Genomic DNA, 230,686 nt, shown 5'->3' with positions numbered 1-230,686 from the left:
CGTCGTCTGGAGATTATCCGCTGCATGGTGACCCAGCCGGAGATCCTGATGCTCGACGAACCGGCGGCAGGGCTGAACCCGAAAGAGACCAAAGAGCTGGACGAGCTGATTGTCGAGCTGCGTAACCATCACGACACCACCATCCTGCTGATTGAGCATGATATGAAGCTGGTGATGGGCATTTCCGATCGCATCTACGTGGTAAACCAGGGCACGCCGCTGGCGAACGGTACGCCGGAAGAGATCCGCAACAACCCGGACGTGATCCGCGCATACCTTGGTGAGGCATAAGATGGAAAAAACGATGTTAACGTTCGACAAGGTCAATGCGCATTACGGCAAGATCCAGGCCCTGCACGACGTCAGCCTGCACATCAATCAGGGTGAAATTGTCACCCTGATCGGGGCCAACGGCGCGGGCAAAACCACGCTGCTCGGCACCCTGTGCGGCGACCCGCGCGCCACCAGCGGGCGTATCGTCTTTGATGGTAAAGACATTACCGACTGGCAGACGGCGAAAATCATGCGTGAAGCGGTGGCGATTGTCCCGGAAGGGCGTCGCGTCTTCTCGCGCATGACGGTAGAAGAGAACCTGGCGATGGGCGGCTTCTTTGCCGAGCGCGAGCAGTTCCAGACCCGCATCAAGCGCGTCTATGATCTGTTCCCGCGCCTGTTTGAGCGTCGTATTCAGCGTGCGGGCACCATGTCCGGCGGGGAACAGCAGATGCTGGCGATCGGCCGCGCGCTGATGAGCCAGCCGCGTCTGCTGCTGCTCGACGAACCGTCGCTCGGGCTGGCGCCGATCATTATCCAGCAGATCTTCGACACCATCGAGCAGTTGCGCAGCGAAGGAATGACCATCTTCCTCGTGGAGCAGAACGCCAACCAGGCGCTGAAGCTCGCGGATCGCGGCTACGTGCTGGAGAACGGCCGCGTGGTGCTGGAAGACACCGGCGACGCGCTGCTGGCCAACGAAGCGGTGCGGAGTGCGTATTTAGGCGGTTGAGCCGTCTGTATTGCCCGGTGGCAAGGTAAAAGCAAAAAGGCAACGCAAGTTGCCTTTTTTAATGTTTGTACCCTCTCCCTGTGGGAGAGGGCCAGGGTGAGGGCAACAGGCCGCACGTACGTAGGCCGGGTAAGGCGAAGCCGCCACCCGGCTTTTTTTTGCCGCACACCCCTTCATATTTCCATCATCCCCCTGACGCGTTGTTGTCATATCACTGTAAACAAACGGTTATTTTTCTGTAATTCGAGCATGTCATGTTACCTCGCGAGCACAAAACGCGTGATATCGCGCATCCGGCACAATAAGAGAGATGACAATGACATCGTTACGACACACAGCTTTGGGTCTGGCAATGGGTCTGGTTTTTGCGGGCAACGCAATGGCCGTCACCACTATTCCGTTCTGGCATTCCATGGAAGGGGAGTTGGGTAAAGAAGTTGACTCCCTGGCGCAACGTTTCAACGACACCCACCCGGATTACAAAATTGTGCCGGTGTACAAAGGCAACTACGAGCAGAGCCTGAGCGCCGGTATCGCCGCGTTCCGTACCGGCAATGCGCCGGCGCTGCTGCAGGTTTATGAAGTGGGCACGGCCACCATGATGGCCTCCAAAGCCATCAAGCCGGTCTATGAAGTGTTCAAGGACGCGGGCATCAACTTCGACGAATCCCAGTTCGTGCCGACCGTCTCCGGTTACTACACCGATTCCAAATCCGGCCATCTGCTCTCTCAGCCGTTTAACAGCTCCACCCCGGTGCTGTACTACAACAAAGACGCTTTCAAGAAAGCTGGCTTAGATCCTGAGCAGCCGCCAAAAACCTGGCAGGATCTTGCCGCGTACACCGCCAAACTGAAAGCGGCGGGCATGAAGTGCGGCTACGCCAGCGGCTGGCAGGGCTGGATCCAGATCGAGAACTTCAGCGCCTGGCACGGTCAGCCGGTGGCTACCGAGAACAACGGTTTCAACGGCACCAATGCGGTACTGGAATTCAACAAGCCGGAGCAGGTGAAGCATATTGCTCTGCTGCAGGAGCTGAACAAGAAGGGCGATTTCAGCTACTTCGGGCGTAAAGACGAATCCACCGAGAAGTTCTACAGCGGCGACTGCGCCATCACCACCGCCTCGTCCGGCTCGCTGGCGGATATCCGTCACTACGCCAAATTTAACTACGGCGTGGGCATGATGCCGTACGATGCCGACTCGAAAGGCGCGCCGCAGAACGCCATCATCGGCGGGGCCAGCCTGTGGGTCATGCAGGGCAAGGACAAGGACACCTACAAGGGCGTAGCGGAGTTCCTCGACTTCCTGGCAAAACCGGAAAACGCCGCCGAGTGGCACCAGAAGACCGGCTACCTGCCGATCACCAAAGCCGCGTATGACCTGACCCGCGAACAGGGCTTCTACGACAAGAACCCAGGTGCGGACATCGCCACGCGTCAGATGCTGAACAAGCCACCGTTGCCGTACACCAAAGGCCTGCGTCTGGGCAACATGCCGCAGATCCGTACCATCGTGGATGAAGAGCTGGAGAGCGTGTGGACCGGTAAGAAATCCCCACAACAGGCGCTGGATGCCGCAGTAGAGCGTGGTAATCAGCTGCTGCGCCGCTTCGAGCAGTCGACCAAATCGTAATGTGAAATGCCGGGTGGCGGCTTCGCCTTACCCGGCCTACGCGAACCTGTAGGCCGGATAAGCGTAGCGCCATCCGGCGCTGTTCAGGAACTCAATTCCCATGTCATCTTCCCGTCCGGTGTTCCGTTCCCGTTGGCTGCCGTACCTGCTGGTCGCGCCGCAACTGGTCATCACCGTCATCTTCTTTATCTGGCCTGCGGGCGAAGCGCTGTGGTACTCGGTACAAAGCGTTGATCCGTTCGGGCTCTCCAGCCAGTTTGTCGGCCTGGATAACTTTGCCGCCCTGTGGCGCGACAGTTACTACATCGACGCCTTCTGGACGACGATTAAATTCAGCACGCTGGTCACCGTCAGCGGCCTGCTCGCCTCGCTGTTTTTCGCCGCGCTGGTGGATTACGTGGTGCGCGGCAGCCGTCTGTATCAGACCCTGATGCTGCTGCCCTACGCCGTGGCCCCGGCGGTTGCCGCCGTGCTGTGGATCTTCCTCTTTAACCCCGGCCGCGGGCTGATCACCCATTTCCTGGGTGAGTTTGGCTACGACTGGAACCACGCCCAGAACAGCGGCCAGGCAATGTTCCTGGTGGTCTTTGCCTCGGTGTGGAAGCAGATCAGCTACAACTTCCTGTTCTTCTTTGCTGCCCTGCAGTCCATACCGCGCTCGCTGGTGGAAGCCGCGGCAATTGACGGCGCAGGCCCAATCCGCCGCTTCTTTAAGCTGGCGCTGCCGCTGATCGCGCCGGTGAGTTTCTTCCTGCTGGTGGTCAACCTGGTCTACGCCTTCTTCGACACCTTCCCGGTGATCGACGCCGCCACCGCAGGCGGCCCGGTGCAGGCCACCACCACGCTGATCTACAAGATCTACCGCGAAGGTTTCGCCGGTCTGGATCTCTCGGCCTCTGCCGCCCAGTCGGTGGTGCTGATGTTCCTCGTCATCATCCTCACGGTGGTGCAGTTCCGCTATGTCGAAAGTAAGGTGCGCTACCAATGATTGAGAACCGTCGCGGGCTGACGATTTTCAGCCACACCATGCTGATCCTGGGGATCGTGGTGATCCTGTTCCCGCTGTACGTGGCCTTTGTCGCCGCAACCCTGGATCGCAACGCCATCTTTGAAACCCCGATGACGCTTGTCCCGGGCGGTCATCTTTTCGAGAACATGGCGACCATCTGGACCCAGGGCGTCGGCGTTAACAGCGCCCCGTTCTGGCTGATGATGCTCAACAGCTTCATCATGGCGTTCGGCATCACGGTGGGCAAAATCACGGTGTCGATGCTGTCGGCGTTTGCCATCGTCTGGTTCCGCTTTCCGCTGCGCAACCTGTTCTTCTGGATGATCTTCATCACCCTGATGCTGCCGGTGGAGGTGCGTATCTTCCCGACGGTGGAGGTGATCGCCAACCTCGGGATGCTCGACAGCTATGCGGGTTTAACCCTGCCGCTGATGGCCTCGGCCACCGCCACTTTCCTGTTCCGCCAGTTCTTTATGACCCTGCCGGACGAGCTGATTGAGGCCGCGCGTATCGACGGCGCCTCACCGATGCGCTTCTTCCGCGACATCGTGCTGCCGCTGTCGAAAACCAACCTCGCGGCGCTGTTTGTCATCACCTTTATCTACGGCTGGAACCAGTACCTGTGGCCGCTGCTGATTATTCAGGATGTCAATCTCGGCACCGCCGTGGCGGGCATCAAAGGGATGATCTCAACCGGCGAAGGCACCACCCTCTGGAACCAGGTGATGGCGGCGATGCTGCTAACTCTTATCCCACCCGTAGTCATTGTTTTAGCCATGCAGCGTGCGTTTGTCCGCGGCCTGGTCGATAGCGAGAAATAAAATGGCAGGTTTAAAACTTCAGGCAGTTACCAAAAGCTGGGATGGCAAAACCCAGGTCATTCAGCCGCTCACGCTCGACGTGGCGGACGGGGAATTTATCGTGATGGTCGGCCCGTCCGGCTGCGGCAAATCGACCCTGCTGCGGATGGTCGCCGGGCTGGAGCGCGTCACCTCGGGCGATATCTGGATTGACCGCCAGCGCGTTACCGAAATGGAGCCGAAAGATCGCGGCATTGCGATGGTGTTCCAGAACTACGCCCTCTACCCACACATGAGCGTGGAGGAGAACATGGCCTGGGGGCTGAAAATCCGCGGGATGGGTAAAAGCCATATCGACGAACGCGTCAAAGAGGCGGCGCGCATTCTGGAGCTGGACGGCCTGTTAAAACGCCGTCCGCGCGAACTCTCCGGTGGTCAGCGTCAGCGTGTGGCGATGGGCCGCGCCATTGTGCGCGATCCGGCGGTGTTCCTGTTCGATGAACCGCTCTCTAACCTCGACGCCAAGCTGCGCGTGCAGATGCGTCTTGAGTTACAGCAGCTGCACCGTCGACTGAAAACTACCTCTCTGTACGTCACCCACGATCAGGTGGAAGCCATGACCCTCGCCCAGCGGGTGATGGTGATGAACAAAGGCATTGCCGAGCAGATTGGCACCCCGGTGGAAGTCTATGAAAAGCCCGCCAGCCGATTTGTGGCGAGCTTTATCGGCAGCCCGGCGATGAACCTGCTGGAAGGGCGCATCAGCGCCGCGGGCACCCATTTCGAACTGGAGAGCGGCATGGCGCTGCCGATTAACTGGTTCTATCGCGGCTATGCCGGACGCAAAATGACGCTGGGTATCCGCCCGGAACATATTGCGCTAAGCTCCCAGTCGGAAGGCGGGGTGCCGCTGGTAATGGACACCCTCGAGATGCTGGGTGCCGATAACCTGGCGCATGGACGCTGGGGCGAGCAGAAGCTGGTGGTGCGCATGTCGCATCAGGAGCGCCCGAAAGCGGGCAGCACGCTGTGGCTGCATCTGCCGGAAAATCATCTGCACTTATTTGATGGCGAAACAGGACAACGCGTATGAGTTACTGGCCTTATCCCCGCATCGTCGCCCACCGGGGCGGCGGTAAACTGGCACCCGAGAACACCCTGGCGGCGATTGACGTCGGTGCGCGCTACGGCCACACCATGATCGAATTCGACGCTAAGCTGTCGAAAGATGGGGAGATCTTCCTGCTGCACGATGACAACCTCGAGCGCACCAGCAACGGCTGGGGCGTGGCGGGCGAGCTGCCGTGGCGCGATCTGCTGAAGGTCGATGCCGGAAGCTGGTTCAGCGGCGAGTTCAAAGGCGAGCCGCTGCCGCTGCTGGCCGAGGTGGCCGACCGCTGTCGGAAGCTAAGGATGATGGCCAATATCGAAATCAAACCGACCACCGGTACCGGGCCGCTCACCGGCAAGGTGATTGCGCTGGCCGCGCGTGAGCTGTGGGAAGGGATGATCGCTCCGCTGCTGTCGTCGTTTGAGATCGACGCGCTGGAAGCGGCGCAGGCGGCGGCACCCGAGCTGCCGCGCGGTTTACTGCTGGATGAGTGGCGTGAAGACTGGCGCGAGCTGACCAGCCGGCTGGGCTGCGTGTCGATTCACCTCAACCATCGCCTGCTGGATGAGGCGCGGGTGAAAGCAATTAAGGCCGCCGGTTTGCATATCCTGGTCTATACCGTTAACCAGCCCCAGCGGGCAGCAGAGCTGCTGCGCTGGGGCGTGGATAGCATCTGTACCGATGCGATTGCCCTGATCGGTCCGGACTTTCAGCCCTAAGGGTTATTCAGCATAGAGCCGTTCTGCTGCTGCGGCAGCATATGTTGCTGCTGTACGCCGCCCGACGACTCTACGCCGCTCAGCATCCCGCCGCTGGTGTTAGGCAGAACCTGCACCCCCGGCTGGCTCTGCTGAACCCGCAGAGTATTATTGTTCATCTGCGTTTGCAGATGCTGCTGCTGAACGCGGGTCTGCGTCTGCAGCTGCTGATTGAGCATCCCTGTCTGCTGCTGCTGCTGGATCATCATCTGATTTTGCATCCGCTGCTGGCTGGGGTTTTCATAGCCCGGCTGGTTGGGGTTGTTCAGGGTGTTGATGGGCTGCGCGAGCACGGCAAACGGCAGTAACGCCGCAACAAGAATCAGTCGTTTCATTGTTACTCCCTCCTTCTGAGGCCTCCTTTAAGTTTACCTCGGATCCTGCACTACGATGATTTTTTAAGAGTTATGAACCAGGCTTAAGCGGGAGCATGAGTCCCTGTACCTGGAGAATAACAATGATGAAACCAACGTTTTTACGCTGGGTAGCGATTGCTGCCCTGTCGGCAGGCGGTACGTTTTGCGTGGCAGCGAATCCGCCTGCCGCGCCCCCGGTCTCCTACGGCGTGGAAGAAGATGTGTTCCATCCCGTGCGGGCGCAGAAGGGGATGGTCTCTTCGGTGGATGCCCTCGCCACCCAGGTCGGGGTGGATATCCTCAAGCAGGGTGGTAATGCGGTGGATGCGGCGGTGGCGGTCGGCTATGCGCTGGCGGTAACGCACCCGCAGGCGGGTAACCTCGGCGGCGGCGGTTTTATGATGCTGCGTACTAAAGATGGCGTGACCACGGCGATCGACTTCCGTGAAATGGCACCCTCCCAGGCCACGCGCGACATGTTCCTCGACGACCAGGGCAACGCCGACAGTAAAAAAATCCCTCACCTCCCATCTGGCGACCGGCACGCCGGGTACGGTAGCGGGCTTCTCGCTGGCGCTGGATAAGTACGGCACCCTGCCGCTGAACAAAGTGGTGCAACCGGCCATCAAGCTGGCGCGCGACGGCTTTGAGGTCAACGACGCCCTGGCCGACGATCTAAAAACCTACGGCAGCGAAGTGCTCCCCAACCATGAGAACAGCAAAGCGATCTTCTGGAAGGAGGGCGAACCGCTGAAGAAGGGCGACAAGCTGGTGCAGACCAACCTCGCCAAAAGTCTGGAGATGATTGCCGAAAACGGCCCGGATGCCTTCTATAAAGGGACGATTGCCGATCAGATTGCCGAAGAGATGAGTAAGAACGGTGGGTTGATCACCAAAGCCGATCTCGCGGAGTACAAAGCGGTGGAACGCACGCCGATTAGCGGGGACTATCGCGGGTATCAGGTCTACTCCATGCCGCCACCGTCTTCCGGCGGGATCCACATCGTGCAGATCCTCAACATCCTCGAAAACTTCGATATGCATAAATTTGGTTTCGGCAGTGCCGATACGATGCAGGTGATGGCCGAGGCGGAAAAATATGCCTACGCCGACCGCTCGGAGTATCTGGGTGACCCGGACTTCGTCAAGGTGCCGTGGCAGGCGCTGACCAATAAAGCCTATGCCAAAACCCTGGCCGATCAGATCGATATCAACAAAGCCAAACCCTCTAGCGAGATCCGCCCGGGCAAGCTGGAACCCTATGAAAGCAACCAGACCACCCACTTCTCGGTGGTGGATAAAGATGGTAACGCGGTGGCGGTGACCTACACGCTGAATACCGTATTTGGCACCGGGATCGTGGCGGGCAACAGCGGCATTCTGCTCAACAATGAGATGGATGATTTCTCCGCCAAGCCGGGCGTGCCGAACGTTTACGGGCTGGTGGGCGGGGACGCCAACGCCGTGGGGCCGAAGAAGCGTCCGCTGTCGTCGATGTCACCGACCATCGTGGTGAAAGACGGCAAAACCTGGCTGGTGACCGGCAGCCCTGGCGGCAGCCGCATTATCACCACCGTGCTGCAAATGGTGGTCAACAGCATCGATTATGGGATGAACGTGGCAGAGGCCACCAACGCGCCGCGCTTCCATCACCAGTGGCTGCCGGATGAGCTGCGGGTGGAGAAGGGCTTTAGCCCGGATACGCTGAAGCTGCTGGAGCAGCGCGGGCAAAAGGTGGCGGTGAAAGAGGCGATGGGCAGCACCCAGAGCATTATGGTCGGGCCGGATGGCGCGCTGTATGGCGCATCGGATCCACGCACGCCGGGGGGATTTGACGGCGGGATATTGAGTTTGTCCCCTCACCCTAACCCTCTCCCCATAGGGGATATACTACACCCTCTCCCCTATGGGGAGAGGGCCGGGGTGAGGGGGGAGATTACTTCACCCGCGCCATAAAGTGCGCATCCACAAACTCGCCGTTACGCAGGGCGAACTTCTTCCCGGTGCCTTCCACCACAAAGCCGTATTTACGATACAGGGCAATGGCGGAGGCATTGTCGACAAACACCGTCAGCTCGATGCGTTCGATGCGCAACCAGTTGTCGCACAGGTTGATCATCTCACGCATTAACGCGCTGCCCGCACCCCGGCCCTGCACCTCGGCTGAAACACCGATCCCGAAGGTCGCCACATGGCTGCGGCGTGGATTTTCCATCACGTCCAGCACCAGATGGCCGATAACCTGTCCGTCCAGGCAGGCCACCAGCTGGCGTCTGCCGGGTTTCTGCGCGACACGTTCCTTCCACATGTCCATCGCAGGGTGAGGAAGTTGTAGAGTATCGTGATACACCCCTGGATGGGCGTTAATCAGGCGTAAAGCTTCGGCATCGGCGGCTTCAACGTGGCGTATCACTATCTCACTCATTCCTTCTTCCTCAGTTAGTTAGGTTCCCTTTCAACATCCATGAGATTGAAATGTGAGTCAACAAGCATTTTTTGCAAAAAATGAGTGGACAAGTGCGAATGAGAATGATTATTATTGTCCTGCATTCAGGAAGACCTCTACGGAAACCTGAAAGCACGACATTGCTCACATTGCTTCCAGTATTATTTTAGCCAGCTTATCGCTGGCTTTTTTTTGCCCTAAAGCTTTTGCAGCGGCACGAGATCGAGCGGGTCGGGGGTGCTCTCTTTCATCAGGCCCACCACGTTGGTCTTTTCCGCGACAGCCGGTAGCACCTCCGCCTGGCCGGAAAACAGGCCGCCTTTTTTAACCGCCAGAGTGCGGTAGGCAAGGGTTCCCGTGACCTGACCGTTCTCGCAGATCTCAATGACATCGCTGCTGCACTGGCCCATCACTTTGCCATCAACGATCAGCTCCCGGCAGGTGATATTCCCCTCCACCTGACCCCCACGCATGATCTTTATCAGGCTCTCTTTAGAGTCGATATTGCCGATAAGCGTCCCGTGAACGTAGACGTGACCGCCGGAAACGACGTTGCCTTCAAAGCGGACATCGCTGGCAATAACTGTGGTGCCGTGTTTCTCCGTGGCGGTAGGCTCTTTTTCAATGACGGGCACCGGAGGAAGGATGATTTCTGGCTTGCCAGTCTCGGGGGGTTTTACTCTTTTTAAACATGATCTTGACCTGATTAAGTAGAAGGGAGATGCCAAAGCTCAGCAAGGATACTGCAGCGAACAGCCACGCCAGGAAGCGGGCATCTAAGCACCAGGCGACCAGCGCGAGCAGCCAGAAGAGAAGGGCGCTATTTAACGCGAGATATTTTCTGTCCATAGAAAATGAGCGCGACTCCTTTCGCGAGCATGGGGTTTTGGCCGTCCCCTTATCCTGGTAATTCCGGTCAGGATCAAGGTTCCGACCGCCATTTTAGGATTCGTTATAGAAATATATTTCACCGCCAGGTTGCGCTATGGTTGAAAGCAGAGACCTAAGCCAGGAAAACCACTATGACACTACACTGCGCATTTATTGGATTTGGCAAAAGCACCACCCGCTATCACCTTCCGTACGTTCTCACCCGTAAAGCCAGCTGGCATGTGGCGCATATCTTCCGCCGCCACCCGAAACCGGAAGAGCAGTCCCCCCCAGTACTCCCATATTCATTTCACCAGCGATCTTGACGAGGTGCTGAACGACCCTGAGGTCAGGCTGGTGATCGTCTGTACCCACGCCGACAGCCATTTTGAGTACGCGAAACGCGCTCTGGAAGCCGGTAAAAACGTGCTGGTGGAAAAACCCTTCACCCCGACGATGGCCGAAGCAAAAGAGCTGTTCGAACTTGCCCGCAGCAAAGGGCTGACCGTAAGCCCGTATCAGAACCGTCGCTTTGACACCTGCTTCCTGACCGCGAAACAGGCGATTGAGAGCGGCAAGCTGGGCGAGATCGTCGAGTTCGAAAGCCACTTCGATTACTACCGTCCGGTGGCGGAGACGAAACCCGGCCTGCCGCAGGATGGCTCCTTCTATGGCCTCGGCGTGCACACCATGGATCAGGTTATCAGCCTGTTCGGCCGTCCGGACCATGTGGCCTACGACATCCGCAGCCTGCGCAATAAAGCCAACCCGGACGATACCTTCGAAGCCCAGCTGTTCTACGGCGACCTGAAAGCGATCGTCAAAACCAGCCACCTGGTGAAGATCGACTACCCGAAATTCATCGTCCATGGCACCAAAGGCTCGTTTATCAAGTACGGCATCGACCAGCAGGAGACCAGCCTGAAGGCCAACATCATGCCGGGTGAACCGGGGTTTGCGGCGGATGAGTCCGTGGGCGTGCTGGAGTACGTTAACGACGCGGGCGTGACGGTGAAAGAGGAGATCAAACCGGGCACCGGCGACTACGGTCAGGTCTACGATGCGCTCTATGATACGCTCACAAAAGGTACCCCTAATTACGTCAAGGAAATTGAATTGATGACCAACCTGGAAATCCTTGAACGGGCCTTTGAGCAGGCTTCACCTGCCACGGTAACCCTTGCCAAATAGGCCTGAACGACTCCTCTGTACTTATTCAGATATTTTGAACAGAGGAGTCAATTTTCACCCTCTATGATCCCAGGTCGATTGCGTCCACACTTACTCCATCGAAACGAACTGAGGGTAAAAACAATGATCTTCTTACGCAAAGCAAACGACCGCGGTCACGCAAATCATGGTTGGCTGGACTCATGGCACAGCTTCTCGTTTGCCGATTATTATGACCCGAACTTTATGGGTTTCTCGGCACTGCGCGTCATTAACGACGACGTGATTGATGCCGGGCAGGGCTTTGGTACCCATCCGCATAAAGACATGGAAATTCTGACCTACGTTCTGGAAGGCGCGGTTGAGCACCAGGACAGTATGGGTAACAAAGAGCAGGTGCCGGCGGGCGAGTTCCAGATTATGAGTGCGGGTACCGGGGTGCGTCACTCCGAATACAACCCAAGCAAAACTGAAAAACTGCACCTGTATCAAATCTGGATCATTCCGGAAGCGAAAGGCATCACCCCGCGCTACGAGCAACGCCGCTTTGACGCCGAGCAGGGGAAACAGCTGGTTCTGTCTCCGGATGCCCGTGACGGCTCGCTGAAAGTGCATCAGGACATGGAGCTGTATCGCTGGGCGCTGGCGAAAGACGAGCAGTCTGTGCACCAGATCGCCGCGAACCGCAAAGTGTGGATCCAGGTGGTGAAAGGCGAGGTGACCATCAACGGCACCAAAGCGACCACCAGCGATGGTCTGGCTATCTGGGACGAGCAGGCGATCTCCGTGCATGCCGACAGCGCCGCTGAGATTCTGCTGTTCGACCTGCCGCCGGTCTAAATCCTGAATAAAATGTCCAGCCTTCCCTTATCACAGGGGAAGGTTGGTCTTTGTCCGTGATAAACTGAGGGAATCTATCACTACCGGTTTCTCTCAGGACGATGAAAAAGAAAAGACCCGTACTTCAGGATGTAGCCGATCGCGTCGGTGTGACTAAAATGACGGTCAGCCGTTTCTTACGTAACCCGGAACAGGTGTCCGTGGCGTTACGTGGCAAGATTGCCGCTGCTCTCGATGAACTGGGTTATATCCCCAACCGCGCCCCCGATATTCTCTCCAATGCGACCAGCCGCGCGGTCGGCGTCCTGCTTCCCTCCTTAACCAACCAGGTCTTCGCGGAAGTGCTCCGCGGCATCGAAAGCGTCACCGACGCCTTTGGCTATCAGACCATGCTCGCTCACTACGGCTACAAACCGGAACTGGAAGAGGAGCGTCTGGAGTCGATGCTCTCCTGGAACATTGATGGCCTGATCCTTACTGAACGCACCCACACCCCACGCACGCTCAAAATGATTGAAGTGGCGGGCATTCCGGTGGTCGAGCTGATGGACAGTCAGTCGCCCTGCCTCGATATCGCCGTCGGGTTCGATAACTTCGAAGCCGCCCGTCAGATGACGGCAGCGATCATCGCCCGCGGTCATCGTCATGTCGCCTATCTTGGCGCACGTCTGGATGAACGTACTATCATCAAACAGAAGGGATACGAGCAGGCGATGCTCGACGCCAACTTAACGCCCTACAGCGTGATGGTCGAGCAGTCCTCCTCCTACACCTCCGGCATTGAGCTGATGCGCCAGGCCCGTCGCGAGTACCCGCAGCTTGATGGCATCTTCTGTACCAACGATGACCTCGCGGTAGGCGCCGCCTTTGAATGCCAGCGTCTGGGGCTTTCTATCCCGGGTGACATGGCGATTGCCGGTTTCCACGGTCACGACATCGGTCAGGTCATGGAGCCGCGTCTGGCGAGCGTCCTGACCCCGCGTGAGCGCATGGGCCGTATCGGTGCGGAACGCCTGCTGGCGCGCATTCGTGGCGAAACGGTGACGCCTAAAATGTTAGATTTAGGTTTCACGCTGTCACCAGGTGGATCTATTTAGCGTGACAAGTTTGAACTAGCTCACACTTATTCACTTCGCACACGTTTGGATATTGCTTCTCATCAGCCCCGGCAGGACAATGTTACCGATAACTGTTACCCGTAACAATTGACTGAGGGACATACTTTGAGCACCACAAATCCAGATCACCACGTTTATGTCCTGATGGGCGTTTCCGGTAGCGGTAAATCTGCCGTTGCCAGCGAAGTGGCGCATCAAATTCATGCCGCGTTTCTTGATGGTGACTTTCTCCATCCGCGCAGCAACATCACCAAAATGGCCTCTGGCGAGCCGCTGAACGACGACGATCGTAAGCCGTGGCTGCAGGCGCTGAACGATGCCGCTTTTGCCATGCAGCGCACCAACAAAGTGTCGCTGATCGTCTGCTCCGCGCTGAAAAAGACCTACCGCGACCAGCTGCGCGAAGGTAACGCTAATCTCTCCTTTATCTACCTGAAGGGCGATTTCGACGTGATCGAAACCCGTCTGAAAGCGCGTAAAGGGCACTTCTTTAAAACCCAGATGCTGGTTACGCAGTTTGAAACTCTGCAGGAACCGGGTGCGGACGAAAGCGATGTACTGGTCGTGGATATCGATCAGCCGCTGGACGGTGTTGTTGCCAGCACCATTGAGGTCATTAACAAAAGGCAGTAAGTTTTGAGTACGTTAACGCTTGTTTTAACAGCAGTCGGCTCCGTGCTGTTGCTGCTGTTTTTGGTGATGAAGGCCCGTATGCACGCCTTCGTCGCTTTGATGGTGGTATCCATTGGTGCAGGTCTCTTTTCCGGAATGCCGCTCGACAAAATCGCCGCGACCATGGAAAAGGGGATGGGGGGGCACGTTAGGCTTCCTGGCGATTGTGGTCGCGCTTGGCGCGATGTTTGGCAAAATCCTGCATGAAACCGGCGCGGTCGATCAGATCGCCGTCAAAATGCTGAAATCGTTCGGCCACAGCCGGGCGCACTACGCAATTGGTCTGGCCGGTCTGATCTGCGCGCTGCCGCTGTTCTTTGAGGTGGCCGTCGTGCTGCTGATTAGCGTGGCCTTCTCCATGGCGCGTCATACCGGCACCAACCTGGTGAAGCTGGTTATTCCTCTGTTTGCCGGTGTGGCAGCGGCGGCGGCATTTCTGCTGCCGGGGCCTGCGCCGATGCTGCTGGCCTCGCAGATGCACGCTGACTTCGGCTGGATGATCCTGATTGGTCTCTGCGCCGCGATCCCGGGAATGATTATCGCCGGTCCGCTGTGGGGCAACTTCATCAGCCGTTACGTTGAACTGCACATTCCGGACGACGTTACCGAGCCGCACCTGGGCGAGGGCAAAATGCCGTCGTTCGGCTTCAGCCTGTCGCTGATCCTGCTGCCGCTGGTGCTGGTAGGGCTGAAAACCATCGCCGCGCGCTTTGTGCCGGTAGGCTCGAGTGCTTATGAGTGGTTTGAGTTTATCGGCCATCCGTTCACCGCGATCCTGGTCGCCTGTCTGGTTGCCATCTATGGCCTGGCGATGCGTCAGGGCATGGCGAAAGACCGGGTGATGGAGATCTGCGGTGCGGCGCTGCAGCCGGCAGGGATTATTCTGCTGGTGATCGGTGCAGGCGGGGTGTTCAAGCAGGTGCTGGTAGATTCCGGCGTCGGCCCGGCACTGGGCAGCGCCCTGACCGGGATGGGCCTGCCGATTGCGGTGACCTGCTTCGTGCTGGCTGCGGCGGTGCGTATCATTCAGGGCTCTGCGACCGTGGCCTGCTTAACCGCCGTCGGACTGGTGATGCCGGTGATTGAACAGCTGAACTACTCCGGTGCGCAGATGGCAGCCCTGTCTATCTGTATCGCGGGTGGCTCGATTGTGGTGTCGCACGTTAACGATGCGGGCTTCTGGCTGTTCGGTAAATTCACCGGGGCGACAGAAGCGCAAACCCTGAAGACCTGGACGATGATGGAAACCATCCTCGGCACCACCGGGGCGATTGTCGGGATGATTGCGTTTACGCTGCTGAGCTAGTGTTTCTTGTCTCCCTCTCCCTGTGGGAGAGGGTTGGGGTGAGGGCATCAGGCCGCAGAGCGGGTATGTTTGTCGGGTGGCGGCTTCGCCTTACCCGACCTACAAAACTACAAAACTTCGAACCGTAGGCCGGGTAAGCGTAAGCGCCACCCGGCTTTTTTTGTGTGTGCAGGAAACGTAGACCTCTGCTCCCGGCAAAGAAAATCGCCGCTGGAGATTTAATTTCTGGTTATGCGAGCAGCCTTCCAGAGCCTCGCTTGATAGACCATCAGCAAAGCGGTATCTTTTTGCCACGCCTGCAAAATCAGGCGTCAGGATTAGCCTCCTGTACTACCTCTTTGGTGACACAAGTATTTTTGTGTCGCGCGCTTAGCTACACTCCAACGGTGGGCCGAGCGGGGGCGTCGCAAGACGCGCCGGTATCCAAAGAGGCCGGTAAGGCTAACCCTGCTCGGTTCCGCCACCAGCGAGATTAGCCTCTCCAGTGGTGGATAAAAACTACTCTTTGGAGGCTGTCTTATGACTACTACCCTTAGCTTTTCTCATTTTTTATTTACCACGCCATTCAATCACAACACCGATTTCACCGAGCTGGCAGACAACTGCGCGCAATTTGTTGACGCACTGGTTGAATGCGACGATCCGGCCCAGAAAATGGCGGTGTGCGGGCGGCTTTCTGCCTGCCTTGCTTTGCTTCAGTCAACGCTGCTTGAACCTGTTCCAGAGTATTTAAAGACGAGCCTGACGGTGGATGACTTACCGCTGGCGCTGCCCGTATTTGAACCGGAAGTGGATCAGTTAGGACGTTTTTGCCAGCTGTTAACACAGCTGATCCTGAATCAATCGCTGACAAAAAGTGATGAAAGAGTGGCGGGAGATTTACTCCAGGAACTGGTTGGGTTTTATAGCGATACGCTGAAAGCACCGCGCTGGCTGCGCACAGATGAAGGTGTCGTGCTGCTGTAAAAAGCCGGGTGGCGCTTGCGCTTACCCGGCCTACATTTCGTACCGGGAGCATTTGTAGGCCGGGTAAGGCGAAGCCGCCACCCGGCATGGCTGGGGGCTGGGAAGTCTGTGCGGCCTGATGCCCTCACCCCGGCCCTCTCCCACAGGGAGAGGGTGCAGACATTAAAAACGACAACTTTCGTTGTCGTTTTGCTTTTACCTTGCTAGCCCTTCATCCACGCCCTAATCCCGTCCAGGAACATCTGCGTCGCCATCATCACCAGAATCAATCCCATCAGCCGCTCCAGCGCATTGACCCCTTTCTCGCCCAGCAGGCGTAAAAACAGCGACGACTGCAGCAGGATGATAAAGGTCCCGCCCCAGGCAATCAGCAGGGCAATCACCAGATGGCTCATCTGATTCGGGTACTGATGCGACAGCAGCATCAGCGTCGCCAGAATCGTCGGCCCGGCGACCAGTGGGATCGCCAGCGGCACAATAAAGGGCTCTTCACCGGCAGGCAGGCCGCTGCTGCTGCCTTCGCTGCTCGGGAAAATCATTTTGATGGCAATCAGGAACAGAATAATCCCGCCGGAAATGGAGACCGTTTCAGCGCGTAAATTCAGGAACGCGAGGATTTTTTCGCCAGCGAAAAGGAAGATAAACATCACCAGCAGGGCGATGAGCAGCTCGCGGATCATGATGGCCCGACGGCGCTTTGGCTCGGTGTGCTTCAGCACCGACATGAAAATAGGCAGGTTTCCGAGTGGATCCATAATTAGGATCAATAAAACAGCTGCGGAAATGATTTCACTCATCGTAGATTATCCCTGATACTTGTATGGTTATCCCGATGATTAGCGCTTTTTCTGATAGCCGGGCAATCATCGATTAATTTCGCTTGCGACTTTGGCAGCATTTTGTAATGTGAAGCATATCCCAGTTCAATACTGGCTTGCATAAACAGCACACACCCTCTGCAGGAAAAAAATGCTATGAAAAACGTTGGTTTTATCGGCTGGCGCGGTATGGTCGGCTCTGTACTCATGCAACGCATGGTTGAAGAGCGCGATTTCGACGCTATCCGCCCGGTCTTCTTCTCCACTTCCCAGCTCGGCCAAGCTGCACCGTCCTTTGGGGGTACCACAGGCACGTTGCAGGATGCTTACGATCTGGAAGCGTTGAAGGCGCTGGACATTATCGTCACCTGCCAGGGCGGCGATTATACCAACGAAATTTATCCAAAGCTTCGTGAAAGCGGCTGGCAGGGCTACTGGATTGACGCGGCCTCTTCGCTGCGCATGAAAGACGACGCGATCATTATTCTGGATCCGGTTAACCAGGACGTTATCACCGACGGCCTGAACAAAGGCGTCAAAACCTTCGTCGGCGGTAACTGTACGGTCAGCCTGATGCTGATGTCGCTGGGCGGTCTGTTTGCCCAGGATCTGGTGGAGTGGGTCTCTGTGGCCACCTACCAGGCGGCCTCCGGCGGCGGCGCGCGCCATATGCGCGAGCTGCTGACCCAGATGGGCCAGCTGCACCACAGCGTGGCGGAAGAGCTGGCAAACCCGGCATCCGCGATTCTGGATATCGAGCGTAAAGTGACTCAGCTGACCCGCAGCGGCGAGCTGCCGGTAGATAACTTCGGCGTACCGCTGGCCGGTGGCCTGATCCCGTGGATCGACAAACAGCTGGACAACGGCCAGACCCGCGAAGAGTGGAAAGGCCAGGCCGAGACCAACAAAATCCTGCGCACCGCTTCCGCAATCCCGGTTGACGGCCTGTGCGTGCGCATCGGCGCGCTGCGCTGCCACAGCCAGGCATTCACCATTAAACTGAAAAAAGATGTGTCTATTCCGACAGTGGAAGAGCTGCTCGCCTCTCACAATCAGTGGGCGAAAGTCATCCCTAACGATCGCGACATCACCATGCGCGAGCTGACCCCGGCTGCGGTCACCGGCACATTATCTACCCCTGTAGGACGCCTGCGTAAACTAAATATGGGCCCGGAGTACCTTTCCGCCTTTACCGTCGGCGATCAGCTTCTGTGGGGTGCCGCAGAGCCGCTGCGCAGGATGCTACGCCAGCTGGCGTAATAAATACTTAATACTTAGGGGTGATTTATCACCCCTTTTTTTGCGTACTAAAGGACGAAAACGCAAATGATTCATTATTTTTCGGGAGTCATATAAAGCGTTGGCTATGCTTTATGCGGGATGTCACATATTCCGCCTGGAGGTTGGATGGAACAGAGAGGATGCACAAGGTGCTGTTCCGTCCAGGTCACATTAAGGTCGTACCCGGTGCGCGAAAGGGGCGGCAACTAAAAAAACAGGATGAATACCATGTCCGTTCGTATTGATAGAGACGTGATTAATGCGCTTATTGCGGGTCACTTTGCGGATCCTTTTTCTGTACTTGGCATGCACCGCACTGAAGCTGGACTGGAAGTCCGGGCACTGCTTCCTGACGCGACGGAAGTGTGGGTCATCGAACCCAAAACCGGGCGCAAGGTCGGTAAACTTGAATGTATCGATTCACGCGGCTTCTTCGCTGGCGTGATGGCCCGCCGTAAAAACTTCTTCCGTTATCAGCTCGCCGTCATCTGGCATGGTCAGCAGAACCTGATCGACGATCCCTATCGCTTCGGTCCGCTGCTGCAGGAGATGGATGCCTGGCTGCTGTCTGAAGGTACGCACCTGCGTCCCTACGAGACGCTCGGGGCCCACGCCGACACCATGGACGGCGTGACCGGCACCCGCTTTACCGTCTGGGCACCGAATGCCCGGCGCGTGTCGGTGGTGGGGCAGTTCAACTACTGGGATGGCCGTCGCCACCCGATGCGCCTGCGTCGCGAGACCGGCATCTGGGAGCTGTTTATCCCCGGTGCGCAAAACGGCCAGCTGTATAAATACGAGCTGATCGATGCCCACGGCAAGCTGCGTATCAAAGCCGACCCCTATGCCTTCGAAGCGCAAATGCGCCCGGAAACCGCATCGCTCATTTGCGGCCTGCCGGAGAAAGTCGCCCAGAGCGAAGAGCGCATCCGCGCCAACCAGTTCGATATGCCGATCTCCATTTACGAAGTCCATCTTGGCTCCTGGCGTCGTCATACCGATAACAACTTCTGGCTCAGCTACCGGGAGCTGGCCGACCAGCTGATCCCGTATGTGAAATGGATGGGCTTTACCCATCTGGAGCTGCTGCCGATTAACGAACACCCGTTTGACGGCAGCTGGGGCTATCAGCCGACCGGCATGTATGCCCCAACCCGCCGTTTCGGCACCCGCGACGACTTCCGCTACTTTATCAACGCCGCACACGCTGCCGGGCTGAACGTGATCCTCGACTGGGTGCCGGGCCACTTCCCGTCCGATGACTTTGGTCTGGCGGAATTCGACGGCACCAACCTGTATGAGCACAGCGATCCGCGCGAAGGCTATCATCAGGACTGGAACACCCTGATCTACAACTACGGCCGCCGGGAAGTGACCAACTATCTGGTGGGCAACGCCCTCTACTGGATCGAGCGTTTCGGCATTGATGCCCTGCGCGTGGATGCCGTCGCCTCGATGATCTACCGCGACTACAGCCGCAAAGAGGGTGAGTGGATCCCGAACGAATTCGGTGGCCGGGAAAACCTGGAAGCCATTGAGTTCCTGCGTAACACCAACCGTATTCTCGGCGAGCAGACGCCGGGCGCGGTGACGATGGCGGAAGAGTCCACGGACTTCCCGGGCGTCTCCCGTCCGCCATCCATGGGCGGTCTCGGCTTCTGGTTCAAATGGAACCTCGGCTGGATGCACGACACCCTGGATTACATGAAGCTGGATCCGGTGCATCGCCAGTATCACCACAACAAACTGACCTTCGGCATGCTCTATAACGGCACCGAAAACTTTGTCCTGCCGCTCTCCCACGACGAAGTGGTCCACGGCAAAAAATCCATTCTCGACCGCATGCCGGGCGACGCCTGGCAGAAGTTTGCCAACCTGCGCGCCTACTACGGCTGGATGTTCGCCTTCCCGGGCAAAAAACTGCTGTTTATGGGCAACGAGTTCGCCCAGGGCCGGGAGTGGAACCACGATTCCAGCCTCGACTGGAGCCTGCTGGAAGGGGGTGACAACTGGCACCACGGCGTTCAGCGCCTGGTGCGTGACCTCAACCATACCTACCGTCACCACAAGGCCCTGCACGAGCTGGACTTTGACGATTACGGCTTCGAGTGGCTGGTGGTGGATGACAACGAACGCTCGGTGCTGATCTTTGTCCGTCGTGACAAAGTGGGTAACGAAATTATTGTCGCCAGTAACTTCACCCCGGTAACGCGTCATCACTACCGTTTCGGCATCAATCAGCCGGGCAAATGGCGTGAAGTGCTGAACACCGACTCCATGCATTACCACGGCAGCAACGCGGGCAATGGCGGACTGGTGCAGAGCGATGAGCAGGAGAGTCATGGTCGACCACAGTCCCTGAGCCTTACCCTGCCGCCGCTGTCCACGATCTGGCTGGTGCGGGAGGGGGGAATGACGCAGCTCGCTGCAGGTAACCCGGCGCCGCTCGGCGCACGCTACGATGGCAAAGGGGTGAACTTCACCCTCTTTTCCGCCCATGCGGATCGGGTTGAACTCTGCGTGTTTGACGATAAGGGCATTGAACACCGTTACGATCTGGTGGGCCGCACTGGCGATATCTGGCATGGCTACCTCGAGCATGCCCGGCCCGGCACCCATTATGGTTTTCGGGTGCATGGTCCCTGGGAACCGTCCAGAGGACTGTTCTTTAACCCCGCCAAGCTGCTGCTCGACCCCTGTGCGTATCAGGTTGAAGGGACGCTGAAGGACGATGTTCTGCTGCACAGTGGCAAAGTGACCGCCGATCACCGGGACAGTGCCGCGGTGGCGCCCCGCAGCGTGGTGGTCAGCGACGATCGTTACGACTGGGAAGAGGACGCTGCTCCCAATACGCCCTGGGGCAAGACGGTTATCTATGAAGCCCACGTGAAAGGGCTGACGTATCTGCACCCCGGCATTCCGGAGGCGATCCGCGGCACCTACCGGGCGCTCGGTCACCCGGTGATGATTGCTTATTTTAAGCATCTCGGGATCACCGCCCTGGAATTATTACCGGTAGCCCATTTTGCCTCCGAGCCGCGCCTGCAGCGTCTGGGTCTTAGCAACTACTGGGGCTACAACCCGATGGCGATGTTTGCCCTCGACCCGCGCTATGCCTCGCATCCTGAGCGGGCCCGGGATGAGTTTCGTGATGCGGTGAAGGCGCTACACGAAGCGGGTATTGAGGTCATTCTGGATATCGTCCTCAACCACAGTGCCGAGCTGGATCTGGAAGGCCCGACGTTCTCCCTGCGCGGAATTGATAACCCTAGCTATTATTGGTTAAGAGAGGATGGCGATTACCACAACTGGACCGGCTGCGGTAACACCCTTAATCTCAGCCATCCGGCGGTGGTGCAGTACGCGTATGAATGCCTGAAGTACTGGGTGGAAACCTTCCATATCGACGGCTTTCGTTTTGACCTGGCGTCAGTGATTGGACGCACGCCGGAATACAGCCCGCAGGCACCGCTGTTCGAGGCGATTAAGAACTGCCCGCTGCTGTCGGGCGTGAAGCTGATTGCGGAGCCGTGGGATATCGGCCCTGGCGGCTACCAGGTGGGGAATTTCCCGCCGCCGTTTGCCGAGTGGAACGACCACTATCGTGATACCGCACGCCGCTTCTGGCTGGCGCGCGATCTGTCACTCGGTCAGTTTGCCGGGCGTTTTGCCGCTTCCAGCGATCTGTTCAAGCGCAACGGGCGACTGCCCTCCGCGTCGATAAACCTGGTTACCGCGCACGATGGGTTCACCCTGCGTGACTGCGTTTGTTTCAATCAGAAACACAATGAAGCCAATGGCGAAGAAAATCGTGACGGCACCTTCAATAACCATAGTTTTAACCATGGTATCGAAGGATTAAGTGGCAATCTGAATGTGATTGAGCGGCGCCGCGCCAGCGTGCACGCGCTGCTCTCCACGCTGCTTTTGTCGCAGGGAACGCCGATGTTGCTGGCAGGCGATGAACATGGCCACAGCCAGCACGGTAACAACAATGCGTATTGCCAGGATAACCCGTTAACCTGGCTGGACTGGCAACAGGCCAACAGTGGATTAGCCGACTTTACCGCTGCGCTGATCCATCTGCGTCAGCAGATCCCGGCGCTCACCCTGAACCAGTGGTGGGAAGAGGGCGACGGCAATGTTTGCTGGCTGAATAAAGAGGCGCAACCGTTGGAAGCGCGTGAGTGGCAAAGCGGCGTGCCGTGCCTGCAAATCCTGCTTTCGGATAGCTGGCTTATCACGCTTAACGCCACAGATGAGGTCGCAGAAATTGTTTTACCCGAAGGGGAGTGGCGGGCCATCCCCCCCATTTGCCGGAGAGGATAATCCGGTCGTTATGACTGCCTGGCATGGGCCTGCGCACGGTGTATGTGTATTCCAGAGATGATAATAAAAGGAGTTGATCATGGTTAGGTTAGATAAGAACGACCCTCTAATGTTGGCGCGTCAGCTGCCATTGAAGTCTGTTGCCCTGATTCTTGCTGGTGGCCGCGGTACCCGATTAAAAGATTTAACGATTAAGCGCGCCAAGCCCGCCGTCCACTTCGGTGGGAAATTCCGTATTATCGATTTTGCCCTGTCAAACTGCCTGAATTCAGGCATTCGCCGTATTGGCGTGATCACCCAGTACCAGTCACACACCCTGGTGCAGCATATTCAGCGCGGCTGGTCGTTCTTCAGTGAGGAGATGAACGAGTTTGTCGACCTGTTACCTGCCCAACAGCGCGTGCATGGCGAAAACTGGTATCGCGGTACCGCCGATGCGGTGACGCAAAACCTCGACATTATTCGTCGCTACGACGCCGAGTACGTGGTGATCCTCGCCGGGGACCACATCTACAAGCAGGACTACTCGCGCATGCTCATCGACCACGTCGAAAAAGGGGCACGCTGCACCGTGGCCTGTATGCCGGTGCCCGTTGCCGAGGCGACGGCCTTTGGCGTGATGGCGGTAGATGAAAACGACAAAGTGATCGATTTCGTTGAAAAACCGGCGAACCCGCCATCAATGCCGGGTGACGACACCAAAGCGCTGGCCAGTATGGGGATCTATGTCTTTGATGCAGATTACCTTTATCAGCTGCTGGAAGAAGACGACAAGGATGAGAAATCCAGCCACGACTTCGGCAAAGATATCATCCCGAAAATCACCAAATCTGGCATGGCCTATGCACATCCGTTCCCACTCTCCTGCGTGCAGTCCGATCCTAATTCAGAACCGTACTGGCGCGATGTCGGCACCCTGGAGGCGTACTGGAAGGCTAACCTCGATCTGGCCTCGGTGACCCCGGAACTGGATATGTACGACCACAACTGGCCGATCCGTACCCACATGGAGTCTCTGCCGCCGGCGAAATTTGTCCAGGACCGCTCGGGCAGCCACGGCATGACGCTGAACTCGCTGGTCTCCGGCGGGTGCATTATCTCGGGCTCGGTGGTGGTGCAGTCGGTGCTGTTCCCGCGCGTGCGGGTGAACTCCTTCTGCAACATTGATTCGTCAGTATTGTTACCCGACGTCTGGGTTGGCCGCTCGTGCCGCCTGCGTCGTTGCGTTATCGACCGTGCCTGCGTCATTCCGGAAGGCATGGTAATTGGAGAAAACGCGGAAGAGGACGCGCGCCGTTTCTACCGCTCAGAAGAAGGCATCGTGCTGGTTACGCGTGAAATGCTGCGTAAACTGCAGATCAAACAGGAGCGATGATGCAGGTTTTACACGTTTGTTCTGAGATGTTCCCGCTGCTGAAAACCGGCGGGTTGGCGGATGTGATTGGGGCGCTACCGGCGGCGCAAATTGCCGGTGGGGTCGATACTCGCGTGCTGTTACCCGCTTTTCCCGATATTCGTCGCGGCATCCCTGACGCCCAGATTGTCAGCCGCCGCGATACCTTTGCCGGGCGCATCACATTACTGTTTGGTCATTACAACGGCGTGGGCATCTACCTGATTGATGCCCCGCACCTGTATGACCGCCCAGGGAGCCCGTACCACGACACCAACTTATTTGCCTATACCGATAACGTGCTGCGTTTCGCGCTGCTCGGCTGGGTCGGGGCGGAGATGGCCTCCGGGCTGGATCCGTTCTGGCGCCCGGACGTCGTGCATGCCCACGACTGGCACGCCGGGCTGGCACCGGCGTATCTGGCGGCGCGTGGCCATCCGGCGAAGTCGGTCTTTACCGTGCATAACCTGGCCTATCAGGGGCTGTATTTAGCCAAACATATGGATGACATCGATCTGCCATGGTCGTTCTTTAACATCCATGGGCTGGAGTTTAACGGGCAGATTTCGTTCCTTAAGGCCGGGCTGTACTACGCCGACCACATCACCGCCGTGAGTCCGACCTACGCGCGGGAGATCACCGAGCCGCAGTTTGGCTACGGCATGGAGGGACTGCTCGCGCAGCGCCAGCGCGAAGGGCGTCTGTCGGGCATCCTCAACGGCGTGGATGAAAAGATCTGGAGTCCGGAGTCGGATCTGCTGCTGACCGCGCGCTACAACCGCGATTCGGTGGAAGACAAGGCCGAGAACAAACGTCAACTGCAAGTCGCCATGGGGCTGAAGGTTAACGACAAGGTGCCATTGTTTGCGGTGGTGAGCCGTCTGACCAGCCAGAAAGGGCTCGATCTGGTGCTCGAAGCGCTGCCGGGCCTGCTGGAGCAGGGCGGACAGCTGGCGCTGCTGGGCGCGGGCGATCCGGTATTGCAGGAGGGCTTCCTTGCGGCGGCCGCCGAGCATCCGGGTCAGGTTGGCGTCCAGATTGGCTATCACGAAGCGTTTTCGCACCGCATCATGGCGGGCGCCGACGTTATCCTGGTGCCGAGTCGTTTTGAGCCCTGCGGCTTAACCCAGCTGTATGGCCTGAAGTACGGCACGCTGCCGCTGGTGCGGCGTACCGGCGGGCTGGCGGATACCGTATCCGACACCTCGCTGGAGAACCTGGCAGACGGCATCGCCAGCGGATTTGTCTTTGAGGACAGCAATGCCTGGTCGCTGTTACGCGCGATTCGTCGTGCCTTCGTGTTGTGGTCTCGTCCTTCCTTGTGGCGTTTTGTTCAGCGCCAGGCGATGGCCATGGATTTTAGCTGGCAAGTTGCGGCGCAGTCCTACCGCGATCTTTATCAACGCTTGATGTAACAATGCTGGAATCAGAGATATGAATGCACCTTTTTCCTATGCGTCTCCCACGGTAAGCATAGAGGCATTAAAGCACTCAATTGCTTACAAGCTGATGTTCACCATCGGCAAAGATCCGGTGATTGCCAACAAACACGAATGGCTCAACGCCACCCTGTTTGCCGTGCGCGACCGGCTGGTTGAACGCTGGCTGCGCTCTAACCGCGCCCAGCTCTCACAGGAGACCCGTCAGGTTTACTATCTGTCGATGGAGTTTTTGATTGGCCGCACCCTCTCCAATGCGCTGTTGTCGCTGGGTATCTATGACGACGTCAAGACCGCACTGGAAGAGATGGGGCTGGATTTAGAAGAGCTGATTGACGAAGAGAACGACCCCGGCCTTGGCAACGGCGGTCTCGGTCGTCTGGCCGCCTGCTTCCTCGACTCGCTGGCGACCCTCGCCCTGCCGGGACGCGGCTACGGTATTCGCTACGATTACGGCATGTTCAAACAGAACATCGTCGACGGACGGCAGAAAGAGTCCCCTGACTACTGGCTGGAGTACGGCAACCCGTGGGAGTTCAAGCGTCACAACACCCGCTATAAGGTTCGCTTCGGTGGGCGTATCCAGCAGGAAGGTAAAAAAATCCGCTGGGTCGAAACCGAAGAGATCCTGGCCGTGGCCTACGACCAGATCATCCCCGGCTACGACACCGATGCCACCAACACGCTGCGTCTTTGGAATGCCCAGGCCAGTAGCGAGATTAACCTCGGTAAATTCAATCAGGGCGACTATTTCGCGGCGGTGGAAGACAAAAACCACTCCGAGAACGTCTCCCGCGTGCTGTATCCGGATGACTCCACCTATTCCGGGCGCGAGCTGCGTCTGCGCCAGGAGTACTTCCTGGTCTCCGCGACCATTCAGGACATCCTGAGCCGCCACTACCAGCTGCACAAAACCTACGCCAACCTGGCGGAAAAAACCGCCATCCACCTCAACGACACCCACCCGGTGCTGTCGATCCCGGAGCTGATGCGCGTACTGATCGACGAACATAAGTTCAGCTGGGAAGAGGCGTTCGAGGTGACCTGCCAGGTCTTCTCCTACACCAACCACACCCTGATGAGCGAAGCGCTGGAAACCTGGCCGGTGGACATGCTCGGCAAAATTCTGCCGCGCCATCTGCAGATCATCTTTGAGATCAACGATTTCTTCCTGAAAACCTTGCAGGAGCAGTATCCGCACGACACCGGACTGCTGAGCCGCACCTCCATCATTGAAGAGTCCAACGGCCGCCGGGTGCGCATGGCGTGGCTGGCGGTGGTGATCAGCCACAAGGTCAACGGCGTATCGGAGCTGCACTCCAACCTGATGGTGCAGTCGCTGTTTGCCGACTTCGCTAAAATCTTCCCGATGCGTTTCTGCAACGTCACTAACGGCGTGACGCCGCGCCGCTGGCTGGCGCTGGCTAATCAGCCGCTCTCCGACGTGCTCGACGAGAACATCGGCCGCAACTGGCGTACCGACTTAAGCCAGCTGAGCGAGCTGGAACAGCACGCCGATTTCCCGACGGTGAATAAAGCGGTGCGTGATGCCAAGCTGCTGAACAAAAAGCGGCTGGCGGTGTGGATGGCGCTGCATCTCAACGTGGTCGCCAATCCCAAAGCGCTGTTCGACGTGCAGATCAAACGTATCCACGAGTACAAGCGTCAGCTGATGAACGTGCTGCACGTGATCACCCGCTACAACCGCATCAAGGCCGATCCTGATGCCGACTGGGTGCCGCGTGTGAACATCTTCGCCGGTAAAGCGGCCTCGGCCTATTACATGGCGAAGCACATCATTCACCTGATCAACGACGTGGCGAAGGTGATCAACAACGATCCGCAGATTGGTGACAAGCTGAAGGTCGTCTTTATCCCGAACTACAGCGTGAGTCTGGCCCAGCTGATCATTCCGGCCGCCGATCTCTCGGAGCAGATCTCCACCGCGGGCACCGAAGCCTCCGGCACCAGCAACATGAAGTTTGCCCTCAACGGCGCACTTACCATCGGCACGCTGGATGGCGCCAATGTCGAGATGCTGGAGCACGTAGGCGAAGAGAATATCTTCATATTCGGCAACACCACGGAAGAGGTTGAGGCGCTGCGTGCGAAGGGCTACTCGCCGCGTGATTATTACGAGCAGGATGAAGAGCTGCGTCAGGTGCTGACCCAGATCGGTACCGGGGTCTTCAACCCGGACGAGCCTGGCCGCTATCGCGACCTGGTGGATTCGCTGATTAACTTCGGGGACCACTACCAGGTGCTGGCAGACTACCGCAGCTATGTGGACTGCCAGGACAGGGTCGACGAGCTGTACCGCAAGCCGGAAGAGTGGACCACCAAAGCGATGCACAACATCGCCAACATGGGCTACTTCTCATCCGATCGCACCATCAAAGAGTATGCCGATACCATCTGGCATATTGATCCGGTGAAGTTGTAAAAAATGCCGGGTGGCGGCTTCGCCTTACCCGGCCTACGATTCTGTGTCTTTTGTAGGCCCGGTAAGCGTTAGCGCCACCGGGCATTACTCTCACGACGCCAACGATAGCTCACGCTTTCCCGTACGCTCAGCCAGCCACAGCGCTACGCGGGACTGCTGCTCCGCATTCAGCCACATCCCCTCTTTAGTACGACGCCACAGCGCATCGTCCGCGCGGCGTACCCATTCGTGGTCGGCTAAATAACGTAACTCCGCCTCGTAGAGCTCGTGACCAAAATGTTCGCCCAGATCGCTGAGATCCTTCGCGTCACTCAGGATCAGCTCACTGTTGCTGCCGTAGGTGCGGGCAAAGTGGCGGGCCATGGATTCGCTGATAAACGGATAGCGACGGCGCAATTTCGCCGCGTAGTCATCGCGGTTGCCACCGATATCACCGCCCGGCAGCACCGCGCCTTTGGTCCATGCCGGACCGATACCCTGATAGAACGGGGCCAGTTTTTCCATCGCATGCTCTGCCAGCTTGCGGTAGGTGGTGAGCTTGCCGCCAAACACCGACAGCAGCGGCGCCTTGCCGTGGTCATCGTGAATATCGAGGGTGTAGTCGCGGGTGATGGCCTGCGGTGAATCGGACTCGTCATCGCACAGCGGACGCACACCGGAGTAGCTCCAGACCACATCATCGCGCGCCAGCGACTTCTTAAAGTGGGCGTTATAGACCTTCAGCAGATAGCTGACTTCGCTCTCGTCGATGGCGACGCTTTTCGGATCGCCTTTGTACTCCACGTCGGTAGTACCAATGATGGAGAACTCATCCATCCACGGGATCACAAACACGATGCGCTTGTCTTCGTTTTGCAGAATATAGGCCTGCTTCTGGGTATGCACCCGCGGCACCACGATATGGCTGCCCTTGATCAGGCGGATGCCGTACGGTGACGGCAGCTGCATGCCCTGGTCGAAGAACTGCTTCACCCACGGGCCAGTGGCATTCACCAGACCGCGCGCCTGCCAGCTGAAACGCTCGCCGGTATCAATGTCTTCTGCTTCAACAATCCACAGCCCGTTTTCGCGACGCGCGGAGACAGCGCGGGTGCGGGTTTTCACCTCGCCGCCTTTACGTTCAACCATTTGCGCATTCGCGAGCACCAGGCGGGCATCGTCCACCCAGCAGTCGGAATATTCGAATCCGCGCACGATTTCAGGCTTCAGCACCGAGTCTGCGCCAAAACGCACACCGGCAGAGGCGGGCAGGCTGGTGCGTTTGCCCAGGTGGTCGTACATAAACAGACCAATGCGGATCATCCAGGCCGGACGCAGATGCGGGCGGTGCGGCAGACGAAAACGCATTGGGGTAGCGATATGGGGGGGCCATTTTCAGCAGCACTTCACGCTCGGCCAGCGCCTCACTCACCAGGCGGAACTCGTAGTGCTCCAGATAACGCAGGCCACCGTGGATCAGCTTAGAGCTGGCGGAGGAGGTGGCACAGGCGAGATCCTGCGCTTCCAGCATCAGGACAGACAGCCCGCGCCCGGCAGCGTCCGCCGCAATGCCCGCCCCGTTAATTCCGCCACCGATAACAATCAGATCTTTGGTTTCCATTGTATCCTCACGCACTTTCGTAAAAGCTCAAAAATGTTCGATATCGCTCATACTAGCAAAGGAAATGGATTTTAGTAACATCAAAAAAACAAATTTGAGTGATATAGCTAACATAATGGCGTTTACCCGCCGCCAGGACGTACACTAGCCGGTAAAATGATGCGGTCTGATGCCCTCACCCCAACCCTCTCCCACGGGGAGAGGGGGGCACATTTCCCTCTCCCTTGCGGAGAGAGCAAGGGAGAGGGGCCCAGACCGCACTGGCCCTGAATAAACAACAGAGAGCATCATGGAACATTTTGAATGTATTAACGTAGAAGAAGCCCACCAGAAGATGCACCAGGGACTGGCGGTGCTGGTGGACATTCGCGATCCGCAAAGCTTTGCGATGGGCCATACGCCGGGCGCGTTTCACCTGACCAACGCCTCCCTGAGCGAATTTATGCGCGATAACGATTTCGAGACCCCGGTGATGGTGATGTGCTATCACGGCAACAGCAGCAAAGGCGCGGCGCAATATTTGCTCCAGCAGGGCTTTGAAGCGGTCTACAGCGTGGACGGTGGATTCGATGCCTGGCATCGCCATTTCCCGGCAGAAGTCGAGCACGCGGACATTTAGGGTATATACTGTCCCCTTTTGTGTGGAATAAGCGACTGCCGCCGATGCTGATGATTACCTCTTTTACCAACCCGCGCGTCGCCCAGGCGTTTGTCGACTACATGGCGACGCAGGGTGTTATCCTCACCATTCAACAACATACCCAGACCGACGTCTGGCTGGCGGATGAAAGCCAGGCCTCACGGGTCAACGCCGAGCTGGCGCGTTTTCTGGAAAATCCCGGCGATGCGCGCTATCTGGCGGCAAGCTGGCAGTCCGGCCATACCGGCAGCGGATTGCACTACCAGCGCTTTCCTTTCCTTGCGACCCTGCGCGAACGCGCGGGGCCCTTCACCCTGGTGTTAATGGCGGCCTGTATCCTGGTCTTCATTCTGATGAATGTGGTAGGCGATCAGCAGGTGATGCTGATGCTGGCCTGGCCGTATGATGCCTCCGTTGAGTTCGAGTTCTGGCGCTACTTCACCCACGCGCTGATGCACTTCTCGGTGCTGCATATTCTCTTTAACCTGCTGTGGTGGTGGTATCTCGGCGGGGCGGTGGAGAAGCGGCTCGGCAGCGGCAAGCTCATCGTGCTCACCCTTATCAGCGCGCTGCTCAGCGGCTTTATCCAGCATAAGTTTGGCGGCCCGTGGTTTGGCGGCCTCTCCGGCGTGGTCTATGCGCTGATGGGCTATGTCTGGCTGCGCGGCGAGCGCGATCCGCAGAGCGGTATCTATCTGCAGCGCGGTTTGATGACCTTTGCATTAATCTGGATTATTGCCGGATGGTTTGATCTGTTTGGCATGGCGATTGCCAACGGCGCACACGTGGCCGGGCTGGCGGTCGGGCTGGCGATGGCGTTTGCCGATACGCTAAATGCGCGAAAACGAACATAATTCTGGCAGGGAACTCTGATGAAACAAACACAACGTCATGACGCCATTATCGATCTGGTGAAAAAGCAGGGATACGTCAGCACCGAAGAGCTGGTGGAGCAGTTTGCCGTCAGCCCGCAGACCATCCGCCGGGATCTCAACGACCTGGCCGATCAGAACCGCATCCTGCGCCACCACGGCGGCGCGGCGCTGCCGTCCAGCTCGGTGAACACCCCCTGGCACGATCGCAAGGCGACGCAGACCTCCGAGAAGGAGCGTATCGCCCGCAAGGTGGCGAGCCAGATCCCGAACGGCGCGACGCTGTTTATCGACATCGGCACTACGCCGGAAGCGGTAGCGCATGCCCTGCTGAACCATGAGAACCTGCGGGTCGTTACCAACAACCTCAACGTTGCCACCACCCTGATGCAGAAAGAGGACTTCCGCATCATCCTCGCGGGTGGCGAGCTGCGCAGCCGTGACGGCGGCATTATTGGCGAAGCGACCCTCGACTTTATCTCCCAGTTCCGCCTCGATTTCGGCATTCTGGGCATCAGCGGCATCGATACCGACGGCTCCTTGCTGGAGTTTGACTACCATGAGGTGCGCACCAAGCGGGCGATCATTGAGAACTCGCGCCACGTCATGCTGGTGGTGGATCACTCGAAGTTTGGCCGAAACGCGATGGTCAATATGGGCAGCATCAGCATGGTGAACGCGGTCTATACCGACGTGATGCCGCCTGAAGGGGTGTTGAAGGTGATTAAGGATAATAAGTTGCAGTTAGAGCTGTGCTGAGTTTGTGCCGGGTGGCGGCTTCGCCTTACCCGGCCTACAAAACCGTAGGCCCGTGCAAGCGTAGCGCCGCCGGGCAATGAATTACACCCCGTACCCCATCATCTTCAACAGCTGCTGCGCATGCAGCACCGCGTCCTGGCGGTGGGCGACGCCCAGCTTCTGATACAGATTGCGGATATGCGTTTTGATGGTGGTGGCCGCAACGGCCAGCTCACCGGCGATCTGCTCGTTGCTGTAGCCTGAGTAGATCAGTCCCAGCACCTGCCACTCACGCTGGGTCAGCGGGCTGGTGCGGATCAGTTCCGGCACTTCCGGGTGGGTCAGCAGACGCTCCACGAAGGTCTCATCGAAATGGGCGAACTTGTGGCGGTGATGCTGGTTAATCTCCCGAAGAATGCGCTGGGCGCGATGCTGGTCCAGCTCCGGCAGGGTATTGAGCTGAATCAACTGGCGCAGCTGCTGCGCCATGGTCTCGCCTTCAATCACAAAGTGACTGATAAACCCGGTGCGGTTCGCCAGCTGTAATGCTTCCAGCAGCACGCGCTGGGCATCGTTCTTGCGACCGGCCTGCCAGTAAAGCTGGTTCTGCAGCAGCAGGTTGCGGTTCAGATCGCTCATCAGACGCAGGCTGCGGGCATTTTCGTTTAACTCTTCCAGCACCATCTCGGCCGGTTCAAATTCGCCTAACAGGATCTGCGCCCGGGCGATGTTGCGCCACTGGCTCTGCAGGAAGTGGTTATTGGCAAACTCCGGTTTCGGCGTCTGGCGCAGCCAGTTGGCCGCCGATTTCTTGTCGCCGGTCATCTGCCAGTAGATCACCCGCACCTTATCGGCGTTCGACACCCAGTCGCTGTGATACTGACCGTTGCCGAGCAGGTTCTCCAGACGGTTAAGGTGGTTGCGGGCGTTATCCAGATCGCCGCGCGCCAGCGAGCACTGCACCAGCAGGCCCAGACACTGCAGCTGCTGCTGCGGCTGATAGGTGGAGAGCACGTCGACCCCATGACGGGCGGTGCTTTCGGCTTCGTCCAGGCGGGCCCATGCCCACAGCAGCTGAGCGCGGATGCGCAGCAGGAACTCGTGCATCGGCAGCTGTTCCAGGTGCTGATCGCGGATCAGGGTGAAGGCTTTCTCCTGGGTCTCCCAGGCGGCCTGCAGGAAGCCCTGGGCAAACAAAATTTCGCTCTGCTGGATCAGGCTCCACAGGGCGTAGTGCCAGACGTCATGGCGGCGCGCCATCTGCTCGGTCTGCTGCATCAGCGACAGGGAGCGGGTAAGGTCGCCCTTACAGTGCAGCACTTCGCCGTGCACCGAGGTGGCGACGATGCGGCTGTAGAAGTTCGCCAGCGGCAGCTCCTCCAGCGCACCCAGGGCCAGGCGCTGAGCCTCTTCCGGGTTGCCGTCGTTGATAGCCACCTGCGCGCGCAGGGCGTTGAATTCCCCGTGCAGGGCAGCGTCCATCTCGCCTTTCATCTCCTGCTCGGCGCGGGCCAGCAGGGTGTTCACTTCGCTGTAGCGGTGCTGGCTCTGCATCAGCCAGGCCTGCAGCAGCACCAGACGCGGGTTCTCCAGCAGGCTCTCCCACGGCAGGGCGCGGAGCGACTCCTCCAGCAGGGCCAGCTCGCTGTGGTTAAACAGGCTCCAGGCGTGGTTGAGCAGAATATCGCGCAGCATATGGGCATCGCCCGCCGCCAGCGCGTGATGTATGGCCTCGCTCGGGAAGCCCTGCGCCATCCAGCTCTCGGCGGCGGCGCGGTGGATTTCCGGTAATTCGGTTGCCAGCTCCCACTGACAGCGCTGGCGCAGGAAGCTGCCAAACAGCGGGTGGTAGCTGAACCACTCCCCGGAGTCGTCCATGCGCTGCAGGAACAAGCCCTGACGTTCGATCTCCTCCAGACGCATCTGGCCGTTGTCTTCCCCGGTGACGCGGACGATCAGCGCATCGTTCATCGAGCGCAGCAGGGAGCTTTTCAGCAGGAACTGACGGGTAGATTGATCGACGCTGTCGAGCACCTCATCCACCAGGTAGTCGGAGAGATGGCTGGCATTGATGCCTGACAGACGACGGGCGGATTGCTGCGTCGAGCTGTTGTTATGCCGGGCCGACAGGGCAATCAGCTGCAGGGCGGTCGCCCAGCCTGCCACGTCGTCGCACAGGCGGCTGCTCTCAGCCACCTCGATAGGGGATTTCAGGCGGCAGTCAAAGAACTGCTTCGCTTCCTGATGGGTAAAGGAGAGCTGTTGGCTGCCCACTTCCAGCAGCTGATCGCGCACGCGCAGGTTGGCAATGCCCAGCTGCGGCAGGTTGCGCGACAGGATCACCAGGGTCAGGTTTTCCGGCTGGTGGCGCAGGAAAAAGCGCATCGACTCATGGATAACCGGGTTGGTGATCAGATGGTAGTCATCAATGACCAGGTAGAGCGGGCGATGCCATTCGGCCAGCTCGATAAACAGTTGGGAAAACAGGGAAGAGAGGCTGGCGTACTGACGCTTCTGCACCATCACTTCGCTGGTCACACAGTGTCCGTTGGTCGCCTGCTGAATGGCGGCGATCAGATAGCTGGCAAAACGCTCCTGCTGATTGTCGCCTTCATCGAGGGAGTACCAGCCGAGATCGGTCTTGCCGGAAGCCCACTGTGAAATGAGCGTTGTTTTGCCGTAGCCTGCAGGGCTCGTTACCAGCGCCAGTCGAAAATTGTTCGCGCCGGAAAGTTTCGCCAGCAAGCGTTCGCGGACCACAGTATGGTCAAGACGAACCGGGCGACTTAATTTGGACGGAATCAACATAGTTTTCACTTCACTGTGTGGAAATCGAGATTTTTGATTTTTTTTGCGCTTCGTAATTAATCCTTATAAGGTCGGTCAGAAACCCTTTTATTGCAAGTTATGTCCGGGTTTTATGTCCCTTAATTTGCACTCTGTCACAAAAATATATCGATGGGAGAGGGAACTTTTCCGATGGGCCTCGAAAGCGCATGGATACTGGCGTGGCGTGTTTCCAGGAGGTTAAGCATAAAAAGGAATATAGAAGCGTAAATGCGGTGGAAAGTTAATAAAGTTCCGGGAAGGTTACGGGGCTGAAATAACATTCTGAGATGCAGTAAATTCTGAGCAATATTACGTCGGGTAAGTAATTATTTCCGTGCGCCTATATTTCAGGCGAAACCGCATTTCATTTTTTTGACTCCCTTCCCGGAAAACACGGCGCGAATGCCCCACACTCCCGCTGCAGAAAGTGGCCGCGATCACACTTTAGCGCTCATCCCCGCTACTCCTCCCTGTCTAATCCCTGCCAGGAGGAGGAAGAGGCATGAGGAGCCAGGCACACTAGCACCAACGCCTCATTTTCTCTCTACAGGATGCAGATTCCCTATGTCACAGCCGACTTTCAACAAAGCTCAATTCCAGGCTGCCCTGACGCGTCAGTGGCAGCGTTTTGGTTTACACGCCGCCGAAGACATGACCTCCCGCCAGTGGTGGCAGGCCGTCAGCGGCGCGCTCGCCGAGCTGCTGAGCGCCCAACCCGCGGTGAAGCCCGTCAAAGGCCAGCGCCACGTTAACTATATCTCGATGGAGTTCCTGATTGGTCGTCTGACCGGCAACAACCTGCTGAACCTCGGCTGGTATCAGGAGGTCAGCGATGTGCTGAGCACGCACAACATCCACCTGACCGACCTGCTGGAAGAGGAGATCGATCCGGCGCTGGGCAACGGCGGTCTGGGTCGTCTGGCGGCCTGCTTCCTTGACTCGATGGCGACGGTGGGCCAGCCGGCGACCGGCTACGGTCTGAACTATCAGTACGGCCTGTTCCGTCAGTCCTTCGCGGGCGGCCAGCAGATGGAAGCGCCGGACGACTGGCATCGCGGCAGCTATCCGTGGTTCCGCCACAACGAAGCGCTGGATGTGCAGGTTGGCATTGGCGGTAAAGTGACGAAAGCGGGCCAGTGGGAACCGGGCTTTACCATCACCGGCCAGGCCTGGGATCTGCCGGTGCTGGGCTACCGTAACGGCGTGGCGCAGCCGCTGCGCCTGTGGCAGGCGACGCACGCTCACCCGTTCAACCTGACCAAATTCAACGACGGCGATTTCCTGCGCGCAGAGCAGCAGGGCATCGACGCCGACAAGCTGACCAAAGTTCTCTACCCGAACGACAACCATCTGGCGGGCAAAAAGCTGCGCCTGATGCAGCAGTACTTCCAGTGCGCCTGCTCCGTGGCCGACATCCTGCGTCGTCACCACCTGGCGGGCCGCAAGCTGTCTGAGCTGGCGGATTACGAAGTGATCCAGCTGAACGACACCCACCCGACCATCGCTATCCCGGAACTGCTGCGCGTGCTGATCGACGAGCATCAGCTGAGCTGGGACGACGCCTGGGCGATCACCAGCAAGACCTTCGCCTACACCAACCACACCCTGATGCCTGAAGCGCTGGAGTGCTGGGACGAGAAGCTGATTAAAACCCTGCTGCCGCGCCATATGCAGCTGATCAACGAGATCAATAACCGCTTTAAGAAACTGGTGGATAAAACCTGGCCGGGCGATAAAGCGGTATGGGCGAAGCTGGCGGTGGTGTTCGACAAACAGGTGCGCATGGCTAACCTGTGCGTGGTCAGCGGCTTTGCGGTGAACGGCGTGGCCGCGCTGCACTCCGACCTGGTGGTGAAAGATCTGTTCCCGGAATATCACCAGCTGTGGCCGAACAAGTTCCACAACGTCACCAACGGCATCACGCCGCGTCGCTGGATCAAACAGTGCAACCCAAAACTGGCCGCGCTGCTGGATTCCTCCCTGGATAAAGAGTGGGCCAACGACCTCGACCAGCTGATCAACCTGGAAAAGGTTGCCGACGATGCGGCGTTCCGCGAGACCTACCGCACCATCAAGCAGGACAACAAGGTGCGCCTGGCGGCGTTCGTCAAAACCCGTACCGGGATTGAGATCAACCCGAACGCGATTTTCGATATCCAGATCAAACGCCTGCACGAGTACAAACGTCAGCACCTGAACCTGCTGCACATTCTGGCGCTGTACAAAGAGATCCGCGAGAACCCGCAGGCCGACCGCGTGCCGCGCGTGTTCCTGTTTGGTGCGAAAGCGGCACCGGGCTACTACCTGGCGAAAAACATCATCTTCGCTATCAATAAAGTAGCCGACGCGGTGAACAACGATCCGAAAGTGGGCGATAAGCTGAAAGTGGTCTTCCTGCCGGATTACTGCGTCTCGGCGGCGGAGCTGCTGATCCCGGCGGCGGACGTCTCTGAGCAGATTTCTACTGCGGGTAAAGAGGCCTCCGGCACCGGCAACATGAAGCTGGCCCTGAACGGCGCGCTGACCGTCGGTACGCTGGACGGTGCTAACGTTGAGATTGCCGAGCAGGTGGGCGACGAGAACATCTTTATCTTCGGCCATACTGTGGAAGAAGTGAAAGCCATCAAAGCCAAAGGTTACGACCCGGTGAAATGGCGTAAAAAAAGACAAGCTGCTGGATGCGGTACTGAAGGAGCTGGAGAGCGGCAAATACAGCGACGGCGACAAGCACGCGTTTGACCAGATGCTGCACAGCATCGGCAAACAGGGCGGCGACCCGTACCTGCTGATGGCCGATTTTGCGGGCTACGTTGAGGCCCAGAAGCAGGTCGATGTCCTGTATCGCGACCAGGAAGCCTGGACCCGGGCGTGTATTCTGAATACCGCGCGCTGCGGCATGTTCAGCTCTGACCGTTCAATCCGCGACTACCAGGCCCGTATCTGGCAGGCAAAACGCTAAGGAAGCGCGATGGAAAGTAAACGTCTCGATAATGCCGCCCTGGCGGCGGGGATCAGCCCCAGCTATATCAATGCTCATGGTAAACCGCAGTCTATTGGTGCTGAGACCAAGAGGCGTTTGCTGGATGCCATGCACAAAGCCAAACCCGTCGCGAAAGCGGCGGTTACCGCCGTCCCGAACGTGATGGTCTATACCGCGGGCAAAAAGATGCCGCTGATGGTTGAAGGCAGCGGCGACTTTAGCTGGCTGCTGACCACCGAAGAGGGGCATCAGCATAAAGGCCACGCCACGGGCGGCAAAAATCTCAACCTGCCGGCAAAACTGCCGGAGGGTTACCACACCCTGACGCTGACCCAGGATGCCCATCGCTGGCACTGCCGGGTGATCGTCGCGCCAAAACGCTGCTATGAGCCGCAGGCGCTGAAAGAGGGCAAGAAGCTGTGGGGCGCCTGCGTGCAGTTGTATACGCTGCGCTCCGAGGCGAACTGGGGCATCGGCGACTTCGGCGATCTGCAAAAGATGCTGACCGACGTCGGCAAGCGCGGTGGGGCCTTTATCGGCCTCAACCCGATCCATGCCCTCTATCCGGCGAACCCGGAGAGCGCCAGCCCGTACAGCCCGTCATCCCGCCGCTGGCTGAACGTGATTTACATCGACGTTAACGCAGTGGAAGATTTCCGCAACAGCGAGGAGGCGCAGGCCTGGTGGAAGATGGAGACCACCCGGCAGGCGCTGCAACGCGCCCGCGACGCCGAGTGGGTCGATTATGCCACCGTCACCGCGCTGAAGATGGCCGCGCTGCGTATGGCATGGAAAGGCTTTGCTCAGCGTGATGATGAACAGATGGCGGCCTTCCGCGAGTTTGTCGCCCGTGAAGGGGAGAGCCTGTACTGGCAGGCGGCGTTCGATGCGCTGCATGCGTATCAGGTGAAAGAGGATGAAATGCGCTGGGGCTGGCCGGTATGGCCTGAGCAGTACCAGTCCGTTGATTCCCCGGCGGTGAAAGCGTTTTGTGAAGAGCATACCGACGAGGTCGATTTCTACCTCTGGCTGCAGTGGCTGGCGTACAGCCAGTTTGCCGCCTGCTGGCAGGAGAGCCAGGGCTACGACATGCCGATTGGCCTTTACCGTGACCTGGCGGTCGGCGTGGCCGAGGGCGGGGCGGAGACCTGGTGCGATCGCGAACTCTATTGCCTGAAAGCGTCCGTCGGTGCGCCACCGGATATTCTGGGCCCGCTGGGTCAGAACTGGGGCCTGCCGCCGATGGATCCGCACGTCATTGCGGCCCGCGCCTATGAGCCCTTTATCGAACTGCTGCGCGCCAACATGCAGAACTGCGGCGCGCTGCGTATCGACCACGTGATGTCGGTCCTGCGTCTGTGGTGGATCCCGTACGGTGAAACCGCCGACCACGGGGCCTACGTGCACTATCCGGTCGACGATCTGCTCTCTATCCTTGCGCTGGAGAGTAAGCGCCATAACTGCATGGTGATCGGGGAAGATCTCGGCACCGTCCCGGTGGAAATCGTCAGCAAGCTGCGTGACAGCGGCGTTTACTCCTACAAAGTGCTCTATTTTGAAAACGACCTTGAGAAGAACTTCCGCGCGCCGGAGGCGTATCCAGAACAATCAATGGCAGTCGCGACGACGCATGACCTTCCTACGCTTCGTGGCTGGTGGGACAGCGGCGATCTTACCCTGGGCAAAACGCTGGGCCTCTACCCTGACGAAGTGATGCTGCGCGGCCTGTATCAGGATCGTGAGCTGTCGAAGCAGGGGCTGCTCGATGCACTGCACGAACACGGCTGCCTGCCGAAGCGCACCGGGCACAAGGCGTCATTGATGTCGATGACTCCGACGCTCAATCGCGGGTTGCAGCGCTACATTGCCGACAGCAACAGCGCTCTGCTGGGTCTGCAGCCGGAAGACTGGATTGATATGGCGGAGCCGGTAAACATTCCGGGCACCAGCTATCAGTACAAGAACTGGCGTCGCAAGCTGTCTACCTCTCTTGAAGCGATGTTTGCTGATGACGGGGTGAATAAGCTGATTAAGGACCTGGATAAGCGCAGAAGGGCTGTGGGTAAGAAACTTAAAAGCTGATGTGATAGTTTAAGATGGCTTCAATAAGGATATTTTTATTGAAGCCATATCCCTGCCGTCTATGCTCAGAGAGTGAGTTCCCGCTTTGTTGAATAAATCGAATTTTTGCTGAGTGACAGCCTCAGATCATGTATCTCTCTTATAACACAGGCAGCGCCGTGGCAAAGCAGACGTTCAGTATCGCCCACTGGCGCACTTATAATAAAGCCTTCATCAACTGGGGCTGTATTACTATCGTTATTTCATCAGTTAAGACGATTATAGCGGCAAGCATCATCCATTTTGTGTTCATTGCCTTTATAAAGTAATGATAGCCATGCTCTCCTTTCCATAAGACCTGATGCCGTATAATCGAAAATTTGTTTCCCCCCGCAAAATAAGCACACCCCATCCATCAATGCTTTTATCTTTTTCTGCAGGGCCGAAATCGTCAAACACAATATCTTCAAATGTTGAAAATTCCTTTTCACAATACGGAGTCAGGGGATATGTTTTTTTACTGGAGTGGTATTGTTTCTGTGTTATGTTAGGATCGCGTGCCCATACTTTCTTGGCATAATTACAGTATTTATGTAAAATATCTGGTGGCTGATTATACATGATTTTTTGTATTGATATATCGACGAGAGCCACCATTTCTGAAAGGTATGTGTCCGGTTCTTGTAGTTTTGAGGTCATATGTTGTATATAAACCTCTCTATATGCCAGACAAGTCTCAGGCACTAAAGGCATTGATGAAGCTATATTTTCCGCTTTATCCTTGCTTTGTTCCGATGCATCCTTTAGCAAAGAGCGTTCAATGTTTTTATATAGACGAAATAATGCATCATCACATTCGTATTCATCATAATCTTTACTGGAGATATATTCTTTGAATATTTCATACCGCTGTGATACAGAAAGTGAGTTTTCTTCCGTGCCATTATTTTTCTCTCTGGGTAAGGGGATATTATATTTAGAGTGTACATGACTAAGTGTTTTGCAGGATAAATGCATTTCTTGTGTTGCAGAGAGAGCTAATGAGCTATAGCTCATCCCCAATATAACAACGGAAAAAATCGTTAATAATCGTACCATAATTAAACTTCATCATCCTTTGAAAATAAAAAATTATCGTTTACGAATTGAACTAGTAATACGTTCAGCCATTTTTTCCAGTTCATCCTTGTCCATTGGCGGATTTTCTTTGGCTTGTCGACTGTCCTGCATCACGTAGAGTAATAAATCTGGAGTAAGGTTTCTGGCGCTGCGATCTCCCTTGACATAAGCTACATAGCCGTAGTTCAGGCTACCGTCTTTATAGATAGATTTGACAAATGTGCCGACACCTTTACGTCCATCCATTTCTATTGTTCGCCACTTTGGTGATATCAGCTTTTTTGAAACGGCTGACCACTGGTATTGCCAGTTCCACAGCCAGGTCACATAATCCTTTTCATTCATATCGTCCTCTTTCCCTGCTTTGGGTTTCATCCCCAAATCCTGAAAAAATATGGTCACATCCGGGTGATTTTTAAGCCGGTATGTCACTGCCATATTACGGGGCTCATGGCCTGAATCACCTGCAATGAAACCGTAAGGGATACAGAATCCCTGTTCTGTGGGAACTTCATAGAGCTCGCGGGACTGAAAATGTTTAAGTAATGAAGGTATTTCCGGTTTATTTGATATCAATTGTTCATCAAGTGATTGTGTTTCATTCGGTTTATTAAAAATATATAGGCGCTTGTTTTTGTTTATATATACAGAGTAACCACCCGAATCGGATGCCGAAAAAGCATCAGTATAGTTATCTAAACTATATGCCAGGGACTTAATGGCAATTTCTTTTGATAGCACGGGGAGTTTAAGTGATAATTCATAATCTCTTGAATTCCAGTAATCCTGTATATGCGTATCAATTCTTTCTTTGAATTGCTTTTTATAACTAAGTAAGTCAATCGCAGATTTATTTTCAGAGGAAATAATAATTTCATAATTACCGTAGTAAAATTGAGAAAACTGTGCCTGAATTTCGTCATTGTCATTCTGATATCGGTTATCACCGAAAGAGATCTTCGGTGATAAATAACGGCTTACAAATGTATCTTTTCTCCATGCAGGGTCTTTACGCGGCTCCAGGATTAAACCGATTGGATACAGCGCTACCTCCACATTTTCTGGCAACATTAACTGGTAATAGCCCATGCATTCACTCTTCCATTCTCGTGCAGTAGCATAACAAGAATATAAAATAAAACCTGGCAATAATAGAGTTAATGATTTCACGCTTGGCCTCCTTGGCTTTTATTTTTATCGTTATTTCCGGATAACAGCTGCATGTCCTTATAAAGGGTAGAATTACTGGCAATTAGCCGCATATTGTATGGAAGAAGGTTGTTCTCGCCTTCAGACCATTTTGTTGGTAAAGAAGTAAAATAGCCTTTTACTACATTTAAAGAACCACGATCAACAAAATTATAATCCTTCCAAAAAGCCTCGGAGAAAGGCATTTTAAATTCACAATTGTTTATCATGGTATTGGATTTTATCACAGGCCATATTGAAGAAATGATTTCCTCAGTTGCTGTGCTCGTAATGCCTGAAACAGAATGTGGCTTTCCAGAAGGCTGAATCCCTTGATTGATATAGTCTTTTGGAATATAATTAAATACTTTTCCATAAGCATCAGCATTTGCTCTGGCTAACGCCTGAATCTTCTCCCAACTGGTAGGCGAAGCTGGCTTATCCAGCGCCTCCGCGCATTCCCCTGCAGCACTACCGAGCCATTTACGCCACGCCTTTTGCCGCAATTCACGGGCAAAGTGACGGTAAGGCACAGCGTTTCCACTGCCATCCAGATCGGTATATCCATGTTCTGTATCCGATATCAGCACCGCCAGCTCAGAGTCCCTGTCGCCCTGCAGGCTACGGTCATTAATATTTGCGCTGCCCACCAGGACATAGCGGTCGTCTACAATGGTCAGTTTACTGTGCACATAAATCTGCTCAGTTACCGCCTTTCCGTTGAGTTCCGCATGGTCGCGCAGGTTTAATAATGTCACATATTTATCGCACGCATTCAGTGGAATACTGGTATATTTCATATCACATTGTTTTTCCAGCTCCTCAATTTTCGTGCTCCATTCCTTGCGCGGTATCGCCTGTGTTTCAAGCTGCTGCCTTACCCACAGGCTGCGCCGGATGCGGTTTAACAGGCTGTGTGAACCAAATACCAGCGACTGCCGAGTCAGATGAATCTGCGCCACGATAGACGGGTCATCAAGCCGCCCTTCAGGATATACCGGTAGTACGATATAGACATGAAAGGGTGTTTCCATATGGCTAAAAATTGCACGCTTAATTCTGTCGCCCAGCCATTTCGCCACCAGGTTTTGTGGTATCTCGTCGTCCGGTAATATCCGTGATGCCCAAGCTTTTAAGGAAGGATTGATACTTTTCGCTACCGGGCTCAAAGGTACATTTTCACCAATGGAGGACTCCCCAAATGCTGATACAAAAAACTGATTTTCAAAATAAATATAATTTTCTGCCTTGCTGATTAGCAGATGAAGGCTGTGCAGGATATCATTTTGTTTAAGCCGTGCTTTGGGTGCAACATCCGGCGTTTTTTGATATTCGGCGAGCCTCATTTTTAGCGCTGCGCTGCGTAAAACCTGTACCTGGCAGCTGCCTTTTTTTGCGGATCGAGTAGCATGCATTTCCAGTTCAGGAATTTGTGTTTGTAACGGATTATGAGGATAACGATGGGAATAACTGTTCCAGCGAAGTACAAAATTTTTAATTAGATCGTCTACCGCAGGACCTTCAATTTGAACTTGGTAATCTTGCCAGGGCATACGTGGTTGAATCTGTGGATTCAAATAAAGACTTTCCTTTGAACTGCCCTGAGATTGCCAAACCCCATGTTTTAAAACCGAATCTATAATGCGCTGTACGCTATCAGCCTGACGCTGTTCCGCCTTTTTAAGCGTATCCTGGTGTTGTTTTCGTGAGTATTCGCTATCCGGGACGACATATTCATCCATCGGGTCATAGCCTTTACTATGAACCATTGGCGGAATACAGGGATTGTACATATTCATGCCCTGCCGCCCTTCTGCATTTGCCTGCAGGCCATAATTATCATCATAGCGTCCGTACGCGAGATCAATGCCGCCGACGAAAGCTATATTTTCATCAACAATCACACATTTCTGGTGGTGGGAAAAGAAAACACCGGATTGCTGACCTGCACACTGAACATAAAAAGCTTGTCGTCCGAGATGGGTATTCATGGCAGCAAATACGCGTTCCGTGGCTGCCGCATAGGTTTCTATTATCAGTGCCGGATTATCCCAAGGCATAATATAAATCTTCACAACTGAAGATTCCTGCGCAGCCTCCATTAATGCATCAACCAGGCGAATTCCCTCTGCCAGTTGTGCATCCCAGTTCACCTGCCAGCCAGTGATATAAATGCTGCTTTTTGCCTGCTTAAAGGCTGCCAAAAGTGCTGCAAAATATTCTTTTCCACCAAGAAATGCCTTCACAGCATTACCTTCTGTGTATTCTGAGAAATTTTCTGACTGACGTTCCGGGCCACTGGTGTAGTGCACCCAGTGATTATGAGTAGCCGTTGCCACGAAACTTTCTTCGTGCTGGTCATCAAAGTAGATGCTGCATTGGTTCATGCCATCATCAAGCTTAAGCGATCCCATCTTATTTACCCTCCCTGAGTGATTCGAGCAGTGTTCCATTCACCTGCTGCTCGGTCTTAATACACACGTTGAGTTTTTCACCCGGAATTATCTTCCCGGAAATAGTATTAAAGGCACGATGGAATCCCATCGTATCCTGTGCACAATAATCTTTAACGTCTTCGTGGGTAGTATCAGAAATTACATTGAAATACAGGCGGTGGGCTCGATGCCCGGCAACCAACCATAACTGGTTCGCATATTGTGTCGCCAGTTCTGTCAGCTGAAGCTGCTGTGCATCAGACTGCAACACTTTACCTTCTGCATCAGACTCACCGTTCATTAAGACTTCATCTGTTGTCACGGCCTGCATATAAGAATCAGCTAAAACAATTTGCCACTTATAGCCAGGCTGAACTATTCCGTTGACTCCCGGTGCTTCTGCAATACGAAGTATCGGCTTCAGCTTTGTTTTCTTCTGTTCTGGAGAATCCTCCGTTGCCTGGCTTGCTACCCGGGAGATAAAGAGATCTGCCAAGGGCATTAAAGGTAAATGTAAAGGCAATGAGGCTGGCCCGGCTTTCATAGTCCGCTTCGTCCGGCGCAGGTAGGTCCCCAGGGTCCCGTACTCAATTTTCCCCGCCTCCAGACGCAGGTAGCTCCCGCCCCCGATGAGCGTGATGCGCTTCTTCCCGGCAAAAGAGATGTCACTTACCGAGGTCAGGGTCAGCTTCTGCTCCGCGAACAGCTGCAGGCTCCCGTTCTGGGCCTGCATCTCCACCGGACCTTCACTGGCCTTCAGACTCAGCTGGCCGGTCCGGGCGAACAGCCCCAGCTTCTCCCCGGCCAGGGCGGTCATGTTGCCCATGACGCCAATGCTGGTGTCCCCGCCTGCATTCATGGCGACGTTTTTCGTGGCCGCCATCTGCAGGTGCTCGCCGCTGGTGAACGCCATCCCCTCCGGGGCGGAGAACAGGAGGGCCTCATTCAGCGGCTTCAGCCGTTGTTCAAACATCTGTATCTGGTCTTCCACATGTGCCTTCAGTGCCTGCGCCTGTTCTGCCGCCATCTCCAGCTGTTGCAACTGCTGATTAAGCTGGTCAATTTCCTTCAGGGCCGCCTCCATATCCAGCACCTCGCCCGCAGCCTTTGGCTGGGCGTCAGCGCTGACAAACAGGCCTTTCCCGGCACGAATGGCGCCATATTCGTCGGTGCGCAGTTCCGTGCCCGTGCCGCGCGGCCTGCCCTGCGCATCCACCAGATGCCCGGAGTTGAGCTGGCTTTTACCATATTCCGTGGCGAGCCTGATATGCTCCTCGCCGCGCTGGTCTTCCATCCGCATCTTGTTGTTCGCAGGCGTGCGCAGCACGTTGCGGGTGTGGTTGTCCCGGGTGACGGGGTCAGGGTGTTCAGAGTCGTGCAGGGCGTGGGAGATATACGGCAGGTCGATGTCGCCGTTGCTGTACGCAATCGCCACTTCGGTCCCGTCAGTAAGCGGGGTGTGCCAGCCATATGTCCCGCCGGCATACGGCTTAGCCATCCGCAGCCACAGATAGCCGAAGCCCTGCTCACTGTCACTGCGGTCAAAGTCCAGCCTGACCCGGTAGCGGCCCTGGTCGTCCAGATGCGCATAAATGTCATCTTTTTCCCGGCTCTCAATCCGCGCCGGCAGGGTGCCGTGCACTTCCGGGCGCTGTGTTTCAGCCGGGCGGAAGCAGTAACGTTCGGTGTAGGGCATTCCCCCGACGGAAACGTGCAGGCGGGTATCCCGGGCGGCGTGGTAGTTTATCTCCGTGATGAGCACGCCCTGCTGCAGGTCCCGGATGACATTCCCCTGCGGCTCCAGCACCTGGCCCGGCAGCAGGCCGGCGGCGTTACTCTCCAGATGAACACGGGCCGAGGCATTCAGCTCCCGCTCATGCCGGATACGGGCGTAGAAGGCCCCGGATTCGGTTTCCGGCTCCGGGTCAGTGTCATCGCCGGCCTCCCGGTACGGCTCTGCGTAATGGTACTGCTCCCCGGTGGTTACCGCCTCACTGCGCACGAAGACGGACGCATCCATCGGTGTCGTGGCGGTGCGCCAGTTATAGTCCCGCGTGCTGACCCTGCCTGCGACAACCTGATACCGGGTGTGCACGTCCCACACCGATTCCGCCGCCCCGTCATACAGGCCGGAAGGCTCGCTGTACGGCAGGCGGACATCAAAGCGGTAATTCAGCTGGCTGTCGGCCAGGATATAAACATCCAGACCGCGCCCGTCATCCGGCTCTGTGTGCCAGTAAATCCCGACCTCCGACAGAATGCGCTGAATAAATTCGAGGTCCGTCTCCCGCCACTGGGTAATCAGCTCCCGCGCCGGATACACACGCTCCAGGCGGAAGTCAAAATCCGCGCCCTCCAGGCCGTGCTGACGCAGGACCTGGTCCACCACCTCCGGCACCGACCGGTTCTGAAAGATGCGGCACTGGCGGGTGCGCGCCAGCAGGGCCAGGCGGGAGCTGAGCACCACCTGGTAATGAGACTGGTCGGCGGTGGTGGAAATCCACTCCAGGCGGGTGAGGATGCCGTGCACCGCCTTGCCGCTGCGCATCCTCAGGGTGGCATATTTCAGCAGCACCTGTTCCGGGCGAATATTGCCCTGCGGGGTGGTGAAGTCGATGGTCCACTGGAAGGGCTCGCTGAGGGCTTCCCGGCCGCTGAAGCGCAGCACGTCAGGTGTGACGGGGGGAGTCGGTAATTTCGAGGGTATAGCGCGTCTGTCCGTCGAAAAGGGCCAGCCAGTTATCCATAACAAAGCCTCATTTAACGTAAGGTTAATGAGGGATGGTTGCACGGCGGGGGTAGGCTGTAAATGGCTGAAACAGGAGTTAAATTCTGAAAATGGATAGATAGAACGAAGTTCTTAAGAAGGATTAAGCGAAAGGCTAGCCGGGTGAGCAATAGCACCCCCCGGCTTATTATTACATCAAACCACCGTACCCAACAGCAGACACCCAATCAGCCCACATACGGAGATGATGGTTTCCAGCATAGACCAGGACCTGATGGTCTCGCCGATGGTCAGGTTGAAGTACTCTTTGAACAGCCAGAAGCCCGGGTCGTTTACGTGAGAGAAGATCACGCTACCGGAACCTACCGCGATGACCATCAGCTCAGGGCTGACGCCGGTGGTGGCAATCAGCGGGGCAACGATACCGCCCGCGGTGATAGCTGCAACGGTTGCAGAGCCCAGCGCGATACGCAGAACCGCCGCGATAGACCACGCCATCAGGATGGGGGAGATGTTGGTGTCATGCATCATGGAGGCGATGTATTTGTCCACGCCGCTATCAACCAGAACCTGTTTGAACGCACCGCCACCGCCGATGATCAGCAGCATCATGGCGATGATTTTGATCGAAGAACTCAGGGTATCGTTAATCTGATCCATGGAGCGGCCACGGTTCAGACCGAAGGTGAACAGCGCAATCAGGACCGCAATCAGCGTCGCCATAACCGGGTCACCGAGGAACTCCGCCACGCCGAGAACCGGATGGCCTTTCGGCAGGATCATTTCACAGACGGCACGCAGGGCCATCAGCACCACCGGCACCAGAGAGGTCCAGACGCTGACGGCAAAGCTTGGCATTTCTGCTTCAGTAAAGGTTTTCGCGCTGTACAGACCTTCCGGGATCGGCTTGTCGATGCCTTTCAGGGTGCGGGCAAATACCGGGCCAGCCAGGATAACCGTTGGGATCGCCAGGATCGTACCGAACAGCAGGGTTTTACCCATATCAGCATGGAAAATGGTGGCGATAGCGGTCGGGCCCGGGTGCGGCGGCAGGAAGCCGTGGGTCACGGACAGCGCAGCGGCCATCGGCACACCGACATACAGCAGCGGGATGCTGGCAGAGGCGGCGATGGTGAACACCAGCGGTAACATCAACACGAAGCCCACTTCGTAGAACAGCGCAAAGCCTACGGTGAAGCCGGTTAACACCACGGCCCACTGAATGTTCTTTTTGCCGAATTTTGCAATCAGCGTGGTCGCGATGCGCTGTGCGCCACCGCAGTCAGCCAGCATTTTGCCGAGCATGGCACCGAAGCCCATGATCAGCGCGAGGCTACCGAGCGTACCGCCGACGCCGGCTTTAATGGAGCTGATAACTTTTACCAGCGGCATCCCTTGCATCAGGCCGACAGCAAGGGCCACCAGTACAAGGGCAATGAAGCCGTTCATTTTGAAACGGATCATCAGGAGCAGTAGCAGGACTACACCGATAGCGACGATGACTAATGGCATGATTATCTGGCCTTTAAAATTGTTATGGGTAACGTCATTGTTTCAACGACATATTAATGTTGCCCCAACTGGGAACAGCGTACTTCCTGGCACAAAGACAGGCTGCCTTCTAAATCATTAAGCTTAGTCGGTCGGCGTAAAGGTGTTTAAGTGCCCACGAGAATGATACGGGTAACATGGGCGGATTGAGAATCACCCTGGCGGTCAAAATGTGAATTCTGAGACGCAGGTCATGTTATGAGGCAGGGGAGAACGGGGGAGAGGCCCGGTAAGCATAGCGCCACCGGGCAACAGATAACGGCAACTTAATAGTAGGAGTGTTCGCCGCGCTGGTGTTCGGTGAGATCGCGCACGCCTTTCAGCTCCGGGAACTCGTTCAGCAGCTGCTTCTCGATCCCTTCTTTCAGGGTCACGTCGACCATGGAACAGCCGTTACAGCCGCCGCCAAACTGCAGAATGGCCAGACCGTCTTCGGTGATCTCCATCAGGGTGACGCGACCACCGTGGCCTGCCAGCTGCGGGTTAATCTGGGACTGCAGCAGGTACTCAACGCGCTCCATCAGCGGGGCGTCATCGGTCACTTTACGCATTTTGGCGTTGGGTGCTTTCAGGGTTAACTGGGAACCCAGCTGGTCGGTCACAAAATCAATTTCCGCATCTTCCAGATACGGGGAGCTCAGCTCATCGACATAGGCAGTGAGTTGCTCAAATTTCAGGGCAGTGTCAGTTGCTTCCACAGCATCCGGTGGGCAATAAGAGACGCCGCATTCTGCATTCGGGGTGCCCGGGTTGATCACGAACACGCGGATCTGGGTCCCTTCTTCCTGATTTGCCAGCAGTTTGGCAAAGTGCGCTTGTGCAGCATCGGAAATACGGATCATAGCATTGGCCTAATAGTTGACTAAAATACCTGGGTATAATACGCCCAACCTGAGGGCGCTACAAGGTTCGACACAGACACCATACCTGAACCGACGCCGCGCCGCTTCGCAAAAGCAGGCGGGAGAGTTCCGCGACGGTAGCACCTGTTGTCACGACATCATCCACCACAGCGATATGGCGTCCGGCGACCGGGAATTCAAGCGCAAACGCGTGCTGCAGGTTACGTTTCCGCAATCTGGCGCTGAGCTGATGCTGGGCCGGGGTGGCGCGGATCCGGCGTATGGCCTCGGGAACATAGCGGCAGTTCAGCCAGCGGGCCAGCGGGCGACAGAGCAAGTCGCTCTGGTTAAACCCGCGCCGCCAGTGACGCCGGGACCACAGCGGCACGCAAACCAGCATATCCACACCCGGTAACCCCCGGCTGCGCCTGGCGCGCAGCAGCGCCAGCAGCAACAGTCTGGCCAGCGGTTTTGCCAGCTGGCTGCGGCGGGAAAACTTCAGCTGATGCACCAGCAGGCTCACCGGCGGCCTGTAGTCGCAGACCGCCACCAGCGCCTGCCACGGCGGCGGGTTGCGCAGGCAGCGCCCGCAGGGCAGGTGAGGGTGGATGGCCGGTAAGCCGCACTGCGGGCAAACGCCTGTACCACCCGCCAGCCCCTTTTCGCACACCGAACAGACGCCCCAGTGGCTGAGCGCAAGCGGCATCCGGCATAGCCAGCACAAGCCGGGCACTGTTAGCATAGACAACCTCCTTGTGAAAAAAGAGAACAGTAAACGATGAACAACCTTTGGTGGCAGACCGTCGGGACAGGAAATTGTCATCTTGTGCTGCTGCACGGATGGGGGCTGAATGCCGAAGTCTGGCGTTGCATCAGCGAGGAACTCTCCTCGCAATTCACATTGCACCTGGTGGATCTGCCGGGCTTTGGCCGCAGCCGTGATGTCGGTGCGATGCCGCTGGCCGACATGGCGGAGCAGGTGCTGGCTCAGGCCCCGGATAAGGCGATCTGGCTGGGCTGGAGTCTTGGCGGGCTGGTGGCGAGCCAGATTGCCCTGACGCACCCTGAGCGGGTGCAGGCCCTCGTGACCGTCGCCTCCTCCCCCTGTTTTAGCGCCCAGGCGGAGTGGCCGGGGATCAAACCCGAGGTACTGGCCGGTTTCCAGCAGCAGCTGAGCAACGACTTCCAGCGCACGGTGGAGCGTTTCCTCGCCCTGCAGACCATGGGCACGGAAACCGCGCGTCAGGACGCCCGGACGCTGAAAGCCACGGTGCTGTCATTGCCGATGCCGGACGTGGAGGTGCTGAATGGCGGGCTGGAGATCCTCAAAACCACCGATCTGCGCACGCCGCTGGCGTCGCTGACGCTGCCGCATCTGCGCCTGTATGGCGCGCTGGACGGGCTGGTGCCGCGCAAGGTGGTGCCGCTGCTCGACGCGCTGTGGCCGCAAAGCGAATCGCAGACGATCGCCAAAGCCGCCCATGCGCCTTTCATTTCGCATCCGGAGGCGTTTTGCGCCGCCTTAACCGCGCTTCGTCAACGAATACTCTGATTGTTTTATGTTCATCATGGAAAAAGTCGGCTGTCGCTACGATACTGATTACGTCGTGGTGGCGGTAACGCCAGCGATAAACACAATTACCAATCGATGGAGAGTATGGATATGAAACTTGTCACAGGAATTGTCGCTTCACTGGTTATTGGATCGCTGTCTTTTGGTGCTTTTGCGGCGAAAGAGCTGCAACGCGATGAAGCTAAAAAGATGAATCTGACGAAAGTCGGGGATGTTTCTACCTCTGACAAAACCGCGCCGATGGACGCCAAAAAAGAGCTGTCTGATAAAGCAGATGAAATGGGCGGCACCTACTATGTGATCACCAGCGGCACGAAGAACGAAAAAGATATTCGTGCAACGGCAGAAGTGTTCAAGTAACGCCTCGCTGATTGCCGGGTGGCGCTTCGGGTTACCGAAGCGCCCACCACTCCCTGAGGCAGGCTTTTCCTTCAGGGCAGCTCTTACAGCTGCCGGTTAAGCAGCCGTCGGCATCCTCCTGGATGCGCTGCGCTTTTCCCATCGCCTCCAGACGTTGCAGCATGGCCTCGATCATCGCCTGCGGCGTGCGCAGGATCTGGCTGAGCTGGGTAGCCTCCATTCTTCCCTGTAGCGCCAGTAAATCTCGAACCTCAATTAACGATGCCATGCCGCCTCCTAATGACAGTCGCTGGCCGGGCTATCGCAACAGGCCGCTGCGGTTCTGCCTTTTGCCAGCAGGTTGACGTCCACGCGGCTGCGCGCCCGGCGCAACAGGCCCATCACCATCACGTTAAACAGCACCACCGCCAGGATACAGACCAGGCTGTAATGCGGATGCTGGCTGAAGTTCACCGTCTGGTAGTACACCGTTGCCAGCGAGTAAGCGATATTCAGCCCCCACAGAACGGAAAAGCCCATCCAGCCGCGGCTCGATTCGCGGGCGATGGCCCCCATCACCGAGATGCATGGAATGTAGAGCAGGACGAAGATCAGGTAGCTGTAAGCCGCCGAGGCGCTGCCAAACTTCTCGCTCATCACGCCCATCGCACCGGTTGCCATCTCCCCGTCGCCTTTGCTGGCTTCAATCGGGTTCGCCAGCACGCTCAGGCTGAAGGTCGCTTTCAGGCTCTGCCAGGTTTCATCCACCGCGCTGAACAGTTCGTCCCCGAGGTGGAACTCCGCCGGGTTGAATTCCTCGTCCTGAATATTTTCTGCGGTGTAGAGGGTGTTCAGCGTCCCGACCACCACCTCTTTCGCCATCGCGCCGGTAAACAGCCCGACGGTGGCCTGCCAGTTATCTTCATGCACGCCAATCGGTTTGAACAGCGGGGTGATGACCCGGCTGACGGAGGCCAGCGCCGAGTCGTTAATGTTGTCCGCCGCCTGGCCGCTGAGCGTAAAGCTGTTCAGCGCGCTGAGGAAGATACTGACCACCACAATCACTTTACCTGCCCGCAGGACAAAGCCTTTCAGCCGTTGCCAGGTCTGGATCAGCAGGCTTTTCAGGTGCGGAACGTGGTAGACCGGCAGCTCCATCACGAACGGCGTGGCTTCACCACGCATGATGGTGTGTTTGAGCATCAGGCCGGTGAGGATCGCCATCACGATGCCCAGCACGTACAGCGAGAAGACCGCCAGGGCCCCCTCCTGGCCGAAGAAGGCCGCGGCAAACACCGCGAAGATCGCCAGTCGGGCGCCGCAGGACATAAACGGCGCCATCATGATGGTCATCAGCCGTTCGCGGGGCGCATCCAGGGTGCGAGCGCCCATCACCGACGGCACGTTGCAGCCGAAGCCGACAATCAGCGGCACAAAGGATTTGCCCGGCAGACCGAGGGCCTGCATCAGGCGATCCATCACGAAGGCCGCGCGGGCCATGTAACCGGAGTCCTCAAGGAACGAGAGGAACAGATACATCATGCCGATCTGCGGCACCAGCGGCAGCACGGTGTTGATCCCGCCGCCCAGACCCTGGGCGAGGAAAATGGTCAACCACTCCGGCAGGTGCAGGGTGTAGCCCAGCCACTGAATGCCGTGAATGAAGATGGCCACCGAGCCGACATCAAACAGCGGCTGTAGCGCACCGCCGATATTGATGGCCAGCAGGAACATCACGTACATCACCAGCAGGAACACCGGCAGGCCGAGAAAACGGTTAAGGATCACGGTGTCCATCGCCCGGGTAAAGCGGCTCGGCTCGGCGGTGAGGGCGTTGCTGACCACGTCGCAGATGGCATTGATGCTTTGATAGCGCGCATCGGCAATGTGCAGGGCAGGATCGTCCAGCTCATCGTTCAACCGCGCGAGGGAGACATCCAGATACTGCGCGGCATCACCGGCATAGGCGCGGCTGTAGATATCGCCTTCCAGCATTTGCAGGCCCAGCCAGTGACGCTGCTTGAACGGCATGCTGTGCGCCATCTCCTGGGCGAGGATTCCCGCTTCCCGCAGCAGCGGCTGAGCATAGTGCACCAGCTCCACGTCGGCATTACGGCTGTGGCGGTCAATGGCCAGCTTAAGGGCGTCGATACCGCGGGCACGGGTAGAAACCAGCGGCACCACCGGGCAGCCCAGGCGGGCGGAGAGGGCGTCGACGTCGATACGGATCTGCTGTTTCTCCGCAATATCGAGCATGTTCAGCGCCACCACGCAGGGGATACCCAGCTCCAGCAGCTGTAGCGTCAGGTAGAGATTGCGCTCGAGGTTCGAGGCATCCACCACGTTGATCAGCAGATCGGCGTCACCGCTCAGAATGTAGTGGCAGGCGATCTGCTCATCCAGCGAGGTCTGGGAGGAGATGGTGGTTAATGAGTAAGTGCCGGGCAGATCGACGAGGGTGACCTGATTATCGGTAGTGGCAAACTGGCCCTCTTTCCGTTCGACCGTGACACCCGCCCAGTTTCCTACCCGCTGGCGTGCGCCGGTAAGCTGGTTAAATAACGTGGTCTTGCCGGAATTCGGATTGCCAATTAAGCCAATGGTTAATTTTTTCATTCTGTTCGACTCGCTACGGGAGCTGGCGTGTTATTGAGACAGGGCTTCAACTTCTATTAAGGCGAGATCTTTCTTACGCAGAACCAGATTCACACGTCGGGTTTCGATATGCACCGGATCGCCCAGCGGGGCAACGCGCACCACCTGGAAAGAGGAGCCGGGTAGCATCCCTAAAGAGAGCAGTTTCTGCCGGTAGGCCGGGCTTATTTCGCGGGTGAAGCCGGTAATTTTCCACGCGCTGTCTGGAGTGAATTGCATAGTGCCTACTTAACGGAAGGTTAAATAATCAACAGACACAATGGTAATGAGAATGGTTTCTATCATCAATATTAAATATGTGACGGAATGTGGCCAGAGCTATTAATTTGCAGGCTGCTTGACCTTGCTCAATATTTACGGGCAATGATGGTAAGAGATAAAAAGATTTATTGTTAATGGAGTGATAATTATTGGTTTAAATACGGATATGCAATCGGTTTCATATTTATAAAATAAGCGAGTATGTTTTTATTTTAATTCTGGCGGTCTGCCGGGCGGCACTGCGTTTGCCCGGCCTACAAACCCCAGGCCCGGTAAGCGAAGCGCCACCGGGCATTACGTATGTTAGCGCTTTTTACCCATTGCCGCCGCCAGCGCATCCATCATCGCGCTGTTGCCGGAGGGCTGGGCTTCACGCCCGCGCGGTTTCGCCGCCGGACGCTGCTGCTGACGCGCATCGCTGTTACCGCCGCCACGACGGGCATTGGTTTCGCCAGGCTGCTCGTCCAGACGCATGGTCAGGGCGATACGCTTGCGCTGCAGATCCACCTCCAGCACTTTCACCTTCACGATGTCGCCAGCTTTCACCACGGTGTGCGGATCTTCCACGAACTTGTCGGCAAGGGAGGAGATATGGACCAGGCCATCCTGATGCACGCCGATATCGACAAAGGCACCAAAGTTGGTGACGTTGGTAACCGCACCTTCCAGCACCATGCCCGGCAGCAGGTCATTCATGGTCTCGACGCCTTCGGCAAACTGCGCGGTTTTGAACTCCGGACGCGGGTCGCGGCCCGGCTTTTCCAGCTCTTTGATGATGTCGGATACCGTCGGTACGCCGAACTTCTCATCGGTGAAGTCGACCGCTTTGAGGTTACGCAGCTCGCTGCTGTTGCCCATCAGCGCCTTCAGCGCCTGCTGGGTGGCGGCCAGAATGCGTTCCACCACCGGATAGGCTTCCGGGTGAACGGTAGAGGCGTCCAGCGGGTTGTCGCCGTGGTTGATACGCAGGAAGCCCGCGCACTGCTCAAACGCTTTCGGCCCCAGGCGACTCACCTTCAGCAGCTGCTGGCGATTCTGGAACTGGCCGTTCTCGTCACGCCAGGCGACGATGTTTTGCGCCATCATTCGGGTTAAGCCCGCCACGCGGGTCAGCAGGGCGACGGAAGCGGTGTTCAGGTCCACACCGACGGCGTTCACGCAGTCTTCCACCACCGCATCCAGCTTGCGCGCCAGCTGCGTCTGGCTGACGTCATGCTGGTACTGGCCCACGCCGATGGATTTCGGATCGATCTTCACCAGCTCGGCCAGCGGATCCTGCAGGCGGCGGGCGATAGAGACCGCACCGCGCAGAGAAACATCCAGATCCGGGAACTCCTGCGCCGCCAGCTCGGATGCCGAATACACTGACGCGCCCGCTTCGCTGACAATCACCTTCTGCGCCGTCACTTTCGGGAACTGCTTTTGCAGATCGAGGAAGAAACGCTCGGTTTCACGCGAGGCGGTACCGTTGCCGATCGCCACCAGCTCCACGTTGTGCTTCTCGCACAGCGCCGCCACGGCCGCCGCCGCTTTGGCTGCCTGGCCGGTGTGCGGGTAGATGGTGTCGGTGGCAACCAGCTTGCCGGTGCCATCCACCACCGCCACTTTAACGCCGGTACGCAGGCCCGGATCGAGGCCCATGGTGGCGCGCAGGCCCGCCGGGGCGGCCATCAGCAGATCGTGAAGATTGCGGGCAAAGACGTTAATCGCCTCATCTTCGGCGCGTTCGCGCACGGTGCCCATCAGTTCGGTTTCGAGGTGCATCAGCACCTTAATACGCCAGGTCCAGCTCACCACCCCTTTGCGCCAGCTGTCCGCCGGGGCGTTGTTCAGGCGCAGGCCGAGATGGTCGGTGATGATCTGCTCGCCGTGGCTCTCTTTTGGCGGCTCGTCAAACTGCGGGTCGGCATTGAGGGAGAGCTGGAGCACCCCTTCATTGCGGCCGCGGAACATCGCCAGCGCGCGGTGAGACGGCGTGGTAGAAATAGGTTCGTGGTGATCGAAGTAGTCGCGGAATTTCGCCCCTTCTTCCTCTTTGCCGCTGACCACGGTGGAGACGATATGGGCGTTCTTCCACAGATAATCACGGACTTTTGCCAGCAGGGCGGCATCTTCGGCAAAGCGCTCCATCAGAATGTAGCGTGCGCCATCGAGGGCGGCTTTGGTGTCGGCCACGCCTTTATCGGCATCGACAAACTTCGCGGCTTCGGTTTCCGGGTCGTGGGACGGTGTGGTCCACAGCAGATCCGCCAGCGGCTCCAGGCCGGCTTCAATGGCGATCTGCCCGCGGGTGCGGCGTTTTTGTTTGTACGGAAGGTAGAGGTCTTCGAGTTCGGTTTTATTCAGGGTGCCGTTGATGGCTTTGGCCAGATCGTCGGTCAGCTTGCCCTGTTCGCCGATGGATTTCAGGATCGCCTGACGCCTGTCTTCCAGTTCACGCAGATAGCCAAGGCGGGTTTCCAGGTTACGCAGCTGCGTATCATCCAGACCGCCAGTCACTTCCTTACGATAACGTGCGATAAACGGCACGGTGTTCCCTTCATCAAGCAGGCGAACGGCAGCTTCTACCTGTTCAGCCCTTGCCTGAAGTTCACCCGCAATAATGCGGCAGAGCGAATCTTTCATCATGGCTATTTCATCTTGTGGGTCGAAAAATCAGGGGATAGTTATACGGACTGACACGGCAAATTGCCAGCCGCCGCGCCAGGCTCTCGGATTGTTCTTGCGGGTTATTTCACATAGTCGATGGCGTTCACATAACAGGTCGCTTCCCCGGCCGGGGTCTGCACGACGGCCAGATCGCCGACCTCTTTTTTCAGCAGCGCCCGGGCCATTGGCGAGTCGATGGAGATGTAATCCTTACGACCAAAAATTTCATCGTAGCCGACGATCCGAAAGCGCTTGAGATCGCCGTCGTCGTTTTCGATCTCCACCCACGCACCGAAGAAGACTTTGCCCTCCTGCTGCGGGGAGTAATCGACAATTTTCAGGTGCTCAAGGCATTTGGTCAGATATCGCACCCGGCGGTCGATTTCGCGCAGCCGTTTCTTGTTGTACTGGTAGTCGGCGTTTTCACTGCGATCGCCCAGGCTCGCGGCCCAGGTCACTTTTTTCGTCACCTCCGGGCGCTCTTCCCGCCACAGCGTGTCCATCTCTTTCTTCAGATTTTCATACCCTTCGCGGGTGATCAGGGGCGTTTTCATTCTCTGGCCTTACGACTTAGGTTGCATACCTTGCGCACATTACGTATCACTTAGCTTATCAGACAAGATTAATAATGAGTTATGTGACGAATTGTGCAGATAAGCTGCTGTAAAATATGCTTTGTAACAATTTCGACTAGAATTTATACCAGAATTAGCTGGTCGTGGACGCGCACTTTTTTAGAATACGCTGTTCAAGATTATCCGAACCTTTGGGAGTACTGACAATGCAAGAGAATTATAAGATTCTGGTGGTGGATGACGACATGCGCCTGCGCGCGCTGCTCGAGCGTTATCTGACCGAGCAGGGCTTCCAGGTTCGTAGCGTCGCCAACGCCGAACAGATGGATCGCCTGTTAACCCGCGAATCCTTCCACCTGATGGTGCTGGATCTGATGCTGCCAGGCGAAGATGGACTTTCCATCTGCCGTCGCCTGCGTAGCCAGAGCAACCCGATGCCGATCATTATGGTGACGGCGAAAGGGGAAGAGGTTGACCGTATCGTGGGCCTCGAAATTGGTGCTGACGACTACATTCCAAAACCCTTTAACCCGCGTGAGCTGCTGGCCCGTATCCGTGCCGTACTGCGTCGTCAGGCGAACGAACTGCCGGGCGCACCGTCCCAGGAAGAGGCGGTGATCGCTTTCGGTAAGTTCAAGCTGAACCTCGGCACCCGCGAGATGTTCCGTGAAGATGAGCCTATGCCGCTGACCAGCGGTGAGTTCGCGGTACTGAAAGCCTTAGTCAGCCACCCGCGTGAGCCGCTCTCCCGCGATAAGCTGATGAACCTGGCGCGTGGCCGTGAATATTCCGCGATGGAGCGTTCCATCGACGTTCAGATCTCCCGCCTGCGCCGCATGGTGGAAGAGGATCCGGCGCATCCGCGCTATATCCAGACCGTCTGGGGTCTGGGCTACGTGTTTGTCCCGGACGGCTCTAAAGCATGAGGCGAATGCGTTTCTCGCCGCGTAGCTCGTTTGCCCGCACCCTGTTACTGATCGTCACCCTGCTGTTTGTCAGCCTGGTGACGACCTACCTGGTTGTGCTGAACTTTGCGATCCTGCCGAGTCTCCAGCAGTTTAATAAGGTCCTGGCCTACGAAGTACGTATGCTGATGACCGACAAACTGCAGCTGGAAGACGGCACGCAGCTGGTGGTGCCACCGGCGTTTCGCCGTGAAATCTACCGTGAGCTGGGGATATCGCTCTATTCCAACGAAGCGGCGGAAGACGCAGGCCTGCGCTGGGCGCAACACTACGAATTCCTCAGCCAGCAGATGGCGCAGCAGCTGGGTGGCCCGACGGAAGTGCGCGTTGAGGTCAACAAAAGCTCGCCGGTGGTCTGGCTGAAAACCTGGCTGTCACCCAATATCTGGGTGCGCGTGCCGCTGACCGAAATCCATCAGGGCGACTTCTCGCCGCTGTTCCGTTACACCCTGGCGATCATGCTGCTGGCGATAGGCGGTGCCTGGCTGTTTATCCGTATTCAGAACCGACCGCTGGTCGACCTGGAGCATGCGGCGCTTCAGGTCGGTAAAGGCATTATTCCCCCTCCGCTGCGCGAGTATGGCGCGTCGGAAGTGCGGTCGGTAACCCGCGCATTCAACCATATGGCGGCTGGCGTTAAGCAGCTGGCCGATGACCGAACCCTGCTGATGGCCGGGGTCAGCCATGACCTGCGAACTCCGCTGACGCGTATTCGCCTCGCCACAGAAATGATGGGTGAGGAGGACGGCTACCTGGCGGAGTCCATTAACAAGGACATCGAAGAGTGCAATGCCATTATCGAGCAGTTTATCGACTACCTGCGCACCGGGCAGGAGATGCCGATGGAGATCGCGGAGCTGAACGCGGTGCTGGGCGAAGTGGTGGCGGCCGAGAGCGGTTACGAGCGTGAGATCGAAACCGACCTGCAGCCGGGCGATATCACCGTGCGCATGCATCCGCTCTCTATCAAGCGTGCAGTGGCGAATATGGTGGTTAACGCCGCCCGCTACGGCAACGGATGGATCAAGGTCAGCAGCGGCTCTGAACTGAACCGTGCCTGGTTCCAGGTGGAAGATGACGGTCCGGGCATTAAGCCGGAGCAGCGCAAGCATCTGTTCCAGCCGTTTGTGCGTGGCGACAGCGCGCGCAGCACCAGCGGCACCGGTTTAGGTCTGGCGATTGTGCAGCGTATCGTGGATAACCATAACGGTCTGCTGGAGATTGGCACCAGCGAGCGGGGCGGGTTATGCATCCGCGCGTGGCTGCCGGTTCCGTTTACGCGTGGACAGGTGAAAGAGAGCTAAAAAATGGGGTGCGGCCTGATGCCCTCACCCCGACCCTCTCCCACAGGGAGAGGGAGAAAACCTCAAAAAAGGCAACTTGCGTTGCCTTTTTGCTTTTACCTTGGTCCCGCACTCACCAATGCCGCACCTGCCGGCGTATCGGTGTACTTCTCGAAGTTTTCCACGAACAGTTTCGCCAGGGTGGTGGCTTTTTCCTGCCACTGCTCCGGTGACGCATAGGTATTGCGCGGATCGAGAATACGGCTGTCCACGCCCGGCAGTTCGGTCGGGATTGCCAGGTCGAACATCGGCAGGGTGAAGGTTTCCGCTTCATCCAGCGAACCGTTCAGAATGGCGTCGATAATGGCGCGGGTATCTTTGATTGAGATACGTTTGCCGGTGCCGTTCCAGCCGGTGTTCACCAGATACGCCTGCGCGCCCGCGGCCTGCATGCGTTTCACCAGCACCTCGGCGTACTGCGTCGGGTGCAGCGACAGGAAGGCCGCACCGAAGCAGGCGGAGAAGGTTGGGGTTGGCTCAGTCACGCCGCGCTCGGTACCGGCCAGCTTGGCGGTAAAACCGGAGAGGAAGTGATACTGGGTCTGGCTGGCGGTCAGGCGTGAAACCGGCGGCAGCACGCCGAACGCGTCGGCGGTGAGGAAGATCACCTTGGTCGCATGGCCTGCTTTCGACACCGGCTTCACGATGTTATCGATGTGGTAGATAGGGTAGCTGACGCGGGTGTTCTCGGTTTTTGACGCATCGTCAAAATCGACCGAGCCGTCGGCACGCACCGTCACGTTCTCCAGCAGCGCATCGCGGCGGATCGCCTGGAAGATATCCGGCTCCGCTTCTGCCGACAGACGAATCGTCTTGGCGTAGCAGCCGCCTTCGAAGTTAAATACGCCGTCATCATCCCAGCCGTGCTCATCGTCGCCAATCAGGCGGCGTTTCGGATCGGTGGAGAGGGTGGTTTTACCGGTGCCGGACAGGCCGAAGAACACCGCCACATCACCTTTCTCGCCGACGTTCGCCGAGCAGTGCATGGAGGCAATGCCCTGTAACGGCAGCAGGTAGTTCATCACCGAGAACATCCCTTTCTTCATTTCGCCGCCGTACCAGGTCCCGCCGATCAGCTGGATACGCTCGGTCAGGTTAAAGGCGACAAAGTTCTCCGAGTTCAGACCCTGCTCTTTCCAGTTCGGGTTGGTGCACTTCGCACCATTCATCACCACAAAGTCAGGTTCGAAGCTCTGCAGCTCTTCATCGGTGGGGCGAATGAACATGTTCTTCACGAAATGCGCCTGCCAGGCGACTTCGGTAATAAAGCGGACGGAAAGACGGGTGTCGGCGTTGGCGCCGCAGTAAGCATCGATGATGAACAGACGCTTGCCGGAGAGTTGTTGAGTAACGAGGGATTTCAGCTGCTGCCAGGTTTCCGGGGAGATCGCTTTGTTGTCGTTCTTCCCTTTGCCATTATCCGCCCACCACAGGGTGTCGCGGGTGGTGTCGTCACGGACAATGTACTTATCTTTTGGCGAACGGCCGGTAAAGATACCGGTATCGACAGCGATAGCGCCGGTGGTCGTCAATATACCGCGTTCGTATCCTTCCAGTGCTGGATTGAGCTCTTCCTGATACAGCGTATCGTAATCGGGGTTGTAGACGATATCGTGAGCGTCGTTGATACCATAAGCCTTGAGATCCTGCGGGGTTAAACCATTAACACGCATATCACTGCTCCTTAGCCAATATATACTGCCTGAAATTGTAGGGTTTTTCCTCGAATGTTAACCGCGACCGGGCTCATAGATTTGCGTATCTGGACAAAAACCCTTTATGACGGAAAACGCTGTGACTCCTGTCACTTCGCGGAGCAGATTATGGCAGGATTCACTTTTTGGTTGGTGAAAATGTTCTTAAAAGGTTAATTGCCGGTAAATTTAACTGTGAGAATGTGAGTGTAAGCGCATACATGAAAGTAAATTACGAAAGACTTACATCGCTGATAACGATTCAGCAGGATTGGAAGGAATAGTGAATAAAAAGAAAGGGTAGCCGAGCGGAGGAGAAGGTCAACTGCCCCCGCGAGAGGGCAGTTAACGGAACAACTTAGTGCAGCTGAGGATCGGCCGGGGAGGCGTTATTACGGATCTCAGCAATGTCCATCGAGTTGAAGACGTAGTGCGAACCGCAGTAGTCGCAGTGCATGTCGATCTCGCCCTCTTCGGCCATGATGCTGTCGATCTCTTCATCCGGCAGGGTTTTCAGCGCGCCCGCACAGCGTTCACGGGAACAGGTGCATTTGAACTCGACATCCTGCGGATCGTACAGCGTCACCTCTTCTTCGTGATACAGGCGCCACAGCACCTCGTTCGCCGGCAGGGTGAGCAGCTCTTCGGCCTTGATGGTTTCGGTCAGGGTCGCCAGATGTTCAAAATCATTGGTCTGAGCATCCTGCGCAGGCAGCACCTGGAGCAGCATACCGCCGGCTGCAGGCTGGCCATCCACTTCACCGGTACGGATGAACAGACGGGTGGGCAGCTGTTCGGAACGCATGAAGTAATCTTCCAGGCAGGCGGCAAGCGTATCACCTTCCAGACCGACCACGCCCTGATAGCGTTCACCCTCTTCCGGAGAGATGGTGATCACCAGGTAGCCGTTACCGACCAGGGTTTTCAGGTCTGCGCCTTCCGGGATCTCGCCCTGTACGCGCGCTACGCCGCGCATCTGCTGCTGGTTGTTGCCGTTGATCACCGCCAGGCTCATCGGGCCATCACCCTGCAGCTGCACGGTGATATCACCGGCAAATTTCAGGGTGGCGGTCAGCAGGCTGGTGGCAACCAGCAGCTCGCCCAGCACGGTTTTCACCGGCAGCGGGTAGTTGTGGTTTTCCAGGATCTGTTTCCAGGTTTCGGATACCGTTACCAGCTCGCCGCGAACGGCAAATTGTTCAAACAGATAGCGGTGTAATTGGTCGTGTTGGGCCATAGTCATCTCTCGTTCAGCAAGAATCACTCATTCTCGCCATTTTTAAATTTAATCAGATCGCGACGTTCTTTCTTGTCCGGTCGCCTGTCGGGATGCGGCATGGTCAGCGCATTCAGCTTTCGCGCCTGCGCCATCTTCTCGCGCTTTTCAACGCTTTCTGCCGTCTCTTCATACAGGGTGCTGGCTTCCGTTGCCGGGCGACGCTGTTCGGTGATGTTTTTCACAATCACCGTCCGTTCGTCGTTGCCCTGACGCAGAGTCAGGGTGGCGTTCAGCTCCACGAGCTTGCTCGGTTTGCTGCGCTGCCCGTTGTAATGCACTTTGCCGCCTTCAATCATTTCGCGGGCGAGGGCGCGCGTTTTGTAAAAGCGGGCAGCCCACAGCCATTTGTCCAGTCTTACCCCTTCGGAGGGCTTCTCTTTCATGGCTTCTCCTTCACGGTGAGTGAGGGGATCATCCGGCGATAGTCGTTCAGCCCCGGATGCCGCAGATAGCTTTTTTCAGCCAGGCCAGAATCAGGATTGGTTACGCCAAGGCAATAACGAATGCCAAAGGTTGCCGCCGCATCCAGAATCGGTTCGCTGTCATCAATGAACAACGTTCTTTCTGGCTGCAGGCCGGTCTCTTCTGCCACCGCGTGCCACAATCGCTGATCCTCTTTCGGATAACCAAATGTGTGGGTGGAAAGTAATAAATCAAGGTGTGAGGCCAGACCGGTATGTTCCAGCTTCACCGCCAGATTATGCGGATGCGCGTTGGTCAGCAGTATGCGCCGCTTGCCGCTCGCTTTCAGTGCATCGAGAAAAGGAACGGTATCTTCACGCAGCACGGCGTGCGGGCCCTGAGCGGTGGTCATCGCGCAAATATCCAGACCGAGGCGTTCGCTCCAGTAGTCCAGGCAGTACCAGTTTAGCGTATGTTGTACGGCGGTATATTGCTGGCGGATGAATTCCTGCGCTTCTGCCGGGGAGATCCCCTGCTGCTCGCCGTAGGTTTCCGGCACCAGTTTTTGCCAGAAGTGGTTATCAAACGCGAGATCGAGCAGCGTGCCGTCCATATCCAGCAGGACGGTATCGACCTCCTGCCAGGCGATATCAAAATGCATGGGGGAATACTCCAGCCAGAAGAAACGTGCGCGACAGGGTAGCATATCCTGCCGCGCGGGAGCGTTATCCGATCAGGCTCTCAGGCGCAGGGATAAGCTTGGGGTTGAGGCAATTTTCGTAGTATTGCTGAATATCCGCCAGGCGGGTGCGCGAGCGCTGGTAGCGGCGCAGCGCCATAAAGGCGTTCCAGAGCATGCAGACGAGCATCGTCAGCATCAGCAGCGAGGTGGCGATGTAGCGCCATAGCCCGGCGCTGTCCGGCATGCTGTGCAGCTCGACATGGCGGGTGCCGTTGGCATCGGTAAAGAGGCCCGTCACAATCCCTTCGGCGCTGAACGGCGTACGCATCAGCATCTGTGCCAGGCGCTGAAACTCGCCCCACTGCTCCTGGGCCGGATAGTCATACAGCGCCACTGACGGGTAGGGCTGATCGACCAGCTCGTTGCCTTCGTCGCTGACGATCACAAAGCCGCCGGGGGCCGGGCTGTTAAGCGCCTGAGCGGCACGCGAGGTTTCGCGCATGACGAACGGTGCGGTCGAGGTGGCGACCAGGTTTTCCAGCGACTCCGCACTGACCGGACGCAGCAGCACGTTGACGCCATCGAGACGGCCGCCATCGGCACGTTTCACCAGCGCATCCCAGTCTTTACTGTTGCCGAGGTTAACCAGCGCATTTTTCAGCCTGATACACTCATCCTGATCTGCACACAGCTCCTGGGTTTTCATCACGATATCGCCAAAGTCATCCAGCAGGATCATGCCCGATTTCTGAATGGCGGAGCGTAATGCCGGGCTGACGCGTGAGTTATCTTCCGGCTTAGGATGCAGCTGGCTCGACAGCGCCTGGGTCAGGGCCGTGGCTTTATTGACGATGTCGGATTCCGGCAGCGGCAGGGGAGGCGCGTCGTTCCAGATCACCTGCGAGCAATCGAACGGCGTAAAGGGTGAACTCTGACGGGCGTTCCAGGTGCCAGGGGCATGGATATTACACATCCCGGTGCCCTTCAGGCGCAGGGTATCGCCAATGCGCACGCCCGCGCTTTCGAGCTCCCCAACGCTGGTGGCTTCGATGGTCTGGGCGCCTTTAATCCACGACAGGGTAAATTTGATTGGCATATCCAGCGGCACGAGGAAAACCAGCATCGCCAGCACCAGACCGGCACCACCGGCAATGACCGTGCTGCGCAGCCAGTGCTGCAGCGGGAAGTTTTTAACTTCATCATGCAGGGATAAATAGCGGCCCTGGCGCACGACGTGCCGGTCCAGATAGATATCGATATCGGTTTTTTGCCCTAAATCCTGGGCCAGCCACGGCTGCCAGTGGCGCGGATAGATCAGGTCGATAATGCCCAGCGAGATATTGTTGACGTGGTCCTGATCGTTTTCGCCGAACAGGCCCCAGCGTTTTGGCGTGCCGCGCAGGCAGTGGATCTCCCGCAGCGCATTTTTGGCAGGCGGGGCGAATAATCCCCAGAGTCCCGCCGCCAGCAGCAGCACGCCGCCTCCGGCAAGCCAGGGGGCAAAAACATCGGGGCTCATCAGGCAGAAGAAAAAGAGCAGGAACGCGGCGACAACCAGCAGCGCTTCGCGAATACCGTCCGGGCGGCTCAGGGCATACTCTTCGTGGGTCTCCTGACGAATATTCAGCAGCTCAATCTGCTCGGTCTCTTCGCCACGAATCGACGCCTGGGTGGAACTGACGTGCTCCAGCGAAAAGTGGGGCGCTTCCTGGACATACTCCGCGATGGAGTGACCGTTGAGGGCGATCACCAGCGGAATGGAGTCGGTGTGGATCAGCTCAACGCTATTTTCATCATTGATGTACTGTTCCCAGGACGGCGGCAGATGGACCTCAGCCGAATCGAGGTAGTAACGCCATTTATTGGGATCGTCAGTGGTAATACCGTAGCGGGTAATGGAGCGCGTCACGCAGAGCACGGTGTTGCTCTGGGCATTGAGGCTTAACGAGACCGGTGCGGCGCTGGCGCCTGTCGCCGGCGTCTGCTGAATACGGTTAAAGGACTCAAGATATTGCTCAATCGCGCTGCGTTCTTCAGCGGTGAGCTTGCGGGTACTCGCCCCGGCAAAGGCATTGAGATAAGGCAGGCGATATCGACGCTGCGCCCGACGCCTGTACAACCACCCTGCAATGAATGCGCAGGCCAGCATAGCAGCGATGACAATCAAAATGGTGCTCATGCTTTCCCCATCTTACTTTTTCTTACAGGTGTAGTCAGTAGCACCTTTTTAACAGTGAACGCGTGTCTGTGGTTGGCTATCGGCATGTAAGGTGTTGAACTTGAGCAATATGAAGCGCATCCCAGTGATCGCTGATGATAGCAAAGCTAACCCTGACGGGATATCAGCAAATTCCTGGAATAATTTCAAGCTCTTGACATTTTATCTGAAATAAGGAATGAATCTGCACAGGTTACACAAATGTAAATAAAGCGCGATTGACATTGCCGAAACCGTGCGGCGTATCGCACAATGACGCCAGTTCACTCAGCAAAGACCCGTCAAAATGAGCAAACCCTTACAAAAGCCCACCATCCTGAATGTTGAGACCGTCGCGAAATCGCGTCTGTTTAATGTTGAAAGTGTGGACCTGGAGTTCAGTAACGGCGTGCGCCGCGTCTACGAGCGTATGCGTCCCTCCACGCGCGAAGCCGTCATGATTGTGCCCATTGTTGACGAGCACCTGATCCTGATCCGCGAGTATGCGGTGGGGACCGAATCTTACGAACTCGGCTTCTCGAAAGGGCTGATCGATCCCGGTGAGTCGGTCTTTGAGGCTGCAAACCGCGAGCTGAAAGAAGAGGTGGGGTTTGGTGCGAAGGAGTTAACCTTCCTGAAAAAGCTCAGTATGGCTCCCTCCTACTTTTCCAGCAAAATGAATATCGTGCTGGCGGAAGATCTCTATCCGGAATCGCTGGAAGGAGATGAACCCGAGCCGCTGCCGCAGGTGCGCTGGCCGCTGGCGCATCTGATGGATCTGCTGGAAGAGCCTGACTTTAACGAAGCCCGGAACGTGAGCGCGCTGTTTCTGGTGCGGGAGTGGCTGAAAGGGCAGGGCAGGTTGTAGCAGAAAAATCCCCCCTCTCCCAACGGGAAAGGGGGGCCGACGTTTTAGAACAACTCTTGTGTTTCGCCGTTATCAATCAGCGTAGTACCCACCTCATGCACCGCCTGATGCGTTGGCTGCGTGCCTTCGATGAAATACTCTTCCCGACTGCTGCCGCCATTGGACAACTGACCGCTGTAGCGATCGATATTGACCGTCACCACGCCTGGTGGCGGGGTTAATGGCTGCTCCGGCACGCCGTCCAGCAGCATTTTCATAAAGGCATCCCACGCGGGCTGAGCACTTTTGGCCCCGCCTTCGTAACCGGAAATCTGATCTTTGATCGCCCCGGACGCCGTGGTACGGCCTAAATCACGGCGGTGATCGTCAAAGCCGATCCACACCGAGGTCACCGCACCCGGACCATAGCCTGAGAACCACGCATCTTTCGAGCTGTTGGTGGTCCCGGTTTTACCGCCGATATCCTTACGCTGCAGATCGCGACCGGCACGCCAGCCCGTACCCTGCCAGCCCGGCTCGCCAAAGATATTGCTGTTCAGCGCGCTTTTGATCAGGAACGCCAGCGGAGTGTTGATCACGTGCGGGGCGTACTCCTGAGCCCCGGTCTGTGCCACCAGCGCCTGGTTAGCCTGCTCGAGTTGCGGCTGCGGCACCGCCGCGTTTTGCTGCGCCTGGGAAACGGCGACATCTTCCATGTCCTGGTTGTTCAGGGATTCCGATTTTGGCGTATCGCCATAAATCACCGGAATATCACACTCGGCGCAGGCAATTTTCGGTTTCGCTTCGAACAGGACGCCGCCCTGATCGTTCTCGATTTTGCTGATGAAGAAAGGATCGACCAGGAAGCCGCCGTTTGCCATCACCGCATAACCGCGCGCAACCTGCAGTGGGGTAAAGGAGGCTGAACCCAGCGCCAGCGACTCGGTATGCACGATGTTCTGTGCCGGGAAGCCGAAGCGTTGCAGATACTCCGCCGCATAATCGACACCCATGGCGCGCATGGCGCGAACCATCACCACGTTCTTCGACTGACCCAGACCCTGACGCAGACGGATCGGCCCGGCGTATTCTGGCGGTGAGTTTTTCGGCCGCCAGTCGGAACCCGCCCCGGCATCCCAGCGGGAGATCGGCACGTCATTGAGGACGCTGGCGAGGGTCAGGCCCTTGTCCATTGCCGCGGTATAGAGGAACGGCTTGATATTGGAACCGACCTGACGCAGCGCCTGGGTGGCACGGTTAAATTTGCTCTGGTTGAAATCGAAGCCGCCGACCAGCGCCAGCACCGCCCCGTTATGCGGATCGATGGAGACCAGCGCGGAGTTAACGTCCGGGATCTGCCCCAGCCACCAGGCGTCATTAACCTGACGAACCCAGATCTGCTGGCCCACCTGTACCGCATCGGTGACTTTACGCGGGGTTGCGCCCTGCTGCGTATCCGAACGATACGGACGCGCCCAGCGGATGCCCTCCATGCGCAGCGACACCGAGGTACCGTCCGCGAGCATCGCCGTGGCTTCCTGCGGATTGGCCTGGGTCACTACCGCCGCGACAAACGGCCCGTAGCCCGGGAGTGGCTTCAGGGTGTCGGTGATCTTTTTGCTGTCCCAGGCGGATTCACCCACCTTCCACAGCACGTTTGACGGGCCACGGTAGCCGTGGCGCATGTCGTAATCAATCACGTTGTTACGCACCGCCTGCTGCGCGCCCTGCTGGACGTTGCGGGTGATGGTGGTGTAGACGCGGTAACCATCTTCGTAGGCCTGTTCGCCGTAGCGGGAGACCATCTCCTGACGCACCATCTCGCTGAGGTACGGCGCGGAGAAGGCGATTTCCGGCGCATGGTAGCTGGCGTCAATCACGTCGTTACGCGCCTGATCGTACTGGGTCTGGCTGATATAGCCTTCGCTCAGCATACGCGACAGCACCACGTTGCGGCGTGCGGTAGCGCGATCCAGCGAGTAGAGCGGGTTGAAGGTGGAAGGGGCTTTCGGCAGACCGGCGATGGTCGCCATTTCACTGAGGGTCAGCTGGTCAATGGATTTGCCAAAATAGACCTGCGCTGCCGCGCCCACGCCATAGGCACGGTAGCCGAGATAGATCTTGTTGAGGTAAAGCTCGAGGATCTCATCTTTATTCAGCATCTGCTCGATGCGGATCGCCAGGAACACTTCCTTGACCTTACGCATCAGCGTTTTTTCAGGGCTCAGGAAGAAGTTACGCGCCAGCTGCTGGGTAATGGTACTCGCACCCTGAGAGGCATGACCAGAGAACAGCGCCACGCTTGCGGCACGGAAAATCCCCACCGGATCGACGCCATGGTGCTCATAAAAGCGGCTGTCCTCGGTGGCAATAAAGGCTTTCACCATCACGGGTGGGATCTGATTCAGGGTCAGCGGGATACGGCGCTTCTCACCGTACTGGGCGATAAGCTCGCCGTCCGTGCTGTAGACCTGCATCGGGATCTGGAGCCGTACATCACGAAGCGTAGCGACATCAGGCAGTTGCGGCTCAATATATTTGTACAAACCAAAAATCGAGCCTGCTCCAAGCAGAATGCAACAGACTGCAAGGATCAATAAATACTTTACGAACTTCACTGGAGATTTCCCATTTAGTTTGAACTGGGCAGTTTCTAAACAATCGCGCGGTAGTATAAAGGCAAGCCTGAAGCATTGATATAGCCGTCATCCCGCGGGACGATAAGGAGATCGTGAAACATGGCGTTTAAAACATGGCATACAGGCGTTCATATTCAACAGGATAAAGTATTGGCCGTCGCGCTGGTGCGCGAAAAGTCAGGGTGGGGGCTACGCCGCTGGTGGCAGCTCCCCCTGGCGGCGGGGATCATCCGCGACGGGCAAATTCTTCAGCCCGAACAACTGGCTGCGGCGCTGCGCGAGTGGCGTCAGATGCTGCCTCATCAACATCAAATCTTTCTCGCCTTTCCGGCTGTTCGCACCCTACAGCGCACGCTACCGCGCCCGTCGATGGCCCTGCGCGACAGCGAACAGACCGCCTGGATCGCCTCGGCGATAAGCCGCGAGCTGGAGATGCCCCCCGATGCCCTGCGGTTTGATTATGTGGAAGAGACCTTCAGCCAGTCTTATCACGTGACGGCGGCTCAGAATAAGGAGATCGCCACCCTGCTGGAGTTGGCCCGGGTACTGCGTCTGCGGCTGGCCTCGGTCACGCCCGACGCCGGAGCGCTGACGCACCTGCTGCCCTTTGTGCAGGCCCCGGCCCAGTGCGTCGCCTGGCGTGACCGGGATCAGTGGCTCTGGGCGATGCGTCACCAGTGGGGCAGGCGCGCGCTAACGGAGGCACCCGACGTCGATCGGCTGGCCGCCATGCTGGCACTCAGGGTCGACGAAATCGCCTGCTGTGGGGCGGGCAACTTCGACCCCTGGTGTGTGTTATCCCGCACCCAGCCGCCGCTGCCGGAAAATGGGGCAGATTTCAGCGTCGCGCTGGCGCTGGCGACCGGAGAGCGATCACGATGAGGACGGCCAATCTTATGCCGTGGCGCCAGCGGCAACGGCGTCGCTGCCTGTGGTTCTGGGGGCTGATGTTTACCGGCTCGTTGCTGGTTACCCTGACGATCGGTGCCACCAGCCGGGCCAGCGCTTCTCTGGTGACACGCGGCAGCGCGCTGCGGCATGCCAGCGATCTGGCGCTGCGTCAGGGGCTGGAGCAGCGGCAAAAGCAGTGGACGGCGTTACGGGCCCGGCATCGACAACAGCAGCGCTGGGCGCTGCACAAAGCGAAGACGGAAGCCTGGCAACCGGCACTGATTGCCTTATCCCGCCACCTGCCGGAGCAGGCCTGGCTGGCGCAGCTGCGCTTTCAGCAGTCGACCCTCTCCCTGACCGGCTACGCCTCCACGCTACCCGCGCTGGGGGCGCTGGAGGCAGCGCTGCGGCAGGTGTCGGGGTTTACTCCCGGTGCGCCGGGGGGAGATGCGACAGGATGCCCAGGGGCGCTGGCAGTTCAGCTGGACGCTAACCCGCAAGGAGAGTGCTGATGCGGATCCATCCTGACAGCTGGTATGCCATGACCCCGCGCGGGCGCTGCCTGTGCTGGGGCCTCAGTTCAGCATTACTCCTGATCTGCGCCACCCTATGGCAGGGGCGAATGCAGGCGCAGCCGGTAGCGACGCAGCAGGCCAATGCCCGGCTGTGGAGTGCGGTGCGCAAGCTCTCACCCCCTGACGAGGCACAAACTGCCGTGGCGACACGGTCTTTTTCGCCGCTGGAGTTTGATACCGATGCGCTGCGGATGGTTCGCTGGCAGCCCGGGGGCAGAGGCGGCGAACTGGTGATGGAGGCGACCTGGGCGCAGATCCCCTCGCTGTTTGTCACCCTTGCCCGGCGCGACGTTGCGGTGGATCGCTTTAGCATTCAGCCAGAGCAGAACCGCTTACAGATAGTCATGCAGCTGGAGCGCCATGATGCGGGTTAAGTGCGGGGTGCTGCTGTTACTGCCGCTGCTGCTCGGCCTGCGCGATCCCTTTCAGCCCCCGACCTCACGCTGCCCGGACGCCGCATTACGTCAGTGGCGTTATGTCGGTGCGGTGCTGGGTAAAGTGCCGGTGGCGATCGTCAGGGATGAAACCTCGCGCTGGCTGCGCCTTAAGCGCGGTGACACCCTGGCGCAAGGCGGACAGGTGAGGGCGCTGGATGAAAAGGAACTGGTCATCGACATGCCCGGGGCGTGTGAGCCCCCGCAGTGGCGATGGCAACGACAAGGAAAGAGACAGGATGAAAACAGGGATCGTGGGATTACTGCTGATAGGCAGTCAGGCGCTGGCCGCGGAGCCAGCCCCGGTGAGTCTGGTGGTGGATGAGGTGCCGGTTGCCCAGCTTCTGCAGGCGCTGGCGGAGCAAGAGAACCGCAACATCATTATCTCCCCGGACGTCAGCGGCAGCGTCTCTCTTCGTCTGCAGGAAGTCCCCTGGCTGCAGGCGCTCCAGACGGTGGTTACCAGTGCCGGGCTGGTGATGCGCCAGCAGGCGGGCATTTTTTATATTCACACCGCCGCGTGGCAACAGCAACAGCAGGCTAATAAAGAGGCCGAGCGAACAAAACGGCAGCTCAGCGCGCCGCTGGAGGCGCGCAGTTTTCCTCTCTCTTATGCCGATGCGGGAGATTTACAGGCCGCTGCCGAAAAGCTCCTCAGCCCAAAAGGCAGCCTGGCGGTAGATAAACGCACCAATCGCCTGCTGGTGCGCGATACCCGGGCTGCACTGGAGGCACTCCAGCACTGGGTGACGCAGATGGATCTTCCCGTGGCTCAGGTGGAGCTGGCGGCGCATATCGTCAGCATGAGTGAAAAAAGCCTGCGCGAGCTGGGGGTGAAGTGGAATCTTGCCCAGGGGCAGAATGCCGGTAAGCCAGGCCAGTTGACGATGCTCAGCAGCGATCTGGCCGTCAACGGCGCCACCACCCAGGTGGGGTTTAACATCGGGCGGATCAATGGCCGGCTACTGGATCTCGAACTCTCCGCTCTGGAGCAGAAGCAGCAGGTGGATATTATCGCCAGCCCGCGCCTGCTGGCGTCGCACATGCAGCCTGCCAGCATTAAGCAGGGCAGCGAGATCCCCTATCAGGTCTCCAGCGGGGTGAGCGGCGCGACCTCGGTGGAGTTTAAAGAGGCGGTGCTGGGCATGGAGGTGACGCCGGTGGTACTGGCCAACGGGCGCGTGCGCCTGAAGCTGCGCATCAGCGAGAACGCCCCGGGCCAGGTTTTGCAGCAGGCCGACGGCGAAACGCTGGCGATCGATAAGCAGGAAATCGAAACTCAGGTCGAGGTGAAAAGCGGTGAAACGCTGGCCTTAGGCGGAATTTTTTCTCAGAGGCATAAAACCGGCAGCGAAAGTGTGCCAGGCTTGAGCCGTATTCCTTTACTGGGGCAGTTTTTTCGCCATCAGGGAAAAGACAACGAACGCCGGGAGTTAGTGGTTTTTATCACCCCTCGTCTGGTTGCGACGCCATAATGTCCCGCGACGCCCCGCGTGATTTTGCATTCTGTTTGTTGCAGATGTTTGACGTGGGGCATGAATTAGCATACAAGGAGTACCGATTTGAGAATCAGCTTACTCAATCTCACTCCTTAATAACTTAAGCGGCAAGCCGGGTGATTTAATCTGTTGCCAAACAAGCCGGAGTATTGAGATAATTTTTAGTCTGACTCTCGCTCTATCGCATATGAGGTTTCAGTTCATGTCCTGCTACGCCCGATACCGGTGAAGCGGGTTTACCATTAACGAATAGTCTTAGTAGTACCGAAAAAATGGCAGAGAAACGCAATATCTTTCTGGTTGGGCCTATGGGTGCCGGCAAAAGCACTATTGGGCGCCAGTTAGCTCAACAACTCAATATGGAATTTTACGATTCTGATCAAGAGATTGAGAAACGAACCGGAGCTGATGTGGGCTGGGTCTTCGATGTAGAAGGCGAAGAGGGTTTCCGTGACCGTGAAGAAAAAGTCATTAATGAACTTACGGAAAAACAGGGCATTGTGCTGGCTACTGGCGGCGGCTCTGTAAAATCTCGCGAAACTCGCAACCGTCTCTCCGCCCGCGGTGTCGTGGTCTATCTTGAAACGACCATCGAAAAACAACTGGCGCGTACGCAGCGTGATAAAAAACGCCCGTTGCTGCAGGTTGAGACGCCTCCACGCGAAGTTCTGGAAGCCCTGGCTGGTGAACGCAATCCGCTGTACGAAGAGATTGCCGACGTCACCATTCGCACAGACGACCAGAGCGCTAAAGTGGTCGCAAACCAGATTATTCATATGCTGGAAAGCAACTGATTCTGGCTTTATATACACTCGCCTGCGGGTAAAAGCATTTAAGGTGGATGTCGCGCTATGGAGAGGATTACAGTCACTCTCGGTGAACGGAGTTACCCTATCACTATCGCGGCTGGTTTGTTTAACGACCCAGCTTCCTTCTTACCACTGAAAGCGGGTGATCAGGCAATGCTGGTCACCAACGAGACTCTGGCTCCGCTTTATCTCGACACCGTGCGTCAGCGCCTTGAACAGGCTGGCGTGAAGGTCGACAGTGTGATTCTGCCTGATGGCGAGCAGTATAAAAGCCTGACGGTACTGGATACCGTCTTTACCGCATTACTGCAAAAACCGCATGGTCGCGATACTACACTGCTGGCATTAGGCGGCGGTGTTGTTGGCGATCTTACGGGGTTTGCTGCGGCAAGCTATCAGCGTGGTGTCCGTTTTATTCAGATTCCTACCACGCTGTTGTCGCAGGTCGACTCTTCTGTTGGCGGCAAAACGGCCGTTAACCATCCGCTTGGCAAAAACATGATTGGCGCGTTCTATCAGCCCGCTTCGGTGGTGGTGGATCTCGACTGTCTGAAAACGCTGCCTCAGCGCGAGCTGGCATCAGGCCTGGCGGAAGTGATCAAGTACGGCATTATTCTCGACGGCGCGTTCTTTAGCTGGCTGGAAGAGAATATGGATGCCTTACTGCGCCTGGATGGTCAGGCGATGGCGTACTGTATTCGCCGCTGCTGTGAGCTGAAAGCAGAAGTCGTGGCTGCAGACGAGCGCGAAACAGGCTTACGTGCTTTACTGAATCTGGGGCACACCTACGGTCATGCTATCGAAGCCGAAATGGGCTACGGTAACTGGCTGCATGGCGAGGCCGTTGCGGCGGGGATGGTAATGGCCGCACGCACCTCGGAGCGTCTGGGTCAGTTCAGCAAGGCGGATACGCAACGCATTATTACGCTGCTTGAGCGTGCCGGGTTACCGGTGACGGGGCCGCGCGAAATGTCAGCGCAGGCCTACTTGCCGCATATGATGCGTGATAAAAAAAGTATTAGCAGGCGAGATGCGTCTGGTGCTCCCGCTTGCGATAGGTAAGAGTGAAGTGCGTGGCGGTGTGCCGCACGATGTGGTTCTTGGCGCTATTGCTGATTGCCAGCAGGCGTAACTATTAGAAAGGTCCGGCTGCGGTAAAACGTAGCCATTTTGCTTCAGGTGATGTGCAAAGTCGTAGGCATAAGCCTTTTAGTGGGGTGTTAAATGGATGAATTCAAACCAGAAGACGAGCTGAAACCCGATCCCAGCGATCGTCGTACTGGTCGTACTCGCCAATCTTCAGAACGTGATAACGAGCCGCAAATTAACTTTGATGAGGTCGATCTCGAAAACGATGACCCTCGTCCTTCGCGTGGCCGCGCTGCCCGCGACGAGCGTGAAGAAGAGGACTATGAGTCTGAAGATGATTCAGTGGACGAAGCGCCCGTAGAGCGTCGCCCGCGCAAGCGTAAAGCTGCTCCGGCGAAGCCCGCTTCCCGCCAGTATATTATGATGGGCCTGGGCGTGCTGGTCCTGCTGCTGCTGATTATCGGCGTTGGCTCTGCACTCAAAGCCCCGTCGAGCAATCCAGCCGATCAGAACGCCTCTACTGAGAAGAGCGTCGATCTGTCCGGCAATGCGGCCGATCAGGCCAACGGTACCCAGCCTGCGCCGGGCACTACCTCTGCCGAGCAGACTGCCGGGAATACCCAGCAGGAGATCTCTCTGCCGCCAGTCGCGTCCACACCAACGCAGGGCCAGACACCGGCTACCCCGGAAGGTCAGCAGCGTGTTGAAGTGCAGGGCGATCTGAACAATGCGCTGACGCAGCCGCAGAACCAGCAGCAGGTTAACAACGTGGTGGTCAACTCCACGCTGCCGACCGAGCCTGCGACCGTGGCGCCAATTCGTGGTGCGACAGGGCAACAGCAGACGGCGGCGACAGAAACTGCGCCACGTCAGACCAAGCCTGCCCAGCATCAGGAACGTAAGCAGACGGTCATTGAGCCGAAGCGTGAAGTGAAGCCGCAGCCAGTAGCCAAAGCGGAAGAGCCGAAAGCAACCGCCCAGCCTAAGCGCAGCGAAACCGTGATCAACGCCCCGGCGAAAGCGCCTGCTGCGACAGCGACGGCACCAAAAGCGACCGCCACGCCAGCCCCGACGGCGACCGCCCAGGCACCGGCGGCAACCGCACCTGCGGCCACTGCCAGCACCGGTAAAACCTCAGGCAACGTGAGCTCACTGAAATCTGCCTCATCCAGCAACTACACGCTGCAGTTGAGCAGTTCTTCCAGCTATGACAACCTCAACAGCTGGGCGAAAAAGTCGAACCTGAAGAACTTCGTTGTCTATGAGACCACCCGTAACGGTCAGCCATGGTATGTGCTGGTAAGCGGCGTGTATGCTTCGAAAGATGAAGCAAAACGCGCGGTAGCAACGCTGCCCGCTGATGTTCAGGCGAAAAACCCGTGGGCGAAGCCGATCCGTCAGGTTCAGTCCGATTTGAAGTAATCTGTGAAGCGCAGGATGCTGTCGGAGCTTTCTCCACAGCCGGAGAAGGTGTAATCAGTTAGTCAGCATGAAAAAAAATCGCGCTTTTCTGAAATGGGCAGGGGGGGAAATACCCCCCTGCTCGATGATATTCAAAAACACCTGCCTGCCGGCGAGTGTCTTGTCGAACCCTTTGTGGGCGCGGGCTCGGTATTCCTCAATACCGACTACTCCCGTTATATCCTTGCGGATATCAACAGCGACCTTATCGACCTCTATAACATCGTGAAGCTGCGTACCGACGAGTACGTTGATGAGGCGCGGAAGCTGTTTACCCCAGAGAACAACAACCCGGACGTTTACTACGCCCTTCGCACTGAGTTTAATCAGAGCCAGGACAAGTTCCGTCGTGCGCTGCTGTTCCTCTACCTCAACCGCCACGGCTACAACGGTCTGTGCCGGTATAATCTGCGTGGTCAATTCAACGTGCCCTTTGGTCGCTACAAGCGTCCTTATTTCCCTCAGGCTGAGTTGTACCACTTTGCTGAAAAGGCGCAGAATGCGGAGTTCCATTGTCTCTCGTATGAAGAGTGTATGGAGAAAGCGGACACCGACTCGGTGGTCTACTGCGATCCGCCTTATGCCCCTCTGTCGGCAACGGCGAACTTCACCGCTTATCACACCAACAGTTTCAGCCCTGCCGAGCAGGCGCGTCTGGCGGAAATGGCGGAAAAGCTGGTCAGCAAAAGAATTCCGGTGTTAATTTCGAATCACGACACGCCTGATACGCGCGAATGGTACAAGGCCGCAGATCATTATCAGGTCAAAGTCCGGCGCAGCATCAGCAGCAACGGCGGTACACGTAAAAAGGTGGACGAACTGCTGGCTCTCTATCTACCCTGAGCCGTTTCGCCCGCCGTTAAACAAAGTTCAAGGAGATGCGGATGAAACAGTATTTGATTGCACCCTCAATTCTTTCGGCTGATTTTGCCCGGCTGGGCGAAGACACCGCGAAAGCCTTGGCTGCCGGTGCGGATGTCGTTCATTTTGACGTTATGGATAACCACTACGTGCCTAACCTGACCATCGGCCCGATGGTCCTCAAGGCACTGCGCAACTACGGCGTGACCGCCCCTATTGACGTGCATCTGATGGTGAAGCCGGTCGACCGTATTGTGCCGGACTTTGCCGCCGCGGGTGCCAGCATCATCACCTTCCATCCTGAAGCCTCCGAACACGTTGACCGCACCCTGCAGCTGATCAAAGAGCACGGCTGTAAGGCGGGCCTGGTATTTAACCCGGCCACCCCGCTGAGCTATCTCGATCACGTGATGGATAAGCTGGACGTGATCCTGCTGATGTCCGTTAACCCGGGCTTCGGCGGCCAGTCTTTCATTCCCCATACCCTGGATAAGCTGCGTGAAGTGCGTCGTCGCATTGACGAGTCTGGCTTTGATATCCGTCTCGAAGTGGACGGCGGCGTGAAGGTGAGCAACATCGGCGAAATCGCCGCGGCGGGCGCAGACATGTTCGTGGCCGGTTCGGCGATTTTCGATCAGCCGGACTACAAAAAAGTCATTGATGAAATGCGCAGTGAACTGGCGAAGGTAAGTCATGAATAATTTGCAGGCAATTCGGGGCGTTGCGTTTGACCTCGACGGCACGCTGGTGGACAGTGCGCCGGGCTTAACCGCGGCGGTTGACCAGGCGCTGTATGCGCTGGAGCTGCCGGTGGCGGGCGAAGATCGCGTAATAACGTGGATTGGTAACGGGGCAGACGTGCTGATGGAGCGCGCGCTGACCTGGGCGCGTCAGGAGCGCGCCATTCAGCGTGCGGCGCAGGGTAAACCCGGCGTCGATCATGCGGATATTCCGCAGGAAGAGCAGATTCGCCTCCTGCGTAAGCTGTTCAACCGTTTCTATGAAGAGACGGTAGAAGAGGGCAGCTTCCTGTTCCCGGATGTGGCCGGCACGCTGAGCGCGCTGCATGCGGAAGGCATGCCGCTGGCGCTGGTGACCAACAAGCCGACGGCTTTTGTTGCACCGCTGCTGGAAGCGCTGGATATCGCTAAATACTTCTCGGTGATTGTCGGTGGCGATGACGTGCAGAATAAGAAGCCGCATCCCGAACCGCTGCTGCTGGTGGCAGGAAAATTATCCTTATCGCCGGACGCGCTGCTCTTTGTAGGGGATTCGCGCAATGATATTCTGGCGGCCAGGGCTGCAGGTTGCCCGTCCGTGGGCCTGACCTATGGCTATAACTACGGTGAATCCATTACGCTGAGTGAGCCGGATTTCGTCTTCGACCACTTCAAAGATTTACTGCCCGTTCTCGGGCTTTCGCACAGTGAAAATCAGGAATTGAAAAATGACTAAGCCCATCGTATTTAGTGGCGCACAGCCCTCAGGTGAACTGACCATTGGCAACTATATGGGTGCGCTGCGTCAGTGGGTGGGCATGCAGGATGACTATCACTGCATCTACTGCATCGTTGACCAGCACGCCATTACCGTGCGCCAGGATCCGCAGCAGTTGCGTAAAGCGACGCTCGACACCCTTGCGCTGTACCTGGCCTGCGGTATCGATCCTGAGAAAAGCACCATCTTCGTTCAGTCCCACGTGCCGGAACACGCGCAGCTGGGCTGGGCCCTGAACTGCTACACCTATTTCGGCGAGCTGAGCCGCATGACCCAGTTCAAGGATAAATCGTCCCGTTACGCTGAAAACATCAACGCCGGTCTGTTTGACTATCCGGTACTGATGGCGGCGGACATTCTGCTGTATCAGACCAACCAGGTGCCGGTGGGTGAAGACCAGAAGCAGCATCTGGAGCTGAGTCGCGATATCGCCCAGCGCTTTAACGCCATTTACGGCGATGTCTTCAAGGTGCCTGAGCCGTTCATTCCGAAGTCCGGTGCCCGCGTGATGTCCCTGCTGGAGCCGACCAAAAAGATGTCCAAGTCGGACGATAACCGCAACAACGTGATCGGCCTGCTGGAAGATCCGAAAGCGGTGGTCAAGAAGCTCAAGCGTGCGGTCACCGACTCTGACGAGCCGCCTGTGGTGCGTTACGACGTGCAGAACAAAGCGGGCGTTTCTAACCTGCTGGATATTCTCTCTGGCGTGACCGGGCAGAGCATTCCGGAGCTGGAGCAGCACTTCGAAGGCAAAATGTACGGCCATCTGAAAGGTGAAGTGGCAGATGCGGTCTCCGGTATGCTGACCGAACTGCAGGCGCGCTACAACCAGTTCCGCAACGACGAAGCCTTCCTGCAGAAGGTGATGAAAGACGGTGCTGAGAAAGCCAGCGCACGCGCTTCGGTAACCCTGAAAGCGGTGTATGAAGCGATTGGGTTTGTAGCTAAGCCTTGAGTGTGTTTGCCGGGTGGCGGCTGTGCCTTACCCGGCCTACGCAAACTTGTAGGCCGGGTAAGCGTAAGCGCCACCCGGCGAAATAAAAAAACCGGGGGATCCCCGGTTTTTTTATGCCTGAAAAAGGCTTACTGGTTTGCCGCCGGGCCGCAGCCACCGATGATCTTGGAGATGGAGATCGCCGGGTGCAGCAGGTAGTCGTAGCTGCAGTTATTTTTGGTGTTTTGCACGTGGCCGGTGCACGCCGTCAGGGTAGTTAAGATGCCTGCAACCAGGGCAATCTTTGCCAGTTTGAACATAACGCTTCCTTGTCTGTAACGTGAGGGAATATATAGAAAATTTGCTTTCGCGGAAGGTATGTTATCGACAGCGGTAACAGAGGAGTAGTCCATAACAGGACTACTCATTTTGCGGGGAATATGTTCAGTCTGACCTAGTGGTTTGAGAACCAGTTGAGCTTGTCACGTAGCGCCACCACGCGGCCTACGACGATCAGCGCCGGGCTTTCAACCTGCTGCGCCAGATCGCCCAGCTGGGTTAACTCGCCACTGACCACGCGCTGTTTAATCGAGGTACCGTTCTCCACCAGCGCAACCGGCATTTCTGCATCCATGCCGTGTTCAAGCAGCTTAGCCTGAATAGTCGCCGCCTGGTTCAGCCCCATATAGAACACCAGGGTCTGCTTCTCGGCGGCCAGGTTGTGCCAGTCCAGCTCACAGCCGGTTTTCAGGTGGCCGGTAACCAGGCGCACGCTTTGGGCGTAGTCACGGTGGGTCAACGGGATACCGGAATAGGCCGAGCAGCCGGAGGCGGCGGTAATGCCCGGCACTACTGAGAACGGAATGCCCGCCTCACAGAGGGTCTCCAGCTCCTCGCCGCCACGCCCAAAGATAAAGGGATCGCCGCCTTTCAGACGCACCACGCGTTTACCCTTTTGCGCTTCACGCAGCAGGATCTGGTTAATCTCTTCCTGCGGCACGCAGTGGTAGCCCGCACGTTTGCCAACAAACACCCGATCCGCATCGCGGCGCACCAGGTTCATGATGTCGTCGGAGACCAGACGGTCATAGACTACGATATCCGCCTGCTGGATCTGCTGTAACCCTTTCAGGGTCAACAGCCCGGCATCGCCCGGACCGGCACCCACCAGCACCACTTCGCCCCGGTGATCGAGCGGGGCATTGATCAGCTGCTCGGTAGTTTCCTCCACCGCTTTCCGATCCTGATTCGCCAGCGACTGCGCCAGCCGGTCGTTCACAAAGAATTTTTCCCAGAAGCGACGGCGTTCGCCCACGGTGGCGAACTGCTTTTTCACGCGTGAGCGCAGCTGCCCCGCATAGTGAGCCACCTGGCCCAGATGCTGCGGCAGGATCGCTTCCAGCTTTTCGCGCAGCAGACGCGCCAGCACTGGCGACGTCCCGCCGGAGGAGACGGCGACCATCAGCGGGGAGCGGTCGATAATCGACGGCATGATAAAGCTCGCCTCTTTCGGCGCATCCACCACGTTGCAGAAGATCCGCCGCGCTTCACAGGCGTCGCTGACGCGCTGGTTAACCGCGTCGTCGTCGGTGGCGGCAATGGTCAGCCAGCAGGTATCGAGCAGAGATTCCTGGAACTCACCCTCGACGAGGGTGAGCATCCCCTCCTGCGCCCACACGGTAAATTGCGGGGCGAAGGCGAGGGCATTAACGGTGAGTCGGGCACCTGCCTCTAACAGCAGGCGGGCTTTGCGTTCAGCCACATCGCCACCCCCTACCAGCAGGCAGTCGCGATTGCGTAATTGACAGAATATTGGCAGGTGATCCACGACATTACCTCTTCTTACTGGTTGGCTTTCGCCTGAACGGTTGCGATGGTAGCCGGAGTCGGACGCTCCGCTTTAGGGGTAGCATACCAGTAACCCCAACCCATAAATACAACCCCAGAAAGGGTATTGCCAAGTGTTACCCACAACAGGTTATGGCCGATACCGGACAGCGTATAGGCTTCGCTGTGGTGACCGAACCAGGAGAGGGCAAACAGCGTCATGTTGGCAACGGAGTGCTCGTAGCCGGAAGCGATAAAGGCCAGCAGACACCACCAGATGGCGATAAATTTCGCGGCACCTTCGGTACGGATTGCCATCCAGATCGCAAGGCAGACCAGCCAGTTACAGAGCGCGCCCTTGAAGAACAGCACCATCGCCGGTGCGGAGGTTTTTGCCAGCGCGACGGTGTGTACCAGGCTGGTATCCACCGGCAACAGGCTACCGCCGCCCCAGCTGTAGAGCAGGGCAACAAACACCGAGCCCACCAGGTTACCGAGCCAGGTTTGTGGCAGGATTGCCCACATCTGGCCCTGAGTGATGGTGCCCGCTTTGACGCCCAGCGTCAGGAACATGGTGTGGCCGGTAAACAGTTCAGAGCCAGCGATGATGACCAGCGTCAGGGCGATACCAAAGGTGGCACCCATCACCAGCGGACGCACGGACGGGTCGACCAGATTACCGAGGGTGAAAATTAAAATGATCCCGAGGCCGACATAGGCTCCCGCCATGGCGGAGCTGATCCAGAAGCCGAGCGGACTGTTTTTACTGAGGCGTGCAATACGCGCAGCGTTAGCCGCACACTTATTAATAGTGTCTGTAAACATTTGATTATCCTGAGTAATGAAAAAGAAAAGCTAAAAAGTAAATCGTAGGCCGGATAAGAAGCTTGCTTCGCCATCCGGCAATTGCCCGGCGGCGCTGCGCTTGCCGGGCCTACAAAATCAAAATCAAAAACAAATAACGGGGGCGTTGCATCCCCGTATTAATCAGCCTCTCAGCTGTACCTTGCCGTCTTTGACGCGGACGTCATAGTGCTTCACGGAGCGGCTCTCATCTTCCATGCAGTGGCCGTCGCTCAGGCGGAAACGCTGCTTTTTCAGCGGGCTGGCAACCCACAGCTCGCCCTGATGCTCAGCGATGATCCCGCGGGAGAGCACGCTGGCCTCGAAGAACGGGTCGATATTGCTGATAGCAAACACCTGTTCGTCGTGACGCGGACGGAAAATGGCAACCTGCTCATGACCTAACAGCGCGCACACGCCGGTGGCAGGCAGGATCTCGTCGATTTTGCAGATGTTGACCCACTGGCTCATACGTTTTCCTCCACCAGCATCACCGGAATGCGTTCATAAGGTGTCGCCGGGCGATGCTGTTCGCGCTCTGGCACCACCTGCACGCTCGGGTCGCGCTGGGTGCTGTTGATAAAGTGTTTGAAGCGAACCTGCGCCGCCGGGGTGTTGACGGTTTCAGTCCATTCACAAATCACGGCGTCACGCAGGCGAGACATCTCTTCTTCCAGCGTTGCGTTCAGGCCGAGTTTGTCGTCGATGATGACGGACTTCAGGTAGTCGATGCCGCCTTCCAGGTTATCCAGCCACGGCGCGGTACGGGTCAGTTTGTCCGCGGTACGGATGTAGAACATCATGAAGCGGTCGAGGTATTTGATCAGCGTTTCACGGTCGATATCCGCCGCCAGCAGATCCGCATGACGCGGCTTCATCCCGCCGTTACCGCAGACGTACAGGTTCCAGCCTTTCTCAGTGGCGATGATACCCACGTCTTTACCCTGCGCTTCGGCACATTCACGGGTACAGCCGGAGACGCCGAACTTCATTTTGTGCGGGGTACGGATGCCTTTGTAGCGGTTTTCCAGCTCGACGCCGAAGCCGACGCTGTCGCCCACGCCGTAACGGCACCAGGTGCTGCCCACGCAGGTTTTCGCCATACGCAGCGCTTTGGCATAGGCATGACCGGTTTCGAAGCCTGCCTCAATCAGCTGACGCCAGATTTCCGGCAGATCGTCTTTCTGCGCGCCGAACAGGCCGATACGCTGGGAGCCGGTGATTTTGGTGTAGAGGTTAAATTCACGGGCAATGCGGCCCACCGCCACCAGACCTTCCGGGGTGATTTCGCCACCGGCAGAGCGTGGGATTACGGAGTAAGTCCCGTCTTTCTGGATGTTAGCCAGGAAGTTGTCGTTGGTGTCCTGCAGCGGGGTGTGCTGCGGCTTGAGCACATACTCATTCCAGCAGGAGGCCAGCAGAGAACCGACGGTCGGTTTACAGACTTCACACCCGTAACCCTGGCCATGTTTCTGCAGCAGCTCGTCGAAGGATTTGATGCCTTCCACGCGGATCAGGTGGTACAGCTCCTGGCGAGAGTAAGCGAAGTGCTCGCACAGGTTGTTGTTCACTTCGATACCCTGTTTCGCCAGCTCGGCGTTGAGTACCTGGGTGACCAGCGGGATACAACCGCCGCAGCCGGTACCGGCTTTGGTTTCGGCTTTCAGCGCCGCCACGGTGTGGCAGCCTTTGTTGATGGCGGAGATCAGCATGCCTTTGGTGACATCGAAGCAGGAGCAAATCTGCGCGCTGTCCGGCAGTTTATCGACACCAATTGAAGGCTTACCGCTGCCAGCGTGGGCAGGCAGGATTAGCGCGTCCGGGTTTTCCGGCAGCTCGATGGCATTCAACACCAGCTGCAGCAGGTTGCCGAAGTCACTGGTATCACCCACCAGCACCGCACCGAGCAGGGTCTTGTTATCCGGGCTGACGATAAGACGCTTATAAACTTCTTTGCTTTCATCGAGGTAGACGTAGCTGCGGGAGTTTGGCGTGCGGCCGTGCGCATCGCCGATACCGCCCACGTCAACGCCCAGCAGTTTCAGCTTGGCGCTCATGTCTGCGCCTTCGAAGGCATTTTCATTGCCGAGGATATGGTCAACGGCGACCTGCGCCATTTTGTAGCCCGGGGCAACCAGACCGTAGACGTGATTTTCCCAGCTGGCGCACTCGCCGATGGCGTAGATATCCGGGTCGGAGGTCTGGCAGGTGGCGTTGATCATGATGCCGCCGCGCTGGGCAACCGCCAGGCCGCACTGCGTAGCCAGCTTGTCGCGCGGGCGAATACCGGTGGAGAAGACGATGAAGTCCACTTCCAGCTCGCTGCCGTCGGCAAAGCGCATGGTTTTACGCGCCTCGGTGCCTTCCTGCACGATCTCTTTGGTGTTTTTGCTGGTGTGAACTTTCACACCCATGCTCTCAATTTTGCGTTTGAGCTGATCGCCACCCATGTGGTCGAGCTGCTCTGCCATCAGCATCGGGGCAAATTCGATGACGTGGGTTTCAACGCCTAAGTTTTTCAGCGCGCCAGCAGCTTCGAGGCCGAGCAGACCGCCGCCGACCACCGCGCCGCGACGGCTTCGACGGGCGCAGGACTCGATGGCGTTGAGATCTTCAATGGTGCGATAGACGAAGCAGTCCTGAGTTTCTGACCCTTTGATCGGTGGGATCCACGGGTAAGAGCCAGTCGCCATGATCAGTTTGTCGTAAAAAACCGTGCGTCCCGCACTGGAATGAATCACTTTTTCCTGACGGTTAATGGTGATAGCGCGTTCGCCCACCAGCACCTTCACGCCATGTTTCTCGTAAAAACCTTCGCGCACCAGAGAGAGCTCTTCGGCGGTGTGGTGAGAGAAATAGGAGGAGAGGTGCACGCGGTCGTACGCCTTACGGGGTTCTTCACAGAACACGGTAATGTCGAACCGGGCGGCATCGGCTTTATCAAGAAGATCCTCAATAAAGCGGTGACCGACCATGCCGTTACCGATAATCGCGAGTCTGACTTTGCTCATTTTTGCCTCGATTTCTTTTCTATTACCACCTACCTTAACGATTCAGCAAAGCCGCTTATTGATGCAAATCAAATACGCCTTCACCTACTCCTTAGTGAGTAGATGGCTGATTTGTCAGGATTTTTATAAGTAGCGGAATTAGCAGGCTTTTCGTGATAGCCGATTTTGTGTACAAATTAGGGGGGCTAATCTTTAAAATCCGCTACTCCTAAATTTCAGCCCCCTTTTTCGGGAGAATACGATGTCTACAGCACCGCTTTGGCTTATCCAGAACGTCCGGTTACCGGGTCGCGACGGACTCTGGCAACTGGCTATTGAGAACGGTTGTTTTGGCGAAATCACCCCGACGGGCGAGGGGCACAGCGAGAGCTATGAAGTGCTAAACGCGCGCGGGGGGGCTGGCCCTGCCGCCGTTTATCGAGCCGCATATCCACCTTGATACCACTCAAACCGCAGGTGAGCCGAACTGGAACCAGTCCGGGACGCTGTTTGAAGGCATCGAACGCTGGGCGGAGCGCAAGGCGCTGCTCAGCCATGAGGATGTCAAAGCCCGGGCGTGGAAGACCCTCAAGTGGCAGATCGCCAACGGCATCCAGTTTGTGCGTACCCATGTCGATGTCTCCGACCCGACGCTCACCGCCCTGAAGGCGATGCTGGAGGTGAAGCAGGAGGTGGCGCCGTGGGTCGAGCTGCAGATCGTGGCCTTCCCGCAGGAGGGGATCCTCTCTTACCCCAACGGCGCCGCTCTGCTGGAGGAGGCGTTACGGCTGGGGGCCGACGTGGTGGGTGCCATCCCACACTTTGAGTTCACCCGCGAGTACGGCGTGCAGTCGCTGCACATCGCCTTTGAACTGGCGAAGAAGTATGACCGGCCGCTGGATATTCACTGCGATGAAATCGACGACGAGCAGTCGCGGTTTGTCGAAACGGTGGCGATGCTGGCGTATGAGGCCGGCATCGGCCCGCGCGTCACCGCCAGCCATACCACCGCCATGCACTCGTACAACGGGGCCTATACCTCGCGGCTGTTCCGTCTGCTAAAGCTCTCCGGGATTAACTTTGTCGCTAATCCGCTGGTGAATATTCATCTGCAGGGGCGCTTTGACGACTACCCGAAACGGCGCGGCATCACCCGCGTGAAGGAGCTGCTTGAGGCGGGAATTAACGTCTGCTTCGGCCACGACGACGTGTTTGACCCCTGGTATCCGCTGGGCACCGGCAATATGCTGCAGGTCCTGCATATGGGTCTGCACGTCTGCCAGATGATGGGCTATCAGCAGATCGACAGCGGTCTTAACCTGATCACCCATAACAGCGCGCGTACCTTTGGCCTGAGCGATTACGGTATTGAATCGGGGAACCCGGCTAACCTGGTGATCCTGCCTGCGGAGACGGGCTTCGATGCGGTCCGTTGTCAGGTGCCGGTACGCTGGTCGATTCGTCAGGGGAGGGTGATTGCCACCACGCAGCTGGCGCAGACGTGGATCCAGATGGATAACGGGGGAGAAGAGGTGTGCTTTACCCGAAACAGCCCCTCTGCAGGAAGCAAAGGGGCGTGAGGGATCAATGAGACGCTGCTGCCACGTTGTGCTGGCGGTGGCGGGTCACAAAGCCCAGCACCAGGCACATCACAAACACGACGGCATAGAGACCGTTCGCGGTGTGTAATGCCGCCAGCGGGCCGCTGTGCGCCACAATCGGGCCGGTGACCACGAAGGTCAGCATGGTGCCGATGGTGCCGCAGGTGAGCACGAAGTTAACCAGTTTTGGCGAGGCCACTTTGGTCTGCAGGGAGCCCAGAGTAATGATCGAGGTGTAAATGGCGCTGGAGAAGAAGCCGAGCGTCAGGATAAACCACGGCATATGTTCCGGCGAACCGTTAATGAACAGGTACATCAGCACGGTTGCGGCGCCTGCCAGCACGGTGAGGATCCGCTGCAGATCGAAGAAGCGCAGGATAAAGCTGAACGCCCACATGCCGAACATGTACGACATCCAGAAGTCACTAACCAGCTGACCGGCATCGTTCAGGCTCATTCCCAGCCCTTTGGCATACTCCGGCACCCAGGAGATAAAGCCCAGCTGGCCGAGGATGTAGCACAGGGCGGCAACGGAGAGGAACAGCACGCCAATACCCCACTTCTCTTTTACCACCGGCTCGCTGGTGGTCTGGCCTTTTTTGCCGAGAACCGGGAAGTCACAGCCGAAGGTCAGGACAAAAATCGCCACGTAGACCAGGCCGATGCAGGCGTAAACCCAGTACCACTCAATGCTGCGGGCCAGCAGCGCCGCGGCCACCATCGGGAAGATCATCCCGGCCATGCTGAAGAAGGAGTCGGTGAACAGCAGACGCGCACCGCGCTGGCGGCCTTCATACATATGGGTAATGAGAAATGTCCCGATGGACATGGTGATCCCGCTGACCAGCCCGAGCACGAACATGGCGGCGGAGAACAGGGCGATGCTATGACTTAGCATCAGGCCGGCCACAGCGGCGACCATCAGCACAAAGCCGAAACGCAGCTGCGTTTTCAGCGGGACAATTTCCATCAGCCAGGCGTTCAGGAAGATGGAGATCAGGATCCCGGCGTTAAGGAAGGTGAAGGTGTTACTCATGCTGGAAACGGGCAGGTTGAAATAGTCTGCGATATTTCCCATCACCATCCCGGTGACGATCACCAACGCACCGGTAAGGGCGTAGGAGAAGAAGCTGATCCATGTGAGCTTGATACGATTGCTGTTAGTCATGACTGGCCTGTGAATAGAAATGTAAAGCGCGTTGACGGCGCTGCGAGCGGCCAGATTTTAAGCGTGAATGTGATCTAATTAAATCTTTTATGATTAATTAAACGAAAATTGCAGTTTTCAGTGTGATTTAGATCACGTTAATGCCTGTGGTGCCAGTTTGCCCGACGGTTACATCTGTTTCAAATGCGTAAAATTAGGTAAATGGCTGGCCTGGATTCATACTGCTCTTTAGAATCAAGCCATTCGCTTTCTTTACTGCGCTTTGTTAAGGAATTCTCATGCTCAAATCAACCCTGGCGGCTGTTGCGGCTGTACTCGCACTCTCAGCCCTCTCTCCTGCTGCGCTGGCAGCCAAAGGAGACCCGCACGTTCTGTTGACCACCTCTGCCGGTAATATTGAGCTGGAACTGAACAGTCAGAAAGCCCCTGTTTCGGTGAAAAACTTCCTCGATTATGTGAACAGCGGTTTTTATAACGGCACCACCTTCCACCGCGTGATCCCGGGCTTTATGCTGCAGGGCGGCGGCTTCAACGAGCAGATGCAGCAGAAACAGCCAAACCCGCCAATCAAGAACGAAGCGGATAACGGCCTGCGTAACAGCCGTGGCACCATCTCCATGGCGCGTACTGCCGATAAAGACAGCGCCACCAGCCAGTTCTTCCTCAACGTGGCGGATAACGCCTTCCTCGACCACGGCCAGCGTGACTTTGGCTATGCGGTCTTTGGTAAAGTTGTGAAAGGCATGGATGTGGCCGATAAAATTTCTCAGGTGCAGACGCACGACGTCGGCCCTTACCAGAATGTGCCGACAAAACCGGTAGTTATCCTCTCTGCGAAAGTCCTGCCTTAATCCCTGATGGCGCGGGCAGGCATTGCCCGCGTTACCTTTACCTCCCTGCGAAACCGCAGTTTGCTGCTTATACTTGTGGCAACACGAGCACAAGCAGGGAGGTAACAGGTGAAAAAACTCACTGAAAAACAAAAGTCCCGCCTCTGGGAACAACAGCGAAATATCAATTTCCAGGCCAGCCGCCGCCTTGAAGGGGTCGACAGTCCGTTAGTCACGCTCAGCGCAGAAGAAGCGCAGCTTCGTCTTGAAGAATTAGGGAGGCAGCATGAGCGATAAATACGGCAACGATCGCGACCCATACCTCTACCCGGAGCTGAACGTGATGCGTAACCGGCTGGGCATTCGTCAGGCCGAACGTCTTGCGCAGGCGGCGTATGAGTTCACCGCGCTGCGTGCCGCCACCCTGAGCCTCGGGCCGCTGTTGCGCGGTCTGCCGCACCTGTGCGCCATACACCAGCATCTCTACCAGGATCTTTTTGACTGGGCGGGAGACATTCGTGAAATGGATATTTACCAGGGCGATACCCGGTTCTGCCACTTTGCCTATATCGAAAAAGAGGGCAATGCCCTGATGCAGGATCTGGAGGAGGAGGGTTATCTCGTCGGGCTGGAGAAAGCCGATTTCATTAACCGCCTCAGCCACTACTATTGCGAAATCAACGTCCTGCATCCGTTCCGCATCGGCAACGGCATCGTTCAGCGCATCTTCTTTGAACAGTTGGCAATCCATGCCGGATATCAACTCGACTGGCGCGGTATCGACCCTGAGGCGTGGGCGCAGGCCAACCAGAGCGGTGCAATGGGCGATCTGAGCGCGCTGAACACAATCTTCAGCAAAGTGGTAAGCGAAGCCCGGGAAACTGAGTAGAATAGGGCGGCCATTTTTTCGGGAGCCGCCATGATTCTGCTGATTGATAACTACGATTCCTTCACCTGGAACCTGTACCAGTATTTTTGCGAGCTGGGGGCGGAGGTGGCGGTCCGGCGCAACGACGTGCTTTCTCTGGATGATGTCGCGGCGCTGAACCCGCAGAAAATCGTTATCTCTCCCGGCCCCTGCACGCCGGATGAGTCCGGGATCTCGCTGGCGGTGATCCAGCACTATGCCGGTAAATTGCCGATCCTCGGCGTCTGTCTTGGGCATCAGGCCATTGCCCAGGTCTTTGGCGCGACCATTGTCCGTGCCGCCAAAGTGATGCACGGCAAAACCTCTCCCGTGACGCATACCGGTACGGGGGTCTTCGCTGGCCTCAATAATCCCCTGACCGTGACCCGCTATCACTCCCTGGTCATTGACCCGCCCACCTTACCCGACTGCTTCGAGGTGACAGCCTGGAGCGAGACCCGGGAGATTATGGGTATCCGCCACCGGGAATGGGATCTGGAAGGGGTGCAGTTCCATCCGGAAAGTATTCTCAGCGAACAGGGCCACCAGCTGCTGGCTAATTTCCTTAATCGTTGATTTTTAGTTGCCATAAAGTGATTTTTTAAGCATATTTCGTGATTATATTTTCACTTCTGCTTCTTGCTTAAAAAAAGGGTGGGGTTACATGGCAACTGAACAATCTGCAATTACGCGCGCAACATTCGATGAAGTTATCCTGCCAATTTATGCACCGGCCGAGTTTATCCCGGTGAAGGGGAAAGGCAGCCGCGTCTGGGATCAGCAGGGTAAAGAGTACATTGATTTTGCGGGCGGCATTGCGGTGACGGCGTTAGGCCACTGTCACCCGGCGCTGGTCGAGGCGCTCAAAACCCAGGGTGAAACCCTGTGGCACACCAGCAACGTTTTTACCAACGAACCGGCGCTGCGTCTGGGGCGTAAAATTATCGACGCCACCTTTGCTGAGCGCGTGCTGTTTATGAACTCCGGCACCGAAGCCAACGAAACGGCCTTTAAGCTGGCGCGCTACTACGCCTCTACCCGCCACAGCCCGTTTAAAACCAAAATCATCGCCTTCCATAATGCCTTCCACGGCCGTTCGCTGTTTACCGTGACCGTGGGCGGTCAGCCAAAATATTCCGACGGCTTTGGCCCGAAACCGGCCGACATCATTCACGTCCCGTTTAACGATCTGCATGCGGTGAAAGCGGTGATGGACGATCACACCTGTGCGGTGGTGGTTGAGCCGATTCAGGGTGAAGGCGGCGTGACGGCGGCGACCCCGGAGTTCCTGCAGGGGCTGCGTGAGTTGTGCGACCAGCATCAGGCCCTGCTGGTGTTTGATGAAGTGCAGAGCGGCATGGGCCGTACCGGGGATCTGTTTGCCTATATGCACTACGGCGTGACGCCGGATATCCTGACCAGCGCTAAAGCGCTCGGCGGCGGTTTCCCGGTCAGCGCGGTGCTCACCACTCAGGATATCGCCTCGGCGTTCCACGTGGGCTCTCACGGCTCCACCTACGGCGGTAACCCGCTGGCGTGCGCGGTGGCTGGCGCGGCGTTTGATATCATCAACACCCCGGATGTGCTGAGCGGCGTCAAAGCGAAGCGCGAGCAGTTTGTGAAACATCTCCAGCAGATCGATGCCCAGTACGATGTCTTTAGCGATATTCGCGGCATGGGGCTGCTGATTGGTGCCGAGCTCAAACCGCAGTACAAAGGTCGGGCGCGCGATTTCCTCTATGCCGCCGCCAGTGAAGGGACGATGGTCCTCAACGCCGGGCCGGACGTGATGCGCTTTGCGCCGTCGCTGCTGGTGGAGAGCGAGGATATCGACGAAGGGATGAACCGTTTTGCCGCCGCGGTGAAGCGCGTGATTCAGAAGTAGTTGTGTTGCCCGGCGGCGCTACGCTTGCACGGGCCTACGGTCTTGTAGGCCGGGTAAGCGCAGCGCCACCCGGCGTTTAATACGGGGTCCGCTTTAAGCGCCGGATCAACCAGATCCCATGATGCGGACGCTGGCGCCATGCCACCGACGAGATGGTGTGCATGGTGTTCAGATGTCCCAGAACGCGCTGCAGATGTTGCTCCAGCGTGCTCATGGGGCCTTGCGTCAGGGTCTCTGGCGCTTCCAGAATATTGCTGTCCCCGCTCTCGCCCGGCGCGTCATATTCCAGACGCTGCTGACAGCGTTGCAGCGCAATTTCACACGACTGCAAATAACGCTGCGCCAGGTCTGGCGTCAGCATCGTATGTTCCCGGGCCAGGGTCGTCATCGCGTTGATATGCTCGACGATAAACTGGCTGTGCGTTACCCACAGCTTCATATCGGCCAGATAGGCCGAATTAAAGCCTGGCTCCTGCATCGCCTGGTTGAGGGAGTTGAACAGGGCGTTGTGCGCCTGGTTGACCTTCATGCGCTGCCAGGCCAGCGGCGTTGGCTGTGGATCGTCGCTGAGGATCAGGCGGATGGCCTCCTGATCGGCCTCCAGCGCGTCGTGGGCGTTCTGGCGCAGCAGCCCACTCTGCCACTGCGGCCACAGCCAGACCATCCCGCCGAAGGCAATCAGGCAGCCAATCAGGGTGTCGGCCAGCCGGGCGATAATAAATTGCTCGCCGTTCAGGGTCAGCAGCTGCAGGGTATACACCGCCGTGACCGTAAAGCCCACCGTCGCCCAGCCGTAGCTCTTGCGTATGATCAGGTAGCTCACCAGGGTCACCATCAGCATCCCGGCCAGGGTGTAGCCTTCCGGAACGTGGAAGTGCAGGGTAACGCCGGTAATAATCAGCCCCGCCAGCGTGCCGGCGGCCCGGTGGAGAATACGTACCCGCGTCGCGCTGTAGCCGTTTTGCGTCACCAGCAGCACGGTCATTAAGATCCAGTAGGGTTTCGGCAGGTGCAGCGCCACGCCCATCAGGCTGGCGATACTGAGCATCACGCTGATACGCGCCGCGTTGCGCAGGGCGGCAGACTTCAGCGACAGATAGCTTCTCAGGGCAGGGATCAGCGGCAGGCGTTTCTGCTTGTCGGCCATCAGGTCGCGCGGGTAGAGCGGACGCTGCGTACGCAGCACGCGGGCAATACGGCTGAAGTGCCAGGCGCAGAATTGACCCACCGGGTTATCCGGGTGCTGACGGGCAATTTTCTCCAGCGCGCCGAGCTGCTTGTCCATGGTGAAACGGGTGGGGTAGCGATGATAGAGAATGTCGTCAGCCAGCACCCGCAGGCGGGCCGCAACGGTCTGCGCGTTCCAGCGGATCACCGCTTCGGCGTGGCTGCGCTCCACCAGCTTTTGCACCTCCTTCGGGTGATGCAGGCTGACGGAGATGTGCTCCTGTAGATCCAGGCCCACCTGGAAGGTACGCAGCAGGCGTTTGTATTCATGATTTCTGTTGGCCGCCAGCATATGCAGCTGCTGATAACAGAGGCTGATCAGATCCACCACCTTCTGCTGACGGGCCAGCAGCGGCGGCAGCGATTTTTCAGGGTCGGTGTGCTGCGTCAGCAGGGTGTATTTTGCTTCGCAATAATCTGCCAGCTGTTGATAGAGCACGCTCAGCGACTCGCGCAGCGGCTGTTCGCGCCACATCCAGAACCAGAACCAGTTAAACAGCCCGTACCAGAGCGTGCCCAGCGTATAGAGGAGCAGCGGCTCCCAGACCGGCATGTTTCCCGCCAGGCTCAGGGTAAAGATGGCCGCAATCAGCGAGGCGGGCAGCAGTCGCGCATGCAGGGCGCTGATCTCAGCCGTGACCCCCAGCGTCATCGCCAGCACGGTGAGAATGAGGGGCAGCGGAATATCCCGCGCCAGCAACAGCTGCACGGCCAGGCTACAGCCCGCGAACAGGCAGCCGCCAATAGTCAGACGCTTAAAGAAGCGTTTATGCGGGGTGTCCAGACCGGCAATGTTGCAGCAGGCAGGAACGAGGGAGAAGAGCAGACCCTGTTGCAGATGGCCGAAGATCAACCCCACAGCCACGGGGAGACACAACACCAGGGTTTGCCGCAGTGCGTAGTTAACTTCCGGGTGATAAATGAGCCTGCGCCACATGGGGATAGAGACAAAAACGGCGTGTCATCGTGCGATGCCACGCCGTTTTAGCGGAATTAACGTGTTCCGTAAACCACGATGGTTTTACCGTGGGCAGAAATCAGGTTTTGATCTTCCAGCATTTTCAGGATACGACCCACGGTCTCACGAGAACATCCGACGATCTGACCAATTTCCTGACGGGTAATTTTAATTTGCATACCGTCCGGGTGGGTCATTGCGTCTGGCTGTTTCGCCAGGTTCAGTAAGGTCTGGGCAATGCGGCCCGTTACGTCGAGGAAGGCGAGGTTACCCACTTTCTCGGACGTGACCTGCAGACGGCGAGCCATCTGCGAAGAGAGGCGCATCAGGATATCCGGGTTCACCTGGATCAGCTGGCGGAATTTCTTATAAGAGATTTCAGCCACTTCACAGGCAGTTTTTGCACGAACCCAGGCGCTACGCTCCTGACCTTCTTCAAACAGGCCCAGTTCGCCGATGAAATCTCCCTGATTCAGGTAAGAGAGGATCATCTCTTTGCCTTCTTCATCTTTGATCAGCACTGCCACTGAGCCTTTGACGATGTAATACAACGTTTCCGCTTTTTCACCCTGGTGAATCAGCGTGCTCTTCGATGGGTACTTATGAATATGGCAATGAGACAAGAACCATTCGAGAGTCGGGTCTGTTTGCGGTTTGCCAAGCACCATGCGCTGTTATCCTCTGTTATAAGCTGTCTCCAGAGTCTGGCTGTGTACCTGTACTCTGGGGTTGCAATCGAATTCTTTCCCCTGCCTGGGGTCTGGCTGTCACAATAATTAGCAGCCTGTAACGTGTGATGTCCTCTGCATACATGTGCAACGTCAATGTATTACTGTAGCATCTCGACTGTTTTAGCATAGCTTTCGCCGCCTGTCTCCTGGTGTCTCGCTTCAGCTTGATGCAGGTCGACTTCCGTTGTCAGAATTGTTACTGACGCGTAATCTGTCAGGAAAAATGCAATCCTGGAGTTAATACAAATGCAAGCACGTGTGAAGTGGGTTGAAGGGTTAACGTTCCTCGGTGAGTCGGCTTCCGGGCACCAGATTTTGATGGATGGCAACTCCGGCGATAAAGCGCCAAGTCCGATGGAAGTGGTCCTGATGGCGGCAGGCGGATGCAGTGCGATCGACGTGGTATCGATCCTGCAAAAAGGTCGTCACGATGTGACCGACTGCGAAGTCAAACTGACCTCAGCGCGTCGTGAAGAGGCGCCGCGCCTGTTCACCCATATCAATCTTCACTTCGTGGTCACCGGCAAAGAACTGAAAGACGCGGCGGTCTCCCGTGCGGTGGATCTCTCAGCCGAGAAGTACTGCTCCGTGGCGCTGATGCTGGAGAAAGCCGTAAAGATTACCCACTCGTATGAAGTGATCGAGGCGTAAGCCTTGCGAAAACGCCGGGCGGCACTTCGTTTGCCCGGCCTACAGAGCCCGTAGGCCCAGTAAGCGTAGCGCCACCGGGCAACAAGGCCTCAATCGATTTTCTTCCCTTCCATCAACCGCTGCACCAGCGGCGTCATGATTAACTCCATCGCCAGCCCCATCTTCCCGCCCGGGACTACCAGTGTATTGATGTGAGAAATAAATGAACCCTGCAGCATCGCCAGCAGCCAGGGGTAATCGATATTGTCCAGATTGCGGAAATGGATCACCACAAAGCTCTCGTCCAGCGACGGGATGCCTTTGGCGGCAAAGGGATTAGAGGTATCCACGGTCGGGACGCGCTGGAAGTTAATGTGGGTGCGGGAAAACTGCGGCGTCAGGAAGTTAATGTAATCCTCCATCGAGCGCACCACGGAGTCCATCACCGCCTCGCGGGAATGGCCGCGTTCGCTGGTATCCCGCGTCAGCTTCTGGATCCACTCCAGGTTCACAATAGGGACTACCCCCACCAGCAGATCGACATGGCGCGCCACGTCGTGTTGCGGCGTGACTACCCCGCCATGCAGGCCTTCATAAAACAGCACGTCGGTGGGTTCCGGCAGGGGCTGCCAGGGGGTGAAGGTGCCCGGCACCTGGTTCCAGGGGACCGCTTCGTCATAGGTGTGCAGGTATTTGCGCGCCTGGCCAGTGCCGCTTCGCCCGTATTCAGCGAAGGTTTGCTCCAGCAGGCCAAAGTCGTTGGCATCCGGGCCAAAGTAGCTGATGTGTTTGCCCATATCCCGGGCTTTGCGGATGGCCATATCCATCTCAGGGCGGGTGTAGCGGTGAAAGCTGTCGCCTTCCACTTCCGCGGCACGCAGATGCAGCTGCGAGAAGATCTTACGAAAGGCGAGGCTGGTGGTGGTGGTACCGGCACCACTCGACCCTGTAACGGCAATAACCGGATGTCTGGCGGACATAGCAACTCCCTGAGTGGAAAGCGATCGCGGTTAACCGCGAAATTGATTGCGAGGCATGATGTTGACGGTTTCGTGCAGCTCGGACCACACGACCAGCACCTCACCGCTTTGCAGCTGGCGCCTGACGTCGGCGACCTTCTGCTCAAGCGAAAGCTCCTGTTCACCATAATCGGTGCCTTCGCGTAACACAAAGCTTTCAATCAGATTATCCAGCGTTTCGGGAGCCAGATCTTGCCAGGGAATAATCATCTTATGGGTTCCAGGTATGTGGTCAGCCAGTCCGGGATACGCGTTTCCAGCCACATCGTTGGGCGCCGCAGCGTGCCGCCAACAAAGCCCACGTGTCCACCGTGTTCGGTCAGCTGATACTGCACGTTGGCGGGCAAAAACGCCTGCGCCGGTATCGAGTGATGATCCATAAAGGGATCGTCTTTAGCGTGAATAATCAGCACCGGTTTGGTGATCTTGCTGAGCACCGGCATGGCGCTGCACTGACGATAGTAGTCAATAGCATCGGCAAAACCGTGAATTTTGGCGGTGATCAGATCGTCAAATTCGCGGATGCGGCGCACTTTCTTCAGCTGCTGCAGACTGACCGGTAGCGTATCCGGGTAAGCTTTCAGTTTGCGTGCCGCATTAGCTTTGAGCAAGTTCAGCAGATAGCGCTGATAAACGCGCGAAAAGCCCTTCTCCATATGATAGCTGCAGTGCTCCAACATGAACGGAGCAGAGACGATGGCGGCGGCGTCCAGAGGAATATTGTCGCCCTCTTTTGCCAGCAGGCAGGCAAGCATGTTCCCGCCCAGCGAATAGCCCACCGCTGCCGTAGGGGCCGGGCCGTGGGTCTCTGCCAGCCAGCGCAGGAACCAGGTGCCATCTTCCGTTTCGCCGGAGTGATAGATGCGTTTCTGGCGATTGGGTTCGCCGCTGCAGCCTCTGAAGTGCATTACGACGCCCAGCCAGCCGCGGGCTTTCGCCGCCTGAATCAGGCCGTGAGCATAGGGGCTGTGCAGGCTGCCCTCCAGACCATGAAAGACCACCAGCCGGGGTTTGTGCCGGGCCTGCAGCGGATCTTCGCTCCAGGCTAAATCAACGAAATCATCGTCCGGCAGGTCAAGGCGCTGCCAGACGGGGGTAAATAGCACTTTACGACGGATAAGGCGCGGCAGCATGGTCTGCAGATGGCGATTAGCCACGCCCCGCATGGGGACAAATTCTGCGCTCTCGTCGGGTGCAATGTTGAAGTCTGATGGAATGATTTGGGCCATAAAGGTGATGCTAATTATTGTCTGTTATTTACGATACCTTCCGAATTGTACCCCGTTTAGCCTGGTTTTCCGAAACATGAACTGATCCCGATCACAAATATTTACCTTGATTATTACTCTCAGGCTAATGATTCCCCTGTGCGCTTAATTGATGGCTTTATCGCCAGGGTGCAGACTTTACTCAACGTTAAGCAAATCTAAAGATGTGCTGAATCAGGAGGTTAATAATGTTATCAGGGCAAACGCCAGCCCGGAACTGGAATACGCGTCGCACTGAAAAAGCGCGCCGCCTGGCTTCCGTCCCGGTGCAGGGCAAGGTACTGCCAACAGGCGATCTTGTCGCCATGCTGGAAAAACTGATCGCCCCAGGCGACAAAGTCGTACTGGAAGGGAATAACCAGAAACAGGCAGACTTTCTTTCACGATCCCTCGCCGAAGTGAACCCGCAGATTGTTCACGATCTGCATATGATTATGCCGAGCGTGGGTCGCAGCGAGCACCTGGATATATTTGAGAAGGGCATCGCCCGCAAACTCGACTTCTCTTTCTCGGGTACCCAAAGCCTGCGTATTTCGCAGCTGCTGGAAGACGGGCAGCTGGAGATTGGTGCCATCCACACCTACATCGAACTCTACTCCCGCCTGTATGTCGACCTGTCGCCGAACGTGGCGCTGATTGCCGGTTTTAAAGCGGACCGTAAAGGTAACCTCTATACCGGTGCCAGCACCGAGGATACCCCGGCGCTGGTCGAAGCCGCCGCCTTCCACGACGGCATCGTCATCGCCCAGGTGAACGAGCTGGTGGACGATGAGTGCGATCTGCCGCGCGTGGATATCCCCGGCTCCTGGATTGATTTCGTGGTGGTGGCCGACAAGCCGTTCTTCATCGAACCGCTGTTCACCCGCGACCCACGTCTGATCAAACAGGAACATATCCTGATGGCGATGATGGCCATCAAAGGCATCTATGCGGAACACCAGGTTCAGTCCCTGAACCACGGTATTGGCTTTAACACCGCCGCCATTGAGCTCCTGCTACCGACCTACGGCGAGCAGCTCGGCCTGAAAGGCAAAATCTGTAAACACTGGACGCTGAACCCGCATCCAACGCTGATCCCGGCGATCGAAAGCGGCTGGGTGGAGAGCGTACACTGCTTCGGCGGTGAGCTGGGGATGGAAGAGTACATCCGTGCCCGTCCGGACGTGTTCTTTACCGGTGCCGACGGCTCTATGCGCTCTAACCGCGCCTTCTGCCAGCTGGCAGGTCAGTACGCGGTGGATATGTTTATTGGCTCTACGCTGCAGGTGGATGGCTATGCCAACTCCTCAACCGTGACCCGCGGCCGTCTTTCCGGCTTCGGTGGGGCGCCCAATATGGGACACGACCCGCACGGTCGTCGTCATGCCACCCCGGCCTGGCTGAACATGATCACTGAACCTGACCCCATGCAGCGCGGTAAAAAGCTGGTGGTGCAGATGGTTGAAACCTTCCAGGCGGGCGTGAAACCGACCTTCGTGGAAAAACTCGACGCCGTCGAGGTGGCGAAAGCCTCCGGTATGCCGCTGGCGCCGGTCATGATCTACGGCGATGACGTCACCCACGTGCTGACGGAAGAGGGGATTGCTTACCTCTATCGCGCCAAAGATCTTGAGGAACGTCGGGCCATGGTCGCTGCCGTCGCGGGGATCACCGATATCGGTCTGGGTGTGGATGCTAAACGCGTCGCCGAGCTGCGCCAGAGTGGCAAAGTGCTCTACCCGGAAGATATGGGCATTCGCCGCACCGACGCTACCCGCTCTCTGCTGGCGGCTGGCAGCGTGTCTGACCTGGTTGAATGGTCGGGCGGTCTGTACAACCCACCTGCGAAATTCCGGAGCTGGTAATGAAACTTCTGCCCCGGATCCAGGTTGAAGGCGGTGCCGAATGGCTGGCGCGAACCGCCACGCAGTGTCTGATTGACGAAGCGCGACTGAGCCCAAAACCCGGTCTGGTGGACAGTCGGGGGGAACGGCGCGCATCACGATCTGTCGCTCGCGCTGATGGAACGTTCGGCGCACAGCCTGACCCCTACGTTTCAGGCGCTGGCGCTGCAAAGCTGGCAGCGTCCGGCCGATATCGCACTACGGCAGACCGTGGGTCGGCTGGGGCGCGAAGGCGAACAGCAGATGATGGCCGCCACCGGCGGGGTGAATACCCACCGCGGCGCTATCTGGGCGCTGGGTTTACTGGTCAGCGCCGTGGCGATGCTCGGCGGCAATGCGAAAGCCCGGACGGTAGCCGATACCGCCGCGCAGCTGGCGAAACTGCCGGATGACGCCGCGCCGAAAGTATTCAGTAAAGGGCTGCGCGCCACCCACCGTTATCGGGTGCCGGGCGCGCGTGAAGAGGCGCAGCAGGCGTTTCCGCACGTTATGCAGCGGGCGCTGCCGCAGCTTCGCCTGAGCCGTCTTAACGGCAGTGGCGAAGCCCATGCCCGGCTCGATGCGCTGATGGCGATCATGACCTCGTTAACCGATACCTGCGTGCTCTCGCGCGCCGGAATGGAGGGGTTAGATGCCATGCAGGACGGAGCCCGGGCGGTATTAGCCGCCGGCGGCACCGCACAGCCTGAGGGGCAACGCGCGCTCGCGTTATTAGACAAACAGATGCTCTTGCTCAATGCCTCTCCGGGCGGCGCGGCCGACCTGCTGGCCGCCACGCTGTTCCTTGACCGCATAGAGACGCCTTATTTAGCGAATTAAGAGGATGTTATGGAAAAAATTACCTTAACTCTGCCCGCCAGCCGTGCCCTGAACGGCAAAGCGCTGGCAGGCGTTGTGGGCTCCGGGGATATGGAGGTGTTATTTACCGCCGACCAGAGCCAGACATTAACTATCGAGATCACCACCTCCGTCGATAACAGCCGTGGCCGCTGGGATGCGCTGTTTAACAGACTGCAAACCGTCAGCAGCCTGCCGGCTGGTAAGCTCACCATTCACGACTTTGGCGCCACGCCGGGCGTGGCACGCATTCGTATCGAACAGGTCTTTGAGGGGGGTGAGCCATGCGTGATGACAGCAGCTTTATCGAATTAAAAGCGCGCCAGCGTGCGCAGGCTCTCCTCGACGAGGGCAGCTACCGCGAACTGCTGGATCCGTTTGAAGGGATCATGTCTCCGTGGCTTGGGCCGCAGGGCATTGTGCCGCAGGCCGATGACGGCATGGTGGTGGCGAAAGGCACCATCAACGGCAAACCTGCCGTGGTGGTGGCGATTGAAGGCGCGTTCCAGGGCGGCAGCATGGGCGAAGTGTCCGGGGCCAAAATGGCGGCGGCGCTGGAGCTGGCGGCGGAAGATAACCGTAACGGCATTCCAACCCAGGCGGTACTGAGTCTTGAAACCGGCGGCGTACGTTTGCAGGAGGCGAATCTTGGCCTCGCGGCGATTGCCGATATCCACGCGGCGATTGTCGATCTGCGCCGCTATACCCCGGTCATCGGCATTGTCGCCGGTACCGTGGGCTGCTTCGGCGGGATGTCCATCGCGGCCGCGCTGTGCAGTTACCTGATTGTGACCCGCGAAGCGCGTCTGGGGCTGAACGGCCCGCAGGTTATCGAGCAGGAGGCGGGCATTGAAGAGTACGACTCCCGCGATCGTCCGTTTATCTGGAGCATGACCGGGGGCGAAATTCGTTACGAAAGCGGTCTGGTGGATGCGCTGGTGGGCGATGGCGTGAATGCGGTGAAAGCGGCGATGAACGACGCGATTGCGAAAGGCGTGCCGGCAAAACATCGCACTGACAATTACGACTGGTATCTCGAACGTCTGACCCAGTTTGATACCCGCAAACAGGCGGATACCGAACAGATTCACGCGCTCTTTGCCCGGGAGGTGAAATGATGAGTACTTCAATTAGCCGTGGTGAACTCTGGCTGGAAACCCTGGCGCCAAATGCCAAACGTCTGGAAGGGCTCTGCCCGTCGGTTCAGGCGGCGGACGGCGAACTGAATGGCGAAGCAGTGCGCTTTGTCGCGGTGGTGCCGGATGCCAACAACCACTACCCGCGTGCGGCACGAGGTGAAGTGGGTCTGCTGGAGGGCTGGACCCTGGCCAAAGTGGTGAGTGAAACCGTCGCCGCCGATGCGGACAAAGCGGTTAAGCGCCCGATAGTGGCGGTGATCGACGTCCCGAGCCAGGCCTATGGCCGTCGCGAAGAGGGCTTTGGTATTCACCAGGCGCTGGCCGGTGCCGCGGCGGCCTATGCTAACGCGCGTCTGGCGGGCCATCCGGTGATTGGCCTTATCGTCGGGAAAGCCATGTCCGGGGCGTTTCTGGCCCACGGCTATCAGGCCAACCGGCTCATCGCCTTTAATGACCAGGGCGTATTAATTCACGCGATGGGCAAAGAGTCTGCCGCGCGCATCACGCTTCGCACCGTGGATGCACTGGAAAAACTGGCGGCAACCATCCCGCCAATGGCGTATGACATCAGTAACTACGCCACGCTGGGGCTGCTGGAAAACCTGCTGGATATCAGCAATCCGGACGCACCTTCTTCTCTCGATCTGGCGCTGGTTAAAACCACCTTACAACAGGCCATTGATGACGCTCGCCGGGATCCGACGCTGAAAAGCCGTCTGGGTGCCGACAATCGCCACAGCTCGGCTCTCGTACGCGAACGTATGCGAGCCAGCTGGTAACACCAAAAAGAAAAGACCTGCCAGATGCACGCCCCGTGGGCGCACCCGTTGCGCCCACGCGGGAAGCTGCATCCTGAAAATAATAACCATCGCGTCAGTGCTTAAACTTCTTTTTTTACAGGTGATTTATGACTTATGTGATTGTTCATGCCCTTGCACCCATTTTTGTCATCATGCTGCTCGGCTTCTGGGCCGGTAAAGCCAAAATGGTGGATAACAAAAATGTGTCTCTGCTTAATATCTTCGTGATGGATTTTGCGCTGCCCGCCGCGCTGTTTAGCGCCACGGTGCAAACGCCCTGGGCAGGTATCATTGCCCAGTCACCGCTGATCCTGGTCCTGACTCTGGCGATGTGGATCACCTATGCGGCCATCTACTTCCTCGCCACTAAAGTCTTCAAAAAATCCCCGCAGGATGCCGCCGTGCTGACGCTGACCGTGGCGCTGCCGAACTATGCCGCGCTGGGTCTGCCGATTCTGGGCAGCGTGCTGGGTGAAGGCTCTGCGACCTCACTCTCCGTGGCGGTTTCCATTGCCTGTGGTTCCGTGCTGATGACGCCGTTCTGTCTGCTGATTCTGGAGCGCGAAAAAGCGCGTGCGGAAGGCACAAACAGTGGCTCAACCCTGGCGATGCTGCCGGTGCTGATGTGGCGCTCAATTAAGAAACCGATCGTGATGGGCCCGCTGCTGGGTGTGGTTTTATCCGCGATTGGCATCAAAATGCCGGACCTGGTGCTGGCTTCCATCAAGCCTCTGGGCCTGTCGGCCACTGCGGCGGCGCTGTTCCTGACCGGTGTGATCCTGTCGGCCCGTAAGCTGCAGATCAACACTATGGTGATTAGCGCGACCATCACCAAACTGCTGATTCAGCCGGCGATTGCCTGGGGTATTGTGCTGGTGTTTGGTCTGCACGGCTCGGTGGCGATCACCGCGATCCTGATGATTGCCCTGTCCGCCGGTTTCTTCGGCGTGGTGTTTGGTAACCGCTTTGGGGTGCAGTCTCCGGATGCGGAAGCGGTGCTGCTGTTAAGCTCCGTCCTGTGTATCCTGTCGCTGCCGCTGTTTATCTCGCTGACTTCAGGAATGTAATCATGACCACAACATTACGCCCGCACGACTTAATCTGGCTGACCACACGGGATGCGCTCGAAGAGATCCACGAGCCCTGGGTGGCTACGGCCTGGCACACCGGGTTACCGGTGGTGGTGCGGCGTGATGTTGATGGTAACGGGCGTATTCCGGTCGGGGTACGCGGCCTTAAGCGCGAACAGCGCGCGGCGGGCTGGGTTAACCCGGACCAGATTGTCCGTATCGTCTCCCCCGAACAGCTGAGCGCAGAAGCAAGTCTGCTGCGCTCGCCTTTTATCACTCAGCCACCGGTTCAGGTGGCGGTACAGCTTTCCCGCACACCCTGGCCCTGGACCTGGGGCATTACCGGCAGCACCGGCTATGCGCTGGCGACCGGCATTGCGGTGATCCACGCCGACAGCGATCTCGATCTGCTGATCCGCGCCCCGCAGCCGCTTTCGCGCGAGATGTTACTCAGCTGGCAGACCCAGCTTGAAGGCGCGCTCTGCCGGGCCGATACCCAGGTCGAGACGCCGCTGGGCGGCTTTGCGCTCAACGAATGGCTACGTGATGGAAAAACGTTGCTGAAAACCAACCGGGGGCCGCGCCTGACGGCAAACCCCTGGGTATGGGAGGAACAATGAAGATCCTGTTTACCTTTCCGGGGCAGGGGACACAGCATCCCGGTATGCTGCAAAACCTGCCGGGAACCGAGCTGGCTCAGGCGCGTGAAGTGCTGGGTGCCAGTGAGGTGGACGCGCTCGACTCCCCGGCGGCGCTACAGCACACCCGCGCGGTGCAGCTCGCGCTGCTGATTGCGGGTGTTGCCTGGGCGCGTGAGCTGGAGCGTCGCGGCGTGGCGCCGGATATCGTCAGTGGCCTCTCTATCGGCGCGTATCCTGCGGCGGTCATTTCCGGGGCGCTCGACTTCTCTGATGCCCTGACGCTGGTGGCCCTGCGTGGCGATCTGATGGAGCAGGCTTATCCGCACGGCTACGGCCTGACGGCGATTATGGGGTTAACGCTCTCGCAGGTAGAAACCCTGATGGCAGGTACCGGCACCTATATCGCCAACCTGAATGCCGAGACGCAGATTGTGATCGCCGGGGCCGATGACGGCATGGCGGAAGTGGCGGCGCGCGCGCTGGCGAAAGGGGCCAGTAAAGCCCGCCGCCTGACGGTCAGCGTTCCGTCACACTGCGAACTGCTGGCGGAACCGGCGCAAAAACTGGTCGAAGCCTTCAGCCGGGTTACGCTCTCTCGCCCCCGCTGCGCTTATCTGAGCGGCAGCACCGGGCGGGTGCTCTGGCAGCCCGAGAAAATTGCTGACGATCTGGCCATGAACATGGCCCGGACGGTGCGCTGGCAGGAGGCGGTGATTGCCGCGAACGAGCGTGAAGCGCGACTGGCGATTGAGATGCCCCCCCGGCGGCGTGCTTACCTGCCTGACGCGTCAGGCGGCCTGGGAAGGGGAGTCAGTCTCTCTGGAGCGCAGCGGCATCGACGTCGCGGTGCATCTCGCCCGGCGTGTTAAGGCGTAGCGTTCTGCTCAAGGCGGCGGGCGTACATGCGGCCTTCCGCCGCCAGCGCCCGCAGGCTCGGATCCTGCTCGCGGTTGCGGGCAAAGACGATGGCAATCAGCTGCTGCATTTGATACGGCTGGGCCAGCTTTAACAGCTGCACCGAGTTTTCATAGACCTTCTTCATCCTGCCCGGCATCAGCGTAAAGCCGACACCCGCCTGCACCAGGCTCAGCATCGAGAAAATATCGTTGACCCGGGTGACGATCTCCGGCTCGAAACCAGCGATATGAAACGCCTCCTGGAAGCCCGCGTAGGTGGCAAAGCCCTCCGCCAGGGCGACAAACTTCTGGTCTTTGTAGTCGCGTAAATCCGCTAACGCATTGGTATTGAGCTGCGCCGAGGCCGGGGCGGCAAGACAGATATCATCGTGGAACAGGGGCAGCACTTCGAGGTTGTTGCGGTCAATCTCGCTTTCGGAGATGGAGATAAGAATGGCATCGAGCGAGCCTTCATCCAGCATATGCAGCAGGGTCTCGTTGGATCCCATGGTGAGATCCATCTCCAGTCCGGGCGGCGCAGTTTCATGCCCATAATTAACTGCGGCACCGTCTCAAGCGTCAGAGAGTAGAGCGTCCCCACCCGCAGACGGCCCTGGCCGACACCGGCCGTTTTACGTGCCTCTTCCAGCCCGCGCTCCATCACCTGCATCACCTCCTGGCAGTACTCAAGCAGCGTCCAGGCGGCGGGGAGGGCGATCAGATTTCGGCCTTTGTGGGTGAACAGCGGGCAGCGGACGTTCTCTTCCAGGGTATGCAGGGCGCGATGGACGCTGACCCCGCTGAGGTTCAGCACCTCAGCGGCCCGGGCGATATTGCCCGTCTCCATAAATGTCATGAAGATGCTCAGTTTGCGGAAGGTAATCTCGCTGGTCAGGTCCGGTATCATTGCCCCTCTCCCGGGTTAGTCGCTCTGGAGCATCTCTTCGAGCTGTTCCTGCGCCTCCAGCCAGGCCATTTCGCACTCCTCAAGGCTGGATTTGGTTTTGGCCTGCACCTGCAGGCACTCGGTGAGCTCGGCTTTACGCGTCTGGTCATACAGGCCGCTGTCGCCCAGCTTCTCTTCCACGGTAGCCAGCTGCGCGTTGAGCTTCTCCATCTCTTTTTCCAGACGGGTGATCTCTTTACGCAGCGGCTGGGTTTGGGTACGCAGCTCTGCCTCGCGACGCTTCTGATCCTTACGCGCCTGGGCGCTGTTGGCGTTATCTTTGGCCCCTTCCGCAGGCTGGCTCTCCTGCTTCTGCACGTCGCTCAGCCACTGCTGATAATCTTCCAGATCGCCGTCGAAAGGCTCTACTTTGCTGTCGTGTACCAGGTAGAGGTCGTCGGTGGTGGAGCGCAGCAGGTGACGGTCGTGCGAGACCACCACCAGCGCGCCTTCGAATTCGATTAAGGCTTCGGTCAGGGCCTGGCGCATGTCCAGATCCAGGTGGTTGGTCGGTTCATCGAGCAGCAGCAGGTTCGGGCGCTGCCAGACGATCAGCGCCAGCACCAGACGCGCTTTTTCGCCGCCGGAGAAGCGCTCGGTCTTCTCGGTCACCTTATCGCCCTGGAAGCCGAAGCCGCCCAGGTAATCCCGCAGTTTCTGCTCCATCTCCTGCGGGGCCAGACGCGCCAGGTGCTGCAGCGGGGATTCATCCGCGCGTAAAAATTCCAGCTGATGCTGGGCGAAATAGCCGAGCTTAATGCCCTTCGCCAGACCGATATCGCCGCGAACCGGGGCCAGCTCGCCCGCCAGCAGCTTAATCAGGGTCGATTTACCGGCGCCGTTGCGCCCGAGCAGCCCGATACGCGAACCCGGGACCAGGTTGAGCTTAATGGAGTCGAGAATGATGCGATCGCCATAGCCGGCGCTGACCTTTTCCATCTTCAGCAGCGGATTGGGCAGGCTTTCCGGTGCCCGGAAGCTGAAGTGGAACGGGTTGTCGACGTGTGCCGGAGCAATCATCTCCATCCGTTCCAGCATCTTGATGCGGCTCTGGGCCTGTTTGGCTTTGGAGGCCTTGGCCTTGAAGCGATCGACAAAGCTTTGCAGATGCGCCACCCGCTGCTGCTGGCTTTCGTACATCGCCTGCTGCTGGGAGAGACGCACCGCGCGCTGGCGCTCAAACGAGCTGTAGTTGCCGGTGTATTCGAACATTGATTCCTGTTCGATATGGATAATTTTGTCCACCACCGGGTCGAGGAAGTCACGGTCGTGGGAAATCAGAATCAGAGTGCCCTGATAGCTCTTGAGCCACTTCTCCAGCCAAATAACCGCATCGAGATCGAGGTGGTTAGTCGGTTCATCGAGCAGCAGCAGATCGGAGCGGCAGATCAGCGCCTGGGCCAGGTTGAGACGCATACGCCAGCCACCGGAGAAGTCGCTGACCGGACGTTCCAGCTGTTCATTGCTGAACCCCAGACCGTGCAGAAGGGTGGAGGCGCGGGAGCGGATGGTCCAGGCGTCGATGGCATCGAGTTTGCCGTGGACAGTGGCAATCGCGTGGCCATCGTTGCGTTCGTTGGCGGCTTGCAGTTCGGCTTCCAGTTTGCGGTACTCCCGGTCGCCGTCAATAACATAGTCCATCGCCGGTACGCTCAGGGCAGGCGTTTCCTGGTTTACCCAGGCCAACTGCCAGTTGCCCGGGTAAGTAAAATTACCGCCGTCGGCAGCGATCTCGTTTTTCAGCAATGACAGTAACGTGGATTTACCGCAGCCGTTTTTGCCCACCAGGCCCACTTTCTGACCCGGGTTAATGGTGGCTGTAGCGTTGTCCAGCAGGACGCGAACGCCGCGACGAATTTGTAATGAGGAGAAAACAATCATAGAGCGCCGTATGTTCCGACTATGTTAAGTTGTAATTATAATCAGGTTAAATGTGCCGCCACGCGCCGCGTGGGTGTGCCATGGTAGCCCAAAATAACAGTGATGACGACCCGGGAGAGGAATGATGTCCCAGACAGCAAAAGTGCTGCTGCTGTATGCCCATCCGGAGTCGCAGGACTCGGTCGCCAACCGGGTTTTGCTCCAGCCGGCATTACGGCTCAGTAATGTGACGGTGCACGATCTCTACGCGCACTACCCCGATTTTTTTATCGACATCCCTCATGAGCAGGAGCTGCTGCGCCAGCACGACGTCATCGTGTTCCAGCATCCGCTTTACACCTACAGCTGCCCGGCGCTGCTGAAAGAGTGGCTCGATCGCGTGCTGAGCCGCGGTTTTGCCAGTGGGGTGGGAGGAAACCAGCTGGCGGGAAAGTACTGGCGGAGCGTGATTACCACCGGCGAGCCAGAGAGTGCCTATCGCCACGATGGGCTTAACCGCTACTCCATGAACGACATTCTGCGCCCGTTCGAGCTGACGGCGGCCATGTGCCGCATGCACTGGCTGAGCCCGATCGTTATCTACTGGGCGCGTCGGCAGCATCAGAGTGAGCTGGCCAGCCATGCCAGGGCCTACGGCGACTGGCTGGCGGCCCCCAATCTGACGGGAGGCCGCTGATGGAAGGTTCCGATCTGTTGCTGGCGGGGGTGCTGTTTCTGCTCGCTGCCGTGGTGGCGGTGCCGCTGGCTGCGCGACTGGGTATTGGCGCGGTGCTCGGCTATCTGCTGGCGGGTATCGCTATCGGCCCCTGGGGGCTGGGATTTATCAGCGATGTGGACGAAATCCTGCACTTCTCGGAGCTGGGTGTCGTCTTTCTGATGTTTATTATCGGCCTCGAGCTGAACCCGTCGAAGCTCTGGCAGCTACGGCGGTCCATCTTCGGCGTGGGCGCCGCACAGGTGATCGGTAGCGCGGTGATCCTCGGTGGGCTGCTGATGCTGGACCATTTCTCGTGGCAGGCGGCGGTGGTGGGCGGGATTGGGCTGGCGATGTCCTCGACCGCGATGGCCCTGCAGCTGATGCGCGATAAGGGCATGAACCGCAACGAAGCGGGGCAGCTGGGTTTCTCCGTCCTGCTGTTTCAGGATCTGGCGGTGATCCCGGCGCTGGCCCTGGTACCGCTGCTGGCGGGTTCGGGCGACGAGCATTTCGACTGGATGAAAATCGGCATGAAGGTGCTGGCCTTTGCCGGCATGCTGGTGGGCGGGCGCTATCTGCTGCGCCCGGTGTTCCGCTTCATTGCGGCGTCCGGGGTGCGGGAAGTGTTTACCGCCGCCACGCTGCTGCTGGTGTTGGGCTCGGCGCTGTTTATGGATGCGCTGGGGCTGTCGATGGCGCTGGGGACCTTTATTGCCGGCGTGCTGCTGGCGGAGAGTGAGTACCGGCACGAGCTGGAAATTGCTATCGATCCGTTTAAAGGGCTGCTGTTAGGGCTGTTCTTTATCTCGGTCGGTATGGCGTTGAATCTGGGCGTGCTTTATACCCATATCCTGGCCGTGGTGCTGGGCGTGGCGGTGCTGATCGCCGTTAAAATGCTGGTGCTGTACGGGCTGGCACGGATATACGGTCTGCGTCACCCGGAGCGCGCGCAGCTTGCCGGGGTGCTGAGCCAGGGGGGAGAGTTCGCTTTTGTGCTCTTCTCCACAGCATCGTCCCAGAGATTGTTTCAGCATGATCAGATGGCGCTGCTGCTGGTGACCGTCACGCTGTCGATGATGACCACGCCCCTGCTGATGAAGCTGATTGATAAACGCCTGTCGCGGCGTATTAATGCGGCTGACGACGAGCATGAAGCGCCCTGGGTGGACGATGATAAACCGCAGGTGATTGTGGTGGGCTTCGGGCGTTTTGGTCAGGTGATTGGCCGCCTGCTGATGGCGAACAAAAAGCGTGTGACGGTGCTGGAGCGTGATATCAGCGCGGTTAACCTGATGCGGAAGTACGGTTACAAGGTCTATTACGGTGATGCCACCCAGGTCGAGCTGCTGCGCTCTGCTGGTGCAGAAGCGGCGGAGTCGATTGTCATCACCTGTAACGAGCCGGAAGATACCATGAAGCTGGTGCAGATCTGCCAGCAGCATTTTCCGCATCTGCATATCCTGGCGCGAGCGCGCGGGCGTGTAGAGGCCCATGAGCTGCTCCAGGCCGGAGTGAAGCAATTTACCCGCGAGACCTTCTCCAGTGCGCTGGAGCTGGGGCGTAAGACGTTAGTGACGCTGGGTATGCATCCGCATCAGGCCCAGCGCGCGCAGTTACACTTTCGCCGTCTGGATATGATGATGCTGCGTGAGTTAATGCCGGTGCATACCGATACGGTGCAAATTTCCCGGGTGCGGGAAGCGCGCCGCGAGCTGGAAGAGATCTTCCAGCGCGAGATGCAGCAGGAGCGTCGGCAGCTGGACGGCTGGGATGAATTTGAATAACGAGGTAGAGAATGGCGGTACGTAAACGCTTTATCGCCGGTGCGAAATGCCCGGCCTGTCAGGCGCAGGACTCGCTGGCCATGTGGCGCGAGAACAATATCGATATTGTTGAGTGTGTTAAGTGCGGACACCAGATGCGTGAAGCGGACAAAGAGGCTCGCGAGCATGTTCGCAAAGAAGAGCAAGTGATCGGGATTTTTCATCCGGACTAGCGATATGCCCTGAGTTTTTTTAAGCTAAAGGGTACACGGGTGCAGATTTCCGTTACAATCTGCGCCAGCAATTTTCCCACGCTCAGGAGATATCATGAAAGTAGCAAAAGACCTGGTGGTCAGCCTGGCCTATCAGGTACGTACAGAAGACGGTGTGTTGGTTGATGAGTCTCCGGTGAGTGCGCCGCTGGACTACCTGCACGGTCACGGTTCCCTGATTTCCGGTCTGGAAAACGCGCTGGACGGTCACGAAGTTGGCGACAAATTTGACGTTGCTGTAGGCGCAAACGACGCTTACGGTCAGTACGATGACAACCTGGTGCAGCGCGTTCCTAAAGACGTGTTCATGGGCGTTGACGAACTGCAGGTTGGCATGCGTTTCCTGGCTGAAACTGACCAGGGTCCGGTTCCAGTAGAAATCACTGAAGTTGAAGATGACCACGTTGTGGTTGATGGCAACCACATGCTGGCTGGCCAGAACCTCAAGTTCAACGTTGAAGTGGTTGCTATCCGCGAAGCCACTGAAGAAGAGCTGGCTCACGGCCACGTTCACGGTGCGCACGGTCATGACCACGATCACGACCACGGTCACGACGGTTGCTGCGGCGGTCACGGCCACGATCACGACCATGGTCACGACCACGGTAAAGGCGGTTGCGGTAATGGCGGCTGCGGTTGCCACTAAGCTTCAGGCTCAAAAAAAAGCGGGAATATCCCGCTTTTTTTACGTCTCAATAATGGGGCGGTGGCGTCTCTTCCGACTGCGACGCAATGTGCGATGCTTGCGACGCTTTCACTTTTTCAGTTAAAAGACGCAGCAAATCCCTCAGTTTTGCCATTTCCAGCTCGTGGGCCGTCACGGTCTGGTTCAGCTCATCGATGGTGATCTCCTGAAAAGCCAGGCGGCTTTCAAGCTCAGCCAGTCGTGCTTCCATATCTGTATTCTGCATGATTCACCTCGTTGGTCTCGTTTACCCCGTTCGGGGCTGGCGGCGGCGGATTTTACCCGAGATTATCCGCGCGCGCAGTAAACATCCCATTGCTGCGAAACTAATTTAAACAAAAATAGTCTGAAATGTGGTGCTAATCAGGGGTGTCTACCTGTAGATTTGTTCCTCAACGTTTTATAGTACGCTTCTCATTTACGCTTAATACGGGGTGAGAGTCCCCGGCCCTGGAGAAATGGATGAAATCACTGTTTAAAGTAACGCTGCTGGCGACCACGATGGCTGTCGCTCTGCATGCGCCGCTGACTTTCGCTGCCGATGCAGCAAAGCCTGCTGCGACTGCTGACAGCACTGCGGCGTTCAAAAATGACGACCAGAAGTCAGCCTACGCGCTGGGCGCATCTCTGGGCCGTTACATGGAAAACTCTCTGAAAGAGCAAGAAAAACTGGGCATCAAGCTGGATCAGACTCAGCTGATCGCCGGTGTTCAGGATGCGTTTGCTGATAAGAGCAAACTGTCAGACCAGGAAATCGAGCAGACTCTGCAGGCTTTCGAAGCGCGCGTGAAAGGCGCAGCGCAGGAGAAGATGGAGAAAGACGCGGCTGAAAACGAAACGAAAGGTAAAACCTACCGTGAAGCTTTCGCTAAAGAGAAAGGCGCGAAAACCTCTCCTACTGGCCTGGTCTATAAAGTAGAGAAAGAAGGTACCGGCGACGCACCGAAAGACAGCGATACCGTAGTGGTTAACTACAAAGGTACCCTGACCGACGGTAAAGAGTTCGATAACTCTTACACCCGTGGTGAGCCGCTCTCCTTCCGTCTGGACGGTGTTATCCCTGGCTGGACTGAAGGCCTGAAGAACATCAAGAAAGGCGGTAAAATCAAGCTGGTCATCCCACCGGATCTGGCCTACGGCAAAACTGGCGTCCCGGGTATCCCGGCTAACTCCACGCTGGTATTCGATGTAGAGCTGCTGGACATTAAGCCAGCGCCGAAAGCGGATGCTAAGCCTGACGCGAAGCCAGAAGCGCCAGCAGAAGCCACCAAGAAGTAAATCGGTAACAACCGCCGCCCCTGAAGCGGCGGTTTTTTTATTATGGTGCAGATATAATTAACACTGGAAGCGCTACCTACGCTGTATTAATTTAGTTGCCCGTGTAAATAATGAGCCTGCCCTGAAAACCTACCGACAGGCTCCTGAAAAGGAGTGTTTTTTTCATGACCAGGTCGCTTTTAACCAACGAAACCAGCGAACTTGATCTGCTGGATCAACGTCCTTTCGATCAGACCGATTTCGATATTCTGAAATCCTACGAAGCGGTAGTGGACGGGTTAGCGATGCTCATTGGGTCCCACTGCGAAATCGTATTGCACTCCCTGCAAGATCTGAAATGTTCTGCCATCCGCATTGCCAATGGTGAGCATACTGGCCGTAAAATTGGCTCGCCAATCACCGACCTTGCACTGCGTATGCTGCACGACATGACCGGCGCGGACAGCAGCGTCTCAAAATGTTATTTCACCCGCGCCAAGAGCGGTGTCCTGATGAAGTCCGTGACGATTGCCATCCGCAACCGCGATCATCGGGTGATTGGTTTGCTGTGCATCAACATGAACCTCGATGTGCCGTTCTCCCAGATCATGAACACCTTTATTCCGCCAGAAACGCCGGATGTCGGATCCTCCGTTAACTTTGCCTCCTCGGTTGAAGATCTCGTCACCCAGACGCTGGAATTCACCATCGAAGAAGTCAATGCCGATCGCAATGTGTCCAACAATGCCAAGAATCGCCAGATCGTGCTTAACCTCTATGAAAAAGGCATTTTTGATATCAAGGATGCGATTAACCAGGTGGCCGATCGTCTCAATATCTCCAAACACACGGTGTATCTCTATATCCGTCAGTTCAAGAGCGGCGATTTCCTGGGGCATGAGAAGTAATGCGTTTTGCATTAATGGTGACAGGCCCGGCTTACGGTACGCAGCAGGCCAGCAGTGCGTTGCAGTTTGCACGCGCACTGCTGTCTGCCGGACACGAGCTGGTCAGCGTCTTTTTTTATCGGGAAGGCGTGTATAACGCCAACCAGCTGACCTCTCCCGCCTCTGATGAGTTTGACCTGGTGCGCGCGTGGCAATCGCTGAATGAGCAGCACGGGGTTGAGCTGCACATCTGTGTGGCGGCGGCGCTACGTCGCGGCATAAGCGATGCGAACGAAGCGCAGCGTCTGGGCCTGCCAGCCGCCAATCTAAATGACGGCTTTTTACTCAGCGGCCTCGGGGCGCTGGCGCAAGCCGCATTAACCTGCGACCGAATGGTGCAATTCTGATGAACCGCGTGGCTTTTGTCTTTACCTCTGCTCCGCATGGCAGTGCCGCCGGAAGGGAAGGGCTGGATGCGTTACTGGCGACCTCTGCGCTGACGGAAGAGATCGGTGTGTTCTTTATCGGCGACGGTGTGTTTCAACTGCTTGCCGGTCAGCAGCCGCAGGCTATACTGGCGCGCGACTATATCGCGACCTTTAAAGTCCTGCCGCTGTATGACATCGAGACGTTTTACGTCTGTGCCGCCTCCCTGCAGGCGCGCGGTCTGAGTGAAAACACGCCCTTTGTTCTCGATGCCACCGTGGTTGCGCCGGAGGTATTGCGTGAACATCTTGCCCACTTCGACACAATCCTGACCTTCTGAGGCCGTCATGCTCCATACCCTGAGCCACTCGCCCTGGCAATGCGACATAGAAAGCCTGTTGAGCATGTTGCGTGAAGGCGATGCCCTGCTGCTTATCCAGGATGGCGTTCTGGCGGCGGTAGAAGGCAGTCGCTATGTTGATATTCTCAGTAATGCCCCCATCTCTGTCTCTGCGCTTAAAGATGACATCGATGCCCGCGGTCTTACTGGTCAAATTTCAGCCAAAATTGACGTGGTTAGCTATACTGATTTCGTCAATCTGGCCGTCCAGCACGCCGGTCAAATGAACTGGTGATGCGAGATCGCTGTATATTTCTTGACACCTTTTCGACGTAGCCCTAAAATTTCGCGTCCTCATATTGTATGAGGGCGTTTTATTACGTGTTTACGAAGCAAAAGCTAAAACCAGGAGCTATTTAATGGCAACAGTTAACCAGCTGGTACGCAAACCACGCGCTCGCAAAGTTGCAAAAAGCAACGTGCCTGCGCTGGAAGCCTGCCCGCAGAAACGTGGCGTATGTACTCGTGTATATACCACCACTCCTAAGAAACCAAACTCCGCACTGCGTAAAGTATGCCGTGTGCGTTTGACTAACGGTTTTGAAGTGACTTCCTACATCGGTGGTGAAGGTCACAACCTGCAGGAACACTCCGTGATCCTGATCCGTGGTGGTCGTGTAAAAGACCTTCCGGGTGTTCGTTACCACACCGTTCGTGGTGCGCTTGACTGCTCCGGCGTTAAAGACCGTAAGCAATCTCGCTCCAAGTATGGCGTGAAACGTCCTAAGGCTTAATGGTTCTCCGTTAAGTAAGGCCAAACTGATTTATCTTAATGTCATACTAAACTCTTAGAGTTTTGGACAATCCTGAATTAACAACGGAGTATTCCCATGCCACGTCGTCGCGTCATTGGTCAGCGTAAAATTCTTCCAGATCCGAAATTCGGATCAGAACTGCTGGCAAAATTTGTAAATATCCTGATGGTAGATGGTAAAAAATCTACTGCAGAAGCAATCGTATACAGCGCGCTTGAGACCCTGGCTCAGCGTTCTGGTAAAAATGAACTGGAAGCTTTCGAAGTCGCTCTCGACAACGTTCGCCCAACTGTAGAAGTTAAGTCCCGCCGCGTTGGTGGTTCTACTTATCAGGTTCCAGTTGAAGTTCGTCCGGTTCGTCGTAATGCTCTGGCAATGCGTTGGATCGTTGAAGCTGCTCGTAAACGCGGTGATAAATCCATGGCTCTGCGTCTGGCGAACGAACTTTCTGATGCTGCAGACAACAAAGGTACTGCAGTTAAGAAACGTGAAGACGTTCACCGTATGGCAGAAGCCAACAAGGCGTTCGCACACTACCGTTGGTAATCCCTTCGGAGTATTAGTCACCAGGCGGGCGCTTCAGCGAAGCAGCCCGCTTTGGGTTACTTAACTGAACGCCTAAAAAGATAAACGAGGAATCAAATGGCTCGTACAACACCCATCGCACGCTACCGTAACATCGGTATCAGTGCGCACATCGACGCCGGTAAAACCACTACCACCGAACGTATTCTGTTCTACACCGGTGTAAACCACAAAATCGGTGAAGTTCATGACGGCGCCGCTACCATGGACTGGATGGAGCAGGAGCAGGAGCGTGGTATTACCATCACCTCCGCAGCGACTACTGCATTCTGGTCTGGTATGGCTAAGCAGTATGAACCGCATCGCGTAAACATCATCGACACCCCGGGGCACGTTGACTTCACCATCGAAGTAGAACGTTCCATGCGTGTTCTTGATGGTGCGGTAATGGTTTACTGCGCAGTTGGTGGTGTTCAGCCGCAGTCTGAAACCGTATGGCGTCAGGCAAACAAATACAAAGTTCCACGCATCGCGTTCGTTAACAAAATGGACCGTATGGGTGCTAACTTCCTGAAAGTTGTTGGTCAGATCAAATCCCGTCTGGGCGCGAACCCTGTTCCGCTGCAGCTGGCAATTGGTGCTGAAGAAGGCTTCACCGGCGTTATCGACCTGGTGAAAATGAAAGCCATCAACTGGAACGATGCAGATCAGGGCGTTACCTTCGAATACGAAGATATCCCGGCTGACATGCAGGATCTGGCTGACGAATGGCACCAGAACCTGATCGAATCCGCAGCAGAAGCTTCAGAAGACCTGATGGAGAAATACCTGGGTGGTGAAGAACTGACTGAAGAAGAGATCAAAAAAGCTCTGCGTCAGCGCGTTCTGAACAACGAAATCATCCTGGTAACCTGTGGTTCTGCGTTCAAGAACAAAGGTGTCCAGGCGATGCTGGATGCGGTAGTTGACTACCTGCCATCCCCGGTAGACGTTCCTGCGATCAACGGTATCCTGGACGACGGTAAAGACACGCCGGCTGAGCGTCACGCAAGTGATGAAGAGCCGTTTGCTGCTCTGGCGTTCAAAATCGCTACCGACCCGTTCGTGGGTAACCTGACGTTCTTCCGCGTGTACTCTGGTGTGGTTAACTCCGGTGACACCATCCTGAACTCAGTGAAAGCTGCACGTGAGCGTTTCGGTCGTATCGTACAGATGCACGCGAACAAACGTGAAGAGATCAAAGAAGTTCGTGCGGGCGACATCGCTGCTGCTATCGGTCTGAAAGACGTGACTACTGGTGACACCCTGTGTAACCCAGATCACCCAATCATTCTGGAGCGCATGGAGTTCCCTGAGCCGGTAATCTCTATCGCCGTTGAACCAAAAACCAAAGCTGACCAGGAAAAAATGGGTCTGGCTCTGGGCCGTCTGGCTAAAGAAGACCCATCATTCCGCGTATGGACTGATGAAGAATCTAACCAGACCATCATCGCTGGTATGGGTGAACTGCACCTCGACATCATCGTTGACCGTATGCGTCGTGAATTCAACGTTGAAGCTAACGTAGGTAAACCTCAGGTTGCTTACCGTGAAGCGATTCGTCAGAAAGTTTCCGATGTTGAAGGTAAACACGCTAAGCAGTCTGGTGGTCGTGGTCAGTATGGTCACGTTGTGATCGACATGTACCCACTGGAGCCGGGCTCTAACCCTAAAGGTTACGAGTTCATCAACGACATTAAAGGTGGTGTGATTCCTGGCGAATACATCCCTGCCGTTGATAAAGGCATCCAGGAGCAGCTGAAGTCTGGTCCACTGGCTGGTTACCCGGTAGTAGACATGGGTGTTCGTCTGCACTTCGGTTCTTACCATGACGTTGACTCCTCTGAACTGGCGTTTAAACTGGCAGCTTCTATCGCCTTTAAAGAAGGCTTTAAGAAAGCGAAACCAGTTCTGCTTGAGCCGATCATGAAGGTTGAAGTAGAAACTCCTGAAGAGAACACCGGTGACGTTATCGGTGACTTGAGCCGTCGTCGCGGTATGCTGCGTGGTCAGGAATCTGAAGTAACTGGCGTTAAGATCCACGCTGAAGTTCCGCTGTCTGAAATGTTCGGATATGCAACTCAGCTGCGTTCTCTGACCAAAGGTCGTGCATCATACACCATGGAATTCCTGAAGTATGATGATGCGCCGAACAACGTTGCTCAGGCCGTAATTGAAGCCCGTGGTAAATAATCCACAGGATTAAAACCTAAGTCCCGTGCTCTCTCCAAAGGGGAGAGCACTATAGTAAGGAATATAGCCGTGTCTAAAGAAAAATTTGAACGTACAAAACCGCACGTCAACGTTGGTACTATCGGCCACGTTGACCACGGTAAAACTACCCTGACCGCTGCAATCACTACCGTTCTGGCTAAAACCTACGGTGGTTCTGCTCGTGCATTCGACCAGATCGATAACGCGCCAGAAGAAAAAGCTCGTGGTATCACCATCAACACTTCCCACGTTGAATATGACACCCCGACTCGCCACTACGCACACGTAGACTGCCCGGGCCACGCCGACTATGTTAAAAACATGATCACCGGTGCTGCGCAGATGGACGGCGCGATCCTGGTTGTTGCTGCGACTGACGGCCCTATGCCTCAGACCCGTGAGCACATCCTGCTGGGTCGTCAGGTAGGCGTTCCTTTCATCATCGTGTTCCTGAACAAATGCGACATGGTTGATGACGAAGAGCTGCTGGAACTGGTTGAGATGGAAGTGCGTGAGCTGCTGTCTCAGTACGACTTCCCGGGCGACGACACCCCAATCGTTCGCGGTTCCGCGCTGAAAGCGCTGGAAGGCGAAGCAGAGTGGGAAGAGAAAATCATCGAACTGGCTGGCTACCTGGATTCTTACATCCCAGAGCCAGAGCGTGCGATTGACAAGCCGTTCCTGCTGCCTATCGAAGACGTATTCTCCATCTCCGGCCGTGGTACCGTTGTTACCGGTCGTGTAGAGCGCGGTATCGTTAAAGTTGGCGAAGAAGTTGAAATCGTTGGTATCAAAGAGACTGCCAAGTCTACCTGTACCGGCGTTGAAATGTTCCGCAAACTGCTGGACGAAGGCCGTGCCGGTGAGAACGTTGGTGTTCTGCTGCGTGGTATCAAACGTGAAGAAATCGAACGTGGTCAGGTTCTGGCTAAGCCAGGCTCAATCAAGCCGCACACCAAGTTCGAATCTGAAGTGTACATCCTGTCCAAAGACGAAGGCGGCCGTCATACTCCGTTCTTCAAAGGCTACCGTCCACAGTTCTACTTCCGTACTACTGACGTGACCGGTACCATCGAACTGCCAGAAGGCGTTGAGATGGTAATGCCAGGCGACAACATCAAGATGGTTGTTACCCTGATCCACCCAATCGCAATGGACGATGGTCTGCGCTTCGCAATCCGCGAAGGCGGCCGTACCGTTGGCGCGGGTGTTGTTGCTAAAGTTCTGGGCTAATTAATTATCCCTGAATTAAAAAGGACGCTTCGGCGTCCTTTTTTTGTTGTCCTGCAGTTCTCCCTGTCACAAATTTTCGCATTTTTTGTAGGCTCCCGCCCCGTATCTTCGTGCTTGTGCTATTGTAATCATAATTATTCTCACTTACACTTTGCGCATATTTTGAACGGGAGTGGTTATGTACGTTTGTTTATGTAATGGTGTGAGTGACAAAAAAATTCGTCAGGCCGTTCGCCAGTTTCAACCACAATCTTTTCAGCAGCTGCGTAAGTTTGTTCCGGTGGGAAATCAATGCGGTAAGTGCGTTCGCGCTGCCCGTGAGATCATGCAGGACGAATTGATGCAGATCCCGGAATACAAAGAGATTGCCTGAGGCTCATTCTTTTTTTTGACATCCCTGTAGCCCCATCTACGCTTCAATAAGTGGAAGCGGAGGGACTATAATGAAAGGTGATATTAAAATCATAAGTTATCTCAATAAATTATTGGGAAATGAGCTTGTCGCAATCAATCAATACTTTCTCCACGCGAGAATGTTCAAGAACTGGGGTCTGACTCGCCTCAACGACGTCGAATACCATGAATCCATTGATGAGATGAAACACGCCGATAAGTATATCGAGCGTATTTTGTTTCTTGAGGGGATCCCCAACTTGCAGGATCTCGGCAAGCTGGGTATCGGTGAAGACGTCGAAGAGATGCTGCGATCCGATCTGGCGCTGGAACTCGATGGCGCAAAAGATCTTCGTGAAGCCATCGCTTATGCGGACAGCGTTCACGACTACGTCAGCCGCGATATGATGATTCAGATCCTGGCCGATGAAGAAGGGCATATCGACTGGCTCGAAACTGAGCTGGATCTTATCGGTAAAATCGGCCTGCAGAATTACCTTCAGTCGCAAATCAAAGTGGAAAGCTGATCAGACTTTGCCCGCCCATCATTAAACCTGCTGCCGCCATAAAAGGTCCAAAAGGCAGCGGGTTTTTTAATATCTGTTCTCCGGGTTTACAAAGGGAGCGTATCAACAGATACAGCGTCGCCAGCAGAGCTGCCGCTAGTGCCAGCGCAGGAAGTACACACCAACCATGCCATGCGCCCAGCGCGCCCAGATACTTCACGTCACCGTATCCCAGCCCTTCACGTTTGCGTATCAGTTTATAAGCCCAATAAATCATCGCGAAGCCGGCGTAACCCGCGATCGCACCCAAGACCGCGCTTGCCAGAAAATCGGGATGAAGGCAGAGGTGATAAAGCAAACCTGCCCAGAGCAGTGGACAGAGATATTTGTCCGGCAGCAGATGCGAACGGATATCCGCACGAACTAATAAGCAGGTTAAACCCAGGTAGATAAACAGGAAGGGGAGGGTGGTGAGCATCGTTCATGGCCTCTATGGAATGTGTACGGCCATTCTCCACTCAATTCGTAAGGTTAAACAAACAGCGAAATTCAACCCTGCGTAAAGCCTTCCTGACTATCGGTATGTTACGGCAACTTTGCAAAACAATTGCGAGCCGCTACGCAAAACTGTACGGTGCCGTCTATTTCCTAAACGGGGCTTGCGTCCTGCCCAGATTTACGTATAATGCGCGGGCTTGTCGTAATTGACAGCTGGTTCAATCTGAACCCAGGCAACACTGTTTTTCGTTGCCTAACAATGCTCCCAATTGGGGGGCTACGTAAGAACGGTTACACTCTCCCATCAATCGTAATGGGTTTGAGTAGTAATCATTTTCGTTTATAAAATAATTGGAGCTCTGGTCTCATGCAGAACCAAAGAATCCGTATCCGTCTTAAAGCGTTTGATCATCGTCTGATCGATCAATCAACCGCGGAAATCGTCGAGACTGCTAAGCGCACTGGTGCGCAAGTCCGTGGTCCGATCCCGCTGCCGACCCGCAAAGAGCGCTTTACCGTTCTGATCTCCCCGCACGTTAACAAAGACGCGCGTGATCAGTACGAAATCCGCACTCACAAGCGTCTGGTTGACATCGTTGAGCCAACCGAGAAAACCGTTGATGCTCTGATGCGTCTGGATCTGGCTGCCGGTGTAGACGTGCAGATCAGCCTGGGTTAATCAGGTCATCGAGCGATTGAGAGGTTGATACAATGATTGGTTTAGTCGGTAAAAAAGTGGGCATGACCCGCATCTTCACTGAAGATGGCGTATCTATCCCAGTAACCGTAATCGAAGTTGAAGCAAACCGCGTTACTCAGGTTAAAGATCTGGCTAACGATGGCTACCGTGCCGTTCAGGTTACCACTGGTGCTAAAAAAGCTAACCGTGTAACCAAACCGGAAGCGGGTCACTTCGCTAAAGCTGGCGTTGAAGCTGGCCGTGGTCTGTGGGAATTCCGTCTTGCTGAAGGCGAAGAGTTCACCGTAGGTCAGGACATTAGCGTTGAGCTGTTTGCAGAAGTTAAAAAAGTTGACGTAACCGGTACCTCTAAAGGTAAAGGTTTTGCTGGTACCGTTAAGCGCTGGAACTTCCGTACTCAGGATGCCACGCACGGTAACTCCTTGTCCCACCGCGTTCCGGGTTCTATCGGTCAGAACCAGACTCCGGGCAAAGTGTTCAAAGGCAAGAAAATGGCAGGTCAGCTGGGTAACGAACGTGTGACCGTTCAGAGCCTGGACGTAGTACGTGTTGACGCTGAGCGCAACCTGCTGCTGGTTAAAGGTGCAGTTCCGGGTGCAACCGGTAGCGACCTGATCGTTAAACCAGCTGTGAAGGCGTAAGGGGATAGCAATGGAATTAGTATTGAAAGACGCGCAGAGCGCGCTGACTGTTTCCGAAACTACCTTCGGTCGTGATTTCAACGAAGCGCTGGTTCACCAGGTTGTTGTTGCTTATGCAGCTGGTGCTCGTCAGGGTACTCGTGCTCAGAAGACTCGTGCTGAAGTAACTGGTTCCGGCAAAAAGCCGTGGCGCCAGAAAGGTACCGGCCGTGCGCGTTCAGGTTCTATCAAGAGCCCGATCTGGCGTTCCGGTGGCGTGACCTTCGCTGCTCGCCCGCAGGACCACAGTCAAAAAGTTAACAAAAAGATGTACCGCGGCGCGCTGAAAAGCATCCTGTCCGAACTGGTACGTCAGGATCGTCTGATCGTTGTCGAATCTTTCTCTGTAGAAGCGCCTAAAACTAAGCTGCTGGCACAGAAACTGAAAGACATGGCTCTGGAAGATGTGCTGATCATCACCGGTGAGCTGGACGAGAACCTGTTCCTGGCCGCACGTAACCTGCACAAGGTTGACGTACGCGATGCGACTGGTATCGACCCGGTTAGCCTGATCGCCTTCGACAAAGTCGTAATGACTGCTGATGCTGTTAAGCAAGTTGAGGAGATGCTGGCATGATTCGTGAAGAACGTCTGCTGAAGGTGCTTCGTGCACCGCACGTTTCTGAAAAAGCGTCTGCTGCGATGGAAAAAACTAACACCATCGTTCTCAAAGTTGCTAAAGACGCGACCAAAGCAGAAATCAAAGCTGCTGTGCAGAAACTGTTTGAAGTCGAAGTCGAAGTCGTTAACACCCTGGTAGTTAAAGGGAAAGTTAAACGTCACGGACAGCGTATCGGTCGTCGTAGCGACTGGAAAAAAGCTTACGTCACCCTGAAAGAAGGCCAGAACCTGGACTTCGTTGGCGGCGCTGAGTAAGTCGGAGGAGTAATACAATGGCAGTTGTTAAATGTAAACCGACATCTCCGGGTCGTCGCCACGTTGTTAAAGTGGTCAACCCTGAGCTGCACAAGGGCAAGCCTTTTGCTCCGTTGCTGGAAAAGAACAGCAAATCCGGTGGTCGTAACAACAATGGCCGTATCACCACTCGTCACATCGGTGGTGGCCACAAGCAGGCTTATCGTATTGTTGACTTTAAACGCAACAAAGACGGTATCCCAGCAGTTGTTGAGCGTCTTGAGTACGATCCGAACCGTTCCGCGAACATCGCGCTGGTTCTGTACAAAGATGGCGAACGCCGTTACATCCTGGCCCCTAAAGGCCTGAAAGCTGGCGACCAGATTCAGTCTGGTGTTGATGCTGCAATCAAAGCAGGTAACACCCTGCCGATGCGCAATATCCCGGTTGGTTCTACCGTTCATAACGTAGAAATGAAACCAGGTAAAGGCGGTCAGCTGGCACGTTCCGCTGGTACTTACGTTCAGATCGTTGCGCGCGATGGTGCTTATGTCACCCTGCGTCTGCGTTCTGGTGAAATGCGTAAAGTCGAAGCAGACTGCCGCGCTACTCTGGGCGAAGTTGGCAATGCTGAGCATATGCTGCGCGTTCTGGGTAAAGCAGGTGCTGCACGCTGGCGTGGTGTTCGTCCTACCGTTCGCGGTACTGCGATGAACCCAGTCGACCACCCACATGGTGGTGGTGAAGGTCGTAACTTTGGTAAGCACCCGGTAACTCCGTGGGGCGTTCAGACCAAAGGTAAGAAGACCCGCAGCAACAAGCGTACTGATAAATTTATCGTACGTCGCCGTAGCAAATAATATTAGAGGATAAGCCATGCCACGTTCTCTCAAGAAAGGTCCTTTTATTGACCTGCACTTGCTGAAGAAGGTAGAGAAAGCGGTGGAAAGCGGAGACAAGAAGCCCCTGCGCACTTGGTCCCGTCGTTCAACGATCTTTCCTAACATGATCGGTTTGACCATCGCTGTCCATAATGGTCGTCAGCACGTTCCAGTCTTTGTTTCCGACGAAATGGTCGGTCACAAACTGGGTGAATTCGCACCGACTCGTACTTATCGCGGCCACGCTGCTGATAAAAAAGCGAAGAAGAAATAAGGTAGGAGGAAGAGATGGAAACTTTAGCTCAACATCGCCATGCTCGTTCTTCTGCTCAGAAGGTTCGCCTTGTTGCTGACCTGATTCGCGGTAAGAAAGTGTCGCAGGCCCTGGACATCCTGACCTATACCAACAAGAAAGCTGCGGTATTGGTTAAGAAGGTACTGGAATCTGCCATTGCTAACGCTGAACACAACGATGGCGCTGACATTGACGATCTGAAAGTCGCGAAAATCTTCGTAGACGAAGGCCCAAGCATGAAGCGCATTATGCCGCGTGCGAAAGGTCGTGCAGATCGCATCCTGAAGCGCACCAGCCACATTACTGTGGTTGTGTCCGATCGCTGAGACTCTGGAGACTAGCAATGGGTCAGAAAGTACATCCTAATGGTATTCGCCTGGGTATTGTAAAACCATGGAACTCAACCTGGTTTGCGAACACCAAAGAATTCGCTGACAACCTGGACAGCGATTTTAAAGTACGTCAGTACCTGACTAAGGAACTGGCTAAAGCGTCTGTATCTCGTATCGTTATCGAGCGTCCAGCTAAGAGCATCCGTGTGACCATTCACACTGCTCGTCCTGGCATCGTAATCGGTAAGAAAGGCGAAGACGTAGAAAAACTGCGCAAGGTCGTAGCGGATATCGCTGGCGTTCCTGCACAGATCAATATCGCTGAAGTTCGTAAGCCTGAACTGGACGCTAAATTGGTTGCTGACAGCATCACTTCACAGCTGGAACGTCGTGTTATGTTCCGTCGTGCTATGAAGCGTGCTGTACAGAACGCAATGCGTCTGGGCGCTAAAGGTATCAAAGTTGAAGTTAGCGGCCGTCTGGGCGGCGCGGAAATCGCACGTACCGAATGGTACCGCGAAGGTCGCGTACCGCTGCACACTCTGCGTGCTGACATCGACTACAACACCTCTGAAGCGCACACCACTTACGGTGTAATCGGCGTTAAGGTATGGATCTTCAAAGGTGAGATCCTGGGTGGTATGGCTGCTGTTGAACAACCGGAAAAACCGGCTGCGCAACCTAAAAAGCAGCAGCGTAAAGGCCGTAAATAAGGAGCGTCGCTGATGTTACAACCAAAGCGTACAAAATTCCGTAAAGTGCACAAAGGCCGCAACCGTGGTCTGGCGCAAGGTACGGATGTTAGCTTCGGCACTTTCGGTCTGAAAGCTGTTGGCCGTGGTCGTCTGACTGCACGTCAGATCGAAGCAGCACGTCGTGCTATGACCCGTGCAGTTAAGCGTCAAGGTAAAATTTGGATCCGTGTATTCCCGGACAAACCAATTACCGAGAAGCCGCTGGAAGTTCGTATGGGTAAAGGTAAAGGTAACGTGGAGTACTGGGTTGCCTTGATCCAACCGGGCAAAGTCCTGTATGAAATGGACGGTGTTCCGGAAGAGCTGGCCCGTGAAGCCTTCGGCCTGGCAGCAGCGAAACTGCCTATCAAAACCACCTTTGTAACTAAGACGGTGATGTAATGAAAGCAAATGAGCTGCGTGAAAAAAGCGTAGAAGAGCTGAACGCTGAGCTGCTGAACCTGCTGCGTGAGCAGTTCAACCTGCGTATGCAGGCTGCAAGTGGCCAGCTGCAACAGACCCACCTGCTGAAGCAAGTGCGTCGTGATGTTGCACGCGTTAAGACTTTACTGACTCAGAAGGCGGGTGCGTAATGACCGATAAAATCCGTACTCTGCAAGGTCGTGTTGTTAGCGACAAAATGGAGAAATCCATCGTTGTAGCTATCGAACGTATTGTGAAACACCCGATCTACGGTAAATTCATCAAGCGTACGACCAAACTGCACGTACATGACGAGAACAACGAATGTGGTATCGGCGACAAGGTTGAAATCCGTGAATGCCGTCCACTGTCCAAGACTAAGTCCTGGACGCTGGTTCGCGTTGTAGAGAAAGCGGTTCTGTAATAGAGTAGCCTTCTCGATACGAATAAACGGCTCAGCAATGGGCCGTTTATTTTTTCTACCCATATTGCAGAAGCGGTGTTATAATGCCGCGCCCTCGATATGGGGCTTTTTAACGGCTCTGATTTTAGAGTCTCAGGTAGTAGTTGACATTAGCGGAGCACTGAAATGATCCAAGAACAGACTATGCTGAACGTCGCCGACAACTCCGGTGCACGTCGCGTAATGTGTATCAAGGTTCTGGGTGGCTCGCACCGTCGCTACGCAGGCGTAGGCGACATCATCAAGATCACCATCAAGGAAGCAATTCCACGTGGTAAGGTCAAAAAAGGTGATGTGCTGAAAGCGGTAGTGGTGCGCACCAGGAAGGGTGTTCGTCGCCCTGACGGTTCTGTCATTCGCTTCGATGGTAATGCATGCGTTATTTTAAACAATAACAGCGAGCAGCCTATCGGCACGCGTATCTTTGGGCCGGTAACTCGTGAACTTCGTACTGAAAAGTTCATGAAAATTATCTCTCTGGCACCAGAAGTACTCTAAGGAGCGAATCATGGCAGCGAAAATCCGTCGTGATGACGAAGTTATCGTGTTAACCGGTAAAGATAAAGGTAAACGCGGTAAAGTAAAAAATGTTCTGTCTTCCGGCAAACTCGTCGTTGAAGGTATCAACCTGGTCAAGAAACATCAGAAGCCGGTTCCGGCCCTGAACCAGCCAGGTGGCATCGTTGAAAAAGAAGCTGCTATTCAGGTTTCTAACGTTGCAATCTTCAATGCGGCAACCGGCAAGGCTGACCGTGTAGGCTTTAGATTCGAAGACGGCAAAAAAAGTCCGTTTCTTCAAGTCTAACAGCGAAACTATCAAGTAATTTGGAGTAGTACGATGGCGAAACTGCATGATTACTACAAAGACGAAGTAGTTAACAAACTCATGACTGAGTTTAACTACAATTCTGTCATGCAAGTCCCTCGGGTCGAGAAGATCACCCTGAACATGGGTGTTGGTGAAGCGATCGCTGACAAGAAACTGCTGGATAACGCAGCAGCTGATCTGACAGCAATCTCCGGTCAAAAACCGCTGATCACCAAAGCACGCAAATCTGTTGCAGGCTTCAAAATCCGTCAGGGCTATCCGATCGGCTGTAAAGTAACTCTGCGTGGCGAACGCATGTGGGAGTTCCTTGAGCGCCTGATCTCTATTGCTGTTCCACGTATCCGTGACTTCCGTGGCCTGTCCGCTAAGTCTTTCGACGGTCGTGGTAACTACAGCATGGGTGTCCGTGAGCAGATCATCTTCCCAGAGATCGACTACGATAAAGTCGACCGCGTGCGTGGTTTGGATATTACCATTACCACTACTGCGAACTCTGACGAAGAAGGCCGCGCTCTGCTGGCTGCGTTTGACTTCCCGTTCCGCAAGTAAGGTAGGGTTACTGAATGGCTAAGCAATCAATGAAAGCACGCGAAGTAAAGCGCGTAGCTTTAGCTGATAAATTCTTCGCTAAACGCGCTGAACTGAAAGCGATCATTTCTGATGTGAACGCTTCCGACGAAGATCGTTGGAATGCTGTTCTCAAGCTGCAGTCTCTGCCGCGTGATTCCAGCCCGTCTCGTCAGCGTAACCGCTGTCGTCAAACAGGTCGTCCACATGGTTTCGTGGGCAAGTTCGGGTTGAGCCGTATCAAACTGCGTGAAGCCGCCATGCGCGGTGAAGTACCAGGCTTGAAAAAGGCTAGCTGGTAATTACCAATTGAATCACGGGAGTAAAGACAGATGAGCATGCAAGATCCGATCGCGGATATGCTGACCCGTATCCGTAACGGTCAGGCCGCGAACAAAGTTGCGGTCACCATGCCTTCCGCCAAGCTGAAAGTGGCAATTGCCAACGTGCTGAAGGAAGAAGGTTTTATCGAAGATTTTAAAGTTGAAGGCGACACCAAGCCGGAACTGGAACTTACTCTCAAGTATTTCCAGGGTAAAGCTGTTGTAGAAAGCATTCAGCGTGTCAGCCGCCCAGGCCTGCGCATCTATAAGAAAAAAGATGAGCTGCCAAAAGTTATGGCCGGCATGGGTATCGCAGTTGTTTCTACCTCTAAAGGTGTTATGACTGATCGTGCAGCGCGCCAAGCTGGTCTTGGTGGCGAAATTATCTGCTACGTAGCCTAATCGGAGGAAAAAATGTCTCGTGTTGCTAAAGCACCGGTCGTTATTCCTGCCGGCGTTGATGTAAAAATCGACGGTCAGGTTATTACGATCAAAGGTAAAAATGGCGAGCTGACTCGTACCCTCAACGATGCTGTTGAAGTTAATCATGTAGACAACGCTCTGACCTTCGGCCCACGTACTGGTTACGTTGATGGCTGGGCTCAGGCTGGTACCGCGCGTGCCCTGCTGAACTCAATGGTTGTTGGTGTTACCGAAGGCTTCACTAAAAAGCTTCAACTGGTTGGTGTAGGTTACCGTGCAGCGATCAAAGGGAATGCAGTAGGCCTGTCTCTGGGCTTCTCACACCCTGTTGAGCATCCGCTGCCTGCCGGTATCACTGCAGAATGCCCGACTCAGACTGAAATCGTGCTGAAAGGCGCTGATAAACAGCTGATCGGTCAGGTTGCAGCAGATCTGCGCGCCTACCGTCGTCCTGAGCCTTACAAAGGCAAGGGTGTTCGTTACGCCGACGAAGTCGTGCGTACCAAAGAGGCTAAGAAGAAGTAAGGTAACACTATGGATAAGAAATCTGCTCGTATCCGTCGTGCGACCCGCGCACGCCGCAAGCTCAAAGAGCTGGGTGCAACTCGCCTGGTGGTACATCGTACCCCGCGTCATATTTACGCACAGGTAATTGCACCAAACGGTTCTGAAGTTCTGGTAGCTGCTTCTACTGTAGAAAAAGCTATTACTGAACAATTGAAGTACACCGGTAACAAAGACGCCGCTGCAGCTGTAGGTAAAGCTGTTGCTGAACGCGCTCTGGAAAAAGGCATCACAGTTGTGTCCTTTGACCGTTCCGGGTTCCAATATCATGGTCGTGTCCAGGCACTGGCAGATGCTGCCCGTGAAGCTGGCCTTCAGTTCTAAGGTAGAGGTGTAAGATGGCTCACATCGAAAAACAGGCTGGCGAACTGCAGGAAAAGCTGATCGCGGTTAACCGCGTATCTAAAACCGTTAAAGGTGGTCGTATTTTCTCCTTCACAGCTCTGACTGTTGTTGGTGATGGTAATGGTCGCGTTGGTTTTGGTTACGGTAAAGCGCGTGAAGTTCCAGCAGCGATCCAGAAAGCGATGGAAAAAGCCCGTCGCAATATGATTAACGTCGCGCTGAACCACGGCACCCTGCAGCACCCTGTTAAGGGTACTCACACGGGTTCTCGTGTCTTCATGCAGCCAGCTTCCGAAGGTACCGGTATCATCGCCGGTGGTGCAATGCGCGCCGTTCTGGAAGTTGCTGGAGTTCATAACGTTCTGGCCAAAGCATATGGTTCCACCAACCCGATCAACGTGGTTCGTGCAACTATTGATGGCCTGGAAAATATGAAATCTCCAGAAATGGTCGCTGCCAAGCGTGGTAAATCCGTTGAAGAAATTCTGGGGTAATTGACCATGGCAAAGACTATTAAAATTACACAAACCCGCAGTGCAATCGGACGTCTGCCGAAACACAAGGCAACGCTGCTTGGCCTGGGTCTGCGTCGTATTGGTCATACCGTTGAGCGCGAGGATACTCCTGCTGTTCGTGGTATGGTCAACGCGGTTTACTTCATGGTTAAAGTTGAGGAGTAAGAGATGCGTTTAAATACTCTGTCTCCGGCCGAAGGCTCTAAAAAGGCGGGTAAACGCCTGGGTCGTGGTATCGGTTCTGGCCTCGGCAAAACCGGTGGTCGTGGTCACAAAGGTCAGAACTCTCGTTCTGGCGGTGGCGTACGTCGCGGTTTCGAGGGTGGCCAAATGCCACTGTACCGTCGTCTGCCGAAGTTCGGCTTCACCTCTCGCAAATCAGCGATCACAGCCGAAGTTCGTCTGTCTGACCTGGCGAAAGTTGAAGGCGGCGTTGTAGACCTGAACACGCTGAAAGCAGCAAACATTATCGGTATCCAGATCGAGTTCGCGAAAGTGATCCTGGCTGGTGAAGTTTCTACTCCGGTAACTGTTCGTGGCCTGCGTGTTACTAAAGGTGCTCGTGCTGCTATCGAAGCTGCTGGCGGTAAAATCGAGGAATAAGTAGCAGATGGCTAAACAACCGGGATTAGATTTTCAAAGTGCCAAAGGTGGCTTAGGCGAGCTGAAACGCAGACTGTTGTTTGTAATCGGTGCGCTTATTGTGTTCCGTATTGGCTCTTTCATTCCGATCCCTGGTATTGATGCCGCTGTACTTGCCAAACTGCTTGAGCAACAGCGAGGCACCATCATTGAAATGTTTAACATGTTCTCTGGTGGTGCTCTCAGCCGTGCTTCAATCTTTGCTCTGGGTATCATGCCGTACATTTCGGCATCGATCATTATCCAGCTGCTGACGGTCGTTCATCCGACCCTGGCAGAACTGAAGAAAGAAGGGGAGTCTGGTCGTCGTAAGATCAGCCAGTACACCCGTTACGGCACTCTGGTGCTGGCAATATTCCAGTCGATCGGTATTGCTACCGGTCTACCGAATATGCCTGGTATGCAGGGCCTGGTTATTAACCCAGGCTTTGCATTCTATTTCACCGCTGTTGTAAGTCTGGTCTCAGGAACCATGTTCCTGATGTGGCTCGGCGAACAAATTACTGAACGTGGTATCGGCAACGGTATTTCGATCATTATTTTCGCCGGTATTGTTGCGGGACTCCCGCCAGCCATTGCCCATACGATCGAGCAAGCGCGTCAAGGCGACCTGCACTTCCTCCTGTTGCTGTTGGTTGCAGTATTAGTATTTGCAGTGACGTTCTTTGTTATCTTCGTTGAACGTGGTCAACGCCGCATTGTGGTAAACTACGCGAAACGTCAGCAAGGTCGTCGTGTCTATGCTGCACAGAGCACACATTTACCGCTGAAAGTGAACATGGCAGGGGTAATCCCGGCGATCTTCGCTTCCAGTATTATTCTGTTCCCGGCGACCATCGCGTCATGGTTCGGGGGCGGGACTGGTTGGAACTGGCTGACAACAATTTCGCTGTATTTGCAGCCTGGGCAACCACTTTATGTGTTACTCTATGCGTCTGCGATCATCTTCTTCTGTTTCTTCTACACGGCGTTGGTCTTCAACCCGCGTGAAACAGCAGATAACCTGAAGAAGTCCGGTGCATTTGTACCAGGAATTCGTCCGGGAGAGCAAACGGCGAAGTATATCGATAAAGTAATGACTCGCCTGACTTTGGTTGGTGCGCTTTATATTACTTTTATCTGCCTGATCCCGGAGTTCATGCGTGATGCAATGAAAGTACCGTTCTACTTCGGTGGGACTTCACTGCTTATCGTTGTTGTCGTCATTATGGACTTTATGGCTCAAGTGCAAACTCTGATGATGTCTAGTCAGTACGAGTCTGCATTGAAGAAGGCGAACCTGAAAGGCTACGGCCGCTAACAGGGCGCCCGAGAAGTTACGGAGAGTAAAAATGAAAGTTCGTGCTTCCGTCAAGAAATTATGCCGTAACTGCAAAATCGTTAAGCGTGATGGTGTCATCCGTGTGATTTGCAGTGCCGAGCCGAAGCATAAACAGCGCCAAGGCTGATTATTTCGCATATTTTTCTTGCAAAGTTGGGTTGAGCTGGCTAGATTAGCCAGCCAATCTTTTGTATGTCTGTACGTTTCCATTTGAGTATCCTGAAAACGGGCTTTTCAGCATGGTGCGTACATATTAAATAGTAGGAGTGCATAGTGGCCCGTATAGCAGGCATTAACATTCCTGATCAGAAACATGCTGTGATCGCATTAACTTCGATCTACGGCGTCGGCAAGACCCGTTCCAAAGCCATTCTGGCTGCAGCGGGTATCGCTGAAGATGTTAAGATCAGTGAGCTGTCTGAAGAACAAATCGACACGCTGCGTGACGAAGTTGCCAAATTTGTCGTTGAAGGTGATCTGCGCCGTGAAGTTAGCATGAGCATCAAGCGCCTTATGGATCTTGGTTGCTATCGCGGTTTGCGTCATCGTCGTGGTCTCCCGGTTCGCGGCCAGCGTACCAAGACCAACGCACGTACCCGTAAGGGTCCGCGCAAACCGATCAAGAAATAATCGGGGTGATTGAATAATGGCAAAGGCACCAGTTCGTGCACGTAAGCGTGTAAGAAAACAAGTCTCTGACGGCGTGGCTCATATCCATGCTTCTTTCAACAACACCATCGTTACTATTACTGATCGTCAGGGTAACGCACTGGGTTGGGCAACAGCCGGTGGTTCCGGTTTCCGTGGTTCACGCAAATCAACTCCGTTCGCAGCTCAGGTTGCAGCAGAGCGTTGCGCTGAAGCCGTAAAAGAATACGGCATCAAGAATCTGGAAGTTATGGTAAAAGGTCCGGGTCCGGGTCGCGAATCTACTGTTCGTGCTCTGAACGCCGCTGGTTTCCGCATCACTAATATTACTGATGTGACTCCGATCCCTCATAACGGTTGTCGTCCGCCGAAAAAACGTCGCGTATAACGCGTTCGTTTCTAGGATTGTTGGAGATAGAAAATGGCAAGATATTTGGGTCCTAAGCTCAAGCTGAGCCGTCGTGAGGGCACCGACTTATTCCTTAAGTCTGGCGTTCGCGCGATCGATACCAAGTGTAAAATTGAACAAGCTCCTGGCCAGCACGGTGCGCGTAAACCGCGTCTGTCTGACTATGGTGTGCAGTTGCGTGAAAAGCAGAAAGTTCGCCGTATGTACGGTGTGCTGGAGCGTCAGTTCCGTAACTACTATAAAGAAGCAGCACGTCTGAAAGGCAACACCGGTGAAAACCTGTTGGCTCTGCTGGAAGGTCGTCTGGACAACGTTGTATACCGTATGGGCTTTGGCGCCACTCGTGCTGAAGCACGTCAGATGGTTAGCCATAAAGCAATCATGGTAAACGGTCGTGTTGTTAACATCGCTTCTTATCAGGTTAAAGCGAATGACGTTGTTAGCATTCGTGAGAAAGCGAAAAAGCAATCTCGCGTGAAAGCCGCTCTGGAGCTGGCTGAGCAGCGTGAAAAGCCAACCTGGCTGGAAGTTGATGCTGGCAAGATGGAAGGTACGTTCAAGCGTCAGCCGGAACGTTCTGATCTGTCTGCGGACATTAACGAACACCTGATCGTCGAGCTTTACTCCAAGTAAAGCTTAGTACCAAAGAGAGGACACAATGCAGGGTTCTGTGACAGAGTTTCTAAAACCGCGCCTGGTAGATATCGAGCAAGTGAGTTCGACGCACGCCAAGGTGACCCTTGAGCCTTTAGAGCGTGGCTTTGGCCATACTCTGGGTAACGCACTGCGCCGTATTCTGCTCTCATCGATGCCGGGTTGCGCGGTGACCGAGGTTGAGATTGATGGTGTACTTCATGAGTACAGCACCAAAGAAGGCGTTCAGGAAGATATCCTTGAAATCCTGCTCAACCTGAAAGGGCTGGCGGTGAGAGTTCAGGGTAAAGATGAAGTTATTCTTACTCTGAATAAATCTGGCATTGGCCCTGTGACTGCAGCCGATATCACCCACGACGGTGATGTCGAAATCGTCAAGCCGCAGCACGTGATCTGCCACCTGACCGATGAGAACGCAGCTATTAGCATGCGTATCAAAGTTCAGCGCGGTCGTGGTTATGTGCCGGCTTCTGCCCGAATTCATTCGGAAGAAGATGAGCGCCCAATCGGCCGTCTGCTGGTCGACGCATGCTACAGCCCTGTAGAGCGTATTGCCTACAATGTTGAAGCAGCGCGTGTAGAACAGCGTACCGACCTGGACAAGCTGGTCATCGAAATGGAAACCAATGGCACAATCGATCCTGAAGAGGCGATTCGTCGTGCGGCAACCATCCTGGCAGAACAACTGGAAGCTTTCGTTGACTTACGTGATGTACGTCAGCCGGAAGTGAAAGAAGAGAAACCAGAATTCGATCCGATCCTGCTGCGCCCTGTTGACGATCTGGAATTGACTGTCCGCTCTGCTAACTGCCTCAAGGCAGAAGCTATCCACTATATCGGTGATCTGGTACAGCGTACCGAGGTTGAGTTGCTGAAAACGCCGAACCTGGGTAAAAAATCTCTTACCGAGATTAAAGACGTGCTGGCTTCACGTGGTCTGTCTCTGGGCATGCGCCTGGAAAACTGGCCACCGGCAAGCATTGCTGACGAGTAACCGGATCACAGGTTAAGGTTTTACTGAGAAGGATAAGGTCATGCGCCATCGTAAGAGTGGTCGTCAACTGAACCGCAACAGCAGCCATCGCCAGGCTATGTTCCGCAACATGGCAGGTTCACTGGTTCGTCATGAAATCATCAAGACGACCCTGCCTAAAGCGAAAGAGCTGCGTCGCGTAGTTGAGCCGCTGATTACTCTTGCCAAGACTGACAGCGTTGCTAATCGTCGTCTGGCATTCGCCCGTACTCGTGATAACGAGATCGTGGCAAAACTGTTTAACGAACTGGGCCCGCGTTTCGCGAGCCGTGCCGGTGGTTACACTCGCATTCTGAAGTGTGGTTTCCGTGCAGGCGACAACGCGCCGATGGCTTACATCGAGCTGGTTGATCGTTCAGAGAAAGCAGAAGCTGCTGCAGAGTAATCTGTAGTAACGTAAAAAAACCCGCTCCGGCGGGTTTTTTTATATCTGCAGAATCCCCACTTTCCTACAATAGTCATATTCTTTTCATTTCCTGCGGAGTTTTGCTATGTGGTTACTTGACCAGTGGGCAGAACGACACATTCTTGATGCCCAACGCCAGGGTGAGTTTGATGATCTGCCCGGAAGTGGCCGCCCGCTGATACTGGACGATGATTCACATGTTCCTGCTGAGCTGCGAGCAGGCTATCGGATGTTGAAAAATGCAGGTTGCCTGCCGCCAGAACTTGAGCAGCGTAAAGAGGCAGTTGAGCTTGCCCATTTACTCTCTACGGTCAGGCAAGGTTCTGCCGAGCACACGGATTACAACCGTCGTCTTGCACTTCTTGAGCTTAAGCTTCGACAGGCGGGCGTAAGCACAGAATTCCTGCATGGAGACTACGTTGACCGACTGGCGCAAAAAATAAATGAGGACTAGCAATGTATCGTATTGGTGAGCTTGCCAAGTTGGCTGATGTTACGCCTGATACCATTCGTTATTACGAAAAGCAGCAGATGATGGAGCATGAGGTTCGCACTGAAGGTGGCTTTCGGCTGTATACCGATAAAGATCTTCAGCGTCTGAAATTTATTCGCCATGCCCGACAGCTGGGGTTTACACTTGAATCGATCCGCGAACTGCTGTCGATCCGCATCGATCCTGAGCACCATACCTGCCAGGAATCAAAAAGCATTGTGCAGGCGAGGCTGAGTGAAGTCGAAGCGCGTATTGAAGAGTTACAAACGATGCGTCTGTCTCTGCAGCGGCTGAACGATGCCTGCTGTGGCACTGCGCACAGCAGCGTTTACTGCTCCATTCTTGAAACCCTCGAACAAGGGGCAAATGGAGGATCGCGCGGCTGTTGATTTTATTGCCAACGGCTTCTGCACTTGCGTCGATTTATTATATACCGGAGAAATTATGAGTCATTATCAGCACAAGAAAGGTCAAATCAACGATAACGCTATCGAAGCATTATTACATGATCCTTTATTCAGGCAGCGGATTGAGAAGAATAAGAAAGGGAAAGGAAGTTATCTGCGTAAAACTAAACATGCAAAGCGGGGTAACTGGGAGGCCAGTGGCAAGCAAGCAAATCGCTTTCTTACCACTGGCCTTCTTGCTTTCAGAGCCTTACAAAGTGCGGCTGTTCTGCGCTTTCAGTAAGTCACGAATTTCTGTCAGCAACACTTCTTCTTTCGATGGGGCTGCCGGCGCAGCCGGTTCTTCTTTTTTCTTACGGTTCAATCTGTTGATGAGCTTAATAGCCATGAAGATGGCGAAAGCAACAATCACAAAATCAAATACGTTCTGAATAAACACGCCATAGTGCATGACTACCGCAGGAACATCACCTTGTGCTTCCCGCAGGGTTATAGCGAACTGTTTGAAATCAATCCCGCCAATTAACAATCCGAGCGGGGGCATGATGATATCGGCAACCAGTGATGAAACGATCTTACCAAACGCTGCACCAATAATTACACCCACAGCTAAATCCACTACATTTCCGCGCATCGCAAATTCGCGAAACTCTTTAATAAAACTCATTTTGTTCTCCTTGTGCCAGCTGACAGATACAAGTTTAACAAATCATTAGCCGATTGCCATTGAAGAGAGACATGCGTCACAGAAATATAACCCTTACATATTATTGGGTTAAAAAGGAAAGGTGCTGATAGCAGCACCTTTCAGGTATTACAGGAAGAAAGGACTTGGCTGGAACAGGCGTTCGACGTCAGTAATAAACTTTTTATCTGTCAGGAACATGATGACGTGATCGCCCTGCTCGATGCGCAGATTATCGTTGGCAATCATCACATCATTACCCCTTACTACCGCGCCAATGATGGTTCCCGGCGGGAGCTTAATCTCGTCAATGGTTCGTCCCACTACGCGAGACGTGCTCTCATCACCATGAGCCACGGCTTCGATAGCCTCTGCAACTCCACGACGCAGGGAAGACACCCCCACGATATCCGCTTTACGCACATGGCTTAGCAGCGCAGAAATAGTGGCCTGTTGCGGGGAAATCGCAATATCGATAACGCTTCCCTGCACCAGATCGACATAGGCTTTGCGCTGGATAAGCACCATCACCTTCTTCGCACCCATCCGTTTAGCCAGCATCGCTGACATGATGTTGGCTTCGTCGTCGTTGGTCACCGCAATGAAAAGATCGACTTGATCGATATGCTCTTCGGCAAGCAGCTCCTGATCCGATGCATCGCCATAGAAAACGATCGTATTCTGCAGTTTTTCTGCCAGCTCAGAAGCACGCTGTTGATCCCGTTCGATCAATTTAACGCTGTAATCTTTTTCCAGCTGGCGAGCCAGACCGGCACCGATATTACCGCCCCCGACCAGCATGATACGTTTATAGGGTTTCTCCAGTCGCTGAAGTTCACTCATTACCGCACGAATATGCTGCGATGCGGCGATAAAGAAGACTTCATCCCCGGCTTCGACAATGGTGGAGCCTTGCGGCCGGATAGGGCGATCATGACGGAAAATCGCGGCGACGCGGGTATCGATATGCGGCATATGTTCACGCATGGTGGAGAGCGCATTACCAATTAGCGGACCACCATAATAGGCTTTTACCACCGCAAGGCTGACTTTGCCTTCCGCGAAATTCACCACCTGCAGCGCACCCGGGTATTCGATCAGCCGGTAGATGCTGTCGATAACCAGCTGTTCTGGTGCGATTAAATGGTCGATAGGCACCGCATCGGAATTAAACAACTTATCGGCATCGCGCACATAATCGGGGGAACGGATACGCGCGATGCGATTCGGGGTGTTGAATAATGAATAGGCGACCTGACAGGCAACCATATTGGTTTCATCTGAACTGGTGACAGCAACCAGCATATCGGCATCATCAGCACCGGCTTCACGCAACACCCGCGGATGAGAGCCATGCCCCTGAACCACGCGCAGATCGAATTTATCCTGCAGACCACGCAGACGATCGCCATTGGTATCAACGATAGTGATGTCGTTATTCTCACCGACCAGGTTTTCTGCCAGCGTACCGCCTACCTGTCCCGCGCCCAGAATGATAATCTTCATATCTTGTGACCCGTTATCAACATCACTCTTTGATTAGCTTAGCGTAAAAGAAGCCGTCGCCTTCTTCTGCCCCAGGCAGGTTTTGTTTGCCGGGCTGCTCTGGTGTACCGGTCAGATGCAGACGGGCATCAGGCGTACGCTTCAGGAACGCCGCGATCTGCTGACTGTTCTCTTCTGGCAGTACGGAACAGGTTGCATAAACCAGCGTGCCGCCTGTTTTCAGATGTGGCCAGATGGCATCAAGGATCTCTGACTGCAGCTGCGCCAGCTCATTAATATCCCGGTCGCGGCGTAGCCATTTAATATCCGGATGACGGCGGATCACGCCGGTAGCAGAGCATGGGGCGTCCAGTAAAATACGATCGAACCGTTCATCTCCACACCACTTAGCAGGTGTGCGCCCGTCGCCCTGCTTAACCTCGGCCTTCATGCCCAGACGTTTAAGGTTATCGTAGACACGAGAAAGACGCTGCTCGTCAACGTCGACGGCCATCACGCTTGCCTGCGGCGCGACTTCCAGAATATGCGTGGTCTTACCGCCAGGCGCGGCGCACAGATCGAGAATACGCTCGCCATTTTGCGGTTCAAGCCAGGTCATGCAACCCTGGGCAGAGGCATCCTGAACGGTAACCCAGCCTTGTTCAAATCCAGGAAGAGCATGTACCGGGGCCGGTGCGGCCAGACGCACCGCATCGCTATAATCCGGATGCGGGAATCCGCTCATCCCGGCTTCTTCCAGCAGCGCCAGCCAGGCGTCGCGGGAGTGGTGGTTGCGGTTGACGCGTAACCACATTGGCGGCCGCTGGTTATTGGCTTCAACCAGCGCTTCCCACTGCTGAGGGTAGGCCTTTTGAAGTCGTTTTAATAACCAGTCAGGATGCAGGAAACGTTTTTCTGTGCGCGCAAATTCGGCAAGTAACTCTTCCTGTTGGCGCTGAAACTGGCGTAATACGCCGTTAATCAGCCCCTTAAGCTGCGGACGCTTTACCGCAACCGCGCCTTCCACGGTCTCAGCCAGTGCGGCATGAGGCGGAATACGGGTATGCAGTAACTGATAGAAGCCGACCATGATCAGATAGTGAAGCACACGCTGTTTGCCCGCCATCGGGCGCGCCATCAGTTTGCCGATCAGCCACTCCAGCTGGGGGAGCGTGCGCAGGACGCCAAAGCACAGCTCCTGAAGCAGTGCCTTGTCTTTATCGGAAACTTTCAGCTGTAACGGTGGCAGGACATTGCTCAGTGATTGGCCCTGTTCGACCACTTGCTCAATCGCCTGTGCTGCCAGGCTGCGTAAATTTTGTTTTTTCATAACCGCAAAAATAAAAATGCCCGGAAACACCGGGCCTTAAATGGAGATGATCTCAGGCGAGACTATTGCCAGGCGTAAACCATTCACGGCGTGAGTTCAGAAGGTCCTGCGCGCTCATGGCTTTTTTACCTGCAGGTTGTAAGGATTCCAGATTGAGGATCCCTTCAACAGTGGCGACCTGAATACCCTGCTTACTGGCTTCGATAATTGTTCCGGGCGCGGCGTTTGCCTGTCCGACAATAACCGAGGCCTGCCAGACTTTCACCGGCTGCCCGTCTATCTCCAGCCAACTCATTGGCCAGGGATTAAATGCCCGGATGCAACGTTCAAGCTGGACTGCGGGAAGTGACCAGTCGAGGCGGGCCTCTTCTTTGCTGAGCTTTTCGGCATAGGTCACCAGAGCTTCATCCTGAACTTCAGGCTGAGCACGATTATCTGCCAGCTGTTGCAGCGTATCGATAAGACCTTTAGGCCCAAGCTCCGCCAGTTTGTCATACAGCGTGGCGCTGGTGTCTTCGGCAGTAATGGGGCAAGCGAGCTTATAAAGCATGTCGCCGGTATCCAGACCCACGTCCATCTGCATGATCGTCACGCCAGTGTCGGTATCTCCGGCCCACAATGAACGTTGTATTGGCGCCGCCCCGCGCCAGCGCGGAAGCAGTGAACCGTGGACATTAATGCAACCCAGGCGTGGCATATCAAGCACCGCTTTAGGCAGGATGAGGCCATATGCCACAACCACCATGACATCCGCATTTAAATCAGCGACCAGCTGCTGGTTTTCCTGCGGCCGTAACGAAGCAGGCTGAAACACCGGTAAGCCGTGCTCTTCTGCCAGCACTTTAACCGGGCTCGGCATCAATTTTTTACCACGGCCTGCCGGACGATCGGGCTGGGTAAAAACGCCAACAACCTGATGGCCAGACGACAACAGCGCGTCCAGATGACGCGCTGCGAAGTCAGGTGTTCCTGCGAAGATGATACGTAGTGATGTAGACACGTTATTCCTTGTATCCGGGGTCACGTTATGCGCGAGCGCGCATGCGATCCAGTTTCTCTACTTTCTGACGAATACGCTGCTGTTTCAGTGGTGAGAGGTAATCGATAAACAGTTTACCGACCAGATGATCCATCTCGTGCTGAATACAGATTGCCAGCAGGTCGTCTGCTTCCAGTTCGAACGGCTTACCGTCGCGATCGAGCGCGCGGATTTTCACTTTCTCTGCACGAGGAACCAGTGCACGCTGCTCAGGAATAGAGAGACAGCCTTCTTCGATTCCGGTTTCGCCGCTTTTTTCCAGTAACTCCGGGTTAATTAATACCAGGCGTCCTTCACGGTTTTCGGAAACGTCGATTACGATAATGCGCTGATGAATATCAACCTGCGTCGCCGCAAGACCGATGCCTTCTTCGGCGTACATCGTATCGAACATATCATCAACGATACGTTGAATTTCTGCATTCACTTCTTTAACCGGCTCGGCGACTTTGCGAAGGCGCTCGTCCGGGATATGTAACACTTGCAAAACTGCCATATTTTTCCAGAGTCGTGTTCAGGAGTTGATAAGAATATACCCTCTATTCTAGACAAAACCCCCTCTGATTGACAGCATCAGTGACCAATCGCAAAGATTGCTATAGCGGCTTGTGGCAGGGGAAAGGATGACATCCACAGAGATATGGTTACGCCTGATAAGCATTGGAGAATTGTACGGCGACAAGATGGTGGCAATAGCGCAGCACTTGCAGCGCGAACCCCAGATTGATGCCGCTGTGCTGGCAGGAATGGGGCTGACCCAAAAGCAAAAGGCGCGGTTCTTTTCATTTTCGCCGCGTGAAATTGAGCGCAGCATGGCGTGGCTGGCTGAGCCGGGTCATCACTTGATAAGTGCAGACAGTGCCCTGTACCCAGCTCAGCTACGCGCCATTGCGGATTACCCGGGCGCTTTGTTTGTCAGAGGGGATGTGCAGATGCTGTCGAGTCTACAGTTGGCCGTCGTTGGCAGCCGTTCCCACTCCTGGTACGGGGAGCGGTGGGGAACGCTCCTTTGCGAGCAGTTAGCCCAGGCGGGCCTGACGATTACCAGCGGCCTGGCGTGTGGGATTGATGGGATTGCGCATCGCGCCGCGCTCGCCGTTAAGGGAAAAAGCGTAGCGGTTTTGGGAAATGGCTTATCCGAGATCTATCCCCGCCGTCATACCTCGCTGGCCACGCGTCTTGTTGAGAGCGGCGGCGCCGTCGTTTCGGAGTTTCCTCTCGCTACGCCTCCCTGGCCCGGTAATTTCCCCCGGCGCAATCGCATCATTAGCGGCCTCAGTCAGGGAGTGTTCGTTATAGAGGCCCTGATAAGAAGCGGTTCACTCGTTACCGCGAAATGCGCACTTGAACAGGGACGCGAAGTCTTTGCGCTGCCAGGCGCGATAGGAAACCCTGGATGTGAGGGGCCGCACTGGTTAATTAAGCAAGGCGCCACGCCAGTGACCGCGGCAGAAGATATTCTGGAAAGTTTACGATATGGCCTTAACTGGCTGCCTGCGGACCCCGAAAATTGGGTTTATTCATCAGATCAGGAGCAGGTAGCATTGCCATTTCCTGAGCTCCTGGCTAACGTAGGAGATGAGGTAACACCTGTTGACGTTGTCGCTGAACGTGCCGGCCAACCTGTGCCAGTAACGGTAGCACAGCTACTCGAACTGGAGTTAGCAGGATGGATCGCAGCTGTACCCGGCGGCTATGTCCGATTAAGGAGGGCAAGCCATGTTCGACGTACTCATGTATTTGTTTGAGACTTACATCCATAACGAAGCTGAAGCACGCGTGGATCAGGACAAACTTACACGCGATCTCACCGATGCAGGTTTCGAACGGGAAGATATTTACAACGCGTTAATATGGCTCGAAAAACTGGCTGATTATCAGGAAGGCCTCGCCGAACCGATGCAGTTAGCTTCCGATCCGCTGTCTGTACGCATCTATACGGCTGAAGAGTGTGAAAGGCTGGATGCCAGTTGCCGGGGATTTGTTTTATTCCTGGAGCAGATTCAGGTGCTGAACCTCGAAACGAGAGAAATGGTGATAGAGCGCGTTATGGCGCTGGATACGGCAGAATTTGAGCTGGAAGATCTGAAGTGGGTCATCCTGATGGTTCTGTTTAACATTCCAGGCTGTGAAAATGCCTATCAGCAAATGGAAGAATTACTCTTTGAAGTGAATGAAGGTATGCTGCATTAATTCATGATGCAGCACCAAGAGTTGTTATGGCCAAATCAGCACTATTTACGGTGCATAAAAATGATCCCTGCCCGCAGTGCGGGGCAGAGCTTGTTATCCGGTCCGGTAAACACGGGCCGTTTCTCGGTTGTTCACACTATCCAGACTGTGATTATGTCCGTCCCCTGAAAAGCCAGGCGGACGGCCATATTGTTAAAGTTCTGGAGGGACAGGCATGCCCGCAATGTGGCGGCGATCTGGCGCTGCGTCAGGGCCGTTTTGGCATGTTTATCGGCTGCAGCCGCTATCCTGAATGTGATCACACCGAACAGATTGATAAACCCGATGAAACAGCCCTGGCCTGTCCGCAGTGCGACAGCGGCCATCTTGTTCAACGGCGTTCACGTTATGGTAAGACATTCCACTCCTGCGATCGTTATCCTGAATGTCAGTTCGTTACCAATTTCAAACCGGTGGCGGGGAGCTGTCCTGAGTGCCACTACCCGCTACTTATCGAGAAGAAAACGGCGCAAGGCATGAAGCGTTTTTGCGCCAGTAAACAATGTGGAAAGCCGATCTCGGCGGATCAAAAAAAGTGAATAATAACCTGCAATCAGGCTCCATCGCGCATGCGGTGGACGTACTGAATAAAGAAGACGTCATCGCTTATCCAACAGAAGCTGTTTTTGGGGTGGGATGCGATCCCGACAGCGAGGTCGCCGTAACGCGCCTGTTAACACTCAAGCAGAGACCGGTTGAAAAAGGGCTGATTCTCATCGCTGCCAGTTTCGAACAGCTTAAACCTTATATTGATGATTCCATGTTGACGTCAGCGCAACGTGAAACCATTTTTGCGGCCTGGCCGGGTCCTGTGACCTTTGTGTTCCCGGCGCTGCCGACAACACCGCGGTGGCTGACGGGACGATTTGATTCACTCGCCGTTCGTGTGACAGACCATCCATTGGTCATCGAACTCTGTAATCGTTTTGGCAAACCGCTGGTCTCTACCAGTGCCAATCTCACGGGTTTGCCTCCTTGCCGCACCTCAGAAGAGGTATTAACGCAGTTCGGTGACGATTTCCCGGTGGTTATCGGTGAGACCGGTGGCCGCCTGAATCCGTCAGAAATTCGTGATGCTTTGACCGGCGAACGTTTTCGCCAGGGGTAATCAGATGGAAGCGTACGCCGTTTTTGGTAATCCAATCGCCCACAGCAAGTCGCCGTTTATTCATCAGCAGTTTGCGCAGCAGCTGAACATCGAGCACCCTTATGGACGCGTGCTTGCGCCTGTCGATGCCTTTGTGACGACGCTGGACAGCTTTTTTGCTGGTGGCGGTAAAGGGGCGAACGTCACAGTGCCTTTTAAAGAAGAGGCATTCGAGCGCGCCGATGAGTTAACGGAGCGTGCGTCCCTCGCGGGAGCGGTGAACACCCTTAAACGGCTTGAAGATGGCCGGATTCTGGGAGACAACACGGACGGTATCGGCTTACTGAGCGATCTGGAACGGCTGTCATTTATCAAACCTGGTGCGCGTATCCTGCTGATCGGTGCGGGTGGTGCGTCGCGTGGGGTGATTCTGCCGCTGCTCTCTCTGGATTGCGCAGTGACCATAACGAATCGTACTTATTCCCGCGCGGTAGAACTGGCCACCCTTTTTGCCCATACCGGGAGCATTCATGCGGCTGCTATGGACGACCTGAGCGGACATGAGTTTGACCTGATCATTAATGCGACCTCAAGCGGTATAGCCGGCGACGTTCCCGCTATTCCCTCTTCATTAATTAATGCGCAGGTTCACTGCTATGACATGTTTTACCAGAAAGGCAAAACGCCTTTTCTGAACTGGTGTGAACAGCAAGGCGCAAAATATCTTGCTGATGGGTTGGGAATGCTGGTGGGGCAGGCCGCACACGCCGTAATGCTATGGCACGGTGTATTGCCGGCAGTTGAACCGGTTATTGAAAAGCTAAAACTGGAATTGTCTGCATGAATCAGGCAATCCAGTTCCCGGATCGGGAAACGTGGGACGACGAAAAGCTGGCCGTCTGTTTTCCCGCTCTGGTGAATGGCATGCAAATGATGTGTGCGATTAAAGGGGCAACGCTGGTGCGGCGTTTTGGCGAGGGCCTGCCGCTCAATATCTTTCGTGAACATCGCTGGGATCTTGAAGAAGAAGCCAGCGATGCGATCCGCGATGGTGACGAGGACGATCAGGGGTGGTTCTGGCTCTCCTGATCCAGATAATCATTCTTCCATTTAACGTAGTTATTGGCTGAATACTTCAGACCTTCCTTTTCCGCTTCCGTCAGGGGGGCGGATCTGTTTGACCGGACTTCCTAAATAGAGAAAGCCACTTTCCAGCCGCTTGTTTTGCGGAACCAGACTCCCGGCACCAATCATCACCTCATCTTCTATTACTGCACCATCCAACAAAATCGATCCCATACCCACCAGAACGCGATTGCCGATCGTGCAGCCGTGCAACATGACTTTGTGGCCGACAGTGACTTCTTCGCCAACGATCAGTGGATTGCCTTCGGGGTTATAAGAGGATTTATGGGTGACATGCAGCACGCTGCCATCCTGAATATTGGTGCGTGCGCCGATGGAGACATAGTTAACATCCCCGCGAATGGCGACCAGGGGCCAGATACTGACGTCATCACCCATTCGGACATCGCCAATGACCACGCTACTGCTGTCGATCATGACGCGATCGCCTTGTTTGGGGGGAAAGATCTTTATAGGGACGGAGTACTGCAGACATATCAACCTCGACTGATGTGCTTTTTACAGAAGACTTTGATCCTATTGTTCAGCTTGATCAAGGGGGAATTTCGTCATTATTTAAGCAGATTGGGTGGGATTTCGGCGAAAAGAACGAAAAAAGAACAGTCAGCAGAAAAGATCGAAAAAATGCTTGTGCTAAAAACTGGGATCCCTATAATGCGCCTCCATCGACACGGCAGATGTGAATCACTTCACACAAACAGCCGGGCCGGTTGAAGAGAAAAGCGTGAAATAATCGCTTGACTCTGAAAGAGGAAAGCGTAATATACGCCACCTCGCAACGGTGAGCGAAAGCCGCGTTGCACTGCTCTTTAACAATTTATCAGACAATCTGTGTGGGCACTCAAAGTGACATGGATTCTTAATGTCTTCGGACAATAAATGAATACCAAAGTCTCTGAGTGAACATACGTAATTCATTACGAAGTTTAATTCACGAGCATCAAACTTAAATTGAAGAGTTTGATCATGGCTCAGATTGAACGCTGGCGGCAGGCCTAACACATGCAAGTCGGGCGGTAGCACAGAAGAGCTTGCTCTTCGGGTGACGAGCGGCGGACGGGTGAGTAATGTCTGGGAAACTGCCTGATGGAGGGGGGATAACTACTGGAAACGGTAGCTAATACCGCATAACGTCGCAAGACCAAAGAGGGGGACCTTAGGGCCTCTTGCCATCAGATGTGCCCAGATGGGATTAGCTAGTAGGTGGGGTAACGGCTCACCTAGGCGACGATCCCTAGCTGGTCTGAGAGGATGACCAGCCACACTGGAACTGAGACACGGTCCAGACTCCTACGGGAGGCAGCAGTGGGGAATATTGCACAATGGGCGCAAGCCTGATGCAGCCATGCCGCGTGTATGAAGAAGGCCTTCGGGTTGTAAAGTACTTTCAGCGGGGAGGAAGGCGATAAGGTTAATAACCTTGTCGATTGACGTTACCCGCAGAAGAAGCACCGGCTAACTCCGTGCCAGCAGCCGCGGTAATACGGAGGGTGCAAGCGTTAATCGGAATTACTGGGCGTAAAGCGCACGCAGGCGGTCTGTCAAGTCGGATGTGAAATCCCCGGGCTCAACCTGGGAACTGCATTCGAAACTGGCAGGCTAGAGTCTTGTAGAGGGGGGGTAGAATTCCAGGTGTAGCGGTGAAATGCGTAGAGATCTGGAGGAATACCGGTGGCGAAGGCGGCCCCCTGGACAAAGACTGACGCTCAGGTGCGAAAGCGTGGGGAGCAAACAGGATTAGATACCCTGGTAGTCCACGCCGTAAACGATGTCGACTTGGAGGTTGTTCCCTTGAGGAGTGGCTTCCGGAGCTAACGCGTTAAGTCGACCGCCTGGGGAGTACGGCCGCAAGGTTAAAACTCAAATGAATTGACGGGGGGCCCGCACAAGCGGTGGAGCATGTGGTTTAATTCGATGCAACGCGAAGAACCTTACCTACTCTTGACATCCAGAGAACTTAGCAGAGATGCTTTGGTGCCTTCGGGAACTCTGAGACAGGTGCTGCATGGCTGTCGTCAGCTCGTGTTGTGAAATGTTGGGTTAAGTCCCGCAACGAGCGCAACCCTTATCCTTTGTTGCCAGCGGTCCGGCCGGGAACTCAAAGGAGACTGCCAGTGATAAACTGGAGGAAGGTGGGGATGACGTCAAGTCATCATGGCCCTTACGAGTAGGGCTACACACGTGCTACAATGGCGCATACAAAGAGAAGCGACCTCGCGAGAGCAAGCGGACCTCATAAAGTGCGTCGTAGTCCGGATTGGAGTCTGCAACTCGACTCCATGAAGTCGGAATCGCTAGTAATCGTAGATCAGAATGCTACGGTGAATACGTTCCCGGGCCTTGTACACACCGCCCGTCACACCATGGGAGTGGGTTGCAAAAGAAGTAGGTAGCTTAACCTTCGGGAGGGCGCTTACCACTTTGTGATTCATGACTGGGGTGAAGTCGTAACAAGGTAACCGTAGGGGAACCTGCGGTTGGATCACCTCCTTACCTTAAAGAACCTGCCTTTGTAGTGCTCACACAGATTGTCTGATGAAAAGTAACGAGCAAGACGGCTGCGAAGTCGTGACACATCGTGTCCCCTTCGTCTAGCGGTTAGGACTCCGCCCTTTCACGGCGGCAACAGGGGTTCGAATCCCCTAGGGGACGCCACTTGCTGGGTGTGAGTGAAAGGCACAACCAATCAGTATCTCAAAACTCATCTTCGGGTGATGTTTGAGATATTTGCTCTTTAAAAATCTGGATCAAGCTGAAAATTGAAACGACACGCCGTGTCTGTTCTCCGTAATAAGAGCAGATAAGCGGTGTGTTGGAGTCTCTCAAATTTTCGCAATCAGAAGTGAAACATCTTCGGGTTGTGAGGTTAAGCGACCAAGCGTACACGGTGGATGCCTAGGCAGTCAGAGGCGATGAAGGACGTGCTAATCTGCGATAAGCGTCGGTAAGGTGATATGAACCGTTATAACCGACGATTTCCGAATGGGGAAACCCAGTGCAATCCGTTGCACTATCGTTAAGTGAATACATAGCTTAACGAAGCGAACCAGGGGAACTGAAACATCTAAGTACCCTGAGGAAAAGAAATCAACCGAGATTCCCCCAGTAGCGGCGAGCGAACGGGGAACAGCCCAGAGTCTGAATCAGCATGTGTGTCAGTGGAAGCGTCTGGAAAGTCGCAGGGTACAGGGTGATACTCCCGTACACGAAGATACACCTGCTGTGAACTCGAAGAGTAGGGCGGGACACGTGGTATCCTGTCTGAATATGGGGGGGACCATCCTCCAAGGCTAAATACTCCTGACTGACCGATAGTGAACCAGTACCGTGAGGGAAAGGCGAAAAGAACCCCGGCGAGGGGAGTGAAAAAGAACCTGAAACCGTGTACGTACAAGCAGTGGGAGCACCTTCGTGGTGTGACTGCGTACCTTTTGTATAATGGGTCAGCGACTTATATTCTGTAGCAAGGTTAACCGTATAGGGGGAGCCGAAGGGAAACCGAGTCTTAACTGGGCGTTAAGTTGCAGGGTATAGACCCGAAACCCGGTGATCTAGCCATGGGCAGGTTGAAGGTTGGGTAACACTAACTGGAGGACCGAACCGACTAATGTTGAAAAATTAGCGGATGACTTGTGGCTGGGGGTGAAAGGCCAATCAAACCGGGAGATAGCTGGTTCTCCCCGAAAGCTATTTAGGTAGCGCCTCGTGAATTCATCTCCGGGGGTAGAGCACTGTTTCGGCTAGGGGGCCATCCCGGCTTACCAACCCGATGCAAACTGCGAATACCGGAGAATGTTATCACGGGAGACACACGGCGGGTGCTAACGTCCGTCGTGAAGAGGGAAACAACCCAGACCGCCAGCTAAGGTCCCAAAGTCATGGTTAAGTGGGAAACGATGTGGGAAGGCACAGACAGCCAGGATGTTGGCTTAGAAGCAGCCATCATTTAAAGAAAGCGTAATAGCTCACTGGTCGAGTCGGCCTGCGCGGAAGATGTAACGGGGCTAAACCATGCACCGAAGCTGCGGCAGCGACACTATGTGTTGTTGGGTAGGGGAGCGTTCTGTAAGCCGTCGAAGGTGGACTGTGAGGTCTGCTGGAGGTATCAGAAGTGCGAATGCTGACATAAGTAACGATAAAGCGGGTGAAAAGCCCGCTCGCCGGAAGACCAAGGGTTCCTGTCCAACGTTAATCGGGGCAGGGTGAGTCGACCCCTAAGGCGAGGCCGAAAGGCGTAGTCGATGGGAAACAGGTTAATATTCCTGTACTCGGTGTTACTGCGAAGGGGGGGACGGAGAAGGCTATGTTGGCCGGGCGACGGTTGTCCCGGTTTAAGCATGTAGGCGGAGGTTCCAGGTAAATCCGGTACCTTTTCAACGCTGAGGTGTGATGACGAGGCACTACGGTGCTGAAGCAACAAATGCCCTGCTTCCAGGAAAAGCCTCTAAGCATCAGGTAACATCAAATCGTACCCCAAACCGACACAGGTGGTCAGGTAGAGAATACCAAGGCGCTTGAGAGAACTCGGGTGAAGGAACTAGGCAAAATGGTGCCGTAACTTCGGGAGAAGGCACGCTGATATGTAGGTGAAGCCCCTGCGGGTGGAGCTGAAATCAGTCGAAGATACCAGCTGGCTGCAACTGTTTATTAAAAACACAGCACTGTGCAAACACGAAAGTGGACGTATACGGTGTGACGCCTGCCCGGTGCCGGAAGGTTAATTGATGGGGTTAGCGGCAACGCGAAGCTCTTGATCGAAGCCCCGGTAAACGGCGGCCGTAACTATAACGGTCCTAAGGTAGCGAAATTCCTTGTCGGGTAAGTTCCGACCTGCACGAATGGCGTAATGATGGCCAGGCTGTCTCCACCCGAGACTCAGTGAAATTGAAATCGCTGTGAAGATGCAGTGTACCCGCGGCAAGACGGAAAGACCCCGTGAACCTTTACTATAGCTTGACACTGAACACTGGTCCTTGATGTGTAGGATAGGTGGGAGGCTTTGAAGCGTGGACGCCAGTCTGCGTGGAGCCAACCTTGAAATACCACCCTTTAATGGCTGGTGTTCTAACGTGGACCCGTTACCCGGGTTGCGGACAGTGTCTGGTGGGTAGTTTGACTGGGGCGGTCTCCTCCTAAAGAGTAACGGAGGAGCACGAAGGTTAGCTAATCCTGGTCGGACATCAGGAGGTTAGTGCAATGGCATAAGCTAGCTTGACTGCGAGAGTGACGGCTCGAGCAGGTGCGAAAGCAGGTCATAGTGATCCGGTGGTTCTGTATGGAAGGGCCATCGCTCAACGGATAAAAGGTACTCCGGGGATAACAGGCTGATACCGCCCAAGAGTTCATATCGACGGCGGTGTTTGGCACCTCGATGTCGGCTCATCACATCCTGGGGCTGAAGTAGGTCCCAAGGGTACGGCTGTTCGCCGTTTAAAGTGGTACGCGAGCTGGGTTTAGAACGTCGTGAGACAGTTCGGTCCCTATCTGCCGTGGGCGCTGGAGAATTGAGGGGGGGCTGCTCCTAGTACGAGAGGACCGGAGTGGACGCATCACTGGTGTTCGGGTTGTCATGCCAATGGCACTGCCCGGTAGCTAAATGCGGAAGAGATAAGTGCTGAAAGCATCTAAGCACGAAACTTGCCCCGAGATGAGTTCTCCCTGAGCCTTTAAGGCTCCTGAAGGAACGTTGAAGACGACGACGTTGATAGGTCGGGTGTGTAAGCGCAGCGATGCGTTGAGCTAACCGATACTAATGAACCGTGAGGCTTAACCTTACAACGCCGAAGCTGTTTCGGCGGATTTGAGACGATTTTCAGCTGAACCAGATTAATCACTGCGCCCGAGGGCGGGGTGAACAACAGAATTTGCCTGGCGGCTGTAGCGCGGTGGTCCCACCTGACCCCATGCCGAACTCAGAAGTGAAACGCCGTAGCGCCGATGGTAGTGTGGGGTCTCCCCATGCGAGAGTAGGGAACTGCCAGGCATCAAATTAAGTGTGCTGATATGGCTCAGTTGGTAGAGCGCACCCTTGGTAAGGGTGAGGTCCCCAGTTCGACTCTGGGTATCAGCACCAGTTTTTAGGTTAAAGTTCGGCGCGTAGAAAAGAATTTGTCTGGCGGCTGTAGCGCGGTGGTCCCACCTGACCCCATGCCGAACTCAGAAGTGAAACGCCGTAGCGCCGATGGTAGTGTGGGGTCTCCCCATGCGAGAGTAGGGAACTGCCAGACATCAAACAAGTGAAAAGGCCATCCGAAAGGATGGCCTTTTTGCGTTTGCGTGGCATAAAAATGCCTGACCCGGGCGCAAAGCGCACCGGGCAGAGCAAACTCAGTGAATAACCTGAGATAAAAATGCGCGCGTGCGTTCTGATTTCGGCTGGGAGAAGAACTCTTCCGGCGGTGCCTGCTCGACGATTTCCCCGCGATCCATAAAGATCACCCGGTCCGCTACGGTTCTGGCGAAACCCATCTCATGCGTCACGCACAGCATCGTCATTCCCGATTCTGCCAGCCCTATCATGGTATCCAGAACCTCTTTCACCATCTCCGGATCCAGTGCTGAGGTGGGTTCATCGAACAGCATAATTTTAGGTTTCATGCACAGAGAGCGGGCAATCGCCACGCGCTGCTGCTGCCCACCCGAGATTTGTCCCGGAAATTTATGGGCATGCTCTGCAATGCGCACGCGTTCCAGATAGTGCATGGCCAGCGCCTCCGCTTCCTTTTTTGGCATCTTACGCACCCAGATGGGTGCCAGGGTGCAGTTCTGCAGCACGGTCAGGTGCGGGAATAAATTGAAATGCTGGAAGACCATCCCGACCTCCTGGCGAACACGCTCCACGTTACGGATGTCATCGTTCAGCTCGATACCATCCACAACGATCCGTCCCTGCTGATGCTCTTCCAGATGGTTAATGCAGCGGATAGTGGTTGATTTACCTGAGCCTGAAGGCCCACAAAGGACAATGCGTTCCCCCTGCTTCACCTTCAGGTTGATGTCTTTCAGAACGTGAAATTGCCCATACCACTTATTCACATTATCCAGGGTAATCATCGCGTCAGCGGGGGTCATAGTTATCTGGCTCATAGGTTCCTCAGTGCGGTGTACGCCCGGTGTTAAAGCGCTTTTCCAGATGCTGGCTGTAGCGCGACATGCTAAAACAGAAAATCCAGTAGATAAGTGCTGCAAAAACATAGCCTTCTGTAGACATACCCAGCCACGCCGGGTCGACGGTAGCCTGCTGCACGCTACTGAAAAGATCGAATAATCCAATGATGATCACCAGACTGGTGTCTTTGAACAGCGCGATAATGGTGTTCACCAGGCCCGGGATCACCAGCTTCAACGCCTGCGGCAGGATCACTAATCCCTGCGTTTTCCAGTATCCCAGCGCCAGGGATTCGGCGGCTTCGTACTGGCCCTTTGGTAGCGCCTGTAACCCACCGCGCACGACCTCCGCCACATAGGCAGACTGAAACAGAATCACGCCCACCAGGGCGCGGATCAGTTTGTCGATGGTCGTGCCCTCCGCCATAAACAGCGGCAGCATTACGGAAGACATAAACAGCACGGTGATCAACGGAACGCCGCGCCAGAACTCAATAAAAATCACCGAGAGGACGCGCACAACCGGCATGGTTGAGCGGCGACCCAAAGCCAGCAGAATGCCTAACGGTAAGGCACCAGCGATCCCCACGGAGGCGATAATCAGCGTCAGCGTCAGACCACCCCACTGGCGCGTTTCGACGCGCTCCAGTCCTGGCACGCCGCCATAGAGTAACAACCAGACGATAAGGGGATAGATCACCGCCCAGGCGGCGATATACCGTCCCCGCTGCGGCAATCCTTTCCAGAACATAGGGATAATGGAAAGCAGCCCGACCAGCAGCGCAAGGTTGATGCGCCAGCGCTGATCGTGCGGGTAGAGCCCATACATGAACTGGCCGAAGCGCTGATGAATAAAGACCCAGCAGGCTCCCTCTTTCGTACAATCGGCGCGGGTGGTACCGACCCAGTTGGCCTGTAAAAACGCCCAGTTGAGCAGCGGCGGGATCAGCTCCCACATCAGCCAGAAGCAGAACAGGGTGAGAAGGCTGTTGCTCCAGCTGGAGAACAGATTTTTACGTGCCCAGCTAATAATGCGTCCGTTGCCAGTCATGGCCGGACGCGCAGGGTGAGACAAGACGGCTTTTGTCATCATGGTTCCTTAGCGTTCAACCAGCGCGATGCGGCGGTTATAGATATTCATCAACAGGGAAATGGTCAGGCTGATAATCAGGTAGACCGACATCGTGATGGCGATAGTCTCGATGGCCTGGCCGGTCTGGTTGAGGACGGTGCCGGCAAACAGGGAAACCATATCGGGATAGCCAATCGCGGCCGCAAGGGATGAGTTCTTCACGATATTGAGATACTGGCTGGTCAGCGGGGGAATGATGACCCGCAGGGCCTGGGGAATGATGACCTGACGCAGCGTGACCGGGTTCGGCAGGCCGAGCGAGCGGGCGGCTTCATGCTGCCCGTGCGGAACGGCCTGGATCCCGGCGCGAATAATCTCTGCGATAAAAGCCGAGGTATAGATCGAGAGTGCCAGCGTCAGCGCTGCCAGCTCCGGGATCAACACCATTCCGCCGCGGAAGTTAAACCCCTGTAAATGCGGCACATCCCAGTGCATCGCCGGGCCGACGGTGGCATGTGCCAGCCATGGCAGGATTACCAGCAACGCCAGCGTGACAGGCCATGTACGCCGCAGTTGCCCGGTTTTAATCTGATGCTTGCGGTTATAGCGGAACAGACCGACTGAGATCGCCGCCACGCACGCCAGAGCCGCCAGCAGCGCCAGCATCCCTTCGGCGATCTGCGGCGCCGGGATATACAAACCGCGATTGCTTAAGAAAGCCAGATCGAACGCATCCACCGCCTGGCGAGGGCCGGGCAGGTTGCGCAGTACGGCGAAATACCAGAAGAAGATCTGCAGCAGAGGCGGAATATTACGGAAGGTCTCGATATAAAAGGTGGAGAGCTTACGCAGCAGCCAGTTATCAGACAGACGCGCAAGTCCGAGGAAAAAGCCCAGCAGCGAAGCAAAGACAATGCATAACCCGGAGACCAGCAGAGTATTCATCAGGCCGACTAGGAAGACGCGACCGTAAGTATCTCCTTCATCGTAATCAATGAGATGCTGAACGATGCCAAATCCCGCACTGCGATCAAGGAAGGCAAAGCCCGAAGTAATGCCGCGTGTGCTCAGGTTGATAATGGTGTTATGGATAAGGTAGATCGCGACGGCCAGAACAGCGAGAACAGCGAGGATCTGAAACAGCCAGGCGCGAACCGCAGGATTGGAAAAGGAGAGGGCTCCTTTCAGGGCTAAGCGGCGATGGGACATAAAAAACCTCGGGTAACCATGAATCTGGACTGGGCACCGCACCGGCAGTGCCCGTTACAGCATGCTGCTTAGCGAACTGGCGGAGCGTACTGGATGCCGCCATTGTTCCAGAGGTTATTCTGACCACGGCTGATCTTCAGCGCGCTTTCAGAGCCGACGTTACGCTCGAAGATCTCAGCGTAGTTACCCACCTTTTTAATGATGTTGTACGCCCATTTGTTATCCAGCTTCAGATCCTTGCCGTAATCACCCTCTTTACCCAGCAAGTGGGCCATATCCGGCGTGGTTGGATTGGCAGCTTTCTCATCGACGTTCTTCGAGTTAACGCCCATCTCTTCTGCGTTGAGCATGGCGAACAGCGTCCAGCGCACAATAGAGTTCCATTCATCGTCCCCGCGGCGTACCACCGGCCCCAGCGGCTCTTTGGAGATCACTTCCGGCAGAACAAGCCACTCCGCCGGATTACTCAGCTTGATCCGCAGCGCATACAGCTGGGACTGATCCGATGCCAGGGTATCGCAGCGGCCCGATTCCAGCGCTTTGGCGGATTCGTCAGAGCGGTCGAAGGTGACCGGCGTATATTTCATGTTGTTGGCTTTGAAATAATCCGCGACGTTCAGCTCGGTGTCAGTCCCCGCCTGAATACAGACCGTTGCGCCATCCAGCTCTTTTGCACTCTTCAGGCCCGCTTTATTGTGGGTCAGGAAACCAATGCCATCGTAATAGGTCACGCCGGTAAAGGACATGCCCATGCCGGTATCACGTGACGAGGTCCAGGTGGTATTACGCGAAAGCATATCCACTTCGCCGGATTGCAGGGCGGTAAAACGCTCTTTCGCCGTCAGCGGGGTATATTTCACTTTGGTGTCATCGCCTAATACTGCGGCAGCAACGCCACGGCACACGTCGACATCGATACCGGAGAATTTACCGTTGGCATCTGCGTAGGAGAAACCCGGCAGACCGTCGCTGATCCCACATTGCACGAAACCTTTCTGCTTAACGGCATCCAGAGTCGCCCCCGCCTGAGCCTGGCCGGTAATTGCAACAAGCACACCTGCAGCGGCGAGGCTGGCCATCATCATCTTTTTCATAATGCATCCTGTGTGGCGAAAAATTATCTTTATAGTGAAGCGCTTATAAAACGCTTTAACCTGTCTGTGGCTGTGGCCGACGTTAATAAAGCAAACGCGATGCCAGTTTTTGCATTTGACGTAATAAACGATTACGCAACGCGTAAAGCAGAGTGTAGACAGTGATAATTAAATCGAGCGCCCTGAAATGGTGCGAAATTACAACCTGCGCCACAAATCAGAGCAAAAGTCTGATTAACAAAAGAGGAAATTAAGGGGTGGGTAATGGCGTGAATATTGAAAGCCAGCAAGGTGTGAATAACATCACGTCGCCAGAATGAAAGGAAAATAAGACAGCAAAAAGATGTGAGCAAATTCAGGTTTAATTATTAACCTAAATCGGGAAAGCAAAAGCGCGAACGAATTCGCGCTTTCTGGATTACTTAGACACGGCAATGATGCCCAGCGTCAGGCCTGCAACGGCTGCTGCGCCACCTGCTATCGCCCCTGCAGTTTCCCAGTTATCCTGCGTGGTCCCTTTCATACAGGTATTGGTATGAACCAGTCGGCCCTGATCGTCGTATGTCGGTACGCACGGAGAGTCGTGCGCGCAGCCCGCAAGCAGCGCGGTAAGGAGTGCAACCGAAATGAGTCTTTTCATGGTGTTACCTCAAAATGAAATCTAACTTTGCGATATAGTCAGTACGGTCTTCTGCAAAGCTGATGGTTATATTACCACCGCTTAAAAACAGCCATGAAGAGTGAATAATCTCAAATTATTTGGATTGTAAAAAAGATGGAGAAATCCTTCTTTCTGCACCCCAATAATGGAGAAATTAGGTAGGCGCAGTGATTAAATTCGCAAGCTAAAAATCGCAAGCAAACAATTCATTGGCGCGCTAATTAATAAGAAAATGAAATGGATGAGAATAATTTTTTGTTTATTATCATGATTAAAGGCGCCGAAGCGCCTTTATTTATTACTGTTCGTGATGACGCGTAAAGCGTCTGCGCACCACCACAAAGAAGACCGGCACAAAGAAGATGGCCAGTAGCGTCGCCGACAGCATGCCGCCCATCACCCCGGTGCCCACAGCATTTTGTGCACCACTGCCGGCTCCATGGCTGATGACCAGCGGCATCACGCCGAGAATAAAGGCCAGCGAGGTCATCAGGATCGGACGCAGACGCATGCGGGATGCCTCCAGCGTGGCTTCAACAATACTTTTCCCCTCTTTCTCCATCAGGTCCTTGGCAAACTCGACAATCAGAATGGCATTCTTTGCCGACAGGCCGATGGTGGTGAGCAGCCCCACCTGGAAATAGACATCGTTGTTCAGCCCACGCAGGGAGGCGGCCAGCAGGGCACCGACCACCCCTAGCGGCACCACCAGCATCACCGAGAACGGAATTGACCAGCTCTCATAGAGGGCCGCAAGACAGAGGAACACCACCACCAGCGAGATAGCATACAGGGCGGGCGCCTGGTTGCCTGACAGTCGCTCCTGGTATGACATGCCCGTCCAGTCGAAACCGATACCCGTAGGGAGCTTCGCCGCCAGTTGCTCCATTAACACCATCGCTTCGCCGGTACTTTTTCCTGGCGCGGCCTCGCCAAGGATCTCCATGGAAGGGGTGCCGTTATAGCGTTCGAGGCGTGGTGAACCATAGATCCAGTGCGACTCGCTGAACGCTGAAAGCGGCACCATTTCACCGTTGGCGCTGCGCACGTACAGGCGATTGATATCCTCGGGCAGCATCCTGAAGCGCGCATCCGCCTGGACATAGACTTTCTTCACCCGGCCACGGTCAATGTAGTCGTTGACATAGGTGCCCCCCCAGGGCGGTGGAGATGGTCTGGTTGATGTCCGACACGCTGACGCCCAGCGCCTGGGCTTTTTCCTGATCGATATCCAGCTTGAACTGCGGCGTATCTTCCAGACCATTAGGCCGCACGCGAACCAGCAGATCCGGATGGGCTTTGATCATCCCCAGCAGTTGGTTCCGTGCCTGCGTCAGCTGGTTGTGGCCCAGGTTGGCCTGGTCTATCAGCTCAAAATCGAACCCTGTTGCGGTGCCCAGCTCGATAATGGCGGGCAGGTTAAACGGGAACACCAGCCCATCTTTGATCTGGCTGAAGGCCCGGGTGGCCCGGCTGACGATAGCCCCGACGCTGTTGGCGGCACCGGGGCGCTCCTCCCAGGGCTTCAGGCTGATAAACGCCACCCCGGCATTTTGCCCCTGACCGCTGAAGCTGAAGCCGTTAACGGTAAAGACCGACGCCACGTTGGCTTTTTCCGTGGTGAGGTAATAGTGCTCAACCTGATCAAGCACCTTTTGAGTGCGGGTTTGGGTGGCCCCCGCCGGGAGCTGCACCATGGTCATAAAGACGCCCTGGTCCTCTTCCGGCAGGAACGAGGTTGGCAGGCGCAGGAACAGCACCGCCATGCCGCCGACAATCAGGACATAGACCACCAGGTAGCGACCGGTCTTACGCAGAATATGGCTGACGCTGTTGCTGTAGTGCGCCACGCTTCTGTCGAACAGGGCATTGAACCAGCCGAAGAACCCGCCTTTGTGCTCATGATGCTCGTCCGGCGCTTTAAGCAGGGTGGCGCACAGGGCAGGAGTCAGGATTAGCGCCACCAGCACGGAAAGCGCCATCGCCGAGACAATCGTCAGAGAGAACTGGCGATAAATCGCCCCGGTGGAACCGCCAAAAAAGGCCATCGGGATAAACACCGCCGACAGCACCATGGCGATGCCGACCAGCGCCCCCCTGGATCTGCGACATCGATTTCTGTGTCGCCTCTTTTGGCGGCAGCTTCTCCTCAACCATCACGCGCTCAACGTTCTCCACCACCACGATGGCATCATCCACCAGCAAGCCTATCGCCAGCACCATACCAAACATGGTCAGGGTGTTAATGGAGAAGCCAAACGCCGCCAGTACCGCGAAAGTACCCAGCACCACCACCGGCACGGCGATAGTCGGGATCAACGTGGCGCGCAGGTTTTGCAGGAACAGGTACATCACCAGGAAGACGAGGATAATGGCTTCAAACAGCGTCTTCACCACTTCATGAATGGAGATCTTCACAAACGGCGTGGTGTCATAGGGGTAAACCACCTTCAGCCCCTGCGGGAAGAAGTTCTGCAGCTGCGCCAGTTTGCTTTTGATCGCCGCGGCGGTATCCAGCGCGTTAGCGCCGGTGGCGAGCTTGATCCCCAGCCCGGTCGCGGCCTGGCCGTTGATTTTGGTCACCATGTTGTAGTTTTCGCCGCCGGGTGCTATCCGGGCCACATCCTTCAGATGCACCATCGACCCGTCCTGATTGACCTTCAGGGTGATGTTGCCAAACTCTTCGGCGGTTTTCAGGCGCGTCTGGGCGATGATCGAGGCGTTGAGCTGCTGGCCCGGCACCGACGGCGTGCCTCCAAGCTGGCCGGCGGCAATCTGGTTATTCTGGGTTTTGAGCTGATTGATCACGTCCAGCGGCGTCAGCTGATAGGCGTTCAGCTTATTCGCATCCAGCCAGATACGCATCGCATACTGGGCGCCAAACAGCTGCACATCGCCCACTCCGGAGGTGCGGCTGATGGCATCCTTGACGTTAGAGGCGACATAGTCAGAGATATCTTCCTGGCTCAGGCTCTTATTGTCCGAGACGAAGCCCGCTACCAGCAGGAAACTGCTGCTCGACTTCTCCACGCCGATCCCCTGCTGCTGCACTTCCTGCGGTAGCAGGGGCATCGCCAGCTGCAGTTTGTTCTGCACCTGCACCTGGGCGATATCCGGGTCGGTACCCGACTGGAAGGTCAGGGTGATGGTCACGCTGCCCGCCGAATCGCTGGTGGAGGACATGTACATCAGGTTATCGATGCCGTTCATATTCTGCTCGATCACCTGGGTCACCGTATCCTGCACCGTCTGCGCATCGGCGCCGGGGTAGGTCGCGGAGATCGCCACGGCAGGCGGGGCAATGGTGGGATACTGGGCGATCGGCAGCTTCAGGATCGCCAGCCCGCCCGCAATCATCAGGATGATGGCAAGTACCCACGCAAAAACCGGGCGCTGAATAAAGAAGTTAGCCATGCTCTGTTCCTTATCCCGCTTTCTGCGCGGCGGTGTCTGGCGTGGCGACAACCGCGACGCCAGGGCGCACTTTTTGCAGCCCGCTGACGATCACCCGATCGCCTTCCTGCAGGCCGTCGGTGATGAGCCATTGATCGCCAATTGCCTGAGGTGCGACGACGTTTCGTGCTTCAGCCTGATCCTTCGCATTCACCACCATTACGCTGGCCTCACCGCGTGGAGTGCGTGTAACCCCCCTGCTGCGGCACCAGGATGGCATGGGGCTGGGTGCCCTCATCAATGCGCGCCCGGACAAACATGCCGGGCAGCAGGACATGCTGCGGGTTGGGGAAGATCGCCCGCAGGGTAATGGAGCCGGTGCTCTCGTCCACGGTGACATCGGAGAACTGCAGCGAGCCTTTCAGCGGGTACGGCTGACCATTCTCCATCAGCAGCTGTACGCTGCTGGCGCCATCGCCCGTCTGCAGGCTGGATTGCTTAAGACGCATAAAGTCGTTGCTGGACTGGGTGACATCGACATAAATCGGATCCAGCTGCTGCACCGTGGCCAGCGCCGAGGCCTGGCCGTTCGCGACCAGCGCCCCCTCGGTGACGCTGGATTTGCCGATGCGTCCGCTAATAGGGGACGTCACTTTGGTGTAAGCCAGATTAATGCGCGCGGTCTCGACGTCCGCCTGAGCCGCAATCACCGAAGCATCGGCCTGACGGGCAGTGGCAACGGCCTGATCGTACTCCTGCTTACTGACGTACTGGGTGCCCATCAGCGGTAAATAGCGTTTTACGGTCAGGTGGGCGATGTTGGCTGCAGCCTGGGCTTTGGCCAGCTCGCCCGAGGCGCTGTCAAATGCCGCCTGATAGGTGGCCGGATCGATCTGATACAGCGATTCCCCTGCTTTTACATCGCTGCCCTCGGCAAAGTTGCGCTTCAGGACAATGCCGCTCACCTGGGGGCGAACCTCGGCAACGCGATACGCATCGGTACGGCCCGGCAGTTCGGTGGTGACAACCAGCGGCGCGCTTTTCACCACATGTACCACCACCTGCGGTGACGGCGGCTGCTGGGCTTGTTCACTGTGGTCATCACACCCCACGAGTAATGCGGCACCGATGATAAAACCGGATAAGGGTAAAAACCTGAAATGAGGCGTCATGGCTATTCCTTCAAAATCATCAACCCGCATTAACCGCCAGTGGTTAAGCGTTAAGGAGAGGTAAACAGAAAACGGCGGGCGCCATAATAAAGAATGGCCGGATGGGTTTTTGATTTATAAGTGCGGAGAAACAATTCAAGAGAAAAAAAACGAGGCTGAATGTGATTAAACAACGGGATAGCATTTCAGGTCATATATTTCAGGCCATTATGCTTTAGGTGTACATATGTGTTTAGTGAATAAAATGATGTTTAAATATCATCGAGGTTTATAAATTAAGCGGGTTGACGTTTTTTGTTCAAAATTATTTTTTGCAGTGATGGATAATTCACGCTCTGACGTTTATCACCGATGTTTGATAAATGTAATTAATCCGTTAAAAGAGTGACTCCCTATGGCGCGTAAAACGAAGGCCGAGGCGCAGAAGACACGCCAGTTGTTGATTGAGGCAGCGATAGAGCAGTTCGCCGCACGGGGTGTGGCAAACACCACGCTGACCGATATTGCTGAGGCCGCCAGCCTGACCCGGGGGGGCCGTTTACTGGCATTTCAGCAGTAAAGCGGAGATATTTAATGCCATCTGGCAGGAGCAATGCCCGCTGCGCGAGATTATTCGCAGTCAATTATCCCAGATGACAGAAAACGATCCGTTATTCATTTTACGTGAACTGTTTGTTACCGCTTTGCAATATATTGCCCGGGATCGCCGCCAGCGCACGCTTTTGCAGATCCTCTATCACAAATGTGAATTTGAACAGGGCATGATTTCAGAATATGAAATTCGGGAGCGGATCGGCTTCAATTATGAAAACGTTCGTCAAATTCTGCAAAGCTGCATTGCGGCAGGCCGTATTTCCGCGCAGATCAATATCGACACCACGCTAATTGTTTTTCATGGCTTTTTTTGTGGCCTGATTAAAAACTGGTTAATGAGCCCGGAAAGGCTGGACCTGTATCAACAGGCCCCGGAGCTGGTGGATAACATCCTTTCGACGTTACCGGCGGCCCCGGCGGCACGCCGGTTTTACGACGCCGCCTCATAGCGGCATCGGCCCGGTCAGATTTGCTGCGCCAGCATGGCTTGCGGATCGTGGCTCAGGGCCTTGATGGTCTGCGCCGAAACGGGTTTACCCAGCAGATAGCCTTGTAAGGTATTACACCCCAGCTCGGTCAAAAACGTCTGCTGCTCCTGGGTTTCCACCCCTTCGGCAACCACTTTCAGGTTGAGGGTCTTTGCCAGCGCAACGATAGCCGAAACGATGGTGGCATCGTCGCCCGCGCCGTTAAGATCTTTGACAAACGCCCGATCGATTTTCAGCTCGCAGGCCGGCAGCTTTTTCAGGTACAGCAGGCTGGAATAGCCCGTCCCAAAATCATCGATGGAGGCTTTCACCCCCGCCTGCGTCAGTTCAGTCAGCACCCGCACGCTCTCATCCGGGTTATTCATGGCCGTCGTTTCTGTCACTTCCAGGATCAGGGTATGAGGCGGAATTCGATGGCGCGCCAGGCTACTCAACACCGTCTCCACCAGCTGGGGTTGCTCAAACTGCAGCGTGGAGAGATTCACCGCCATCGACCACTCGGTATGCCCTTCGAGATGCCAGACGCGAAGCTGGCGGCAGGCCTCATCAATCACCCAGTTGCCGATAGGAATAATCAGCCCGCTCTTCTCTGCCAGCGGCAGGAACTGGTCAGGGGATAACAACCCTTGCGACGGGTGTTGCCAGCGCAGCAGGGCTTCGAAGCCGACGATGGGGCCCACCGGGGCCTGGAACTTCGGCTGATAAACCAGATGCAGCTCCTGACGATCCAGCGCCAGCCACAGATCGTTCATCAGCTGCAGCTGTTTCTGCGCCAGGGTGTTCATCGAAGGCTGGAAAAAGTGGTAGCCGTTACGCCCCATATGCTTGGTGTGGTACATCGCCGCATCGGCGTTAAACATCAGCTCGCGCTGGTTTTTGCCATCGTGCGGATAGATAGCAACCCCAACGCTGAGGGTCACCACCAGGTCGTACAGCTCAAGGCTGAAGGGCTGGTCAATCGCATGTACCAGGGCACTGGCCAGCGACGCGGCATCGTTCGGGGTATCGATCTCGGCCAGCAGCACAAACTCGTCGCCGCCAATACGGGCGAGGGTGTACTGGCCTTTCAGCGGCTGTTCCAGACGCTCGGTAACGGCAATCAGCAGCTTATCACCGGTGTCATGCCCGTAGGCATCGTTGACGGCTTTGAAGCCGTCCAGATCCATAAACAGCAGCGCGAAGAGTTTCCCTTCGCGATCGGCTTTGTTGATCGCCTGATCGAGACGGTCCTCGAGGAGCACGCGGTTTGGCAGGCGCGTCAGCGTGTCGTGCAGCGCCAGCTGCGCCAGCTCGCGGTTGGCTTCCGCCAGCGACGAGGCCAGCAGGGCGGTGCGGGCCTGCAGCCTGGCGTCAAACATCGACACCAGTAGCGTAATGCCCAGAATGGAGAGAGCAACGACGCTCACCAGCACCGCCAGCCAGCTGCCGTTTACGCCCTGGTGATGCATATGGACCTGCATCGGGAACTGGGCGGCTTTCATCCCCGTGTAGTGCATGCCGGCAATGGCAACGCCCATCAGTACGGCGGCGCCCGCACGCATCAGCGCGACCTGGGCGGCATCGCGACGCAGGCGAAACGTGAGCCACAGGGCGGCCAGCGAGGCGAGCAGGGCAATCACCACCGACAGCGCAACCCAGCGCATATCCCAGACGATAGCGGGCTCAACCTGCAATGCCGCCATCCCGGTGTAGTGCATCGCGACAATGCCGGTACCCAGAATAACGGCGCCGGTGGAGAGGCGACGCCTGCGCAAATGATCCCGGCTCACCAGCCAGAGGGCGAACAGCGAGGCACCGATGGCGATGAACATCGAGAGAGCCGTCTGCAGCAGGTTGTAGTCCAGCCGCATGGAGATATCCATCGCCAGCATGCCGATAAAATGCATGGCCCAGATGCCGATGCCCATGGCGATACCGCCGCCCGTCAGCCAGACACGTGCCGCGATGCCCGTACTGCCGACAACCCGGCCAGCCATGTTCAGGGCGGTGTAGGAGGCAAGAATGGCGACAACAAAAGAGATAACCACAAGAAGTTGGTCGTATTGGCTAACCAGCATGATCTCATCAACTCAGACGCAGGGAGGTATTACGTGATACCGGGTGAGACGGGCTGAGACATTATCATCCAACAGGGATGCCTCAAAGGCTTTTAAGCCCGCACAATTTTCGAGGGAAAGCAGGGGGTTAATCCAGTTCGGAGCAGTTAATTAGCTTAAGGGGATTCACCGAATTCATGTTGCGGCATTTGTCCGTTTCCGTAGACATCAACTCAATCCACTGCATTATCAGCGCATCGAAAAGGAAAACGCTAATCGCGAAGACGACTAACCACCCATACTTACGGATCATTCGGAGTTTCCGGGAACAAAGGAAAAGAGTGCAGGAAATATACACGAAAAATAGCGGCTGAGAAGTGGGCAGACCGATGTTTACGTTTCGGCTGTCAGCAGCGTGATGAGGGGAGCAAAACGGGGGGAAGAGGGGGCATAAAAAAAAGGCGCTTCCCCATGCCGGTTCGCGCCTTTTTAAACAAGCATTTAGCTAATCGAAATTAGTTCATGCCGTACTTTTTCAATTTCTTACGCAGCGTACCACGGTTGATGCCCATCATCAGGGCAGCACGGGTCTGGTTACCGCGGGTGTATTGCATCACCATGTCCAACAGGGGCTGTTCAACTTCAGCCAGTACCAGCTCATACAGGTCGTTAACGTCCTGACCATTCAGTTGAGCAAAATAGTTCTTCAGTGCCTGTTTAACCGAGTCACGCAGGGGCTTTTGAGTTACTTGATCCTGAGAGTTAACGGTGGAAACGGTCAGTACGTCAGAATTTACGCGTTGTTCGAACATAGTTCTGTCAGCTCTTTATTTCATTACGCAAGATTTTCGAAGTATGCCTCCAACGCCTCCAGCTGATCGCTGGCATCCTCTATGGCGTTGAATGTGCGCCGAAACTGGTCATTTGGAGCGTGCTCCTGGAGATACCAGGATACGTGTTTACGCGCAATTCGGTACCCTTTTGTCTGACCATAAAAGTCATGCAATTCCCGAACGTGCGAACAAAGCAAGCGCTTAACCTCTGCCAGCGGCAGCGGGGCAAGCAGCTCCCCAGTGTCCAGATAATGCTGGATTTCCCGAAAGATCCAGGGTCTTCCCTGAGCCGCACGTCCTATCATCAGAGCATCAGCTCCCGTATAGTCGAGCACAGCTCTGGCTTTAAGCGGGTCAGTAATGTCGCCATTCGCGATAATCGGAATGGAAACTTTCTGCTTAACTGCCCGAATGCTGTCGTATTCAGCTTCGCCGTTGAACAAACAGGCGCGGGTGCGTCCATGTATGGTCAGGGCCTGAATGCCACAATCTTCGGCCAGTTGGGCAATCTCTACACAGTTACGGTGATCCGGCGACCAACCCGTGCGAATCTTCAACGTAACAGGAACGTCCACTGCGCTGACAACCGCCGTCAGGATAGACTTCACCTGGTCGGGGTATTGCAGAAGGGCTGAACCCGCAAGCTTGCGATTCACCTTTTTGGCCGGGCACCCCATATTGATATCAATAATCTGGGCACCACTTTCCACGTTAATACGCGCGGCGTCTGCCATCTCTTCAGGCACGCTCCCGGCGATTTGCACGGTGCGGATACCTGGTTCGTCAATGTGCACCATCCGAAGACGGGATTTATCGCTTTCCCAAACCTGCGGGTTAGACGACATCATCTCAGAAACGGTTAAGCCTGCTCCCATCTCATAGCACAGCGTCCTGAAGGGCCGGTCTGTAATACCTGCCATAGGTGCTGCGATCAGGCGATTTCTGAGCTGGTGGTTTCCGATGCGCATGAGTTAAGAAATGACCATACTGTGACTGCAAGGCGGCGTATCTTACGCATTTTTTGCACGAGATGAAAGGCCAAACTTTGAACAATCACCTGTTGCAGATCATGGAATCAGGCACAAAGCATAACCCACAAAATTATATCCCATACAAATCATTCACTTAAATGAGTGTGGCGATTTTATGGTCGCTTACAATTTCCCAAAACTTCTCGTTTTTTCTTAAAGAATGAAACCTTAAGCCGAATAATCTGCTGTTTTAAGCAGCAGATTTCCGCAGTTCTTTGCGATCTGCGTCGCATTTTAGAACATGATCGTGATGACTGAATTGCCTGTTCCTTAACCAAAATGGCGGTTTAAAAAACAGGCAGCCCAATAACCTTTTACTTTTTACGGCCGGTAATGCGGCACCACTCTTCTTTCTCAACCACCGGGTCGAGTGAGAAGAGGTCGGCGTAGGCTTCGCATACGCTTTCAGCCTGGCTGGCAAGAATACCGGAAAGGCCCAGCAGACCGCCCTCAACGGGCAGGACGCTGATTAACGGCGCCAGCTCACGTAACGGGCCAGCGAGGATGTTAGCGACTACCACGTCGGCTTTCATCACTTCTGGCTGGTCATTCGGCAGGTAGAGCTCAAGACGGTCGGAGACGCCGTTGCGCTGCGCGTTATCGCGGCTGGCCTGAATCGCCTGCGGATCGATGTCGATCCCGATCGCTTTTGCCGCGCCCAGCTTCAGGGCGGCGATGGCGAGGATCCCGGATCCACAGCCAAAGTCGATCACTGTTTTACCGTCCAGATCCAGACCATCCAGCCACTGCAGGCACAGGGAGGTGGTCGGGTGGGTACCGGTACCGAACGCCAGGCCCGGATCGAGCATCACGTTAACGGCATTTTCGTCCGGCACCTCGCGCCAGCTCGGGCAGATCCACAGACGCTTACCGAACTGCATCGGGTGGAAGTTATCCATCCACTCACGCTCCCAGTCCTTGTCTTCCAGCTGCTCAATCTTGTGCGCGAAACCGGCACCCAGCAGCGGGTGATTTTCCAGAATCGCGACCACTTCGGCCATATCGGTTTCGGCATCAAACAGGCCGATGACGTCGGTGTCGCCCCACAGGCGGGTTTCACCCGGTAGCGGTTCAAACACCGGCGTGTCATGCGTGTCCTGGAAAGTGACAGAGACCGCACCAGCCTCTGTCAGCGCATCACTCAGCTCTTCGGCGTTGGCGCCGGTCGTATTCAGTTTTAGTTGGATCCACGGCATGGCAAAACTCTTTATTTATCAGTAGAAATCACGGCTGCCTGCGGCAGGGATTGACCGAAACGGTTCCCCACTACAAACGCCAGCAAACTTAGCAGTAGCGAGGGCACAATCGGATGGAAGCCCAGGTACTGAATTTTAAAGGAGGCGAGCACGGCATAGAGCACGCCACCGACGATCATGGCGCTCAGAGCACCGGCCGCGTTGGCACGCTCCCAGTAGAGGCCCAGCACCAGCGGCCAGAGGAACACCGCTTCCAGACCCCCAAACGCCAGCAGGTTCAGCCAGATGATCATCTCAGGCGGCTTCCACGCGGCCAACAGCAGCAACGCCCCCAGCACCAGGGTGATGACGGCAGACATCCGCTTCAGACGTCGCTCATTTTCCATCTGATCCGGACGCATGTTCAGGTAGAGATCTTTAATGATCGTAGCGGAACTTTGCAGCAGCTGGGCGTTAATTGTCGACATGATCGCCGCCATGGGTGCCGCAAGGAAGATCCCGGCCGCGAATGGCGGCAGCACTTTTACCATCAGGGTCGGGATCACCAGGTCCGGCACGGTGAGATCCGGGATCACCGCCCGGCCCAGCGCCCCGGCCAGGTGCATACCCAGCATCAGGATCGCCACCACGATGGTGCCGATGATAATCCCCCGGTGCACCGCCTTGCTGTCTTTATAAGAGATGCAGCGCACGGCCGTATGTGGCAGGCCAATCACCCCGAAGCAGACCAGCACCCAGAAGGAGGTCATAAAGGTGGGGGAGAGGATGTCATCCGCGCCCTGCGGCGACACCAGCTTCGGATCGATGGTCTGTAGCGTTTCCACCGCATGGGTTAAGCCACCCGCCGCATGCACCACGCCCACCAGCAGCACAATGGTGCCAATCAGCATCACCATGCCCTGCATGGTGTCGTTGAGCACGCTGGCGCGGAAGCCGCCAAACGCGGTGTAGAGCGCGATACTGATACCAAAAATCAGCAGGCCCGTTTCGTAAGGGATCCCGGCGGCGGTCTCAAGCAGGCGCGCGCCGCCGATAAACTGCACGGTCATGGCGCCGATAAAGGCCACCAGCAGGCTCAGGCTGGCCAGCCAGACCAGCAGGCGGCTCTGATAGCGGGCAAACAGCATGTCGTTGAGGGTCACCGCGTTATAGCGGCGCGCCAGAATCGCAAATTTTTTGCCGAGAATGCCCAGCGAGAGCCAGACGGCGGGCAGCTGGATCATCGCCAGCAGCACCCAGCCCAGCCCGTATTTATAGGCCGCACCCGGGCCGCCAATAAAGGAGCTGGCGCTGATATAGGTCGCCGTCAGGGTCATCGCCAGCACAATACCGCCCATCGAGCGGCTGCCGAGAAAATACTCATTCAGGAAGGTGCCTGTCTTTCTTTTGCGCATGGCGTAAACGGACAGACCAAAAACAACAAACAGATACGCGACGAGCGGCAGGATCACTTCAAGCTGCATTATCGTCATCCTCCAGCGGAATATCGCGATAGATGAATTTCACCATCGCCCAACAGAGCAGAATAAACACCAGCGGGATCAGCAGGCAGGCCATCTCAAACCAGTGCGGCAGACCGGTAATGCCGATTGCTGAGTCAGGTATGTAAGCAGTTACTAACCACGCGGCGAGATAGAGAAGGGTTAACCACAGCGCCCAGCGCGCTTCTTTGTGGGCCTGAACAAAACGTTTGTCCATTTTTTGTCCCTTGTGGATGAAGAAAGCGGGGATTGTACATGATGAGGCTTTCCAGGCCCCAAAAATAAAAAAGGCCGGATATTCCGGCCTTTTAGCAAAGATGCTGTATTACTTCTCGTTCAGACCGAGTTTCTTCTCCAGATAGTGGATGTTGGTACCACCATGCTGGAAGTTCTCGTCGCTCATAATTCGCATCTGCAGATCAACGTTGGTTTTGATTCCGTCGATGATCAGCTCCTGCAGGGCGTTCTTCATGCGGGCAATCGCCACGTCACGGGATTCGCCGTAGCAGATCAGCTTGCCGATCATGGAGTCATAGTACGGCGGTACGGTGTAACCGGCGTAGATATGGGACTCCCAGCGCACACCAAAGCCACCCGGCGCGTGGAAGCGCGTGATTTTACCCGGGCTCGGCAGGAAGGTGTTCGGGTCTTCGGCGTTGATACGGCATTCTACCGCATGGCCTTTAACCACAACTTCTTCCTGCTTGATGGAGAGCGGTTCACCCGCCGCGATACGCAGCTGCTCTTTGATCAGGTCAACGCCGGTGATCATTTCGGTAACCGGGTGTTCAACCTGAATACGGGTGTTCATCTCAATGAAGTAGAACTCGCCGTTTTCGAACAGGAACTCGAAGGTACCTGCCCCGCGATAGCCGATATCGACACAGGCTTTGGAGCAACGCTCGCCGATGTAGCGACGCAGTTCCGGGGTGATACCCGGTGCTGGTGCCTCTTCGACCACTTTCTGGTGACGACGCTGCATGGAGCAGTCACGTTCTGCCAGATAGATCGCGTTACCCTGACCGTCTGCCAGCACCTGAATTTCGATGTGGCGTGGGTTTTCCAGGTATTTTTCCATGTACACCATGTCATTGCTGAAAGCTGCTTTCGCTTCCGCTTTGGTCATGGAGATGGACTGAGCCAGTTCGGCATCGCTGCGCACAACGCGCATACCGCGACCGCCGCCGCCGCCGGACGCTTTGATGATAACCGGATAGCCAATGCGTTTCGCATGAGCACGGTTAGCATCCATGTCGTCGGTCAGAGGACCGTCGGAGCCTGGTACAGTTGGAACACCGGCTTTTTTCATCGCGGTGATTGCAGACACTTTGTCGCCCATCAGGCGGATGGTGTCAGCTTTCGGACCGATGAAGATAAAGCCAGAACGTTCTACCTGTTCAGCGAAGTTGGCGTTCTCAGAGAGGAAGCCATAACCCGGGTGAATCGCGACCGCGCCAGTGATTTCAGCGGCACTGATGATAGCCGGGATGTTCAGATAGCTTTTCACGGACGGAGCCGGGCCGATACAGACCGTCTCATCCGCCAGTAATACGTGTTTCAGATCGCGGTCCGCGCTTGAGTGCACCGCGACGGTCTTAATGCCCAGCTCTTTACAGGCACGAAGAATACGCAGTGCGATCTCGCCGCGGTTGGCGATAACAATTTTATCCAGCATGTTCGCCTCGTTACTCGATGACGACCAGCGGCTCGTCAAATTCAACCGGCTGACCACTTTCGACCAGAATCGCTTTCACAGTACCTGACTTGTCAGCTTCGATCTGGTTCATCATTTTCATGGCTTCAACGATGCACAGGGTATCGCCCGCGTTAACTTTCTGGCCCACTTCGATGAACGCTTTAGCGTCCGGGCTCGGGGTGCGGTAGAAAGTACCAACCATTGGGGAACGTACGATGTGACCACTGATTTCCGCTGCTGCTGGCGCTTCCATTGCTGGAGTGGTCGCCGGAGCGACAGCGTTAGACAGAGCTGGCTGCTGCATCATTGGTGCAGCATAAGCTTGTTGCATAACCGGGAAGCCTGCGTTTGGCGCAGCACGGCTGATGCGTACAGACTCTTCGCCTTCAGAAATTTCCAGTTCGGAGATGCCTGATTCTTCAACCAGCTCGATCAGTTTTTTAATCTTACGAATATCCATGAGTGGGTTCCGTACTCTTTGTTTAGTGTGATTGTGACAGGCGTTTTACCGCTGTCTGTAAAGCGAATGAATAACCGTCAGCCCCCAGTCCACAGATGACGCCAGCGGCGATATCCGACAGGTAGGAGTGGTGGCGGAACGGCTCCCGCGCATGCACGTTGCTGAGGTGGATCTCAATAAATGGGATGCTCACTGCCAGCAGCGCGTCGCGAATAGCAACACTGGTGTGCGTAAACGCGGCCGGATTAATCAGGATATAGTCCGTGGAGTCTTTAGCCTGATGAATGCGGTCGATGAGTGCGTACTCCGCGTTTGACTGAAAATGGTCAAGTTCCACATTGAGTGACGCCGCTTCGCTACCCAAACGGTTAACAATCTCGGTTAACGTCAGCGTGCCGTACTTCTCGGGTTCACGGGTGCCGAGCATATTCAGGTTCGGTCCGTTCAAAACTAAGATGTGCAACTTGTCAGCCATTGTGCCGCTATCTCCTGCGATTCTCCGGTAAAAAACAAAATATACCTTCGATACGCGATTGTCACCCTTTCAGGGTCCGAAAAACCCTTCGGGGAAACCAAAGTCGCACATTATAACGATTTCGTAGCATTTGGCAGCTAAATACTGGTCTTATCAGGGAAGATTATCAACAGCATTCGGATAAACACCCAGGAAGGCTAAGCGATCTGCGGGAATACGCACATTTTCGCCCGTTATCGCCACCACTGGCGAAACTTCTTATAACGCCATGCCAGAAGCACACCAGCCAGTACGGCGTAGATGATCGGCTGCGGCGAGAGAATTTTCACCGACCAAAGGTAGTGGATGGGAGCGAGGATCGCGACAAGATATACAAAATTATGCAGAAGTTGCCAGCGCCTTCCCAGTTTTCGCTGGGCGTACTGGGTGGAGGTGAGGGTCAACGCCAGTAAAATTACCCAGCTGATAATCCCGAGGGTTAAATAAGGACGGGTAACCAGTTCGCGCCCCAGCAGGGCCAGATTGTTAATCCCCAGCTCAAGAAACGCATAGCTGGTGAGATGCAGCGTCGCCCAGGCGAAACACCATAGCCCAAGCAGGCGGCGGGTGCGGATCAACAAAGGCTGTTTGGCGTAGCGCGCCAGGGGAGAGATCAGCAGGGTCGCCAGTAAAAATTTCAGCGCAGTGCGGCCGGTGAAGTGCTGAATATCTTTTGCCGGATCGGCGCTCAGGCCGCCGTGGTTGATGGCCCAGAATAGCCATATAAAAGGAAGCAGCCCTGCAAGATGCAGGGCGACCTTCAGCCAGGTAATCTGTTTTGCCGTCAGACGCACTTAGAAAAACTCCTTTAAGTCGAGGCCGCGGTAGAGGGACGCCACCTGGTCGGCATAGCCGTTAAACAGCAGCGTCGGCTGACGTTTGACGTCCAGCGCGCCGCCTGAGCCAATAAACCGCTCGGTGGCCTGCGACCAGCGCGGGTGATCCACGTGCGGGTTCACGTTGGCGTAGAAGCCGTACTCGTTCGGGGCCGCAAGGTTCCAGGTGGTGGGCGGACGCTCGCGGGTCAGCTTGATGCTGACGATCGATTTGATGCCCTTAAAGCCATATTTCCACGGCACGGTGAGGCGGACAGGGGCGCCGTTTTGTGGCGGCAGGGCTTTGCCGTAGACGCCAACGGTGAGCAGCGTCAGCGGGTGCATGGCCTCATCAATGCGCAATCCCTCCACGTAAGGGTAATCGAGTCCACCACCGATAAACCGGTCTTTCTGGCCGGGCATGTTGTCCGGATCATAAAGGGTCTGGAAGGCGACATACTTCGCGTTGCTGGTGGGCTCCACCATCGCCAGCAGCTTATGCAACGGAAAACCAATCCACGGCACTACCATTGACCAGGCCTCGACACAGCGCATGCGGTAAATACGCTCCTCCAGCGGGAAGCGGGTGGTCAAATCGTTATAATCGAGGGTCAGGGGCTTCGCCACTTCGCCGTCGATTTTCAGCGTCCAGGGATCGGTCTTCAGGCTGCCGGCGTTAGCGGCCGGATCGGCTTTATCCAGGCCGAACTCGTAGAAGTTGTTGTAGCCTGTCACTTTATCTTCGGGAGTTTTGGCGAGGTTGCTCTGCCACTGGGCAGGCTGGGTAAAGGTCAGGGGCTTCCCGGAGGGGGGCTTTCGGACGATCGTTGCCCTTAAACCAGTCCAGCAGGTCGGCCTGGGCGAGAGGCGAGAGCGTCAGCGCACCGGCACCGATCCCCAGCATTTTCAGGATCTGGCGGCGCTTAAGCATAAAAACGGATTCCGCGGTGATATCGGCTTCCGTCAGGGGTTTCACTTTCATGGCATCCTCCGTCATGCGTTTTTCTAAGCATGACGGAGGAGCAGGGTTAAAGCGAATATGTCACGAAAATTTGAAGATTAACCCAGCTTCACCAGCGTACGGCCCTGGATCTGGTTATTAACGATCTTCGCAGCATACTCCGGCGCCTGCTCAAGGCTAATCTGGGTGGCGCTTTGATCATAGAAAGAGGCAGGCAGATCGCGAACCAGCCGTTCCCAGGCCTGGGCGCGGCGCTCTGGCGGGGCCATCACCGAATCGACACCCTGCAGACGGACGTTACGCAGAATAAACGGCATCACGGTGGTCGGCAGGGCAAAACCGCCCGCCAGGCCGCAGGCCGCCACGCAGCCGCCGTAGTTCATCTGCGCCAGTACTTTTGCCAGCACTTTATCCCCGACGGTATCGACGGCACCGGCCCAGATCTGTTTCTCCAGCGGACGGGTCTCAGCGAACTCGTCGCGGCCCAGAATGCGGCTGGCACCCAGGGAACGCAGATAGTCATGGGTGCTTTCACGACCGGAGACCGCCGCCACCTGATAGCCCAGCTTATGCAGCAGGGCGACCGCGGTGCTGCCGACGCCGCCGCTGGCACCCGTTACCACCACCTCACCGGACTGCGGGGTGATCCCGGCCTCTTCCAGCGCCATTACGCACAGCATGGCGGTAAACCCGGCGGTGCCAATGATCATCGCTTTACGGCCATCGAGCCCGTTCGGCATCGGCACCAGCCAGTCGCCATTGACGCGAGCCTGCGCGGCCAGCCCGCCCCAGTGATTTTCGCCCACGCCCCAGCCGGTCAGCAGCACCTGCTGGCCGACATGGAAACGCGGATCTTCGCTGGCGTGTACGCGGCCCGCAAAGTCGATACCTGGAACCATTGGGAAATTACGAACGATCTTGCCGGTACCCGTAATGGCGAGGGCATCTTTGTAATTCAGGCTGGACCAGTCGATATCAACGGTCACGGCCCCTTCTGGCAGGCGGCTCTCCTCAATAGATTGCACTGATGCAAGAGTTTTGCCTTCCTGCTGTTCTAAGATCAAAGCCTGCATACGAATTCCTTACTCAGCATGATGATTGGAAAATAATTTTGGGAGACTATACTCGCTCATTGACATGCAATGCCGATTTAACGCAATAAATTGCCAGATACACCGGATTTGGTAGTATGCCGATGCCGTATTGCAAGTTAGTGCTCACTTGCTATCCTCACCAACTCACGGAGTAATCTCAAGGATGCGATTATCGACGAAGTTTTCCGCTTTTATCGCCTTGCTAACCGGGTTGACCATCTTTGTCATCCTGATCGGCTGCTCGCTCAGTTTCTATAATGCGATCCAGGGAAAGCTTGCGAACCGCGTCCAGTCCGTGGCCTCGGTGATTGACTCCCGCCTTGTCAGCACCCCCTTTCCAGAACTTACCCGTCAGCTGGACGAGCTGATGGCCCCGGTGGATATCACCCGGGTGGAAATTAAACAGGGCGGACAAACCATTTTCAGCCACAGCGGGCAAAAGAGTTATCGACCGGCCGGTGCGCCACCCCAGAATCTCGAGCTGACCGTTCCCTCCCTGAAAAACCCCGGTATGACCATAAGCCTGGCCTATCTGGACCCCATGAACAGTTATTTTCGTTCGCTGATGACCACCGCGCCGTTGACGGTGGCGGTGATCTTCGTGGTGGTGCTGATTTTTCTGGCGGTGCGCTGGCTGCGTCGCCAGCTCTCGGGGCAGGAGCTACTGGAGTCGCGCTCGGTGCGGATCCTCAACGGAGAACGAGGGGCCCAGGTGCGCGGATCCGTCTATGAATGGCCGTCACGTACCAGTAGCGCGCTGGATGTGCTGCTGTCCGAAATTCAGTTTGCCAGCGACCAGCGCAGCCGGATAGACACGCTGATCCGCTCCTATGCCGCCCAGGACAACAAAACCGGCCTTAACAATCGGCTTTTCTTTGATAATCAGCTGGCGACCCTGCTGGAAGACCCTGAGAAAGTGGGCTCGCACGGCGTAGTGATGATTGTCCGTCTGCCGGACTTCGACCTGCTGAAAGACAACTGGGGAAGGGCGGTGGCGGAGGAGCATCTGTTTACGCTCATTAATATGCTCTCCACCTTTATGATGCGCTATCCCGGGGCGCTGCTGGCGCGCTATCACCGCAGTGATTACGCCGTGCTGCTGCCGCACCGCACCCTGAAAGAGTCAGAGAGCATCGCCAGCCTGCTGCTCAAGTCGGTGGATGCGCTGCCGCCGAGCAAAATGCTCGATCGCGATGACATGGTGCATATTGGCATCTGCGCCTGGCGCGGCGGCCAGACCACCGAGCAGGTGATGGAGCACGCCGAAGCCGCCACCCGCAATGCCGTGCTGCAGGGGGCCAACGGCTGGGCGGTTTATGATGACTCCCTGCCGGAAAAAGGGCGTGGCAACGTGCGCTGGCGCACCCTGATTGAACAGATGCTTACCCGCGGCGGGCCGCGGATTTACCAAAAACCGGCGGTGCTGGCTAACGGCCAGGTCCATCATCGGGAGCTGCTGTGCCGCATCTTCGACGGCAACGAAGAGGTGGTGTCGGCGGAGTATCTGCCGATGGTGCTGCAGTTTGGCCTGTCGGAAGAGTACGACCGCCAGCAAATTTCGCGATTGATGCCATTCTTATCCTTCTGGCCGGAAGAGCATCTGGCGCTGCAGGTGACGGTAGAGTCTCTAATCCGCCCGCGATTCCAGCGCTGGCTGCGCGATGTGCTGATGCAATGTGAAAAATCGCAGCGTAGACGGATTATTTTTGAACTTGCAGAGGCGGATGTTTGTCAACACATCAGTCGGTTACAGCCGGTGGTTCGATTGATCAATGCGTTGGGGGCTCGTGTGGCGGTGACGCAGGCGGGTCTGACGCTGGTCAGCACCAGCTGGATCAAGGCGCTGGAGGTAGAGCTGTTGAAGCTGCATCCGGGGCTGGTAAGGAATATCGAAAAACGCACGGAAAACCAGCTGCTGGTACAGAGCCTGGTCGAAGCCTGCAAGGGAACGCAAACGCATGTATTTGCTACGGGCGTACGGTCACGAACGGAATGGCAGACGTTGACAGAGCGCGGAGTGACAGGGGGGTCAAGGAGATTTTTTTGCGGCCTCTCAGCCTCTTGACAGCAATGTGAAAAAATATTCGCAAAGATACTCTGTTTAACCTGCCGTTTGGTGAGTTTTCACGTAGAATATCGCGCCTGTAGCGTGATGTATGACGAGCAAAATGACAGTGAGCGACCTTTAACGGGTTACAAATGAACGTGAGGAACGCTGTTTTTTCTCAGCCCTGAGGGAGTCAGGCGACGATTTGTAACAAAGGAAACGTGCTGCACAAATTTTCACCGTAGCAGGCGATTTTTGCGCCTTGTCGCTGCTGCGTGTGGTTGGTAAAGTAAGCGGATTTTGTTTTCCGCCCCAGCTTTCAGGATTATCCCTTAGTATGTTGAAAAAATTTCGTGGCATGTTTTCCAATGACCTGTCCATTGACCTGGGTACCGCGAATACCCTCATTTATGTAAAAGGACAAGGCATCGTACTGAATGAGCCTTCAGTTGTGGCCATTCGTCAGGATCGTGCTGGTTCACCGAAAAGCGTAGCGGCCGTTGGCCATGACGCTAAGCAGATGCTTGGTCGTACGCCGGGTAATATCGCTGCCATTCGTCCGATGAAAGACGGCGTTATCGCTGACTTCTTCGTGACCGAGAAAATGCTTCAGCACTTTATCAAACAGGTGCACAGCAACAGCTTTATGCGTCCAAGCCCGCGTGTTCTGGTGTGTGTGCCGGTTGGCGCTACCCAGGTAGAACGTCGTGCTATTCGTGAATCCGCTCAGGGCGCTGGTGCGCGTGAAGTCTTCCTGATTGAAGAGCCAATGGCTGCGGCAATCGGTGCCGGCCTGCCGGTTTCCGAAGCAACCGGTTCCATGGTGGTGGATATCGGTGGCGGTACCACTGAAGTGGCCGTTATCTCCCTGAACGGTGTGGTTTACTCCTCTTCCGTACGTATCGGTGGTGACCGCTTCGACGAAGCCATCATCAACTACGTTCGCCGTAACTACGGCTCTCTGATCGGTGAAGCCACCGCAGAGCGTATTAAGCACGAAATCGGTTCTGCTTACCCGGGTGACGAAGTTCGCGAGATCGAAGTGCGCGGCCGTAACCTGGCAGAAGGCGTTCCACGTGGCTTTACCCTGAACTCCAACGAAATCCTCGAAGCGCTGCAGGAGCCGTTGACCGGCATCGTCAGCGCCGTCATGGTTGCCCTCGAGCAGTGCCCGCCGGAACTGGCTTCCGATATCTCCGAGCGCGGTATGGTTCTGACCGGTGGTGGTGCGCTGCTGCGTAACCTCGACCGCCTGTTGATGGAAGAGACAGGAATTCCTGTCGTAGTTGCAGAAGATCCACTGACTTGCGTAGCCCGTGGTGGCGGCAAGGCGCTGGAAATGATCGACATGCACGGCGGCGACTTGTTCAGCGAAGAGTAGTCAGGTGTGAAAGGGTAGCGGATGGCTACCCTTTCTCTCTGACGCGAGAGTACGCATAGCCTATGAAGCCAATTTTTAGCCGTGGCCCGTCGCTACAGTTTCGCCTGATCCTTGGGGTGTTGGTAGCGCTTGGTGTCATTATTGCCGATAGCCGCCTCGGTACGTTCAGCCAGATCAGAACGTACATGGATACCGCCGTCAGTCCTTTCTACTTTGTATCAAATGGTCCCCGTGAATTACTCGACAGCGTCTCGCAAACCCTGTCCTCACGCGATCAACTCGAACTTGAAAACCGCGCGTTACGCCAGGAACTGCTGCTGAAAAACAGCGAAATACTGATGCTGGGCCAGTACAAGCAGGAGAACGCCCGTCTGCGTGAGCTGCTGGGCTCCCCGCTGCGTCAGGATGAGCAGAAGATGGTGACCCAGGTGATCTCCACCGTTAACGATCCGTACAGCGATCAGGTGGTGATCGACAAGGGCAGCGTCAATGGCGTGTACGAAGGCCAGCCGGTCATCAGTGATAAAGGCGTCGTCGGCCAGGTGGTTGCAGTCGCCAAGCTGACCAGCCGCGTGCTGCTGATTTGCGATGCCACCCATGCGCTGCCGATCCAGGTGCTGCGTAACGATATTCGCGTCATTGCGGCCGGTAACGGCTGTACGGACGATCTGCAGCTGGAACATCTGCCGGCGAATACCGATATTCGCGTGGGCGACGTGCTGGTGACGTCAGGTCTGGGCGGTCGCTTCCCGGAAGGTTATCCGGTTGGGGTGGTCTCCTCCGTGAAGCTGGACACCCAGCGCGCCTATACCGTGATTCAGGCTCGTCCAACGGCGGGTCTGCAGCGCCTGCGCTATCTGCTGCTGCTGTGGGGGGCCGATCGTAACGGTTCTAACCCGATGACTCCGGAAGATGTGCATCGTGTGGCGAATGAACGACTGATGCAGATGATGCCGCAGGTGCTTCCTGCGCCAAACTCGATGGGGCCGCCTGCGCCAGTCCCGGCGCCGGCAACCGGGCTGACCCAGCCGCTGCCTGATGCGCCACCGCCACCGCAACTCTCTTCGGGAGGGCAATAGTGGCAAGCTATCGTAGCCAGGGACGCTGGGTTATCTGGCTCTCGTTTTTAGTCGCGCTGTTGCTGCAAGTGATGCCCTGGCCGGACGACATTCTTGTTTTCCGGCCAAACTGGGTGCTGCTGATTCTGCTCTACTGGATCCTCGCGCTACCGCACCGCGTAAATGTGGGCACAGGTTTTGTGATGGGTGCCATACTGGATCTGATTAGTGGCTCAACGCTTGGCGTACGCGCTCTGTCCATGAGTATCATCGCATACCTGGTCGCTCTGAAATTCCAGCTCTTTCGTAATCTGGCGCTCTGGCAACAGGCGCTTGTGGTGATGTTGTTATCCATGGCCGCGGATATCATTGTTTTCTGGGCAGAGTTTTTAGTGATCAACGTCTCTTTCCGTCCGGAAGTGTTCTGGAGTAGTGTAGTAAACGGTGTGCTCTGGCCATGGTTGTTCCTGCTGATGCGTAAGGTTCGCCAGCAATTTGCCGTGCAATAAAAGGTTTCTATGACGTCTTTGTATCTCGCTTCCGGCTCCCCGCGCCGTCAGGAACTCCTGACGCAGTTAGGGGTATCTTTTGAACGCATCGTCACCGGCATTGAAGAGCAACGTGCCGAGGGCGAAAGCGCACAACAGTACGTTTCCCGTCTGGCACGGGAGAAAGCGCAGGCCGGCGTGGCGCAGGTGCCGCGTGATTTACCGGTGCTGGGCGCAGATACCATCGTCATCCTTAATGGTGAAGTCCTCGAGAAACCGCACGACGATGAGCATGCGTTTAGAATGCTGCGCAAATTGTCCGGCCATACGCATCAGGTAATGACTGCCGTCGCGCTGGCAGATCGCCAGCACGTGCTGGATTGCCTGGTGGTCACCGACGTCACGTTCAGAGTACTCACAGAAGAGGATATCGCCGGTTATATCGCCAGCGGTGAACCAATGGATAAAGCAGGTGCATACGGTATTCAAGGGTTGGGTGGCTGTTTTGTCAGGAAGATCAATGGCAGCTATCACGCCGTAGTCGGCTTACCGCTGGTGGAAACGTATGAGTTGCTGAGCAATTTTAACTCACTGCGTGAGGGAAGGGATAATTATGACGGCTGAATTGTTGGTAAACGTAACGCCCTCGGAAACCCGTGTGGCCTATATCGATGGCGGAATTCTTCAGGAAATTCATATCGAGCGTGAAGCGCGGCGCGGAATAGTAGGCAATATCTACAAAGGTCGTGTCAGTCGTGTACTACCGGGTATGCAGGCGGCATTTGTAGATATTGGCCTCGATAAAGCGGCCTTCTTACATGCTTCCGATATCATGCCGCACACCGAATGCGTGGCGGGTGAAGAGCAAAAGCAGTTTACCGTTCGTGATATCTCCGAGCTGGTGCGTCAGGGCCAGGATCTGATGGTGCAGGTGGTGAAAGATCCGCTGGGCACCAAAGGCGCGCGCCTGACCACCGACATCACCTTACCTTCCCGTTATCTGGTCTTTATGCCTGGCGCTTCTCACGTTGGCGTTTCCCAGCGTATCGAGAGCGAAAGCGAGCGCGATCGGCTGAAAAAAGTGGTCGGCGCGTACTGCGATGAGCAGGGCGGGTTTATCATTCGCACCGCCGCAGAGGGGATCAGCGAAGAAGATCTGGCCTCGGATGCCGCCTACCTGAAACGCGTCTGGACCAAAGTGATGGAGCGTAAAAAACGCAACCAGACCCGCTATCAGCTGTACGGTGAGCTGGCCCTTGCCCAGCGCGTCCTGCGCGACTTCGCCGATGCCCAGCTGGATCGCATCCGCGTCGATTCCCGTCTGACCTATGACGCGCTGCTCGAATTTACCGCCGAGTACATTCCGGAAATGCCGGGCCTGCTGGAGCACTACACCGGGCGTCAGCCGATCTTCGATCTCTATGATGTCGAGAACGAAATCCAGCGCGCGCTGGAGCGCAAGGTCGAGCTCAAGTCCGGCGGCTATCTGATTATCGACCAGACCGAAGCGATGACCACCGTGGATATCAACACCGGGGCGTTTGTCGGTCACCGCAATCTGGACGACACCATTTTCAATACCAACATTGAAGCGACGCAGGCCATTGCGCGTCAGCTTCGCCTGCGCAATCTGGGTGGCATCATCATCATCGACTTTATCGATATGAGTAACGAAGACCACCGCCGCCGCGTGCTGCACTCCCTGGAGCAGGCGCTGAGCAAAGATCGCGTGAAAACCAGCATCAACGGCTTCTCCCAGCTGGGTCTGGTTGAGATGACCCGCAAACGCACCCGTGAAAGCGTGGAGCATGTGCTGTGCAACGAGTGCCCGACCTGCCACGGCCGCGGCACGGTAAAGACGGTAGAGACGGTCTGCTACGAGATCATGCGTGAGATCGTTCGCGTGCATCACGCCTACGACTCCGACCGCTTCCTGGTCTATGCTTCTCCTTCGGTGGCGGAAGCCCTGAAAGGAGAAGAGTCCCACGCGCTGGCAGAAGTGGAAATCTTTGTCGGCAAACAGGTAAAGGTACAGATAGAGCCGCTCTATAACCCGGAGCAGTTTGACGTGGTGATGATGTAATCCGCAGGGCACTGCGAGACAAGAACGGCTGACAAGGAGAGACGCGTGAGGCGATTGCCGGGGATTTTACTGCTTACAGGGGCAACGCTGATAGTGATTGTCGCGCTGCTCGTAAGCGGGCTGCGTCTCATATTGCCGCATCTGGACACCTGGCGTCCGCAGGTGCTGGCGAAAATCGAATCCGCGACCGGCATGCCCGTCGCGGCCAGCCAGCTCAACGCGAGCTGGCAGAATTTCGGCCCGACGCTGGAAGTGCGCGATATCAACGCGCAGCTGAAAGACGGCGGCTACCTCAAAATTAAGCGCGTGACCCTGGCACTGGACGTGTGGCAAAGCCTGCTGCACCTGCGCTGGCAGTTTCGCGATCTCACCTTTTATCAGCTGCAGTTTCTGACTAACACCCCGCTACGCAGTGACGATCAGGGCGAAGGCTTTGAGGCCAACCGCATCAGCGATCTGTTCCTGCGCCAGTTCGATCATTTCGATCTGCGCGACAGTGAAATCAGCTTTATTACTCTCTCCGGACAGCGCGCCGAACTGGCGATCCCCCAGCTTACCTGGCTCAATGGCAGAGATCGGCACCGTGCGGAAGGCCAGGTCAGTCTCTCCAGCCTGAACGGACAGCATGGCGTGATGCAGGTGCGGATGGATCTGCGTGACGACAATGGCCTGCTGAATAACGGCAAAGTGTGGATGCAGGCCGATGACGTGGACGTCAAACCCTGGCTCGGTGAGTGGGTGCAGCAGAACATGCAGCTGCAAACCGCGCGCTTCAGCATTGAAGGGTGGATGACTCTCACCAATGGCCAGTTCGCCAGCGGCGATATCTGGCTGAAGCAGGGGGGGCGCCAGCTGGCCGGGGAAAGCGCGCCAGCATCAGCTTTCGGTCGATAACCTGACCGCGCACGTCACCCGCGAGAAAGAGGGCTGGCAGTTCGCCATCCCGGATACGCGCATTACCATGGACGACAAGGCGTGGCCGCGCGGAGCCCTGGCTCTGGCCTGGATCCCGGGGCAGGACGTCGGCGGCGCCAACAACAAACGCAGCGACGAGCTACGCATTCGCGCCAGCAATCTGGAGCTGTCAGGCCTGGAGGGGCTGCGAACCATCGCGGCGAAGCTCTCCCCGTCGCTGGGCGAAGTCTGGCAGGCCACCCAGCCGGTGGGGGCGATCAACGCTCTGGCGCTCGATATTCCACTGCAGGAGACGGAAAAAACCCGCTTCAACATCGCCTGGACCGATCTCGCCTGGAAGCAGTGGGAGCTGCTGCCGGGGGCCGAGCATTTCAGCGGCACGCTGCAGGGCAGCGTGGAGGATGGTCGCCTGGTGGCCAACATGCGCGATGCGAAAATGCCTTACGAAACCGTCTTCCGCGCCCCGCTGGAGGTAGAGAGAGGCACCGCCACCCTCCACTGGCTGAAGAACGAGAAGGGTTTCCAGCTTGACGGACGTGACATCGACGTCAAAGCCAAAGCGGTGCACGCCCGGGGGGGATTTCCGCTATCTGCAACCAGCGGGCGATGAACCCTGGCTGGGGATCCTGGCGGGCATCAGCACCGACGACGGATCGCAGGCGTGGCGCTATTTTCCTGAAAACCTGATGGGCAAAGCGCTGGTGGACTACCTGAGCGGTGCTATTCAGGGCGGACAGGCGGATAACGCTACCCTGGTGTATGGCGGTAACCCGCACCTGTTCCCCTACAAGCACAACGAAGGCCAGTTCCAGGTTCTGGTGCCGTTACGCAACGCCACCTACGCCTTCCAGCCCGAGTGGCCCGCGCTGAAAAACCTCGATATTGAGCTTAACTTCATCAATGACGGGTTGTGGATGAAGACCGATGGCGTGGCGCTGGGCGGGGTGAAAGCCAGTAACCTGACCGCGGTGATCCCGGACTATTCGAAAGAAAAGCTGCTGATCGACGCCGATATCAACGGCCCCGGAAAAGCCGTTGGGCCGTATTTTGACGAGACGCCGCTGGATGATTCCCTGGGTGCCACGCTCCAGCAGCTCCAGTTGGATGGCGATGTGAATGCTCGCTTACATCTGGATATCCCGCTCGACGGCACCATGACCACCGCCAAAGGCGACGTCAGGCTGAAAAATAACAGTCTGTTCATCAAGCCGCTGGACAGCACCATTAACAATCTGAGCGGCCAGTTCAGCTTCGTGAATGGCGATCTGAAAAGCGGGCCGCTGACTGCGAGCTGGTTTAATCAGCCGGTGAATATCGACTTTTCCACCACCGAAGGCGAGAAAGCCTATCAGGTGGGGATCAATCTGGATGCCAGCTGGCAGCCTTCTCGGATGGATGTGCTGCCAAAAAGCATCAGCCAGGCGCTGGAAGGCCGCCTGCCGTGGAACGGCAAGGTGGCGATTGAGCTGCCTTATCGTGGCGATGCCCATTACAAAGTGGATATCAGCGGCGATCTGAAGAACGTCAGCAGCGACCTGCCGTCGCCGCTGGAGAAGAGCGCGGGTGAGCCGCTGCCGGTGAAACTGAACGTCGACGGGGATCTCAACAGCTTTACCCTGACGGGCAATGCCGGTAGTAAGAATCACTTTAACAGCCGCTGGTTGCTGAACCGCAAGCTGACGCTGGATCGCGCCATCTGGACCAGCGACAGCCGCACGCTGCCGCCGCTGCCGGAACAGGCGGGCGTCGAACTCAACCTGCCGCCGATGGATGGTGCCGAGTGGTTAGCGCTGTTCCAGAGCGGGGTCGGACAAAATGTCGATGAGTCGGCGCAGTTCCCGCAGCACATCACGGTGCGCACTCCCGCCCTGGCGCTGGGTGGACAGCAGTGGAATAACCTGAGCATCGTCTCGCAGCCGACCCTGAACGGCTCAAAAGTCGAGGCGCAGGGGCGGGAGATTAACGCCACCCTGCTGATGCGCGATACCGCGCCGTGGCAGGCGGAGATCCGCTATCTCTATTTCAACCCGGCGACCGCGACCGCCGGAAAAGGTAATCCTGTTTCGCCGTTAGCCAGCACCACGCGGGTCAATTTCAGCGGCTGGCCTGATTTACAGCTGCGCTGTGCCGAGTGCTGGCTGTGGGGACAGAAGTACGGTCGTATTGATGGCGACTTCACCATTAAGGGCAACACCCTGACCCTGGCGGGCGGGCTGATTGATACCGGCTTTGGCCGCCTGACCGCCAACGGCGAGTGGGTGAACGGCACCGAGCAGCGCACCTCGCTGAAAGGGCAGATCAAAGGCAACAAGCTGGATGCAGCCTCGAACTATTTCGGTATCACCACGCCGATTCGCGGTTCGTCCTTTGACCTCGACTACGATCTGCACTGGCGCGCTCAGCCGTGGAAGCCTGACGAAGCCTCGCTGAACGGTATCCTCAAGACCCGGCTGGGCAAGGGAGAAATCGCCGATCTGAGCACCGGTCATGCAGGACAGCTGCTGCGTCTGCTCAGCTTCGACGCCCTGCTGCGCAAGCTGCGCTTTGACTTCAGCGATACCTTTAACGAAGGCTTCTACTTCGACTCGATCCGCAGCACGGCGTGGATCAAAGACGGGGTCCTTCACACTGATGACACCCTGGTCGACGGGCTGGAGGCGGATATCGCCATGAAAGGCTCCGTCAACCTGGTGCGTCGCGAACTGGATATGGAAGCGGTGGTGGCCCCGGAAATTTCCGCCACCGTCGGCGTGGCAGCGGCCTTTGCCGTGAACCCGATTGTCGGCGCGGCGGTGTTTGCCGCCAGTAAAGTGCTGGGGCCGCTGTGGAGCAAAGTCTCGATTCTGCGCTATCACATCACCGGTCCGGTCGATAAACCGCAGATTAATGAAGTGCTGCGTCAGCCACGCAAAGATGCACAGCAATGATTTGACGCGGGCAATTAATTGCCTCACTCTCAATAGATAAGATCTTAGATACGTCCTGTGGACGGCAACGAACGAGTAGCAAAACGATGAGTCTGAACCTGGTAAGTGAACATTTGCTGGCAGCGAACGGCCTGAGCCATCAGGACCTGTTTTCCATTCTTGGTCAACTGACCGAACGCCGTCTCGACTACGGCGATCTCTACTTTCAGTCGAGCTATCACGAATCCTGGGTTTTAGAAGACAGCATCATCAAAGATGGCTCTTATAACATCGACCAGGGCGTCGGTGTCCGCGCCGTCAGCGGCGAGAAAACCGGTTTTGCCTATGCGGACCAGATTAGCCTGACCGCCCTGCAGCAGAGCGCGCAGGCGGCACGCACCATCGTGCGCGACAGCGGTGACGGCCGGGTGAAAACCCTGGGCGAAGTGCAGCACTCTGCGCTCTACACCAGCGTCGATCCGCTGCAAAGCATGAGCCGGGAAGAGAAGCTGGATATCCTGCGCCGGGTGGACAAAGTTGCCCGTGCGGAAGATAAGCGCGTGCAGGAAGTCTCTGCCAGCCTGAGCGGCGTGTACGAGCTGATCCTGGTGGCGGCAACCGATGGCACCCTGGCCGCCGACGTGCGTCCGCTGGTCCGTCTCTCCGTCAGCGTGCTGGTGGAGGAGGACGGCAAACGCGAGCGCGGCTCCAGCGGCGGCGGCGGTCGTTTTGGTTACGAATGGTTCCTGAACCCGGTCGAAGGCGAAGTGCGTGCCGACGCCTGGGCGAAAGAGGCGGTGCGAATGGCGCTGGTCAACCTCTCTGCCGTAGCAGCGCCTGCGGGCACCCTGCCGGTGGTACTGGGCGCGGGCTGGCCTGGCGTGCTGCTGCACGAAGCGGTGGGTCACGGTCTGGAAGGCGACTTCAACCGTCGCGGCACCTCGGTCTTCAGCGGCCATATGGGTGAGCTGGTGGCCTCTGAGCTCTGCACCGTGGTGGATGACGGCACCATGACCGATCGTCGTGGCTCGGTCTCTATCGACGACGAAGGGACGCCGGGTCAGTACAACGTGCTGATCGAGAACGGGATCCTGAAAGGCTACATGCAGGACAAGCTGAATGCCCGCCTGATGGGTGTGGCTCCAACCGGTAACGGCCGTCGCGAATCCTACGCGCACCTGCCGATGCCGCGTATGACCAACACCTATATGCTCGCGGGTAAATCCACGCCGCAGGAGATCATCGAGTCGGTGGAGTACGGCATCTATGCGCCAAACTTCGGCGGCGGCCAGGTGGATATCACCTCCGGCAAATTTGTCTTCTCGACCTCAGAAGCCTATCTGATCGAGAAGGGCAAAGTGACCAAAGCGGTGAAGGGCGCAACCCTGATCGGTTCCGGCATCGAAGCGATGCAGCAGATCTCGATGGTCGGTAACGATCTTAAGCTGGATAACGGCGTCGGTGTCTGTGGCAAAGAGGGCCAGAGCCTGCCGGTAGGTGTCGGCCAACCGACCCTGAAGGTGGATAACCTGACCGTCGGCGGTACCGCGTAATTTCCTATCCGAAATTCCCTCTCCCTGTGGGAGAGGGTTATTCCTTCCTTCCCCGCATCTCCTGAAACAGCGCCGCCACCTGCACGAAATAGTCCGTCAGATAGTTAATGCACACCTGCACCTTCAGCGGCAGTTTGTCCTTTTCGGTATAGACCGCATACACCGGGCGCGGATCCGACTGATAGCGCGGGAAGAGGATCTCCAGCTCGCCGCTGTTGATCTCGTTGATCACCCACATCAGCGGGACGTAGGCGATCCCGGCCCCGGCCACCAGCCAGCGGGAGATGGTCATCGGATCGTTGGTGACAAAGCGCCCCTGCGGCAGCAGTTTTGTTGAGAGCCCTTCCGGCGCGACCAGCTCAAATTCATTATCCGGGCGCACGCTGTACTCCAGCCAGGCGTGATTGCTGAGATCCGCCGGTTTCTCCGGGATCCCGGCTCTGGCGAGATACTTTTTCGCCGCGCACACCACCATCGGCATACTGCCCAGACGGCGGGAGAAGAGGCTGGAGTCCTGTAATGCCCCGACGCGGATCACCACATCCAGCCCATCGGCAATCAGGTCCGGGGCGGGAATGCCGGTGACCAGATTGACCGTCAGCCCCGGATACTCCTGCAACATCTCGGCGGTCATTTCAGCCAGGACATTTTGTGCCATAGTTGAAGAGCAGCCGATGCGCAGCGTGCCGATGGGGGTGTTGTTAAAGGCGTAGAGTTGCTCATGCACCGCCTGGGCCTCATACAACATCCGCCGACAGCCCTGATAATAAATTTTGCCGGCTTCGGTCAGCCCCAGGCTGCGGGTGCTGCGGTTGAGAAGCTTCACCTGGAGGTCATCTTCCAGTTTGGCGACGGTCTGACTGATTGACGAGACGCTCATCTGCAGTTGCCTGGCCGCGGCGGTAAAGGAGCCCAGCTCAACGACTTTGGCAAAAACCGACATCCGTTTTAGACGTTCCATTATTCACTCTGGCTTAAAAGTGATTTAGATCACATATGATAGATAACAGCATAACAGTTACGCTAATATATTATTAATACATTATAGCTACGCCACTCTCGCCCGGCTTTTCTTGCCCCTTCTGCGGTGCCGTATGCTGAATAATTCTTTCGCCTGCTCGCTCTAATCAAGGTCAACATGAGTCTGTTTCCCGTTATCGTGGTGTTCGGATTGTCGTTCCCTCCGATATTCTTCGAACTTCTTTTATCACTGGCGATTTTTTGGCTGGTGCGAAAGGTGCTGGCTCCAACTGGGATCTATGATTTCGTCTGGCACCCTGCATTGTTCAATTCCGCGCTGTATTGCTGCCTGTTCTATCTGGTATCGCGACTGTTTGTTTGAGGTAGATGTGAAAACGCTAACAAGAAAAATCTCCCGTACCGCCATTACCGTGGCGCTGGTTATCCTCGCGTTCATCGCTATTTTTCGCGCGTGGGTTTACTACACCGAGTCCCCTTGGACTCGCGATGCGCGCTTTAGCGCCGACATCGTTGCCATTGCCCCGGACGTGGCAGGCCTGATCACTGCCGTCAATGTGCATGACAACCAGCTGGTGAAAAAGGATCAGGTGCTGTTTACCGTTGACCAGCCGCGCTACCAGAAAGCGCTGGAAGAAGCGGAAGCGGACGTCGCCTACTACCAGGCGCTGGCCGCGGAAAAACGTCGCGAGGCGGGGCGCCGTAATCAGCTCGGGGTGCAGGCGATGTCCCGCGAGGAGATCGACCAGTCCAACAACGTGCTGCAAACCGTGCTGCATCAGCTGGCGAAGGCCGAGGCCACCCGCGATCTGGCGAAGCTCGATCTTGAGCGTACCGTGATCCGCGCCCCGTCCGACGGCTGGGTGACCAACCTCAACGTCTACACCGGTGAATTTATTACCCGCGGCTCTACCGCCGTGGCGCTGGTCAAACAGCACTCCTTCTACGTGCTGGCCTATATGGAAGAGACCAAGCTGGAGAACGTCCGTCCGGGCTATCGGGCCGAAATCACCCCGCTGGGCAGCAATCGTGTTCTGAAAGGGACGGTCGACAGCGTGGCGGCAGGGGTGACCAACTCCAGCGCCACCCGCGACAGCAAAGGGATGGCGACCGTCGATTCCAATCTGGAGTGGGTGCGTCTGGCGCAGCGCGTGCCGGTGCGTATTCGTCTGGATGAACAGCAGGGCAACCTGTGGCCTGCAGGCACTACCGCTACGGTGGTGATCACCGGCGAGAAAGATCGTGACGCCAGCCATGACTCGCTATTCCGCAAAATTGCCCACCGCCTGCGTGAGTTCGGTTAATCGCCATGGGCATCTTCTCCATCGCCAATCAGCACCTGCGCTTTGCGATTAAGCTGGCCTTTGCCATCGTGCTGGCGCTGTTTGTCGGCTTTCACTTTCAGCTGGAAACACCCCGCTGGGCGGTGCTGACCGCGGCGATTGTTGCCGCCGGCCCGGCGTTTGCCGCGGGCGGCGAGCCTTACTCCGGCGCAATACGCTATCGCGGGATGCTGCGTATTGTCGGCACCTTTATCGGCTGTATTGCCGCGCTGACCATCGTGATCCTGATGATCCGCACCCCGCTGCTGATGCTGATGGTGTGCTGTATCTGGGCTGGTTTTTGCACCTGGATCTCCTCTCTGGTGCGGGTAGAAAACTCCTACGCCTGGGGCCTTTCCGGCTATACCGCGCTGATCATTATCATCACCATTCAGACCAACCCGCTGCTGGCGCCGCAGTTTGCCGTGGAGCGCTGCAGCGAGATCGTGATGGGGATTGTCTGTGCGATCGTGGCGGATCTGCTCTTCTCCCCCCGCTCCATTAAGCAGGAGGTGGATCGCGAGCTGGATGCGCTGATCGTTGCCCAGTATCAGCTGATGCAGCTGTGCATTAAGCATGGCGACAGCGAAGAGGTGGATAACGCCTGGAGCGCGCTGGTGCGCCGTACCACCGCTCTGGAAGGAATGCGCAGCAACCTCAATATGGAGTCGTCGCGCTGGTCGCGGGCCAACCGCCGCCTGAAGGCGCTCAATACCGTCTCCTTAACCCTGATCACCCAGGCCTGCGAAACCTATCTGATCCAGAACACCCGTCCCGAGGCGGTCACCGAGACCTTCCGGGAGCAGTTCGCCACTCCCGTCGCCACCGTGCAGGATGTGCATAAACAGCTGAAACGCATGCGGCGGATCATTGCCTGGACCGGCGAGCGCGACACCCCTGTGACCATCTACACCTGGGTTGGCGCGGCGACGCGCTACCTGCTTCTTAAACGTGGCGTGATCGGCAATACCAAAATCAGCGCCACCGAAGAGGAGGTGCTTCAGGGTGAGGTAGTGGTTAAAGCCGAGTCGGCGGAACGTCACCACGCGATGGTGAACTTCTGGCGCACCACGCTCGCCTGTATGCTGGGAACGCTGTTCTGGCTGTGGACCGGCTGGACATCCGGCAGCGGTGCCATGGTGATGATCGCCGTGGTCACCTCTCTGGCGATGCGTCTGCCGAATCCGCGGATGGTGGCGCTCGATTTTCTGTACGGCACCCTGGCAGCACTGCCGCTTGGCGCGTTCTATTTCCTGGTGGTTCTGCCCTCGACCCAGCAAAGCATGCTGCTGCTCTGTATCAGCCTTGCCGTGATGGCCTTCTTTATTGGTATTGAGGTCCAGAAGCGACGCCTGGGTTCGCTCGGGGCGCTGGCCAGTACCATCAATATTCTGGTGCTGGATAACCCGATGACGTTTCACTTCAGCCAGTTCCTCGACAGCGCGCTGGGGCAGATTGTCGGCTGTTTCCTTGCGATGATGGTTATTCTGCTGGTGCGTGATAACTCCCAGGCCCGCACCGGCCGCGTGCTGCTGAACCAGTTTGTTTCCGCTGCTGTTTCCGCGATGACCACCAACACTGCCCGGCGCAAAGAGAACCATCTGCCCGCGCTCTATCAGCAGCTGTTCTTACTGCTGAACAAATTCCCGGGCGACATCGCCAGATTCCGCCTGGCCCTGACCCTGATCATCGCCCACCAGCGTCTGCGCAATGCACCGGTGCCGGTTAATGACGATCTCTCGGCATTCCACCGCCAGCTGCGGCGCACCGCCGATCATGTGATTTCGGCCACCAGCGACGATAAGCGGCGACGCTATTTTGCTCAGCTGCTTGAGGAGCTGGATATCTACCAGGAAAAACTGCGCATCTGGGAGGCGCCGCGACAGGTGACCGAACCGGTGCAGCGGCTGGTGGGGATGCTGCATCGCTACCAGAATGTGCTCACCGACAGCTGATCCTCCTGAAAACCGACGTCGTAAGCGTCGGTTTTTTTGTGACTATACTTATTCGGGCAAGTACTTAAACCCAGAATGGGAGGATACATGACTACCCAGGCTCTTCAGGACAGTGCGCTATTTCAGACAGGATATCTGGTCGATGGCGTATGGAAAACGCTCGATACCACATTCGATGTACTTAACCCGGCTACCGGCGAGGTGATCGCTAAAGTGGCAAAAGCGGGCACCAAAGAGACCGAAGAGGCCATCGCCGCCGCAAGCCGTGCTTTCCCGGCGTGGCGGGCCAGAACCGCAAAAGAGCGCTCGACCATCCTCTATCGCTGGTATGAACTCATCATTGAGAACAAGCAGTGGCTTGGACAACTAATGACCACCGAGCAGGGCAAACCGCTGAAAGAGGCGGAGGGCGAAGTCGAGTACGCGGCCAGCTTTATTCAGTGGTTCGCCGAGCAGGCCAAACGCGCCAACGGGGAGATCATTCCCCCCGGTTAAACCCGGCTCCCGCATTCTGGCCACCCGCGAACCGGTTGGCGTGGTAGCGGCTATCACGCCGTGGAACTTCCCGATGGCGATGCTGACCCGCAAACTGGGCCCGGCGCTGGCCGCAGGCTGTACCGGGGTGATCAAACCGGCTAACAACACGCCGCTCAGCGCCTTTGCGCTGCTGACCCTGGCGAAAAAAGCGGGCGTCCCGGACGGCGTACTCAACGCGGTGGCGGGCAACACCTCTGAGATAAGCGATGCGATCATGGCCAGCCATGAGGTGCGCAAAATCTCCTTTACCGGCTCGACGGCGGTCGGCAAAACGCTGATGCGCAATGCCGCCGAAACCATGAAAAAAGTCTCGATGGAGCTGGGTGGGAACGCGCCCTATATCGTTTTTGACGATGCCGATATTGATGCTGCGGTAAAAGGGGCCATCGCCAACAAATTCCGTAATGCGGGTCAGGTCTGCGTCAGCGTTAACCGCTTCTATATTCAGGAGTCGGTGTATGACGCCTTCGTCAGCCAACTCGCCGCCGCCGTAAACGCCTTAAAAGTGGGTAACGGCCTGGAGGAGGGCACCGTTGTCGGGCCGCTCATTGAACCTGCCGCGGTAAAAAAAGTGCGCGAGCATGTCGAGGACGCGGTCGCCAAAGGGGCGAAGGTACTGGCAGGCGGAAAAGCGCACGAGCTGGGCGGTAACTTCTGGCAGCCGACGGTGTTGGGCGATTGCTATGAAGGGATGGCGCTGGCCAGTGAAGAGACCTTTGGGCCCGTTGCAGCCTGCTTCCGTTTTACCTCCGAAGAGGAGGTTATTCAGCGCGCCAATAATACGCCTTTTGGCCTGGCCGCCTATTTCTATACCCAGAATCTGCAGCGGGTGTTCCGCGTTTCACAGGCCATTGAGAGCGGAATGATCGGGATTAACGAATGCGCGGTCTCCACCGAGCTGGGGCCTTTTGGCGGGGTGAAAGAGTCAGGGCTGGGACGTGAAGGTTCAGTACTGGGCCTGGAGGAGTTCCTTGAAGTGAAAACCCTGCATATCGGGGGGATTATAATCGGCAGGGCGGCATCAGCCGCCCGCCTGGACGGGGTGGCGGGAAATGAATATCTATACGTTTGATTTTGATGAAATCGACAGTCAGGAAGACTTTTACCGTGAGTTTTCACGTACCTTTGGCATCGCGCGGGAGAGCGTGACAAACCTGGATTCTCTGTGGGAGATCGTGACCGGCAACCAGCTGCCGTTACCGCTTGAAATCGAATTTACCCATTTGCCGGAGAAGCTGCGCAGGCGTTTCGGTGCGCTTATCCTGCTATTTGATGAGGCGGAAGAGGAGCTGGAAGGTCAGATCCGCTTTAACGTTCGTCCGTAAAAAGGCAAAAAAAAAGCCCCTGCGAGGCAGGGGCAAGTCGTAGGTCAATACGACGAGGGTTTATTTGTACAGCTCGGCCGTGGCATGCCAGTGGTCGCCTGTATTCAACTCGGTAATGCGATAGCTGCTGGCGCCGGCTTTTTCAGCTTTTGCTGCCAGGGCCTGACGGACATCCATTGGAGAACCGGCAACTTCGGTAACGCCTACGCTACCCAGTGATTGCAGGCCTTGTGCTTGTTCCGCGGTAACCTGATGCACAGCTGCGCTGGCACCGAATGAGAGAACGGAAGCTAAACCAAGGGTGGCGATGATTAATTTAGTGTTCATAGTCTTTACTCCTTACTTACAGGGCACGTTCAACGGCGAGAAGGGTTATGCTGCTATTTTTATGCCTGGTGTCGTTGAACTGAGATAACGGGTATTTCGGGTTGTGCGCGGTACGACTTATTTGTAGAGCTCAGCAGTGGCATGCCAGTGGTCACCGGTACGCGCTTCGATAACGCGATAGGATGAGGCACCCTGTTCCTGCGCTTTTTCTTTCAGCATCTGATTCATGTCCATCGGAGAAGTACCGATTGCACCGACAGAAACGGTACCGATAGATTCACGGGACTGGGCCTGCTCGGCGTTAATCGCATCGGCAGCAAATGCACCGAAAGACAGAACAGACAGAATGCTTAGTGTGGCTACGGTAGTTTTGATTTTCATGATTCTCTTCCTCGTCATATTCTTTACTGGGGTCTTCGTTTCGTGACCCTCATCACAAAATCAAGTATACACTAATAACGGCAAAAATTAATACCATGCTAATTGTTTCTCGTGAAATTACGTATTAAGCAGAGATGGTTTTATAACTGAAGGGAATAAAAAAGCCGGGGGTAAACGCAAAATAGTCGATTATTTTTATTAAAATCATAAGGATAGGACAATTTGATTATTCGTGCGATCGTGGGGCGAATCATCCACTGCATGAATGAATTGAAGCGGAAAAACGCACTATTTGTTAAATCACAGATAACAGAATGTAAGGCAAAACGAGGCAGGAACCGAAGATTCCCCGCTGCGGGACGCAGCAGGGAAGGAGATCAGAGTTCCTGTTCGAACAGAACCAGAATGGCTTCGTAGAGGTCTTTCACCGAAAAACCATTGGCCGGGGTCGTGAAGATTGTATCGTCACCGGCGATGGTGCCGAGAATACCTTCTGCTTTCCCGAGCGAGTCGAGCAGACGCGCAATCAGCTGGGCTGCGCCCGGGCTGGTGTGGATCACCACCACGGCATCGTTATAGTCGATATCCAGCACCAGATTCTTCAGCGGGCTCGAGGTTGTCGGTACGCCCAGCTCAGCTGGCAGACAGTAGACCATCTCCATTTTGGCGTTGCGGGTACGCACTGCGCCAAACTTGGTTAACATGCGGGAGACTTTCGACTGGTTGATATTTTCGAAGCCTTCTTCCTGTAAGGCCTGAACGATCTCACCCTGAGAACTAAACTTTTCTTCTTTAAGCAGCGCTTTGAACGCCTTAACCAATTCTTCTTGTTTAGAAGAGATTCGCATAAATCACCCGAAATATAGCGGTAGAAACAACATTATTATGCACATGGATGAATTTTTATGCAAAGTATCTGCCCAATCTTAGGCTGAAATAATGTTATGAAAGGGAGTGATTTTATCAAAATTCGTTATCGAGGAACATGCCTGCGTCACGCCTCGCAAATAAGCTTAAAAGTAAATTAAATGTTATCAAATTGATGTTGTTTTGGTGGCTGGCGAGGGTGTATTGTAACCCCCTCTTGATTCGTTGCTTAGTTATCGCATAACGCCCGATAGCCTTCCGGCAGAAGCGAAAAGCGCGTGACCGCTAATTCTCAAAGCATGAAGATTGTAATTATTGATCTGCTGAATTATGGTCGCCGCGACGGAGTAACAGAAAGTTAGCTCACCATAATAAGGAGTTTAGGATGAAAGTCGCAGTCCTCGGCGCTGCTGGCGGTATCGGCCAGGCGCTTGCCCTACTACTGAAAACTCAGCTGCCTGCAGGCTCAGAACTCTCTCTGTACGACATCGCCCCGGTAACCCCTGGTGTGGCGGTTGACCTGAGCCACATCCCGACGGCTGTCAAAATCAAAGGCTTCTCCGGTGAAGATGCGCGCCCGGCGCTCGAAGGCGCAGACGTTGTGCTGATCTCCGCAGGCGTGGCGCGTAAGCCTGGCATGGATCGTTCTGACCTGTTCAACGTGAATGCCGGTATCGTTAAGAACCTGATTCAGCAGGTCGCGACAACCTGTCCGAAAGCCTGCATCGGTATCATCACTAACCCGGTTAACACCACTGTTGCTATCGCAGCAGAAGTGCTGAAAAAAGCGGGCGTGTATGACAAGAACAAACTGTTCGGCGTGACCACGCTGGACATCATCCGCTCCAACACCTTTGTGGCGGAACTGAAAGGTAAGCAGCCAACCGAGCTGGAAGTTCCGGTTATCGGTGGCCACTCTGGCGTGACCATTCTGCCACTGCTGTCCCAGATCCCTGGCGTGAGCTTCACCGAGCAGGAAGTGGCTGACCTGACCAAACGCATCCAGAACGCCGGCACCGAAGTGGTGGAAGCGAAGGCGGGTGGCGGATCTGCAACCCTCTCTATGGGTCAGGCTGCAGCACGTTTCGGTCTGTCTCTGGTGCGCGCTCTGCAGGGCGAGCAAGGCGTGGTGGAATGCGCGTACGTTGAAGGCGACGGCGAGCATGCACGCTTCTTCTCTCAGCCGCTGCTGCTGGGTAAAAACGGTATTGAAGAGCGTAAATCTATCGGCACCCTGAGCGCGTTCGAGCAGCAGGCGATGGCCGGCATGCTGGACACGCTGAAGAACGATATCGTCCTGGGCGAAGAGTTCGTTAACAAGTAAGCGACTCACTTCCCGTCAGGGCAATAAAAAACCGGAGCCAATGCTCCGGTTTTTTTATCTCTGCTGAACTCAGTTGGTGGCCGGGTATTCCTGAATGGTCACCTGCAGCGTCAGTTTCTTATCATCGCGCATCACTTCCACCGGAATGATCGAGCCAGGTCTGATCTCAGCCACCTGATCCATGGTCTCGAGAGCCGATATAGCCGGTTTACCGTTCACCGAAACGATAACGTCGTTAACCTTCATGCCTGCTTCCGCCGCCGGACCGCTAGGGGTCACTTCGTTCACCACAATGCCCTGGATCTGGTCGATGCCGCCACCCTGGGTATGCAGCGGCGCAATCTCACGCCCGCCAATACCAATGTAGCCGCGGATCACCCGACCGTCGCGAATGAGCTTATCCATAATCTTGTTCGCCAGCTGGAACGGGATGGCGAAGCCGATGCCTTCGGGCGTTTCCCCGTCGTTGCTCTTGTCAAACGAGAGGGTATTGATGCCCATCAGTTCGCCCAGCGAGTTCACCAGCGCGCCGCCAGAGTTACCGTGGTTGATGGAGGCGTCCGTCTGCAGGAAGTTCTGCCGCCCGGAAGGGTTCAGGCCGATTCGACCCGTCGCGCTGATAATCCCCTGGGTAATGGTCTGCCCGAGGTTATAGGGGTTACCGATCGCCAGCACCACGTCGCCGATATGCGGGGTACGTTTACGGTTAATAGGAATAACCGGCAGACCACCGGTGGCGGTGATTTTGAGGACCGCCAGATCCGTAAGGCTGTCGGATCCAACCAGCAGGGCTTCAAAGACGCGGCCATCCTGCAGCGCAACGATGATCTGATCGGCATCGTTGATCACATGTTTGTTGGTAATGATGTAGCCGCGCTCATCCATGATCACCCCGGAGCCGAGGGTGCGGATCTCCAGCTGATTATGGCTGGTGCTGTTCAGCCCACGGTTATAGACGTTAACCACCGCAGGGGCGGCGCGGCGTACTGCCTGATTGTAGCTGGCAGGTGTTTCATCTGCGCTGTCAAACTGCGGCGCAGCCAGCTGATTAAACTGACGTAAAGAGGGCATCGCGGCCAGTAAAAGGCCACCTACAACCAGGCCGATGGCGACCGAACGAATGAGCTTTAAAACCATGATACGGGCGTCGTTAAGGGAAGATCGCAAGCAGCATAGCATGACTTATCCGGACATCACACGTGGTGATGTCCGGACGCGTACAGGCTTAACGCAGCAGAATATAGAGCGTGTCGTTGCCGCGCACGATCTGCAGGGCAATAACGGTGGGTTTGCCTTCCAGCACTTTGCGCATTTCGGCGATGGACAGCACGCGGACGCGGTTCACTCCGATGATCACGTCATTCTCATGCAGACCGGCCTGTGCGGCAGGGCTGCTCTTCTCGACGCTGTCGAGGGTGATGCCTTTGGTGCCGTCTTTCAGCTGACCGTCGCTTAATGTCGCCCCCTGCAGCGCCGGGGCAATCATCTCTGCGCTGGCCGATGATGAGGTGCTTTTATCCAGCGTGACCTGCAGATCCAGCGGTTTGCCGTCACGTAAAATTCCGAGCTTAACCGTGGCGCCTGGCTCCGTGGTGGCGATGCGCGAGCGCAGTTCGGCAAAGCTGCTTAACGGTTTATCATTCAGGCTGACGATCACGTCTCCGGATTTGACGCCTGCTTTTGCCGAGCCGGAGTTCGGCAGCACTTCGCTGACGAAGGCGCCGCGCTGAACGTTCAGGTTGAACGCTTTAGCAATATCCGCGCTCATTTCGGTGCCCTTAATGCCCAGCAGCCCGCGCTTCACTTCGCCGAAATCAATCAGCTGCTGCGCCAGCGTGCGGGCCATGTTGCTGGGAATAGCAAAACCAATCCCCACGCTGCCGCCGCCGGGCGCCAGAATAGCGGTGTTAATGCCGATCAGCTCCCCGTTCAGGTTCAGCAGCGCGCCGCCGGAGTTACCGCGGTTAATGGAGGCATCGGTCTGGATAAAGTTCTCCAGCCCTTCGAGGTTCAGACCACTGCGACCCAGCGCGGAAATGATGCCGGAGGTGGCCGTCTGGCCCAGACCGAAGGGGTTACCTACCGCGACGGCAAAATCCCCGACGCGCAGCTTGTCGGAATCGGCGATGGCGATTTGCGTCAGGCCGGTTGGATTCTGCAGCTGCAGGAGGGCGATATCACTCTGATCGTCCCCGCCAATCAGTTTGGCCTCAAACTCCCGGCCATCGTTCATCTGGACGCTGATTTTATCGGCATGGCTGATGACGTGGTTGTTGGTCAGGACATAGCCTTTCGCGGCATCTATTACCACGCCGGAGCCCAGCCCCTCAAAGGGTTGGGCCTGCTGGTCAGGGGCATCATCACCAAAATACTTTTTCAGCTCTTCCGGAATGCGCTGGCTCTGCACCGCAGTGCCTTCAACCTGCACGCTTACCACCGCGGGCAGGACTTTTTCCAGCATCGGGGCAAGGCTCGGAAGTGCCGCCTGGCCCGGGACCTGCGAAGGGATTGCGGCCGCCGTCGGCCAGGATGCCGACAGCGATAATCCGATACTCAATGCTAACGCGCTCAACAGCTGATTTTTTTTGTTCATTTATGCTGGCTCTCGCAACCTGGAATGAAGGAATAACGGCCCTGAAACAGTCTGATGTTATTGAATTTTAAAACGCTGAACAATGAGGTGTTTGACTAAATAATAGCTGGGGTCAGGAAGAAAGGACGGGCGCAATGGCTGCGCCCGTAAAATTTATTTGCGATGTGCGATTAATCGCGCTTTGCGCCACCGCGCAGCAGGCCGGATGCACCTTCGGAGTAGTCACGCGGCATCTGTACCGGCGCCTGATCGTTGCTGGCTTCAGACTCCGCCAGACGGTTGCGGAACGGATTGTTCTCTGCGCTCATCTCCGGCAGCAGGTTGCTGGAGCTTTTCGCCATGTGCTGATAAAGCTTGCGGTAATCATGGGCCATGTTGTCCAGCAGCTCGGCGCTCTGGGCAAAGTGGTTTACCAGCTCTTCGCGATACTCATCCAGTTCAGCTTTGTTCTTTTCCAGTTCGTACTGCAACGCCTGTTGCTGGCGCAATTTGCGATTTCCAAAACGCATGGCCACGGCGCCAATAGCGATGCCGACGACTAAACCAATTAGCGCATATTCCCAGGTCATGAACTTCTCCCGTTGTCTTGTGGTTCCGTAGGGTGTTGGCTCGGCTTCATGCCTGTGCCTGATTATGCCACTATAACCGCTATTTCCTTAGAAGTGGAATCCCACCGCATCATCGCGTACTGTAGAACGGCCTTTTTTTCGCCAACTGAGCAGGCTGGCGGGTATTAATTGAAGGAATAACAATAAGATCATGCAAAGCCTTTCCCCGACATCGCATTACCAACGGGCCCTGAACGAGGGCTCCCACCAACCAGATGATGTACAGCGTGAAGCAGTAAGGCGTCTGGACAGCATATGGCAGCAGTTGACCACCCAGCCGACCGAAGCCGCCCCTGCGGGAGGACTCAAGGCCGCGTTTGGACGACTGCTGGGCAAGAAAGCGCCGCGGAGCGTCACGGCGGTACGCGGCTTATATATGTGGGGCGGGGTAGGGCGCGGTAAAACCTGGCTGATGGATCTGTTTTATCAGAGCCTGCCGGGAACGCGTAAGCAGCGCCTGCATTTTCACCGGTTTATGCTGCGGGTACATGAAGAGCTGACGGCCCTGCAGGGGCATAGCGACCCGCTTGATATCGTTGCCGAGCGTTTCAAAGCTGAAACCGACGTGCTGTGCTTCGATGAGTTTTTTGTCTCCGATATTACCGACGCCATGCTGCTGGGCGGGCTGATGAAAGCGCTGTTTGCCCGCGGCATTACGCTTGTAGCGACCTCTAACATCCCACCCGATGAGCTGTACCGTAACGGGCTGCAACGCGCCCGCTTCCTGCCCGCTATTGATGCGATAAAAGCGCATTGCGACATCATGAACGTCGATGCCGGCGTCGACTACCGCCTGCGGACCCTGACCCAGGCCCATCTGTGGATCTCGCCGTTAAACGATGACACGCAACAGCAGATGGACAAGCTGTGGCTGGCGCTGGCAGGGGCAAAACGTGATAATGCCGCCGTACTGGAGGTGAACCATCGCCCGCTGCAAACGCTGGGCGTCGTCAATCAAACCCTCGCCGTGTCGTTTGCCACCCTGTGTGTCGATGCCCGCAGCCAGCACGACTATATAGCGCTCTCGCGCCTGTTCCATACGGTGATGCTGTTCGATGTGCCGGTAATGACCACGCTGATGGAGAGCGAAGCCCGACGCTTTATCGCGCTGGTCGATGAGTTTTACGAACGCCACGTCAAGCTGGTGGTGAGCGCCGCCGTCCCTTTATATGAAATCTATCAGGGAGAACGGCTGAAGTTTGAGTTCCAGCGCTGCCTGTCGCGCCTGCAGGAGATGCAAAGCGAAGAGTACCTGAAGCGCGAGCACATGCCTTAATAATAGCTACCCTCTCCCCGTGGGAGAGGGGCCGGGGGTGAGGGCACCAGACCGCACAGTTCCCCGTGGGAGAGGGGCTGGGGGTGAGGGCACCAGACCGCACTGTCTTCACCCCGGAAAAACCCGTCTCAAATCACAATTAGGGGTCGACCTTTACCCCTGACTTCTCTATAATCTTGCGACCCCACGTTACAAGAAGGTTTTTTTCCCAAAACTTTCTCTGCGCCGGCATAGGCTATTCGAAGGGGTAGGTTTGCTGGACAATGTCGTGTGAACCTCAACTACTAAACGTTTGGGTGTTCACCAACGTGTAACTTATTTATTTGGGTAAGCTTTTAATGAAAACTTTTACAGCTAAACCAGAAACCGTAAAACGCGACTGGTATGTTGTTGACGCGACCGGTAAAACACTGGGCCGTCTGGCTACCGAACTGGCTCGTCGCCTGCGCGGTAAGCACAAAGCGGAATACACTCCGCACGTAGATACCGGTGATTACATCATCGTTCTGAACGCTGACAAAGTTGCTGTAACCGGCAACAAGCGTACTGACAAAGTGTACTATCACCACACCGGCCACATCGGCGGTATCAAACAAGCGACCTTTGAAGAGATGATTGCCCGCCGTCCTGAGCGTGTGATTGAAATCGCGGTTAAAGGCATGCTGCCAAAAGGCCCGCTGGGTCGTGCTATGTACCGTAAACTGAAAGTTTACGCAGGTAACGAGCACAACCACGCGGCACAGCAACCGCAAGTTCTTGACATCTAATCGGGATTATAGGCAATGGCTGAAAATCAATACTACGGCACTGGTCGCCGCAAAAGCTCCGCCGCTCGCGTGTTCATCAAACCGGGCAGTGGTAAAATCGTAATCAACCAACGTTCTCTGGAACAGTACTTCGGTCGTGAAACTGCCCGCATGGTAGTTCGTCAGCCGCTGGAACTGGTCGACATGGTTGAGAAACTGGATCTGTACATCACTGTTAAAGGTGGTGGTATCTCTGGTCAGGCTGGTGCGATCCGTCACGGTATCACCCGCGCTCTGATGGAGTACGACGAGTCCCTGCGTGGCGAACTGCGTAAAGCAGGCTTCGTTACTCGTGACGCTCGTCAGGTTGAACGTAAGAAAGTCGGTCTGCGTAAAGCGCGTCGTCGTCCACAGTTCTCCAAACGTTAATTGGTTTCTGCTTCGGCAGAGTACAATTGGCGAAAAACCCGCTTCGGCGGGTTTTTTTATGGGTAACGTCCGGGTTATCCACATACAGACGTCCTTTCTGACCTCTTTTTCCGCATTTCCAGAATCCCCTCACCACAAAGGCCGCAAAATCTGGTAAACTATCATCCACTTTTCTGTCCAAATAACGGTGAATGCTCGATTTTTGTTCTCTTTTTGAACAAGAGGAGAAATTCTCAGGGATGGACAACAAAACATCTGGCTAGCCTGTATGGCTGGTAGCAGTAAAAATTCTGAATATACCTGGAGGTTTTCATGGCTGTCGCTGCCAACAAACGTTCGGTAATGACGCTGTTTTCTGGTCCTACTGACATTTATAGCCATCAGGTTCGTATCGTGCTGGCCGAGAAGGGTGTCAGTTTTGAGATCGAGCATGTGGAAAAGGATAACCCGCCTCAGGATCTTATCGATCTCAATCCAAGCCAGAGCGTACCAACGCTGGTGGATCGTGAGCTGACCCTGTGGGAATCCCGTATCATTATGGAATACCTGGATGAGCGTTTCCCGCATCCGCCACTGATGCCGGTCTATCCGGTTGCCCGTGGTGAAAGCCGCCTGTACATGCAGCGTATCGAGAAAGACTGGTATACGCTGATGAACGTTATTGTGAACGGTTCCTCCTCAGAAGCCGATGCTGCGCGTAAACAGCTGCGTGAAGAGCTGCTGGCGATTGCACCGGTGTTCGGTCAGCGCCCGTTCTTCCTGAGCGACGAGTTCAGCCTGGTCGATTGCTACCTGGCTCCGCTGCTGTGGCGTCTGCCGATTCTGGGCGTCGAGTTTAGCGGCCCGGGTGCGAAAGAGCTCAAAGGTTACATGACGCGTGTCTTCGAACGCGACTCTTTCCTGGCTTCACTGACAGAAGCTGAACGTGAAATGCGTCTCGGCCGGGGTTAATGATTGTGGAAATGTCACAGCTATCTCCACGCCGTCCGTATCTGCTGCGCGCATTCTATGAATGGCTGCTGGATAACCAGCTCACGCCGCACCTGGTAGTGGATGTGACGTTACCTGACGTGCAAGTACCGATGGAGTATGCGCGCGACGGGCAGATCGTACTGAATATTGCGCCGCGTGCGGTAGGTAACCTGGAACTGGCGAATGACGAAGTGCGCTTCAATGCCCGCTTCGGCGGGGTTCCTCGTCAGGTTTCTGTGCCGCTGGCTGCCGTACTGGCTATCTATGCCCGTGAAAACGGCGCTGGTACCATGTTTGAGCCGGAAGCGGCTTATGATGAAGACGTGTCCAGCCTCAATGATGAAAACGGTGCGACTGAAAGCGAAAGCGAGCCAGTCATGTCGATCATCGACGGTGATAAACCGGATCACGATGACGATCCTGACGATACCCCACCTCCGCGTGGCGGCCGTCCGGCACTGCGCGTTGTGAAATAATAAAAGGGGCCTCTGGCCCTTTTTTTACGTCGAATGATAACTTGATTCAATAATTAAAAAAACTACACATATTTTTTTAAAATGAATCATATTAATCACATATTAAATATTAATTAATGTTCAACCTCGACTCATTATAGTCACTAATTAATTTGAATTTGTGTTGGATTAATGCATTAGCACTGTAATTATTTTTTTCGGATTATATTAACGTTTTTGATTGCGGATATGATCCAAAAAACGCTGTTAAACAATGTATTACGTCATCATCATTGTCTGTTATATGGCAAAGAATAAAATATATTAGCTTATGTTAATAGAAGATGTAGCGAACTTAAATGATAGTCGTAAGGTTATCCTGTAGTCTTGTCGTCACTATTTCTTACAAATAGTCGGTGAATGTATTATTCACTGTGAAGTGCCTCATTCTGTAGGGATATAACCAACCGAATTCACTGTTGGTGGATGAAATTAAGGAAAGAAAATGACTGCATTTAAGAAAACACTGTCTACGCTGAGTGTCTGTGCTGCGCTGTTCGTTGCCGCTCAGGCAAATGCTGCAAATGAATCAACATTAAAAGTGACCGGTTCAATTGTTCCAGCGGCTTGTACTCCAACGTTGAGCAACAGTGGCGAAGTATCCTTCGGTACTATTGCCGCTTCTGTTATCAAAAGCCCGGCTGAAGGCAATGGCCTCGTCCAACTGGGTGCTAAAGACATCACCTTCTCGATCTCCTGTGAAGCGGAGGCCGCTGTTGGTTTCAAAATGATCGATAACCGCACCAGCTCTGCTGTCGCCCTGTCTGCATCCAATTATATTGTCTCTCCAGTTTCTGGTGGTGCATCAGCCGCGCAAACTTACTTCGGTTTTGGCCTGGGTCTGGCGTCAAATAACGCGAAGATTGGCGCCTATTCCGTAACCCTGGATGGTGCAAATACCACTGCTGACGGTGCCGCTGCGAGCCTGGTTTACTCTGATGATGAAGGCAAAAGCTGGCGTACAAATACCGCTGTTTATCAGGTAGCTGATAGCGCGCGTATTACTACTGTCGCAAAAACCGGTAGTTCCCAACCTCAGCTGTTTGAAGAGGCCTCCTTCGCGCTTAAAATCTCTGCAGGCGTACAGCCAAGCTCTGTGCTGGGCTCTGACGAAATCACTCTGGATGGCAATGCAACCCTGAGCCTCGTCTACCTCTAAGATATGATAATGCGTGCGGCGAAGGGCATATAACGAATAAATAATGCCGCATTGCATTTTTAAATATTCTTTTTAATACAGACCGTATTAAACCTGCGGCAGTTAATACGTCGGGTGACGGTCTGTTTTTATCTCCGGGAATTAACTGTCTCATTTCATTATTAAACTTACTTGAGAATATTATGAAACGTAGCGTTATTTTCTCACTACTCTTTATTTCTGCAGGTGCGTGCGCTACCGGCATGGTGCCCGAAACGTCCGTATTACTGGTAGATGCCAATAAAGGCGAAGCCAGTATGAATGTCACCAATACGGATCCGAAACCTGCCCTGCTTTACACCAATATTGTCGATCTCCCCGAAAGCAATAAATCGGTTCACCTGATCGTCTCCCAGCCTGTTGTAAGGGTAGAAGCGGGTGCTGTGCAGCGTATGCGCTTCATGCTGCAAATGGATAAACCGCTAACGCAGCAAGAGTTAAAACGGGTCACCTTCGAGGGCATTCCGCCGAAAGAGAGAGGCAAGGAGAGACTGGCTGTCACCATTCGTCAGGATCTACCGGTAATTATTCATCCTGCCGGACTCGCAGAAGATAATACGCCGTGGAAACATCTGGAGTGGCGTAAACAGGGTAATTCCCTGGTAATCAACAATCCGTCAAATTACGTGGTGCGGATGACGACAGGATTCACCTCATTGCCGTCGGGTAAGCAAGGAAAGCTGCCAAAGACCTATTTATTACCGCATTCCAGCATGACGGTGACCTTAACAAATAAGGCGGACACAAAAGTCGAATTTTATCCAGCCAGCCGTTATGGATATAAAGGTGAACGCTATATAGCGCCATTGCAGTAAATTGTTCAGGGAATACACGGATGTTTAAAAGAACGCTGCTTGTCTGCGCAGTCAGTTTGTTGTGCTCTAAACAGGGATATGCCTCTGATTCAGAAACCGGGGCCGTTGAGTTTGACAGTGAAACATTAAAATCATTAGGCATTAACCCTGACGTCTCCACTTATTTCGCAAATAAAGCCCGATTCAGGCCTGGCCCGACACCGGTGATGCTAAAAGTGAACGGACTGGAGAAGGGAAATATCGTTGCTCATTTCAATCAGAACGGTGAACTCTGTTTCGACAAGGCCTTAATGGAGCAGGCGAATATTCGCATTCCTGGCGACTATCAGGACGGGTGTTACCCCTATCTTCAGGCGCATCCTGAAGCTCTGATTAATACCTTACCGGGTCAGGAGCTAGTGGAATTAATCGTGCCGCCTGATGAAATAAATCGCTATGGTCTGTCCCCGGCGGGTTTCGCGATGGACGGCTCGGGCGCCCTGCTGAATTACTCGGCAATGTCTTCCCGCAGTGAATTCAGCGGCGGCAGTAACACCTATTCGCAGTTGCAGCTTGATGGTGGGGTGAATATCGCGAGCTGGTTACTCCGTAGCCATCAGCTGTTAAGCCATTCAGCAGGGCAGTTTAACAGCGAAAACAATCAGACTTATTTACAGCACACTTTCGTTAATTTGCGCAGCACTGCCAAAGTGGGTGAAGTGAATATTAATAACCCTCTGCTGGAAGGTACGGGGCTGTACGGCGTTTCATTGTCACCCGAAGGCGCTCTGGCCTCTCCGGAAGGGCAGGTCAGGGTCAGCGGGATCGCCAATACGCCACAGGCGCGCGTAGAAGTTCGCCAGCAGGGGATCTTGGTCTATTCGACGCTGGTGCCGGTGGGGCCTTTTACCCTGACCGATGTCGAGCTGCGCAACTACACCAGCGATCTCAACGTCACCGTAGTCGAGACCGACGGCAGCCAGCATAGTTTTGTCATTCCGGCCAGCCTCTATCTGCAGAGGATGGGCAACCCTGCCGGGCTGTTTTTATCCATTGGCCGCATCAGCGACGATTACGATGACAAGCCGATGGTGCTCAGCGTGTCTAATGGCTGGCGGTTGCTTCCCGGGAGTAATGTCACGGCGGCGATGATCGTCTCTCAGGATTTTCAGGCCGCCGGGCTGGGCATTGATACTTCGCCGTCTCCGTTGTCGATACTAAGTTTTAAGGCCAATCAGTCCTGGGATCGTGAAAACGCGCGTCAGGGCCAGCGTTATCGCGTGGAAACTTCTATCGCGTTGTCGCTGGGTGTGAGCGTTACGGCATCCTCGACCTATTATTCGCCGGGCTATCGGGAGTTTTCGGAGTTTGTCGATAAAGGTTTTACCGCCACAAAGCAGCATGAATATTCTGTCGGGCTCCAGTGGCAAAGCCCTGGGATGGGCACCTTCAGCAGCAGCTTCTATGAAACGAAAAACCGCCACCACCAGGGGAAATCACGTTTCATTACTGCAGGGTGGGGGGGGCAGTTTCCTCTCAGCGTATGTCTCTGCGAACTGGCAGCATCAGCTGAACGACGACAGCGGAGACGGGAAGAAAGACGACCTGTTTTACCTGAATGTCAGCATCCCGTTAGGAAAAGCCAGTCTGAACACCTATGCGCGTCGTGAGGGAGAGAGTTCCCGCTATGGCACCACCTTAGCGGGCAACCTCTCGGAAAATAACGCCTATACGCTGGGCACTGAGGTAGGACAGTCGTCGCAGGATAAGAGCGTCAGCGCAGGCTTGAACAGCAATCTGCACTACTCGCAGCTGATGCTGAATGGCAACGTGGCCGGAGATCATCGACGTAACTATTCCGGCATCCTGCAGGGCGGCATCGTCGGCCATGCCAACGGCGTCACCTTCTCGCCGTTGCCGGTACGTGACACCTTCGGGGTGGTCTCGCTGGATCAGCCCGTTTCCGGGGTCAAAATCGATACTCCGCAGGGACCGGTATGGACAGACTTCCGCGGCTATGCGGTGCTGCCTTCCCTGAACGCCTGGCAGAATTCCCGCGTTGAGGTCAACACGGAAACCCTGCCGAAAAACATGGACATCGGCAACGGTACCCGGGTGTTAAATCAGGGACGTGGTTCGGTAGGGAAAGTACAGTTTACGGCAATCACCCAGCGTCGCGTTCTGCTGGAGGTGAGTACGAAAGAGGGTAAAAAGCTGCCGAAAAACATCGCTATTACCGACGATCGCGGCACCTATCTCACCACCTCGGTCGATGAAGGCGTGGTATTCCTGGATAACGCCAGCGCCCGTCAGACGCTGGTGGCGCAAACGGAGCCCGACAACTGCCGCATTACGCTGACGCTACCTGACCAGGCGCAAGCCGGGGTCTTCTATGAAACGGCAAAGGGAGTATGCCAGTGAGAATTTTCCTGCTGATGGGGGCGCTGCTTGCGGTGCCCGTCCAGAGTTGGGCCGACTGCCAGATTATCGCCAGTCAGCAAAAGATCGCCTACAGCCGCTTAAGTGCCGCCGAGCGGCAACAGGCGGGCGGGCAACCAGTTACGCTACCGGAAAAGCAGATCCAGATTCAGGTGGTCTGTAGCGAGCCGCAGCGCATCCGCCTGTTTGTGGGCAGTAATTTACCGCAAAATGGCACATTTTCGTTGGGCAGCGAAGGCGAAATGCAGGTCACCGCGACAAATGCGTATGTCGATGACCAGTCTGTGCGCCTTGCTCCGGTTCAGTTGAATGACGCACTTCCCCGTACCGGCGGTAGTGCAAAACTCGACGTCGCGCTGAATCAAGGGCTGGCGTTTGTTCATGGCGAAGAGATACGGGGCAAAACCGCCTCGGTCTCTCTTCTGGTAGCATCCACGATAAAGCCGGGATCCATCACCGACAGAACGACCTGGCGTGGCAACCTGAACATTAAACTGGATGTGCAATGATGCGACGAATTTACTTGCTTCTGGCGGCCTTAACGACCGCCTCTGTATCGGCAAATGATACCGTCGATGTCGATTTTGAGCTGACAGCAGATGCTGCTGCCTGCGTACCCGTTCTGAGCAATAACGGTATTGCTGATTTTGGCTCCCGCAACGCCGGCAGTTTATCTCCTGACGCTTTTAACCAGTTAGGGACGCGGGAGCTGACCTTAGCCATTACCTGCGAATCCTCTACGGCCCTGGCTATCACCTCGCGGGATACCCGTTCGTCATCGGTAAGGATTGGGGAAGATACCGAGCGTGCAGTCGGCCCGCACTTCAGTACCAATGGCGGCCTGAATGTGGCGTATGCCTCAAGGCTATTTGGTCTGGGCGTGACCGCTGAGAACAAGCCTATCGGCAGCTATGCGATCCTGATTAACGCTGACAGCATCGTTGCGCTGGATGGTAGTCAGAACGTCAACGTAGATATGGCCGGTTCGGAAAGCAAAAGCGGCCCCTGGACGAGGCTCGATCACTACCTGTTGCCGGCAACCGAAAGCTATTTTTATACCTTCGTGAAGAAAGGAACGCTGGTGCCACAGGCGGTGAGTTCCGTGAGTGTACCGCTGCAGGTAAGCGTTGCCGTGGCAAACAAACTCGGGAGCAGTCAGAGGATCTCGTTAGACGGTGAGGCGGTGATCAGTATTGTCTATCTGTAATGGCGGAAGGCAGGCATAAAACACGGCCCGGCGGGAGCGGATCCCACCGGGCCGTATTGTTTAGACTTCGAGGAAGTTCATGATGCCGTCTGCCGCTTTACGGCCTTCGGCAATGGCGGTCACCACCAGGTCAGAACCGCGAACGATATCGCCACCGGCGAAGATTTTCGGGTTGCTGGTCTGGAACGCGTTGTCGCTGCCTTCCGGGGCGATGATACGGCCCTGAGAGTCCAGCTCGACGCTGTGTTTCGCCAGCCACTCCATGCTGTGCGGACGGAAACCAAACGCCATCACCACCGCATCAGCCGGGATCACATACTCGGAACCGGCAACGATCTCCGCCCGACGACGGCCTTTGGCATCCGGTGCGCCCATTTCGGTACGCGCCATCTTCACACCGCTGACCTTGCCGTTGGCATTCACTTCAATACCCAGAGGCTGGATGTTGAACTGGAACTCAACGCCCTCTTCACGCGCGTTTTTGACTTCGCGTTTTGAGCCCGGCATGTTCTCTTCGTCACGACGATAGGCACAGATCACGTGCGCCGCATTCTGACGAATGGAGGTACGCACGCAGTCCATCGCGGTATCACCGCCGCCCAGCACCACCACGCGTTTGCCTTCCATGCTGACGTATGGCTCAGCGGCGGTTTCGCCGTAACCCATCATCTGCTTGGTGTTGGCAATCAGGAACGGCAGGGCATCGAATACGCCGTTGGCATCTTCGTTTTCCAGCCCACCGCGCATCGACTGATAGGTGCCGACGCCCAGGAACACGGCATCGTAATCTTTCAGCAGATCGTCGAGCTGCACGTCACGGCCCACTTCGGTATTGAGTTTGAACTCAATCCCCATGCCGGTGAAGATTTCACGGCGGCGGGTCATCACTTCTTTCTCCAGCTTGAAGGCCGGGATGCCGAAGGTCAGCAGACCGCCGATTTCCGGATGGCGGTCAAATACCACCGCCTTCACGCCGTTACGGGTCAGCACGTCGGCACAGGCCAGGCCTGCCGGACCGGCACCGATGATCGCCACGCGTTTGTCGGTCTGACGCACGCCGGTCATATCCGGACGCCAGCCCATCTCGAAGGCTTTATCATTGATATAGCGTTCGATGTTACCGATGGTCACCGCACCGAACTCGTCGTTCAGGGTGCAGGAGCCTTCACAAAGACGGTCCTGAGGACACACGCGACCGCACACTTCCGGCAGGGTGTTGGTCTGGTGAGACAGCTCGGCGGCCTCGAAAATACGCCCTTCGTTAGCCAGCTTCAGCCAGTTCGGGATGTAGTTATGGACCGGGCATTTCCACTCGCAGTACGGGTTGCCGCAGGACAGGCAGCGGTCTGCCTGTGCTTTGGCCTGGCCTTCGGAAAACGGCTCGTAGATCTCAACAAATTCAATTTTACGGATCTTCAGCGGCTTCTTCGGCGGATCCACACGCTGCAGGTCGATAAACTGGTAAACATTCTGGCTCATCTGAATTCCTTACTGCGCCTGCACACGCAGCTCTGCTGCGCTACGACTACGGTGACCCAACAGGGCTTTAACATCGCTGGACTTCGGTTTAACCAGCGCGAATTTCGCAGAGAACGCCGGCCAGTTCGCCAGGATCTCTTCGCCGCGCACGGAACCGGTATGGTGCACATGCTCGGTGATCAGACCACGCAGGTGCTCCTCGTGGATCGCCAGGCTTTCAACATCCAGCACTTCCACCAGCTCCGGGTTCACGCGTTTACGGAAGTCACCGCTTTCGTCCAGAACATAGGCGAAACCACCGGTCATACCAGCCCCGAAGTTGACGCCGGTTTTGCCCAGCACGCAGACAATCCCGCCGGTCATGTATTCACAGCCGTTATCGCCGATACCTTCCACCACGGTGATGGCACCGGAGTTACGTACCGCGAAACGCTCACCTGCACGACCTGCGGCAAACAGACGACCCCCGGTGGCACCGTACAGACAGGTGTTACCGATGATGCTGGCATCGCAGCTGCGGAAGGCTGAGCCGACCGGAGGACGCACCGCCAGCAGACCACCCGCCATGCCTTTACCGACGTAGTCGTTAGCATCGCCGGTCAGGTACAGCTCAACGCCACCGGCGTTCCACACGCCGAAGCTCTGACCCGCAGTGCCGCTAAAGTGCGCGGTAATCGGATCGGCAGCCAGACCCTGGTCGCCGTGCGTCTGCGCAATGTAGCCCGAGAGCGTTGCGCCGACGGAACGGTCGGTGTTGCGAATATCAAACCAGAAGGTTTTGCTTTGCTTGTCATCCACATACGGCTTCGCCTGTTGCAACAGCTGGGCGTTCAGCACGCCATTGTCGAACGGCGGGTTATTCTCGGTGCAGTACACCGCTTTGCCCGGATGCGGTTCAGCCGTTTCCAGCAGACGGGACAGCTTCAGGTTCTGCTGCTTAGCCGTAAACCCTTCCAGCTCTTTCAGCAGGTCGGTACGGCCAATCAGATCCACCAGACGCGTCACGCCCAGCTGCGCCATCAGCTCGCGGGTTTCGCGGGCGATGAAGTCAAAGTAGTTGGTCACTTTGAACGGCAGGCCGTGGTAGTGATTCTTACGCAGCTTCTCGTCCTGGGTTGCAACACCGGTTGCGCAGTTGTTCAGGTGACAAATACGCAGGTATTTACAGCCCAGCGCCACCATCGGGCCGGTACCGAAACCGAAGCTTTCTGCACCGAGGATCGCCGCTTTGATGATGTCGAGGCCGGTTTTCAGGCCACCATCCACCTGCAGACGGATCTTGTGACGCAGACCATTTGCCACCAGCGCCTGCTGGGTTTCCACCAGGCCCAGCTCCCACGGACAGCCCGCGTATTTCACCGAGGAGAGCGGACTCGCCCCGGTACCGCCGTCGTAACCGGCGATGGTGATCAGATCCGCATAGGCTTTCGCCACGCCGGTGGCAATAGTGCCCACGCCCGGCTCGGAAACCAGCTTCACGGAGATCATCGCTTTCGGGTTGACCTGTTTCAGGTCGAAAATCAGCTGCGCTAAGTCCTCGATAGAGTAGATATCGTGGTGCGGCGGCGGGGAGATCAGCGTCACGCCCGGCACCGAGTAGCGCAGTTTGGCGATGTACGGGGTCACTTTGTCACCCGGTAACTGACCGCCTTCGCCAGGTTTTGCACCCTGAGCGACTTTAATCTGAATCACGTCGGCGTTAACCAGGTACGCCGGGGTCACACCGAAGCGGCCGGAAGCAACCTGCTTGATGCGCGACACTTTGTTGGTGCCGTAGCGCGCCGGATCTTCACCGCCTTCGCCGGAGTTGGAGTTCCCGCCGATGCTGTTCATCGCTTCTGCCAGCGCCTCGTGGGCTTCCGGGCTCAGCGCGCCGATAGACATCGCTGCGGTATCGAAGCGTTTGAACAGTTCACTCGCCGGTTCAACATCATTGATGCTGACGGCAGTATCGCCCGGGTTCACTGCCAGCAGATCGCGCAGCGTGGCCGCCGGACGGTTGTTCACCAGCTCGGCATACTGCTGATAATCGCTGTACTCGCCGCTCTGGACGGCCTGTTGCAGGGTGCGCACCACGTCCGGGTTATAGGCATGGTATTCGCCGCCGTGCACATACTTCAGCTGTCCGCCCTGATCCAGCGGCTTAAGAGCCAGCCAGGCGCGTTTGGAGAGGTTCAGCAGATCCTGCTGGAAGTCGCTAAAGCCCGCTCCGCCGATACGGCTGATCACGCCCTGGAAGCACAGGTCGGCAACATCGTCATGCAGACCGACAGCTTCGAACAGCTTCGAGCAGCGGTAAGAGGCGATGGTCGAGATGCCCATCTTGGACATGATCTTGTACAGGCCTTTGTTGATGCCGTTACGGTAGTTCAGCATCACGGTACGGTAATCTTTGTCGATGGCCTGGCCGTCGACCAGTTTGGCCAGCGTTTCGTAGGCCAGGTACGGGTAGATCGCCGTTGCACCGAAGCCCAGCAGCACCGCGAAGTGGTGCGGGTCACGCGCGCTTGCGGTTTCTACAATGATGTTGGCGTCGCAGCGCAGGCTCTTATCGACCAGACGGGTCTGGATAGCACCGACGGCCATTGGCGCCGGAACCGGCAGGCGGTTTTTCGCAATGTTGCGGTCGGACAGCACCAGCAGCACGGTACCGTTACGTACCATCTGTTCCGCTTTATCACACAGCGCATTCACCGTCTCTTCGAGGGTCGTTTCGGTCACGTCGAAGGTAATATCGAGCGTGTCGGCGCGGTAGTGCTCCTCTTGCATGGTGGTGAGCTGTTTAAAATCGGAGTACAGCAGGATCGGCGACTTAAAGGTCAGACGGTGCGCCTGGCCTTCGGCTTCGCAGAAGACGTTCATCTCGCGACCGATGCTGGTGGCCAGCGACATTACGTGTGCTTCACGCAGCGGATCGATCGGCGGGTTGGTCACCTGCGCGAACTGCTGACGGAAGTAATCGTAAATGATACGTGGCTGGCTGGAGAGCACGGCAAACGGGGTGTCATCACCCATGGAGCCGACCGCTTCCTGGCCGTTTTCACCCAGCACGCGGATAACGGAGTCCAGCTCTTCCGCGCTGTAGTTAAACTGTTTCTGATAGCTGGCGAGAGTATCGTCATCCAGCTCGCGGCTGCCCACGTCCTGATCCGGCAGATCTTCAAACGGCACCAGACGGCGGACGTTTTTCTCCATCCACTCTTTGTACGGATGACGGCTTTTCAGATCGTTATCGGTTTCTGCAGAGTGCAGGATGCGACCGCCGCGGGTGTCGATCACCATCAGCTCGCCAGGCCCTACGCGGCCTTTTTCGACCACTTCGTCAGGCTGGTAATCCCAGATCCCCACTTCTGAGGCGCAGGTGATCAGCTTGTCTTTGGTGATGACGTAGCGCGCCGGGCGCAGGCCGTTACGGTCGAGGTTACAGGCCGCAAAGCGCCCGTCGGACATCACGATACCGGCCGGACCATCCCACGGCTCCATGTGCATGGAGTTGAAGTCGAAGAAGGAACGCAGCTCAGGATCCATATCCGGGTTGTTCTGCCAGGCTGGCGGAACCAGCAGGCGCATGGCGCGGACGATATCCATACCACCGGCCAGCAGCAGCTCCAGCATGTTATCCATTGAGCTGGAGTCAGAGCCGGTTTCGTTGACGAACGGCGCTGCATCGTGCAGATCCGGGATCAGCGGGGTCTGGAATTTATAGGTACGGGCGCGTGCCCACTGGCGGTTACCGGTGATGGTGTTGATTTCGCCGTTGTGTGCCAGATAGCGGAACGGCTGAGCCAGCGGCCAGCGAGGTACGGTGTTGGTGGAGAAGCGCTGGTGGAACAGGCAAATGGCCGATTCCAGACGCAGATCCGCCAGGTCCAGGTAGAAGCGCGGCAGGTCAGCCGGCATACACAGACCTTTATAGATGTTCACCAGGTTCGAGAGGCTACAGACGTAGAACTCTTTATCGTCCTGGAGACGTTTTTCAATGCGGCGACGGGCGATAAACAGGCGGCGTTCCATATCACGTGGACGCCAGCCCGCAGGCGCGTTGACAAAGATTTGCTCGATACGAGGCAGCGAGGAGAGGGCGATTTCACCGAGTACCCCTTCGTTGGTGGGCACATCGCGCCAGCCGACGATAGACAGGGTTTCGCGTTGAAGTTCTTCTTCGACGATGCGGCGTGAAACGGCTGCTTTTTCCGCGTCCTGATTCAGGAACAGCATCCCAACAGCGTAGTTTTTGGCTAAACGCCAGCCGCGCTCTTCCGCCACGATGCGAAAGAAACGATCCGGTTTTTGCAGCAGCAGACCGCAACCGTCGCCGGTTTTACCATCCGCGAGGATAGCGCCACGGTGCTGCATACGGGCCAGTGCGTGTATAGCGGTACGCACTACCTTGTGGCTAGGTTCGCCTTCTATGTGGGCGATCAGGCCGAAACCACAGTTATCCTTCTCAAGGGATTTATCGTACAACATATCAGTGAACCTCCCCAGGCTCTTCGGGACTTCTCTCTGGACCGTGGCGCACAGGCACAGCAAGAGCGCGGCGACGGGGTTTGCGTTTCATACGCGTACCTCGCATTCGCCCTCTTAATATCCTTTTCGCACAGGTCAAACAAGTTTGAGGACTTGCTTCAGAGGGAATCTCAACTACTGCATAAATATGATGAGCAGGCTGCTCATCCAGAAAGCTTCCAGCGGATTTCCAACTTATCGGGAATCCGTACACAGGTCAAATGGCAATCTTATTTATACAAAAATGTGCTAAAGGAAGGTTATCAATCTGATTTTATTGATGATTTAACGCGTTTCACATCCCTGTAACCTTGCTGTGGGCTTTAGGGGAGTGTGATCTGACTCACTATATGAAAGCGGTATTATCGCTGTAGCATGCTGAATAGTGCGATTTAAGCAGGATTTAATGCCGCTACCGAAGGAAAGCCCGCATGATGTCACTGTTTTTCAGCGCAGACGATATAAATGAAAAAATCCTGCAGAACATAAGGAAAAGTAATTAAAGGGGCGATGAATGAAATTGCAATTATCCTGGGTAATTATGCAAAGGATAAAAGCACGCCGGGACGATTGATCCAGGTCATCGCCGTCGGAGGTTAAAAATGGCAGGCTTGTCCCCTTTCTACGGGGCGGTCTATCAGATTATGCAGTTACAGAAATTAGTCAATATGTTTGGTGGGGATCTTTCACGCCGCTACGGGCAAAAGGTTCATAAGCTGTCGCTGCACGGGGGATTTAGCTGCCCGAATCGCGACGGCACTATCGGGCGCGGCGGTTGTACCTTCTGTAATGTGGCCTCGTTTGCCGACGAAGCGCAGCAGCATCAGTCTATCGCGGCGCAGCTTGCCCACCAGTCGACGCTGGTGAACCGGGCGAAACAGTATCTGGCCTATTTTCAGGCCTATACCAGCACATGGGCGGAAGTCCAGGTGCTGCGTTCGATGTATCAACAGGCGGTGAGCCAGGCAAATATCGTCGGGCTTTGCGTCGGGACACGGCCTGACTGCGTGCCGGAGGCGGTGCTCGATCTGCTCAGCGAATACAAAGAGCAGGGGTATGAGATCTGGCTGGAGCTGGGATTGCAGACCGCGCACGATAAAACCCTGCACCGTATTAACCGCGGCCACGATTTTGCCTGCTATCAGCGTACCACCCGGCTGGCGCGCGAACGCGGGCTGAAGGTTTGCACCCATCTGATTGTCGGCCTGCCGGGGGAAGGGCAAGCCCATGCGCTGGAAACCCTGCATAAGGTGGTGGAAACCGGCGTCGACGGCATCAAGCTGCACCCGCTGCATATTGTTACGGGCAGCATTATGGCTAAAGCCTGGGAGGCCGGGCGACTGAACGGCATTGAACTGGACGAATATGTAGTGACGGCCGGAGAGATGATCCGCCACACGCCGCCGGAGGTGGTGTATCACCGCATCTCCGCCAGCGCCCGCCGTCCAACGCTGCTGGCACCGCTGTGGTGCGAGAACCGCTGGACGGGGATGGTGGAACTGGACCGCTACCTGAACGAGCATGGGGTTCAGGGCTCGGCGCTGGGACGGGCATGGGAAATGCCTGTTCCCCTCACCCCGGCCCTCTCCCCAGAGGGGCGAGGGGGGTAAAAATTTACCTTCGGCGTCCGCCTAACAGGCTGCCCAGTACACCGCGTACAATCTGATTCGTCACCTGACGCGCCGCGCTTTTCGCCATGGTTTGCACCACCCCGTCGCGTTTACCGCCGCGGGGACCGGTGCTGCCAAACAGAATGTCTTTTAACCCGCCGAGGATCCCGTCATCGACCGCAACGGACTGGCCCTTCGCGGCGGGTGCCTCCTGCTGCGCTGTACTGGTTTGTATCCCTTTTTGCAGCATCTCAAAGGCAGACTCTCTGTCCACCTGATCTTCGTATTTGCCGTAGACCGGCGAATGGTTGATTAGCCCGTTACGCTCATCGTCACTGACGGGCCCCATCCGGGAGTTGGGGGCGATAACCATCGCGCGCTCCACCATTGACGGGCTGCCTTTGGCATCGAGAAAAGAGATCAGCGCTTCGCCGGTGCCCAGCGCCTGGATAGCCGCTTCGGTATCAAAGGACGGGTTGGCGCGCATGGTCTGCGCTGCGGCTTTCACCGCCTTCTGATCTTTGGGCGTAAAGGCGCGCAGGGCGTGCTGGACGCGATTGCCCAACTGGCCCAGCACGTTGTCGGGAATATCGGCCGGGTTCTGCGAAACAAAATAAACACCCACCCCTTTGGAGCGGATCAGGCGGATCACCTGCTCGATCTTATCCAGCAGCACCTGTGGCGCATCGCTGAACAGCAGATGGGCTTCGTCAAAGAAGAAGACCAGCTTCGGTTTTTCCAGATCGCCCGCTTCCGGCAGTTGCTCAAAGAGGTCGGAGAGCATCCAGAGCAGGCTGGCCGCGTAGAGCTTCGGCATCTGATAGAGCTTTTCCGCACTGAGGATGTTGATGATGCCTTTACCGTTGCTGTCGGTGCGCATCCAGTCTTTGATATCCAGCATAGGTTCACCAAAGAAGTGTTCGGCACCCTGTTGTTCCAGCGTCAGCAATCCGCGCTGGATAGCGCCGACGGAGGCGCTGCTGATATTGCCATACTGATTCTGGAAAGATTTGGCGTTATCCCCGATGTATTGGGTAATGGCCCGCAGATCTTTGAAGTCGAGCAGCAGCAGGCCCTGATCGTCGGCAATGCGGAAGATGATGTTCAGCACGCCAGACTGCACCTCGTTCAGATCGAGCAAACGCGCCAGCAGCAGCGGGCCGAGATCGGACACGGTGGCCCGCACCGGATGGCCTTTCTCACCGAAAATGTCCCAGACCACCACCGGATTGCTGTCGGGTTGCCAGTCGGTGACGCCGATATTTTTCAACCGCTCAAGAAGCTTTTCCGAGCCGACGCCCTCCCGGGCAACGCCGCTGAGATCGCCTTTCACGTCGGCCATAAATACCGGCACGCCGATACTCGAAAATGACTCGGCCAGCTTTTGCAGCGTCACCGTTTTACCCGTGCCGGTGGCGCCGGTAATCAGGCCATGACGGTTTGCCATTGCGGGCAGGAGATAAAGTTCGTTATCCAGCGTCCGGGCAATCAGCAGGGGTGTACTCATGATCGGCTTCCTCGTTCAGTCCTGCGTGGAGTATAGGCAACCTGACGGTAAAAAGAGCGGGTCAATTTCTGACTTTGCGGCGCATTACGCATCGCGGACTATGCTTTTACACAGGGTTAACAACATATTGGAAAGCTATGTCCAGATTCTTCTTTAACGACCGCAAACAGCTGGTTAATGACGCCATTGAAGGTATGCTCATCTCCGTCCCGCACGGCAATCTCGTCAAACTGGATAGCGATCCGGCTATCCGCGTAGTGGTACGCGCCGACTGGGATAAAAGCCGCGTGGCGGTGATTTCCGGCGGTGGATCCGGCCACGAACCGGCACATGCGGGGTTTGTCGGTAAAGGGATGTTGACCGCTGCCGTCTGTGGCGATCTGTTTGCTTCACCGAGCGTAGAAGCGGTGCTGAACGCCATCGTGGCGGTGACGGGCGATCGTGGCTGCCTGCTGATCGTCAAAAACTACACCGGGGATCGTCTCAACTTTGGCCTCGCGGCGGAAAAAGCCAAGCGCCTCGGGCTCAAAGTGGAGATGGTGATTGTGGCCGATGATATCGCCCTCCCGGATAACAAACAGCCGCGCGGCATCGCCGGAACCGCGCTGGTGCATAAAATTGCCGGGCATGCCGCCGAACAGGGGAAATCGCTAAGCGACGTACGGGACATGGCCCGTCAGGCCTGCGATAACCTCTGGAGCCTGGGCGTGGCGATGCAGACCTGCAACCTGCCGGGCAGCGACGATGAGGAAGGGCGCATCAGGAAAGGCCACGTTGAGCTGGGGCTGGGGATCCACGGTGAGCCTGGGGCCTCGGTGGTCGATACGCAAAACAGCAGGGCGATTATCGAGACGCTGGTGAAACCCTTGCAGGCGCAGGCAGGAGTTGGGCGGCTGGCCGTGCTGATCAATAACCTCGGCGGCGTCTCGGCGCTGGAGATGGCGCTGCTGACCAAAGAGCTGGCCCATTCGGCCCTGAAAAATCAGATCGCGTATTTGATTGGCCCGGCGCCGCTGGTCAGCTCGCTGGACATGAAAGGGTTTTCGTTATCCCTGCTGAAGCTGAACCCGACTTTTGAGGAGGCGCTTAACGCACCGGTGGAGACCCTGGGCTGGCAAAAGCCGGTGACCTTTGCGCCGCTGCGCACGCTGACGCACACGCCGCTGCATGACAGCGTGGAGTTTACCCCGTCGGCAAACGCGAAGGTCGGGGAGTACCTCGCCGCGGCTACGGGCTGCTTAATCGCCCTGGAGAATCGCCTTAACGCCCTGGATGCGAAAGTAGGGGACGGCGATACGGGATCGACCTTTGCGCAAGGCGCGCGGGACATTGCGCAATGGCTGGAAGAGGGGCGCCTGCCGCTGAACGATCTGCCGCAGCTGTTACTGGTAGTGGGTGAGCGACTGGCGACGGTGATGGGGGGGATCGAGCGGGGTGTTGATGTCGATCTTCTTTACCGCCGCCGGGCAGGCGCTGCGTAGCGGCAAACCCGTGCCCGATGCCTTGCTGACCGGACTTGCGCAAATGAAGCATTATGGCGGGGCCGACCGCGGGGATCGTACCTTGATCGATGCGCTCCAGCCCGCGCTGGAAGCGTTGCAGACAGGGGATATTCAGGCTGCCGCCAGGGCGGCGCAGCAGGGAGCAGATGCCACGGCAAGCATGAGCAAAGCCGGCGCGGGGCGCTCGTCGTATGTGAATAAAGAGAATCTTGACGGGGTAGCCGATCCCGGTGCGGTAGCGGTGGCCGAGGTGTTTGCTGCGTTAGTGCGGTAGGTGGAAAACGCCGGGTGGCGTGGTAAATGCAAAACGGTAACAACCGTTACCGTTTTTAATGTTTGCGCCCTCTCCCGGTGGGAGAGGGACGGGGTGAGGGCATCAGACCGCACCGTCCCGTAGGCCCGGTAAGCGCAGCGCCACCGGGCAACAACAGCTTAAAAGTCCGCTTTCAACACCACGCGGTAACGGGCTTTGCCGTCACGAACGTGCTGGAGCGCTTCGTTGATTTTTGACATCGGGTACATCTCGATGGTCGGAGAGACTTTGGTGCGGCCGGCAAACTTCATCAGCTTACGCAGCTCATAAGGTGTGCCCGTTGCAGAACCCGACACGCTACGATCGCCGCCAATCAGCGTGAACGCCGGAACCGGCAGTGGCTTCAGCACGGCACCCACGGTATGGAAGTTGCCGCCGTAGGCCAGCGCTTCAAAGTACGGCTGCCAGTCGAGATCGACGTTAACGGTGTTGATGATCAGATCAAACTGACCGGCGAGGGCTTTCAACAGCTCAGGATCGCGGCTGTTCACCACCTTATCGGCACCCATCGCCAGCACTTCTTGCTCTTTGGCCGGGTTTGAGCTGAACGCCGTCACTTCGCAGCCCATGGCATGCAGCAGCTTAATGGCAATGTGGCCCAGACCGCCGATACCGATCACCCCCACGCGGCTGGTGGCGGTGATATGGTGCATCAGCAGCGGTTTAAAGACCGTGATCCCACCGCACAGCAGCGGGCCTGCGGATTCGATATCGATCTGTTCAGGGAGAGGAATGACCCATTGCCAGTCGGCGCGAAGTTTGTCAGCGAAACCGCCATTATTGAGGATGGTAGGGGTGGCGCCTTCCAGACAGTTAATCTGGTTGCCGCTGATACAGGCGTCACAGTGACCACAGCTGCGTGCGGTCCAGCCGATGCCCACGCGCTGGCCAATCTTCAGCCCTTTTTCCTGTGCGGCACTGCCCAGGGCCACCACGCGGCCAATGACTTCGTGCCCGGCAATCAGCGGGTATTGCGAAAAGCCCCATTCGTTATCGATCATCGACAGATCGGAATGGCAGATCCCGCAGTAATCAACCTGGACTTCAACGTCTTCTGCTTTCAGCTCGCCCGCATCGTATTCGTACAGCTCAAGTTCTGCACCCGCCTGCGGTGCGGCGTAGCTTTTTATCTTCGACATGATATTACCCCCTGATGGTGTGGAACTGAGAGTGTAGAGCATTCAGTTTACAGCCGCTTAACAGAAGGGGGCAGGAAAGGAATTATAACGTTTTCAACATCCGCACTTCGCAATCAACATGCCCGGTACATCCCAGCGGCTGGTCGATATGCTCAAAGCCGAGATGTTCGTACAGTCTGATAGCGTCGGTCAGAAAGGCGGTGGTTTCAAGATAGCAGCGTTTAAACCCCTGCGCGCGGGCATGATCCAGAGCCTGTAACGCCAGTTTTTTCGCTAAACCTTGTCCACGGACGACGGGGAGGAAATACATTTTTTGCAGTTCGCAGATGTCCGGCTCGCTGCAGGAGAGCGGCGCAACGCCGCCGCCGCCCACAACCTGGCCATTCTGCTCTACAACCCAATAGGCATGTCCCGGCTGGCTGTACACCGAGTACAGTTCGTCGAGATTGGGATCCGCAACGGTATAGCCTTTATCGGCCGTCAGGCCGTATTCGGCAGATACCCGGCGGATAACGCCGGCAATTGCCGGGTTATCCGTGGCGGTGATACGGCGCAGATGCGCCGTTACAGAGGCATTTACATGCATAGCTTCACTCATCACAGCGCGCTAATGACAGCCTGTTGCTCAATCAGCTTCGCTTTAGCATCTGCGAAACCAACCAGACGCTCGCGCTCTTTAGCGATAACCGCTTCTGGTGCGCGGGCGACAAAGCCTTCGTTAGACAGTTTGCTTTCAATCTTACCGATTTCAACTTCGACTTTAGCCACTTCTTTCGCCAGACGTGCCAGCTCAGCATCTTTGTCCACCAGGCCCGCCATCGGGATCAGCAGCTCGGCGCCGTCGATGATTTTGGTCACGGAGACCGGACCTTTATCATCCGCAGGCAGCACGGTGATGCTCTCCAGACGCGCCATGGTCTGCAGGAAGGTGTTGTTTTCAGTGACGCGACGAACCGCAGCCTCGCTGCAACCACGCAGCAGCAATGCCAGCGGTTTACCCGGAGAGATGTTCATCTCTGCACGGATGTTACGTACGGCAACGATCGCCTGCTTCAGCCACTCGGTATCGGCAGCCGCGGCTTCATCAACCTGCGCAGCATCGAATGCCGGGAACGGCTGCAGCATGATGGTGTCGGCACTGATACCGGCAATCACCTTCACGCGCTGCCAGATGGTCTCGGTGATGAACGGGATGATCGGGTGCGCCAGGCGCAGCAGACCTTCCAGAACGGTAATCAGGGTGTTGCGCGTGCCGCGCAGTTCCGCTTCAGATCCGCCGTTCATAACCGGTTTGGTCAGCTCCAGGTACCAGTCACAGAACTGGTTCCAGGTGAACTCGTACAGGATGCCTGCCGCGATATCGAAGCGATAGCTGTCCAGCGCTTCACGGAACGCTTTGGTGGTCTGGTTGAATTCGGCCAGGATCCAGCGGTCGGCCAGCGACAGGGTCATCTCGCCGCCGTTAAAGCCGCAATCCTGATCTTCGGTGTTCATCAGCACAAAGCGGCTGGCGTTCCACAGCTTGTTACAGAAGTTGCGGTAACCTTCCAGACGTTTCATGTCCCAGTTGATGTCGCGACCGGTAGAAGCCAGCGCGGCCAGGGTGAAACGCAGGGCGTCGGTGCCGTGTGGCTCGATGCCGTCCGGGAACTGCTTCTCGGTACGCTTGCGGATCTTCTCAGCCAGCTGCGGCTGCATCATGTTGCCGGTACGTTTCTCCAGCAGATCTTCCAGCGAGATACCGTCAACCATGTCCAGCGGGTCGATAACGTTGCCCTTGGACTTGGACATCTTCTGGCCTTCGTCGTCACGGATCAGACCGGTCATGTAGACGGTATGGAACGGAACCTGCGGTTTGCCGTCTTCATCTTTGATGAAGTGCATGGTCATCATGATCATGCGGGCGATCCAGAAGAAGATAATGTCGAAGCCGGAAACCATCACGCTGGTTGGGTGGAACTGACGCAGCGCGTCGGTGTTCTCTGGCCAGCCGAGCGTGGAGAAAGTCCACAGCGCGGAGGAGAACCAGGTATCCAGCACGTCTTCGTCCTGACGCAGAGCAACGTCCGCGCTCAGGTTGTTTTCCTGACGCACTTCGTCTTCGGTGCGACCAACGTAGACGTTGCCTTCGTTGTCGTACCACGCCGGGATGCGGTGACCCCACCACAGCTGACGGGAGATACACCAGTCCTGAATATCGCGCATCCAGGAGAAGTACATGTTTTCGTATTGTTTTGGCACGAACTGGATGCTGCCGTTCTCAACCGCTTCGACAGCCGGTTTCGCCAGTACGTCGGCACGGACGTACCACTGGTCGGTCAGCATCGGCTCGATCACTACGCCGCCACGGTCGCCGTAAGGAACGGTCAGGTCGTGCGGTTTGATCTCTTCCAGCAGGCCCAGGGCGTCGACAGCGGCAACCACCGCTTTACGCGCGGCAAAGCGCTCCAGCTTCTGGAACTCAGCCGGGATATCGCTGGAATAGACGTCAGATTCTTCGCCTTTGGTGTCATACACTTCCGCGCTTTCGCGGATGTCGCCATCAAAGGTCAGGATGTTGATCATTGGCAGGGCGTGACGACGGCCAACTTCATAGTCGTTAAAGTCGTGCGCCGGGGTGATCTTCACGCAGCCGGTGCCTTTTTCCATGTCGGCGTGTTCATCGCCCACAATCGGAATGCGGCGGTTTACCAGCGGCAGCACCACGAACTTGCCAATCAGATCTTTGTAACGAGGATCTTCCGGGTTAACGGCCACGCCGGTATCGCCCAGCAGGGTTTCCGGACGGGTGGTGGCGACCACCAGGTAATCTTTACCGTCTGCGGTTTTCGCGCCGTCGGCCAGCGGATAGCGGATATGCCACATGGAGCCTTTCGACTCGCGGTTTTCCACTTCCAGGTCAGAGATAGCGGTGCGCAGTTTCGGATCCCAGTTCACCAGGCGCTTGCCACGGTAAATCAGATCTTCTTTATACAGACGGACGAACACTTCTTTAACGGCGTTGGACAGGCCTTCGTCCATGGTGAAGCGCTCGCGCTCCCAGTCCACGGAGTTGCCGAGACGGCGCATCTGACGGGTAATGGTGCCGCCGGATTCTGCTTTCCACTGCCAGATTTTGTCGATAAAGGCGTCGCGACCGTAGTCGTGGCGGGTTTTACCTTCTTCAGCGGCAATCTTGCGTTCAACCACCATCTGGGTAGCAATACCCGCATGGTCAGTACCGGCCTGCCACAGGGTGTTTTTGCCCTGCATGCGCTGGTAACGGATCATGGTATCCATGATGGTCTGCTGGAAGGCATGACCCATATGCAAACTGCCGGTGACGTTCGGCGGCGGGATCATGATGCAGAAGGACTCTTTGCTTTCATCGCCGTTAGGCTTGAAATAGCCCTGCTGTTCCCAGTGCTCGTAAAGCGGCTGTTCGATATCGCGTGGGTTATATGTCTTTTCCATTATTTCCAGGTTGCCGTATTCAGGTTAAAACCAGCCAGGCGGTACGCTTTATAGCGTTCGCGCGCCAGTTGTTTCAAAGAATCTTCGTGAGGGACAAAGTCTACCACTTCTGTGAAAGCGGTGGCAAAATCTGCAAAGCCGGTACGCAGGCTGATTAAAAGATCCCGCGGGCTGCTGTTGCGTTTTTGCGGCCAGGCGATCTCCACCGGCGCGCCACCGCGCGGTCCTTCCCCCGCAAGATTATGCGGAACAAAACTTTCCGGCGGTCGTGCCCACAGGGCTTCATCCAGACGGATGGCCTGCTGCTCATCTTCACAGGCAATCAGCACGCGTTTTCCACCGCGCCAACGTTCTGCGGCAATCTCACACACCAGCTGTTCGACGGCGCTTAAGCCATCCTGTTGCGTGTCGTTGTCCAGAAGATAGAACGTTGCGTTTTTCATATATGGGGCTTCTTGTTGTGGATTTAAATGCAAAGCCGGGTGGCGCTACGCTTACCCGGCCTACAAACGGCACTATCCCGTAGGCCCGGTAAGCGTAGCGCCACCGGGCATCAGACGGGAATTACTCTTCGCCGTTAAACCCGGCGCGGTTCAGCAGGAACTGCGACAGCAGGGCAACCGGGCGGCCGGTAGCGCCTTTGGCTTTACCGGAACGCCATGCGGTACCGGCGATGTCCAGGTGGGCCCAGTTGTATTTGCGGGTAAAGCGCGCCAGGAAGCAGGCCGCGGTAATGGCACCGCCAGGACGCCCACCGATGTTGGCCATATCCGCAAAGTTAGACTCCAGCTGCTCCTGATACTCATCGGCCATCGGCAGACGCCATGCGCGGTCGCCCGCCTGTTCAGAGGCACCGATCAGCTCATGGGCCAGCGGGTTGTGGTTCGACATCAGCCCGGTGATGTGGTGGCCTAGCGCAATCACGCAGGCGCCGGTCAGGGTGGCCACGTCAATCACCGCTTCTGGCTCGAAGCGTTCAACGTAGGTCAGCACGTCGCACAGCACCAGACGGCCTTCGGCGTCGGTATTCAGCACTTCAACGGTCTGGCCTGACATGGTGGTGAGCACGTCGCCAGGACGATAGGCGCGGCCACCCGGCATGTTTTCACAGCCGGCCAGCACGCCGATCACGTTGATAGGCAGCTGAAGTTCCGCAACCATGCGCATCACGCCGTAAACCGCCGCCGCACCGCACATGTCGTACTTCATCTCATCCATGCCTTCGGCCGGTTTGATGGAGATACCGCCGGAGTCGAAGGTCAGGCCTTTACCGACCAGCACAATCGGACGCACGTCTTCTGACGGGTTGCCCTTGTACTCGATGACCGACATCAGGGATTCATTTTGTGAACCGTTGCCGACGGCCAGGTAGGAGTGCATACCCAGCTCTTTCATCTGCTGCTCGCCAATCACGCGGGTGACGACGTTTTTGCTGTAGGAGTCAGCCAGCTGACGCGCCTGGGAGGCGAGATAGCCAGCGTTACAGATGTTTGGCGGCATGTTGCCGAGGTCTTTCGCAGCCTTGATCCCGGCGGCAATGGCCAGACCATGCTGAATGGCGCGCTCGCCGCTGGTCAGTTCGCGACGGGTCGGGACGTTAAAGACCATTTTACGCAGCGGACGACGGGGTTCACTTTTAGTGGTTTTCAGCTGATCGAAGCTGTACAGCGTCTCTTTTGCGGTCTCAACCGCCTGGCGCACTTTCCAGTAGGTGTTGCGGCCTTTGACGTGCAGTTCGGTCAGGAAGCACACGGCCTCCATTGAGCCAGTATCATTCAGCGTATTAATCGTTTTCTGAATAACCTGTTTGTACTGGCGCTCATCCAGCTCGCGCTCCTTGCCACAGCCAATCAGCAGGATGCGCTCGGACAGTACGTTCGGCACATGATGCAGCAGCAGCGTCTGTCCCGGCTTGCCTTCCAGCTCGCCACGGCGCAGCAGGGCGCTGATGTAGCCGTCACTGATTTTATCGAGTTGTTCTGCGATCGGAGAGAGTCTGCGGGGTTCAAACACGCCGACAACGATGCAGGCACTCCGCTGTTTCTCCGGGCTACCGCTTTTTACACTGAACTCCATGAACTACGCTCCTGAATCTTAAAGACAACAGCAGCAGCTACGGATAGAATTGAAACCTTTCGTAACTCATGCCCGCTGTTGCGGTGACTTCGTGTTAATCTTACGTTATTACGGTTTCGACACGTCATAGTAACTGCTGAAGCGCGAATCCGCCGGGTGTTCTAATCTTAGCGATGATTTCGACGACTCAAGAGAATAAATGACGTTTAAGCCATGAAACAAGCGATTTTCCTGCAAAGAGACGGGTTTTTACGGGCGTATTTAATGTGATAATCATAAGATATCTGGTGCGGGAGACGCTAAAAAGCCAGCTGGCGATACTCTTCATCCTGCTTCTGATCTTTTTCTGTCAGAAACTGGTGAGGATCCTCGGCGCGGCTGCCGACGGCGAAATTCCCACAAATCTGGTGCTTTCCCTGCTCGGGTTAGGCGTGCCTGAAATGGCGCAGCTTATCCTGCCATTAAGCCTTTTCCTCGGACTGCTGATGACGCTCGGTAAACTCTATACCGAAAGCGAAATTACCGTCATGCATGCATGTGGTCTGAGCAAAGCGGTACTGATTAAAGCCGCCATGGTCCTGGCGCTGTTTACCGGCATCGTGGCCGCGGTGAACGTGATGTGGGCCGGACCTGTCTCCTCGCGTCATCAGGATGAAGTGCTGGCTGAAGCAAAAGCGAACCCCGGCATGGCCGCACTGGCGCAGGGGCAGTTCCAGCAGGCAACCGACGGTAACTCCGTGCTGTTTATTGAAAGCGTGGATGGCAGCCGCTTTAACGAAGTCTTCCTCGCGCAAATCCGTACCAAAGGTAATGCCCGTCCGTCCGTGGTGGTAGCCGATTCCGGTCAGCTCGCACAGGGTAAAGACGGTTCGCAGATCGTGACCCTGAATAAAGGCACCCGCTTTGAAGGCACGGCAATGCTGCGTGACTTCCGCATTACGGATTTCCAGAACTATCAGGCGATTATCGGTCATCAGACGGTGGCGCTGGATCCTACCGATACTGAACAGATGAGCATGCGCACGCTGATCAATACAGATACCAATCGCGCCCGCGCGGAGCTGCACTGGCGAATTACGCTGGTATTCACCGTGTTTATGATGGCGTTGATGGTCGTGCCGCTCAGCGTGGTCAACCCACGTCAGGGCCGCGTGCTCTCGATGTTGCCCGCGATGCTGCTTTATCTGGTGTTCTTCCTGCTGCAAACCTCGATCAAATCGAATGGCGGTAAAGGAAAAATCGACCCGGTTATCTGGACCTGGGTGATTAACGGACTCTATCTGCTGTTGGCCGTCATCCTCAACCTGTGGGATACCGTGCCGATGCGCCGTGTACGAGCCCGGTTTACGCGTAAAGGAGCGGTGTAATGCAGGCGTTTGGCGTTCTTGATCGCTATATCGGTAAAACCATTTTTACCACCATCATGATGACCTTATTCATGCTGGTGTCGCTCTCCGGCATCATCAAGTTTGTTGACCAGCTGAAAAAGGCCGGTCAGGGGAGCTATGATGCGATGGGCGCGGGGATGTATACCCTGCTCAGCATTCCGAAAGATGTGCAGATCTTCTTCCCAATGGCGGCGCTGTTAGGCGCCCTGCTGGGGCTGGGGATGCTGGCGCAGCGCAGTGAGCTGGTGGTGATGCAGGCGTCGGGCTTTACCCGTATGCAGGTTGCGCTGTCGGTGATGAAAACCGCGATCCCGCTGGTATTCCTGACCATGGCAATGGGCGAGTGGGTTGCGCCGCAGGGCGAGCAGATGGCGCGTAACTACCGCGCACAGATGATGTATGGCGGCTCGCTGCTCTCCACCCAGCAGGGGCTGTGGGCGAAAGACGGCAATAACTTCGTCTATATCGAACGCGTTACCGGCGATAACACCCTTGGCGGGGTGAGCATCTATAGCTTTAACGATCAGCGTCGTCTGCAGGCGGTGCGTTATGCCACGTCGGCCACCTTCGATACCGAGAAAAAGGTCTGGCGTCTGTCCCAGGTGGACGAGTCAAACCTGCAGGACCCGAAGCAGATCACCGGTTCGCAGACGGTCACTGGCACCTGGAAAACCAACCTGACCCCCGACAAGCTCGGCGTGGTGGCGCTGGATCCGGATGCGCTGTCCATCAGCGGCCTGCACAACTACGTGAAATACCTGAAGTCGAGCGGCCAGGACGCCGGGCGTTATCAGCTCAACATGTGGAGCAAGATCTTCCAGCCGCTCTCCGTGGCGGTGATGATGCTGATGGCGCTGTCGTTTATCTTCGGCCCGCTGCGTAGCGTCCCTATGGGGGTACGCGTCGTCACCGGCATCAGCTTCGGGTTTGTCTTCTACGTTCTCGATCAGATCTTCGGTCCGCTGACTCTGGTTTACGGTATCCCGCCGTTTATCGGCGCGCTGCTGCCGAGCGCCTCCTTCTTCCTGATCAGCCTCTGGCTGCTGTTGAAGCGCTCCTGATCCTTCACACCTCATCTCCCCCTTTGGGAGGTGAGGTGCATCCTCTGTTCTACCCCTCACTTTTTTGCACAACCTTCAACGTCTTGCCTGGAATTTGAGTATTATTGTGCGATGACGTCGTGAAGAGATCCCCTATGAAGCAAATTCGGTTACTGGCGCAATACTATGTCGATCTGATGATGAAGCTCGGCCTGGTACGCTTCTCCCTGCTGCTGGCGCTGGCGCTGGTGGTGCTGGCGATTGTGGTGCAGATGGCCATTACCATGGTGCTGCACGGTCAGGTTGAGAGCATTGATCTTATCCGCTCTATTTTCTTCGGCCTGCTGATCACCCCCTGGGCGGTCTATTTCCTCTCGGTGGTGGTTGAACAGCTGGAGGAGTCCCGCCAGCGGCTGACCCGGGTCGTGGAAAAGCTGGAGGAGATGCGCGAGCGCGATCTGAAGCTCAACGTCCAGCTGAAAGACAATATTGCCCAGCTGAATCAGGAGATCTCAGACCGCGTAAAAGCGGAGGCCGAGCGCCAGACCACGCTGGAACAGCTGAAAATCGAAATGAAGGAGCGCGAGCAGACGCAGATCCAGCTTGAGCAGCAATCCTCGTTCCTGCGTTCTTTCCTTGATGCCTCCCCGGATCTGGTCTTCTATCGCAATGAAGATAAAGAGTTCTCCGGCTGTAACCGGGCGATGGAGCTTTTGACCGGCAAGAGTGAAAAACAGCTCGTCAGCCTGCGCCCGCAGGACGTCTACTCACCCGAGGCTGCCGCCAAAGTGATCGAAACCGACGAGAAGGTTTTCCGTCATAACGTCTCCCTGACCTACGAACAGTGGCTCGACTACCCGGACGGGCGCAAAGCCTGCTTCGAAATCCGTAAAGTGCCTTACTACGACCGCGTCGGGAAACGCCATGGGCTGATGGGCTTCGGGCGGGACATTACCGAGCGCAAGCGCTATCAGGATGCCCTGGAGCGTGCCAGCCGCGATAAAACCACCTTCATCTCCACCATCAGCCATGAGCTGCGTACTCCGCTCAACGGCATCGTGGGGCTAAGCCGCATTCTGCTCGATACCGAACTGACGACCGAGCAGGAGAAATATCTGAAAACCATCCACGTTTCAGCGGTCACGCTCGGCAATATCTTCAACGATATTATTGATATGGATAAGATGGAACGGCGCAAAGTCCAGCTGGATAACCAGCCGGTGGACTTCACCGGCTTCCTGGCCGATCTGGAGAACCTCTCCGGCCTGCAGGCGCAGCAGAAAGGGTTACGCTTTGTGATGGAGCCCACCCTGCCGCTGCCGCACAAGGTGGTGACTGACGGCACGCGCCTGCGCCAGATCCTGTGGAACTTGATCAGCAACGCGGTCAAGTTTACCCAGAACGGCCAGGTCGCGGTTCGCGTACGTTACGGCGAGGGCGAGATGCTGCACTTCGAGGTGGAGGATTCCGGGATCGGCATTCCGCAGGAGGAGCAGGACAAGATCTTCGCCATGTATTATCAGGTTAAAGACAGCCAGGGGGGCAAGCCCGCCACCGGTACAGGGATTGGCCTGGCGGTATCGCGCCGACTGGCGAAAAGCATGGGTGGCGATATTACGGTGAGCAGCAACCCTGGACACGGCTCGGTGTTTAAGCTGAGCGTTCACGCCCCGGCCGTGGCGGAGGAGGTCGAGGATACCTTTGCCCACGACGATATGCCGCTGCCTGCCCTGCACGTGCTGCTGGTGGAGGATATTGAACTGAACGTGATTGTGGCGCGCTCGGTGCTGGAGAAACTCGGCAGCAGCGTGGATGTCGCCATGACCGGCACCGCCGCGCTGGAGATGTTTACGCCGGGGGAATACGACCTGGTGCTGCTGGATATTCAACTCCCGGACATGACCGGGCTCGACATCTCGCGTGAGCTGACCAGCCGTTACGCCAGCGATGAACTGCCGCCGCTGGTGGCGCTGACCGCCAACGTGCTGAAAGACAAAAAAGAGTACCTCGATGCCGGTATGGACGACGTACTGAGCAAACCGCTGGCGGTACCAGCCTTAACCGCCATGATTAAGAAGTTCTGGGACACCTGTGACGAAGAGGAGAGCACCATGACGACGGTAGATACGGAAAAAGCGCAGTCTTTGCTGGATATCGAGATGCTGGAGCAGTACATCGAACTGGTGGGTCCGAAGTTGATCACTGACGGTATAGCCATATTCGAAAAGATGATGCCGGGTTATTTGAACGTGCTGGAGTCCAACCTGACGGCGCGGGATCAGAAAGGCATTGTAGAAGAGGGCCATAAGATCAAAGGTGCCGCCGGATCTATCGGTTTGCGCCATCTGCAGCAGCTGGGTAAGCAGATCCAGTCTCCGGATTTACCGGCGTGGGAAGATAATGTGGGTGAATGGGTTGAAGAGATGAAGCAGGAGTGGCAAAACGATGTGGCCGTTCTGAAAGCCTGGGTGGAGAGCAGAAAAAAATGACCCCGGCTAAACCGGGGTGCGCGAATACTGCGCCAACACCAGGGAAATCTTGGCTGCGCCTTAATAGTTTATTTTAGGATAATGGCGTAGCCGTAAAATTCAGGCCGCACGCAGTTAAGATAGCAAATCTTAAATACTTTGTTACATGAATCAGTTAAATGTGTGAAGCATGCCGTTTTAATCAGAATTTTTAATGTGCATGTAACATTTTTCGAGAGGGATCGCAGGATGAAAAAGGTCGGTGTAGTACTGAGCGGTTGCGGTGTTTACGATGGTTCTGAAATTCATGAAGCGGTTCTGACGCTGCTGGCGCTGGCACGCAATGGTGCAGAAGCGGTCTGTTTCGCGCCGGACAAAGCCCAGTCCGATGTCATCAACCATCTCACCGGCGAACCGCTGCCGGAAAGCCGAAATGTCCTGACTGAAGCCGCGCGGATCGCCCGCGGGCAGATCCGCCCGCTCAGTGAAGCGCGTGCTGCGGAACTGGATGCGCTGATTGTGCCGGGCGGTTTTGGCGCCGCAAAAAACCTCAGCGATTTTGCCCACCAGGGCAGCGCCTGCCAGGTGGAAAGCGATTTAAAAACCCTCGCGCTGCAGATGCATGAGGCCGGGAAACCGCTGGGCTTTATCTGTATCGCCCCGGCGATGCTGCCGGCCATCTTCGATATTCCGCTGCGTCTGACCATCGGCACCGACATCGATACCGCCGAGGTCATCGAGGACATGGGTGGGGAGCATATCCCCTGTCCGGTGGACGATATCGTGGTCGACGAAGAGAACAGGATCGTCACCACCCCTGCGTACATGCTGGCGCAGAACATTGCCGAGGCCGCGACAGGTATTGAGAAGCTGGTCACCCGCGTGCTGGTGCTGGCGGCATGAAATTGAAGCGTCCCCGATCCGGCTGGGTAAGACGGATCGTCATTCGCGTTCTGCTGGTGCTGGCGGTCTTCTGGGGCGGCGGCATTGCTCTGTTCAGCTTCCTGCCGGTGCCGTTTTCCGCGGTGATGATTGAACGTCAGCTGGGGAGCTGGCTGAGAGGAGATTTCAGCTATATTGCCCATTCTGACTGGGTGAGTA

The 230,686-nt window shown here is 56.1% G+C and carries 197 protein-coding genes, 2 tRNA genes, 4 rRNA genes and 25 pseudogenes (2 of these 228 running past the window's edge); 148 read left to right on the top strand and 80 right to left on the bottom strand.

The window, feature by feature from the left end:
* From livG to ugpQ, 7 genes are all read left to right on the top strand, one after another.
* Window positions 1-291, top strand: the 3' portion of a protein-coding gene (livG, locus tag AAHB66_RS22100; protein ID WP_333853110.1) for a high-affinity branched-chain amino acid ABC transporter ATP-binding protein LivG. It extends 477 nt beyond the left edge of the window; 291 of the gene's 768 nt are visible here — the last part of the coding sequence; its start codon lies beyond the left edge, outside the window; its stop codon occupies window positions 289-291.
* 1 nt (window position 292) lies between these two features.
* Entirely contained in the window at window positions 293-1,006 is a 714-nt protein-coding gene (livF, locus tag AAHB66_RS22095; RefSeq protein ID WP_347114584.1) for a high-affinity branched-chain amino acid ABC transporter ATP-binding protein LivF, read from the top strand.
* A gap of 316 nt (window positions 1,007-1,322) precedes the next feature.
* A complete protein-coding gene (gene ugpB / locus AAHB66_RS22090; protein WP_347114582.1) occupies window positions 1,323-2,639 on the top strand; it encodes a sn-glycerol-3-phosphate ABC transporter substrate-binding protein UgpB in 1,317 nt (438 codons plus the stop codon).
* Window positions 2,640-2,739: 100 nt separating this feature from the next.
* Complete coding sequence (gene ugpA / locus AAHB66_RS22085) at window positions 2,740-3,627, top strand: sn-glycerol-3-phosphate ABC transporter permease UgpA (RefSeq protein ID WP_347114581.1); 888 nt, start codon at window positions 2,740-2,742, stop codon at window positions 3,625-3,627.
* The gene (gene ugpE / locus AAHB66_RS22080) at window positions 3,624-4,469 is read left to right on the top strand and encodes a sn-glycerol-3-phosphate ABC transporter permease UgpE (RefSeq protein WP_347114579.1); all 846 of its coding nucleotides are present in this window, start codon (window positions 3,624-3,626) and stop codon (window positions 4,467-4,469) included. Before ugpA ends, ugpE begins: the two co-directional genes overlap by 4 nt.
* A gap of 1 nt (window position 4,470) precedes the next feature.
* Window positions 4,471-5,541, top strand: coding sequence for a sn-glycerol-3-phosphate import ATP-binding protein UgpC (locus AAHB66_RS22075; protein ID WP_347114577.1), 1,071 nt, complete (start codon window positions 4,471-4,473; stop codon window positions 5,539-5,541).
* On the top strand, window positions 5,538-6,278 hold the full coding sequence (gene ugpQ / locus AAHB66_RS22070) for a glycerophosphodiester phosphodiesterase (protein WP_347114576.1): 741 nt from the start codon (window positions 5,538-5,540) through the stop codon (window positions 6,276-6,278). The genes AAHB66_RS22075 and ugpQ overlap by 4 nt, the downstream gene beginning before the upstream one ends.
* Here ugpQ and AAHB66_RS22065 read toward each other — a convergent pair.
* Window positions 6,275-6,652: a DUF2756 family protein gene (locus AAHB66_RS22065; protein WP_347114575.1), complete on the bottom strand. Its 378-nt coding sequence runs from the start codon at window positions 6,650-6,652 to the stop codon at window positions 6,275-6,277. The two genes, ugpQ and AAHB66_RS22065, sit on opposite strands and share 4 nt — an antisense overlap.
* A 122-nt stretch (window positions 6,653-6,774) precedes the next feature.
* Here AAHB66_RS22065 and ggt point away from each other — a divergent pair.
* A pseudogene (gene ggt, locus AAHB66_RS22060) lies at window positions 6,775-8,494 on the top strand (gamma-glutamyltransferase); the annotation flags it as partial.
* A 115-nt stretch (window positions 8,495-8,609) separates the two neighbouring features.
* Here ggt and yhhY read toward each other — a convergent pair.
* Together yhhY and AAHB66_RS22050 are read right to left on the bottom strand one after the other, a co-directional pair.
* Window positions 8,610-9,098 (bottom strand): N-acetyltransferase, encoded by a 489-nt coding sequence (yhhY, locus tag AAHB66_RS22055; protein ID WP_347114574.1) that lies wholly within the window; start codon window positions 9,096-9,098, stop codon window positions 8,610-8,612.
* 218 nt (window positions 9,099-9,316) lie between these two features.
* Window positions 9,317-9,968 (bottom strand): annotated as a pseudogene (locus tag AAHB66_RS22050) (polymer-forming cytoskeletal protein).
* A 173-nt stretch (window positions 9,969-10,141) separates the two neighbouring features.
* Here AAHB66_RS22050 and AAHB66_RS22045 point away from each other — a divergent pair.
* The 6 genes and pseudogenes from AAHB66_RS22045 to AAHB66_RS22020 all read left to right on the top strand — a co-directional run bounded on the left by AAHB66_RS22045 (window position 10,142) and on the right by AAHB66_RS22020 (window position 16,061).
* Window positions 10,142-11,180: pseudogene (locus tag AAHB66_RS22045) on the top strand (oxidoreductase).
* A gap of 123 nt (window positions 11,181-11,303) precedes the next feature.
* The gene (locus AAHB66_RS22040; protein WP_347114573.1) at window positions 11,304-11,999 is read left to right on the top strand and encodes a pirin family protein; all 696 of its coding nucleotides are present in this window, start codon (window positions 11,304-11,306) and stop codon (window positions 11,997-11,999) included.
* A gap of 101 nt (window positions 12,000-12,100) precedes the next feature.
* The gene (gene gntR, locus AAHB66_RS22035) at window positions 12,101-13,096 is read left to right on the top strand and encodes a gluconate operon transcriptional repressor GntR (protein WP_347114572.1); all 996 of its coding nucleotides are present in this window, start codon (window positions 12,101-12,103) and stop codon (window positions 13,094-13,096) included.
* A 126-nt stretch (window positions 13,097-13,222) separates the two neighbouring features.
* Window positions 13,223-13,750: a gluconokinase gene (gntK, locus tag AAHB66_RS22030; protein ID WP_039032525.1), complete on the top strand. Its 528-nt coding sequence runs from the start codon at window positions 13,223-13,225 to the stop codon at window positions 13,748-13,750.
* Window positions 13,751-13,753: 3 nt separating this feature from the next.
* Window positions 13,754-15,095, top strand: a pseudogene (gene gntU / locus AAHB66_RS22025) (gluconate transporter).
* Window positions 15,096-15,614: 519 nt separating this feature from the next.
* Window positions 15,615-16,061: a hypothetical protein gene (locus tag AAHB66_RS22020; protein ID WP_347114571.1), complete on the top strand. Its 447-nt coding sequence runs from the start codon at window positions 15,615-15,617 to the stop codon at window positions 16,059-16,061.
* Window positions 16,062-16,264: 203 nt separating this feature from the next.
* Here AAHB66_RS22020 and AAHB66_RS22015 read toward each other — a convergent pair whose 3' ends face one another.
* Window positions 16,265-16,858, bottom strand: a complete 594-nt coding sequence (locus tag AAHB66_RS22015; RefSeq protein ID WP_032614883.1) for a YhgN family NAAT transporter — start codon at window positions 16,856-16,858, stop codon at window positions 16,265-16,267.
* 177 nt (window positions 16,859-17,035) lie between these two features.
* On the opposite strand from AAHB66_RS22015, the gene asd reads away from it, so the two are divergent.
* From asd to glgP, 6 genes and pseudogenes are all read left to right on the top strand, one after another.
* Complete coding sequence (gene asd, locus AAHB66_RS22010; RefSeq protein WP_347114568.1) at window positions 17,036-18,139, top strand: aspartate-semialdehyde dehydrogenase; 1,104 nt, start codon at window positions 17,036-17,038, stop codon at window positions 18,137-18,139.
* Between the two features lie 249 nt (window positions 18,140-18,388).
* Window positions 18,389-20,569: pseudogene (gene glgB / locus AAHB66_RS22005) on the top strand (1,4-alpha-glucan branching enzyme); the annotation flags it as partial.
* Between the two features lie 3 nt (window positions 20,570-20,572).
* Window positions 20,573-22,550: pseudogene (gene glgX, locus AAHB66_RS22000) on the top strand (glycogen debranching protein GlgX).
* A gap of 18 nt (window positions 22,551-22,568) precedes the next feature.
* Window positions 22,569-23,864, top strand: a complete 1,296-nt coding sequence (gene glgC / locus AAHB66_RS21995; protein WP_142487404.1) for a glucose-1-phosphate adenylyltransferase — start codon at window positions 22,569-22,571, stop codon at window positions 23,862-23,864.
* Window positions 23,864-25,297: a glycogen synthase GlgA gene (gene glgA, locus AAHB66_RS21990; RefSeq protein WP_347116543.1), complete on the top strand. Its 1,434-nt coding sequence runs from the start codon at window positions 23,864-23,866 to the stop codon at window positions 25,295-25,297. Before glgC ends, glgA begins: the two co-directional genes overlap by 1 nt.
* Before the next feature lie 19 nt (window positions 25,298-25,316).
* A complete protein-coding gene (gene glgP / locus AAHB66_RS21985) occupies window positions 25,317-27,764 on the top strand; it encodes a glycogen phosphorylase (RefSeq protein ID WP_347114567.1) in 2,448 nt (815 codons plus the stop codon).
* Window positions 27,765-27,854: 90 nt separating this feature from the next.
* On the opposite strand, the pseudogene glpD reads toward glgP, so the two are convergent.
* Window positions 27,855-29,364 (bottom strand): annotated as a pseudogene (gene glpD, locus AAHB66_RS21980) (glycerol-3-phosphate dehydrogenase).
* A 289-nt stretch (window positions 29,365-29,653) separates the two neighbouring features.
* On the opposite strand from glpD, the gene glpE reads away from it, so the two are divergent.
* From glpE to AAHB66_RS21965, 3 genes are read left to right on the top strand one after another with little or no spacing between them, the layout of a single operon-like run.
* Window positions 29,654-29,983, top strand: coding sequence for a thiosulfate sulfurtransferase GlpE (glpE, locus tag AAHB66_RS21975; RefSeq protein WP_347114566.1), 330 nt, complete (start codon window positions 29,654-29,656; stop codon window positions 29,981-29,983).
* Window positions 29,984-30,027: 44 nt separating this feature from the next.
* Complete coding sequence (gene glpG, locus AAHB66_RS21970) at window positions 30,028-30,858, top strand: rhomboid family intramembrane serine protease GlpG (RefSeq protein WP_347114565.1); 831 nt, start codon at window positions 30,028-30,030, stop codon at window positions 30,856-30,858.
* 18 nt (window positions 30,859-30,876) lie between these two features.
* The gene (locus AAHB66_RS21965; protein ID WP_347114564.1) at window positions 30,877-31,635 is read left to right on the top strand and encodes a DeoR/GlpR family transcriptional regulator; all 759 of its coding nucleotides are present in this window, start codon (window positions 30,877-30,879) and stop codon (window positions 31,633-31,635) included.
* An 81-nt stretch (window positions 31,636-31,716) separates the two neighbouring features.
* On the opposite strand, the gene malT is transcribed toward AAHB66_RS21965, so the two are convergent.
* Entirely contained in the window at window positions 31,717-34,422 is a 2,706-nt protein-coding gene (gene malT / locus AAHB66_RS21960; protein WP_142487398.1) for an HTH-type transcriptional regulator MalT, read from the bottom strand.
* 585 nt (window positions 34,423-35,007) lie between these two features.
* Here malT and malP point away from each other — a divergent pair.
* Together malP and malQ are read left to right on the top strand one after the other, a co-directional pair.
* Window positions 35,008-37,402: pseudogene (gene malP / locus AAHB66_RS21955) on the top strand (maltodextrin phosphorylase).
* Window positions 37,403-37,411: 9 nt separating this feature from the next.
* Entirely contained in the window at window positions 37,412-39,505 is a 2,094-nt protein-coding gene (gene malQ, locus AAHB66_RS21950) for a 4-alpha-glucanotransferase (protein ID WP_347114563.1), read from the top strand.
* 297 nt (window positions 39,506-39,802) lie between these two features.
* Here malQ and AAHB66_RS21945 read toward each other — a convergent pair whose 3' ends face one another.
* From AAHB66_RS21945 to gntX, 7 genes and pseudogenes are all read right to left on the bottom strand, one after another.
* Window positions 39,803-40,582 (bottom strand): hypothetical protein, encoded by a 780-nt coding sequence (locus AAHB66_RS21945; protein ID WP_347114562.1) that lies wholly within the window; start codon window positions 40,580-40,582, stop codon window positions 39,803-39,805.
* Between the two features lie 33 nt (window positions 40,583-40,615).
* Window positions 40,616-41,773, bottom strand: coding sequence for a T6SS immunity protein Tli4 family protein (locus AAHB66_RS21940; RefSeq protein ID WP_347114561.1), 1,158 nt, complete (start codon window positions 41,771-41,773; stop codon window positions 40,616-40,618).
* A complete protein-coding gene (locus AAHB66_RS21935; RefSeq protein ID WP_347114560.1) occupies window positions 41,770-44,205 on the bottom strand; it encodes a phospholipase D-like domain-containing protein in 2,436 nt (811 codons plus the stop codon). The genes AAHB66_RS21940 and AAHB66_RS21935 overlap by 4 nt, the downstream gene beginning before the upstream one ends.
* 535 nt (window positions 44,206-44,740) lie before the next feature.
* A pseudogene (vgrG, locus tag AAHB66_RS21930) lies at window positions 44,741-46,973 on the bottom strand (type VI secretion system tip protein VgrG); the annotation flags it as partial.
* Between the two features lie 176 nt (window positions 46,974-47,149).
* Entirely contained in the window at window positions 47,150-48,466 is a 1,317-nt protein-coding gene (gene gntT, locus AAHB66_RS21925; RefSeq protein ID WP_347114558.1) for a gluconate transporter, read from the bottom strand.
* A gap of 305 nt (window positions 48,467-48,771) precedes the next feature.
* Window positions 48,772-49,347: a Fe-S biogenesis protein NfuA gene (nfuA, locus tag AAHB66_RS21920; protein ID WP_142487392.1), complete on the bottom strand. Its 576-nt coding sequence runs from the start codon at window positions 49,345-49,347 to the stop codon at window positions 48,772-48,774.
* A gap of 58 nt (window positions 49,348-49,405) precedes the next feature.
* Window positions 49,406-50,089 (bottom strand): DNA utilization protein GntX, encoded by a 684-nt coding sequence (gntX, locus tag AAHB66_RS21915; RefSeq protein WP_347114556.1) that lies wholly within the window; start codon window positions 50,087-50,089, stop codon window positions 49,406-49,408.
* Between the two features lie 36 nt (window positions 50,090-50,125).
* On the opposite strand from gntX, the gene bioH reads away from it, so the two are divergent.
* Both bioH and AAHB66_RS21905 read left to right on the top strand, forming a co-directional pair.
* Complete coding sequence (gene bioH / locus AAHB66_RS21910) at window positions 50,126-50,899, top strand: pimeloyl-ACP methyl ester esterase BioH (protein WP_347114555.1); 774 nt, start codon at window positions 50,126-50,128, stop codon at window positions 50,897-50,899.
* A gap of 111 nt (window positions 50,900-51,010) precedes the next feature.
* Window positions 51,011-51,280 carry a YdgH/BhsA/McbA-like domain containing protein gene (locus AAHB66_RS21905; protein WP_250589551.1) on the top strand — a complete coding sequence of 90 codons (270 nt, stop codon included), beginning with the start codon at window positions 51,011-51,013 and terminating at the stop codon, window positions 51,278-51,280.
* Between the two features lie 31 nt (window positions 51,281-51,311).
* On the opposite strand, the gene feoC is transcribed toward AAHB66_RS21905, so the two are convergent.
* From feoC to greB, 5 genes are all read right to left on the bottom strand, one after another.
* On the bottom strand, window positions 51,312-51,548 hold the full coding sequence (gene feoC / locus AAHB66_RS21900) for a [Fe-S]-dependent transcriptional repressor FeoC (protein ID WP_347114554.1): 237 nt from the start codon (window positions 51,546-51,548) through the stop codon (window positions 51,312-51,314).
* Window positions 51,549-51,556: 8 nt separating this feature from the next.
* The gene (gene feoB / locus AAHB66_RS21895) at window positions 51,557-53,875 is read right to left on the bottom strand and encodes a Fe(2+) transporter permease subunit FeoB (RefSeq protein ID WP_347114553.1); all 2,319 of its coding nucleotides are present in this window, start codon (window positions 53,873-53,875) and stop codon (window positions 51,557-51,559) included.
* A 30-nt stretch (window positions 53,876-53,905) separates the two neighbouring features.
* Window positions 53,906-54,133, bottom strand: a complete 228-nt coding sequence (feoA, locus tag AAHB66_RS21890) for a ferrous iron transporter A (RefSeq protein ID WP_010436417.1) — start codon at window positions 54,131-54,133, stop codon at window positions 53,906-53,908.
* A 345-nt stretch (window positions 54,134-54,478) separates the two neighbouring features.
* On the bottom strand, window positions 54,479-56,803 hold the full coding sequence (locus AAHB66_RS21885) for a Tex family protein (RefSeq protein WP_347114552.1): 2,325 nt from the start codon (window positions 56,801-56,803) through the stop codon (window positions 54,479-54,481).
* Between the two features lie 101 nt (window positions 56,804-56,904).
* A complete protein-coding gene (greB, locus tag AAHB66_RS21880) occupies window positions 56,905-57,378 on the bottom strand; it encodes a transcription elongation factor GreB (RefSeq protein WP_347114551.1) in 474 nt (157 codons plus the stop codon).
* A 227-nt stretch (window positions 57,379-57,605) separates the two neighbouring features.
* Here greB and ompR point away from each other — a divergent pair, with 227 nt between their 5' ends.
* Both ompR and envZ read left to right on the top strand, forming a co-directional pair.
* Window positions 57,606-58,325, top strand: a complete 720-nt coding sequence (gene ompR / locus AAHB66_RS21875) for a two-component system response regulator OmpR (RefSeq protein ID WP_001157751.1) — start codon at window positions 57,606-57,608, stop codon at window positions 58,323-58,325.
* A complete protein-coding gene (envZ, locus tag AAHB66_RS21870) occupies window positions 58,322-59,668 on the top strand; it encodes a two-component system sensor histidine kinase EnvZ (protein WP_262671511.1) in 1,347 nt (448 codons plus the stop codon). Before ompR ends, envZ begins: the two co-directional genes overlap by 4 nt.
* A gap of 95 nt (window positions 59,669-59,763) precedes the next feature.
* Here envZ and pckA read toward each other — a convergent pair whose 3' ends face one another.
* The 5 genes from pckA to AAHB66_RS21845 all read right to left on the bottom strand — a co-directional run bounded on the left by pckA (window position 59,764) and on the right by AAHB66_RS21845 (window position 65,943).
* Complete coding sequence (gene pckA, locus AAHB66_RS21865) at window positions 59,764-61,380, bottom strand: phosphoenolpyruvate carboxykinase (ATP) (protein WP_347114544.1); 1,617 nt, start codon at window positions 61,378-61,380, stop codon at window positions 59,764-59,766.
* A 379-nt stretch (window positions 61,381-61,759) separates the two neighbouring features.
* On the bottom strand, window positions 61,760-62,638 hold the full coding sequence (gene hslO, locus AAHB66_RS21860; protein WP_347114542.1) for an Hsp33 family molecular chaperone HslO: 879 nt from the start codon (window positions 62,636-62,638) through the stop codon (window positions 61,760-61,762).
* A gap of 23 nt (window positions 62,639-62,661) precedes the next feature.
* Complete coding sequence (gene hslR / locus AAHB66_RS21855) at window positions 62,662-63,063, bottom strand: ribosome-associated heat shock protein Hsp15 (RefSeq protein WP_032614815.1); 402 nt, start codon at window positions 63,061-63,063, stop codon at window positions 62,662-62,664.
* Complete coding sequence (yrfG, locus tag AAHB66_RS21850; protein WP_347116542.1) at window positions 63,060-63,743, bottom strand: GMP/IMP nucleotidase; 684 nt, start codon at window positions 63,741-63,743, stop codon at window positions 63,060-63,062. Before yrfG ends, hslR begins: the two co-directional genes overlap by 4 nt.
* A 64-nt stretch (window positions 63,744-63,807) precedes the next feature.
* Window positions 63,808-65,943 (bottom strand): intracellular growth attenuator family protein, encoded by a 2,136-nt coding sequence (locus tag AAHB66_RS21845; RefSeq protein ID WP_347114539.1) that lies wholly within the window; start codon window positions 65,941-65,943, stop codon window positions 63,808-63,810.
* A 325-nt stretch (window positions 65,944-66,268) separates the two neighbouring features.
* Between AAHB66_RS21845 and nudE the strand changes: the two genes are divergently transcribed.
* Window positions 66,269-66,829 (top strand): ADP compounds hydrolase NudE, encoded by a 561-nt coding sequence (nudE, locus tag AAHB66_RS21840; RefSeq protein ID WP_142487377.1) that lies wholly within the window; start codon window positions 66,269-66,271, stop codon window positions 66,827-66,829.
* 44 nt (window positions 66,830-66,873) lie between these two features.
* Here nudE and mrcA read toward each other — a convergent pair whose 3' ends face one another.
* Window positions 66,874-69,426 carry a peptidoglycan glycosyltransferase/peptidoglycan DD-transpeptidase MrcA gene (gene mrcA, locus AAHB66_RS21835; protein WP_347114538.1) on the bottom strand — a complete coding sequence of 851 codons (2,553 nt, stop codon included), beginning with the start codon at window positions 69,424-69,426 and terminating at the stop codon, window positions 66,874-66,876.
* A 120-nt stretch (window positions 69,427-69,546) separates the two neighbouring features.
* On the opposite strand from mrcA, the gene AAHB66_RS21830 reads away from it, so the two are divergent.
* The 12 genes and pseudogenes from AAHB66_RS21830 to trpS all read left to right on the top strand — a co-directional run bounded on the left by AAHB66_RS21830 (window position 69,547) and on the right by trpS (window position 79,518).
* Window positions 69,547-70,329: a DNA utilization protein HofM gene (locus tag AAHB66_RS21830; protein ID WP_347114536.1), complete on the top strand. Its 783-nt coding sequence runs from the start codon at window positions 69,547-69,549 to the stop codon at window positions 70,327-70,329.
* Between the two features lie 14 nt (window positions 70,330-70,343).
* Window positions 70,344-70,850 (top strand): PilN domain-containing protein, encoded by a 507-nt coding sequence (locus AAHB66_RS21825; RefSeq protein WP_347114535.1) that lies wholly within the window; start codon window positions 70,344-70,346, stop codon window positions 70,848-70,850.
* Complete coding sequence (locus tag AAHB66_RS21820; RefSeq protein ID WP_347114534.1) at window positions 70,850-71,287, top strand: hypothetical protein; 438 nt, start codon at window positions 70,850-70,852, stop codon at window positions 71,285-71,287. Before AAHB66_RS21825 ends, AAHB66_RS21820 begins: the two co-directional genes overlap by 1 nt.
* Window positions 71,274-71,672 (top strand): HofP DNA utilization family protein, encoded by a 399-nt coding sequence (locus AAHB66_RS21815; protein ID WP_347114533.1) that lies wholly within the window; start codon window positions 71,274-71,276, stop codon window positions 71,670-71,672. Before AAHB66_RS21820 ends, AAHB66_RS21815 begins: the two co-directional genes overlap by 14 nt.
* The gene (gene hofQ, locus AAHB66_RS21810) at window positions 71,587-72,822 is read left to right on the top strand and encodes a DNA uptake porin HofQ (protein WP_347114532.1); all 1,236 of its coding nucleotides are present in this window, start codon (window positions 71,587-71,589) and stop codon (window positions 72,820-72,822) included. The genes AAHB66_RS21815 and hofQ overlap by 86 nt, the downstream gene beginning before the upstream one ends.
* A 296-nt stretch (window positions 72,823-73,118) precedes the next feature.
* A complete protein-coding gene (gene aroK / locus AAHB66_RS21805; protein WP_010436374.1) occupies window positions 73,119-73,640 on the top strand; it encodes a shikimate kinase AroK in 522 nt (173 codons plus the stop codon).
* Between the two features lie 57 nt (window positions 73,641-73,697).
* A pseudogene (gene aroB / locus AAHB66_RS21800) lies at window positions 73,698-74,787 on the top strand (3-dehydroquinate synthase).
* 92 nt (window positions 74,788-74,879) lie between these two features.
* Window positions 74,880-76,166: a cell division protein DamX gene (gene damX / locus AAHB66_RS21795; RefSeq protein WP_347114531.1), complete on the top strand. Its 1,287-nt coding sequence runs from the start codon at window positions 74,880-74,882 to the stop codon at window positions 76,164-76,166.
* 67 nt (window positions 76,167-76,233) lie between these two features.
* Window positions 76,234-77,048 (top strand): annotated as a pseudogene (dam, locus tag AAHB66_RS21790) (adenine-specific DNA-methyltransferase).
* Window positions 77,049-77,089: 41 nt separating this feature from the next.
* Complete coding sequence (gene rpe, locus AAHB66_RS21785; protein WP_106995198.1) at window positions 77,090-77,767, top strand: ribulose-phosphate 3-epimerase; 678 nt, start codon at window positions 77,090-77,092, stop codon at window positions 77,765-77,767.
* A complete protein-coding gene (gph, locus tag AAHB66_RS21780; RefSeq protein WP_347114530.1) occupies window positions 77,760-78,521 on the top strand; it encodes a phosphoglycolate phosphatase in 762 nt (253 codons plus the stop codon). Before rpe ends, gph begins: the two co-directional genes overlap by 8 nt.
* On the top strand, window positions 78,514-79,518 hold the full coding sequence (gene trpS, locus AAHB66_RS21775) for a tryptophan--tRNA ligase (RefSeq protein WP_347114529.1): 1,005 nt from the start codon (window positions 78,514-78,516) through the stop codon (window positions 79,516-79,518). Before gph ends, trpS begins: the two co-directional genes overlap by 8 nt.
* Window positions 79,519-79,646: 128 nt before the next feature.
* On the opposite strand, the gene AAHB66_RS21770 is transcribed toward trpS, so the two are convergent.
* The 5 genes from AAHB66_RS21770 to nirB all read right to left on the bottom strand — a co-directional run bounded on the left by AAHB66_RS21770 (window position 79,647) and on the right by nirB (window position 85,178).
* Entirely contained in the window at window positions 79,647-79,817 is a 171-nt protein-coding gene (locus tag AAHB66_RS21770; RefSeq protein ID WP_032614785.1) for a YhfL family protein, read from the bottom strand.
* Between the two features lie 134 nt (window positions 79,818-79,951).
* The gene (cysG, locus tag AAHB66_RS21765) at window positions 79,952-81,325 is read right to left on the bottom strand and encodes a siroheme synthase CysG (RefSeq protein WP_347114528.1); all 1,374 of its coding nucleotides are present in this window, start codon (window positions 81,323-81,325) and stop codon (window positions 79,952-79,954) included.
* Window positions 81,326-81,339: 14 nt separating this feature from the next.
* On the bottom strand, window positions 81,340-82,149 hold the full coding sequence (gene nirC / locus AAHB66_RS21760; RefSeq protein ID WP_106995194.1) for a nitrite transporter NirC: 810 nt from the start codon (window positions 82,147-82,149) through the stop codon (window positions 81,340-81,342).
* Between the two features lie 162 nt (window positions 82,150-82,311).
* Window positions 82,312-82,638: a nitrite reductase small subunit NirD gene (gene nirD / locus AAHB66_RS21755; RefSeq protein WP_032614780.1), complete on the bottom strand. Its 327-nt coding sequence runs from the start codon at window positions 82,636-82,638 to the stop codon at window positions 82,312-82,314.
* On the bottom strand, window positions 82,635-85,178 hold the full coding sequence (gene nirB / locus AAHB66_RS21750) for a nitrite reductase large subunit NirB (RefSeq protein ID WP_347114527.1): 2,544 nt from the start codon (window positions 85,176-85,178) through the stop codon (window positions 82,635-82,637). The genes nirD and nirB overlap by 4 nt, the downstream gene beginning before the upstream one ends.
* Before the next feature lie 241 nt (window positions 85,179-85,419).
* On the opposite strand from nirB, the pseudogene AAHB66_RS21745 reads away from it, so the two are divergent.
* A pseudogene (locus AAHB66_RS21745) lies at window positions 85,420-86,737 on the top strand (cytosine deaminase).
* A gap of 4 nt (window positions 86,738-86,741) precedes the next feature.
* Here the strand turns inward: AAHB66_RS21745 and tsgA are convergent.
* Window positions 86,742-87,926: an MFS transporter TsgA gene (gene tsgA, locus AAHB66_RS21740; RefSeq protein WP_347114525.1), complete on the bottom strand. Its 1,185-nt coding sequence runs from the start codon at window positions 87,924-87,926 to the stop codon at window positions 86,742-86,744.
* A gap of 278 nt (window positions 87,927-88,204) precedes the next feature.
* Between tsgA and ppiA the strand changes: the two genes are divergently transcribed.
* The 5 genes from ppiA (at window position 88,205) to AAHB66_RS21715 (ending at window position 91,548) form a co-directional block, all read left to right on the top strand.
* The gene (gene ppiA, locus AAHB66_RS21735) at window positions 88,205-88,777 is read left to right on the top strand and encodes a peptidylprolyl isomerase A (RefSeq protein ID WP_032614775.1); all 573 of its coding nucleotides are present in this window, start codon (window positions 88,205-88,207) and stop codon (window positions 88,775-88,777) included.
* 108 nt (window positions 88,778-88,885) lie between these two features.
* Window positions 88,886-89,053, top strand: a complete 168-nt coding sequence (locus AAHB66_RS21730) for a YhfG family protein (RefSeq protein ID WP_347114524.1) — start codon at window positions 88,886-88,888, stop codon at window positions 89,051-89,053.
* Window positions 89,043-89,645 (top strand): putative adenosine monophosphate-protein transferase Fic, encoded by a 603-nt coding sequence (locus tag AAHB66_RS21725; protein ID WP_347114522.1) that lies wholly within the window; start codon window positions 89,043-89,045, stop codon window positions 89,643-89,645. The genes AAHB66_RS21730 and AAHB66_RS21725 overlap by 11 nt, the downstream gene beginning before the upstream one ends.
* A 30-nt stretch (window positions 89,646-89,675) precedes the next feature.
* On the top strand, window positions 89,676-90,239 hold the full coding sequence (pabA, locus tag AAHB66_RS21720; RefSeq protein WP_347114521.1) for an aminodeoxychorismate synthase component 2: 564 nt from the start codon (window positions 89,676-89,678) through the stop codon (window positions 90,237-90,239).
* 88 nt (window positions 90,240-90,327) lie between these two features.
* A complete protein-coding gene (locus AAHB66_RS21715; RefSeq protein ID WP_347114519.1) occupies window positions 90,328-91,548 on the top strand; it encodes an aspartate aminotransferase family protein in 1,221 nt (406 codons plus the stop codon).
* Window positions 91,549-91,624: 76 nt separating this feature from the next.
* Here AAHB66_RS21715 and AAHB66_RS21710 read toward each other — a convergent pair whose 3' ends face one another.
* Together AAHB66_RS21710 and crp are read right to left on the bottom strand one after the other, a co-directional pair.
* The gene (locus AAHB66_RS21710) at window positions 91,625-93,712 is read right to left on the bottom strand and encodes a YccS/YhfK family putative transporter (protein ID WP_347114518.1); all 2,088 of its coding nucleotides are present in this window, start codon (window positions 93,710-93,712) and stop codon (window positions 91,625-91,627) included.
* 56 nt (window positions 93,713-93,768) lie between these two features.
* The gene (gene crp / locus AAHB66_RS21705; protein WP_000242758.1) at window positions 93,769-94,401 is read right to left on the bottom strand and encodes a cAMP-activated global transcriptional regulator CRP; all 633 of its coding nucleotides are present in this window, start codon (window positions 94,399-94,401) and stop codon (window positions 93,769-93,771) included.
* A gap of 309 nt (window positions 94,402-94,710) precedes the next feature.
* On the opposite strand from crp, the gene AAHB66_RS21700 reads away from it, so the two are divergent.
* Window positions 94,711-95,115: an OsmC family protein gene (locus AAHB66_RS21700; protein WP_347114515.1), complete on the top strand. Its 405-nt coding sequence runs from the start codon at window positions 94,711-94,713 to the stop codon at window positions 95,113-95,115.
* An 89-nt stretch (window positions 95,116-95,204) separates the two neighbouring features.
* On the opposite strand, the gene AAHB66_RS21695 is transcribed toward AAHB66_RS21700, so the two are convergent.
* From AAHB66_RS21695 to AAHB66_RS21685, 3 genes are read right to left on the bottom strand one after another with little or no spacing between them, the layout of a single operon-like run.
* Window positions 95,205-96,074 (bottom strand): phosphoribulokinase, encoded by an 870-nt coding sequence (locus AAHB66_RS21695; protein ID WP_333852983.1) that lies wholly within the window; start codon window positions 96,072-96,074, stop codon window positions 95,205-95,207.
* A 30-nt stretch (window positions 96,075-96,104) separates the two neighbouring features.
* The gene (locus tag AAHB66_RS21690; protein WP_106995183.1) at window positions 96,105-96,323 is read right to left on the bottom strand and encodes a YheU family protein; all 219 of its coding nucleotides are present in this window, start codon (window positions 96,321-96,323) and stop codon (window positions 96,105-96,107) included.
* Window positions 96,320-97,342, bottom strand: a complete 1,023-nt coding sequence (locus AAHB66_RS21685; protein ID WP_347114514.1) for a hydrolase — start codon at window positions 97,340-97,342, stop codon at window positions 96,320-96,322. The genes AAHB66_RS21690 and AAHB66_RS21685 overlap by 4 nt, the downstream gene beginning before the upstream one ends.
* A 227-nt stretch (window positions 97,343-97,569) precedes the next feature.
* Between AAHB66_RS21685 and mdcA the strand changes: the two genes are divergently transcribed.
* From mdcA to mdcH, 8 genes and pseudogenes are all read left to right on the top strand, one after another.
* Entirely contained in the window at window positions 97,570-99,225 is a 1,656-nt protein-coding gene (gene mdcA / locus AAHB66_RS21680; protein ID WP_347114513.1) for a malonate decarboxylase subunit alpha, read from the top strand.
* A pseudogene (locus tag AAHB66_RS21675) lies at window positions 99,225-100,083 on the top strand (triphosphoribosyl-dephospho-CoA synthase). The gene mdcA and the pseudogene AAHB66_RS21675 overlap by 1 nt, the downstream one beginning before the upstream one ends.
* 9 nt (window positions 100,084-100,092) lie before the next feature.
* A complete protein-coding gene (mdcC, locus tag AAHB66_RS21670; RefSeq protein WP_347114512.1) occupies window positions 100,093-100,416 on the top strand; it encodes a malonate decarboxylase acyl carrier protein in 324 nt (107 codons plus the stop codon).
* Window positions 100,386-101,219, top strand: coding sequence for a biotin-independent malonate decarboxylase subunit beta (locus AAHB66_RS21665; protein ID WP_347114510.1), 834 nt, complete (start codon window positions 100,386-100,388; stop codon window positions 101,217-101,219). Before mdcC ends, AAHB66_RS21665 begins: the two co-directional genes overlap by 31 nt.
* Entirely contained in the window at window positions 101,219-102,019 is an 801-nt protein-coding gene (gene mdcE / locus AAHB66_RS21660) for a biotin-independent malonate decarboxylase subunit gamma (RefSeq protein ID WP_142487347.1), read from the top strand. The genes AAHB66_RS21665 and mdcE overlap by 1 nt, the downstream gene beginning before the upstream one ends.
* Window positions 102,020-102,147: 128 nt before the next feature.
* Window positions 102,148-103,107: an AEC family transporter gene (locus tag AAHB66_RS21655; RefSeq protein WP_347114509.1), complete on the top strand. Its 960-nt coding sequence runs from the start codon at window positions 102,148-102,150 to the stop codon at window positions 103,105-103,107.
* A gap of 2 nt (window positions 103,108-103,109) precedes the next feature.
* On the top strand, window positions 103,110-103,730 hold the full coding sequence (locus AAHB66_RS21650; RefSeq protein WP_347114508.1) for a malonate decarboxylase holo-ACP synthase: 621 nt from the start codon (window positions 103,110-103,112) through the stop codon (window positions 103,728-103,730).
* Window positions 103,727-104,627: pseudogene (gene mdcH, locus AAHB66_RS21645) on the top strand (malonate decarboxylase subunit epsilon). Before AAHB66_RS21650 ends, mdcH begins: the two are co-directional and overlap by 4 nt.
* On the opposite strand, the pseudogene AAHB66_RS21640 reads toward mdcH, so the two are convergent.
* Both AAHB66_RS21640 and AAHB66_RS21635 read right to left on the bottom strand, forming a co-directional pair.
* Window positions 104,617-105,554 (bottom strand): annotated as a pseudogene (locus AAHB66_RS21640) (LysR family transcriptional regulator). The pseudogenes mdcH and AAHB66_RS21640 overlap by 11 nt on opposite strands.
* A 15-nt stretch (window positions 105,555-105,569) precedes the next feature.
* The gene (locus AAHB66_RS21635; protein WP_347114506.1) at window positions 105,570-107,474 is read right to left on the bottom strand and encodes an ABC transporter ATP-binding protein; all 1,905 of its coding nucleotides are present in this window, start codon (window positions 107,472-107,474) and stop codon (window positions 105,570-105,572) included.
* Between the two features lie 121 nt (window positions 107,475-107,595).
* Here AAHB66_RS21635 and kefG point away from each other — a divergent pair, with 121 nt between their 5' ends.
* The 4 genes from kefG to slyD all read left to right on the top strand — a co-directional run bounded on the left by kefG (window position 107,596) and on the right by slyD (window position 110,852).
* Window positions 107,596-108,150 carry a glutathione-regulated potassium-efflux system ancillary protein KefG gene (kefG, locus tag AAHB66_RS21630; protein ID WP_347114505.1) on the top strand — a complete coding sequence of 185 codons (555 nt, stop codon included), beginning with the start codon at window positions 107,596-107,598 and terminating at the stop codon, window positions 108,148-108,150.
* A complete protein-coding gene (kefB, locus tag AAHB66_RS21625; protein WP_347114504.1) occupies window positions 108,150-109,955 on the top strand; it encodes a glutathione-regulated potassium-efflux system protein KefB in 1,806 nt (601 codons plus the stop codon). Before kefG ends, kefB begins: the two co-directional genes overlap by 1 nt.
* A gap of 11 nt (window positions 109,956-109,966) precedes the next feature.
* The gene (locus AAHB66_RS21620) at window positions 109,967-110,167 is read left to right on the top strand and encodes a YheV family putative zinc ribbon protein (protein ID WP_039031545.1); all 201 of its coding nucleotides are present in this window, start codon (window positions 109,967-109,969) and stop codon (window positions 110,165-110,167) included.
* A gap of 94 nt (window positions 110,168-110,261) precedes the next feature.
* A complete protein-coding gene (slyD, locus tag AAHB66_RS21615; protein ID WP_142487339.1) occupies window positions 110,262-110,852 on the top strand; it encodes a peptidylprolyl isomerase in 591 nt (196 codons plus the stop codon).
* Between the two features lie 46 nt (window positions 110,853-110,898).
* Here slyD and AAHB66_RS21610 read toward each other — a convergent pair whose 3' ends face one another.
* Window positions 110,899-111,117: a protein SlyX gene (locus AAHB66_RS21610; protein WP_142487338.1), complete on the bottom strand. Its 219-nt coding sequence runs from the start codon at window positions 111,115-111,117 to the stop codon at window positions 110,899-110,901.
* 236 nt (window positions 111,118-111,353) lie between these two features.
* Here AAHB66_RS21610 and fkpA point away from each other — a divergent pair, with 236 nt between their 5' ends.
* The 11 genes from fkpA (at window position 111,354) to bfr (ending at window position 119,547) form a co-directional block, all read left to right on the top strand.
* Window positions 111,354-112,169: an FKBP-type peptidyl-prolyl cis-trans isomerase gene (fkpA, locus tag AAHB66_RS21605; protein ID WP_347114502.1), complete on the top strand. Its 816-nt coding sequence runs from the start codon at window positions 111,354-111,356 to the stop codon at window positions 112,167-112,169.
* Window positions 112,170-112,333: 164 nt separating this feature from the next.
* Window positions 112,334-113,056, top strand: a complete 723-nt coding sequence (locus AAHB66_RS21600) for a transcriptional regulator (RefSeq protein WP_032614730.1) — start codon at window positions 112,334-112,336, stop codon at window positions 113,054-113,056.
* Entirely contained in the window at window positions 113,056-113,442 is a 387-nt protein-coding gene (gene tusD / locus AAHB66_RS21595) for a sulfurtransferase complex subunit TusD (protein WP_347114500.1), read from the top strand. The genes AAHB66_RS21600 and tusD overlap by 1 nt, the downstream gene beginning before the upstream one ends.
* Entirely contained in the window at window positions 113,442-113,801 is a 360-nt protein-coding gene (gene tusC / locus AAHB66_RS21590) for a sulfurtransferase complex subunit TusC (protein ID WP_347114498.1), read from the top strand. Before tusD ends, tusC begins: the two co-directional genes overlap by 1 nt.
* 7 nt (window positions 113,802-113,808) lie before the next feature.
* Window positions 113,809-114,096: a sulfurtransferase complex subunit TusB gene (gene tusB, locus AAHB66_RS21585; RefSeq protein ID WP_347114497.1), complete on the top strand. Its 288-nt coding sequence runs from the start codon at window positions 113,809-113,811 to the stop codon at window positions 114,094-114,096.
* A gap of 124 nt (window positions 114,097-114,220) precedes the next feature.
* A complete protein-coding gene (rpsL, locus tag AAHB66_RS21580) occupies window positions 114,221-114,595 on the top strand; it encodes a 30S ribosomal protein S12 (RefSeq protein ID WP_003023654.1) in 375 nt (124 codons plus the stop codon).
* 96 nt (window positions 114,596-114,691) lie between these two features.
* Window positions 114,692-115,162, top strand: coding sequence for a 30S ribosomal protein S7 (gene rpsG / locus AAHB66_RS21575; RefSeq protein WP_004106370.1), 471 nt, complete (start codon window positions 114,692-114,694; stop codon window positions 115,160-115,162).
* A 96-nt stretch (window positions 115,163-115,258) separates the two neighbouring features.
* Window positions 115,259-117,373, top strand: a complete 2,115-nt coding sequence (fusA, locus tag AAHB66_RS21570; RefSeq protein ID WP_337018941.1) for an elongation factor G — start codon at window positions 115,259-115,261, stop codon at window positions 117,371-117,373.
* Window positions 117,374-117,442: 69 nt separating this feature from the next.
* Window positions 117,443-118,627 carry an elongation factor Tu gene (gene tuf / locus AAHB66_RS21565; protein ID WP_142487803.1) on the top strand — a complete coding sequence of 395 codons (1,185 nt, stop codon included), beginning with the start codon at window positions 117,443-117,445 and terminating at the stop codon, window positions 118,625-118,627.
* Between the two features lie 178 nt (window positions 118,628-118,805).
* Window positions 118,806-119,000, top strand: a complete 195-nt coding sequence (gene bfd, locus AAHB66_RS21560) for a bacterioferritin-associated ferredoxin (RefSeq protein WP_008503493.1) — start codon at window positions 118,806-118,808, stop codon at window positions 118,998-119,000.
* Window positions 119,001-119,070: 70 nt separating this feature from the next.
* Window positions 119,071-119,547, top strand: a complete 477-nt coding sequence (bfr, locus tag AAHB66_RS21555; protein ID WP_142487331.1) for a bacterioferritin — start codon at window positions 119,071-119,073, stop codon at window positions 119,545-119,547.
* Here bfr and AAHB66_RS21550 read toward each other — a convergent pair.
* Entirely contained in the window at window positions 119,531-120,004 is a 474-nt protein-coding gene (locus tag AAHB66_RS21550; RefSeq protein WP_347114494.1) for an A24 family peptidase, read from the bottom strand. The genes bfr and AAHB66_RS21550 overlap by 17 nt on opposite strands.
* Before the next feature lie 387 nt (window positions 120,005-120,391).
* On the opposite strand from AAHB66_RS21550, the gene rpsJ reads away from it, so the two are divergent.
* The 31 genes and pseudogenes from rpsJ to AAHB66_RS21395 all read left to right on the top strand — a co-directional run bounded on the left by rpsJ (window position 120,392) and on the right by AAHB66_RS21395 (window position 135,249).
* Complete coding sequence (gene rpsJ / locus AAHB66_RS21545) at window positions 120,392-120,703, top strand: 30S ribosomal protein S10 (protein WP_001181005.1); 312 nt, start codon at window positions 120,392-120,394, stop codon at window positions 120,701-120,703.
* Between the two features lie 32 nt (window positions 120,704-120,735).
* Window positions 120,736-121,365 carry a 50S ribosomal protein L3 gene (gene rplC / locus AAHB66_RS21540; RefSeq protein WP_016538466.1) on the top strand — a complete coding sequence of 210 codons (630 nt, stop codon included), beginning with the start codon at window positions 120,736-120,738 and terminating at the stop codon, window positions 121,363-121,365.
* Window positions 121,366-121,375: 10 nt separating this feature from the next.
* Entirely contained in the window at window positions 121,376-121,981 is a 606-nt protein-coding gene (rplD, locus tag AAHB66_RS21535; protein WP_003031119.1) for a 50S ribosomal protein L4, read from the top strand.
* The gene (gene rplW, locus AAHB66_RS21530) at window positions 121,978-122,280 is read left to right on the top strand and encodes a 50S ribosomal protein L23 (protein ID WP_004868363.1); all 303 of its coding nucleotides are present in this window, start codon (window positions 121,978-121,980) and stop codon (window positions 122,278-122,280) included. Before rplD ends, rplW begins: the two co-directional genes overlap by 4 nt.
* Before the next feature lie 17 nt (window positions 122,281-122,297).
* Window positions 122,298-123,119: a 50S ribosomal protein L2 gene (rplB, locus tag AAHB66_RS21525; protein ID WP_000301859.1), complete on the top strand. Its 822-nt coding sequence runs from the start codon at window positions 122,298-122,300 to the stop codon at window positions 123,117-123,119.
* A 16-nt stretch (window positions 123,120-123,135) separates the two neighbouring features.
* Entirely contained in the window at window positions 123,136-123,414 is a 279-nt protein-coding gene (gene rpsS / locus AAHB66_RS21520) for a 30S ribosomal protein S19 (protein WP_001138115.1), read from the top strand.
* A 14-nt stretch (window positions 123,415-123,428) separates the two neighbouring features.
* Window positions 123,429-123,761, top strand: coding sequence for a 50S ribosomal protein L22 (rplV, locus tag AAHB66_RS21515; protein WP_002919773.1), 333 nt, complete (start codon window positions 123,429-123,431; stop codon window positions 123,759-123,761).
* 17 nt (window positions 123,762-123,778) lie between these two features.
* Window positions 123,779-124,480, top strand: coding sequence for a 30S ribosomal protein S3 (gene rpsC, locus AAHB66_RS21510; RefSeq protein WP_000529945.1), 702 nt, complete (start codon window positions 123,779-123,781; stop codon window positions 124,478-124,480).
* A 12-nt stretch (window positions 124,481-124,492) separates the two neighbouring features.
* A complete protein-coding gene (gene rplP, locus AAHB66_RS21505; RefSeq protein ID WP_002919759.1) occupies window positions 124,493-124,903 on the top strand; it encodes a 50S ribosomal protein L16 in 411 nt (136 codons plus the stop codon).
* On the top strand, window positions 124,903-125,094 hold the full coding sequence (rpmC, locus tag AAHB66_RS21500; protein WP_032614707.1) for a 50S ribosomal protein L29: 192 nt from the start codon (window positions 124,903-124,905) through the stop codon (window positions 125,092-125,094). The genes rplP and rpmC overlap by 1 nt, the downstream gene beginning before the upstream one ends.
* Entirely contained in the window at window positions 125,094-125,348 is a 255-nt protein-coding gene (gene rpsQ / locus AAHB66_RS21495; protein ID WP_008503489.1) for a 30S ribosomal protein S17, read from the top strand. The genes rpmC and rpsQ overlap by 1 nt, the downstream gene beginning before the upstream one ends.
* 165 nt (window positions 125,349-125,513) lie before the next feature.
* Window positions 125,514-125,885, top strand: a complete 372-nt coding sequence (gene rplN, locus AAHB66_RS21490) for a 50S ribosomal protein L14 (RefSeq protein ID WP_004160583.1) — start codon at window positions 125,514-125,516, stop codon at window positions 125,883-125,885.
* Window positions 125,886-125,895: 10 nt separating this feature from the next.
* Window positions 125,896-126,211, top strand: a pseudogene (gene rplX / locus AAHB66_RS21485) (50S ribosomal protein L24).
* Window positions 126,212-126,225: 14 nt separating this feature from the next.
* Window positions 126,226-126,765 carry a 50S ribosomal protein L5 gene (gene rplE, locus AAHB66_RS21480; RefSeq protein ID WP_032614703.1) on the top strand — a complete coding sequence of 180 codons (540 nt, stop codon included), beginning with the start codon at window positions 126,226-126,228 and terminating at the stop codon, window positions 126,763-126,765.
* A gap of 14 nt (window positions 126,766-126,779) precedes the next feature.
* Window positions 126,780-127,085: a 30S ribosomal protein S14 gene (gene rpsN, locus AAHB66_RS21475; protein ID WP_032614701.1), complete on the top strand. Its 306-nt coding sequence runs from the start codon at window positions 126,780-126,782 to the stop codon at window positions 127,083-127,085.
* 30 nt (window positions 127,086-127,115) lie between these two features.
* Window positions 127,116-127,508 carry a 30S ribosomal protein S8 gene (rpsH, locus tag AAHB66_RS21470; protein WP_032614699.1) on the top strand — a complete coding sequence of 131 codons (393 nt, stop codon included), beginning with the start codon at window positions 127,116-127,118 and terminating at the stop codon, window positions 127,506-127,508.
* Window positions 127,509-127,520: 12 nt separating this feature from the next.
* Window positions 127,521-128,054 carry a 50S ribosomal protein L6 gene (rplF, locus tag AAHB66_RS21465; protein ID WP_347114467.1) on the top strand — a complete coding sequence of 178 codons (534 nt, stop codon included), beginning with the start codon at window positions 127,521-127,523 and terminating at the stop codon, window positions 128,052-128,054.
* A gap of 9 nt (window positions 128,055-128,063) precedes the next feature.
* Entirely contained in the window at window positions 128,064-128,417 is a 354-nt protein-coding gene (gene rplR, locus AAHB66_RS21460) for a 50S ribosomal protein L18 (RefSeq protein ID WP_032614694.1), read from the top strand.
* A 14-nt stretch (window positions 128,418-128,431) separates the two neighbouring features.
* Entirely contained in the window at window positions 128,432-128,932 is a 501-nt protein-coding gene (gene rpsE, locus AAHB66_RS21455; RefSeq protein ID WP_007369821.1) for a 30S ribosomal protein S5, read from the top strand.
* 6 nt (window positions 128,933-128,938) lie between these two features.
* The gene (gene rpmD / locus AAHB66_RS21450) at window positions 128,939-129,118 is read left to right on the top strand and encodes a 50S ribosomal protein L30 (RefSeq protein ID WP_003863301.1); all 180 of its coding nucleotides are present in this window, start codon (window positions 128,939-128,941) and stop codon (window positions 129,116-129,118) included.
* A gap of 3 nt (window positions 129,119-129,121) precedes the next feature.
* Window positions 129,122-129,556, top strand: a complete 435-nt coding sequence (gene rplO, locus AAHB66_RS21445) for a 50S ribosomal protein L15 (RefSeq protein ID WP_032614692.1) — start codon at window positions 129,122-129,124, stop codon at window positions 129,554-129,556.
* 7 nt (window positions 129,557-129,563) lie between these two features.
* Window positions 129,564-130,895: a preprotein translocase subunit SecY gene (secY, locus tag AAHB66_RS21440; protein WP_039032064.1), complete on the top strand. Its 1,332-nt coding sequence runs from the start codon at window positions 129,564-129,566 to the stop codon at window positions 130,893-130,895.
* A 31-nt stretch (window positions 130,896-130,926) separates the two neighbouring features.
* Complete coding sequence (rpmJ, locus tag AAHB66_RS21435) at window positions 130,927-131,043, top strand: 50S ribosomal protein L36 (RefSeq protein ID WP_000868187.1); 117 nt, start codon at window positions 130,927-130,929, stop codon at window positions 131,041-131,043.
* Window positions 131,044-131,189: 146 nt separating this feature from the next.
* Window positions 131,190-131,546 (top strand): 30S ribosomal protein S13, encoded by a 357-nt coding sequence (gene rpsM, locus AAHB66_RS21430; protein ID WP_003031135.1) that lies wholly within the window; start codon window positions 131,190-131,192, stop codon window positions 131,544-131,546.
* 16 nt (window positions 131,547-131,562) lie between these two features.
* The gene (rpsK, locus tag AAHB66_RS21425; RefSeq protein WP_003863312.1) at window positions 131,563-131,952 is read left to right on the top strand and encodes a 30S ribosomal protein S11; all 390 of its coding nucleotides are present in this window, start codon (window positions 131,563-131,565) and stop codon (window positions 131,950-131,952) included.
* Between the two features lie 33 nt (window positions 131,953-131,985).
* Window positions 131,986-132,606 (top strand): 30S ribosomal protein S4, encoded by a 621-nt coding sequence (gene rpsD / locus AAHB66_RS21420; RefSeq protein WP_032614687.1) that lies wholly within the window; start codon window positions 131,986-131,988, stop codon window positions 132,604-132,606.
* 25 nt (window positions 132,607-132,631) lie between these two features.
* Window positions 132,632-133,621, top strand: coding sequence for a DNA-directed RNA polymerase subunit alpha (rpoA, locus tag AAHB66_RS21415; protein ID WP_002919219.1), 990 nt, complete (start codon window positions 132,632-132,634; stop codon window positions 133,619-133,621).
* A 40-nt stretch (window positions 133,622-133,661) separates the two neighbouring features.
* Window positions 133,662-134,045, top strand: a complete 384-nt coding sequence (gene rplQ / locus AAHB66_RS21410) for a 50S ribosomal protein L17 (RefSeq protein ID WP_001216368.1) — start codon at window positions 133,662-133,664, stop codon at window positions 134,043-134,045.
* Window positions 134,046-134,151: 106 nt separating this feature from the next.
* Window positions 134,152-134,520 carry a DUF1992 domain-containing protein gene (locus AAHB66_RS21405; RefSeq protein WP_347114456.1) on the top strand — a complete coding sequence of 123 codons (369 nt, stop codon included), beginning with the start codon at window positions 134,152-134,154 and terminating at the stop codon, window positions 134,518-134,520.
* Window positions 134,521-134,522: 2 nt separating this feature from the next.
* Window positions 134,523-134,948 carry a Zn(2+)-responsive transcriptional regulator gene (gene zntR / locus AAHB66_RS21400; RefSeq protein WP_347114455.1) on the top strand — a complete coding sequence of 142 codons (426 nt, stop codon included), beginning with the start codon at window positions 134,523-134,525 and terminating at the stop codon, window positions 134,946-134,948.
* A gap of 55 nt (window positions 134,949-135,003) precedes the next feature.
* Entirely contained in the window at window positions 135,004-135,249 is a 246-nt protein-coding gene (locus tag AAHB66_RS21395; protein ID WP_347116540.1) for an alternative ribosome-rescue factor A, read from the top strand.
* Here AAHB66_RS21395 and mscL read toward each other — a convergent pair.
* From mscL to def, 5 genes are all read right to left on the bottom strand, one after another.
* The gene (gene mscL / locus AAHB66_RS21390) at window positions 135,217-135,633 is read right to left on the bottom strand and encodes a large-conductance mechanosensitive channel protein MscL (protein WP_347114453.1); all 417 of its coding nucleotides are present in this window, start codon (window positions 135,631-135,633) and stop codon (window positions 135,217-135,219) included. The genes AAHB66_RS21395 and mscL overlap by 33 nt on opposite strands.
* 147 nt (window positions 135,634-135,780) lie before the next feature.
* Window positions 135,781-137,157: a Trk system potassium transporter TrkA gene (gene trkA, locus AAHB66_RS21385; RefSeq protein WP_142487325.1), complete on the bottom strand. Its 1,377-nt coding sequence runs from the start codon at window positions 137,155-137,157 to the stop codon at window positions 135,781-135,783.
* A gap of 22 nt (window positions 137,158-137,179) precedes the next feature.
* Entirely contained in the window at window positions 137,180-138,466 is a 1,287-nt protein-coding gene (rsmB, locus tag AAHB66_RS21380; RefSeq protein WP_347114452.1) for a 16S rRNA (cytosine(967)-C(5))-methyltransferase RsmB, read from the bottom strand.
* Between the two features lie 52 nt (window positions 138,467-138,518).
* Window positions 138,519-139,466 (bottom strand): methionyl-tRNA formyltransferase, encoded by a 948-nt coding sequence (gene fmt / locus AAHB66_RS21375; protein WP_347114451.1) that lies wholly within the window; start codon window positions 139,464-139,466, stop codon window positions 138,519-138,521.
* A gap of 25 nt (window positions 139,467-139,491) precedes the next feature.
* Window positions 139,492-140,001: a peptide deformylase gene (gene def / locus AAHB66_RS21370; protein WP_142487322.1), complete on the bottom strand. Its 510-nt coding sequence runs from the start codon at window positions 139,999-140,001 to the stop codon at window positions 139,492-139,494.
* Window positions 140,002-140,128: 127 nt separating this feature from the next.
* Between def and dprA the strand changes: the two genes are divergently transcribed.
* From dprA to AAHB66_RS21340, 6 genes are read left to right on the top strand one after another with little or no spacing between them, the layout of a single operon-like run.
* Window positions 140,129-141,253 carry a DNA-protecting protein DprA gene (dprA, locus tag AAHB66_RS21365; protein WP_347114450.1) on the top strand — a complete coding sequence of 375 codons (1,125 nt, stop codon included), beginning with the start codon at window positions 140,129-140,131 and terminating at the stop codon, window positions 141,251-141,253.
* Window positions 141,225-141,698 carry a DUF494 family protein Smg gene (gene smg, locus AAHB66_RS21360; RefSeq protein WP_032614670.1) on the top strand — a complete coding sequence of 158 codons (474 nt, stop codon included), beginning with the start codon at window positions 141,225-141,227 and terminating at the stop codon, window positions 141,696-141,698. Before dprA ends, smg begins: the two co-directional genes overlap by 29 nt.
* Window positions 141,699-141,724: 26 nt before the next feature.
* Window positions 141,725-142,276: a topoisomerase DNA-binding C4 zinc finger domain-containing protein gene (locus tag AAHB66_RS21355; RefSeq protein WP_347114448.1), complete on the top strand. Its 552-nt coding sequence runs from the start codon at window positions 141,725-141,727 to the stop codon at window positions 142,274-142,276.
* Complete coding sequence (gene tsaC / locus AAHB66_RS21350; RefSeq protein WP_347116539.1) at window positions 142,273-142,845, top strand: L-threonylcarbamoyladenylate synthase type 1 TsaC; 573 nt, start codon at window positions 142,273-142,275, stop codon at window positions 142,843-142,845. The genes AAHB66_RS21355 and tsaC overlap by 4 nt, the downstream gene beginning before the upstream one ends.
* Before the next feature lie 4 nt (window positions 142,846-142,849).
* A complete protein-coding gene (aroE, locus tag AAHB66_RS21345) occupies window positions 142,850-143,668 on the top strand; it encodes a shikimate dehydrogenase (protein ID WP_347114447.1) in 819 nt (272 codons plus the stop codon).
* Entirely contained in the window at window positions 143,665-143,913 is a 249-nt protein-coding gene (locus tag AAHB66_RS21340; RefSeq protein WP_347114445.1) for a DUF1488 domain-containing protein, read from the top strand. The genes aroE and AAHB66_RS21340 overlap by 4 nt, the downstream gene beginning before the upstream one ends.
* Here the strand turns inward: AAHB66_RS21340 and AAHB66_RS21335 are convergent.
* Window positions 143,889-144,445 (bottom strand): annotated as a pseudogene (locus AAHB66_RS21335) (gamma carbonic anhydrase family protein). The gene AAHB66_RS21340 and the pseudogene AAHB66_RS21335 overlap by 25 nt on opposite strands.
* Before the next feature lie 473 nt (window positions 144,446-144,918).
* Between AAHB66_RS21335 and AAHB66_RS21330 the strand changes: the two are divergent.
* From AAHB66_RS21330 to rrf (AAHB66_RS21305), 6 genes are all read left to right on the top strand, one after another.
* Window positions 144,919-146,463: ribosomal RNA gene (locus AAHB66_RS21330) — 16S ribosomal RNA — on the top strand.
* Between the two features lie 87 nt (window positions 146,464-146,550).
* A tRNA-Glu gene (locus AAHB66_RS21325) sits at window positions 146,551-146,625 on the top strand.
* Between the two features lie 209 nt (window positions 146,626-146,834).
* A 23S ribosomal RNA gene (locus AAHB66_RS21320) occupies window positions 146,835-149,744 on the top strand.
* A gap of 93 nt (window positions 149,745-149,837) precedes the next feature.
* Window positions 149,838-149,953 (top strand): 5S ribosomal RNA (gene rrf / locus AAHB66_RS21315).
* A 14-nt stretch (window positions 149,954-149,967) separates the two neighbouring features.
* Window positions 149,968-150,043 (top strand) — tRNA-Thr (locus tag AAHB66_RS21310).
* Window positions 150,044-150,081: 38 nt separating this feature from the next.
* Window positions 150,082-150,197, top strand: a 5S ribosomal RNA gene (rrf, locus tag AAHB66_RS21305).
* The 16S, 23S and 5S rRNA genes sit together here with 2 tRNA genes alongside, the layout of an rRNA operon.
* Window positions 150,198-150,297: 100 nt before the next feature.
* Here rrf (AAHB66_RS21305) and AAHB66_RS21300 read toward each other — a convergent pair.
* The 7 genes and pseudogenes from AAHB66_RS21300 to AAHB66_RS21270 all read right to left on the bottom strand — a co-directional run bounded on the left by AAHB66_RS21300 (window position 150,298) and on the right by AAHB66_RS21270 (window position 159,678).
* Window positions 150,298-151,056, bottom strand: a complete 759-nt coding sequence (locus AAHB66_RS21300) for an amino acid ABC transporter ATP-binding protein (RefSeq protein ID WP_333853530.1) — start codon at window positions 151,054-151,056, stop codon at window positions 150,298-150,300.
* 7 nt (window positions 151,057-151,063) lie between these two features.
* Window positions 151,064-152,167, bottom strand: coding sequence for an amino acid ABC transporter permease (locus tag AAHB66_RS21295; protein WP_347114443.1), 1,104 nt, complete (start codon window positions 152,165-152,167; stop codon window positions 151,064-151,066).
* A gap of 9 nt (window positions 152,168-152,176) precedes the next feature.
* Window positions 152,177-153,358, bottom strand: coding sequence for an amino acid ABC transporter permease (locus AAHB66_RS21290; protein ID WP_347114441.1), 1,182 nt, complete (start codon window positions 153,356-153,358; stop codon window positions 152,177-152,179).
* Between the two features lie 68 nt (window positions 153,359-153,426).
* A complete protein-coding gene (locus tag AAHB66_RS21285; RefSeq protein ID WP_347114440.1) occupies window positions 153,427-154,452 on the bottom strand; it encodes an amino acid ABC transporter substrate-binding protein in 1,026 nt (341 codons plus the stop codon).
* 418 nt (window positions 154,453-154,870) lie between these two features.
* The gene (locus AAHB66_RS21280; protein ID WP_106994889.1) at window positions 154,871-155,092 is read right to left on the bottom strand and encodes a lipoprotein; all 222 of its coding nucleotides are present in this window, start codon (window positions 155,090-155,092) and stop codon (window positions 154,871-154,873) included.
* A 319-nt stretch (window positions 155,093-155,411) separates the two neighbouring features.
* Window positions 155,412-158,527: pseudogene (locus AAHB66_RS21275) on the bottom strand (efflux RND transporter permease subunit).
* 10 nt (window positions 158,528-158,537) lie between these two features.
* Window positions 158,538-159,678, bottom strand: a pseudogene (locus tag AAHB66_RS21270) (efflux RND transporter periplasmic adaptor subunit).
* A gap of 394 nt (window positions 159,679-160,072) precedes the next feature.
* Here AAHB66_RS21270 and envR point away from each other — a divergent pair.
* Window positions 160,073-160,721, top strand: a pseudogene (envR, locus tag AAHB66_RS21265) (acrEF/envCD operon transcriptional regulator).
* Window positions 160,722-160,735: 14 nt separating this feature from the next.
* Here the strand turns inward: envR and AAHB66_RS21260 are convergent.
* From AAHB66_RS21260 to AAHB66_RS21200, 13 genes and pseudogenes are all read right to left on the bottom strand, one after another.
* On the bottom strand, window positions 160,736-162,817 hold the full coding sequence (locus tag AAHB66_RS21260) for a bifunctional diguanylate cyclase/phosphodiesterase (protein WP_347114438.1): 2,082 nt from the start codon (window positions 162,815-162,817) through the stop codon (window positions 160,736-160,738).
* 127 nt (window positions 162,818-162,944) lie between these two features.
* Window positions 162,945-163,109 carry a DUF2556 family protein gene (locus tag AAHB66_RS21255; protein ID WP_347114437.1) on the bottom strand — a complete coding sequence of 55 codons (165 nt, stop codon included), beginning with the start codon at window positions 163,107-163,109 and terminating at the stop codon, window positions 162,945-162,947.
* 202 nt (window positions 163,110-163,311) lie between these two features.
* On the bottom strand, window positions 163,312-163,608 hold the full coding sequence (gene fis, locus AAHB66_RS21250) for a DNA-binding transcriptional regulator Fis (protein ID WP_000462905.1): 297 nt from the start codon (window positions 163,606-163,608) through the stop codon (window positions 163,312-163,314).
* Between the two features lie 23 nt (window positions 163,609-163,631).
* Entirely contained in the window at window positions 163,632-164,597 is a 966-nt protein-coding gene (dusB, locus tag AAHB66_RS21245; protein ID WP_231313580.1) for a tRNA dihydrouridine synthase DusB, read from the bottom strand.
* A gap of 377 nt (window positions 164,598-164,974) precedes the next feature.
* A complete protein-coding gene (prmA, locus tag AAHB66_RS21240) occupies window positions 164,975-165,856 on the bottom strand; it encodes a 50S ribosomal protein L11 methyltransferase (RefSeq protein WP_347114432.1) in 882 nt (293 codons plus the stop codon).
* A gap of 11 nt (window positions 165,857-165,867) precedes the next feature.
* Window positions 165,868-167,319 (bottom strand): sodium/pantothenate symporter, encoded by a 1,452-nt coding sequence (gene panF / locus AAHB66_RS21235; RefSeq protein WP_347114431.1) that lies wholly within the window; start codon window positions 167,317-167,319, stop codon window positions 165,868-165,870.
* Entirely contained in the window at window positions 167,309-167,554 is a 246-nt protein-coding gene (locus tag AAHB66_RS21230; RefSeq protein ID WP_337017506.1) for a YhdT family protein, read from the bottom strand. The genes panF and AAHB66_RS21230 overlap by 11 nt, the downstream gene beginning before the upstream one ends.
* 108 nt (window positions 167,555-167,662) lie before the next feature.
* Entirely contained in the window at window positions 167,663-169,012 is a 1,350-nt protein-coding gene (gene accC / locus AAHB66_RS21225; RefSeq protein ID WP_347114430.1) for an acetyl-CoA carboxylase biotin carboxylase subunit, read from the bottom strand.
* A 10-nt stretch (window positions 169,013-169,022) separates the two neighbouring features.
* Window positions 169,023-169,493 (bottom strand): acetyl-CoA carboxylase biotin carboxyl carrier protein, encoded by a 471-nt coding sequence (gene accB, locus AAHB66_RS21220; protein ID WP_307762981.1) that lies wholly within the window; start codon window positions 169,491-169,493, stop codon window positions 169,023-169,025.
* Between the two features lie 22 nt (window positions 169,494-169,515).
* Window positions 169,516-169,968: a type II 3-dehydroquinate dehydratase gene (gene aroQ / locus AAHB66_RS21215; protein WP_307762982.1), complete on the bottom strand. Its 453-nt coding sequence runs from the start codon at window positions 169,966-169,968 to the stop codon at window positions 169,516-169,518.
* A 233-nt stretch (window positions 169,969-170,201) separates the two neighbouring features.
* Window positions 170,202-170,801 carry a protein-methionine-sulfoxide reductase heme-binding subunit MsrQ gene (gene msrQ / locus AAHB66_RS21210; protein ID WP_347114429.1) on the bottom strand — a complete coding sequence of 200 codons (600 nt, stop codon included), beginning with the start codon at window positions 170,799-170,801 and terminating at the stop codon, window positions 170,202-170,204.
* Window positions 170,802-171,804: pseudogene (msrP, locus tag AAHB66_RS21205) on the bottom strand (protein-methionine-sulfoxide reductase catalytic subunit MsrP).
* A 77-nt stretch (window positions 171,805-171,881) separates the two neighbouring features.
* Complete coding sequence (locus AAHB66_RS21200) at window positions 171,882-172,856, bottom strand: MDR family oxidoreductase (RefSeq protein WP_347114428.1); 975 nt, start codon at window positions 172,854-172,856, stop codon at window positions 171,882-171,884.
* 184 nt (window positions 172,857-173,040) lie between these two features.
* On the opposite strand from AAHB66_RS21200, the pseudogene csrD reads away from it, so the two are divergent.
* From csrD to tldD, 8 genes and pseudogenes are all read left to right on the top strand, one after another.
* Window positions 173,041-174,982, top strand: a pseudogene (gene csrD, locus AAHB66_RS21195) (RNase E specificity factor CsrD).
* A 279-nt stretch (window positions 174,983-175,261) separates the two neighbouring features.
* Window positions 175,262-176,305 carry a rod shape-determining protein MreB gene (gene mreB / locus AAHB66_RS21190; RefSeq protein ID WP_000913396.1) on the top strand — a complete coding sequence of 348 codons (1,044 nt, stop codon included), beginning with the start codon at window positions 175,262-175,264 and terminating at the stop codon, window positions 176,303-176,305.
* A 62-nt stretch (window positions 176,306-176,367) separates the two neighbouring features.
* The gene (gene mreC, locus AAHB66_RS21185) at window positions 176,368-177,384 is read left to right on the top strand and encodes a rod shape-determining protein MreC (RefSeq protein ID WP_333853504.1); all 1,017 of its coding nucleotides are present in this window, start codon (window positions 176,368-176,370) and stop codon (window positions 177,382-177,384) included.
* Window positions 177,384-177,872: a rod shape-determining protein MreD gene (mreD, locus tag AAHB66_RS21180; protein ID WP_333853502.1), complete on the top strand. Its 489-nt coding sequence runs from the start codon at window positions 177,384-177,386 to the stop codon at window positions 177,870-177,872. The genes mreC and mreD overlap by 1 nt, the downstream gene beginning before the upstream one ends.
* A 9-nt stretch (window positions 177,873-177,881) precedes the next feature.
* A complete protein-coding gene (locus tag AAHB66_RS21175; RefSeq protein ID WP_347114424.1) occupies window positions 177,882-178,475 on the top strand; it encodes a nucleoside triphosphate pyrophosphatase in 594 nt (197 codons plus the stop codon).
* The gene (rng, locus tag AAHB66_RS21170) at window positions 178,465-179,934 is read left to right on the top strand and encodes a ribonuclease G (protein ID WP_142487291.1); all 1,470 of its coding nucleotides are present in this window, start codon (window positions 178,465-178,467) and stop codon (window positions 179,932-179,934) included. The genes AAHB66_RS21175 and rng overlap by 11 nt, the downstream gene beginning before the upstream one ends.
* A 45-nt stretch (window positions 179,935-179,979) precedes the next feature.
* Window positions 179,980-183,776, top strand: a pseudogene (yhdP, locus tag AAHB66_RS21165) (AsmA2 domain-containing protein YhdP).
* 86 nt (window positions 183,777-183,862) lie between these two features.
* Entirely contained in the window at window positions 183,863-185,308 is a 1,446-nt protein-coding gene (tldD, locus tag AAHB66_RS21160; protein WP_347114423.1) for a metalloprotease TldD, read from the top strand.
* A 37-nt stretch (window positions 185,309-185,345) separates the two neighbouring features.
* Here the strand turns inward: tldD and aaeR are convergent, their stop codons facing one another.
* Complete coding sequence (gene aaeR / locus AAHB66_RS21155) at window positions 185,346-186,269, bottom strand: HTH-type transcriptional activator AaeR (RefSeq protein ID WP_337017531.1); 924 nt, start codon at window positions 186,267-186,269, stop codon at window positions 185,346-185,348.
* A 177-nt stretch (window positions 186,270-186,446) separates the two neighbouring features.
* Here aaeR and aaeX point away from each other — a divergent pair, with 177 nt between their 5' ends.
* From aaeX to AAHB66_RS21130, 5 genes and pseudogenes are all read left to right on the top strand, one after another.
* Window positions 186,447-186,650: a p-hydroxybenzoic acid efflux pump operon protein AaeX gene (gene aaeX, locus AAHB66_RS21150; protein WP_032614553.1), complete on the top strand. Its 204-nt coding sequence runs from the start codon at window positions 186,447-186,449 to the stop codon at window positions 186,648-186,650.
* Between the two features lie 7 nt (window positions 186,651-186,657).
* Window positions 186,658-187,590, top strand: coding sequence for a p-hydroxybenzoic acid efflux pump subunit AaeA (gene aaeA, locus AAHB66_RS21145; RefSeq protein WP_347114422.1), 933 nt, complete (start codon window positions 186,658-186,660; stop codon window positions 187,588-187,590).
* A 5-nt stretch (window positions 187,591-187,595) separates the two neighbouring features.
* Window positions 187,596-189,563 carry a p-hydroxybenzoic acid efflux pump subunit AaeB gene (gene aaeB / locus AAHB66_RS21140; protein WP_347114421.1) on the top strand — a complete coding sequence of 656 codons (1,968 nt, stop codon included), beginning with the start codon at window positions 187,596-187,598 and terminating at the stop codon, window positions 189,561-189,563.
* Window positions 189,564-189,650: 87 nt separating this feature from the next.
* Window positions 189,651-191,103 (top strand): annotated as a pseudogene (locus tag AAHB66_RS21135) (NAD-dependent succinate-semialdehyde dehydrogenase); the annotation flags it as partial.
* 49 nt (window positions 191,104-191,152) lie between these two features.
* Window positions 191,153-191,425, top strand: coding sequence for a barstar family protein (locus AAHB66_RS21130; protein ID WP_142487284.1), 273 nt, complete (start codon window positions 191,153-191,155; stop codon window positions 191,423-191,425).
* Between the two features lie 60 nt (window positions 191,426-191,485).
* Here the strand turns inward: AAHB66_RS21130 and yhcN (AAHB66_RS21125) are convergent, their stop codons facing one another.
* The 3 genes from yhcN (AAHB66_RS21125) to argR form a co-directional block, all read right to left on the bottom strand.
* Entirely contained in the window at window positions 191,486-191,752 is a 267-nt protein-coding gene (gene yhcN, locus AAHB66_RS21125; RefSeq protein ID WP_032614544.1) for a peroxide/acid stress response protein YhcN, read from the bottom strand.
* A 117-nt stretch (window positions 191,753-191,869) separates the two neighbouring features.
* On the bottom strand, window positions 191,870-192,133 hold the full coding sequence (gene yhcN / locus AAHB66_RS21120; RefSeq protein ID WP_347114419.1) for a peroxide/acid stress response protein YhcN: 264 nt from the start codon (window positions 192,131-192,133) through the stop codon (window positions 191,870-191,872).
* A gap of 377 nt (window positions 192,134-192,510) precedes the next feature.
* On the bottom strand, window positions 192,511-192,981 hold the full coding sequence (argR, locus tag AAHB66_RS21115) for a transcriptional regulator ArgR (protein ID WP_032614540.1): 471 nt from the start codon (window positions 192,979-192,981) through the stop codon (window positions 192,511-192,513).
* Window positions 192,982-193,385: 404 nt separating this feature from the next.
* Between argR and mdh the strand changes: the two genes are divergently transcribed.
* Window positions 193,386-194,324 (top strand): malate dehydrogenase, encoded by a 939-nt coding sequence (gene mdh, locus AAHB66_RS21110; RefSeq protein WP_032614538.1) that lies wholly within the window; start codon window positions 193,386-193,388, stop codon window positions 194,322-194,324.
* A 69-nt stretch (window positions 194,325-194,393) separates the two neighbouring features.
* Here mdh and degS read toward each other — a convergent pair whose 3' ends face one another.
* The 3 genes from degS to zapG all read right to left on the bottom strand — a co-directional run bounded on the left by degS (window position 194,394) and on the right by zapG (window position 197,486).
* Window positions 194,394-195,461, bottom strand: a complete 1,068-nt coding sequence (degS, locus tag AAHB66_RS21105; protein WP_347114418.1) for an outer membrane-stress sensor serine endopeptidase DegS — start codon at window positions 195,459-195,461, stop codon at window positions 194,394-194,396.
* Between the two features lie 88 nt (window positions 195,462-195,549).
* Complete coding sequence (gene degQ, locus AAHB66_RS21100; RefSeq protein ID WP_347114417.1) at window positions 195,550-196,917, bottom strand: serine endoprotease DegQ; 1,368 nt, start codon at window positions 196,915-196,917, stop codon at window positions 195,550-195,552.
* 170 nt (window positions 196,918-197,087) lie between these two features.
* Window positions 197,088-197,486 (bottom strand): Z-ring associated protein ZapG, encoded by a 399-nt coding sequence (gene zapG / locus AAHB66_RS21095; protein ID WP_337017543.1) that lies wholly within the window; start codon window positions 197,484-197,486, stop codon window positions 197,088-197,090.
* A 190-nt stretch (window positions 197,487-197,676) separates the two neighbouring features.
* Between zapG and zapE the strand changes: the two genes are divergently transcribed.
* The 11 genes from zapE (at window position 197,677) to AAHB66_RS21040 (ending at window position 207,101) form a co-directional block, all read left to right on the top strand.
* Window positions 197,677-198,801, top strand: a complete 1,125-nt coding sequence (zapE, locus tag AAHB66_RS21090) for a cell division protein ZapE (protein WP_347114416.1) — start codon at window positions 197,677-197,679, stop codon at window positions 198,799-198,801.
* Window positions 198,802-199,139: 338 nt separating this feature from the next.
* Window positions 199,140-199,568, top strand: a complete 429-nt coding sequence (gene rplM / locus AAHB66_RS21085) for a 50S ribosomal protein L13 (RefSeq protein ID WP_024551131.1) — start codon at window positions 199,140-199,142, stop codon at window positions 199,566-199,568.
* Between the two features lie 15 nt (window positions 199,569-199,583).
* A complete protein-coding gene (gene rpsI / locus AAHB66_RS21080; RefSeq protein WP_003025138.1) occupies window positions 199,584-199,976 on the top strand; it encodes a 30S ribosomal protein S9 in 393 nt (130 codons plus the stop codon).
* Window positions 199,977-200,288: 312 nt separating this feature from the next.
* Window positions 200,289-200,927 carry a stringent starvation protein SspA gene (gene sspA, locus AAHB66_RS21075; RefSeq protein WP_059307097.1) on the top strand — a complete coding sequence of 213 codons (639 nt, stop codon included), beginning with the start codon at window positions 200,289-200,291 and terminating at the stop codon, window positions 200,925-200,927.
* A 5-nt stretch (window positions 200,928-200,932) separates the two neighbouring features.
* Complete coding sequence (gene sspB / locus AAHB66_RS21070) at window positions 200,933-201,424, top strand: ClpXP protease specificity-enhancing factor (RefSeq protein ID WP_347116538.1); 492 nt, start codon at window positions 200,933-200,935, stop codon at window positions 201,422-201,424.
* Window positions 201,425-201,908: 484 nt separating this feature from the next.
* Window positions 201,909-202,622, top strand: a complete 714-nt coding sequence (locus AAHB66_RS21065) for a DUF1120 domain-containing protein (protein ID WP_347114415.1) — start codon at window positions 201,909-201,911, stop codon at window positions 202,620-202,622.
* A gap of 182 nt (window positions 202,623-202,804) precedes the next feature.
* On the top strand, window positions 202,805-203,476 hold the full coding sequence (locus AAHB66_RS21060; protein WP_347114414.1) for a fimbria/pilus chaperone family protein: 672 nt from the start codon (window positions 202,805-202,807) through the stop codon (window positions 203,474-203,476).
* A 206-nt stretch (window positions 203,477-203,682) separates the two neighbouring features.
* Complete coding sequence (locus AAHB66_RS21055; RefSeq protein ID WP_347114413.1) at window positions 203,683-205,125, top strand: fimbria/pilus outer membrane usher protein; 1,443 nt, start codon at window positions 203,683-203,685, stop codon at window positions 205,123-205,125.
* Complete coding sequence (locus tag AAHB66_RS21050; RefSeq protein ID WP_347116536.1) at window positions 205,025-205,876, top strand: fimbria/pilus outer membrane usher protein; 852 nt, start codon at window positions 205,025-205,027, stop codon at window positions 205,874-205,876. Before AAHB66_RS21055 ends, AAHB66_RS21050 begins: the two co-directional genes overlap by 101 nt.
* Window positions 205,867-206,403 (top strand): hypothetical protein, encoded by a 537-nt coding sequence (locus AAHB66_RS21045; RefSeq protein WP_347114412.1) that lies wholly within the window; start codon window positions 205,867-205,869, stop codon window positions 206,401-206,403. The genes AAHB66_RS21050 and AAHB66_RS21045 overlap by 10 nt, the downstream gene beginning before the upstream one ends.
* Window positions 206,400-207,101, top strand: coding sequence for a DUF1120 domain-containing protein (locus AAHB66_RS21040; protein ID WP_347114411.1), 702 nt, complete (start codon window positions 206,400-206,402; stop codon window positions 207,099-207,101). The genes AAHB66_RS21045 and AAHB66_RS21040 overlap by 4 nt, the downstream gene beginning before the upstream one ends.
* 60 nt (window positions 207,102-207,161) lie before the next feature.
* On the opposite strand, the gene AAHB66_RS21035 is transcribed toward AAHB66_RS21040, so the two are convergent.
* Window positions 207,162-208,580 (bottom strand): glutamate synthase small subunit, encoded by a 1,419-nt coding sequence (locus AAHB66_RS21035; RefSeq protein WP_347114410.1) that lies wholly within the window; start codon window positions 208,578-208,580, stop codon window positions 207,162-207,164.
* A 9-nt stretch (window positions 208,581-208,589) separates the two neighbouring features.
* Window positions 208,590-213,050 (bottom strand): glutamate synthase large subunit, encoded by a 4,461-nt coding sequence (gltB, locus tag AAHB66_RS21030; protein WP_347114409.1) that lies wholly within the window; start codon window positions 213,048-213,050, stop codon window positions 208,590-208,592.
* Between the two features lie 683 nt (window positions 213,051-213,733).
* On the opposite strand from gltB, the gene AAHB66_RS21025 reads away from it, so the two are divergent.
* Complete coding sequence (locus AAHB66_RS21025) at window positions 213,734-214,699, top strand: TIGR01212 family radical SAM protein (protein ID WP_347116535.1); 966 nt, start codon at window positions 213,734-213,736, stop codon at window positions 214,697-214,699.
* Between the two features lie 4 nt (window positions 214,700-214,703).
* Here the strand turns inward: AAHB66_RS21025 and AAHB66_RS21020 are convergent, their stop codons facing one another.
* Window positions 214,704-216,206: a helicase HerA-like C-terminal domain-containing protein gene (locus AAHB66_RS21020; RefSeq protein WP_347114408.1), complete on the bottom strand. Its 1,503-nt coding sequence runs from the start codon at window positions 216,204-216,206 to the stop codon at window positions 214,704-214,706.
* Window positions 216,207-216,343: 137 nt separating this feature from the next.
* On the opposite strand from AAHB66_RS21020, the pseudogene AAHB66_RS21015 reads away from it, so the two are divergent.
* A pseudogene (locus AAHB66_RS21015) lies at window positions 216,344-217,982 on the top strand (dihydroxyacetone kinase subunit DhaK).
* Between the two features lie 158 nt (window positions 217,983-218,140).
* On the opposite strand, the gene AAHB66_RS21010 reads toward AAHB66_RS21015, so the two are convergent.
* From AAHB66_RS21010 to pepA, 5 genes are all read right to left on the bottom strand, one after another.
* Window positions 218,141-219,160 carry an NAD(P)-dependent alcohol dehydrogenase gene (locus AAHB66_RS21010; RefSeq protein ID WP_347114407.1) on the bottom strand — a complete coding sequence of 340 codons (1,020 nt, stop codon included), beginning with the start codon at window positions 219,158-219,160 and terminating at the stop codon, window positions 218,141-218,143.
* An 82-nt stretch (window positions 219,161-219,242) separates the two neighbouring features.
* Window positions 219,243-219,746 carry a GNAT family N-acetyltransferase gene (locus AAHB66_RS21005; RefSeq protein ID WP_347114406.1) on the bottom strand — a complete coding sequence of 168 codons (504 nt, stop codon included), beginning with the start codon at window positions 219,744-219,746 and terminating at the stop codon, window positions 219,243-219,245.
* A gap of 11 nt (window positions 219,747-219,757) precedes the next feature.
* A complete protein-coding gene (locus tag AAHB66_RS21000; protein ID WP_333853445.1) occupies window positions 219,758-222,613 on the bottom strand; it encodes a valine--tRNA ligase in 2,856 nt (951 codons plus the stop codon).
* Window positions 222,613-223,056, bottom strand: coding sequence for a DNA polymerase III subunit chi (holC, locus tag AAHB66_RS20995; protein WP_347114405.1), 444 nt, complete (start codon window positions 223,054-223,056; stop codon window positions 222,613-222,615). The genes AAHB66_RS21000 and holC overlap by 1 nt, the downstream gene beginning before the upstream one ends.
* Before the next feature lie 121 nt (window positions 223,057-223,177).
* On the bottom strand, window positions 223,178-224,689 hold the full coding sequence (gene pepA / locus AAHB66_RS20990; protein WP_106994846.1) for a leucyl aminopeptidase: 1,512 nt from the start codon (window positions 224,687-224,689) through the stop codon (window positions 223,178-223,180).
* Window positions 224,690-224,955: 266 nt separating this feature from the next.
* On the opposite strand from pepA, the gene lptF reads away from it, so the two are divergent.
* From lptF to mtgA, 5 genes are all read left to right on the top strand, one after another.
* Complete coding sequence (gene lptF, locus AAHB66_RS20985; protein ID WP_347114404.1) at window positions 224,956-226,056, top strand: LPS export ABC transporter permease LptF; 1,101 nt, start codon at window positions 224,956-224,958, stop codon at window positions 226,054-226,056.
* Window positions 226,056-227,138, top strand: coding sequence for an LPS export ABC transporter permease LptG (gene lptG / locus AAHB66_RS20980; RefSeq protein WP_347114403.1), 1,083 nt, complete (start codon window positions 226,056-226,058; stop codon window positions 227,136-227,138). Before lptF ends, lptG begins: the two co-directional genes overlap by 1 nt.
* A gap of 134 nt (window positions 227,139-227,272) precedes the next feature.
* Window positions 227,273-229,606 (top strand): aerobic respiration two-component sensor histidine kinase ArcB, encoded by a 2,334-nt coding sequence (arcB, locus tag AAHB66_RS20975; protein ID WP_347114402.1) that lies wholly within the window; start codon window positions 227,273-227,275, stop codon window positions 229,604-229,606.
* A 228-nt stretch (window positions 229,607-229,834) separates the two neighbouring features.
* Entirely contained in the window at window positions 229,835-230,488 is a 654-nt protein-coding gene (elbB, locus tag AAHB66_RS20970; protein ID WP_347114401.1) for an isoprenoid biosynthesis glyoxalase ElbB, read from the top strand.
* A 2-nt stretch (window positions 230,489-230,490) separates the two neighbouring features.
* Window positions 230,491-230,686, top strand: the beginning of a protein-coding gene (gene mtgA / locus AAHB66_RS20965; protein ID WP_347116534.1) for a monofunctional biosynthetic peptidoglycan transglycosylase. Its footprint extends 524 nt past the window's final position; 196 of the gene's 720 nt are visible here — the first part of the coding sequence; its start codon is at window positions 230,491-230,493; its stop codon lies off the right edge, out of view.

This window comes from Leclercia sp. S52 (assembly GCF_039727615.1).
Lineage (GTDB): Bacteria > Pseudomonadota > Gammaproteobacteria > Enterobacterales > Enterobacteriaceae > Enterobacter > Enterobacter adecarboxylatus_B.
Note: the sequence above shows the minus strand (reverse complement) of the source record. Positions and strands in the feature narration are given on the sequence as shown.

Bases quoted from the DNA above. Each gene is read 5' to 3' on its own strand.
- zapG (WP_337017543.1), bottom strand. From the start codon at position 197,486: ATGACCTGGGAATATGCGCTAATTGGTTTAGTCGTCGGCATCGCTATT.
- rpoA (WP_002919219.1), top strand. From the start codon at position 132,632: ATGCAGGGTTCTGTGACAGAGTTTCTAAAACCGCGCCTGGTAGATATC.
- AAHB66_RS21395 (WP_347116540.1), top strand. From the start codon at position 135,004: ATGAGTCATTATCAGCACAAGAAAGGTCAAATCAACGATAACGCTATC.
- AAHB66_RS21035 (WP_347114410.1), bottom strand. From the start codon at position 208,580: ATGAGCCAGAATGTTTACCAGTTTATCGACCTGCAGCGTGTGGATCCG.
- AAHB66_RS21965 (WP_347114564.1), top strand. From the start codon at position 30,877: ATGAAACAAACACAACGTCATGACGCCATTATCGATCTGGTGAAAAAG.
- aroQ (WP_307762982.1), bottom strand. From the start codon at position 169,968: ATGGCTGACAAGTTGCACATCTTAGTTTTGAACGGACCGAACCTGAAT.
- ugpE (WP_347114579.1), top strand. From the start codon at position 3,624: ATGATTGAGAACCGTCGCGGGCTGACGATTTTCAGCCACACCATGCTG.
- AAHB66_RS21700 (WP_347114515.1), top strand. From the start codon at position 94,711: ATGCAAGCACGTGTGAAGTGGGTTGAAGGGTTAACGTTCCTCGGTGAG.
- AAHB66_RS21200 (WP_347114428.1), bottom strand. From the start codon at position 172,856: ATGCAGGCTTTGATCTTAGAACAGCAGGAAGGCAAAACTCTTGCATCA.
- feoA (WP_010436417.1), bottom strand. From the start codon at position 54,133: ATGCAATTCACTCCAGACAGCGCGTGGAAAATTACCGGCTTCACCCGC.
- AAHB66_RS21025 (WP_347116535.1), top strand. From the start codon at position 213,734: ATGCAGTTACAGAAATTAGTCAATATGTTTGGTGGGGATCTTTCACGC.
- dprA (WP_347114450.1), top strand. From the start codon at position 140,129: ATGACATCCACAGAGATATGGTTACGCCTGATAAGCATTGGAGAATTG.
- aroK (WP_010436374.1), top strand. From the start codon at position 73,119: ATGGCAGAGAAACGCAATATCTTTCTGGTTGGGCCTATGGGTGCCGGC.
- AAHB66_RS21355 (WP_347114448.1), top strand. From the start codon at position 141,725: ATGGCCAAATCAGCACTATTTACGGTGCATAAAAATGATCCCTGCCCG.
- rpsH (WP_032614699.1), top strand. From the start codon at position 127,116: ATGAGCATGCAAGATCCGATCGCGGATATGCTGACCCGTATCCGTAAC.
- AAHB66_RS21020 (WP_347114408.1), bottom strand. From the start codon at position 216,206: ATGAGTACACCCCTGCTGATTGCCCGGACGCTGGATAACGAACTTTAT.
- rpsI (WP_003025138.1), top strand. From the start codon at position 199,584: ATGGCTGAAAATCAATACTACGGCACTGGTCGCCGCAAAAGCTCCGCC.
- rpsJ (WP_001181005.1), top strand. From the start codon at position 120,392: ATGCAGAACCAAAGAATCCGTATCCGTCTTAAAGCGTTTGATCATCGT.
- AAHB66_RS21610 (WP_142487338.1), bottom strand. From the start codon at position 111,117: ATGCAGAATACAGATATGGAAGCACGACTGGCTGAGCTTGAAAGCCGC.
- AAHB66_RS21725 (WP_347114522.1), top strand. From the start codon at position 89,043: ATGAGCGATAAATACGGCAACGATCGCGACCCATACCTCTACCCGGAG.
- AAHB66_RS21045 (WP_347114412.1), top strand. From the start codon at position 205,867: ATGCCAGTGAGAATTTTCCTGCTGATGGGGGCGCTGCTTGCGGTGCCC.
- AAHB66_RS22065 (WP_347114575.1), bottom strand. From the start codon at position 6,652: ATGAAACGACTGATTCTTGTTGCGGCGTTACTGCCGTTTGCCGTGCTC.
- tusD (WP_347114500.1), top strand. From the start codon at position 113,056: ATGCGTTTTGCATTAATGGTGACAGGCCCGGCTTACGGTACGCAGCAG.
- gntR (WP_347114572.1), top strand. From the start codon at position 12,101: ATGAAAAAGAAAAGACCCGTACTTCAGGATGTAGCCGATCGCGTCGGT.
- bioH (WP_347114555.1), top strand. From the start codon at position 50,126: ATGAACAACCTTTGGTGGCAGACCGTCGGGACAGGAAATTGTCATCTT.
- accB (WP_307762981.1), bottom strand. From the start codon at position 169,493: ATGGATATTCGTAAGATTAAAAAACTGATCGAGCTGGTTGAAGAATCA.
- tsgA (WP_347114525.1), bottom strand. From the start codon at position 87,926: ATGACTAACAGCAATCGTATCAAGCTCACATGGATCAGCTTCTTCTCC.
- AAHB66_RS22015 (WP_032614883.1), bottom strand. From the start codon at position 16,858: ATGAGTGAAATCATTTCCGCAGCTGTTTTATTGATCCTAATTATGGAT.
- rpsC (WP_000529945.1), top strand. From the start codon at position 123,779: ATGGGTCAGAAAGTACATCCTAATGGTATTCGCCTGGGTATTGTAAAA.
- AAHB66_RS21600 (WP_032614730.1), top strand. From the start codon at position 112,334: ATGACCAGGTCGCTTTTAACCAACGAAACCAGCGAACTTGATCTGCTG.
- fis (WP_000462905.1), bottom strand. From the start codon at position 163,608: ATGTTCGAACAACGCGTAAATTCTGACGTACTGACCGTTTCCACCGTT.
- mdcA (WP_347114513.1), top strand. From the start codon at position 97,570: ATGTTATCAGGGCAAACGCCAGCCCGGAACTGGAATACGCGTCGCACT.
- fkpA (WP_347114502.1), top strand. From the start codon at position 111,354: ATGAAATCACTGTTTAAAGTAACGCTGCTGGCGACCACGATGGCTGTC.
- degQ (WP_347114417.1), bottom strand. From the start codon at position 196,917: ATGAACAAAAAAAATCAGCTGTTGAGCGCGTTAGCATTGAGTATCGGA.
- accC (WP_347114430.1), bottom strand. From the start codon at position 169,012: ATGCTGGATAAAATTGTTATCGCCAACCGCGGCGAGATCGCACTGCGT.
- AAHB66_RS21905 (WP_250589551.1), top strand. From the start codon at position 51,011: ATGAAACTTGTCACAGGAATTGTCGCTTCACTGGTTATTGGATCGCTG.
- AAHB66_RS21685 (WP_347114514.1), bottom strand. From the start codon at position 97,342: ATGGCCCAAATCATTCCATCAGACTTCAACATTGCACCCGACGAGAGC.
- rpsN (WP_032614701.1), top strand. From the start codon at position 126,780: ATGGCTAAGCAATCAATGAAAGCACGCGAAGTAAAGCGCGTAGCTTTA.
- AAHB66_RS21815 (WP_347114533.1), top strand. From the start codon at position 71,274: ATGATGCGGGTTAAGTGCGGGGTGCTGCTGTTACTGCCGCTGCTGCTC.
- AAHB66_RS21285 (WP_347114440.1), bottom strand. From the start codon at position 154,452: ATGAAAAAGATGATGATGGCCAGCCTCGCCGCTGCAGGTGTGCTTGTT.
- trpS (WP_347114529.1), top strand. From the start codon at position 78,514: ATGACTAAGCCCATCGTATTTAGTGGCGCACAGCCCTCAGGTGAACTG.
- panF (WP_347114431.1), bottom strand. From the start codon at position 167,319: ATGCAGCTTGAAGTGATCCTGCCGCTCGTCGCGTATCTGTTTGTTGTT.
- feoB (WP_347114553.1), bottom strand. From the start codon at position 53,875: ATGAAAAAATTAACCATTGGCTTAATTGGCAATCCGAATTCCGGCAAG.
- rplV (WP_002919773.1), top strand. From the start codon at position 123,429: ATGGAAACTTTAGCTCAACATCGCCATGCTCGTTCTTCTGCTCAGAAG.
- hofQ (WP_347114532.1), top strand. From the start codon at position 71,587: ATGAAAACAGGGATCGTGGGATTACTGCTGATAGGCAGTCAGGCGCTG.
- kefG (WP_347114505.1), top strand. From the start codon at position 107,596: ATGATGTCCCAGACAGCAAAAGTGCTGCTGCTGTATGCCCATCCGGAG.
- rpsD (WP_032614687.1), top strand. From the start codon at position 131,986: ATGGCAAGATATTTGGGTCCTAAGCTCAAGCTGAGCCGTCGTGAGGGC.
- pepA (WP_106994846.1), bottom strand. From the start codon at position 224,689: ATGGAGTTCAGTGTAAAAAGCGGTAGCCCGGAGAAACAGCGGAGTGCC.
- pckA (WP_347114544.1), bottom strand. From the start codon at position 61,380: ATGCGTGTTAATGGTTTAACCCCGCAGGATCTCAAGGCTTATGGTATC.
- AAHB66_RS21695 (WP_333852983.1), bottom strand. From the start codon at position 96,074: ATGTCCGCCAGACATCCGGTTATTGCCGTTACAGGGTCGAGTGGTGCC.
- AAHB66_RS21690 (WP_106995183.1), bottom strand. From the start codon at position 96,323: ATGATTATTCCCTGGCAAGATCTGGCTCCCGAAACGCTGGATAATCTG.
- gntX (WP_347114556.1), bottom strand. From the start codon at position 50,089: ATGCTAACAGTGCCCGGCTTGTGCTGGCTATGCCGGATGCCGCTTGCG.
- AAHB66_RS21715 (WP_347114519.1), top strand. From the start codon at position 90,328: ATGGCAACTGAACAATCTGCAATTACGCGCGCAACATTCGATGAAGTT.
- yhcN (WP_032614544.1), bottom strand. From the start codon at position 191,752: ATGAACACTAAATTAATCATCGCCACCCTTGGTTTAGCTTCCGTTCTC.
- nirB (WP_347114527.1), bottom strand. From the start codon at position 85,178: ATGAGCAAAGTCAGACTCGCGATTATCGGTAACGGCATGGTCGGTCAC.
- rpsL (WP_003023654.1), top strand. From the start codon at position 114,221: ATGGCAACAGTTAACCAGCTGGTACGCAAACCACGCGCTCGCAAAGTT.
- rpsG (WP_004106370.1), top strand. From the start codon at position 114,692: ATGCCACGTCGTCGCGTCATTGGTCAGCGTAAAATTCTTCCAGATCCG.
- envZ (WP_262671511.1), top strand. From the start codon at position 58,322: ATGAGGCGAATGCGTTTCTCGCCGCGTAGCTCGTTTGCCCGCACCCTG.
- fusA (WP_337018941.1), top strand. From the start codon at position 115,259: ATGGCTCGTACAACACCCATCGCACGCTACCGTAACATCGGTATCAGT.
- AAHB66_RS21885 (WP_347114552.1), bottom strand. From the start codon at position 56,803: ATGATGAAAGATTCGCTCTGCCGCATTATTGCGGGTGAACTTCAGGCA.
- mdcE (WP_142487347.1), top strand. From the start codon at position 101,219: ATGAGTACTTCAATTAGCCGTGGTGAACTCTGGCTGGAAACCCTGGCG.
- slyD (WP_142487339.1), top strand. From the start codon at position 110,262: ATGAAAGTAGCAAAAGACCTGGTGGTCAGCCTGGCCTATCAGGTACGT.
- AAHB66_RS21055 (WP_347114413.1), top strand. From the start codon at position 203,683: ATGCTAAAAGTGAACGGACTGGAGAAGGGAAATATCGTTGCTCATTTC.
- dusB (WP_231313580.1), bottom strand. From the start codon at position 164,597: ATGCGCATCGGAAACCACCAGCTCAGAAATCGCCTGATCGCAGCACCT.
- AAHB66_RS21300 (WP_333853530.1), bottom strand. From the start codon at position 151,056: ATGAGCCAGATAACTATGACCCCCGCTGACGCGATGATTACCCTGGAT.
- rpmJ (WP_000868187.1), top strand. From the start codon at position 130,927: ATGAAAGTTCGTGCTTCCGTCAAGAAATTATGCCGTAACTGCAAAATC.
- AAHB66_RS21295 (WP_347114443.1), bottom strand. From the start codon at position 152,167: ATGACAAAAGCCGTCTTGTCTCACCCTGCGCGTCCGGCCATGACTGGC.
- malT (WP_142487398.1), bottom strand. From the start codon at position 34,422: ATGTTGATTCCGTCCAAATTAAGTCGCCCGGTTCGTCTTGACCATACT.
- glpG (WP_347114565.1), top strand. From the start codon at position 30,028: ATGCTGATGATTACCTCTTTTACCAACCCGCGCGTCGCCCAGGCGTTT.
- crp (WP_000242758.1), bottom strand. From the start codon at position 94,401: ATGGTGCTTGGCAAACCGCAAACAGACCCGACTCTCGAATGGTTCTTG.
- greB (WP_347114551.1), bottom strand. From the start codon at position 57,378: ATGAAAACGCCCCTGATCACCCGCGAAGGGTATGAAAATCTGAAGAAA.
- mdcC (WP_347114512.1), top strand. From the start codon at position 100,093: ATGGAAAAAATTACCTTAACTCTGCCCGCCAGCCGTGCCCTGAACGGC.
- malQ (WP_347114563.1), top strand. From the start codon at position 37,412: ATGGAAAGTAAACGTCTCGATAATGCCGCCCTGGCGGCGGGGATCAGC.
- rplF (WP_347114467.1), top strand. From the start codon at position 127,521: ATGTCTCGTGTTGCTAAAGCACCGGTCGTTATTCCTGCCGGCGTTGAT.
- rplW (WP_004868363.1), top strand. From the start codon at position 121,978: ATGATTCGTGAAGAACGTCTGCTGAAGGTGCTTCGTGCACCGCACGTT.
- rpmC (WP_032614707.1), top strand. From the start codon at position 124,903: ATGAAAGCAAATGAGCTGCGTGAAAAAAGCGTAGAAGAGCTGAACGCT.
- AAHB66_RS21040 (WP_347114411.1), top strand. From the start codon at position 206,400: ATGATGCGACGAATTTACTTGCTTCTGGCGGCCTTAACGACCGCCTCT.
- AAHB66_RS21405 (WP_347114456.1), top strand. From the start codon at position 134,152: ATGTGGTTACTTGACCAGTGGGCAGAACGACACATTCTTGATGCCCAA.
- hslO (WP_347114542.1), bottom strand. From the start codon at position 62,638: ATGGCCCAACACGACCAATTACACCGCTATCTGTTTGAACAATTTGCC.
- rpmD (WP_003863301.1), top strand. From the start codon at position 128,939: ATGGCAAAGACTATTAAAATTACACAAACCCGCAGTGCAATCGGACGT.
- rplR (WP_032614694.1), top strand. From the start codon at position 128,064: ATGGATAAGAAATCTGCTCGTATCCGTCGTGCGACCCGCGCACGCCGC.
- ugpB (WP_347114582.1), top strand. From the start codon at position 1,323: ATGACATCGTTACGACACACAGCTTTGGGTCTGGCAATGGGTCTGGTT.
- rpe (WP_106995198.1), top strand. From the start codon at position 77,090: ATGAAACAGTATTTGATTGCACCCTCAATTCTTTCGGCTGATTTTGCC.
- gltB (WP_347114409.1), bottom strand. From the start codon at position 213,050: ATGTTGTACGATAAATCCCTTGAGAAGGATAACTGTGGTTTCGGCCTG.
- rplD (WP_003031119.1), top strand. From the start codon at position 121,376: ATGGAATTAGTATTGAAAGACGCGCAGAGCGCGCTGACTGTTTCCGAA.
- asd (WP_347114568.1), top strand. From the start codon at position 17,036: ATGAAAAACGTTGGTTTTATCGGCTGGCGCGGTATGGTCGGCTCTGTA.
- aaeB (WP_347114421.1), top strand. From the start codon at position 187,596: ATGGGCATCTTCTCCATCGCCAATCAGCACCTGCGCTTTGCGATTAAG.
- def (WP_142487322.1), bottom strand. From the start codon at position 140,001: ATGGCAGTTTTGCAAGTGTTACATATCCCGGACGAGCGCCTTCGCAAA.
- AAHB66_RS21000 (WP_333853445.1), bottom strand. From the start codon at position 222,613: ATGGAAAAGACATATAACCCACGCGATATCGAACAGCCGCTTTACGAG.
- AAHB66_RS21945 (WP_347114562.1), bottom strand. From the start codon at position 40,582: ATGGTACGATTATTAACGATTTTTTCCGTTGTTATATTGGGGATGAGC.
- AAHB66_RS21290 (WP_347114441.1), bottom strand. From the start codon at position 153,358: ATGTCCCATCGCCGCTTAGCCCTGAAAGGAGCCCTCTCCTTTTCCAAT.
- AAHB66_RS21255 (WP_347114437.1), bottom strand. From the start codon at position 163,109: ATGATCCGTAAGTATGGGTGGTTAGTCGTCTTCGCGATTAGCGTTTTC.
- AAHB66_RS21340 (WP_347114445.1), top strand. From the start codon at position 143,665: ATGAATCAGGCAATCCAGTTCCCGGATCGGGAAACGTGGGACGACGAA.
- AAHB66_RS21620 (WP_039031545.1), top strand. From the start codon at position 109,967: ATGGCGGTACGTAAACGCTTTATCGCCGGTGCGAAATGCCCGGCCTGT.
- AAHB66_RS21820 (WP_347114534.1), top strand. From the start codon at position 70,850: ATGCGGATCCATCCTGACAGCTGGTATGCCATGACCCCGCGCGGGCGC.
- AAHB66_RS21650 (WP_347114508.1), top strand. From the start codon at position 103,110: ATGACCACAACATTACGCCCGCACGACTTAATCTGGCTGACCACACGG.
- AAHB66_RS21005 (WP_347114406.1), bottom strand. From the start codon at position 219,746: ATGCATGTAAATGCCTCTGTAACGGCGCATCTGCGCCGTATCACCGCC.
- AAHB66_RS21010 (WP_347114407.1), bottom strand. From the start codon at position 219,160: ATGTCGAAGATAAAAAGCTACGCCGCACCGCAGGCGGGTGCAGAACTT.
- livF (WP_347114584.1), top strand. From the start codon at position 293: ATGGAAAAAACGATGTTAACGTTCGACAAGGTCAATGCGCATTACGGC.
- damX (WP_347114531.1), top strand. From the start codon at position 74,880: ATGGATGAATTCAAACCAGAAGACGAGCTGAAACCCGATCCCAGCGAT.
- rpsE (WP_007369821.1), top strand. From the start codon at position 128,432: ATGGCTCACATCGAAAAACAGGCTGGCGAACTGCAGGAAAAGCTGATC.
- nirD (WP_032614780.1), bottom strand. From the start codon at position 82,638: ATGAGCCAGTGGGTCAACATCTGCAAAATCGACGAGATCCTGCCTGCC.
- glgP (WP_347114567.1), top strand. From the start codon at position 25,317: ATGAATGCACCTTTTTCCTATGCGTCTCCCACGGTAAGCATAGAGGCA.
- rng (WP_142487291.1), top strand. From the start codon at position 178,465: ATGACGGCTGAATTGTTGGTAAACGTAACGCCCTCGGAAACCCGTGTG.
- AAHB66_RS22075 (WP_347114577.1), top strand. From the start codon at position 4,471: ATGGCAGGTTTAAAACTTCAGGCAGTTACCAAAAGCTGGGATGGCAAA.
- glpE (WP_347114566.1), top strand. From the start codon at position 29,654: ATGGAACATTTTGAATGTATTAACGTAGAAGAAGCCCACCAGAAGATG.
- rpsK (WP_003863312.1), top strand. From the start codon at position 131,563: ATGGCAAAGGCACCAGTTCGTGCACGTAAGCGTGTAAGAAAACAAGTC.
- bfd (WP_008503493.1), top strand. From the start codon at position 118,806: ATGTACGTTTGTTTATGTAATGGTGTGAGTGACAAAAAAATTCGTCAG.
- prmA (WP_347114432.1), bottom strand. From the start codon at position 165,856: ATGCCGTGGATCCAACTAAAACTGAATACGACCGGCGCCAACGCCGAA.
- rpsS (WP_001138115.1), top strand. From the start codon at position 123,136: ATGCCACGTTCTCTCAAGAAAGGTCCTTTTATTGACCTGCACTTGCTG.
- mscL (WP_347114453.1), bottom strand. From the start codon at position 135,633: ATGAGTTTTATTAAAGAGTTTCGCGAATTTGCGATGCGCGGAAATGTA.
- gntT (WP_347114558.1), bottom strand. From the start codon at position 48,466: ATGCCATTAGTCATCGTCGCTATCGGTGTAGTCCTGCTACTGCTCCTG.
- rsmB (WP_347114452.1), bottom strand. From the start codon at position 138,466: ATGAAAAAACAAAATTTACGCAGCCTGGCAGCACAGGCGATTGAGCAA.
- ppiA (WP_032614775.1), top strand. From the start codon at position 88,205: ATGCTCAAATCAACCCTGGCGGCTGTTGCGGCTGTACTCGCACTCTCA.
- lptG (WP_347114403.1), top strand. From the start codon at position 226,056: ATGCAGGCGTTTGGCGTTCTTGATCGCTATATCGGTAAAACCATTTTT.
- AAHB66_RS22020 (WP_347114571.1), top strand. From the start codon at position 15,615: ATGACTACTACCCTTAGCTTTTCTCATTTTTTATTTACCACGCCATTC.
- AAHB66_RS21065 (WP_347114415.1), top strand. From the start codon at position 201,909: ATGACTGCATTTAAGAAAACACTGTCTACGCTGAGTGTCTGTGCTGCG.
- nudE (WP_142487377.1), top strand. From the start codon at position 66,269: ATGAGCAAACCCTTACAAAAGCCCACCATCCTGAATGTTGAGACCGTC.
- AAHB66_RS21175 (WP_347114424.1), top strand. From the start codon at position 177,882: ATGACGTCTTTGTATCTCGCTTCCGGCTCCCCGCGCCGTCAGGAACTC.
- AAHB66_RS21060 (WP_347114414.1), top strand. From the start codon at position 202,805: ATGAAACGTAGCGTTATTTTCTCACTACTCTTTATTTCTGCAGGTGCG.
- AAHB66_RS21550 (WP_347114494.1), bottom strand. From the start codon at position 120,004: ATGCTCACCACCCTCCCCTTCCTGTTTATCTACCTGGGTTTAACCTGC.
- zapE (WP_347114416.1), top strand. From the start codon at position 197,677: ATGCAAAGCCTTTCCCCGACATCGCATTACCAACGGGCCCTGAACGAG.
- tusC (WP_347114498.1), top strand. From the start codon at position 113,442: ATGAACCGCGTGGCTTTTGTCTTTACCTCTGCTCCGCATGGCAGTGCC.
- mreC (WP_333853504.1), top strand. From the start codon at position 176,368: ATGAAGCCAATTTTTAGCCGTGGCCCGTCGCTACAGTTTCGCCTGATC.
- sspA (WP_059307097.1), top strand. From the start codon at position 200,289: ATGGCTGTCGCTGCCAACAAACGTTCGGTAATGACGCTGTTTTCTGGT.
- glgA (WP_347116543.1), top strand. From the start codon at position 23,864: ATGCAGGTTTTACACGTTTGTTCTGAGATGTTCCCGCTGCTGAAAACC.
- AAHB66_RS21655 (WP_347114509.1), top strand. From the start codon at position 102,148: ATGACTTATGTGATTGTTCATGCCCTTGCACCCATTTTTGTCATCATG.
- rplB (WP_000301859.1), top strand. From the start codon at position 122,298: ATGGCAGTTGTTAAATGTAAACCGACATCTCCGGGTCGTCGCCACGTT.
- holC (WP_347114405.1), bottom strand. From the start codon at position 223,056: ATGAAAAACGCAACGTTCTATCTTCTGGACAACGACACGCAACAGGAT.
- rplO (WP_032614692.1), top strand. From the start codon at position 129,122: ATGCGTTTAAATACTCTGTCTCCGGCCGAAGGCTCTAAAAAGGCGGGT.
- nfuA (WP_142487392.1), bottom strand. From the start codon at position 49,347: ATGATCCGTATTTCCGATGCTGCACAAGCGCACTTTGCCAAACTGCTG.
- secY (WP_039032064.1), top strand. From the start codon at position 129,564: ATGGCTAAACAACCGGGATTAGATTTTCAAAGTGCCAAAGGTGGCTTA.
- mdh (WP_032614538.1), top strand. From the start codon at position 193,386: ATGAAAGTCGCAGTCCTCGGCGCTGCTGGCGGTATCGGCCAGGCGCTT.
- tusB (WP_347114497.1), top strand. From the start codon at position 113,809: ATGCTCCATACCCTGAGCCACTCGCCCTGGCAATGCGACATAGAAAGC.
- rplM (WP_024551131.1), top strand. From the start codon at position 199,140: ATGAAAACTTTTACAGCTAAACCAGAAACCGTAAAACGCGACTGGTAT.
- AAHB66_RS21770 (WP_032614785.1), bottom strand. From the start codon at position 79,817: ATGTTCAAACTGGCAAAGATTGCCCTGGTTGCAGGCATCTTAACTACC.
- rplQ (WP_001216368.1), top strand. From the start codon at position 133,662: ATGCGCCATCGTAAGAGTGGTCGTCAACTGAACCGCAACAGCAGCCAT.
- AAHB66_RS21830 (WP_347114536.1), top strand. From the start codon at position 69,547: ATGGCGTTTAAAACATGGCATACAGGCGTTCATATTCAACAGGATAAA.
- kefB (WP_347114504.1), top strand. From the start codon at position 108,150: ATGGAAGGTTCCGATCTGTTGCTGGCGGGGGTGCTGTTTCTGCTCGCT.
- ompR (WP_001157751.1), top strand. From the start codon at position 57,606: ATGCAAGAGAATTATAAGATTCTGGTGGTGGATGACGACATGCGCCTG.
- yrfG (WP_347116542.1), bottom strand. From the start codon at position 63,743: ATGCATTTTGATATCGCCTGGCAGGAGGTCGATACCGTCCTGCTGGAT.
- rplE (WP_032614703.1), top strand. From the start codon at position 126,226: ATGGCGAAACTGCATGATTACTACAAAGACGAAGTAGTTAACAAACTC.
- nirC (WP_106995194.1), bottom strand. From the start codon at position 82,149: ATGTTTACAGACACTATTAATAAGTGTGCGGCTAACGCTGCGCGTATT.
- AAHB66_RS21825 (WP_347114535.1), top strand. From the start codon at position 70,344: ATGCCGTGGCGCCAGCGGCAACGGCGTCGCTGCCTGTGGTTCTGGGGG.
- AAHB66_RS21845 (WP_347114539.1), bottom strand. From the start codon at position 65,943: ATGAGCACCATTTTGATTGTCATCGCTGCTATGCTGGCCTGCGCATTC.
- AAHB66_RS21130 (WP_142487284.1), top strand. From the start codon at position 191,153: ATGAATATCTATACGTTTGATTTTGATGAAATCGACAGTCAGGAAGAC.
- rplP (WP_002919759.1), top strand. From the start codon at position 124,493: ATGTTACAACCAAAGCGTACAAAATTCCGTAAAGTGCACAAAGGCCGC.
- AAHB66_RS21280 (WP_106994889.1), bottom strand. From the start codon at position 155,092: ATGAAAAGACTCATTTCGGTTGCACTCCTTACCGCGCTGCTTGCGGGC.
- AAHB66_RS22040 (WP_347114573.1), top strand. From the start codon at position 11,304: ATGATCTTCTTACGCAAAGCAAACGACCGCGGTCACGCAAATCATGGT.
- smg (WP_032614670.1), top strand. From the start codon at position 141,225: ATGTTCGACGTACTCATGTATTTGTTTGAGACTTACATCCATAACGAA.
- rpsQ (WP_008503489.1), top strand. From the start codon at position 125,094: ATGACCGATAAAATCCGTACTCTGCAAGGTCGTGTTGTTAGCGACAAA.
- mreB (WP_000913396.1), top strand. From the start codon at position 175,262: ATGTTGAAAAAATTTCGTGGCATGTTTTCCAATGACCTGTCCATTGAC.
- AAHB66_RS21665 (WP_347114510.1), top strand. From the start codon at position 100,386: ATGCGTGATGACAGCAGCTTTATCGAATTAAAAGCGCGCCAGCGTGCG.
- degS (WP_347114418.1), bottom strand. From the start codon at position 195,461: ATGGTTTTAAAGCTCATTCGTTCGGTCGCCATCGGCCTGGTTGTAGGT.
- rplC (WP_016538466.1), top strand. From the start codon at position 120,736: ATGATTGGTTTAGTCGGTAAAAAAGTGGGCATGACCCGCATCTTCACT.
- yhhY (WP_347114574.1), bottom strand. From the start codon at position 9,098: ATGAGTGAGATAGTGATACGCCACGTTGAAGCCGCCGATGCCGAAGCT.
- arcB (WP_347114402.1), top strand. From the start codon at position 227,273: ATGAAGCAAATTCGGTTACTGGCGCAATACTATGTCGATCTGATGATG.
- gph (WP_347114530.1), top strand. From the start codon at position 77,760: ATGAATAATTTGCAGGCAATTCGGGGCGTTGCGTTTGACCTCGACGGC.
- ugpQ (WP_347114576.1), top strand. From the start codon at position 5,538: ATGAGTTACTGGCCTTATCCCCGCATCGTCGCCCACCGGGGCGGCGGT.
- pabA (WP_347114521.1), top strand. From the start codon at position 89,676: ATGATTCTGCTGATTGATAACTACGATTCCTTCACCTGGAACCTGTAC.
- yhcN (WP_347114419.1), bottom strand. From the start codon at position 192,133: ATGAAAATCAAAACTACCGTAGCCACACTAAGCATTCTGTCTGTTCTG.
- trkA (WP_142487325.1), bottom strand. From the start codon at position 137,157: ATGAAGATTATCATTCTGGGCGCGGGACAGGTAGGCGGTACGCTGGCA.
- argR (WP_032614540.1), bottom strand. From the start codon at position 192,981: ATGCGAATCTCTTCTAAACAAGAAGAATTGGTTAAGGCGTTCAAAGCG.
- aroE (WP_347114447.1), top strand. From the start codon at position 142,850: ATGGAAGCGTACGCCGTTTTTGGTAATCCAATCGCCCACAGCAAGTCG.
- zntR (WP_347114455.1), top strand. From the start codon at position 134,523: ATGTATCGTATTGGTGAGCTTGCCAAGTTGGCTGATGTTACGCCTGAT.
- tldD (WP_347114423.1), top strand. From the start codon at position 183,863: ATGAGTCTGAACCTGGTAAGTGAACATTTGCTGGCAGCGAACGGCCTG.
- ugpA (WP_347114581.1), top strand. From the start codon at position 2,740: ATGTCATCTTCCCGTCCGGTGTTCCGTTCCCGTTGGCTGCCGTACCTG.
- AAHB66_RS21710 (WP_347114518.1), bottom strand. From the start codon at position 93,712: ATGTGGCGCAGGCTCATTTATCACCCGGAAGTTAACTACGCACTGCGG.
- glgC (WP_142487404.1), top strand. From the start codon at position 22,569: ATGGTTAGGTTAGATAAGAACGACCCTCTAATGTTGGCGCGTCAGCTG.
- aaeX (WP_032614553.1), top strand. From the start codon at position 186,447: ATGAGTCTGTTTCCCGTTATCGTGGTGTTCGGATTGTCGTTCCCTCCG.
- aaeR (WP_337017531.1), bottom strand. From the start codon at position 186,269: ATGGAACGTCTAAAACGGATGTCGGTTTTTGCCAAAGTCGTTGAGCTG.
- elbB (WP_347114401.1), top strand. From the start codon at position 229,835: ATGAAAAAGGTCGGTGTAGTACTGAGCGGTTGCGGTGTTTACGATGGT.
- bfr (WP_142487331.1), top strand. From the start codon at position 119,071: ATGAAAGGTGATATTAAAATCATAAGTTATCTCAATAAATTATTGGGA.
- AAHB66_RS21230 (WP_337017506.1), bottom strand. From the start codon at position 167,554: ATGGACAAACGTTTTGTTCAGGCCCACAAAGAAGCGCGCTGGGCGCTG.
- hslR (WP_032614815.1), bottom strand. From the start codon at position 63,063: ATGAAAGAGAAGCCCTCCGAAGGGGTAAGACTGGACAAATGGCTGTGG.
- rplN (WP_004160583.1), top strand. From the start codon at position 125,514: ATGATCCAAGAACAGACTATGCTGAACGTCGCCGACAACTCCGGTGCA.
- AAHB66_RS21935 (WP_347114560.1), bottom strand. From the start codon at position 44,205: ATGGGATCGCTTAAGCTTGATGATGGCATGAACCAATGCAGCATCTAC.
- feoC (WP_347114554.1), bottom strand. From the start codon at position 51,548: ATGGCATCGTTAATTGAGGTTCGAGATTTACTGGCGCTACAGGGAAGA.
- AAHB66_RS21260 (WP_347114438.1), bottom strand. From the start codon at position 162,817: ATGCTGGTTAGCCAATACGACCAACTTCTTGTGGTTATCTCTTTTGTT.
- AAHB66_RS21635 (WP_347114506.1), bottom strand. From the start codon at position 107,474: ATGATTGTTTTCTCCTCATTACAAATTCGTCGCGGCGTTCGCGTCCTG.